Source organism: Chryseobacterium sp. JUb7 (assembly GCF_024806495.1).
Taxonomy (GTDB): Bacteria; Bacteroidota; Bacteroidia; order Flavobacteriales; family Weeksellaceae; genus Chryseobacterium.
The window spans coordinates 1-195,754 of record NZ_JANUFF010000009.1; the positions used below are offsets into that span (position 1 = coordinate 1).

183 protein-coding genes, 1 pseudogene and 1 riboswitch are annotated in these 195,754 nt (G+C 34.7%); of the genes and pseudogenes, 97 read left to right on the top strand and 87 right to left on the bottom strand.

The annotated features are described in order from the left end of the window. The first annotated feature begins 100 nt into the window (after positions 1-100). The 11 genes from M2373_RS15565 to M2373_RS15615 are packed head-to-tail and all read left to right on the top strand — an operon-like array spanning position 101 to position 10,280. The gene (locus M2373_RS15565) at positions 101-1,372 is read left to right on the top strand and encodes an O-antigen translocase (RefSeq protein ID WP_259111968.1); all 1,272 of its coding nucleotides are present in this window, start codon (positions 101-103) and stop codon (positions 1,370-1,372) included. A gap of 5 nt (positions 1,373-1,377) precedes the next feature. Then, positions 1,378-2,439 carry a glycosyltransferase family 4 protein gene (locus M2373_RS15570; protein WP_259111969.1) on the top strand — a complete coding sequence of 354 codons (1,062 nt, stop codon included), beginning with the start codon at positions 1,378-1,380 and terminating at the stop codon, positions 2,437-2,439. A 37-nt stretch (positions 2,440-2,476) separates the two neighbouring features. Further along, positions 2,477-3,541: an EpsG family protein gene (locus M2373_RS15575; RefSeq protein ID WP_259111970.1), complete on the top strand. Its 1,065-nt coding sequence runs from the start codon at positions 2,477-2,479 to the stop codon at positions 3,539-3,541. A 4-nt stretch (positions 3,542-3,545) separates the two neighbouring features. Beyond that, positions 3,546-4,364, top strand: a complete 819-nt coding sequence (locus tag M2373_RS15580) for a glycosyltransferase (RefSeq protein ID WP_259111971.1) — start codon at positions 3,546-3,548, stop codon at positions 4,362-4,364. 17 nt (positions 4,365-4,381) lie between these two features. Beyond that, positions 4,382-5,134: a glycosyltransferase gene (locus M2373_RS15585; protein WP_259111972.1), complete on the top strand. Its 753-nt coding sequence runs from the start codon at positions 4,382-4,384 to the stop codon at positions 5,132-5,134. Positions 5,135-5,174: 40 nt separating this feature from the next. After that, entirely contained in the window at positions 5,175-6,311 is a 1,137-nt protein-coding gene (locus M2373_RS15590; protein ID WP_259111973.1) for an N-acetyl sugar amidotransferase, read from the top strand. Next, positions 6,308-6,922 carry an imidazole glycerol phosphate synthase subunit HisH gene (gene hisH / locus M2373_RS15595; RefSeq protein WP_259111974.1) on the top strand — a complete coding sequence of 205 codons (615 nt, stop codon included), beginning with the start codon at positions 6,308-6,310 and terminating at the stop codon, positions 6,920-6,922. Before M2373_RS15590 ends, hisH begins: the two co-directional genes overlap by 4 nt. A gap of 5 nt (positions 6,923-6,927) precedes the next feature. After that, positions 6,928-7,686 carry an AglZ/HisF2 family acetamidino modification protein gene (locus tag M2373_RS15600; protein ID WP_259111975.1) on the top strand — a complete coding sequence of 253 codons (759 nt, stop codon included), beginning with the start codon at positions 6,928-6,930 and terminating at the stop codon, positions 7,684-7,686. 7 nt (positions 7,687-7,693) lie between these two features. Continuing rightward, on the top strand, positions 7,694-8,728 hold the full coding sequence (locus M2373_RS15605) for a polysaccharide biosynthesis protein (RefSeq protein WP_259111976.1): 1,035 nt from the start codon (positions 7,694-7,696) through the stop codon (positions 8,726-8,728). Positions 8,729-8,736: 8 nt separating this feature from the next. Next, positions 8,737-9,162: a WxcM-like domain-containing protein gene (locus M2373_RS15610; protein ID WP_259111977.1), complete on the top strand. Its 426-nt coding sequence runs from the start codon at positions 8,737-8,739 to the stop codon at positions 9,160-9,162. Further along, the gene (locus M2373_RS15615) at positions 9,162-10,280 is read left to right on the top strand and encodes an NAD-dependent epimerase/dehydratase family protein (protein WP_259111978.1); all 1,119 of its coding nucleotides are present in this window, start codon (positions 9,162-9,164) and stop codon (positions 10,278-10,280) included. The genes M2373_RS15610 and M2373_RS15615 overlap by 1 nt, the downstream gene beginning before the upstream one ends. Here the strand turns inward: M2373_RS15615 and M2373_RS15620 are convergent. Beyond that, positions 10,277-11,425 (bottom strand): glycoside hydrolase family 55 protein, encoded by a 1,149-nt coding sequence (locus M2373_RS15620; protein ID WP_259111979.1) that lies wholly within the window; start codon positions 11,423-11,425, stop codon positions 10,277-10,279. The two genes, M2373_RS15615 and M2373_RS15620, sit on opposite strands and share 4 nt — an antisense overlap. A 67-nt stretch (positions 11,426-11,492) precedes the next feature. Between M2373_RS15620 and wecB the strand changes: the two genes are divergently transcribed. The 14 genes from wecB to M2373_RS15690 all read left to right on the top strand — a co-directional run bounded on the left by wecB (position 11,493) and on the right by M2373_RS15690 (position 24,131). Further along, positions 11,493-12,629, top strand: a complete 1,137-nt coding sequence (wecB, locus tag M2373_RS15625; protein WP_259111980.1) for a non-hydrolyzing UDP-N-acetylglucosamine 2-epimerase — start codon at positions 11,493-11,495, stop codon at positions 12,627-12,629. Positions 12,630-12,633: 4 nt separating this feature from the next. Further along, positions 12,634-13,845: a glycosyltransferase family 4 protein gene (locus M2373_RS15630; RefSeq protein ID WP_259111981.1), complete on the top strand. Its 1,212-nt coding sequence runs from the start codon at positions 12,634-12,636 to the stop codon at positions 13,843-13,845. Positions 13,846-13,938: 93 nt separating this feature from the next. Beyond that, entirely contained in the window at positions 13,939-14,523 is a 585-nt protein-coding gene (locus M2373_RS15635) for a sugar transferase (protein ID WP_259111982.1), read from the top strand. Continuing rightward, the gene (locus tag M2373_RS15640) at positions 14,516-15,481 is read left to right on the top strand and encodes a methionyl-tRNA formyltransferase (RefSeq protein WP_259111983.1); all 966 of its coding nucleotides are present in this window, start codon (positions 14,516-14,518) and stop codon (positions 15,479-15,481) included. The genes M2373_RS15635 and M2373_RS15640 overlap by 8 nt, the downstream gene beginning before the upstream one ends. Next, the gene (locus M2373_RS15645) at positions 15,474-16,148 is read left to right on the top strand and encodes a PIG-L deacetylase family protein (protein ID WP_259111984.1); all 675 of its coding nucleotides are present in this window, start codon (positions 15,474-15,476) and stop codon (positions 16,146-16,148) included. The genes M2373_RS15640 and M2373_RS15645 overlap by 8 nt, the downstream gene beginning before the upstream one ends. 72 nt (positions 16,149-16,220) lie before the next feature. Next, positions 16,221-17,189 carry an ATP-grasp domain-containing protein gene (locus tag M2373_RS15650; RefSeq protein ID WP_259111985.1) on the top strand — a complete coding sequence of 323 codons (969 nt, stop codon included), beginning with the start codon at positions 16,221-16,223 and terminating at the stop codon, positions 17,187-17,189. Beyond that, complete coding sequence (locus tag M2373_RS15655) at positions 17,179-17,820, top strand: HAD family hydrolase (protein WP_259111986.1); 642 nt, start codon at positions 17,179-17,181, stop codon at positions 17,818-17,820. The genes M2373_RS15650 and M2373_RS15655 overlap by 11 nt, the downstream gene beginning before the upstream one ends. Positions 17,821-17,855: 35 nt before the next feature. Continuing rightward, entirely contained in the window at positions 17,856-18,992 is a 1,137-nt protein-coding gene (locus M2373_RS15660) for an aminotransferase class I/II-fold pyridoxal phosphate-dependent enzyme (RefSeq protein ID WP_259111987.1), read from the top strand. A gap of 11 nt (positions 18,993-19,003) precedes the next feature. Next, positions 19,004-19,573, top strand: a complete 570-nt coding sequence (locus M2373_RS15665) for a sugar transferase (RefSeq protein WP_259111988.1) — start codon at positions 19,004-19,006, stop codon at positions 19,571-19,573. 34 nt (positions 19,574-19,607) lie between these two features. Next, on the top strand, positions 19,608-20,153 hold the full coding sequence (gene rfbC, locus M2373_RS15670) for a dTDP-4-dehydrorhamnose 3,5-epimerase (RefSeq protein WP_259111989.1): 546 nt from the start codon (positions 19,608-19,610) through the stop codon (positions 20,151-20,153). Between the two features lie 95 nt (positions 20,154-20,248). Beyond that, positions 20,249-21,550, top strand: a complete 1,302-nt coding sequence (rimO, locus tag M2373_RS15675; RefSeq protein WP_259111990.1) for a 30S ribosomal protein S12 methylthiotransferase RimO — start codon at positions 20,249-20,251, stop codon at positions 21,548-21,550. Between the two features lie 442 nt (positions 21,551-21,992). After that, positions 21,993-22,628 carry a hypothetical protein gene (locus tag M2373_RS15680; protein ID WP_259111991.1) on the top strand — a complete coding sequence of 212 codons (636 nt, stop codon included), beginning with the start codon at positions 21,993-21,995 and terminating at the stop codon, positions 22,626-22,628. A gap of 43 nt (positions 22,629-22,671) precedes the next feature. Further along, the gene (locus tag M2373_RS15685) at positions 22,672-23,397 is read left to right on the top strand and encodes a hypothetical protein (protein WP_259111992.1); all 726 of its coding nucleotides are present in this window, start codon (positions 22,672-22,674) and stop codon (positions 23,395-23,397) included. 362 nt (positions 23,398-23,759) lie between these two features. Then, positions 23,760-24,131 carry a septal ring lytic transglycosylase RlpA family protein gene (locus tag M2373_RS15690; protein WP_259111993.1) on the top strand — a complete coding sequence of 124 codons (372 nt, stop codon included), beginning with the start codon at positions 23,760-23,762 and terminating at the stop codon, positions 24,129-24,131. Between the two features lie 56 nt (positions 24,132-24,187). On the opposite strand, the gene M2373_RS15695 is transcribed toward M2373_RS15690, so the two are convergent. The 3 genes from M2373_RS15695 to M2373_RS15705 form a co-directional block, all read right to left on the bottom strand. Beyond that, entirely contained in the window at positions 24,188-24,952 is a 765-nt protein-coding gene (locus tag M2373_RS15695; protein WP_259111994.1) for an exodeoxyribonuclease III, read from the bottom strand. Positions 24,953-25,044: 92 nt separating this feature from the next. Beyond that, positions 25,045-26,589: a bifunctional response regulator/alkaline phosphatase family protein gene (locus M2373_RS15700; RefSeq protein WP_259111995.1), complete on the bottom strand. Its 1,545-nt coding sequence runs from the start codon at positions 26,587-26,589 to the stop codon at positions 25,045-25,047. Between the two features lie 302 nt (positions 26,590-26,891). Beyond that, positions 26,892-28,532: a S41 family peptidase gene (locus tag M2373_RS15705; protein ID WP_259111996.1), complete on the bottom strand. Its 1,641-nt coding sequence runs from the start codon at positions 28,530-28,532 to the stop codon at positions 26,892-26,894. Between the two features lie 365 nt (positions 28,533-28,897). Here M2373_RS15705 and M2373_RS15710 point away from each other — a divergent pair, with 365 nt between their 5' ends. The 8 genes from M2373_RS15710 (at position 28,898) to M2373_RS15745 (ending at position 36,792) form a co-directional block, all read left to right on the top strand. After that, positions 28,898-30,124 carry an HD domain-containing protein gene (locus M2373_RS15710; RefSeq protein WP_259111997.1) on the top strand — a complete coding sequence of 409 codons (1,227 nt, stop codon included), beginning with the start codon at positions 28,898-28,900 and terminating at the stop codon, positions 30,122-30,124. A gap of 72 nt (positions 30,125-30,196) precedes the next feature. Next, positions 30,197-31,228 carry a UDP-3-O-(3-hydroxymyristoyl)glucosamine N-acyltransferase gene (lpxD, locus tag M2373_RS15715; RefSeq protein WP_259111998.1) on the top strand — a complete coding sequence of 344 codons (1,032 nt, stop codon included), beginning with the start codon at positions 30,197-30,199 and terminating at the stop codon, positions 31,226-31,228. Beyond that, on the top strand, positions 31,221-32,618 hold the full coding sequence (locus M2373_RS15720; protein ID WP_259111999.1) for a bifunctional UDP-3-O-[3-hydroxymyristoyl] N-acetylglucosamine deacetylase/3-hydroxyacyl-ACP dehydratase: 1,398 nt from the start codon (positions 31,221-31,223) through the stop codon (positions 32,616-32,618). The genes lpxD and M2373_RS15720 overlap by 8 nt, the downstream gene beginning before the upstream one ends. Next, positions 32,619-33,410, top strand: a complete 792-nt coding sequence (gene lpxA, locus M2373_RS15725) for an acyl-ACP--UDP-N-acetylglucosamine O-acyltransferase (protein WP_259112000.1) — start codon at positions 32,619-32,621, stop codon at positions 33,408-33,410. It abuts the gene before it with no gap. A gap of 70 nt (positions 33,411-33,480) precedes the next feature. Then, on the top strand, positions 33,481-34,044 hold the full coding sequence (gene efp / locus M2373_RS15730; RefSeq protein WP_259112001.1) for an elongation factor P: 564 nt from the start codon (positions 33,481-33,483) through the stop codon (positions 34,042-34,044). Positions 34,045-34,237: 193 nt separating this feature from the next. Further along, positions 34,238-35,140 (top strand): LpxD N-terminal domain-containing protein, encoded by a 903-nt coding sequence (locus tag M2373_RS15735; protein ID WP_259112002.1) that lies wholly within the window; start codon positions 34,238-34,240, stop codon positions 35,138-35,140. Positions 35,141-35,229: 89 nt separating this feature from the next. After that, entirely contained in the window at positions 35,230-36,102 is an 873-nt protein-coding gene (sucD, locus tag M2373_RS15740) for a succinate--CoA ligase subunit alpha (protein WP_259112003.1), read from the top strand. Between the two features lie 15 nt (positions 36,103-36,117). Beyond that, the gene (locus M2373_RS15745; RefSeq protein ID WP_259112004.1) at positions 36,118-36,792 is read left to right on the top strand and encodes a porin family protein; all 675 of its coding nucleotides are present in this window, start codon (positions 36,118-36,120) and stop codon (positions 36,790-36,792) included. A 79-nt stretch (positions 36,793-36,871) separates the two neighbouring features. On the opposite strand, the gene M2373_RS15750 is transcribed toward M2373_RS15745, so the two are convergent. From M2373_RS15750 to M2373_RS15760, 3 genes are all read right to left on the bottom strand, one after another. Beyond that, complete coding sequence (locus M2373_RS15750) at positions 36,872-38,182, bottom strand: ABC transporter permease (RefSeq protein WP_259112005.1); 1,311 nt, start codon at positions 38,180-38,182, stop codon at positions 36,872-36,874. 2 nt (positions 38,183-38,184) lie between these two features. Next, a complete protein-coding gene (locus M2373_RS15755; protein WP_259112006.1) occupies positions 38,185-39,096 on the bottom strand; it encodes an ABC transporter ATP-binding protein in 912 nt (303 codons plus the stop codon). A gap of 105 nt (positions 39,097-39,201) precedes the next feature. Next, positions 39,202-39,552 (bottom strand): T9SS type A sorting domain-containing protein, encoded by a 351-nt coding sequence (locus M2373_RS15760; protein ID WP_259112007.1) that lies wholly within the window; start codon positions 39,550-39,552, stop codon positions 39,202-39,204. Between the two features lie 119 nt (positions 39,553-39,671). Here M2373_RS15760 and hemB point away from each other — a divergent pair, with 119 nt between their 5' ends. Further along, a complete protein-coding gene (gene hemB / locus M2373_RS15765; protein WP_259112008.1) occupies positions 39,672-40,661 on the top strand; it encodes a porphobilinogen synthase in 990 nt (329 codons plus the stop codon). A 105-nt stretch (positions 40,662-40,766) separates the two neighbouring features. On the opposite strand, the gene M2373_RS15770 is transcribed toward hemB, so the two are convergent. Further along, positions 40,767-41,495 carry a hypothetical protein gene (locus M2373_RS15770; RefSeq protein WP_259112009.1) on the bottom strand — a complete coding sequence of 243 codons (729 nt, stop codon included), beginning with the start codon at positions 41,493-41,495 and terminating at the stop codon, positions 40,767-40,769. Between the two features lie 73 nt (positions 41,496-41,568). Beyond that, positions 41,569-41,862 (bottom strand): TM2 domain-containing protein, encoded by a 294-nt coding sequence (locus M2373_RS15775; protein ID WP_259112010.1) that lies wholly within the window; start codon positions 41,860-41,862, stop codon positions 41,569-41,571. Positions 41,863-42,114: 252 nt separating this feature from the next. Here M2373_RS15775 and lptB point away from each other — a divergent pair. From lptB to M2373_RS15795, 4 genes and pseudogenes are all read left to right on the top strand, one after another. Beyond that, positions 42,115-42,840: pseudogene (lptB, locus tag M2373_RS15780) on the top strand (LPS export ABC transporter ATP-binding protein); the annotation flags it as partial. A gap of 509 nt (positions 42,841-43,349) precedes the next feature. After that, positions 43,350-45,077, top strand: a complete 1,728-nt coding sequence (locus tag M2373_RS15785; RefSeq protein ID WP_259112147.1) for an ABC transporter ATP-binding protein — start codon at positions 43,350-43,352, stop codon at positions 45,075-45,077. A gap of 150 nt (positions 45,078-45,227) precedes the next feature. Next, positions 45,228-46,178: a YafY family protein gene (locus M2373_RS15790; protein WP_259112012.1), complete on the top strand. Its 951-nt coding sequence runs from the start codon at positions 45,228-45,230 to the stop codon at positions 46,176-46,178. A 31-nt stretch (positions 46,179-46,209) separates the two neighbouring features. Next, entirely contained in the window at positions 46,210-47,310 is a 1,101-nt protein-coding gene (locus M2373_RS15795; RefSeq protein ID WP_259112013.1) for a linear amide C-N hydrolase, read from the top strand. Positions 47,311-47,423: 113 nt separating this feature from the next. Here the strand turns inward: M2373_RS15795 and M2373_RS15800 are convergent, their stop codons facing one another. Then, entirely contained in the window at positions 47,424-47,915 is a 492-nt protein-coding gene (locus M2373_RS15800; RefSeq protein WP_259112014.1) for a DinB family protein, read from the bottom strand. 319 nt (positions 47,916-48,234) lie between these two features. Continuing rightward, a complete protein-coding gene (locus M2373_RS15805) occupies positions 48,235-48,447 on the bottom strand; it encodes a hypothetical protein (protein WP_259112015.1) in 213 nt (70 codons plus the stop codon). Between the two features lie 132 nt (positions 48,448-48,579). Between M2373_RS15805 and M2373_RS15810 the strand changes: the two genes are divergently transcribed. From M2373_RS15810 to M2373_RS15830, 5 genes are all read left to right on the top strand, one after another. After that, positions 48,580-49,149, top strand: a complete 570-nt coding sequence (locus M2373_RS15810; RefSeq protein WP_259112016.1) for a cob(I)yrinic acid a,c-diamide adenosyltransferase — start codon at positions 48,580-48,582, stop codon at positions 49,147-49,149. A gap of 1 nt (position 49,150) precedes the next feature. Then, complete coding sequence (locus tag M2373_RS15815) at positions 49,151-49,741, top strand: tetratricopeptide repeat protein (protein ID WP_259112017.1); 591 nt, start codon at positions 49,151-49,153, stop codon at positions 49,739-49,741. Between the two features lie 37 nt (positions 49,742-49,778). After that, positions 49,779-50,408 carry a thiamine diphosphokinase gene (locus tag M2373_RS15820; RefSeq protein WP_259112018.1) on the top strand — a complete coding sequence of 210 codons (630 nt, stop codon included), beginning with the start codon at positions 49,779-49,781 and terminating at the stop codon, positions 50,406-50,408. 75 nt (positions 50,409-50,483) lie between these two features. Further along, a complete protein-coding gene (locus tag M2373_RS15825; protein ID WP_259112019.1) occupies positions 50,484-51,359 on the top strand; it encodes a tyrosine-protein phosphatase in 876 nt (291 codons plus the stop codon). A 111-nt stretch (positions 51,360-51,470) separates the two neighbouring features. Beyond that, positions 51,471-52,865: an arginine decarboxylase gene (locus tag M2373_RS15830; protein ID WP_259112020.1), complete on the top strand. Its 1,395-nt coding sequence runs from the start codon at positions 51,471-51,473 to the stop codon at positions 52,863-52,865. Positions 52,866-52,975: 110 nt separating this feature from the next. On the opposite strand, the gene M2373_RS15835 is transcribed toward M2373_RS15830, so the two are convergent. Next, complete coding sequence (locus tag M2373_RS15835; protein ID WP_259112021.1) at positions 52,976-53,635, bottom strand: HAD family phosphatase; 660 nt, start codon at positions 53,633-53,635, stop codon at positions 52,976-52,978. 244 nt (positions 53,636-53,879) lie between these two features. Here M2373_RS15835 and speB point away from each other — a divergent pair, with 244 nt between their 5' ends. From speB to M2373_RS15850, 3 genes are all read left to right on the top strand, one after another. After that, the gene (gene speB / locus M2373_RS15840; RefSeq protein ID WP_259112022.1) at positions 53,880-54,734 is read left to right on the top strand and encodes an agmatinase; all 855 of its coding nucleotides are present in this window, start codon (positions 53,880-53,882) and stop codon (positions 54,732-54,734) included. A 68-nt stretch (positions 54,735-54,802) separates the two neighbouring features. Continuing rightward, entirely contained in the window at positions 54,803-55,645 is an 843-nt protein-coding gene (locus M2373_RS15845) for a methylated-DNA--[protein]-cysteine S-methyltransferase (RefSeq protein ID WP_259112023.1), read from the top strand. A gap of 118 nt (positions 55,646-55,763) precedes the next feature. Beyond that, positions 55,764-56,372, top strand: coding sequence for an alpha-ketoglutarate-dependent dioxygenase AlkB (locus tag M2373_RS15850; protein ID WP_259112148.1), 609 nt, complete (start codon positions 55,764-55,766; stop codon positions 56,370-56,372). Between the two features lie 90 nt (positions 56,373-56,462). Here M2373_RS15850 and M2373_RS15855 read toward each other — a convergent pair whose 3' ends face one another. The 4 genes from M2373_RS15855 to M2373_RS15870 all read right to left on the bottom strand — a co-directional run bounded on the left by M2373_RS15855 (position 56,463) and on the right by M2373_RS15870 (position 62,210). Then, positions 56,463-58,325 carry a CocE/NonD family hydrolase gene (locus tag M2373_RS15855; RefSeq protein WP_259112024.1) on the bottom strand — a complete coding sequence of 621 codons (1,863 nt, stop codon included), beginning with the start codon at positions 58,323-58,325 and terminating at the stop codon, positions 56,463-56,465. A gap of 104 nt (positions 58,326-58,429) precedes the next feature. Beyond that, positions 58,430-61,204 (bottom strand): outer membrane beta-barrel family protein, encoded by a 2,775-nt coding sequence (locus M2373_RS15860; RefSeq protein ID WP_259112025.1) that lies wholly within the window; start codon positions 61,202-61,204, stop codon positions 58,430-58,432. Positions 61,205-61,292: 88 nt separating this feature from the next. Then, complete coding sequence (locus tag M2373_RS15865; protein WP_259112026.1) at positions 61,293-61,712, bottom strand: SH3 domain-containing protein; 420 nt, start codon at positions 61,710-61,712, stop codon at positions 61,293-61,295. 3 nt (positions 61,713-61,715) lie between these two features. Further along, positions 61,716-62,210: a BON domain-containing protein gene (locus M2373_RS15870; RefSeq protein WP_259112027.1), complete on the bottom strand. Its 495-nt coding sequence runs from the start codon at positions 62,208-62,210 to the stop codon at positions 61,716-61,718. Between the two features lie 220 nt (positions 62,211-62,430). Between M2373_RS15870 and M2373_RS15875 the strand changes: the two genes are divergently transcribed. After that, the gene (locus tag M2373_RS15875) at positions 62,431-63,687 is read left to right on the top strand and encodes a dicarboxylate/amino acid:cation symporter (RefSeq protein ID WP_259112028.1); all 1,257 of its coding nucleotides are present in this window, start codon (positions 62,431-62,433) and stop codon (positions 63,685-63,687) included. Between the two features lie 345 nt (positions 63,688-64,032). Then, positions 64,033-64,749, top strand: coding sequence for a phytanoyl-CoA dioxygenase family protein (locus M2373_RS15880; protein ID WP_259112029.1), 717 nt, complete (start codon positions 64,033-64,035; stop codon positions 64,747-64,749). Between the two features lie 194 nt (positions 64,750-64,943). Here the strand turns inward: M2373_RS15880 and M2373_RS15885 are convergent, their stop codons facing one another. From M2373_RS15885 to M2373_RS15900, 4 genes are all read right to left on the bottom strand, one after another. Beyond that, a complete protein-coding gene (locus M2373_RS15885; protein ID WP_259112030.1) occupies positions 64,944-65,654 on the bottom strand; it encodes a LytTR family DNA-binding domain-containing protein in 711 nt (236 codons plus the stop codon). 3 nt (positions 65,655-65,657) lie between these two features. Further along, entirely contained in the window at positions 65,658-66,701 is a 1,044-nt protein-coding gene (locus M2373_RS15890; RefSeq protein WP_259112031.1) for a sensor histidine kinase, read from the bottom strand. A 75-nt stretch (positions 66,702-66,776) separates the two neighbouring features. Further along, complete coding sequence (locus M2373_RS15895; protein ID WP_259112032.1) at positions 66,777-67,082, bottom strand: DUF4907 domain-containing protein; 306 nt, start codon at positions 67,080-67,082, stop codon at positions 66,777-66,779. Continuing rightward, positions 67,075-68,058: a kelch-like protein gene (locus M2373_RS15900; protein ID WP_259112033.1), complete on the bottom strand. Its 984-nt coding sequence runs from the start codon at positions 68,056-68,058 to the stop codon at positions 67,075-67,077. Before M2373_RS15900 ends, M2373_RS15895 begins: the two co-directional genes overlap by 8 nt. Positions 68,059-68,286: 228 nt before the next feature. Here M2373_RS15900 and M2373_RS15905 point away from each other — a divergent pair, with 228 nt between their 5' ends. Together M2373_RS15905 and M2373_RS15910 are read left to right on the top strand one after the other, a co-directional pair. Continuing rightward, entirely contained in the window at positions 68,287-69,627 is a 1,341-nt protein-coding gene (locus M2373_RS15905; protein ID WP_259112034.1) for a DUF4270 domain-containing protein, read from the top strand. 14 nt (positions 69,628-69,641) lie between these two features. Next, positions 69,642-70,874, top strand: coding sequence for an OmpP1/FadL family transporter (locus M2373_RS15910; RefSeq protein WP_259112035.1), 1,233 nt, complete (start codon positions 69,642-69,644; stop codon positions 70,872-70,874). A gap of 139 nt (positions 70,875-71,013) precedes the next feature. Here M2373_RS15910 and M2373_RS15915 read toward each other — a convergent pair whose 3' ends face one another. Then, positions 71,014-71,772: a hypothetical protein gene (locus M2373_RS15915; RefSeq protein WP_259112036.1), complete on the bottom strand. Its 759-nt coding sequence runs from the start codon at positions 71,770-71,772 to the stop codon at positions 71,014-71,016. Between the two features lie 11 nt (positions 71,773-71,783). Next, complete coding sequence (locus M2373_RS15920) at positions 71,784-74,585, bottom strand: GH92 family glycosyl hydrolase (RefSeq protein WP_259112037.1); 2,802 nt, start codon at positions 74,583-74,585, stop codon at positions 71,784-71,786. Between the two features lie 129 nt (positions 74,586-74,714). On the opposite strand from M2373_RS15920, the gene M2373_RS15925 reads away from it, so the two are divergent. Together M2373_RS15925 and M2373_RS15930 are read left to right on the top strand one after the other, a co-directional pair. Continuing rightward, positions 74,715-75,821, top strand: coding sequence for an Mrp/NBP35 family ATP-binding protein (locus tag M2373_RS15925; protein ID WP_259112038.1), 1,107 nt, complete (start codon positions 74,715-74,717; stop codon positions 75,819-75,821). 44 nt (positions 75,822-75,865) lie between these two features. After that, positions 75,866-76,114 (top strand): NifU family protein, encoded by a 249-nt coding sequence (locus tag M2373_RS15930; protein ID WP_259112039.1) that lies wholly within the window; start codon positions 75,866-75,868, stop codon positions 76,112-76,114. A 99-nt stretch (positions 76,115-76,213) separates the two neighbouring features. Here the strand turns inward: M2373_RS15930 and M2373_RS15935 are convergent, their stop codons facing one another. The 10 genes from M2373_RS15935 to ppk1 all read right to left on the bottom strand — a co-directional run bounded on the left by M2373_RS15935 (position 76,214) and on the right by ppk1 (position 87,631). Then, the gene (locus tag M2373_RS15935) at positions 76,214-76,606 is read right to left on the bottom strand and encodes an ACT domain-containing protein (protein WP_259112040.1); all 393 of its coding nucleotides are present in this window, start codon (positions 76,604-76,606) and stop codon (positions 76,214-76,216) included. Between the two features lie 21 nt (positions 76,607-76,627). After that, positions 76,628-76,891, bottom strand: a complete 264-nt coding sequence (locus M2373_RS22590; RefSeq protein ID WP_409013207.1) for a barstar family protein — start codon at positions 76,889-76,891, stop codon at positions 76,628-76,630. 172 nt (positions 76,892-77,063) lie between these two features. After that, a complete protein-coding gene (locus M2373_RS15940; RefSeq protein WP_259112041.1) occupies positions 77,064-77,366 on the bottom strand; it encodes a hypothetical protein in 303 nt (100 codons plus the stop codon). Position 77,367: 1 nt separating this feature from the next. Then, positions 77,368-78,192: a Sir2 family NAD-dependent protein deacetylase gene (locus tag M2373_RS15945; protein ID WP_259112042.1), complete on the bottom strand. Its 825-nt coding sequence runs from the start codon at positions 78,190-78,192 to the stop codon at positions 77,368-77,370. Positions 78,193-78,314: 122 nt separating this feature from the next. After that, complete coding sequence (locus tag M2373_RS15950; protein WP_259112043.1) at positions 78,315-79,970, bottom strand: tail fiber domain-containing protein; 1,656 nt, start codon at positions 79,968-79,970, stop codon at positions 78,315-78,317. A 244-nt stretch (positions 79,971-80,214) separates the two neighbouring features. After that, positions 80,215-83,256, bottom strand: a complete 3,042-nt coding sequence (locus tag M2373_RS15955) for a choice-of-anchor I family protein (RefSeq protein ID WP_259112044.1) — start codon at positions 83,254-83,256, stop codon at positions 80,215-80,217. A gap of 162 nt (positions 83,257-83,418) precedes the next feature. Further along, positions 83,419-83,571 carry a hypothetical protein gene (locus M2373_RS15960; RefSeq protein ID WP_259112045.1) on the bottom strand — a complete coding sequence of 51 codons (153 nt, stop codon included), beginning with the start codon at positions 83,569-83,571 and terminating at the stop codon, positions 83,419-83,421. Continuing rightward, positions 83,568-84,221 (bottom strand): NAD-dependent epimerase/dehydratase family protein, encoded by a 654-nt coding sequence (locus M2373_RS15965; RefSeq protein ID WP_259112046.1) that lies wholly within the window; start codon positions 84,219-84,221, stop codon positions 83,568-83,570. Before M2373_RS15965 ends, M2373_RS15960 begins: the two co-directional genes overlap by 4 nt. 456 nt (positions 84,222-84,677) lie before the next feature. Further along, a complete protein-coding gene (locus tag M2373_RS15970) occupies positions 84,678-85,562 on the bottom strand; it encodes an exopolyphosphatase (protein WP_259112047.1) in 885 nt (294 codons plus the stop codon). Then, positions 85,559-87,631 carry a polyphosphate kinase 1 gene (gene ppk1, locus M2373_RS15975; protein ID WP_259112048.1) on the bottom strand — a complete coding sequence of 691 codons (2,073 nt, stop codon included), beginning with the start codon at positions 87,629-87,631 and terminating at the stop codon, positions 85,559-85,561. The genes M2373_RS15970 and ppk1 overlap by 4 nt, the downstream gene beginning before the upstream one ends. Before the next feature lie 245 nt (positions 87,632-87,876). Between ppk1 and dnaK the strand changes: the two genes are divergently transcribed. From dnaK to M2373_RS15995, 4 genes are all read left to right on the top strand, one after another. Continuing rightward, positions 87,877-89,772, top strand: coding sequence for a molecular chaperone DnaK (gene dnaK / locus M2373_RS15980; RefSeq protein ID WP_259112049.1), 1,896 nt, complete (start codon positions 87,877-87,879; stop codon positions 89,770-89,772). A 176-nt stretch (positions 89,773-89,948) separates the two neighbouring features. Beyond that, positions 89,949-91,571, top strand: a complete 1,623-nt coding sequence (locus M2373_RS15985; protein ID WP_259112050.1) for a discoidin domain-containing protein — start codon at positions 89,949-89,951, stop codon at positions 91,569-91,571. 38 nt (positions 91,572-91,609) lie between these two features. After that, complete coding sequence (locus tag M2373_RS15990; protein ID WP_259112051.1) at positions 91,610-93,064, top strand: M60 family metallopeptidase; 1,455 nt, start codon at positions 91,610-91,612, stop codon at positions 93,062-93,064. 135 nt (positions 93,065-93,199) lie between these two features. Continuing rightward, entirely contained in the window at positions 93,200-96,328 is a 3,129-nt protein-coding gene (locus tag M2373_RS15995) for a M60 family metallopeptidase (protein WP_259112052.1), read from the top strand. A 232-nt stretch (positions 96,329-96,560) separates the two neighbouring features. Here the strand turns inward: M2373_RS15995 and M2373_RS16000 are convergent, their stop codons facing one another. The 4 genes from M2373_RS16000 to M2373_RS16015 form a co-directional block, all read right to left on the bottom strand. After that, the gene (locus M2373_RS16000; protein ID WP_259112053.1) at positions 96,561-96,956 is read right to left on the bottom strand and encodes a hypothetical protein; all 396 of its coding nucleotides are present in this window, start codon (positions 96,954-96,956) and stop codon (positions 96,561-96,563) included. A 50-nt stretch (positions 96,957-97,006) separates the two neighbouring features. Beyond that, positions 97,007-97,138: a hypothetical protein gene (locus M2373_RS16005; RefSeq protein ID WP_259112054.1), complete on the bottom strand. Its 132-nt coding sequence runs from the start codon at positions 97,136-97,138 to the stop codon at positions 97,007-97,009. A gap of 82 nt (positions 97,139-97,220) precedes the next feature. Beyond that, entirely contained in the window at positions 97,221-97,577 is a 357-nt protein-coding gene (locus M2373_RS16010) for a hypothetical protein (protein ID WP_259112055.1), read from the bottom strand. Between the two features lie 17 nt (positions 97,578-97,594). Further along, positions 97,595-97,741, bottom strand: a complete 147-nt coding sequence (locus M2373_RS16015) for a hypothetical protein (protein ID WP_259112056.1) — start codon at positions 97,739-97,741, stop codon at positions 97,595-97,597. A gap of 204 nt (positions 97,742-97,945) precedes the next feature. Here M2373_RS16015 and M2373_RS16020 point away from each other — a divergent pair, with 204 nt between their 5' ends. Next, positions 97,946-98,959, top strand: coding sequence for a nucleoid-associated protein (locus M2373_RS16020; RefSeq protein ID WP_259112057.1), 1,014 nt, complete (start codon positions 97,946-97,948; stop codon positions 98,957-98,959). A gap of 64 nt (positions 98,960-99,023) precedes the next feature. Next, on the top strand, positions 99,024-99,986 hold the full coding sequence (locus M2373_RS16025; RefSeq protein WP_259112058.1) for a hypothetical protein: 963 nt from the start codon (positions 99,024-99,026) through the stop codon (positions 99,984-99,986). A 9-nt stretch (positions 99,987-99,995) separates the two neighbouring features. On the opposite strand, the gene M2373_RS16030 is transcribed toward M2373_RS16025, so the two are convergent. The 6 genes from M2373_RS16030 to M2373_RS16055 all read right to left on the bottom strand — a co-directional run bounded on the left by M2373_RS16030 (position 99,996) and on the right by M2373_RS16055 (position 107,309). Next, positions 99,996-100,745 carry a succinate dehydrogenase/fumarate reductase iron-sulfur subunit gene (locus M2373_RS16030; RefSeq protein ID WP_259112059.1) on the bottom strand — a complete coding sequence of 250 codons (750 nt, stop codon included), beginning with the start codon at positions 100,743-100,745 and terminating at the stop codon, positions 99,996-99,998. A gap of 151 nt (positions 100,746-100,896) precedes the next feature. Then, positions 100,897-102,813: a fumarate reductase/succinate dehydrogenase flavoprotein subunit gene (locus M2373_RS16035; protein WP_259112060.1), complete on the bottom strand. Its 1,917-nt coding sequence runs from the start codon at positions 102,811-102,813 to the stop codon at positions 100,897-100,899. 12 nt (positions 102,814-102,825) lie between these two features. Then, positions 102,826-103,482, bottom strand: a complete 657-nt coding sequence (locus M2373_RS16040) for a succinate dehydrogenase cytochrome b subunit (protein ID WP_259112061.1) — start codon at positions 103,480-103,482, stop codon at positions 102,826-102,828. Between the two features lie 126 nt (positions 103,483-103,608). After that, positions 103,609-105,039 carry an anion permease gene (locus tag M2373_RS16045; protein ID WP_259112062.1) on the bottom strand — a complete coding sequence of 477 codons (1,431 nt, stop codon included), beginning with the start codon at positions 105,037-105,039 and terminating at the stop codon, positions 103,609-103,611. A gap of 21 nt (positions 105,040-105,060) precedes the next feature. Then, a complete protein-coding gene (locus M2373_RS16050) occupies positions 105,061-106,221 on the bottom strand; it encodes an OprO/OprP family phosphate-selective porin (RefSeq protein ID WP_259112063.1) in 1,161 nt (386 codons plus the stop codon). Between the two features lie 38 nt (positions 106,222-106,259). Beyond that, positions 106,260-107,309, bottom strand: a complete 1,050-nt coding sequence (locus tag M2373_RS16055) for a linear amide C-N hydrolase (protein WP_259112064.1) — start codon at positions 107,307-107,309, stop codon at positions 106,260-106,262. Between the two features lie 380 nt (positions 107,310-107,689). Between M2373_RS16055 and M2373_RS16060 the strand changes: the two genes are divergently transcribed. The 3 genes from M2373_RS16060 to M2373_RS16070 all read left to right on the top strand — a co-directional run bounded on the left by M2373_RS16060 (position 107,690) and on the right by M2373_RS16070 (position 111,502). Continuing rightward, positions 107,690-109,882 carry an ATP-binding protein gene (locus M2373_RS16060; RefSeq protein WP_259112065.1) on the top strand — a complete coding sequence of 731 codons (2,193 nt, stop codon included), beginning with the start codon at positions 107,690-107,692 and terminating at the stop codon, positions 109,880-109,882. A 27-nt stretch (positions 109,883-109,909) separates the two neighbouring features. Continuing rightward, entirely contained in the window at positions 109,910-110,461 is a 552-nt protein-coding gene (locus tag M2373_RS16065; RefSeq protein WP_259112066.1) for a biliverdin-producing heme oxygenase, read from the top strand. A 114-nt stretch (positions 110,462-110,575) separates the two neighbouring features. Further along, a complete protein-coding gene (locus M2373_RS16070; RefSeq protein WP_259112067.1) occupies positions 110,576-111,502 on the top strand; it encodes a malate dehydrogenase in 927 nt (308 codons plus the stop codon). Positions 111,503-111,601: 99 nt separating this feature from the next. Here M2373_RS16070 and M2373_RS16075 read toward each other — a convergent pair whose 3' ends face one another. The 18 genes from M2373_RS16075 to M2373_RS16160 all read right to left on the bottom strand — a co-directional run bounded on the left by M2373_RS16075 (position 111,602) and on the right by M2373_RS16160 (position 127,152). Further along, positions 111,602-112,135, bottom strand: coding sequence for a hypothetical protein (locus tag M2373_RS16075; RefSeq protein WP_259112068.1), 534 nt, complete (start codon positions 112,133-112,135; stop codon positions 111,602-111,604). A 197-nt stretch (positions 112,136-112,332) separates the two neighbouring features. Next, entirely contained in the window at positions 112,333-112,869 is a 537-nt protein-coding gene (locus M2373_RS16080) for a hypothetical protein (RefSeq protein WP_259112069.1), read from the bottom strand. 24 nt (positions 112,870-112,893) lie between these two features. Next, the gene (locus M2373_RS16085; RefSeq protein WP_259112070.1) at positions 112,894-113,259 is read right to left on the bottom strand and encodes a hypothetical protein; all 366 of its coding nucleotides are present in this window, start codon (positions 113,257-113,259) and stop codon (positions 112,894-112,896) included. Positions 113,260-113,296: 37 nt separating this feature from the next. Beyond that, positions 113,297-113,803, bottom strand: coding sequence for a hypothetical protein (locus tag M2373_RS16090; protein WP_259112071.1), 507 nt, complete (start codon positions 113,801-113,803; stop codon positions 113,297-113,299). Between the two features lie 22 nt (positions 113,804-113,825). Then, positions 113,826-114,194 (bottom strand): hypothetical protein, encoded by a 369-nt coding sequence (locus M2373_RS16095; protein WP_259112072.1) that lies wholly within the window; start codon positions 114,192-114,194, stop codon positions 113,826-113,828. Between the two features lie 934 nt (positions 114,195-115,128). Next, positions 115,129-116,070, bottom strand: coding sequence for an RDD family protein (locus M2373_RS16100; protein ID WP_259112073.1), 942 nt, complete (start codon positions 116,068-116,070; stop codon positions 115,129-115,131). 182 nt (positions 116,071-116,252) lie between these two features. Continuing rightward, complete coding sequence (locus M2373_RS16105) at positions 116,253-117,047, bottom strand: SDR family NAD(P)-dependent oxidoreductase (protein WP_259112074.1); 795 nt, start codon at positions 117,045-117,047, stop codon at positions 116,253-116,255. Positions 117,048-117,098: 51 nt separating this feature from the next. Continuing rightward, positions 117,099-117,680: a TetR/AcrR family transcriptional regulator gene (locus M2373_RS16110; RefSeq protein WP_259112075.1), complete on the bottom strand. Its 582-nt coding sequence runs from the start codon at positions 117,678-117,680 to the stop codon at positions 117,099-117,101. 77 nt (positions 117,681-117,757) lie between these two features. Then, positions 117,758-118,678 (bottom strand): AraC family transcriptional regulator, encoded by a 921-nt coding sequence (locus tag M2373_RS16115; RefSeq protein ID WP_259112076.1) that lies wholly within the window; start codon positions 118,676-118,678, stop codon positions 117,758-117,760. Positions 118,679-118,847: 169 nt separating this feature from the next. Next, positions 118,848-119,750 carry an NAD(P)H-binding protein gene (locus tag M2373_RS16120; protein ID WP_259112077.1) on the bottom strand — a complete coding sequence of 301 codons (903 nt, stop codon included), beginning with the start codon at positions 119,748-119,750 and terminating at the stop codon, positions 118,848-118,850. A 410-nt stretch (positions 119,751-120,160) separates the two neighbouring features. Further along, on the bottom strand, positions 120,161-120,403 hold the full coding sequence (locus M2373_RS16125; protein WP_259112078.1) for a hypothetical protein: 243 nt from the start codon (positions 120,401-120,403) through the stop codon (positions 120,161-120,163). An 89-nt stretch (positions 120,404-120,492) separates the two neighbouring features. Continuing rightward, positions 120,493-121,287, bottom strand: coding sequence for a helix-turn-helix domain-containing protein (locus M2373_RS16130; RefSeq protein WP_259112079.1), 795 nt, complete (start codon positions 121,285-121,287; stop codon positions 120,493-120,495). Positions 121,288-121,523: 236 nt separating this feature from the next. Further along, complete coding sequence (locus tag M2373_RS16135; protein WP_259112080.1) at positions 121,524-122,501, bottom strand: aldehyde reductase; 978 nt, start codon at positions 122,499-122,501, stop codon at positions 121,524-121,526. Positions 122,502-122,564: 63 nt separating this feature from the next. Then, entirely contained in the window at positions 122,565-123,941 is a 1,377-nt protein-coding gene (locus M2373_RS16140) for a caspase family protein (RefSeq protein ID WP_259112081.1), read from the bottom strand. Positions 123,942-124,069: 128 nt separating this feature from the next. Beyond that, the gene (locus M2373_RS16145) at positions 124,070-124,807 is read right to left on the bottom strand and encodes an SDR family oxidoreductase (protein WP_259112082.1); all 738 of its coding nucleotides are present in this window, start codon (positions 124,805-124,807) and stop codon (positions 124,070-124,072) included. Between the two features lie 173 nt (positions 124,808-124,980). Beyond that, on the bottom strand, positions 124,981-125,565 hold the full coding sequence (locus tag M2373_RS16150; protein WP_259112083.1) for a TetR/AcrR family transcriptional regulator: 585 nt from the start codon (positions 125,563-125,565) through the stop codon (positions 124,981-124,983). A 128-nt stretch (positions 125,566-125,693) separates the two neighbouring features. Then, positions 125,694-126,233 carry a GNAT family N-acetyltransferase gene (locus M2373_RS16155; RefSeq protein ID WP_259112084.1) on the bottom strand — a complete coding sequence of 180 codons (540 nt, stop codon included), beginning with the start codon at positions 126,231-126,233 and terminating at the stop codon, positions 125,694-125,696. A gap of 184 nt (positions 126,234-126,417) precedes the next feature. Then, positions 126,418-127,152: a hypothetical protein gene (locus M2373_RS16160; protein ID WP_259112085.1), complete on the bottom strand. Its 735-nt coding sequence runs from the start codon at positions 127,150-127,152 to the stop codon at positions 126,418-126,420. A gap of 88 nt (positions 127,153-127,240) precedes the next feature. On the opposite strand from M2373_RS16160, the gene pafA reads away from it, so the two are divergent. Next, the gene (gene pafA / locus M2373_RS16165) at positions 127,241-128,887 is read left to right on the top strand and encodes an alkaline phosphatase PafA (RefSeq protein ID WP_259112086.1); all 1,647 of its coding nucleotides are present in this window, start codon (positions 127,241-127,243) and stop codon (positions 128,885-128,887) included. A 59-nt stretch (positions 128,888-128,946) separates the two neighbouring features. Here the strand turns inward: pafA and M2373_RS16170 are convergent, their stop codons facing one another. The 5 genes from M2373_RS16170 to M2373_RS16190 form a co-directional block, all read right to left on the bottom strand. Then, positions 128,947-129,543 carry a Crp/Fnr family transcriptional regulator gene (locus M2373_RS16170; protein WP_259112087.1) on the bottom strand — a complete coding sequence of 199 codons (597 nt, stop codon included), beginning with the start codon at positions 129,541-129,543 and terminating at the stop codon, positions 128,947-128,949. 153 nt (positions 129,544-129,696) lie between these two features. Then, positions 129,697-131,190: a T9SS type A sorting domain-containing protein gene (locus tag M2373_RS16175; protein WP_259112088.1), complete on the bottom strand. Its 1,494-nt coding sequence runs from the start codon at positions 131,188-131,190 to the stop codon at positions 129,697-129,699. A gap of 44 nt (positions 131,191-131,234) precedes the next feature. After that, entirely contained in the window at positions 131,235-132,638 is a 1,404-nt protein-coding gene (locus M2373_RS16180) for a hypothetical protein (protein WP_259112089.1), read from the bottom strand. A gap of 289 nt (positions 132,639-132,927) precedes the next feature. Then, positions 132,928-134,052, bottom strand: coding sequence for a hypothetical protein (locus M2373_RS16185; protein WP_259112090.1), 1,125 nt, complete (start codon positions 134,050-134,052; stop codon positions 132,928-132,930). Next, entirely contained in the window at positions 134,049-135,626 is a 1,578-nt protein-coding gene (locus M2373_RS16190; RefSeq protein WP_259112091.1) for a helix-turn-helix transcriptional regulator, read from the bottom strand. The genes M2373_RS16185 and M2373_RS16190 overlap by 4 nt, the downstream gene beginning before the upstream one ends. Before the next feature lie 212 nt (positions 135,627-135,838). On the opposite strand from M2373_RS16190, the gene M2373_RS16195 reads away from it, so the two are divergent. Next, complete coding sequence (locus M2373_RS16195) at positions 135,839-137,152, top strand: T9SS type A sorting domain-containing protein (protein WP_259112092.1); 1,314 nt, start codon at positions 135,839-135,841, stop codon at positions 137,150-137,152. A 94-nt stretch (positions 137,153-137,246) separates the two neighbouring features. Here M2373_RS16195 and M2373_RS16200 read toward each other — a convergent pair whose 3' ends face one another. The 6 genes from M2373_RS16200 to M2373_RS16225 form a co-directional block, all read right to left on the bottom strand. After that, entirely contained in the window at positions 137,247-137,537 is a 291-nt protein-coding gene (locus M2373_RS16200) for a barstar family protein (protein ID WP_259112093.1), read from the bottom strand. Then, positions 137,534-138,151 carry a matrixin family metalloprotease gene (locus M2373_RS16205; RefSeq protein ID WP_259112094.1) on the bottom strand — a complete coding sequence of 206 codons (618 nt, stop codon included), beginning with the start codon at positions 138,149-138,151 and terminating at the stop codon, positions 137,534-137,536. The genes M2373_RS16200 and M2373_RS16205 overlap by 4 nt, the downstream gene beginning before the upstream one ends. Continuing rightward, positions 138,138-138,632 (bottom strand): ribonuclease domain-containing protein, encoded by a 495-nt coding sequence (locus tag M2373_RS16210; protein ID WP_259112095.1) that lies wholly within the window; start codon positions 138,630-138,632, stop codon positions 138,138-138,140. The genes M2373_RS16205 and M2373_RS16210 overlap by 14 nt, the downstream gene beginning before the upstream one ends. A gap of 92 nt (positions 138,633-138,724) precedes the next feature. Further along, positions 138,725-139,519 carry an NAD(+) synthase gene (gene nadE, locus M2373_RS16215; protein WP_259112096.1) on the bottom strand — a complete coding sequence of 265 codons (795 nt, stop codon included), beginning with the start codon at positions 139,517-139,519 and terminating at the stop codon, positions 138,725-138,727. A gap of 109 nt (positions 139,520-139,628) precedes the next feature. Next, positions 139,629-140,174, bottom strand: coding sequence for a GNAT family N-acetyltransferase (locus M2373_RS16220; RefSeq protein ID WP_409013206.1), 546 nt, complete (start codon positions 140,172-140,174; stop codon positions 139,629-139,631). Positions 140,175-140,185: 11 nt separating this feature from the next. Further along, positions 140,186-140,878: a hypothetical protein gene (locus M2373_RS16225; RefSeq protein WP_259112098.1), complete on the bottom strand. Its 693-nt coding sequence runs from the start codon at positions 140,876-140,878 to the stop codon at positions 140,186-140,188. 54 nt (positions 140,879-140,932) lie between these two features. On the opposite strand from M2373_RS16225, the gene M2373_RS16230 reads away from it, so the two are divergent. From M2373_RS16230 to M2373_RS16270, 9 genes are all read left to right on the top strand, one after another. Next, positions 140,933-141,916 carry a gliding motility protein GldB gene (locus M2373_RS16230; protein WP_259112099.1) on the top strand — a complete coding sequence of 328 codons (984 nt, stop codon included), beginning with the start codon at positions 140,933-140,935 and terminating at the stop codon, positions 141,914-141,916. Between the two features lie 99 nt (positions 141,917-142,015). Next, a complete protein-coding gene (gldC, locus tag M2373_RS16235; protein WP_259112100.1) occupies positions 142,016-142,342 on the top strand; it encodes a gliding motility protein GldC in 327 nt (108 codons plus the stop codon). A gap of 130 nt (positions 142,343-142,472) precedes the next feature. Beyond that, positions 142,473-143,612 carry a cystathionine gamma-synthase gene (locus M2373_RS16240; protein ID WP_259112101.1) on the top strand — a complete coding sequence of 380 codons (1,140 nt, stop codon included), beginning with the start codon at positions 142,473-142,475 and terminating at the stop codon, positions 143,610-143,612. 144 nt (positions 143,613-143,756) lie between these two features. After that, positions 143,757-144,236 carry a nuclear transport factor 2 family protein gene (locus M2373_RS16245; protein ID WP_259112102.1) on the top strand — a complete coding sequence of 160 codons (480 nt, stop codon included), beginning with the start codon at positions 143,757-143,759 and terminating at the stop codon, positions 144,234-144,236. Between the two features lie 6 nt (positions 144,237-144,242). After that, a complete protein-coding gene (locus tag M2373_RS16250; protein WP_259112103.1) occupies positions 144,243-144,689 on the top strand; it encodes a GNAT family N-acetyltransferase in 447 nt (148 codons plus the stop codon). An 88-nt stretch (positions 144,690-144,777) separates the two neighbouring features. Next, on the top strand, positions 144,778-145,281 hold the full coding sequence (locus M2373_RS16255) for a DinB family protein (protein WP_259112104.1): 504 nt from the start codon (positions 144,778-144,780) through the stop codon (positions 145,279-145,281). An 80-nt stretch (positions 145,282-145,361) separates the two neighbouring features. Continuing rightward, entirely contained in the window at positions 145,362-145,670 is a 309-nt protein-coding gene (locus tag M2373_RS16260; RefSeq protein ID WP_259112105.1) for a GIY-YIG nuclease family protein, read from the top strand. 40 nt (positions 145,671-145,710) lie between these two features. After that, positions 145,711-146,259, top strand: coding sequence for an L-threonylcarbamoyladenylate synthase (locus M2373_RS16265; RefSeq protein WP_259112106.1), 549 nt, complete (start codon positions 145,711-145,713; stop codon positions 146,257-146,259). A gap of 171 nt (positions 146,260-146,430) precedes the next feature. Further along, positions 146,431-147,852, top strand: coding sequence for a CCA tRNA nucleotidyltransferase (locus tag M2373_RS16270; RefSeq protein WP_259112107.1), 1,422 nt, complete (start codon positions 146,431-146,433; stop codon positions 147,850-147,852). Positions 147,853-148,236: 384 nt separating this feature from the next. On the opposite strand, the gene M2373_RS16275 is transcribed toward M2373_RS16270, so the two are convergent. The 3 genes from M2373_RS16275 to M2373_RS16285 form a co-directional block, all read right to left on the bottom strand. Then, positions 148,237-149,274, bottom strand: coding sequence for a YncE family protein (locus M2373_RS16275; protein ID WP_259112108.1), 1,038 nt, complete (start codon positions 149,272-149,274; stop codon positions 148,237-148,239). Between the two features lie 11 nt (positions 149,275-149,285). Next, positions 149,286-151,127 (bottom strand): TonB-dependent siderophore receptor, encoded by a 1,842-nt coding sequence (locus tag M2373_RS16280; protein WP_259112109.1) that lies wholly within the window; start codon positions 151,125-151,127, stop codon positions 149,286-149,288. A gap of 33 nt (positions 151,128-151,160) precedes the next feature. After that, a riboswitch (cobalamin riboswitch) is annotated at positions 151,161-151,338 on the bottom strand. A 95-nt stretch (positions 151,339-151,433) separates the two neighbouring features. Next, entirely contained in the window at positions 151,434-151,916 is a 483-nt protein-coding gene (locus M2373_RS16285; RefSeq protein ID WP_259112110.1) for a cytidine deaminase, read from the bottom strand. Positions 151,917-152,018: 102 nt separating this feature from the next. Between M2373_RS16285 and M2373_RS16290 the strand changes: the two genes are divergently transcribed. The 3 genes from M2373_RS16290 to M2373_RS16300 all read left to right on the top strand — a co-directional run bounded on the left by M2373_RS16290 (position 152,019) and on the right by M2373_RS16300 (position 154,789). Beyond that, positions 152,019-153,071, top strand: a complete 1,053-nt coding sequence (locus M2373_RS16290) for an NADH:flavin oxidoreductase/NADH oxidase (protein ID WP_259112111.1) — start codon at positions 152,019-152,021, stop codon at positions 153,069-153,071. A gap of 4 nt (positions 153,072-153,075) precedes the next feature. Beyond that, positions 153,076-153,360, top strand: coding sequence for a DUF2752 domain-containing protein (locus tag M2373_RS16295; RefSeq protein WP_259112112.1), 285 nt, complete (start codon positions 153,076-153,078; stop codon positions 153,358-153,360). A gap of 403 nt (positions 153,361-153,763) precedes the next feature. Continuing rightward, positions 153,764-154,789 carry an NAD(P)-dependent alcohol dehydrogenase gene (locus tag M2373_RS16300; protein WP_259112113.1) on the top strand — a complete coding sequence of 342 codons (1,026 nt, stop codon included), beginning with the start codon at positions 153,764-153,766 and terminating at the stop codon, positions 154,787-154,789. A gap of 134 nt (positions 154,790-154,923) precedes the next feature. Here M2373_RS16300 and M2373_RS16305 read toward each other — a convergent pair whose 3' ends face one another. Beyond that, positions 154,924-156,450, bottom strand: a complete 1,527-nt coding sequence (locus M2373_RS16305) for an endonuclease (RefSeq protein ID WP_259112114.1) — start codon at positions 156,448-156,450, stop codon at positions 154,924-154,926. Between the two features lie 365 nt (positions 156,451-156,815). Between M2373_RS16305 and M2373_RS16310 the strand changes: the two genes are divergently transcribed. Next, positions 156,816-157,625 (top strand): T9SS type A sorting domain-containing protein, encoded by an 810-nt coding sequence (locus M2373_RS16310; RefSeq protein WP_259112115.1) that lies wholly within the window; start codon positions 156,816-156,818, stop codon positions 157,623-157,625. 118 nt (positions 157,626-157,743) lie between these two features. Here M2373_RS16310 and M2373_RS16315 read toward each other — a convergent pair whose 3' ends face one another. Both M2373_RS16315 and M2373_RS16320 read right to left on the bottom strand, forming a co-directional pair. Beyond that, positions 157,744-158,271 carry a DUF4136 domain-containing protein gene (locus M2373_RS16315; protein ID WP_259112116.1) on the bottom strand — a complete coding sequence of 176 codons (528 nt, stop codon included), beginning with the start codon at positions 158,269-158,271 and terminating at the stop codon, positions 157,744-157,746. Between the two features lies 1 nt (position 158,272). Then, positions 158,273-158,455, bottom strand: a complete 183-nt coding sequence (locus M2373_RS16320) for a DUF5522 domain-containing protein (protein WP_029294953.1) — start codon at positions 158,453-158,455, stop codon at positions 158,273-158,275. Between the two features lie 40 nt (positions 158,456-158,495). Between M2373_RS16320 and M2373_RS16325 the strand changes: the two genes are divergently transcribed. From M2373_RS16325 to M2373_RS16365, 9 genes are all read left to right on the top strand, one after another. Beyond that, positions 158,496-158,822, top strand: a complete 327-nt coding sequence (locus tag M2373_RS16325; protein ID WP_259112117.1) for a hypothetical protein — start codon at positions 158,496-158,498, stop codon at positions 158,820-158,822. Between the two features lie 380 nt (positions 158,823-159,202). Further along, positions 159,203-160,111 (top strand): 1-aminocyclopropane-1-carboxylate deaminase/D-cysteine desulfhydrase, encoded by a 909-nt coding sequence (locus M2373_RS16330; protein WP_259112149.1) that lies wholly within the window; start codon positions 159,203-159,205, stop codon positions 160,109-160,111. Between the two features lie 16 nt (positions 160,112-160,127). Then, positions 160,128-161,186, top strand: coding sequence for a glucosaminidase domain-containing protein (locus M2373_RS16335; RefSeq protein WP_259112118.1), 1,059 nt, complete (start codon positions 160,128-160,130; stop codon positions 161,184-161,186). A gap of 88 nt (positions 161,187-161,274) precedes the next feature. After that, positions 161,275-162,558, top strand: coding sequence for a glutamate-1-semialdehyde 2,1-aminomutase (gene hemL / locus M2373_RS16340; protein WP_259112119.1), 1,284 nt, complete (start codon positions 161,275-161,277; stop codon positions 162,556-162,558). 252 nt (positions 162,559-162,810) lie between these two features. Further along, complete coding sequence (locus tag M2373_RS16345; protein WP_259112120.1) at positions 162,811-163,353, top strand: hypothetical protein; 543 nt, start codon at positions 162,811-162,813, stop codon at positions 163,351-163,353. Between the two features lie 442 nt (positions 163,354-163,795). After that, a complete protein-coding gene (locus M2373_RS16350) occupies positions 163,796-165,127 on the top strand; it encodes an amidohydrolase (RefSeq protein ID WP_259112121.1) in 1,332 nt (443 codons plus the stop codon). Between the two features lie 17 nt (positions 165,128-165,144). Next, on the top strand, positions 165,145-165,813 hold the full coding sequence (locus M2373_RS16355) for an ankyrin repeat domain-containing protein (RefSeq protein ID WP_259112122.1): 669 nt from the start codon (positions 165,145-165,147) through the stop codon (positions 165,811-165,813). Between the two features lie 57 nt (positions 165,814-165,870). After that, entirely contained in the window at positions 165,871-166,716 is an 846-nt protein-coding gene (locus M2373_RS16360) for a helix-turn-helix domain-containing protein (RefSeq protein ID WP_259112123.1), read from the top strand. A gap of 77 nt (positions 166,717-166,793) precedes the next feature. After that, complete coding sequence (locus M2373_RS16365; protein WP_259112124.1) at positions 166,794-168,032, top strand: amidohydrolase; 1,239 nt, start codon at positions 166,794-166,796, stop codon at positions 168,030-168,032. A 97-nt stretch (positions 168,033-168,129) separates the two neighbouring features. Here M2373_RS16365 and M2373_RS16370 read toward each other — a convergent pair whose 3' ends face one another. The 3 genes from M2373_RS16370 to M2373_RS16380 all read right to left on the bottom strand — a co-directional run bounded on the left by M2373_RS16370 (position 168,130) and on the right by M2373_RS16380 (position 173,400). Beyond that, positions 168,130-169,296 carry a hypothetical protein gene (locus M2373_RS16370; RefSeq protein ID WP_259112125.1) on the bottom strand — a complete coding sequence of 389 codons (1,167 nt, stop codon included), beginning with the start codon at positions 169,294-169,296 and terminating at the stop codon, positions 168,130-168,132. Between the two features lie 219 nt (positions 169,297-169,515). Further along, on the bottom strand, positions 169,516-170,736 hold the full coding sequence (locus M2373_RS16375; protein ID WP_259112126.1) for a hypothetical protein: 1,221 nt from the start codon (positions 170,734-170,736) through the stop codon (positions 169,516-169,518). A gap of 33 nt (positions 170,737-170,769) precedes the next feature. Further along, complete coding sequence (locus M2373_RS16380) at positions 170,770-173,400, bottom strand: TonB-dependent receptor plug domain-containing protein (RefSeq protein ID WP_259112127.1); 2,631 nt, start codon at positions 173,398-173,400, stop codon at positions 170,770-170,772. A gap of 197 nt (positions 173,401-173,597) precedes the next feature. Between M2373_RS16380 and M2373_RS16385 the strand changes: the two genes are divergently transcribed. From M2373_RS16385 to M2373_RS16400, 4 genes are all read left to right on the top strand, one after another. After that, positions 173,598-174,275 carry a response regulator transcription factor gene (locus tag M2373_RS16385; protein WP_259112128.1) on the top strand — a complete coding sequence of 226 codons (678 nt, stop codon included), beginning with the start codon at positions 173,598-173,600 and terminating at the stop codon, positions 174,273-174,275. Between the two features lie 52 nt (positions 174,276-174,327). Then, positions 174,328-175,359, top strand: a complete 1,032-nt coding sequence (locus M2373_RS16390) for a cell wall metabolism sensor histidine kinase WalK (protein WP_259112129.1) — start codon at positions 174,328-174,330, stop codon at positions 175,357-175,359. A 132-nt stretch (positions 175,360-175,491) separates the two neighbouring features. Further along, positions 175,492-176,091: a plasmid pRiA4b ORF-3 family protein gene (locus tag M2373_RS16395; RefSeq protein WP_259112130.1), complete on the top strand. Its 600-nt coding sequence runs from the start codon at positions 175,492-175,494 to the stop codon at positions 176,089-176,091. A 144-nt stretch (positions 176,092-176,235) separates the two neighbouring features. Further along, the gene (locus M2373_RS16400) at positions 176,236-177,582 is read left to right on the top strand and encodes an alpha-amylase family glycosyl hydrolase (RefSeq protein ID WP_259112131.1); all 1,347 of its coding nucleotides are present in this window, start codon (positions 176,236-176,238) and stop codon (positions 177,580-177,582) included. A 95-nt stretch (positions 177,583-177,677) separates the two neighbouring features. Here the strand turns inward: M2373_RS16400 and M2373_RS16405 are convergent, their stop codons facing one another. Beyond that, complete coding sequence (locus M2373_RS16405; RefSeq protein WP_259112132.1) at positions 177,678-179,141, bottom strand: hypothetical protein; 1,464 nt, start codon at positions 179,139-179,141, stop codon at positions 177,678-177,680. Positions 179,142-179,512: 371 nt separating this feature from the next. Between M2373_RS16405 and M2373_RS16410 the strand changes: the two genes are divergently transcribed. Beyond that, on the top strand, positions 179,513-179,953 hold the full coding sequence (locus M2373_RS16410; protein ID WP_259112133.1) for a GreA/GreB family elongation factor: 441 nt from the start codon (positions 179,513-179,515) through the stop codon (positions 179,951-179,953). A 216-nt stretch (positions 179,954-180,169) separates the two neighbouring features. Next, complete coding sequence (locus M2373_RS16415; RefSeq protein ID WP_259112134.1) at positions 180,170-180,919, top strand: SDR family NAD(P)-dependent oxidoreductase; 750 nt, start codon at positions 180,170-180,172, stop codon at positions 180,917-180,919. Positions 180,920-181,021: 102 nt separating this feature from the next. Here the strand turns inward: M2373_RS16415 and M2373_RS16420 are convergent, their stop codons facing one another. From M2373_RS16420 to M2373_RS16445, 6 genes are all read right to left on the bottom strand, one after another. Continuing rightward, positions 181,022-181,744 (bottom strand): LytTR family DNA-binding domain-containing protein, encoded by a 723-nt coding sequence (locus M2373_RS16420; RefSeq protein WP_259112135.1) that lies wholly within the window; start codon positions 181,742-181,744, stop codon positions 181,022-181,024. 1 nt (position 181,745) lies between these two features. Next, positions 181,746-182,771 carry a sensor histidine kinase gene (locus M2373_RS16425; protein WP_259112136.1) on the bottom strand — a complete coding sequence of 342 codons (1,026 nt, stop codon included), beginning with the start codon at positions 182,769-182,771 and terminating at the stop codon, positions 181,746-181,748. 191 nt (positions 182,772-182,962) lie between these two features. Continuing rightward, positions 182,963-184,180 (bottom strand): ABC transporter permease, encoded by a 1,218-nt coding sequence (locus M2373_RS16430; protein ID WP_259112137.1) that lies wholly within the window; start codon positions 184,178-184,180, stop codon positions 182,963-182,965. Between the two features lie 564 nt (positions 184,181-184,744). Then, a complete protein-coding gene (locus M2373_RS16435) occupies positions 184,745-185,482 on the bottom strand; it encodes an ABC transporter ATP-binding protein (protein WP_310468596.1) in 738 nt (245 codons plus the stop codon). Positions 185,483-185,596: 114 nt separating this feature from the next. Continuing rightward, positions 185,597-186,847 carry an efflux RND transporter periplasmic adaptor subunit gene (locus M2373_RS16440; protein ID WP_259112138.1) on the bottom strand — a complete coding sequence of 417 codons (1,251 nt, stop codon included), beginning with the start codon at positions 186,845-186,847 and terminating at the stop codon, positions 185,597-185,599. Between the two features lie 24 nt (positions 186,848-186,871). Then, entirely contained in the window at positions 186,872-188,176 is a 1,305-nt protein-coding gene (locus M2373_RS16445; RefSeq protein WP_259112139.1) for a TolC family protein, read from the bottom strand. 207 nt (positions 188,177-188,383) lie between these two features. Between M2373_RS16445 and M2373_RS16450 the strand changes: the two genes are divergently transcribed. The 6 genes from M2373_RS16450 to M2373_RS16475 all read left to right on the top strand — a co-directional run bounded on the left by M2373_RS16450 (position 188,384) and on the right by M2373_RS16475 (position 195,662). After that, positions 188,384-189,178 (top strand): thymidylate synthase, encoded by a 795-nt coding sequence (locus M2373_RS16450; RefSeq protein ID WP_259112141.1) that lies wholly within the window; start codon positions 188,384-188,386, stop codon positions 189,176-189,178. 276 nt (positions 189,179-189,454) lie between these two features. Next, positions 189,455-190,771, top strand: coding sequence for a serine hydrolase (locus M2373_RS16455; RefSeq protein ID WP_259112142.1), 1,317 nt, complete (start codon positions 189,455-189,457; stop codon positions 190,769-190,771). A 4-nt stretch (positions 190,772-190,775) separates the two neighbouring features. Continuing rightward, positions 190,776-190,994, top strand: coding sequence for a hypothetical protein (locus M2373_RS16460; protein ID WP_259112143.1), 219 nt, complete (start codon positions 190,776-190,778; stop codon positions 190,992-190,994). Between the two features lie 26 nt (positions 190,995-191,020). Further along, positions 191,021-193,534 carry a M1 family metallopeptidase gene (locus M2373_RS16465; protein WP_259112144.1) on the top strand — a complete coding sequence of 838 codons (2,514 nt, stop codon included), beginning with the start codon at positions 191,021-191,023 and terminating at the stop codon, positions 193,532-193,534. A gap of 159 nt (positions 193,535-193,693) precedes the next feature. Further along, positions 193,694-194,113 (top strand): hypothetical protein, encoded by a 420-nt coding sequence (locus M2373_RS16470; protein WP_259112145.1) that lies wholly within the window; start codon positions 193,694-193,696, stop codon positions 194,111-194,113. 220 nt (positions 194,114-194,333) lie between these two features. After that, a complete protein-coding gene (locus M2373_RS16475) occupies positions 194,334-195,662 on the top strand; it encodes a hydroxymethylglutaryl-CoA synthase family protein (protein WP_259112146.1) in 1,329 nt (442 codons plus the stop codon). Positions 195,663-195,754 lie beyond the last annotated feature (92 nt).

The following is a 195,754-nucleotide window of genomic DNA, read 5'->3' on the forward strand; positions in this document are numbered from 1 at the left end:
ATCAGTGAGAAAATTCATCAGGAAGTATTAAGTCTTCCTATTTCTCCGGTGATGAGCGATGAAGAGGTGAATAAGATAATTGAGATCATAAATAAGTATAATGTTTAAAAAACTGCTTAAACTTTTATCTAACGATCTTGTAAAAGTATTTTCTTATACAAGTATTTCTACATTAATAAAAATAATATCTAGTTATGTAGCAGTTAAGGTTGTTGCTAGTATTATTGGTCCTGCGGGAGTAGCCTTGGTAGGACAATTACAGAATTTTACAACAATTTTTACAACAATTGGTGCGGGTGGAATTAATAATGGAGTTGTTAAGTATGTTTCAGAACATAAAGAAAATAAAAGTGAGCTACAAAAGTATCTTAGCAATGGTTTTAAGATAACTACTTTTTTTTCTGTAATATCAGGATTAATATCAATTATTTTTTGTAAATACCTTAGTAAGTGGATTTTATTTGAAGATAGATATTATTATCTATTTGTTTTCTTTGGAATAAGTTTAATATTATCATCATTAAACAACTTTTTTTTGTCCATTTTAAACGGTTTTAAAGAATTCAAAATATTTGTGATTATTAGTATTATCACAAATATTGTCAGTCTTTTATTTACAATACTTTTAGTTAGTATTTATCATTTGGATGGGGCTTTAATAGCGGTTGTTACTTCTCAGGGATTTATACTTTTTATCACATTATTCTTTTTAATTAGAAAGGAATGGTTTTCAAAAAAATTAATAGCTCCGCTGGACAAGCAAATCGTAAAGAAATTTTTTTCTTACACTTTAATGGCTTTTGTAAGCGCTATGACAGTTCCTATAGCTCAGTTGTTAATTAGAGGATATATTATCCAGAATTATTCTATAAAAGATGCAGGTTTTTGGGAAGGAATTAATAAGATTTCTGCAATGTATTTGATGTTTGTAACTACTTCTTTTAGTGTATATTATTTGCCAAGACTATCTGAAATAAATAATAATAGTTTACTACGAAAAGAAATTTTTAAGACTTATAAAGTTATGGCTCCTTTAGTATTCATAACATTATTAACTATTTACTTTTTAAAAGATTTTGTTATAAATATTCTTTTTACTAAGGAATTTTATCCTATGAAAGATTTATTTAAATGGCAATTGTTAGGAGACTTTTTTAAAATTTTAAGCTGGCTACTTGCTTTTATAATGGTTGCAAAATCTATGACCAAATTATTTATTTTCACCGAAATATTTTTTTCCGGATTATTAATATTGTTATCTTACTATTTTATAAATAGGGATGGCATGATAGGTGCGACAGAATCGTATTGTATTACTTATTTTGTTTATTTTGTATTGATGATTTTAATATTTAGAAAAAAATTATTTTAAAGATTATGAAAATAATAATTCCTTTAATTGGCTCTTTTGGAAAATCTGGTGGCTATCGAGTGTTATCACAACTTGCTAATTTTTGGATTAAAAAAGGAAATGAAGTAACATTTTTGTCTCATAATAATGGCGAAGATCCTTATTTCCCTACTGATGCAGACATATTGTATTATGATAATTCAGGAAATGTTACAAGTGAAAAGAAAAATATAAAACCAAAATCTGTTTTAGAATTTTTTATTTTAAATAAAGCCCTTAAAAAAGCGCTTGATAAACTTGAAGCAGATATTGTTCTTGCGAATCATTCCTTTACAGCTGATCCTGTAAAAAAATCAATAATAAAAGCAAAGAAGTTTTATTACGTTCAGGCTTATGAACCAGAGTATTTTTACCATAAAAATTTAAAAAATTTTATACTTAAGAGAGCGAGTGAAAAATCGTATAAGCTAGGACTAAATATTATTGTTAATGCTTCTATGTATATGGATTATAAAGGGATAAAAACTCATCGGGTTGTTTTCCCTGGTTTAGATCTTAATGTTTTTAAACCATTGTCTAAGGATAAAAATGATTCGAAGATAATATTAGGTACCATAGGAAGAATTGAGGCATATAAAGGTACTTCATATATTATAGATGCATTTAAAGAATTAAGAAAAGTATATGGTGAAAAAATAGAATTGCATGTGGCTTTTGGTGAAAAACATCTGGAAGATATAGATGGAATTACTGTGGTGACGCTTCAGGGAGATATTGAATTGGCGGATTATTATAATTCGTTACATGTTTATATTAGTGCAGGAACAGTTCAGCTTGATGCAATACATTATCCTGTTATTGAAGCAATGGCCTGCAAAACACCAGTAATTACGACCGGTTATTATCCTTCCAATAAAAGTAATTCATGGATTGTACCGATAAAAGATGCATATGCAATTTTTAAAGAAGTTGAAAATTTACTTGGTGATCCAGATAGGATAAAAAAAGTAGAAACCGGCTATATGAATATTAAAGAATTTGATTGGGAATATATAGCGAAAAAAATGCTTAAATATTTCAAAGAGTAATAAAATTATTATTACTAAAACTGACAGGGATTAAAAAATGGAAATCTATTATTTATTATTTATATTTATAACAGTCTTAGGTATATTACCAATTGATAGAAAGATTAAGACATCTATCATTATAGCTGTTTTAACTATTTTTGCAGGGACGAGAGTAGATATTGACAGCGACTATCCTTTATATAAAGATGTATTTGATTTCATTCCTAATACTTTTGCTGAATACAAAGAACTGTACACATTTGAAAGCTGTCTCTACTTTGTAACAGCATTTTCTAGATTTTTTTTTTACAGCAAAGAATCTATCATTAATTTCTCCTTTTTGACTTTTGCATTTTTAGGAGTAACGACTAAAATGATCTCCATATCAAAATATGCAAATTATTATGTATTATCAATTCTAATTTATCTTACGAACCTGTTTTTTATACAGGAAATGACTACCATAAGGGCAGGAGTAGCTGCGGGAATATTTTTACTCGCCATACCGGATATGATTGAAAAGAAATACTGGCTGTTTTTCTTAAAAATAGCCTTATGCTTTATATTCCATTCGAGTAGTGTATTTTTTATTATTGTTTTTGTTTTGGTGAAGTTTATTCCCAATATTAAGTATTATTATATAGGTCTGGGGGTTGCTTTTATACTTTTGGTTCTGAATCTGGATATTGTAACGCTGTTAAGACTTGATTTAATATTTCCTAAGGTAGCAGTATATCTGGAGATTATGAGTTGGCTCGATGAGGGTAAAGTTAACTTATTTAATTTCAGAATTATTTTCTCTCTGTTTTTCTTTTTATATTTTGCATATCATTATAAGAAGTATATTAAAGATGACTTATACTTTGATACATTATTTAAAATACATGTTATTTCATTAATCTTTTTCTTTGCTTTAAGTTTATCAGCCGTTACGTTTTCTTTACGATCTTTTGAACTTTTAAGTGTAATACAGATACTTTTATATCCATTAATGATAAAAACATTAGATCCCAAATTTAAAATTTGGGGATATGCAGCTATTATCATTATTTGTATATTTCAGCTTTATTATACCGTAGAAATATCAGACATTTTTAAACCATATAAAACTTGGCTTTAACACGATGATTTTATTTGGAATAGTTACATACAGAGAAAGATTTTGGGAATGTAAATCTTTTAAGTCACTTTATCATTCATTTAAGAAAGATAAAGGAGACGATAAAATTCATATTTTTATTTTCGATAATACAGATATTGAAGACTGGGATTTAACGACACCCACTTTTCAGGATATTAAGCTTGAATACACAAATGATAAAAGAAATCCGGGGATCTCTTGTGCATACAATACAATCGCTGAATATGCCAGACAGAATGACTATAATTATATTACATTCCTGGATCAGGATACGGAACTGCCGGATAATTTTTATGAAGTATATAAAAACTATTCATTAAAGGATTATTCTTTATGTGTACCACAGATTCATGCTAATAACAGGCTGGTATCACCAAGCCGTTATATTAATTTTAGATCCGTTTTGTATGAAAATTTAAATACGGATGAATTAGTGCTTAAAGGAAATTCCTGTATCAATACGGGCATGATGATTAAAAATGAAATATTTTTTATGAATAAAGGGTATAATTCCGCTTTAAGATTAGACTTTTGTGATCATGAGTTTATTGAAAGACTATCTAAGTTTGATCTGAAAATGAAAATAATACCTATAATAATTAATCAAAATTTTTCTTTTTTAGATAATACTAAAAAACAGGATGTTTTCAGATATAAATTATTTATAAAAGATCTTAAAACATATGCAAACTCTACCAATAAACAATTAAAGATGTTTTTCTATGTTGATTTACCAAGATTGTTGAGTCTTACTTTACGACATAAAAGTTTGGAGTTTCTAAAAATTAGATTGAGATCATAACTATACATGACAAGAAGATGAAAAACACGGGCGTATCGATATGCATGGCAGTTTACAACGGAGATAAGTATATAGAAGGACAACTGATTTCTATTCTTAATCAATTAAATGATAATGATGAAATTATTGTAGTAAATGATTTCTCTAAGGATAAGACTATTGAAATTATTGAAGCATTTAAGGATTCTAGGATAAAAATTTTTCATAACGAAAAAAATATGGGACATGTTAAATCATTTGAGAGAGCAATAGATTTGTCTAAAAATGAATTAATATTTCTAAGCGACCAGGATGATCTTTGGATGCCGAATAAAATCAAGATTTTTAAAGAGTATTTTGAGAAGCAAAATGTGCAGTTAGTCTCATCAAGTTTTACTTGTTTTGATAATGATTATAATACCAATAATGATGAAAAATATAAGCTATATCAAAACGAGTCTGCAAAATATTCTGAAAATATAATAAGAATATTTAAAGGCAATATACCTTACTTTGGTTGTGCAATGGGATTCAAAAGAGAATTCTTAAAAATAATACTTCCTTTTCCTGAGTATGTAGAAGCCCATGATTTATGGATAGGAATGGCTGCCAATATTTTAAAATCAAATTTACATATTGAAGAAAACAGTATTCTGCATAGAATACATAATGCAAATGCCACTCCTTCAAAACGTCCTCTTTCAAAAAAAATAAAATCCAGACTGGTTTTTATAAAATCATACCTTGAACTTAGAAAAAGAACTAAATATTTTGATATATTTAAAACCTAATTTCAGACCCCAATATTATTAAGACAGAACGCAAACATAAATGAGAAATTATCAAATTTGTACAAAAACTATAATGGATACTTCCGATCCCAGGATTACTTTTAATGATGCCGGAGAAAGTGATTATTATACTAATTTTATGAATAGTATTCTTCCGGATTGGAATTATGGAATCGGTAAAGAAGAAGAATTAAGCAAAATTGCTGAGAAAATAAAAAATAGTTCTTCAAATAAAGATTTTGATTGTATTATAGGAATTAGTGGAGGTTTGGATAGTTCTTATGCGGTATATGTAGCAAAGGAAGTGATGGGACTTAATCCCTTATTATATCATGTAGATGCAGGTTGGAATTCGCATCAGGCTACCAGCAATATAGAAAAACTAATTAATGGATTAAATTTAGAGCTTTATACAGATGTTATAAACTGGGAAGAAATGAAAGATCTGCAACGGTCATTCTTTTATGCTCAGGTTCCGGATTTAGATTTCCCCCAGGATACTGCTTTTTTTTCGAGTTTGTATAAATTCGCAAAAAAAAATAAAATTAAATATATTTTGACAGGTGCTAATTACAGTACCGAATGCTGCAGAGAACCTGAAGAATGGGGTGCATATCCGGGAATTGATAAAGTTTTACTCAATGATATTTATAAAAAATTTGGTAATAATAAACTTAAAACATTTCCAATAATAGATATTTTAGTGTATAAAATTTATTATAAATATATTTTAGGAATGAAAGTCGTTCATCCCTTAAATTATGTTCCGTATGTCAAAAAAGATGTGGAAAAAATGCTTAATCAGAAATTTGACTGGAAGCCATTTAAGCATAAGCATCACGAATCACGATTTACCAGATTTTATGAAGATTTCTGGCTTCCTAAAAAATTCGGTTTTCATAAAAGACGCGCGCACTTCTCAAGCTTGATTTTAACAGGACAGATGTCTAGAGATGAAGCGTTGGAGAGAATTTCAGAACCTGAATTGGACGAACTTACTTTAAAAAATGAATTTGAATTTGTAGCTCAGAAAATGGGATTTAAAGTAGAGGAGTTATGGACAATATTTAAAGGAAAAAATAAAACATATAAAGATTTTAAGTCTAAACGTGCCTTAATAGGAATGGGAATTCATATTACCCGTATTTTAGGCCTGGAAAGAAGATTATTTAGATGATTACAATTATAAACTATGGAATAGGAAATATAAATGCTTTTGTAAATATTTATAAAAGATTTGATATACCCGTTAATATTGCTGTAAATGTTGATGATTTAAATAATGTAGACAAAATAATTCTGCCCGGGGTAGGTTCTTTTGATTATGCAATGCAAAGGCTTGCCGATTCAGGTATGAAAGACCGACTCAATGAATTGGTATTGGAAGAGAAAAAGCATGTATTGGGAATATGTGTGGGAATGCAGCTTATGGCGGAATCTAGTGATGAAGGGACATTAGATGGTTTAGGATGGATTAAGGGACATGTGAAAAAAATAAATGTAGAAAATGTTCATCACAGGTCCAAATTACCACATATGGGATGGAACGATGTAGAACCAACAATACATCATCCTATTTTTGATAAGATGAATGACAAACAGCTTTTTTATTTTCTGCATTCTTACTATTATAAACTTCAAAATCCTGAGAACTGTTTGGGAGTTACCAATTATGGAGAAAAATTGGCCAGTGTTATCGGCAGAGATAATATTCTGGGGATTCAATGTCATCCGGAAAAAAGCCATGAAGCAGGTGAACTATTTTTAAAGAATTTCGCTAAATTATAATTATTATGTTGAGACCCAGAATTATAGTTAGCTTGTTATTGGAAAATGAAGGTTTGGTAAAAACTAAAAAATTTAAAGATCCTCGATATATTGGAGATCCTATAAATACGGTTAAAATCTTTAATGAAAAAAAAGTTGATGAACTTTGTATATTTGATATAGGTGCCACAACACAAAATTATCAACCCAATTATGACCTTATCGCCAATATTGCAGCCCAATCGAGAATGCCGATTTGCTATGGAGGTGGCATAAAAAATGCAGAACAGGCCCAGAAGATATTTAATCTCGGAATTGAAAAGATAGCCATTAGCAGCGTGATTTTTACACAACCTGATATTATTGAATCTATAGCAGATAAAGTAGGTGTTCAAAGTGTTGTAGCGGTCTTGGATGTCAAAAAGAAAATTTTTGGAGGTTATGAAATTTATATTAATAACGGAAAAAAAGTAATTACAGAAAATATTTTTTCGCTGGTTTCGGATTTAGAAAAAAGAGGCGTTGGTGAAATAATAATAAACAATATAGATTTAGATGGAACAGGCAAAGGATATGATTTTAATCTTATTGAGAAAATAACTGAAAAGCTATCCATCCCGGTGACAGTAGTAGGTGGTGCCGGTTCTTTAAACGATATAAAAAAATTAATTGAACATTTTGGTATCATTGGTGCAGCCGCTGGTAGCCTTTTTGTATTTAAAGGGAAATATAATGCTGTTCTCATCAATTATCCAGATTATGAATTAAAAAATACTCTTTACTAAAATTATTATGCAAATAAAAAATAAAACACTACTTATTACAGGTGGAACAGGTTCTTTCGGAACTGCTGTTTTGAGAAAGTTTATCAATACAGAACATTTTAAAGAAATTCGTATTTTTTCTCGTGATGAGAAAAAGCAGGATGATATGAGAAACCAGTTTAAAAACGATAAACTGAAGTTCTATATTGGTGATGTGAGGGATTATAAAAGTGTTGAGCCTGCAATGAGAGGAGTGGATTATGTTTTCCATGCCGCTGCATTGAAACAGGTTCCTTCTTGTGAATTTTTTCCGATGCAAGCTGTAAAAACCAATGTGGAAGGGACACAAAATGTTATTGATGCTGCCGCACAAAATAAAGTTAAAAAAGTAATCTGTTTAAGTACAGATAAAGCTGCTTATCCTATTAATGCAATGGGGATTTCTAAGGCTATGATGGAAAAGGTAGCTGTTGCAGCTTCCAGAAATCTGGAGGAAACAGTAGTCTGTCTTACCCGTTATGGAAATGTGATGGCTTCCAGAGGTTCTGTTATTCCGTTATTTACAAAGCAAATTAAAGAAGGTGGAGATATTACAATTACGGATCCTAATATGACGCGTTTCCTGATGTCATTGGAAGAAGCTGTAGATTTGGTATTATTTGCTTTTGAACATGGAAATCCTGGAGATCTTTTCGTAAATAAGGCTCCGGCAGGAACAATTGGAGATTTGGCTCAGGCACTCAAAGAAATGTTTAAAGCAGATAATCCGATAAAAATTATTGGGACCAGACATGGTGAAAAGTTATATGAAACACTTTGTACCCGTGAAGAAATGATCAAAGCTGAGGATATGGGAGACTTCTATAGAATCCCCGCAGATAACAGAGATCTGAATTATGCGCAATATTTCTCTGAAGGAACTGAAGATATATCAAAAATCGAAGACTATCATTCTCACAATACGGAGCAGCAGGATGTTGAAGGAATGAAAAAGCTTTTAATGAAACTTCCACTGATCAGAAAAGAAGTTTTAGGAGAAGATATTCTGCAATATCCGGATTAAAAAATCTCATGGAAATTCCTAAAATAATCAAAGGAGGAAAGTATTCTGATGAAAGAGGAAATCTTTTTTTTAATAATGAGTTTGATGCATCAGCCATTAAAAGAATTTATTATATAGAGAATACGAATATTGAATTTGTAAGGGGCTGGACAGGCCATCAAATCGAGCAAAGATGGTTTTCTGCAATCCAAGGAAGCTTCAATATAAAACTTATAAAAATTGATAACTGGGAAGCCCCGTCAAAAAAATCAGAGATTTTAGAATTTAAATTAAGTTCTGATACATTAAATATTATTCACATTCCGAAAGGATATGTGACTGCAATTCAGGCCATCGAAAAAGGTTCAAAGCTTCTTGTCATGGCCGATTATTCTTTAGGGGAAATTGTGGATGTTTATCGTTTCCCGATAGATTATTTTGAAAAATTAAAATAATGAAAAAAATTGGTATTACCGGTCAAAATGGATTTGTCGGTTCACATTTATATAATACGTTAGCTTTACATCCTGAAAAATTTGAAAGGATTAGTTTCGAAAGAGAATTCTTTGATGATCAGGATAAGCTAAATGGATTTGTTCAGCAGTGTGATGTTATAGTACATCTTGCTGCTATGAATAGAAATCCGGATCCTGAAGTTATTTATAACAATAATATTGATCTTGTCAAAAAGCTGACTCAGGCTTTAGAAAATACGAATTCTGAAGCTCATGTTATATTCTCATCATCTTCTCAGGAGGAAAAAGATAACCTTTATGGGAAATCCAAAAAAGAAGGTAGAGAGCTTTTAGCTGAATGGGCAGAAAAAAAGGGCGGAAAATTTACAGGTATGGTGATTCCAAATGTTTTCGGACCTTTTGGAAAACCTAATTATAATTCTTTCATAGCGACCTTTTGCCATAAATTGACTCATGGAGAAGTACCATCGATTGATCAGGATGGCGAAGTGAAATTAATTTATGTAGGCGAGCTTGTACAGGAAATGATTAAGGAAATTGAAAGTGGCGAATCAAAAAAATTATATGAAGTAGCCCCTACTTCTACAAATAAAGTCTCTGAAGTTCTCCAAAAATTGGAAAACTATAAGAAATTATATTTCGAGAATGGCGAAATTCCGGTTTTGGAAACAAAATTTGACTTAAATCTTTTTAATACTTTCCGCTGCTATTTTGATATTAAAAATCACTATCCCGTAAAGTTTACACAACATACAGATCCAAGAGGGGCTTTTGTTGAAGTGATAAGACTTGGAATTGGAGGGCAGTGTTCTTTTTCAACGACAGTACCGGGAATCACAAGAGGAAATCACTTTCACACAAGAAAAATAGAGCGGTTTGCTGTTATTAAGGGAAAAGCATTAATACAACTAAGAAAAATCGATACAGATGAAGTTCTTGATTTTTATCTGGATGGCAATGAGCCAGCCTATGTAGATATGCCAATTTGGTATACACATAATATTAAAAATATAGGAGAAGAAGAGCTTTATACAATTTTTTGGATCAATGAACCATTTAATCCCGAGGATTCAGACACTTATTTTGTTGAAGTCTAATTAGGAATCTTTGGTGATTTAAAAGAGGAATTTCTATTTTTCAGAAGTTCCTCTTTTAATTTTGCATTACCTTCTGCTCCTGTATCAATGGTATTTCTTGAATAATCTAAATCAGTTCCTAACTTTACTTTATTAGGATTTACACTTTCCATAGAATTGATCGCAACATTTTTTTCAAATATATTATTAATAGAGCTGCCCATCAACTGATATAATGTTTGGTTTTTTTCATTATTAACAGTTTCTCCAGTTACTGCAAAAAAATTATTATTGATCAAATTATTGAATGAATCTTTGACTGCAATGCTGACATAGTGCTGTTCAAAATAATTGCTTGTTATAATATTGTTTGATGCTCCATCGATAACGATAGCTCTGCCATTACTCTTTAAGTTGTATAGTTGTGAAGTTTTGTCTTCAGCCAGATAACCGGCAAGATTATTTTCAATCATATTATCATTAATAAAATTGGCAAATGATCTTCCGGTAATATAAATTCCTATGGAATTTTGTCTTACCTCACTTTTGGTAAGGTAGACACTGGTAGATTCTTTGTCAATCAATATTCCAGTCCCATTATTGCGGATAAAACAATTATTTAAAAAAGTATAATAAGCGGAGAGAATCTCAATTCCATTATTTGAAAACCCTTCTACCTGTATATCTTCGATACGTGTTCTTAGTCCATAAATTTTTAAGCCTGTGCTGTTGATTATACTGGACTTAATGTTTTGGGGCAAAAACATATTTGGAATATCACTATTGGGTCCTAAAAAAGTAATATTCTTTATATAATTATATCCATTATAAATTATACTTTCATCATAGTTTTTTTCCAAAATAAGAGCTTCAGAATTGGCTTCCTTTACTTTGATAATTGTACTGTTGACAAACTCTCCGGTTATACTTATATATTTATTCAAAACGATAGGTTTAGAAATTAAATAAGTACCGGATGGCAGGTAAAGGTTTACATGCTTTTTCTTGGCACTGTACTTTGCTTTGATGTCATTTACAGCATTGGTAAAGGCTCTTGTATCATCAGATATACCGTCACCTTTCGCACCATAAGTTTTAATATCTATATTTTGAGAATAAGTGAAAATACTTATTATTAAAAATAAAATTGTTGAATAGCCTTTCATACTTTTTTTTGTCAATCGTGAGTTTAAATATAATAAAAAATTATCTTTGTAACGGCAAAAAAATACAATGGAGAAACTAAAAGTAATGACAGTCGTAGGAACGCGACCAGAGATTATTAGACTTTCAAGAGTCTTGTCTGCTTTAGATAATTCTGAAGCTATTGAGCATATTATTGTTCATACAGGGCAAAATTATGATTATGAACTTAATCAGATTTTCTTTGAAGACTTAGGTCTTCGTAAACCTGATTTTTTTTTAGAAGCAGCTGGGAAAACAGCCACAGAAACAGTAGGAAATATTTTAATTAAAATAGATCCTCTTTTGGAAGAAGTAAAGCCTGATGCTTTTCTTGTTCTGGGAGATACCAATTCTTGCCTTTGTGCAATACCGGCAAAGAAAAGACAGATTCCGATTTTCCATATGGAAGCCGGAAACAGATGTTTTGATCAAAGAGTTCCTGAAGAAACCAACAGAAAAATTGTAGATCACACTTCCGATATAAATTTAACGTATTCTGATATTGCACGCGAATATTTATTAAGGGAAGGTCTTCCTGCTGACAGAATTATTAAAACGGGTTCTCCGATGTTTGAGGTTCTGAATCATTATCTTCCTCAAATTGAAAGTTCGGATGTTTTAGCAAGACTAAACCTTGAAGAGAGAAAGTATTTCGTTGTTTCGTCTCATAGAGAGGAAAATATTAATTCTGATAAAAATTTTAAAGGATTAATAGAAAGCCTTAACGCGATTGCTGAGAAATTTGGCTATCCGATTATTGTCTCTACACACCCGAGAACGAGAAATATGATCGATAAAATGAACGTTGAGGTGAGACCTGAAATTCAGTTTCTGAAACCTCTTGGCTTTCACGATTATAATGCACTTCAAATGAGAAGTTATGCGGTTCTATCGGATTCGGGAACTATTTCTGAAGAATCTTCTATACTCAATTTTAGAGCCTTAAATATCAGAGATGCTCACGAAAGACCGGAAGCAATGGAGGAAGCATCAGTAATGATGGTTGGTTTATCACCTGAAAGAATTTTGCAGGGCTTAACTCAGCTTCAGCAACAAAAAGTAGGGGCTGAAAGAAATTACAGACCTGTTGCAGATTATTCTATGCCAAATGTGTCTGAAAAAATGGTCAGAATTATTCTGAGCTATACTGATTATGTTAACCGAGTAGTTTGGAGTAAGAAATAAGAGAATGAATGTATTATTTCTTACTTTAGTTAAAATAGATACTTTACAGCAAAGAGGTATTTATCATGATCTTATGCGTGAATTCTCCAGGCATGGTCATCACCTCTACATTGTATCACCATCGGAAAGAAGAGAAAAAGTCAAAACGAGTATAAAAACAGAAGAAAATACCCGGTTTTTAAATGTAAAGACGCTTAATATTCAGAAAACAAATTTTATTGAAAAGGGAATTTCAACACTTACAATAGAAAAATTATTCTTAAGAGCAGTGAAGAAATATTTTTCTGACGTAAAATTTGATTTGATTATTTATTCTACGCCACCCATTACTTTTACTAATCTCATTAAGTATATTAAAAAAAGAGATCATGCTAAAACATATCTGTTGCTTAAAGATATTTTTCCGCAAAATGCTGTAGATATGCAACTGATGTCAGATAAAGGTGTTCTTTACAAATATTTTAGGAATAAGGAAAAAGAGCTCTATACCATTTCCGATAAAATTGGGTGTATGTCTAAAGCCAATGTAGATTTTGTTTTAGATCATAATTCATATATTTCAGAAGATAAAACTGAAATTAATCCAAATTCTATTGAAATACAACTTTTTAAAGAGTTGTCTCATGAAGAAAAATCTAAAATTAAAGCTAAGTATAATATTCCTGTTGATAAAATGATCTTCATTTATGGAGGTAATTTAGGAAAACCTCAAGGCATCGATTTTTTGATAGAAACTTTAGATGCTAAAAAAAATGATACCAAAGTATTTTTTATTGTGGTAGGATCAGGTACTGAATATGGCAAAATAAAATCGTGGATGGATATAAATCAGCCTGAAAATGTATTATTCCTCTCAGCATTACCCAAAAAAGAGTATGATCAGCTGGTTCAGGCCTGTGATGTGGGATTAATTTTCCTGCATAAAGACTTTAAAATTCCTAATTATCCTTCAAGGCTTTTATCATATTTGGAATTTAAGATGCCGGTATTGGCTGCGACTGATAACAATACAGATATTGGCTCAGATATTGTTGCAAATGGTTGTGGATTTGCCGTTGAGTCTGGTAATATTGGTGAAATGATAAAAGCTGTTGATCAATTGGCAGAAATGGATAATACTATATTTGAAGAAATGAGACAAAAAAGTTTCACCTTTTTGGAAAGGGATTTTCAGGTATCTGGTTCTTATGAAAAAATAATAGAATCTATTTCGTAGTAACTAAAGCAAAATTTATAATTTTAAATACAATCAGAACAAATGCAAACAGATAAAAAATCATTTTTTAATCTTTTTAAATTAAAATAAACGATGTATAAAGCATTTATAAAAAGGTTTTTAGATATCGTTGTAGCTCTGTCAGTTATTATATTTTTACTTCCTTTATTTATCATTATTTATATTCTCGTGAAAACAGACAGTTCAGGTAACTTTTTTTTCTTCCAGGAAAGATTAGGATATAAGGGCAAAGTCTTTAAAATATATAAGATAAGAACGATGTATGATAAAGAGCGGGTTGCTGACAGAGAGATTTTGAAAAACGATGTTGAGGTTACAAAAGTAGGATACTATCTGAGACGCTTCAAAATAGACGAGCTTCCGCAGATTATTAATGTTTTTAAAGGAGATATGTCTTTGGTTGGACCTCGCCCTTGTTTGCCGAGACAATTAGCAGAATTTAATGAAGACGGAAAAAAACGTATTGAAGTTGTTCCTGGTTTAACAGGGCTTTCTCAGGTAAATGGAAATATTCATTTAACCTGGGAACAAAGATGGAAATATGACAGAGAGTATGTGGAGAATCAAAGCTTTCCACTTGATGTTAAAATAATACTTAAAACTTTTTTAATACTCTTTTACGGAGAAGATAAATATTTAAAAAGCCCGGATGTATAGAATATTAGTAATAGGAGCCGTAAGTTCAACTGCACAGATTATTAAAAAACTGGTTGAGCATAATTTGCTGGTCGTTGGAGTCCTTGGACATGAACCAAAAGATAGGGATAAAGTCTCAGGATGGGCGGATTTATCTGCTTTATCATCATCATATAATATCAATTATAAAGGTTTTACTAAAATTAATGATCAGGAAAATCTTTCATGGGCTATCGACAAAAAACCGGATATTATTTTTGCGGTAGGTTTTTCACAGTTAGTACATGAAGAATGGTTTTCAGTCTCAAAATTAGGATGTATAGGTTTTCACCCAACAAAACTTCCGCTAGGCAGAGGAAGAGCTCCTTTAGCATGGATTACTCTGGAACAGTCTTATGGCTCGGCTTCCTTCTTTCTCATGGGAAAAGGGGCTGATGACGGGCCTGTTTTTGTACAGTCAATATTTAAAGTTGAGGAAAATGATGATGCCGGAATTGTTGAAGGGAAAATTATGCAACATATTGATATTGCTTTAGATCAATGGTTACCAGAATTAAAAAAAGGACTTTGGAATCCTGTTCCTCAATGTGAACACATGGCATCTTATTACGGGATAAGAAAAGAAGAAGACGGATTAATTAACTGGAATGACAATGCCGAGTATATTAACCGTCTTGTAAAAGCAGCATCCAGACCACACCCTGGAGCCTACACTTATTATAAAGATGAAAAATTACTTATCTGGTCTTGTAGGGTAGAAAAAGAAATTCAGTTCAAAGGGGTTATTGGCAGAATTTTATTGAAAAATGATAATGGAGAATTTCTTATTCAAACTGGAGACGGACTTCTATGGATTGAAGAATATGCTTATAAAAACGGTTTAAGTATTTCAGTAAACATAGGAGACAAACTCGGTTATAATATTGAAGACGAAATTTATAAAATAAAAACAATTTTAAAAAAAATACAAAGTGAATAGAGTAGTAGTAGTAGCACCACATCCGGATGATGAAATCATTGGATGCGGAGCAACAATTGCCAGACATATTAAAAACGGTGATGAAGTTACCGTGGTCGTTGCAACCAATGCTTCTGTTGGAGCTCCTGAGCTTTATTCAGCAGATCAGGCTAAAAGCACCAGGGCTGAAGCAGTGGCTGCCCATCAGTTTTTAGGTGTGAAAGAGACTGTCTTTTGTGAGTTTCCTGCACCCGGACTGAATGCGTTTCCCGAATTTAAAATATCATTGGAGATTTCTAAAATATTCCAAAAAATAAAACCTACTCATTTATATCTTCCACATCCGGGAGATATTCATCAGGACCATAAAGCTATATACAGAGCATGTCTGGTTGCGGCAAGACCACAAGGTGAAGAAAAAATATCCAATATATACTGCTATGAAACTCTTTCTGAAACAGAATGGACGCCAATGCAGGAAAAGGCTTTTGTACCCAATCATTTTGTAGATGTTTCCGATGTTTTTTCAAAAAAACTGGAAGCCATGAAGTTTTTTGAATCACAGATTAAAAAATTTCCGCACTCTCGTTCTATAGAAGCATTTGAGGCTTTGGCAATGTACAGAGGAGCTACTGTCGGAGTAGCAAGAGCCGAAGCATTTGTCGTTGAAAGACAGCTGGTATTGTAAAATGTATTCGCAAGGAGGTAAAAAGCCTTAGTAAATAAGAAAGATAAATACAGTTTTTATTAATAATAAAAGATGAATAATATACTTATAACGTCTGCAGGACAGAGAGTTTCTTTGGTTAGAGCATTTCAGAAAGAAATAAAAAAGATTGATGAAAATGGAAAGGTTTTTACAGTGGATCTTAATCCTGTTCTAGCTCCGGCCTGTCATATTTCTGATGGTTATAAGCAAATTAACAGAGTTACGGATCCGGATTATATTTCTAATTTATTAGATATCTGCAAAAATTGGAATATCAAAATCATTATTCCAACAATAGATACGGAACTTCTTGTTTTAACTAAAAATAAAGAAATCTTTCTTGAAAATGGAATTATTCCCATTATCTCGTCCGAGAATTTTATTCAAAAATGTAGAGATAAACGTATTATTAATGAATTTTTCAAAGAAAAAAATATAGATATTCCCAAAGATATCGATAAGCAGAATATCACATTTCCATTATTTATAAAACCTTACGACGGATCACTAAGTAAAGACACTTTCCTGATAAGAGAGGCATCAGAACTTAAAGATTATCATTTTCAAAATCCTAAACTGATGTTTATGGAATATATTGATCATGATGTTTATGAGGAATATACGGTGGATACTTATTATGATAGAAACGGGGAGTTGAAATGTGTGGTTCCCAGAAAACGTATTTTCGTAAGAGCGGGAGAAGTAAACAAAGGAGTCACTCAAAAAAATGAGATTGAAAACTATGTTAAAAATAATCTGTCCTTTATTGAAGGTGCGGTAGGTTGCCTTACCATGCAGTTTTTCTTTCATCCCATAGATAAAAGAATTATCGGAATCGAAATAAATCCAAGATTTGGCGGAGGATATCCTTTAAGTTATCTTGCCGGAGCCAATTATCCTGGATGGATTTTAAAAGAATATATACTGAACGATACGATTTCTTATTTCGACGGATGGGAGAATAATTTATTAATGCTGCGTTATGACGATGAAATTTTAGTGCGTGATTATGAAGGCTAAATATATTATATTTGATCTTGATGATACTCTGATGTATGAAATTGAATATCTGGAATCTGCATATTATGAAATAGCTTCTTTGTTGGATAAAAGTAATAATAATCAGCTGTATGAAGAGATGATTCATTGGTATTATCAGAAACAGGATGTTTTTGGAATGTTGGAAAAAAAATATTCACATGCCAAAATCGACTTACTGAATATTTACCGGAATCATTTTCCTACCATCAAGATGGCAGAAGATGTAAAAGATACTTTAGATTATCTGAAGAGAAATTCATATAAAATCGGATTAATATCAGATGGAAGGTCTGTTACGCAAAGAAATAAATTAAAAGCTCTGAATATTGAAGATATTTTTGAGAAAATTATTATTTCGGAAGAGTTTGGGAGTACAAAACCTGATGTTAAGAATTTTAAAATATTTATGGATGATGAAAATCTGGAATATTTTTATATTGGTGATAATACAAAAAAAGATTTTATAGCACCAAACAATCTGGGCTGGGTAACTATTGCCCTTAAAGATGCGGGAAGAAATATTCATAAACAGGATTTTGATTGGTCTGAAGAGCATAAGCCGCATTTTATTGTAGATAATATCAAGGATATAATTAAATATATAAACTAAGTCAAAGCTTTAGTTTTATTAAAAAAAATAAACAAATGTCACAAAAAATCTGGTTATCCTCCCCACATATGGGCGGAAACGAACAAAAATATATCAACGAAGCTTTTAATGAAAACTGGGTGGCTCCATTAGGACCCAATGTTAACGGTTTTGAGGAAGACTTAGAAAAATTTTTAGGGAAAGAGGTTCAGGTTGCTGCTTTATCAGCAGGAACAGCCGCCATTCACCTGGCGTTAATAGAATCCGGTGTTCAGCATGGCGATGAGGTGATCTGTCAGTCAATGACGTTTTCAGCTTCTGCCAATCCGATAGCTTATTGTGGTGCTATGCCTGTTTTTATTGACAGTGAGGCTGAAACTTGGAATATTTGCCCAAAAGCTTTACGAGAAGCTATTGAAAATAGAATGCTTAAAGGTAAAAAACCTAAAGCTATTATTGTCGTTCATCTTTATGGTATGCCTGCGAAAATGGACGAAATTGTAGCTATAGCCAATGAATACAGAATAACCATTATTGAAGATGCTGCAGAAGCTCTGGGGTCTACCTATAAAGGACAGGCTTGTGGAACATTCGGACGTTTTGGTATTTTAAGCTTTAACGGTAATAAAATTATTACCACTTCGGGAGGTGGTGCTTTGGTAAGCCATACCAAAGAAGATAAAGACAAAATCGTTTTTTTATCTACTCAGGCTCGAGACAATGCTCCTCATTATCAGCATTCTCATATCGGATTCAATTATAGAATGAGTAATATTGTTGCCGGTATCGGAAGAGGGCAGATGGAGGTTTTAAAAGACCGTGTGGAAGCAAGGAGAGCGATGCATGATTTCTATGTTAATCTGTTTAAAGATATCGATGGGGTAGAAGTTTTCTCTGAACCCAATTCAAATTTTTATTCGAATCACTGGCTTTCCGCAATCATTGTAAATCCTGAAATTACCGGAAAGACAAGAGAAGATTTAAGATTGGCATTTTTGGAAGATAATATAGAATCGAGACCATTGTGGAAACCAATGCATCTGCAACCTGTTTTTTCAGGCGCTCCTTATTACGGAACAAATGTTTCTGAGAAATTATTTGATGACGGTTTATGTTTGCCGTCAGGATCTAATCTTACAGACGAAGAAAGACTGAGGATCGAAAATGTAATCACTAAGTTTTTTAAAGGTTAATATTTTATCTGATGAATTACTATAGGTTTTGGAAAGTTATTTTTGATTGTTTATTATCAATCTTTTTAATCGTTCCTTTATTACCTTTATTAATTCTGTTATTTATCATAACAAGTCTTGATACCAGATCCAATGGTATTTTCTGTCAGAAAAGAGTAGGACAGAACGGAAGGCTTTTTATCATTTATAAATTAAAAACAATTGATCCCCAAAAAGAAAAAAGCTCTTCGATAGGATTGGTGCTCAGAAAATATAAATTGGATGAGCTTCCCCAATTATTGAATATCATAAAAGGCGATATGAGCTTTGTCGGTCCGCGTCCTGATATTGAAGGATATTATGACAGGCTGGCAGGTAATGATAGAAGGGTTTTGCAGCTAAAACCCGGATTGACTTCCGAAGCGAGCATTAAATACAGTAATGAAGACTTTTTACTTAAATCCCAGAAAGATCCCCTCACATATAATGATGAAGTGATATTTCCGGATAAAGTAAAAATGAATTTGAATTATCTGGAAAATATGTCTTTTAAAGAAGATATAAGAATTTTATGGAAAACATTTTTCAAAATAATAAAGTAAATTTGCAAACCTTATAAACGGTATTTAATACATTATGAAAATAAAAGAAACCCCATTAAAAGACTGTTATATTATTGAACCAACGATTTTCGAAGATGACAGAGGTTATTTTTTTGAAAAATTTAATGAAAAGAAATTTGAGGAATTAACCGGTTTGAATGGTCATTTCGTTCAGGATAATATTTCAAAATCATCTTATGGTGTTTTGAGAGGTTTACATTTACAAAAAGGTGAGCATGCTCAGGCAAAATTGGTTTCATGCCTGGAAGGGAAAGTTTGGGACGTAGCGGTTGATTTAAGAGAAGAATCTCCGACATTCGGACAGTGGTTTGGAATTGAGCTTACGGCAGAAAATAAACTTCAGTTATACGTACCTCGCGGTTTTGGACACGGTTTTTCAGTATTAAGTGACCATGCAGTTTTTGCATATAAATGTGATAACTTTTACAATAAAGAATCTGAAGGAAGTGTAAGATTCAATGATTCGGATCTTAATATCGACTGGAAGATTGATCAGCAGGATGCCGTTCTTTCAGAAAAAGATAAAACCGCTCCTGGTTTTAAAGAAAAAAACTTTTAAAATAGTATATTGAAAACCACTTTATTAAGTGGTTTTTATTTTTTTAATACAGACACTTTAATATTTTGTATCTTTGCACACTCAAAATCAAAAAGATGCGCACAAAATCTGTAGGTAAAAAGAAAATCAATGTTGTAACGCTTGGATGTTCCAAGAATGTGTATGATTCTGAAGTTTTAATGAGTCAGCTTAAAGCTAATGGTAAAGAAGTGGTTCATGAAGACAAAGGAGATATTGTTGTCATCAATACTTGCGGATTTATTGATAACGCTAAAGAAGAGTCTATCAATACGATTCTGGACTATGTAGAAGCGAAAAACAGAGGTGAAGTAGAAAAAGTTTTTGTTACAGGTTGTCTTTCTGAAAGATATAAGCCGGATTTGATCCGAGAAATTCCTGATGTTGATCAATATTTCGGAACCAGAGATCTTCCGATATTATTGAAGCACTTGGGTGCAGACTACAAGCATGAGCTGGTAGGGGAGAGATTAACAACGACTCCTAAGCATTATGCTTATTTAAAAATTTCTGAAGGTTGCGACAGACCATGTTCTTTTTGTGCAATTCCTTTAATGAGAGGTGGTCACGTTTCTACACCTATTGAAAAATTGGTGTTGGAAGCTCAGAAGCTGGCGAAAAAAGGAACTAAAGAATTGATTTTAATTGCTCAGGATTTAACCTACTACGGATTGGATCTTTACAAAAGACGTGCTCTGGGAGATCTGCTGAAAGAATTGGTAAAGGTGGAAGGTATCGAATGGATTCGTCTTCATTATGCTTTCCCAAGCGGCTTCCCGGAAGATGTTCTGGATATTATCCGTGAAGAACCTAAAGTATGTAATTATATTGATATTCCTCTTCAGCACATCAATTCAGACTTACTGAAATCGATGAAGAGAGGAACTACCCATGAGAAAACAGATGCTCTTCTGGCTAAATTCAGAGAAAAAGTTCCGGATATGGCAATCAGAACGACATTAATCGTTGGATACCCTGGAGAAACTGAAGAAAGATTCCAGGAATTGAAAGACTGGGTAAGAGAGCAGAAATTTGACAGGTTAGGATGTTTTACCTATTCTCATGAAGAAAATACAACAGCTCATGTATTGGAGGATGATATCCCGCAGGAAGTAAAAGAGGCAAGAGTAGAAGAAATCATGGAACTTCAGTCACAAATATCATGGGAGAAAAATCAGGAAAAAATTGGTAAGACTTTTAAATGTGTTTTTGACAGAAAAGAAGGAAATTACTTTATCGGAAGAACAGAATATGATTCTCCGGATGTCGATAATACAGTATTAGTCCCTGCTGATAATACTTATATCTCAATAGGCGAATTTGCAAATGTTAAAATCACTTCTACAGAAGAGTTTGACCTATATGGTGAATTAATTTAATACACAGATTCTTAATCTTTTAAATTTTATAAGCATATTGACAGATCGATTGAAATCAACAACATATTAACAAAAATTAACGTCTTTTATGTAATATTTTATTTTTAGTAAATAATTGATTTTTAGGCGTTTATTTTTTTTGACTTTAAAATTGTTTATTTTTTTTATTAGATTGTATACGAATTTTAAAATTATATCTTAACTTTGCAATATGAATAATTTTATTAGAATCTTATTCATTGAATGTTAGATATTTAAATAAATCGAAAATGGAACAATTTTTGAATAATTTTAGATTGTTCACTTAATTAATTGTTTTTTCTTTATTTAATAATGTCACAAGTTGGGATTGTTCCTGATTGAGAGTATATAACATTGATGAAAAAAAATTGTAATTAAAAATCTTTAAAAACTTATGAAAAAAATTTTATTAACAGCGACTATGTTAGTCGGCTTTGCAACAGTTGCCCAGGCTCAGCAAGGACGTGTTGGGGTTAACACAACAACTCCTGCTGCTACTTTAGATGTTGTAGCAAACACTGGAGATGCTACTAGACCTGACGCACTATTGGTCCCTCGTATGACAAGAGCACAATTGACAGCTAAAGATGCTGCTTATGCTAACACTGGAACAGGTGCTACCAACCAAACTGGTGGTCTTGTATTTGTAACAACAATTGATGGTACAGCTAGTGCTAAAACGATAAACGTAACAGCTACTGGTTTCTACTACTATGATGGTCCAAACTCTGTTTGGGTTGCTGTAGGTGGTGGTGGTGCTGCTACTCCTCAGAGATATGAAGTTATCAGAGGTGGTGTTGCAAACGTTACTGCTGGTACTTATACTATAGGTACTAATGATTACTTAATTAATACTCAGGCAGCTACTGGAGGAGTATCAATTACTTTCCCTGTTCTTACAGCTGCTGATGCTGGACGTGTTATCTTGGTTTTCAATAATAACCCTTCAAACGCGGCTAACACTATTTTAGGTGTTACGGGACAAACTGGAAATAACTTCCAAAGAGGACGTACATTCTCTTGGTCTGGAACTCAATGGGTAAGTGTAGGTTTATAATTTCCCTTAATTTAATAATAATATAAATTTAACTTTAAACAAGATGAAAAATATATTTAGCCTTTTGTTGTTCGCAGGATTAGGAACTGTGGCTTCTGCTCAGGTTCTTACTAACCAGCCTGTAAACCCGACAATTACAAACTCAAACGTATTATTAGATGGTAGTACAAACTTTAGTAATGACGTTGGTGCTCAGCCTTACGTTGGTAAAGGAGTTATTATCCCTAGTGTTGACCTTGTTAACTTCCAGTTTGACTTAACTTTAGCAGACGGTGCAACATTCCCAACAATGTTTGATGGTATGATTGTATATAACAATGCTACTGGTACTACTTTAACAGCTGGAAATAGATCTTCAACTGCTACTGCTGTAACTCCGGGATACTATTATTTCTTTAATCCAAATGGATATAATAATCAAACTGTTCAACCAGGTGTTTGGAGACCTCTAGGTGGTGATCCAAGAGTAAATGTTGCAACAACTGAAACTAGAACTAATACAGCAATTAATAACGCTCAGGTATATGCTATCAAAGGTACTTTTACTGCAAGTGGAACTTCAACTGCTGTAAATATTCCTTCTCCAACAGGTATGACGGGTATGTATTCTATCACGATATACAAATCAGGTACAAATACTGTGTATGATAGAAGTTTATATTCTTATACTTTAGGAACGGGTGCTGGAAATGCTATCACTGGTTCTCCTAGTATGTCTGTAGTGTATCCAAACGGTACATATGACTATGTATTAGAATACTTAAAATAAGAAATTATATTCTTTATAAATAAAAAACCAATGATTTATTATCATTGGTTTTTTTGTTTCTGCTATATTTTAATTAATAATGATTGTATATTTAAAACTTATTGAAAAGCAATAATTGTTTGATTTTCAAACTGTTAAATAAATCTTAATTAATAAAATATGCATTGATTAGTTAATTATGTTAACTTTTAGAGTGTTTTTTTAACACTTTTTAACATAGTGCTCTAAAAGCCCTATTAATAGGAGCTTATAAATGTTTTTAAGATAATATTTAGATTTTATTAACATTTGTTAACGATTGGGCTAGGGACTTAAGAAGATTCATGATACATTTGTCCCGTCAAAACCAATAAAAGTTCAAAATGATGAAAAGATTCATTCTCGTAATCATAATGATGATTTCAACCTTTGGTATTTATTCTTTCAAGAATAATGCCATAGATGCGAAAAAAACAAGTTATGCATCGTACTACCACGATAAATTTAATGGTAGAAAAACTGCAAGCGGAGAAATCTTTGATAACGCAAAGTTCACCGCTGCAAACAGAACGCTTCCTTTTGGTACTAATATTAAAGTAACCAATCTGAACAATGGGAAAGAGGTAATAGTGAAGATAAATGACAGAGGGCCTTACCACTCATCAAGATCTTTAGACATGTCTAAAGCTGCGTTCGATGAAATCGGAAATACCGATCACGGTACCATTCCGGTGGAATATGAAATTGTCGATTAAATTTATGATTTAAATTAAAAGAAAGCCAACTGATTCAGTTGGCTTTTTGTTTGGTATTATAAGGCTAATTCTACTAATGCGGGACAATGATCAGAATGCACTGCTTCTTTTAAAATAACAGCTCTTGAAAGCTTATCTTTCAACGCATAGGAGGTGAAGTTATAATCTAATCGCCAGCCTTTGTTTTTTGCCCTTGAATTTTGTCTGTAGCTCCACCAGGTATAATTGTCTGGTTCATTATTGAAAAATCTGAAGCTGTCAATCAGCTCACATTCGTTGATGAAATCGGTCATCCATTCTCTTTCCATAGGCAGAAACCCTGATACGTTCTTTAAGCGGATCGGATCATGAATATCTATGGCTTCATGACAGATATTAAAGTCTCCGGAAATAATCAGATTGGGAATTTCTTTTTTTAAGTTTTTGATATAGGCTAAAAAGTCATGACAAAACTGCATTTTAAACTCCAGCCTTTCAATATTGGAAGCAGAAGGTACATATACCGAAATTGCAGAAAAACCATCAAAGTCAGCACGGATAATTCTCCCTTCATTATCATAGCTTTCAATACCGCAACCGTACTCTATGTGATTGGGTTTTATTTTTGAGGCTATTCCGACACCACTGTAGCCTTTTCTTACCGCTGAATGCCAATAACTGTGATAACCTAATTTCTCAAGGCTTTCGATGTCGATCTGATCGTTTCCGGCTTTGCTTTCCTGAATGCAGATAATATCCGGATCTGCTGTTTTTAGCCAGCCTAAAAAATCCTTAGTAAAAGCGGCTCTGATCCCGTTTACGTTATAAGTAATTAATTTCATGATTCAAAAGTATTAATAAAAAAGAAGCGGAAAAAATCATTCGATTTTTTCCGCCACCTTAGACCCAAAGTTAAATAAACTATGAAAAAAACTTACTTGGGTTCTAAAATACTGATAGGGATGATACATTCCTCTAGAGAAATCCCCCCATGCTGATAGGTTTCTTTATAATAATTTACAAAGTGATTATAATTTTTGGGATAAGCTAAGAAGATATTGTTTTTAGCAAAAATATACTTCGAACTTAAATTTCCTTTTGGTAAGAATAATTTTTCCGGATTGGTAATGGCCCAGACATCGCTATCATCATACGTTAAACTTTTCCCCGTCTTATAACGGATATTCGTTGACGTTTCTCTGTCACCTACCACTTTACTCGGTTTTTTTACATATACCGTTCCGTGGTCTGTGGTTATTACCAGCTTAAATCCGCTCTCTGCAGCCAATTTTATGATCTTCAGTAATGAGGAGTTTTCAAACCAGTTCAGTGTTAAAGAACGGAATGTTTTATCATCACGAATTAACTGATCAACAATATGATTGTCTGTTTTTGCATGAGAAAGAATATCAATGAAGTTATAAACGATCACCAAAAGATCATTGTTTTTGTGCTGATTGAAATCATCATAAATTTTTCTTTCAAAATCAGCATTCAGAACTTTCAGGTATTTCATTGATTTAGACACTAAACCAATTCTTTTCATTTGATCTTCCAGGAAATCACGCTCAAATTCGTTTTTATTTCCTTCCTCATTGTCATTAAACCATTTATCAGGAAAACGTTTTTCAATTTCTGAAGGCATAAGACCTGCAAAAAATGAGTTTCTTGCGTACTGAGTCGCAGTGGGAAGGATACTGTAATAGTAATCTTCTGATACTTTATTGTAATATTTAGTAAACAAAGGTTCAATGACTTTCCATTGGTCATAACGAAGGTTATCCACCATTAATAAAAGCACCTTTTCCTTTTCCACTTCCGGTTTTACTTTTTCTTTGAAAAGGGTGTGGCTCATATTCGGCTTTTCACTTCCGGTCAGCCAGTCTTCGTAATTGTTTTCAATAAATTTTGCAAACTGGATATTGGCTTCTTCTTTTTGTGATTGTAAAAGATCAGCAAATTCATTATCGGCTACTTTATCGAATTTAATCTCCCAGTTCACAATTTTCTTATAATATTCTGCCCACTCCTGGTACGTTCTCAAATAAGAAAGTTCCATAGAAAGGCTTCTGAACTCCTGTTGATATTGCAAAATAGTCTTCTGCTCGACAAGATTATCCTCCTGAAGGTTTTTCTTCAGGGATAATAAAATCTGATTGGGATTGACTGGTTTTAAAATATAGTCAGCAATCTGGGAACCGATTGCCTCTTCCATAATATGTTCTTCTTCGCTTTTTGTCACCATTACTATTTTAAGAGAATTATCTTTCTCTTTTATCATAGGTATTGCTTCAAGTCCGGAAATTCCGGGCATGTTTTCATCAATAAGGGTTAATGCGAACTTTTCTGAATCCATCAATTCTAATGCCTCATTCACGTTGTTAACAGGGGTTACCTGATAACCTTTCTTTTCCAAAAATACGATGTGAGGTTTAAGTAAATCTATTTCATCATCTATCCATAATATCTTTTCCGACATAAATCTTTTTTTTACATGGTTATAATATCAAATTGCCGACCAATTCTTTTATAAAACTCCCAAAAAAGGCAGTATAAAAGGTTAAATATTAGTTAAAACCAATATTGGGGTTTCGCAAAAATAATCGACTATGAATATAGAGTATTTAGTCTATTAAATGAAATAATTTTTAATAAACATTTTGTTCTTATTTAATAGTTTTTTTATCAGAGGATTCTGAAAATTATAAATGAAATATGAGGTTAGATTTGAAACAGATCGTCGCGGTCAGGATTCTAAAAATGAAAATGCATAAGGAAGGATTATTTTCCGTTTTTAATGTACTCCAAGGCTCTCTCTAATACCTCATCCTTACTGTTTTTAATTCCGGTTACTGTAGGTTTAATGATAATATCAGGAATAATCCCTATTCTCTGGGTCTCTCTTCCATCCGGATAATAAGCTCCCAGACCTGTAAAACTGGTTTCTATATCGGCAATACTGAAAAATATGACATCACCGTTTGCTCCGGAAGTATTACTGCCGATGATTTTAGATTTAGGGTGCTGTTTAAACATCATAACAGTCGTTTCAGCCTGACTTTGTGTGTTTTCGTCGACTAACACAACCACATTACCTTTGTAATAATCAGGATTCTTTTTTCCGATATAATTCTTTCGGCTGTAGAATTTTCCGGGAAAATTTGTCTCAGGAAAATTAAACTGGTAATAAATTTTAGACTCTGGTAAAAAAAGCCTGCTTAAGGGTAAAATTGTTTTTTTAGGATAATTTCTTAGATCAAAAATAATGGATTCTGCGGATTTTAAATTGGTGAACATTTCATCAAGATCATCTTTTTCAATAATTCCCATATTGACATAACCTATTTTCTTTTCTTCGTCGTAAAATTTCCATTTTTCAGGCTGAATTTTCTTTTGAGTAAGAATATCTTTTAGCAGATAAGTTTTTACTTTTAAAGCTAAATTTTGCCCGTCTCTTTCTAATTTAAGATCGATAGAATCTTTATTGGTCATCAGAAAAAGTTCTTTTACCTTTTTTATTTTCCCCCAGGAGTTGGACGCTGGAATATATTTTCCGAAAGCGTTTACTTTTTGAGGAATGGTTAAGCCATTGATGTCATAAATTACATCTCCGACTTTTAAAATATTTTCTTCGTTGAATTTTGTTGAATTAATTTTTGTAATAATTAATTTTCCTTCGGCATAATTATATTCCACAGGTACTGTTCTCCGGCCGTATTGATTTAAACTGATTAATCTGGAAAATAAAAAAGCATGTGAGTCATCAGTCTTGGTTACGAGTTCTGCCAACGTTAACTGATAGTTCTCGTCATTTGTAACATTCAGAAATTTTGGAATCATTTCTGTTAGAACATCATTCCAATTTTGATCGGTTTCATATTTGTACGGAAAAAAATATTCCACATAGTTCCAGTATCTGAATAATTCCAAAAGACTGATTGATTTTGATGTAAATTTTGAGCCATATGAATTTTCATTTCTGAAATATACTTTTCGTCCTCCTTTTCCGAAATAGTGATTGTCGCCAATATTTCTGTTATACTGAATATAATGTAATTTCTGAATGACGTTTTCAGAAAAAACAATTTGATTATCCATCCATCCCAAGTCAAAATTTTTCAAAAAATAAACCTTATTTTCTTCTTTCGAACATTCTTTGCATTGATCGATTTTTCCTAAACTGTCAATCCAGTTAGAATAAAGTTCGTTCAGTTGGTTCTTATCAGTAATTATTTCAACTTCATCTATTTTTTTGAAAAGCTGCTGATCCCAATCTAATGTCCCCTTCGCTACGTTCGGGTGATAATATTTCAAAAATCCCCAAACTTTACAAAGTGACTCCAGTTTCTGGGTTTCAGATAAAGCCTGAGCAGAGAAATGTAAGCTGAAAAGCAGGATGATAAAGATTGAGAATTTTCTCATTCAAAGATATTCGTGGTTTTATTCAATCAAAGATAATTTTTAAACACAATTGATACAAATATTTTCAAAAATAACACGAATTGAAATAGTGTTTCGGCTAAAGTCTATTTATTGATTAAATTCGCTAAATCCATTTTTATTAATACAATCTAAACTAATCAAGACAATTTGCATTTTGTATTTGCTGAAAGAAAGACCTTGGAATGAAAATAGCAATCCAATTGTAAAGAAAATCTTCGCGGGTTTACTATTAAAAATAAATTTCAACAGAAAAATTATGCTTAAAACAATCCACAGTTTAATAAAAATTAATCATCTCTAAAATTTAAAATCCATAACTTTGTTTACTAATACTGACGTTTCCAATGCAGAACAAGCTTAAAATCATTAACGATCCGGTTCATGGATTTATCAAAATTCCCCACGAAATTTTATTCGACATCATTGAACATCCCTATTTTCAGAGATTACGAAGAATAGGACAGACCGGACTTTTGAATTTGATTTTTCCGGGAGCTACCCATACGAGATTTCATCATGCTTTAGGAGCTATGCACCTTATGTTTACAGCTATTGAAACATTAAGACAAAAAGGAGTGAAAATTTCTGAAGAGGAAGAAAAAGGAGCGATGCTGGCCATTTTAATGCATGATATTGGTCATGGTCCGTTCTCTCATGCTCTGGAAAGTATGCTGATGGACGACTGGCATCACGAAAATCTTTCTTTATTATTAATGAACAGACTGAATGTTGAGTTTAACGGAGAATTGTCTGTTGCTATCGAAATGTTTCAGGGGAAATATCACAGAAAATTTTTTAATCAGCTTATTTCGTCGCAGTTGGATGTTGACCGATTGGATTATTTAAAACGAGACAGTTTCTTCACCGGGGTTTCGGAAGGAAATATCAATACCCAACGAATTGTTTCAATGATGAACGTTTGTGAAGAAGGGGAGCTGGTGATCGATGCCAAGGGAATTTATTCCATCGAAAATTTTCTGACGGCAAGAATGTTTATGTACTGGCAGGTGTATTATCATAAAACTTCGGCTTTAGCAGAGTTTCTTTTGGTGAAAATTCTGGAAAGAGCAAAATATTTAGTTTCTCAGGGCTTACATCTGGAGGCTACAGAAAATTTAAATTATTTTTTACACAGAGGAAAAAGTGCCGCCACGGATGAAGATATTGAAAGGTTTACACAGCTTGATGATAATGACATTATTCAGGCTATGAAGAGCTGGCAAAACTCAGATGATTTCATTTTATCTTATTGGTGCCAGTGTGTAATTCAGAGAAATCTCCCAAAGACTATAATCTCTTCTCATGCATTTAAACGTGAATTTATTGAAGAAAAAATAAAAAAAGCCAACGAATTTTTCGGAATTGATAATGGTGATGAGCTGGTACACGAAATTAAAAGAAAACTTCTTCCTTATGATACCGAAAAACAGCCCATTTATTTATTGCAGAAAAATGGCGAAAAAATTAGAATGGAAGAGTCGCAAGACCAGCTTTTGTCGGGCTTGATGATCAATAAAACAACCCGCTATATTTTGACTTTTCCAAGAGATATTCCTAACATAATTTCTTAAAGTATATTAAAATTTACGATCCGAAAACTAAAAAATGTTTGCGAATTATAGAATTTCTTATCTTTGCAGAATATGGAATTTACAGCTTCGCAAATTGCAAGTTTTATTGACGGAAAAATAATAGGTGACGAGAATGCGCTTATTACTGGCGTTTCACCAATTGAAAGTGGGGAAACGGGGCATCTTTCTTTTATAGCACAAGACAGATTTACCCATTATCTGGACACTTCAAACTGTTCCGTTATCATTGTTTCTGAAAAACTTTTAGAAAAAGATACTTATAACTCTACTGTTATTGCCGTAAAAGATGCTTATCTGTCTTTTCAGGTTTTAATGAACCTTTATCAGGAAATGCAGGGCAGAAAAGAAGGGATTGAAGACGGATCTTCAATTCATGAAGCTGCTGTGATTGGTGATAAGGTTTATATCGGTGCATTTACTTATATTTCTGAGAAAGCTAAAATAGGCGAAGGTTCTCAGATTTATCCGCATGTTTACATCGGAAAAGGGGTAAAGGTTGGTAAAAACTGTAAAATAGACAGCGGAGCGAGAATCTATGATTACTGTATTATCGGTGACAATTGTGTGATTCATTCCAATACCGTTATCGGAGGTGATGGGTTCGGTTTCCAGCCAACTCCCGAAGGTTTCAAAAAAATTCCTCAGTTAGGAAACGTTATCATTGAAGATGATGTTGAAATCGGCTCAAACTGTAGTATTGACAGAGCTACAATCGGTTCTACGGTCATTGGAAAAGGAACAAAAATCGATAATCTGATTCAGATTGCCCATAATGTAAAAATTGGTCAGAATAATGTAATTGCAGCACAGGCGGGAATTGCAGGATCTACAACAATCGGTGACTGGAACCAAATTGGAGGTCAGGTGGGAGTTGTCGGCCATATTAAAATAGGAAATCAAGTGAAAATTCAGGCTCAGAGCGGGGTGAATTCTAGCGTCAACGATAGAGAAACATTGTACGGATCTCCGGCAATAAGCTATAACGACTATCTAAGAAGTTATGTGCATTTCAGGAATTTACCTGAAATTGTAAACAAAATAAACAATCTTGAGAATACCTCAAAAGATAAAACTAATGAGTGATATGCAAAAAACACTTCAACAGGAAGTGACACTTTCCGGAATCGGACTTCATACTGGTAAAGAAGTAAAATTAACCATGAAGCCTGCAAAAGAAAATACAGGTTTTGTATTCGTAAGAACAGACTTAGAGGGGCACCCTCAGGTTGAAGCTGATGTTAATTATGTTGTAGCAACAGAAAGAGGAACGACATTAGAAAAATTAGGCGTAAAAATTACTACTTGTGAGCACCTTTTGGCAGCTTTAGTCGGATGTGATATCGACAATGCTGTTTTAGAAATGGATGCTTCTGAACCGCCGATTTTAGACGGATCTTCAAAATTCTTTGTTGAAGCTATCGAAAGTGTTGGAGTTGTTGATCAGAATGTTGCTAGAGAATATCTTGTTGTAAAAGAAGTTCTTACCTACAGCGATCCTGCTACAGGATCTGAAATCACAATTATTCCTTCAGATACGTATGAAATTACAACAATGGTTGATTTTGGGACTAAAGTTTTAGGAACCCAAAATGCTACCTTAAAAAATATTTCAGAGTTTAAGGAAGAGATTTCATCTGCAAGAACATTCAGTTTTTTACATGAATTAGAAATGCTTTTAGATCACGGTTTGATCAAGGGTGGAGATATTTCTAATGCTATTGTATATGTAGATAAGGATCTTACACCGGATACTACAGAAAAATTAAAGAAAGCATTTGGGAAAGACAATGTATCGATCAGACCTAACGGAATTCTTGACAATTTGAACTTAAACTATCCTAATGAAGCTGCAAGACACAAATTACTGGATGTAATTGGTGATTTAGCTTTGGCAGGAGTGAAGATAAAAGGAAAAGTAATTGCTAACAAGCCTGGACATTTTGTAAACACTCAGTTTGCGAAAAAACTGAACCGCCAGTGGAAACTGCAGAAAAAGAAAAATGTTCCTGATTTTGATTTAACAAAAGAGCCAGTTTTTGATATCAACGGAATTATGAAGTTGATGCCTCACAGACCACCGTTTTTGTTAATTGATAAAATTCTTGAGCTTTCAGATTCTCACGTTGTAGGATTAAAAAATGTAACAATGAATGAACCTTTCTTTGTTGGACATTTTCCTAAAGAACCTGTGATGCCCGGAGTTCTTCAGGTAGAGGCTTTAGCGCAGACAGGAGGAATTCTTGTATTGGCAAGTGTTCCGGATCCTGAAAACTATTCTACCTATTTTATAAAAATTGATAAGGTGAAATTCAAAAGAAAAGTAGTTCCCGGTGATACTATTATTTTCAAAATTGAATTAATAGAGCCTATCAGAAGAGGTATTGTACATATGCAGGGTTACGGATATGTAGGAGATGCTGTAGCGGTAGAAGCGGAATTAATGGCCCAAGTTGCAAAAAATAAAGTTGATTAAATGATTCATCAATTAGCAGCCGTAGATAAACGTGCGAAAATCAGCAAAAACGTAATTGTAGAACCTTTTACTACAATTGCCGGTGACGTAGAGATCGGAGAAGGAACTTGGATAGGTCCGAATGTTACCATCATGGATGGAGCAAGAATCGGAAAGAACTGCAGAATTTTTCCCGGAACGGTAATTTCAGCCATTCCTCAGGATTTAAAATTCGATGGTGAAGATACTCAGGTAATTATCGGTGACGAAACTACGATCAGAGAATGTGTAACGGTAAACAGAGGGACAAAAGCTCTTGGATTTACAAAAATTGGGAAAAACTGCCTGATCATGGCGACTTCTCATATTGCACACGACTGTGTCATCGGAGATCACGTTATCATTGTGAATGGTTGCGGAATTGCAGGTCACGTAGAAATTGGTGACTATACAGTGATGGGAGGTTTGTCTGCTGTTCATCAATTTGGTAAAATCGGAAAACATGTAATGATTTCCGGAGGTACTTTGGTGAGAAAAGATATTCCGCCATACGTAAAAGTGGCCAGAGAACCGATGTCTTATGCAGGTATCAATTCTGTAGGATTAAGAAGAAGAGGTTTCACCAATGAGAAAATCTTTGAAATCCAAAAAATTTACAGAGCTATTTTTCAAATGAAAATGAATGTTTCTCAGGCAATCAGTTATATTGAAAAAGAAATGCTTCCTACCGCTGAAAGAGATGAAATCCTTCAGTTTATCCAGAACTCACCAAGAGGTATTGTAAAAGGATACGGAACCGGAAAAGACAACTAGAAATCAAATTTTCGATTTCGTGTTTTCCCTAAAATAATTAAATATAAAAAACAAAAGATAATACACATTAATGGCAACAAGTAACGATATCAGAAAAGGTCTTTGCATTGAATTTAGCAATGATATTTTCAAAGTAATTGAATTTCTTCACGTAAAACCAGGTAAAGGTCCTGCTTTCGTTAGAACAAAATTGAAATCAGTAACAAACGGAAAAGTACTTGATAATACTTTCTCAGCAGGTCACAAAATTGATGAGGTGAAAGTAATCACGAGAAAATTCCAGTATCTTTATGATGATGAGAACGGATTTCACTTCATGAACAATGATGACTTCTCTCAATTATATTTAAATAAAGAAATGATCGAAAATTCAAACCTGATGAAAGCAGGTGAAGAGGTTACCATCATTTTAAAAGAAGCTGATGAGACGCCGCTTTCTGCTGAATTGCCACAATCTGTTTATTTAGAAGTTGTAGAAGCTGATCCGGGGGTAAAAGGAAACACGGCAACAAATGCTCTTAAAAATGCGATCGTTGAAACGGGAGCAAGAGTAATGGTTCCTCTGTTCATCGAACCGGGAGACAAGATTAAAGTAAGCACAGAAGACGGATCTTACTTAGAAAGAGTAAAATAATTATTCAAATAATATGAAGCTGGAAGCATAATAACTTTCAGCTTTTATTTTTATGGCAGCGACTGTAGTTTACCCTGAGCCTGTCGAAGGGCTTTACTCAAGTCGGGCTGCAGTTGAAAGTTGAAAAAACAAATCTTGTCAAGGTTTTAAACCTTGACAAGATTGATAAAATTTAAATATCATTTAAAAAAATATGAAGTTTCATCAGCCACAAAAACTTAAAACTATTGCTGATCTTATCGGGTCAAAATTTATTGGTTCTGAAGACTTTGAAGTATTAGGGACTAATGAAATTCACATGGTAAAACCGGGAGATATCGTTTTTGTTAATCATCCGAAATATTATGATAAAGCTTTACATTCTGCGGCAACCATTATCTTAATTGATAAAGAAGTGGAATGCCCAGAAGGGAAAGCGCTTCTTGTTTCTGATGATCCTTTCAGAGATTTTAATAAAATCAATACTCACTTTACGAGAATATATAATTTTACAGAAGAACTTCACGATGTTGAAATCGGAGAAGGAACAAAAATCCACCGTACCGCAGTTATTGGAAATAATGTTACCATTGGAAAGAATACACTTATTTTTCCAAATGTTGTCATCGGTGACAGAACAGTAATTGGTGACAATGTAATCATTCAGTCTAATACCGTATTGGGTGGTGATGCTTTTTATTATAGAAAACTCAACGGAAATTTTGACCGTTTGATTTCTGTAGGAAACGTCATTGTTGAAAATAATGTAGAAATCGGAAATGGTTGTACGATCGACAGAGGCGTTACGGATTCTACGATAATTGGTGAAGGTTCTGTTCTCGATAATCAAATCCAGATCGGCCACGATACGATCATCGGTAAAAAATGTCTGATCGCTTCTCAAGTGGGAATCGCAGGATGTTGTATCATTGGTGATGAAGTCACTTTATGGGGACAGGTTGGTATCGCTTCCGGTAATAAAATTGCAAACGGATCTGTTCTGCTGGGCAAAACAGGAGTCAACAGGGATCTTGAAAAAGGAACTTATATCGGGATGTTTGCGGAAGATTTTAAAACTTATCTGAAGAAAGAAGTAAAACTGAGAAATCTCAAATAAACAAATTGAAAGTTTTATCTTAAATCAAAGAAAAATAAGTAAATTTGTGAGCATTAATAAAATAGTAAATAAATTAAAACAACAATAAAATGTCAATTTTAGTAAACAAAGATTCTAAAGTAATTGTACAAGGATTTACAGGGAACGAAGGGACTTTCCATGCAAGCCAGATGATTGAATACGGTACAAACGTAGTAGGTGGTGTTACTCCAGGAAAAGGAGGTAGCGAGCACTTAGGAAAGCCTGTATTTAACACTGTTGCTGATGCTGTTGAAAAAGCTGGTGCAAACGTAAGTATCATTTTCGTACCACCTGCATTTGCTGCAGATGCTATCATGGAGGCTGCTGAAGCAGGTATCAAAGTTATCGTATGTATTACTGAAGGTATTCCGGTTGCGGATATGGTAAAAGTAAAATCTTACATCGCTGACAGAGACTGTAGATTAATCGGTCCAAACTGCCCGGGAATTATTACTTCTGAAGAAGCTAAAATTGGTATTATGCCAGGTTTTGTTTTCAAAAAAGGTAAAGTAGGTATCGTTTCAAAATCAGGTACTCTTACTTACGAAGCTGCTGACCAGGTTGTAAGAGCCGGTTTCGGTATTTCTACAGCAATCGGTATCGGTGGTGACCCAATCATCGGAACAACGACAAGAGAAGCATTAGAATTATTCATCAACGATCCTGAGACTGAAGCAGTAGTAATGATCGGAGAAATCGGTGGTGGTCTTGAGGCTGAAGCTGCAAGATGGTATAAAGCTAGTGGTTCTACAAAACCTGTTGTAGGATTTATCGCTGGACAGACTGCTCCTAAAGGAAGAACAATGGGACACGCTGGTGCTATCGTAGGTGGTGCTGAAGATACAGCTCAGGCAAAAATGGAAATCATGAGAGAAAACGGAATCAACGTTGTAGATTCTCCTGCTGATATCGGTGCAACTGTAGCAAAAGTTTTAGGATAACATAAAAAACAACATATGAAAAAAATTTTATTAACCTCAGCTTTGGTACTTTCTACAATGTCTTTCGCCCAGATTGATTTTAGTAGTACAAGATTCGGTATCACGGCGGGAGGTAACTATTCAGGGGTGAAAAATGCCCACAATCCCTCAGGAAAAAGATTTACCGTACAGGGCGGAGTTTTAGCTTTGATCCCGGTAGGAAGGGAAAATCAATTTTTCATCCAGCCCGAACTGGTTTATTTTGGCGCAGGAGAAACAGGTAAGAATAAAGACTCTAAAGGTGTTGATGGTTATGATGCTGTTTATGCGAATAACTATCTTAGTTTGCCGATCAGCTTTAAAGGATATTTTTCCGAAGCTGAATCAGAGTTTTTTGGATTGGTAGGACCTAGATTTAATTTCTTATTAAGTCAGAATGTGAAAAATGTTCCTATTTCAAGACCTTATTACGATCCTAATTTTGCAGGAGGAGTTGCAGATAACCCAAAACTTAATGGGAAGGCTAGCAAGTTTAACTTTGGAGTAGGAATCGGGGTAGGGTACAGTTATAAGAGACAATTGGAACTGACGGCGAGATATGATTTTGGCCTTTCAAATACCTATCCAGGTCTTAATTATGAGCCTAAAGGATCTAATAAAAGTAAATCCGAGCAGGTTCTTAGTTTAAGTCTTAGCTATATCTTTGAATAAGAATTTATTTCATTCAAACATAAAAAATCCCGAAACTTAGTTTCGGGATTTTATTTTTATATATTCTGTAGTTTACATTTTATCCTTTGATCCATTTCCAAAGTTCTTTTAATGTCGCTTTGTTGCCATACATTAAAATGCCTACTCTATAGATTTTTCCTGCTAAAAAGATCATAAAAATAGTTGTTGCCAAAAGCAATACAATTGATAAAGCAATCTGCCAGGCCGGAACTCCAAAAGGAATTCTTGCGATCATCGCGACAGGAGATGTGAAAGGGATAATTGATAGCCAGAAGCCCAGAGGCCCGTCAGGATTATTCATTAAAGAAAAACTTCCATACATTCCTAAAGTCAGCGGTAAGATGGCAAATAGGGTGAATTGCTGGGTTTCCGTTTCATTATCTACGGCTGAGCCTATGGCGGCATAAACAGAGCTGTAAAAGATGTATCCAAGCAAAAAGAAGACAATGAATACAAAAATAATTAACGGGAAATTAAGCTCAAGTAAACTGTGAGATACCTGTGTTGCAATCTGTGCAATATCAAACTTGCTTAATACTTCTTCATTTCCACCCGGAATATTTTTTTGAAGTGTCGAAAAGCCGGTATTTAAAACCAGAGCTCCGATAACAGACATGGTAATCCAGATTAAAAACTGTGTTAAAGCCACCATGGTTACTCCAAGAATTTTTCCCATCATCAGTTCAAAAGGTTTTACTGAAGAAATAATGATTTCCACAACTCGGTTGTTTTTTTCTTCTAAAACGCTTCTCATAACCCTTACTCCGTAGATGATGATAAACATAAAAGTTACATACATCAACAAGATGCTTAGCCCGCTTTTTACGCCAAAAGTAATATCAGAATCCTCTTTATTGTTTTCAGAAACATTAATGGTTTTCAGGGTAAAACTTTTATCAAGATTATCAAGTTGAGTTTCGGCGATACCTAACTGTTTGATTTTTTCTTTCTTGATGACATCTGTAATATCAGAAACAATTCTTTTTTTGGTGTCAAAGCCAATTTTACTGTTGATGACCAATCTTGTATTTTGCTGTAGATCATCAAAATTCTGACTTTTTAATTCCGGCAGAATCAAAATTCCATCCAGAGATTCATTTCCTTTTAAATTATTGATTTTTGACTTTTCATCGGCGGCAGAAACAAAAACATAATTCAGTTGGTCATCGGATTTCAGTTGATTTTTAAATAACCCACTTTTATCCACTACTTCAATGACGCTGTGAGACTCATTAGCCTTAAACATTAAACCAATGACTGCACCAAAAGCAATCAACATGATTGGAGCCAATAAAGTCAATATAATGAAGGACTTTTTCTTAACCTGCGTAAGAAATTCCCTTTTTGTGATTAAAAAAATATTATTCATGATTAAGAGTTATTGCTTACCGCATTAATAAATACTTCATTCATACTTGGAATTCTTTCGTCAAAAGATCTCACTTTTCCGACATTCACAAGGTCCAGAAGAATATGATTCTGATCGCTTTCGTTTTTTAAATCAAAAGATACCAGATTATTTTCATTGGTCATATTGAAAATTTCATACTTGTTTTTGAAGGTATCCAATTGAGTCTCATTTACCTCAGAAAGGGTAATTCCGAAAATATTTTTCTTAAATTTTTCTCTTACATCAAAAACTCTTCCGTCAATAATTTTTTTAGAATTATTAATTAAAGCAACATAATCACACATTTCTTCCACACTCTCCATTCTGTGGGTAGAAAGAATGATGGTGGTTCCGTTATTTTTAAGATCAATAATCTGATCTTTAATTAAGTTGGCATTTACAGGATCAAAACCTGAAAACGGCTCATCGAGAATCAAAAGATGAGGTCTGTGAAGAACGGTTACCACAAACTGAATTTTCTGAGCCATTCCTTTTGAAAGTTCAGATAATTTCTTTTTCCACCATTGGTCGATATTGAGTTTATCAAACCATTTTTTTGCTTCCTGCAAAGCATCGTTTTTACTCATCCCTTTCAGTTCCCCGAAATACAGTATCTGATCTCCGACACTCATATTTTTATATAAACCTCTTTCTTCAGGCATATAACCAATATCTTTAATATGGCTTGGATTTAGCTTCTCACCGTTGATAAGAACTTCCCCGGAATCAGCCTGGGTAATTTGATTGATAATACGGATGAAAGAAGTTTTTCCCGCTCCGTTCGGGCCTAAAAGACCGTAAATACTTCCTTTTGGAACATGGATGCTAAAATCATCCAATGCTACTTTTTTCCCTGCATTATAGGTCTTTCGAATATGTTCAGCTTTTAGCATTAAATTGTTTTTTACAATTAGTATAAAAAAGTCCCGAAAGTTACGGAATAATTAAAACAGAATTAATGTAAAAGAAAAAATCCTGATGTTTATCAGGATTTAGTTTTATTGTTTTACTATTTGAGTAACTTTTTGCGTATTATCGCTTAAGATATAGCGAATTAAATATTTTCCGGGTTTCAATTTTTCAATATTAATCTCTCCCGAATTCATATTTACTGAATAATTAGCAACTTGAGTACCCAAAATGGAATAAAAAGTCACACTTTTGATTCTTAAAGAAGAATCCTTTGCCTTAACGATAAGGAAATCCTTCGCAGGATTTGGATAGGCAACAAGCACACCATCATCAGATTTTTGTGAGATGGAACCAGGCTCTCTGAGTTGAGCTTTAAAATTGTTGGAAAACCCAACAAAAGTGCCTATAAATAGTAATAAAAGTAAAAGTTTTTTCATCAAATTATAATTTCTCTAAGTATTTCCTAACAAAAGTAAAAAATTCTACAATCTCCTGCAATAGTTTTTTATAGAACTTGTAGTAAATTTGCAGAAACTTATTCAAAAAGTATTCCAAAATGATACATTCAAGAAATAGAAGACTTAGAGTCAATGAATCTATAAGAAGTTTGGTAAGAGAAAATATTCTTACAACGAATGATTTTGTGATGCCCATCTTTGTAATGGAGGGCGAAAACAAACAGGAGCCAATCCCGTCGATGCCGGGTATTTTCAGGAGGAGCATAGATTTAACGGTGAAGGAATGTAAGGAATTATTTTCTTTGGGTGTAAAAGCTGTCAATCTGTACATGAAAGTGTCAGAACATGTAAAAGACAACACCGGGAAGGAAGCTTGGAATAAAAACGGGCTGATGCAGACTACCATCAAGGCCATTAAAGATGCTGTTCCGGAAATGATCGTCATGCCGGATGTAGCATTGGATCCATACTCAATCTATGGACATGATGGAATCATTGAAAACGGTAAAATTGTTAATGATGCGACCAACGATGCACTGGCAAGAATGTCTGTTTCTCATGCAGAAGCAGGTGCTGACATTGTGGCACCAAGTGATATGATGGACGGAAGGGTTCAGGTCATTCGTGAAGCGCTGGAAGAAAGTGGATTTACAGATGTAGGAATTCTGAGCTATGCCGCAAAATATGCGAGTTCTTTTTACGGACCTTTCAGAAGTGCATTAGACAGTGCTCCAAAAGATAATATGGAAATTCCTAAAGACAAAAAGACCTATCAGATGGATTTTCATAATTCCCGTGAGGCATTAAACGAAGTTTTTAAAGATATTGATGAAGGAGCGGATATTATTATGATTAAACCGGGACTTCCTTATTTAGACATCGTTTCTAAAGTACGTGAAGCTATTGATCTGCCGATTGCAGTTTACAATGTAAGTGGAGAATATGCAATGGTAAAGGCTGCGGCACAAAACGGATGGCTGGATAATGATACAACGATCATTGAAAGTCTAACTTGTTTCAAAAGAGCAGGAGCAGATATGATTTTTACCTATTTTGCAAAAGAAGCTGCAATGATTCTGAACAGGTAATTTTTGGGTTATAAATTATAAGTTATGAATTATGAGTTTAAATTGCTCTGTAAATTTCACAGCGTTGATCAACTCATAATTCATAACTTTTAACTCAAAACTAATTTAAGAGATATCAAAATCTTTTCCTTTCGTAAACTTAGCAGCAAAAGGCGCTTGGTTTCCGGTATATTTCAGAACAAAATTTTTCTTGGTATCGGTGTCAAGTTTTGCTTCCACTTCTACATTCTGAGTCTGAAAACTGACATCTAAAGCAACTCCGGATTCCTTTTCAAGATAAATTTCCACACTTTCTGCATAGAAAAGAGATGTGCTTAAAAAATTAAACTTCACATTTTTCCTGTATGTTTTGGATTTAGTCTGTGTAAATTCCGAATAATTTCTTAAAATCTCAATTCCGGGAGAGTCTATGTTTGTAATTCTTGATTTTGTAACTCCGTTTACTCTTATTGAAAAATCTTTGGCATTTTTAATATTTCCATTAATTCCGATATTGAATAATGAAGGAAGAGAAAGACCATACTCGATCATACTGTCTTTTGTAAATTCAAAATCAGGAATAAGGGCCGGAAATTTCTGTACATTCATCACCTGATTCTTAATGGTGCTGAGCTGATCTTCTGAAAACAGAAATCCAATCAGATTATTTCCTGTTGTTCGCCAGTTTCTGCCATTCCATTCAAAAATTTCACAAAGTAAAGTGTCTGCGGAAGAATGGGGAAGAAGATCCATATCCTGCCATTTAAAAACTTCCTTTGCATAAGGCCTGCGATTGACAATATTAAGTCCCAGATCCAGGGCCAGAAGATCTGTTAACTGTTGATTATTTTCCATAATAAATTTCATTGTTGATAGGTCCATAAAATTATGGAAATAAAACAAAAAATAAAGAGGTTTAGACTAAATCTTACAGCCAGCCTTTTTTACCATAAACATATGTATCATCAAATTGCTTATCACTCATGAACAGATATAAAATACCTTCTATAAAAGGAATAATTGAAGCTGCTCCGAAGGTGATAATATTTAAGACGAGCTGAATAATGCCTTCTTTGGTATAGCCTAGATAAAATTTATTTAAAGCCAGCCATCCTACAAGAATTCCTAAAATAGCTGCAGGAATTTTCTTCTCTGAGCGATAAGGTATATTATTTTGCTGATTTTGATTGTATTCAGTTTTTGTATAACCGTAATTTTCCATTTTAATATTTTTTGAAGTTCTTTGATTGTATTGAATAAGTAGTGATTAAAACATAAAATGTTACATCTTAATTTGTTGTCACTAAAATATAATATCATTCATCATACATTACAGCAGTTAGTATTCGAGATGTCATCCTGAGCGCGAAGTATTCGAAGGATCTAAATACTATCCATATTAAAATTTCATAAAACTTCAGCCTCTGTTTTTTTATCTAAAATTTGAATTCAAAAAAACTTTATCTTTGCGACTATGATTTTACGAGGAGAAAACTTAATCAAAGAATACGGTCCTAAAAAAGTTGTAAAAGGCGTTTCTGTACAGGTTCAGCAGGGAGAGATTGTAGGTTTGCTTGGTCCGAACGGAGCAGGAAAAACCACTTCGTTTTATATGATTGTTGGTTTGGTTAAGCCCACTTCAGGGAAAATTTTTCTTGATAAACAGGAAATTACGACTGACGCGATGTATCGCCGGGCTCAAAAGGGTATCGGTTATCTGGCTCAGGAAGCATCGGTTTTCAGAAAACTTTCCGTGGAGGAGAATATCATGGGAGTTTTGCAGCTAACAAAACTTTCAAAACGCGAGCAACAGATCAAATGTGATGAATTGGTCGAGGAATTTTCATTGCAGCACGTCCGTAAAAACCGTGGAGATCTTCTTTCAGGAGGAGAAAGACGTAGAACGGAAATTGCAAGATGTCTGGCAACAGACCCTAGTTTTATTCTTTTGGATGAACCTTTTGCAGGGGTAGACCCGATTGCCGTGGAAGATATCCAGAAAATTGTAAGAAGTCTGACAGATAAAAATATCGGAATTTTGATTACCGATCACAATGTGCAGCAGACCTTAGCTATTACCAATAAAACGTACATCATGTTTGAAGGTCGAATTCTGAAAGAAGGTCTTCCTGAAGAACTGGCCAATGATCCGCAGGTAAGAGAAGCCTATCTTGGTGAAAACTTCGTTTATCAAAATATTTTCGATAAACCGAAAAAAAAGAAATATGCTTATAATATCTGGGCCGGAAATTTCGAATCGAAATCTCAATTCCAGGGCTTTGCAGATGAAAACTTTAATCAGTTTGATGATTTAAGATTAATGTACGGTTTTGAAGATATCAGTTTTGCCTCGCTTTCAAACTCAGAAATTGAACATATTTTCAATAATGTAGTTGATAAAAACGCCAATAATTCTTTTATTTTCCAAAGAAAAGAAATCAATTCGCATTATACTTTAGAGCAGGCTGAGGCTGAATCAAAAGCTGCAAGCCAATCTGAGCTGCATTATCTGACAACGTATTTTTACGAAGGATAAAATTTAAAATAAGCAATTAAATTTGCTGAAAAATAGAATAAGACGTACCTTTTCTCTCGGAAACGGTACGTTTTTTAGTTAAAATAATTCCTATGGCAAAACCTTTCAACAGAACCGTCACTTTATTCGGAATTTATAAACAGCTTGTTCCTTTCATACGGCCATATCGTCTGATGATTTACGGGACTTTATTCCTTACTTTTTTAGGAGCTCTTGCAGCGCAGGTCAATCCTCTCGTTTTAAAGTATACAGTTGATGAGGTTACAAAATTGACGCATCTTCCACATCCGATGTCTGAAGGAATCCATATTCTGGTTATCATTTCGATTATTTTATTAGGCAAAGAGCTGCTGAATATTTTTATCAATTTCGGACAGAAGTTTTATGGTGAAAAAATAAGAATCAATGTAAGTTCGGTATTGGCGCAGTCAGCAATTGATAAGATTTTGACATATCGCGTGGCATATTTTAATGATGAAAACCACGAATCAGGGAAACTACAGATAAGAATAGACCGGGGAATTGAAAGTCTGACAAGACTTGTACAGAACTTCTTTATCGATATGCTTCCATTATTTTCTAATGCAATTATTGCATTGGTTATCATGTATATACAGAATGTTTATGTAGGGATTGTTTCTACGGTTATCGTTCCTATTTATTTTTATATAAGCTCATTACAGGCCAAGAAATTGGGTGGAGTCCGTCGGCAGCTGAGAAATCAGCGTGAGCAAAAAACTTCGGGTCTTTTAAATTTGATTAATTCCATTATGGTCATTAAAAGTTTTGTCCGCGAAAAATTCGAAGGAAAAAAACAATATGATTTACAGATGCAGTTGATGGAAAGCCAGATGTTTACCCGGAAAACAAATTTTATTTACGATGGTTTAAAAACTTTTATCGAACAGTTTGGCGTTGTTTTAATTATCCTTCTGACAGTTTATCTGGTATTGGATCAGCAAATGACCATCGGTGCTATCATGCTTCACATTATGCTTTTCAACAATGTCTCGGCTCCGATTAGACAATTGCACAGAATTTATGATGATATGAATGATGCAATGATTTATGCAGAAGGCTATTTTGATATTTTAAATGCTGATGCCGAAAAAGAACCCAATGGAAATTTTGTTGAGAAGAAAATTAAAGGAAATTTTGAATTAAAAAACGTCAATTTTTCCTATCCGAACGGAACTCAGGCTTTGCACGATGTTTCTATGAAAATTGAAAATGGAAAAACAACGGCCCTGGTGGGGTTGAGTGGAGCCGGAAAATCAACAATCATCAATCTTTTGTGTAAATTTTATCTTCCGAATTCAGGCGAAATCTTGCTTGATCAAGTCAATTTGAATGATTTTGATAATACTTTTTTGAGGGATGATTTAGGATTGGTTCTTCAAAAAAATCACATATTCCAGGGAAGTATTGAAGATAACATTCGCTACGGAAATATGAATGCAACATTTGAAGAAATTGAAGAAGCTGCTAAAAAGGCATATCTCCACGAACAGATTTTAGACTTGCCGGAAGGATACAGACACGATGCCACACAGCTTTCAGGGGGACAGCAGCAGAGAATTGCCATTGCAAGATTATTCCTGAAAAATCCTCCGATTATTTTCCTTGATGAACCCACAGCAAGTCTGGATGCTATCGCAACAGAGCAGATTAAAAATTCCCTGGATGCAATAAAAGAAGGAAGAACGGTGATTATTATTTCCCATTCGTTATCGCAAATTTTAGATTCAGATAAAATTTATGTAATGAAAAAGGGCAGGGTTGTAGAAAGCGGAACCCACGATGAACTGGTGCAGATCAACGGAACTTACAGAGAAATTTTTGATGCTTCCGCGAGAAGTTTAAATTTGGATAAATTGGTGAGTACTTTTAAGGATAATTAATTAGATATTAGATATTAGATATTAGATATTAGATATTAGATATTAGATATTAGATATTATTTTTGCTAAACCCTAAACCCTAAACCCTAAACCCTAAACCCTAAACCCTAAACCCTAAACCCTAAACCCTTATTAACTGTCAACTATTCAATGAACGAGCACTATCTTAAAAAACTTGACCGTGTAACCGCTATTCTCACACAGCTCCAGTCTAAACCATTGGTAAGAGCACAGGATCTGGCTGCAAAATTTGATGTAAGTGTCAGAACGATTTATCGTGATGTCAAAACATTGGAAAATGCCGGAATTCCCATTATCGGGGAAGCGGGAAGTGGATATTCTCTGATGGATGGCTATAAACTTCCGCCCGTGATGTTCACGAAAGAAGAAGTGTTAAGTTTTATCACCGCCGAAAAACTGATGCAGAAATTTCTACATCAAAGTTTAGGAAATCACTATCAGTCGGCGATGGAAAAAGTACGTTCTGTACTGAAATATTCTGACAGAAATTTGATTCAGAATATTGAAAAGCAGATCGATGTCTACAATTATCATCCAAAAACAGAAGATAATATTCAAAATATTATTCCGATTATTCTGGAAAGTATTGCAGAAAAGAAGCAAATAACTTTAGAATATACAACCGTAGATTCCAAGGTTTCTATGCGAACGATTGAAGTGGTAGGCGTTTTTTTTGAGTTCAACTATTGGTATATCATGGCTTTTTGTACGTTACGGAATGATTTCAGACAATTTAGGGTAGACCGTATTCTTCAGATTTTTAAAACTCAGAATCCTTTCCTGCAGGAATATGGTCAAATAAATGATTACAGACAGAATCCCAATGGAAATAAAACAAAAGTTCGACTTTTAGTAGAGAAAAAAATTATCGGACATCTCATTAATTCAAAAAAATATTATGGTTTAATTGAAGAGGTTGAACGAGAAAACGGGGTCGAATTAATTTTTGAAACCGATTGGATAAAAGAAGGATTTCCCCGTTGGTTAATTACCTTTGCAGATTATGCAGAAGTTTTGGAACCGGAATCCTTGAAAGTAAGTCTTAAAGAACTGGTCTCTAAAATTTCAAAGAAAGTATAAGAAAGAGATTAACCATTTTTACTCGAAACCCATGAAGTTTTTATTTTTACGATGTTTTTTATTAGGTGCAATCGTTTATTCGACTGTGATTTCAGCCTGTTCGGCATTTTTACTGAAAGGAAAAGACCATTGTGTAGTAGGTTTTAATGAAAACTGGAAAACAATGCCCGGGATGATTGTGGTAAACAAACGTGATGTTCAGAAAAGAAATATCAGTTGGGAAAATTTGAGTACAGACAACTCTCAATATTCAAAAGAATGGATTTCTAAGTACGGTTCTGTGACTTTTAACCTTCTCGGATACGACTTTCCATGCTACGGAGTCAATGAAAAAGGACTCTTTCTGGTTGAGCTTTATTTGGAAGAAACTTCAAAAGTTGTCAACCCTTCTCAAGCCAATATGTTTTGGGCACAGTGGATTCAATACCAACTGGATAATTATAAATCGGTTCAGGAAGTAGTAGATCATCTTAATAAAGGTCCGAATATCGACTGGTGGCCAAATGCAGCCGGAAGTCACTTTTTTTTAAGTGATGCAAAAGGTAATACAGCGACAATTGCTCTGTTGGATGGGAAATATAAAGTATTGACGGATAAAGATATGCCAATGCCTCTTTTATGCAATAATCAATATAATAAGGATCTTGAAGCAGTTAAGAAATTCGATTTTTTAGGGGGAAATGAAAAATTTGATTTTAGCCAGCAGGGAAAATGGGAAGACCGCTACAACAGGGCTTATTTTATGCTGAAAAATTATCAATACGATAAAAAACCTGTAGATTATGCCTGGAATATTTTAAACTCAATTCATGCAGGAGAATGGCAAACCGTAATAGATTTGAAAAATATGAATCTTTCTTTTCGTTCAGATTTGAAAAAGGAAGTGAAAACAATTGATCTTAAAAAATTAGACTTTTCTAAAAATACATCTGTGAAATTTTTAGATATTCATACTGAAAGTTTAGGACTGGTAAACCGTAATTTTGAAATTCTTACTTTGAATAAAAATAATGAATATGTTGAAAAGGGTTTTCCAATCGGTTATGATAATAAGGTATTTGGAACTTCAGAAACATTTGTAAAGCTCAAAGCCAATATCATTAAGTTTTTTAAAAATATACTCCCGAATTAAATAATAAACGAAAAGCTTTCAGAATTTCTGAAAGCTTTTTTGTTTGGAAATGATAGATTTGACAGTATTATTTTCTATAAGCAATTTTAGTCTCCATAAAGGCATTAAGGAACCTAAAATCTCTCCCAAAAAAAAGGCGGTTCAATACCTAAAGCACGTAAATAAACGTATCCCTGGCCACGGTGGTGAATTTCATTATCAACGAAATATAAAATATTCTGATAAACCGGAAATTCATACTGACCAAACAGATTGAATGTTTCCTGTAAACGCTCTTCAGAAATCTGATGAAAATAATTGCTAATGACCTCCGTTTCTTCATCCCATCTTTTCAAAATATCTTCCTTCGTTTTTGGACTGAAACCTTCTTCATTATAAGCTTCCATATTTTTATCAACGATTCCTTTCAAAGCCGGTCCTCCGATGCTGATGAGCTCTACTGCCAATTTTGCAAAAGGTCTCATTCCGCCTATCGAAAATTCGAATAAGTCTTTTTCAGGAAACGCTTCGATTACTCTTCTGGTCAGATTTCTGTGTCCCTGCCAATGTTCTAATAATTGTTCGGAAGTCATAAATTGTTTTGTGATGGTTGCTGTAGTTGACATAATTTATTTGTTTTAAGTGTTATTGTTGATACAAAGGTAAAGGAGAATTATGACAACAGTTTGTCAGTAGGATTTTAGTCCGGAAAAATATTTTTTATGTATTAAAATAATATTGCAGTTTTTTCCGTTAGATCATTATACTTAAGACAATGTTAGGTAGATAAATAATTTGAGAATGGTCGGTCATTTTGATCGATCATTTTTGTTGAAGCGAATGAATAAAAATGAATTTATTGAGAAATTGCTTGTTCTTTTCAATTTCCTGAAAATTTTCCTGAATAGTATTTTTTTGAGTTATTCTAAGAGTGACAGATCGTATTTAAAATAAGTTCTTAAAAAAGTGTAAGCCCGTTTCAACAATACTTTGTGCCGCATTTTCATTGGCCACCCTGTTTAGTTTTTGAATCCCTTCTCTCTTTTCACCCGTTTTTTTGCTCTTCACTTTATTCATGGCTTTAAGCAAGCCGGAAAGACTGAAAAGCATTAGGGTAAGGAAAGTAATAATAAATAATATCAACTCTACGGAACTCATACTGAAAATTGACAGATTGGGATACAAATATAAAATATTTTAAATCTAAATCTGGGGCTATGCGAAATCCTGTCTGTAACCAAGATCAATAAAATACTTGTCAGCCTTCCTGGAAAAAAGTATTTTAGTACTATGAAAATTTATACAAAAACAGGCGATAAAGGTCAGACTGCTTTGTATGGCGGAACAAGAGTTTCAAAAGCAAGTGCGAGAGTTGACAGCTACGGAAATATAGACGAATTAAACTCATTTATAGGAATTTCGAAAAGTCATATTGAGGATGAAGAAGTCTTGAAACAATTAAAAAAAATACAGTTTGATTTATTCACGGTGGGTTCGGAAGCGGCTACTCCCGTTGATAAGCTGATGCTGGCCAATGGAAAATCACGTCTGCCATTAATTATTTCAGATACGGAAATCGAAGAATTGGAGAACTGGATGGATGCTTTTGAAGATAAACTGGAGCCTCTTCAGTATTTTATTCTTCCCGGAGGCGGAAAGCCTGCTACATTTTTACATGCGGCACGAACAATCTGCAGGAGAGCAGAACGTTCTTTAGTGTTCTTAAACGAATCAGAAGAGGTTCGACCGGAACTGATCAAATATTTAAACAGACTTTCAGATTATCTTTTCGTTTTGGCGAGATATATTTCAAAAATCAACAACGAACCGGAAGAATACTGGAATCCGAATGAAAGATAATATGAAAAAAATATTTTTATTATTACTGTTTTCTTCAAGTCTTGTTTTTTCACAGAATTTTCTTGATGATGGAAATAATCTTATCTCTGAAAAGAAGTTTTCTGAAGCGGAAAGTGTTTTTCGAAAAGGCTTAAAACAAGAGCCTGAGAATTTAATTTTTAAGTCACAGCTGGCTTTAGCTCTAATAAATCAAAATAAAAATAATCAGGCGGAAAAAATTATTACTGAAATATTAAAAAAAGATCCTTCATTTTCGGCTGCTCTTTGGTATGGTGGAATCAATAACTTTTCAAATAATAAACCAGATTTTCATAAAGCAATTGATTATTTTGAAAGGTTTTATCATTTAATTGATAAAAATTCTGATCAGTATTTTGCGGTGAATTTTTATATCGGAAATTCATATCGAAATTTGTTGGGGACGGAAGGTTTATCTTATGATGAAGTGAGCAGAATGTTGGAAGCTTATAAAATATATATTGAAATGCAACCTGATGCTGATGATATAAACGATGCTAGACAATTTATACAAAAAGCAGAGGCGAATAGGCCTGGGAAAAATGTGAAAAAATGGAAAATTGTAGCGAGATAAAAGAAGATTATTGAAAAAGTAAAAAAGAATAGATAGAATGAAAGATAAGGTATTACTTTTCATCAACGGAGAACCTCCGAAATCTTTTCCAGATCCTGAGAAATACGGTTTAATTGCCTGCACGGACGGAGCTTTTCATTACCTGAAGAATCTGAATTTTCCTTTGGGTAAACTTGATTTTATTTCGGGCGATTTTGACTCACATTCGGGCAAGGATGAAAATATTTATGAAGACAAATTTATTTATACTCCTGATCAGGATAAAACAGATTTTCATAAGGCGCTGGAAATAATTGTAGAAAGAGGTTTCAAAAATGTTGACGTCTTAGGCGGAAGCGGAGGTGAGCAGGATCATTTTTTAGGGAATCTTACCGTTGCTTTCGGATTTAAAGATCAGTTAAACATCAGGTTTTATGACGAGTTTTCAGAATACTATTTTATTCCGAAAAATATGATTATTAACGATGTGAAAAATAAAATGGTTTCGTTATATCCTTTTCCATCTGTTGAAAATATTACGACAAAAGGACTCAACTGGCCTCTTACTCACGGAAGTTTAAGCATAACATCAAGAATCGGAACCAGAAACTTCGCCGTCGAAGATGAGGTATCTATTGAATATGAAAAAGGGGATTTGCTGGTTTTTATCGGAAGAAATTATTTATGACTTTAAACACTCGTTACAATTTAGTAACAATATAAAACTTTGTATAAATCCGTGAAATCTGTGGGAAAGTAAAAAATGAAAAACCCAATTAAAATATTATTTTTAATCATTTCAATATTCTGCATTTTCTCCTGTAAAACGCAGAGTTTTTCCACACCCGAATACGGGAAAAATGAAACAGGAAAAGAGATTGCTATCAGGAAAGTCTATAATTTCAGAACGGTTGGAAATATTAAAAATATTGACGGGCGAACTTTGAAAGAAGGAAAGCTTTACAGAAGCGGACATCTTCATACACTGAAGGAAAAATCTTTTGGTGAACTTGAAAAATTAGGAATAAAAGAAGTAATAGATCTTAGAAATTCAAAAGAAATTGCCCAAAAACCGGACAACCTTCCCGATGGAGTTGTTTATAAAAATTTCTCTGCATTTGAAGATGAAGGAGATCAGCTGGATCAGGCTAAAAAGTTGGTTTTAAAAGGAAAAGTAAATGGTTCTGATGCCGATAAAAGAATGCTCGGTTTTTATAAAGATTATGTCACTGAAAACCCTACCATCATTAAGAAAATCATCACTGAAATTTTAGAATCAGATCGTCCTGTTTTGTATCACTGTACTGCAGGAAAAGACAGAACAGGAATTACGACCGCATTAATTTTGACGATTTTAAAGTTTGATAAAGAAACCATTTACAATGATTATCTATTATCAAATAACTACAGGAAAAAATTAGTTGACAAAAGACTTAAACTTGCGAGCAGCTTACATTTTCTGTATCCCAAAATGGATATTAAAGTCCTTGAAAAATTAAGCTGGATTGAAACCGATTATTTAGATTCTGCCTTTAACGAAATCAATAATAAATATGGTTCAACGGATATATATATTCAACAGGTTTTAGGAATTTCTAAAAATAAAAGGGAAGAATATATTCAAAAGTTTACGTATTGATAATTTAAGCGAAGTTTTTACTGAAAAACACCTGAAAAATTATAATAATTTTAACGCTAAAAAACCAAACTTTTTTAGCAATTTTGCATTTCTTAATTCACTTGTTTAGAAATGAAAATAAAATACTCGGAACTTATTGATCAGACGTTGTATTTTCCTACAGAGGAATTCAATGTGTCTGAGAACAATTTGTTGTTTCACGACATTCCTTTGATGGATGTTGTTGAAAAATTTGGCACCCCGCTAAAAATTAGCTACCTGCCAAGAATTTCTCAAAATATCCAGAAAGCCAAGAGCTGGTTTAAGGAAGCCTTTGAGAAAACCGAATATAAGAAGAATTATAGATATTGCTACTGTACAAAATCAAGTCATTTTAAATTTGTGCTTGAAGAGGCATTGAAAAATGATATTTCTATAGAAACTTCTTCTGCTTATGACATGGATATCGTAAAATCTCTTTACGAAAACGGAAAAGTAGATAAAAATATTGAAGTAATCTGTAACGGTTTCAAAACAGATGATTATCTGACGAAAATTTCCGATTTAATCAATAATGGGTTTGAAAATATTACCCCGATTCTGGACAACTACCGTGAATTGGATAAATTGACGGAAAGTATCGATACTACTTTCGACATCGGAATCAGAATTGCATCTGAGGAAGAGCCGAAGTTCGAATTTTATACCTCTAGATTAGGAATCGGATACAAAGATATTATTCCTTATTACAGCCAAAAAATCGCTGAGCACCCGAATGCAAGATTGAAAATGCTTCACTTTTTCATTAATACCGGGATCAAAGACACGGCTTATTACTGGAACGAATTGTACAAATGTCTTCGTGTATATGCACGTTTGAAGAAAATTGCTCCGGAAGTGAATTCTTTGAACATCGGAGGTGGTTTCCCTATCAAAACATCTTTGCAGTTTGATTACGATTATCAGTATATGGTTGAGGAAATTGTTTCTCAAATCAAGAAATTCTGTGAAGAAGAAGGGGTAGAAGAACCAAATATTTATACTGAGTTCGGAAGCTTTACAGTAGGTGAAAGTGGAGCGAATATCTATAAAATCATTTCTCAAAAACGTCAGAATGACAGAGAAAAGTGGAATATGATTGATTCTTCTTTCATGACGACTCTTCCTGATACATGGGCAATTTCAAGACACTTTATTATGCTTCCGTTAAACCGTTGGGATGATACTTATGAAAGAGTTTTCTTAGGTGGACTGACTTGTGATTCGGACGATTATTACAACTCAGAGCAGCATACAAATGCTATTTATTTACCGGTCTTCAGTGATACAAAACCTCTGTATATCGGATTTTTCCATACGGGTGCTTATCAAGAAGCGATCAGCGGATTTGGTGGAATTCATCACTGTCTGATGCCTCAGCCGAGACACGTCCTGATCCAGAAAGATGAAAATGGGGAGCTGCATTATGAAGTTTTCCGTGAAAAACAGGAACCTGAAGATGTATTGAAACTTTTGGGTTATAAATAAATATCTGTCATTGCGGGGAGCGAAAGCAACGAAGCAATCTCATCAATAAAAAAAGGCTTTTAGCCAAAAAACTTATAAAACAAAGCTCTCAATTTTGAGAGCTTTTTCTATTAAAAATATTTTGAAACTTTATCCAATTCAAGTTCTGCATAATCTGAAACCACTGTGTCGGCTAATGTATAATCCTGATTTTTAGAGTGTGGACTTCTATACGCCGCACAAAAAATATTGGCTCGGTGTGCAGCTAAAATTCCATTTGTAGAATCTTCGATGACTATGCAGTTTTCAACAGGTTCACCAGCCATTTCAGCGGCTAATAAGAATACTTCAGGATGAGGTTTTGATTCTTTTAAATCAGCACCGCTTATTTTCCCACTGAAATATTTTTCCAGTTCGAATTTTTCAAAAACCATATTAATAGTGGTCATTGTTGCTGAAGAAGCCAGAATTAAAACAATCCCATTTTCATGATAATGTTGAATCAGTTCTCTTACTCCCGGAATTAAATCAAATTCTTCATCATTGTAAAAATAATCTTTAAAATGAGCTCTTTTGATGGTCGCAATATCTTCGTAAGTCTGGGTCAGATTAAATTGATTAATTAAAGTGTCGCAAACCCTTTTGGTAGAAGCACCTGTAAAAGAAGTATATAAATCTTCGGAAACCACAATTTCCAGTTCATCAAAGGTTTTGAAATAAGCTTTTCTATGTAATGGTTCTGTATCTACAATCACTCCATCCATATCGAAAAGAACAGCTTTTAAAGGCATAAAATTTTGTTTTTAACAAAGGTAATGATTTTGGCGGGAAGCGGGAAGTTGGAGGATGGAGGTTTAAAATTGTGATGTATAATTTTGGCTGTAAGCAAAGTCTTGAAGTTGCAAGCCAGGTGATGGAAGTCTAAATTATTACGTTTAATTTTTCGTCATTTTGTAAAAACTTCCAGCCTCCATCCTCTAGCTTCCAACCACTTTTCCGTATCTTTGCCGAAATCATTTAATTTTTAAATAAGACATGAAAACATACGCGGGAATTCCTGAAGAAAATGCATCATTAGAGAACTCTAAAGTAATGTTGGTAACCGTTCCTTATGATGGAACTTCAACTTGGGGAAAAGGAGCTGACAAAGGCCCTGAATTGTTTTTGGATGCTTCTGAAAACATGGAGCTTTATGACATCGAAACTCAGACAGAACCATATTTGGAAGGCGTTTATTTGGCAGGAGAGATTTCTGAAAAATCTTCACCTGAAGCAATGACTGAAGCAGTTTACCAGAAAACTAAAGAACTTTTGAACAATGATGGTAAATTATTTACACTTTTCGGTGGCGAGCATTCTGTTTCTATCGGTTCGATCCGTGCAGTTGGTGAGAAATATGAGAACTTAACGGTTCTTCAGTTAGATGCACACACAGATTTACGTCCGGAATTTCACGGATCTACTTCTAATCATGCTTGTGCGGTTTTTGAAGCGAATCAGAAGCATAATTTGGTACAGGTGGGAATCCGTTCTATGGATATCGAAGAAGCTGAATATTTACCGGAAGGAAGAGTATTTTTTGCTCACGAAATTGCCAACAATGAAAACTGGGTAAATGACGTGTTGGAAAAAGTTTCAGGAAATGTTTATATTACAATTGATTTGGATGCATTTGATCCTTCAATTTGCCCTTCAACAGGTACTCCTGAGCCAGGCGGTTTACAATGGTATCCAACATTGGAATTATTAAGAAAAGTATTCGAAAAATGTAACGTTGTAGCGTTTGATATTGTAGAATTAATGGATTCTCCGATGGCAAAACCAAGTGCATTCCTGGCTGCGAAATTATATTACAAAATGCTTGCTTATTATCATATTAATCAAGACTAAAACTTCGCAAGAATCGGATTTTTTCTGCTGAAAATTCTTTGGAAATTTGTGAGGTAAAACAAAATGATATGTCCACACAAAATCAAATTGATTATAACCGAATTGCGAAAGCGATAGCGTATATCCAAGACAATTTTAAGCTTCAGCCGAGTTTGGATGAAGTAGCAGAAAAGATTAATCTGAGTCCGGCCCATTTTCAGAAGATATTCACAGATTGGGCGGGAACAAGTCCTAAGAAATTTTTACAGTTCATCAGTCTTGAACATGCTAAAAATTTGCTGAAGGAAGAAAAAGCAAGTTTATTTGATACCGCTTATGAGACAGGATTTTCGAGCACAAGCAGATTGCATGATCTGTTTGTAAAAATTGAAGGAATGTCTCCGGCAGAATATAAAAACGGAGGAAAAAGCCTCAACATTAATTACAGTTTTTCCGAAACCCCTTTTGGAAACGTAATCACAGCTTCCACAGAAAAAGGAATCTGTTATATGGCTTTTGAAACCGATACCAATAAAGCATTGGGAGATTTAATTTTAAAATTTCCCAATGCTTCTTTTTTTGAAAAACAGGACGGATTTCAGAAAAATGCACTGTCCATATTTAATAAAGACTGGACAAAGCTCAATACGATAAAATTACATTTAAAAGCCACTGATTTTCAATTGAAAGTCTGGGAAAGTCTTTTGACAATCCCAATGGGAAAACTATCAACCTACGGAAATTTAGCTGAAAAAATTGGAAATCCCAATGCTTCAAGAGCAGTAGGAACGGCGATTGGAAGTAATCCGGTAGCATTTTTGATTCCTTGTCACCGCGTGATTCAGTCTTCGGGAAATCTTGGAGGCTACCGATGGGGAAGTGACAGAAAGCAACTGATGGTGGGCTGGGAAAGTTCGCGAATTTATTCTTAAAATTAAATATTTTAGCCCGGAGATTTCAAGGATTTACACAGATTTTTATGCTTATTTGTGAAAATATTTGTGCCATTTGTATTTAAAATATTCAGCTTAAAAAAAATTATTAAAAATGATGAGTCTATTCGAAGATATATCCGATTATCCTATAAATATCCTTCCTAATGACGGAACCGTCAATTATTATGGAAAAGTTTTTTCTAAGGAAAAATCTGATTTTTATTACGACTATCTATTCAATCAGATTCCATGGGAAAATGATGAAGCAATTATTTTCGGAAAATTAATTTTAACGAAAAGGAAAGTGGCATGGTTTGGTGAAAAACCATTCGAATATACCTATTCTAAACGGACGAAACATGCCAAATTCTGGACTCCTGAATTATTAGAATTAAAACGGAAATGTGAAGAAGTTTCAGGAGAAACCTATAATTCCTGTTTGTTGAATTTATATCATGACGGAAGTGAAGGAATGGCCTACCACAGTGATGGTGAAAAGGATTTGAAAAAACATGGAGCGATCGCATCTTTAACTTTCGGAGCGGAAAGAAAATTTTTATTTAAACATAAAACAACGAAAGAAAAAGTTGACATATTTCTAGAAAACGGAAGTTTACTGGTGATGAAGGGAACAACTCAGGAAAATTGGCTACATCGCCTCCCTCCAACAACAAAAGTAAAAAATCCACGAGTAAATCTGACATTCAGAACGATTGAAGAGTAAATTTTTTTGCGTAAAAATTTTGACAAACTCAGTGCTTAATTAAGCGAGGATAAAAAGAAAAAGCTGTTCAATCCGAACAGCTTTTAAACTTTATTTCAAAACCTCAACTTCAATCGCACTATCTTCAAAAATCTTAATAAACGCTTTTGTATAATCTTCTTTTGTAGCAAAATTCGGATTATCTAAGAATTTCTGTGGGTTAATGGCAAATAACGGAAACCAGGTTGAAGAAATCTGTATCTGGATTTTATGTCCTTTTTTAAAGGTATGAACAACATCCTGCAGTCTGAAATTTACGGCCGTTTTTTGATTAGGAACCAAGGCTTCGGCTTTTTCTCTTGAATTTCTGAATCTGGCAGGCATTATTTCACTTCTTACCATTTGGTGATAATTTCCGTAAATCACACCTTCTTTTTTCTCAGCAGGCTTGAAGTCTTCAGGATAAACATCAATTAATTTCACTGCAAAATCTGCGTCTGTGGAAGTGGAAGCGATATTTAATTTAGCCATAATCTCTCCTGCGAAAGTCATATCGTCGGTCAGAACATCTGTGGTAAAAGTCAAAACATCAGGTCTTCCTTCTGCAAATCTTTGATCTTCTGACATATAATTTCGTGGAGTAAAACCATTAAAATCTTTCAGGTTATCGGAACTTAAAACAGGGTTGTTCGGATCACTATAATATTCAGAAGATCCTTGCCCTGTAGTATTTTTCAGTGTTCCGTTTGATAAATAGAAGCTTACTTTTTGTCCTTCTTTTGGAGGGTAGGTTGTAAATTCACGCCATTGTTTCGCTCCGGTATCATACATTAAAGCTTCCGGTAAGCCGGCATCCTGTTTGGTATTGCCCTTTAAATAGTGATTGAAAAATTTCGTTTCAATATTTTTCTGATAATAAGTAGCAATGCTGTCTCCGAAATAGATCTGATTGTGGAAATGCTTGCCTTCTTCACGGCCCCAGCCACCATGAGAAAAAGGTCCCATGACGATGGTATTTTTAGCTTTCGGACTTGTTTTTTCGATCGTTTTATAAATATTCAGAGGTCCTGACAGGTCTTCTGCATCAAACCAGCCTCCGACAGTCATCACTGCATGGTTTACGTTTTTAAGATGGGGAAGAAGGCTTCTTTTTTGCCAGAATTCATCGTAATTGGTGTGGTTCATAATTTCTGTCATAAAAAAATTATTTTTATAATATTTTTCATAACCGTCTTTTAAAGTTCCCATATCTCTGTAGAACTTCAAACCGTCTTCAGATGTTGTCTTGATCATGGAATCGGTGTACCATGCTTTATTTTCAGGTTTTGTTTTCTGAACTCCGAAAACCGGGAAAGTTCTGAAATAGCCCATCATAAATCTTCCGTTATGAAGAAAATCATCATTCCAGAAATCTGAAATCGGAGCTTGTGGAGAAGAGGCCACTAAAGCCGGATGCTGAGCCAAAACCCCTACAGCAGTATAAAATCCAGGATATGAAGTTCCATATTGACCCACTTTTCCATTGTTATCTTTAATATTTTTGATCAACCAGTCGATTGTGTCGTAAGTATCTGTACTTTCATCAACATCTTTCTTGGTTTTGTGATCGACCTGCGGAGTCATATTGGTGAATGTGCCTTCACTCATGTATCTTCCGCGAACATCCTGAAATACAAAAATATATTTGTCTTTCATTAAATACTGGTTCGGACCAAGTTTCGTTTTGTATTCATTTTCACCGTAAGGAGCAATGCTGTAGCAGGTCCTTTGCATTAAAAAAGGATATTTGTTTTTACTGGAAATATCCTTAGGAATATAAGCAATCGTAAATAGCTTCACACCGTCGCGCATGGTGATATAAAATTCTTTTTTTGTGAAGTTATCTTTCACAAAAGGATCTGCGGGTGGTTGCTGAGTTTGCGAATTTCCAAAAATGAAAAAGAAAACAAATAAAATGGACAGATGGATTTTCATACATAAAATTTGACGCTAATTTAATGATAAAAATACTTTAGACACATCCTGTAAAAGAAATGACCGGAAATTTTTTCCGGTCATTTCTAGTTAAGCTGATTATTTTATTTACCCGACATTTTTTTTCCGGCAAATTTATTGAGCTTCATCGTCAGTGAAAACATTACGTAACGTTTAAGAATCAAATCTTCACGGTCTTCAAAATAAGCGCTCGAAATTGTTCTTCTTACACTTTGATTCTGATTTAAGACATCATAAATTTTTACTTTTGCTGTAAGCTGTTTATTGAAGAACGCATATCCTAAACTGGTATTCCAGAAGTAAAAGTCTTTTTTGAAACCGGGAGCAATATTGGAGTTTGTATTATATTCAAAATCGTTCCCGAATACTAATCTGGTTTTGAAAAGGTAGTTGGTAAGCTCCAGTTTTAATGCCTGATTGGAAGTCTGTACTTTATCAACACTGTAGTTGGTGTAGTTTGAGAAATTATAACCTAGCCTGTAAGAAGGTCTGATAGTCATTTTATCCTTGATCTCATACGTAAGATTAAGCCCGGGATTGATGTTGTAATTATTGCTTGAAAACTCCTGGCTGTTAATAAAACCTCTGTTGTAGCCAAAATTCATATTAAATCTTGGATTAATCGTCAGTTTATTATCTTTCCATTTAAATGTTTTACTAAAACCACCTCCAAAATTAAAGTTTTTGTTTCCACTAACATTCTCATAGGTTACAAACTGTTTTCCTGATTCATCGTAGTAGGAATAATTAATAATGTCATTATTTCCGTAGGTCATTCCAATATTTAAATAGTAGCTGATATTTTTCACCATATTGGAACTATTGAAATAAAGATACGTTCTGTTTGCCCATGTATTTTTCAGGTCCGGATTTCCTCTGTATACGATCAGTGGATTCGAATAATCTTCATAAGGGGTAAGCTGCTCTGCGCTAGGGATGTTATAGTCACCAGAGTTATAAATGCTCAGACTTTTACTTTGTGAAAACTGATACTGTACACTTAAACTATATTTTGGTAATACAAAATTTTTATCAAGGTTATATTGCTGGCCGTTAAAAATTGACCTTACATTCATATCTGAAATATCAAGTCCGACAGATCCCCATGTGCTTAGCTTTTTTTTATTGATTTCAAAAGTTAAATCCGGGGATATCTGATTGATTTTCTGATTCATGCTGTTGGATAAAAGCATATTGTAATCTGAGTATTGACCTGTACTGTTGTCAAAATCATTTACATTTCTGATATTTCTGTTGTTGGCTGAGCTGTAATTTACATTAAGACTCACAGTTATTGAATCTGATAAAGGCTCCGTGTATCCAACACCGAAACGATAATTATTAGTTTGACTTTTTGTTCGTGCAAGCTGATTTCTGGAATCAATACTTGTAGAGTCAGGTCTAGGATAAAATATTGTATTTGATATATTCAGATTATCATTTTTAGATTCTGAAATTGTAGTGCTCATATTGGCATAAGCAACTCGACCTTTCTTTTTAAATCTTTTTGAAAAATAGATATTAGGATTAAAGCTATTGCTCTCCGATTTTGAACTTGTATACGAATCGCTTTCGTTCAGAAGTTTATTATTTTCAAATGTTTGGGATTTCAGATTGTTAAAATTAAAACCTTCCGTTCTTGAAAATGAAGGCGAAATATAAACATTGGTCAGGGAATCAAGTTTAATTCTTGCCGAGGTGTCAAAGTTATATTGTTTTGATTCATTTTCACCATTGCTTTCGGAATCGGTCTTTAGTGTGGAGTTGGGAAGTAATGTTGTTCTTGAAACTTTAGATCTTGTCTCCAGATTGTTATCAGTATGCATAAGACTTAGACTTTCAAGATCTGCATTTTTTCCAAGCTTATCGCTGTAATTTAATCCGACAGTGGTTGATTTTTGGATGCCTTTTGCGTTTCCACCAGGCATATAATAAGTAGTACTTCCGGAAGTTCTTACGCTTCCTCCCTGCATCAGCCACGAATTTCTTCCGTGCCCCATGCTGTCGAAAACCTCATCATTGGAAAATCCCTGAGAATTGATATTATTGGAGGAGGCGAGCAGGCTTACTTTTGTGTCATTTTTAAAATAACTTATCAATCCGCTTCCTTCATATCTTTTGTCGCTTCCGTATCCAAGGGTAAGTCTGGAGATCAATCCTTTATTCTTCTTTTCATCGATATTAAAGTTAATGGTCGCATTATTAGATTTTGCTTTTTTTCCGTTAAGCTCTTCTTCCTTGGTTTTGGTTGTCGTAAACTGAATGTTTTTAATGATATCAGCAGGAAGATTCTGTAAAGCGATTTTTCCGTCTTTGTCAAAAAACGGTTTTCCATTGATCATTATCTGGTCGACTTCCTTTCCGTTTACGGTTATTTTTCCATCATTATCGATTTCCACCCCCGGAATCTGCTTTAAAAGCTCTTCAATTTTACTGTCCGGGCGAACTTTAATCGCCGAGGCATTAAATTCTATGGTATCTTTTTTGATTTTTACCGGAGAGGCTGTAATTTTCACCTCATCAATACTGACAACCGTGTTTTTGTCCAGTTCGATATCCCCTAAAGAAACGGATTGATCTATTTTATCAAATTTTTTGGAGTAGGAGTTCAGTTTTTCAGCATCAATTTTCAGAACTGTGGGCTCACTGACATTATCTGTTTTTAATGAAAATTTACCAAAATTATTGGTTGAGGTGTAATTGATAATGGATGAATCTTTTTGTTTCAGTAGGTAAACCGTAGCATTTTCAACAGGTTTTTTTTCAGAATTGGAGACCTTCCCATCGATGTTTAATTTTTGTGCATGTAAAATGACTGCATTGATTGCTAAAAATAGCAATATCAGTAGTTTCTTCATTAATAGTTTTTTTTGAAGGCACAAAGTAAAGAAAAAACATCCCTGGAATGGGATGTTTTTAAGTTAAATAGAGTTAAAACTTATTGTTTTAAGCCTTTAAATATCTTGAATAAGCATATCCTTCCTGTCCGTCGGCACTTTTTATCTTCCACCAATCATCAGAAGTCTGCTCAATAAGTGTTACTGAAGATCCTTTTGAAGCCTTACCTACAACAGCAGCTTCTGTGGATGGTTCCTGTCTTATATTCAGATTAGATTCTTCTGTTGCTACTGTAAGTGAAGCACCGGCAGCAAGACCTGCAACCTGTACATCAATGTTTATATCTGAAGCAGAATATGTAGAATCAATAGCTCCCAAAGCATTCCAAACGGCATCTTTAGCAGCAGTATTGGAAGCACTTCCTGAAACATAAAGAATTCCGTCTTGTTCCTGAACTTGTAAATTTGAGATTCCTGCAGACTGGGCAGCAGAAACTACGCCTGAATATTTATCCTGTAATGTGCTCATTTCTTAATTTTTTACGGTGTAATTATAGTTTACTTTTCCAACTTTCAAAGCATCTACAGATTCCTTGATTTTTCTGGCCTGTACTGCAGAAACGTTTCCTGTCAATGTTAATTCGCCATTTACTACATCCACTTTTACAGAAGGGAAATCTTTTACAGCATCTTTTACTTTTTGCTGAACTTCAGGAGCTACCGCAGATTGAGTTTCAACCGGAGCCGGTGTAGCCGGTGCTACCTCAATGGTAGTCATATCATGTACACTTTTGATTCCGGGAATTGCTTTTAATTGAGTAATCATAGCATCTTTAGAAGCTTGATCAGCAAAAGTTCCGCTTAGGTGTGCTTCTCCGTTTTTCACTTCTACACTTGCACCTGGATTAGAGGTTACGATAGTGGTAGCCTGAGTTTGAAGATCCGCATCGGAAACTTTCTTCTTACAAGAAACTGCTCCGAAAGACACAGCTACAGCCAATGCAGCCATTGCGATAGTTTTTTTCATAGTTGTATATTTTGATGTTGTTAATACAAGTAAATGTAATAATAAAATTTATACCAAAAGGATTAAAACTCAATAAATCTTTTTAATTTTTTTTGCAATATTTTCTGTACCAGGTTGTTAATTTTAATGGATTGATGTTTTCGTGTAAAAATTATCCTGTTTTAACAAAATATTGCACCAATTGTAAAAATATTATATTTGCGAAACTTGAATTATTTATATGAAAGGACAGAATAAACTATTTATAGCGATTATTATTGCACTTGTAGTGGGAGTGGGAATTGGAGGATTGGTGCATATACAGTACCCCGAGAGTGCTGAACCTTTTTCTAAAAATATAAAACTTTTAGGAACGGTTTTCATCAGATTGGTACAGATGATTATTGCGCCGTTGGTTTTTACCACTTTGGTCGTTGGAATTGCCAAAATGAGTGATATCAAAATGATTGGTAGAGTGGGAACTAAGGCGATGCTCTGGTTTATTTCTGCTTCTTTGGTATCTCTTTTCATTGGTTTAATGCTTGTTAACTGGATGGAACCGGGACACGTTACAAAACTTCCGATTCAGGATGCCGCTTCTGCGGAAGAATTATTGAAAAGCAGCAAAGGTTTTTCAATGGAAGATTTCGTAAAACACATTATTCCTAAAAGTATTTTTGAAGCTTTTGCCACTAACGAAGTACTGCAGATTGTTGTATTTTCGATTATGTTTGGGGTAGCACTGGCAAATTTAGGAGAAGAATATGCTCAGCCGGTTATCAAATTATTTGATATTGTAGCCCACGGAATCCTGAAAATGGTAGGATATATCATGTGGTTTGCACCACTTGGAGTATTGGGAGCCATTGCCGCTGTTGTAGCGACAAATGGATTTGAAATTTTCAAAGTCTATGCGGTTTATCTTAGAGACTTCTTCTTTGCACTGGGAATCCTTTGGCTGGTTCTTTTATTGGCAGGATATTTAATTTTAGGAAACAGACTTTTCGAGTTATTAAGAAGAATAAAAGCCCCATTATTGATTGCATTTTCAACCACAAGTTCGGAGGCCGTTTTCCCGAAATTAGTAGAGGAGTTAGAGAGATTTGGCTGTAACAGCAGAGTGGTTTCTTTCATTTTACCATTGGGATATTCATTTAATCTGGACGGAAGTATGATGTATATGACGTTTGCCTCTATCTTTATCGCTCAGATTTACGGGATTGAAATGACTTTGGGACAACAGATCACCATGCTTTTAGTATTAATGCTTACTTCAAAAGGGATTGCAGGAGTTCCGAGAGCTTCTTTGGTAATTATCGTGGCAACATGTTCAATGTTTGGAATTCCACCGGAAGGAATCGCCCTGATCTTACCTATTGATCACTTCTGTGATATGGGAAGAAGTATGACCAATGTTCTTGGAAATGCTCTGGCAACATCTGCCGTTTCCAAATGGGAAGGCCAGCTGGAACATGGCAACGGAAACGAGGTGGTCTAAATCATAAATTATTATTTTAGCTTAGGCTAATCAATGGTCAATAGTGAATGTTTAATACGTTTATTATTGACCATTTTTTATTTGGAGCTGTTTCCCGCTTTTCATTGTATCTTTTTGGTTACGGGTTCCGCTTCGCTCCACCCGCAACCAAAAAGGATGTCATTTCAATCGGGGCTAGCTGGACCTGTCGAAGCCTCAGATATTAAGATCAACAATCAAATTTTAAATACTTTTGTTTCTTAGTTGAATGAAAAGCCTTTGCGAACTCAAAATATTTTAATAGTTCTGAAGAAAATCTTCGATCTTTGCACGTGAAATAAATTCAATAAAAATCCTACTATTCAAATGAACTTACAAAAACATAAAAACTCAATTACTGAAAAGGGCTTCACTGTGATCAACAGTATTTTTTCTGATGAAGAAATTAAAAAAATAAGTGAAGTTATTCAGGATATAGATACTTCAAAAGAGACTTTCAGGAAATCGGAGGACCTTTTTGCCATAAGACAGTTTTTAAAGGAAATTCCGGAGGTTAATGATTTGATTTTTAATGAAAATATTAAAACAATTATTAAAGACCTTTTCGGAGAACAGTATGTTGTGGTAAAGAGTATTTATTTTGATAAGCCTGAAAAATCAAACTGGTATGTTGCCTATCATCAGGATTTAACAATCTCAGTAGATAAAAAAACTGAATTGCCGGACTTCGGACCCTGGACAACAAAACAGAACCAGTTTGCTGTACAGCCACCATTAAATATTCTGGAAAATATTTTTACGATAAGAATTCATTTAGATGATACCGATGAACATAACGGTGCTTTAAAATTGGTTCCCAAATCACATGCAAAAGGAATTTACAGACCTGAAACGATCGACTGGAATGTAGAAACCGAAGAGATATGCAGGGTAGAAAAAGGCGGAATTATGATTATGAAACCTTTGATTCTTCACGGTTCCAATCGAACGACAAATGGTAAAAAAAGAAGAGTCATCCACATCGAATTTTCTGATATGGAACTGCCGGAACAATTGAACTGGTCGGAGCGACTTTCATACTAAGTCAGTACGCCGTCACTTCTAGTAACGAAACGAAGCAGTATATCGAGAAGTCTTTTAAATGATACAATTTCTTTTAATCATAAAGTTCTCGATATAAAATTATTTTTCAAATAATTTCTACTCGAACTGACGGATCGTGAAGCTGGACGCTAATAAAACCTCCAGTCTCCCTCTTCCAGCTTCCAACAATTTAACTATTTATATTTTTCCACCACTTTACCCAGATAAGCTTTATATTTTTCACTTACCGGAATTCTTTCGTTTCCGATAGTAAGGGTGTTTTTTCCGATACTTTGGAGGTGTTGAAGTGATATGATGTGTGAATTATGAACTCGGATAAAGTTTTCAGATTCTATTTTTTCCATGATAGATTTCATTGTCTGATGCACAATCAGTTTCCGGGTTTCTGTATAAATGATAATGTAGTCTTTCAAAGCATTGATGCGGGTAATTTCACTTAAATTCAATTTTACATCTTCATTATTCGAACGAACGAAAATAAAAGACTCTTTAAAAAAATTCTGGGTACTTTTTTCCTGTAGAAGTTTAGAATTATTATGTTGATTATAGCTTTTATAAACGGCTTTAAGAAACCTTTCAAAAGAAAAAGGTTTTAATAAATAGTCTACCACACCCATCTCAAAGCCCTGTACCGCAGAATCATCATAGGCTGTTGTAATAATAACATCCGGAAGCTTGTTGAAGCTTTTTAAAAATTCTATTCCGGTAATATTGGGAAGATTGATGTCAAGAAAAATAAGGTCGATATTTTCATTCTGTAGAACGGGTATCGTCTCCTGAATATCGTAGCAGTTTTTAACCAGATTCAGAAAAGGAATTCTTGAGATATATTCTTCAATAACGTGATGCGCCAGTTCTTCATCGTCAACAATTAAGCAATTCATCTTTTAATTCAACTGAAGTTTTAAGTTAATTTTATATTCTGAGCCATTATCACTGATATCCAGTTTGTATTTGTCAGGATACAGTAGATTGAGCTTCATTTTGGTATTTTCTATTCCCAGTTTGCTGTCGTCCGATTTTTCATAATTTTTGTTTTCATAGAAATTTCTGATATCGAAGTCGAGCAGTCCGTTTTCGAGATGTACTTTGATATTCAGTGGGCCTTTTCTAAGATCTGCATACTTAAAAGCATTTTCTACAAATGTTAAAAGCAAAAGGGGCTCAATTTCGTAAGAATCAAAATTACCATCGAATTTACAATGAATATTATTGAATTTGTTAAACCGAATCGATTGTATTTCAACGTATTTCTTGATATTGGTAATTTCATCGTTCAGATTGTTTTTCTGTTTGTTTTTATTATTAAGAACGTATCTCATAATATCAGATAAAATCAAAATTACTCTTGGAGTATCCTTAGACTGAATAATGGAGAGCGAATAAATACTGTTGAGGGCATTAAAGAAGAAATGAGGATTGATTTGTTCGCGCAGGATCTTTAGCTCACTCGACTGTCTTTCGAATTCCAGAGCACTTATTTTTTTTCCGTTTTCCATCCATTTGTCGACAAAGAAAAGGAGGGTGCTGAAAATCATGGAAAATATTCCTATTCTGAAAAAAACATCATACAGATTGATATCGTGGTGGAAAGGTCTCATTCTTCCGTGTCTGGGAAAATCTTTTGGTGGAAACGGCGGATGTTGCGGAAATGGTGGAAAGAAAATGATCATCAGCGAAACATATACTACAGCAAATGAAACAGTAATGATAAGAATCTTTTTAGGAGTCTGGCGGATGATATAGGGTAAAAATACGTAGTAATTAACGTAGAATAAAATAAGAGAAACCAAAAATATTTTCAGGTTCATCACGAGAAGAAAACTCCCGAAAACAGAATAATCCATGATCAGCTTAAAGAAAATTAGAATGATCCAGATGATCCAGTGATAAATGTAAGTGGTTTGTATTTGTTTAAAAAATGCAGTCATAAAAATAATTTTTCGTTGATGAGCACAAAATTCCCTCAATAAAAAATTGAAGGAATTCCCAGTGTATTAAAGCAATTAATATTCGATTTTCATAGAATCCAGTTCATGTATAGAAACTTTTGGTAAAGAATATCGATGTATTTTACTCATGACAAGCTCAGCAGTCTTGTGGGCATCTGTCTCATTTTTGAATGTTTTTTCTCCCTGTATGGCTGGGATATAAGGCTGATTGATGAGTATCTTTTTATTTTTTAAGATCTGGTAACCATATCCTCCTGAAGTCTGCCGGGTAACTTTAACATCAAAATCTTTGTTTTTCTTTTCGCAGCTGATTAAAAAAACAGCTGATAAAAAGAATATTTTCAAATAGGTTTTAGTCATCGTCATTCTCACTTTCATTCGGATGGAATACCCAGATATCATCAAAGTAAGACGATCCGCTGTTTCCGGTAAGTACATAACCATAATTTCCTATTGAAAATGCACATGCACTTTCTCTGGAAGAACCCTCGAATGATGTTCGTTGCGTCCAGTCATTGGTGGAAGGGTTGTATTCCCAGGTTGTATTTCCTACACCGCTTGTAGAGCCTGTAGCAACATACCCTAAACCGTTGGCGGCAAAAGCGGCAGTTGAAGTCCGGTTTTGGGTATCATCGTCATTGCTGGTGTCTACTTTTCTTGTCCATGTTTCTGAAGATGGATCGTATGCCCAAAAATCAGAAACGAGGCTTCCGTTATTGCTTCCAAATCCGACATAGGCAATATTGTTGATGACAAAAGCAGCCCCGTCTCTTCTTTTAGAACCTCCCAGACTTGTCATTGAGCTCCATGATGAGGTAGATTCATTGTATTTGTAAAAATCCTTCAGCTCACTTCCGTCATATCCAGTTCCTACATAGCCATTATTTTCAATTCCGAAGGCTAAAGCTGCATACCTTTCTGTGCCCGGAAAATCAGCAATCTGGTTCCATGAATTAGATGAAGGATCATATTTGTAAAAATCTTTAAGTTTATTCAATCCATCATATCCGGTTCCTACATATCCGTACGAGTTGGTGGCAAAACCTACGGCTGAGCTTCTTTTTGATCCCGGAAAATCTGCTTTCTGGGTCCATGCATTGGCATTGGGATCATAACTCCATAAGTCATTGTAATAATATTCGCCATCATAGCCTCCAGTGATGTATCCTTTTCCGTTTACGACAAATGCTGAAGCATTGGAACGGGGTTTACCGTCCAGATCCGAAACCCTTACCCAGTTTCCTATCAGTTCATCATCGTCATCGTCATTTCGGCAGCTTATTACTAAAAATGTTCCTACTAGGGTAAGCGCTAAGATTGAAAGTTTACCATTCATTATTCATTCTTTTTGGTGCAAAAGAATTCTATTCTGAAGTATTCTGAAAATCTTTTAGACGAATGGCTGTTTTTTATAGTCAAATGCTGTGATTGTTCTGACGGATTAGATATTTAACTAGAAATCAACAGCTATCTATGCAGATCTCAGTGTTGTCTACAACTATCCTTGAAAGGGAGAATAAATTTTACCTCAATACTATGTTCACGTTATGTTTGCGAAAAAAAGATGTATAAATATCTGTTATTATGTATTTCGTTATTGTTTTTATGTTCCTGTGAAGATGAAAGCAATACTTATGAAGTGGGAAGTTCCTGGATGGATGCTGATTCAAAAATTGTGATGATCGATACACTTACCATGAAGATGTCTACCATTATGATGGATTCGGTGATCACTTCAGGAAAGAGTGTCATGATGATCGGAAACATTAAAGATCACACCTTCGGACGGGTATCTTCTTCTTCTCTATTTGAACTTACTCCTGCAAGCTATACTCTGACTTCTCCTACCAATGCTGTTTTTGATTCCGTTGTAATGTATCTTACCAATACCGATTTTTATTACGGAGATACGCTTAAAACCTATAAGCTGAATGTGCATCCTCTCACAGACAGGATAAAACTGAATAACGGATATCTTTATAATAAAAGTAATTTCAATTACTCACCTAATTCCATAGGCAGCGCAGAATTTTATCCAAGACCCAATACAGACAGCAGCTATGTGAAAATCCGTCTGGATCAGTCTTATGGGCAAACCCTTTTTAACATATTGAAAAACAGTGATGTCAACAATCAGGAATATTTTCTGAATTTTTATAAGGGTCTGGCTTTAGTTCCTTCTTCGGATAACGATGCTATGCTGCGCTTCGGAATTAATTCTTCTTATCTGGTGCAGATTAATAAAAGTACCAAGGAAAAGGTTTCAAATATGGTGAGAATGTATTATCACACTACTTCACAAAACGGTACTGAGCTTGTAAAATATACTTTAGATCTGAATCCGAGTACCAATTATCAATATAATAAAATTCAAAGTGATTTTACAGGATCCGAACTGGCCGGTCTTACTCCAACGAACCCGATACCCTCTGCAAATTTAGGAAACAAAACCTATCTTATGGCGGGAATCGGAGTGTATACAAAGGTAGAAATCCCTTATTTAAAATCTCTGAAAAATGTATATGAAAACTATAAAATCATTGATGCAACGCTTACAGTAAGCCCTGTTGCGGGGTATTATTCTAATCAGTTTTATAATCCGAACCCGCTTTATTACTATGTCGGTGATAAATTAAATCATATTATAAGCAGCTATACTTCCGACGGAAGTACCGAGATTACTGCCAGTTTATCAGACAGCAGTGAGTTTCAGAATGAGCATGCCTATAATTTTTCATTAAGCAGTTATTTCAATACGATACTTACGGAAACTGTAAATTCTAACTACAATACATTGATATATCCTTCTTCCTACAGAGACGTACTTTCCGGAAAAACAGTGTTTGGAGATCAGAAAAATAAAACAAATCCGGCGAAACTTAAGGTTTACATTTTAGGATATTAATGCAGAATAATTTTATGAATAAAAAAAATAAAGCAGGTGTGGCATTGCTCTTATCCTGTGCTTTTACCTCAGTATTATACGCTCAAAATTCATCACCTTATTCTTATTTTGGAATAGGAGGCTTTAATAATGTGGATGATGCCCGGAACATCGCTTTAGGAAATACGGGAATTGCTTTGGATGCCCCTGACTATATCAATTCGAAAAACTCTGCGTCCATGACAGGTATTTCCACAAGGAATGTTATTTTTAATGTAAGTGGAATTTTAAAGTACAATAGCATTTCCAGTAATTTAGGAACTGATAAGAGGCTGAATTCAAATTTTACCAATTTCAGTGCTGCCCTGCGGATTTCAAAGAATGCATTTGTGGGGATCAGTATACAATCGACTACTTCTTCTGATTATAAAATATCATCCACTATTCCTATTGAAGGTACTTCCAATGAATATCCCGTTACTTATGAAGGCAGCGGCGGTCTTTCAAACTGGGGAATTAGTTTGGCTTATAAAATCAATGATAACTGGAGTTTTGGAGGGAAAATAAAAAATAATTTCGGAACTATTGTGCGTAAAGAAACCATTTCAACAATATCGGAAGTGGAGATCAGCCGAAATATACGGTATACAGGTTTCAGCTATAATTTGGGGACGCAGTTTAAAAAAGATTTTACAGATAATTTTCAGCTGACTTTGGGTGGAACTGTAAATTTCGGAAGCAAGCTTGTCTCAAAAAGAGAGGTTTCCTACACGGAAGATCAGGATTATACAAATACAGTTACTTCTAAACTTTCTTCCAGAGATTCTTCACTTCCTCTGGAAATGGGAGTAGGGATCGGTATTTTAGCGAAGGAAAGATACCGTATGACTTTTGATTTTACCCAAAATAACTGGGATAAAGTAAAAAATACAGAAACTTCCGAACAATATTACAGACAGAATGTTTATGGCTTGGGCTTTGAAATTCTTCCCGGGAAAAAAAGGTTTGAGAATATTTCTGAAGCTTTTATCTATCGTTTCGGACTGAATTATGATACCGGGTATTATACCATTAATAAAGCTAAAATTGATAAACTTGAAATCACAGCGGGTCTTGGAATTCCTTTAAATAAAGTTAACCTGAATATTGGCTACGGCTACGGAATTCATGGCTTTCAAAAAAATGTTTCCATTAAAGAAAACTATCATATGCTTAATATCAGTATGAATATTCTGGATACCTGGTTTAGAAAAAAATATATTGAGTAAGATATTTGAACATAAAAAATATTCAGTATTAGTGATGTTATCCTGAGCGCGAAGCAGTCGAAGGACTTCATCCATGTAAATTTCATATTAAAATTGCTTTAAAAAATCCCCTCCGAAAATTTCGAAGGGGATTTGATTTTTACCATTCACTGGAAATAACTTCTCCGTATTTTTTATCAATATTATCTTTCAAATATAAAAGTAATATGAGATATTCATCCGATTCATTTTTTGCAAATCCAGGAATATCAACAGTCATATTATTCATCATTATTTTTTCAATGACTTTGTCTTTGTTTCCAAAAGTTGTTATTGGTGTTATTTTTTCAATTTTGGAAAGGTCATTAATTTTGATTTTATAAATTGCAAAAGGGTTTTTAGGTGAAAAATTCTTAATGCCAGAAAGTGATGATTTATCACCTTTTTGCAACTCATCATAACAACTTGTAAATTCTAATCCGATGAATCTGAATTTGTTTTTATCTATATAGGCAAAGGTTTTTTCCAATGCTTTTAGATTTTCCTTTTCTTTTTTTGGATTAACACGATATTTAGGAGAACACGAAGAAATACCATAACTATTGTTGTATTTACTTAACAATATCAGGTATTCTTCTCCGACTTTAACACTTGTTTCACAGGCTCCAGATGAAGGATTTCCTATGAGACCTCTTACATTTAAAGTTTTAAATCTTTCGCCTTTATAGATTTTTTCAAATTCAACATCAGCTTTGTGAGTTCTTTCCACATCGTTTTCATCATAAACTTTTATGATTTTTATAACGCCTACAACATCGGCAGATAAATAATTTTCGACTAGAGTTTTTGTAACGCACTTACAAGCGGAAACTTTTATCAGACCAATTGTTAAAATTAATATGAGGAATAATTTTTTCATCATTGTAATTTTTATTTCACAGAAATCTCATCAATAAAAATATAAGCATCACCACCGGCACCCTGATGCCACTCAGGAAGCTTTCCGAAATGATAGGCTTTTACTTTAATATAACGCGCTTCGGTTGGTAAAATTTCAGCAGAAAGTGCTTTCACCTGTACCTTTTCATCTTTTGGATCAAGAGAATTATTTACTGTTGCCAGAAGAATGTAGTCTCTGCCATTCATTGATGCATAATATTCAACCTTTTTAGGTAATAAAATCCATGCTTTGCTGTCCTGAAGGAATGTAGAAATAAGCTGGGTGATTTTCTGAGGAGATTTCATATCGATAATCGCTTCGAAAGTCTGTCCCTGATAGCCCAGCCATTCGCCTTTTCTCCAGTTGGCATCACCATTGATTCCGTCAATTAAAGATAATTTTCCGCTTGCCGTATATTGTGGAGTAGGGGTAGAATTCACTGTGATATCCCAGTTATTCGGTCTTCTGTTGAAGTTAGCGGTCACGATTGAGCTTTTCTCACCTTTTCTTTCTGCGTATGCTGAAACCTGTGTTGTTTTTGTAATCGTAAACGGACCTTTGTAAGCAGTGAAAGTCTTTCTCACATTACTATCCCCTTCATCCATGGTCATGTAGTAGATTTTATCATTTGGATTCAGTGCGGTAATTTCTACTTTTGTATTTAAATCAAAAATTCTTGCCGCTGCAATAACAGGCGTTGCTGTTAATTCATCATACTTATAATCTTTAAACGACTTTGTATTTTCAAAGCCCAGTTTTTTAAGTTCGTCTTTGCCTGTGTTTTTTGTAATCACTTTTGTCGTTCCGTCTTCAAGATGGATTTTGACCTCATCAAAATAAGGCTTCGTTGTCTGCCATTCCGGTAATCCGGGAGTTACGGAATAAATTCCCATGGTACTCAGAATATACCAAGCACTCATTTGCCCGCAGTCTTCATTTCCTATCAGACCATCCGGTGCATTTTTGTAATAATTATCAAGAATATACTTGATTTTTGCATCCGTTTTTTCAGGTTTATCTACATAATTATAAAGATAGGCGATGTGATGACTCGGCTCGTTTCCCTGAGCATATTGTCCGATCAAACCAGTGATATCCACCTGTTCTCTGCCAGTCGTTTTATCCGGTGCCGAGAAAATAGCATCAATAAACTGTTCGAATTTTTCTTTTCCACCATGAGCAGCGATCAATCCCGGAATATCCTGCTGAACAGAGTAGGAGTAGTGCCAGGAATTTCCTTCAGTGTAATTATTATTCACCTCTCTCGGCTCGAATGGTTCATACCAGTTTCCGTTCTTTCTAGGCTGCATAAAACCGTTCTTTGGATTGTATAAATTTTTCCAGTTCTGAGAACGTTTCATGAAATACTGATAATCTTCTTTTTTGCCTAAAATTTTAGCCATTTGAGCGATACACCAGTCGTCATAAGCATATTCCACGGTTTTAGAAACACTTTCGTGCTCGTCGTCGATAGCGATATAATTGTTTTGTTTGTAAGCATTTAAACCAAAAATATCCAACATTGCAGAGTTTTTCGAAGCCTGGAATGCTTTTTCATAATCAAATCCGGTGATTCCTTTTGACATTGCGTCTGCAATGACAGAAACCGAGTGGTAACCGATCATACATTCCGTTTCGTTGGAAGCCAGTTCCCAGACCGGTAGTTTACCGCCCTGCTCGTATTGTTTGATAAAGGTATTAATAAAATCTGCGGTTCTCTTTCTGTCGATTAAAGTCATCAGTGGGTGTGCTCCTCTGAAGGTATCCCAAAGGGAGAAAACAGAATAATAATCGAAGCCTTTCGCCATATAAAATTTATTATCGCGACCTCTGTATTTTCCATCAACATCCATATTGATGTTTGGTTGAGTGAAAACATGATACATTGCCGTATAGAAAACCGTCAGTTTATCTTTATCGGAAGATTTAACTTCTATTTTTGATAATTCTTTGTCCCATTCTGAAACAGCCTGTTTCTGAATTGCTGAGAAATCATTGGATTTTCCTTCAGCCAGCATATTTTTTCCGGCGCCTTCATAACCTGTTGGAGAAATTGCCACTTTTACACTGATTTTTTCTCCTTTTTTTACAGAAGTTGAAAGAGCCAATGCCAATTTTGTTCCTGTGAAAAGATTATTTTCGTCCTTACCGTTAACCAGTTTTTTTGAAATTTTCAATGGTTTTGAAAACTCAATTCTTGCATAGATATATTGGTTGGTTGCCCAGGCCTCACTTCTGCGGAAAACTTCGATCGTTTTATCATCGATTATTTTAACTTCACCTTCAAGCAGTTTATCTCTATGGTTGAGGTCTAAAATAATGTTTGCATTTCCTGCATTATTGAACGTGTATTCGTGATAGCCGACTCTTTTGGTTGTCGTTAAACGAACATCGATGTTGTTTTTGTCTAATTTAACGGAATAAAATCCAGCCGAAGCCTTTTCGTTTTTATGAGAAAATTTTGAAGAATAGTCTTTATTATCCAAGCTTGGATTTCCCATAGTAGGCATCAGCATGATATCGCCGTAGTCGGAAACCCCTGTGCCGTTTAAATGCGTATGTGAAAAACCGTAGATTACAGAATCTGAGTAATGATAACCGCTGCAGCCATCCCAACTTCCGTCTACTCTGGTGTCCGGTGAAAGCTGTACCATTCCGAATGGAACAATGGCGCCGGGAAAGGTATGTCCGTGGCCGCCGGTTCCAATAAAAGGATTTACATATTGCGAATAATTTTGAGAAAATAAATTATGGGCAACAATTCCTAAAAGAACGACTAATATTTTTTTCATCATGTAAAAAATTAAAATTCCCCTAAAGTACTACAAAATTTGGATTCACAAAAGAAAATATCTATCATTGCGTTTACTTATTCTAAATAGGTAAAATTTCCGTAAATTTGTAAACAATTTATTTAGTTTATGTTGACGAAAGAAAAGGTACAAAATTTCCTTAAAGAGATAGAAGTTGATGACTTGGTAAGTAACTTCCAGGTTATGGGCAACGATGTATATATTGATATGACAGCGCATTCGCCTGCCATGCACGAAAAGAAAAAACTGGAGGCTGCAATGAAACAGGCTTTCGCAAGTGAATTCGGAGAAGAAATTAACTTAAAATTGAAAATTGTTTCTCCTGAACCAAGCGAAATTCAGCAAAGTCAGATCAAAGGAAAACAAATCCCGGGAATTCAAAATATTATTGCCATTGCCTCCGGAAAAGGTGGAGTTGGTAAGTCTACGGTTTCTGCAAATATGGCAGTTACTTTAGCAAAAATGGGCTTTAAGGTAGGTTTATTGGATGCCGATATTTACGGACCATCTGTTCCTACAATGTTCGATACAGAAGGTCAGAAACCTATTTCTGTAGAAGTGAACGGTAAAAACTTAATGAAACCTATTGAAAATTATGGCGTGAAAATGCTGTCAATAGGATATTTTTCAGGGTCTAATCAGGCCGTGGTTTGGAGAGGTCCGATGGCTTCAAAAGCATTGAACCAAATGATAAGAGATGCAGATTGGGGCGAATTGGATTTCTTATTAATTGATCTTCCTCCGGGAACAGGTGATATTCACTTGTCAATTATCCAGGAGGTTCCTGTAACGGGAGCGGTGATTGTAAGTACACCTCAGCATGTAGCTTTGGCAGACGTAAGAAAAGGAATTGCAATGTTCCAGATGGAAAGCATTAACATTCCTGTTCTTGGATTAGTCGAAAATATGGCGTATTTTACACCGGAAGAATTACCGGACAATAAATACTATATCTTTGGAAACCAGGGAGCACAATATTTGGCGGATGACTTAGGAATCCCTGTGTTAGGAGAAATCCCTTTGATTCAAAGTATCAGAGAGGCGGGAGATGTAGGCAGACCGGCTGCTTTACAGGAAAATTCTAAAATTGCTGACATCTACACAGAAACTGCCCGTAAAATGGTGGAAAGTCTGGTAGAAAGAAATAAATTCCTTCCTCCGACAGAAGCCGTAAAAATTACAACAATGGCGGGATGCTCGCCAAAAGCAAAATAATTATTTTCAATTTTGAAAAACCGAATTGAACTGAAGAAAAAAATATGGAAACAAATATAACACACGAAGATACCGTAACAAGAGTAATGGAAGCTTTAGAAAGCATTCGTCCATTCCTTAATAAAGACGGTGGAGACATTGAGCTTATTGACGTGAAAGACAATTTAGTGTATGTTAAATTGTTGGGAAACTGTTCCGGTTGTTCATTAAATTATTCAACTCTTAAATTAGGGGTAGAAAATACAATCAAGCAACACGCTCCCGAAATTGAAAAAGTGATAAGCGTAGAGTAAAAAAATTATAATTCATATATTTTTTAAGGCAGGTTTTTTACCTGCCTTTTTTGTTGTTTTCAGTTTTCGGCGAGCGAAGCTCGCCGAAAACTGAAACTTTTATTCTGAAAACTTTGAAAGTACTTTCATTGCCGGTTCGATATCTTTTATATCCACAAAAATATGATCATGATAATACGCAGCAACGACATTGCAGCTTATATTATTTTCGGATAAAGCTTTCGAAAAGGCAGCTGTCAAGCCAACAGCTTCCAACGAAGAGTGCACGGTAAGCGTTATCCATGATGCAACATATGAATATTCTAAGTTAAGTTCATCAGCATCTTCTTTTTTTAAGATCAATGTTATTTCTTCATCCTCTCGGAAGAGCATTACGATTTTATTTAGATCAAAATTTGCTATATTTTTTACAGCGCAGAAAACATATTCTCCTTCGTTATGCTTTGGATGCATCGTTTTTAATAATTTTTCTAAGTCTTTTTCTCCGGTCATATTAAGGTTGTTGAAATATTTTTATTCTAAAGTAATTTTAATGTTGTGATCTTCAAAAATTTTAATAATATCTTCAAATTTTGTTTTAAAAAGTTTCTTACTTCTTTTGTGGTTTTTCCAGATTAATTCTGAGACTGACTTTACACAAAAATCTCCGCGCATACAATCATATAAAGCATATAATTGTCTTCCGAAATATCCTCCTGCTCCATGAACTTCTTCACCAAGTGTACAATAAAATTCATCGAGATTATGAAAATGATTATCATCGAGTTGGATGATGATATTTTCTTTATCAGAAACTTTTTTAGGATTATTTAAAGCTGCAACAAGCCAACCCTGTAATTCGTCTTTCTGAAAATTCTTCCAGACATTTTTTCTATAATCTCTTTATTGACAATCATTTTATAAGCCTTATGAAAGCCTTTGGGTTTATGCCATACATGGCCGCTTAATGTTATATTATTATTATTATTATTATTATTATTATTATTATTATTATTATTATTATTATTACATTACTTATGAAAGTGGTGGTAACAGCTGATTTATTTTCATTAAGTAACTGAATAAAACCATTGTGATCGTATATTTCAATTGCTTTTTGAATTTCAGATTTTAGTTTTTCAACATCATGAACATTTATTAAACGTAATTCTCGATATCCAAAATTTGTTCTGTTATTTTCAAGAATTTTAACATCATCAATATATGTTATAATTGGGATTTTCTCTTCTGTGTCAAGCGAAAATGCAAACATATTAATTCAAATTTTTATTAATTTCCTTAATCACCTTCAAAACCTCCGTCGATTTCTCTCTAATGATTAATTTATTCTTTTTATTTTTAATCAATTCTGTAAAATTATTGTCTTCTGTATTAATGTCGACAATCGTAGCTCCATATTTCAAGGCTGTTTCCGCAATAGCAATGGGTAGACTCGTTGCTCCGGAAGTTCCGACTATGAAAAGAATTCCACTGTTTTTGGCTACTTTGAGTGAACTGAATCTTTTATTCGTTTTTTCATCGTAATATTCATCAAACCAAAGAATATTCGGGCGCATCCAATGTCCGCAATTTTGACAGGTTAAAAGTTCGATATCTCGTTTTGTAAGATCTTCATCTATATTTTTTCCTTTAATTTCTTCGGGAAGGTTTAAAATTTCCTTACAACCATTTGAACATTTGATTTCGCGATTGTTTCCATGAATTTCATAAATCCTCTGCGTTCCTGAACGTCTGTGAAGATTATCAATATTTTGAGTAATTAAATGAAACCTGTCCTGCAACATATTTTCAATTTCAGCCAATTCAAAATGGCTTTGATTGGGTTCCGAATCTTCAAACATTTTCTTTCGGAATAACGAATACTGCAAAACTTCTTCAGGATTTTGTTTAAAATATTTCAGTGTTCCAAATTCTTCAGGCTTATGAAACTGAGTTCCTTTGACCCAAATTCCGTCAATACCGCGATATGTCGGAATTCCGCTGTCAGATGAGATTCCCGCGCCCGTCAAAAAAGTGAAAAGATTTCGCTTTTCTTTATGATAAATCTGATGGATAATTTCTTCTAACCGTTCTTTCATGTTTTTATAAAGTTTAAAACTAATGAATTTTCAAACAACAAAAAAGCCTGCACTAAGGCAGACTTGCAATTATAATTGGGAACTCAAAATTATTATAGTGTTTTTAGAATCTGGCGAAAAAATTATTTCTGTTTTTTCAATTCTGAATTTTCGGATTCCAGCTTTTGAACTTTAGAAGTAAGCTCATTTACTTTTGTATTTAATTCCTGAATTGCTTTTGTGAGTACAGGAACCAAAGAATCATAATTTACGGATAGCAATTTATCTGCATCATCAGTTTCCTTTACGACATCGGGGAGAATTTTACGGATTTCCTGAGCAATAAAGCCGATTTCTTTCGTATTATATTCTTTTGATTCTAAGCTATTTTTCTTCTCGTAGCTTACCGGGTTTAATTTTAATATTGTTTCAAGTCCGTTTTCTACAGGTTTAATATTTCTTTTTAAACGGATATCTGAGGTAGGTGTAAATGAAGCGGCAGACCAGTTTCCGTTAATATCCAAAAAGGAAAGAGAATTGGCTAAAGTGGGCGTTCCTGAAGTAAGGCTGTAAAAACGGTGACCTCCATTTCCTGTTCCACGATAGTTTACATATTCATTAAAACCTACACCCGGCTGAATGACATTCCAACCGAAAGCGCCTAAGTTTGTCGTAGTTGGAAAAGTCCCTGTTGAAATTCCAATAATTCCGGTTACTTCCAGCCTTACACGTGGTGCTGCAGCTCCAATACCTACAAAACCTGTTCCTGTTACCGTAAGATTATTTCCTGCATTGGCAATATTGGTAGCTTCAGAAAGTGTACCTCCAAGTTTTACATCGTTTCCTGAGGCATTAAGACCATTACTTGCTGTAACATTATTATTGATAATGGTTGTATTTCCGCCACCTCCTCCGCACGCATTTAGCTGTTTTATCATAGCATAAGACTGGTTACCCCGCATTTCTGCGGTTCCATTTGAGGATAGAATACGTAATGCAACGGTAAGGTTTGTGTTGGGAGTGATAACGGCTTTAGAAACCTGCATCTCACTGTTGCTTGTTGTAGTATAGCTTACCGCGTAAAATTCTGCTACTGTAGAACCCGCTAAAGGTGAATTATTGGATGCATCTACCCATTGTCCGGATATATAACCTCCTGTCGGATTACTGAAATTGACACCAAAAAGATGACCTTCCAGTTCATAGGTTTTACCCGCCTGAAGGGTGAAAGTACCATTGCTTACGGTTATTCCGTTGCTTGATTTTATCGTGTTAAAATTAATGGTTGTGTTTCCTCCAACACCCGTTTGTGTAGATCCCGGAATAGTTGCAAAAATATAATCAGGTACACAGCTTGCACCGGTTGTAGAAGTACCGTTATAACCTAATACTTCCCAGGTTGCTGCTGCTCCGGTAAGTCCGGTATTAATTAATTGTACACTTTGATTGGCTGATAAGGTGACACTTGTGTTTCCATTGATAGTCTCAGAGCCTGCAGGATTTATGGTTACAGTAAATGTCGTATTATTTTTGACAGTATACATTCGACCTTTGAAATTTCCGATACCACTGATGGCTGTAGGAAGTGTAAGGGTAGAATTGGAAGCCCCGTTGTAGGATACATAATAATCTGTATCGATCATAGAATAAGTTGGAGCTGTAATGGCATTGTATTGCGCAGCCAATGAACCGTTAATGTCTAAAGTCGAACCAGGATTGGCTTTGTTAACTCCTACTTGAGCCATAATTGATGAGCTTCCTATTAACAATAGGAATAAAGGGGAAATTAGTCTTTTCATGTTAAGAATTTAGTATGTTATCTGAAATTGTGGTATCGATTGCATTAAAAAATCTATCGAACGGTAAAAATTCAATGAATACATATCACTTTGTGAATATATGTAATAAAAAATCAATTTATAATATTTGATTTTAACATTTTTTAATTATTTATGAATTGTTTTAATTAATAAATGATTATAGATAAAATATAAAAGCCCCGAATTGTTCAGGGCTCATTTTTAATCAACTAAATAATATATTCTATTTTACAATCACTCTTTTCAGTTCTCCTTCAGAAGTTTTTACCAGATAAACTCCTGTAGAAAGTTTCGAAGTATCAATTGTTAAAGCTTTTTTATCTTTTCCGATCAATTTTCCGGACATATCATACAGCTCATAATCCTGAACTCTGTTGAAATATAAAGTATTTCCTTTTGCAACAGGATTTGGGAATACATTGAAGGTAGTCTTTTCAGATTTTACTTCACCTGTAGCCAATGTTCCTGAACCACCGACTTCATACATTGATAATGTGCCGCTGATTTCGTTGGCTATAATTACATATCCTTTTCCGGTAGTCGTATTTTCCGGAGCAATATAAATGATCCCTTCCGGACCATTGTCGCCACCGTAAGCTGAAGTGGAACGAGAATTTTTATAATCCGTAAAAGTAGGATTGTTCGGATCTGTAATATTGTATACCATTACACCTCCCGTTCTTTCGATGGTGATGAAAGCATAAGTCTGACCGTTAATTGTTCCTAACGTTACCCCTTCCGGTTCAGGACCTTTTGCACGGCTTCTGTTTTTAACGGTATTTGATTCGTTATCTGCATTAAAAATCAAAGGATGATTGGCTGCGATATATCTTTCAAATCGGTCACCACTGTCATAAACGATCTGTTTTGTATCTGCATTAAAAATAGAGAATGAGCGAGCTCCCAATGCTGAAATTTCTTCAAATTCTGAATCTCCATCAGTATTTCCTGTTGCATTCGTAACTCTAAATCTTCCTAAATTATAAGAAGCCTTTAAAATCGCTGATTGTGGGAAAAGAGCAGGATCCAAAGTATAATCATTCGCTCCTACGGTTGTTCTTTCACTAAATCCTGAAAGATCTTTTTCATCCCCTTCATTGGCTGTTACGATATAATTCGTATTTCCTACTTTATAATTCTGAACGGCATCTGGGGTGTAATATGTTTTTACAGGCCAGTTTGCAATAAGAACCTCACCGTTGTTATCTGAAGCATCAAATCCGTTTCCTGGAAGACTCATATCTTTTTTACCTAATCCCCAGATTCCTGTGATTGTTTTTGTTGCTAAATTCACTTCTGCAATTGCATTGTTTTCCTGAAGCGTAACCCAAGCTTTCTGGCTGTCCGAGCTTATGGTAACATATTCAGGTTCCAAATCCTGAGAAAGGGTATTGTTTGTTCTTACTTTTCTTAAACCTGTTGCGGTTAAAGCAGCAACCTGAGAATCAAAAGCATTGAAATTAAGGGTGGTTACATTACTTTGAGTTAAGTTTCCGATTCCTCCCGAAATATCAATAATACTGATTGTTCCTTCAGGATCTACCGTGTAAGCATCATTAGGCTCTCCTTCATTGGCTGTAATTACTTTTGTGCCGTCCGGAGAGAAAGTCACCATATCCGGTAAAGCTCCAACAGTCACCTGCTTCAGGAAGTTTCCGTTAATATCAAAGAAAACGACAGAGCCATTTTGCTGAGGATTGGTATTTGGAGAGGCAGCTGCGATGATCCCGTTTTTCACGGCAATACTTGTAATTCCGCCATAAGGAGCCATATTGATCGTGTTAATAACGGTCGGAGTATTTGGATTACTGAAATTGATAATATCAAAAACATCTGTTATCGAACTGATTGTAAATAATCTTTGCGTAGATGGATCATGAACAACAATTTCAGTAGAGCTGCTGTTGTTTCCTGAAGGATCAAAACTGCCGATATAATTTAACTGAATCTGATTTGACGGTACCGGAGCTGGTTTATCATTATCAACAATATAAACCGTTGCATTGCTGTCACCGGAAATGCTGGCTCCGACAGGGTTTTCAAGACTTACCACAAAATATTCTGCATGTTGCTCTTCCAGTGTATCATCAATAATAGGAATATTAACGGTGTAGCTGGTTGTTGACGGACTAATATTAATTGTCTGATTCGCTAAAGTGAAATCACTGCTGTCAGCTGTACTGAAAGGTGCCGGTTTTACTACCAGATTAACCGTAGAGGTAGAAGGGTTGGCAATATTAATTTTGAATGCCAGATTTCCCGCATTTTCATTGACTTTAACAAAATTTTTATCCAAAGAAATAGAAGTTCCGGCGGTTGTAAATACCGTAGAAGTTGCTGCTGTTACTGCATTATCACTGGTATCTTCCACCATATTAGGTTTTAAGGCCAGATAATAGGTTTGGTTGGGGACTAAACCGGAAGTTGGGATTACAGTGATTTTATTATTGCTGAAAGTTGTTGTGAAGGGAATTTGTGTACCTGAAGCATTTCCAATACGGAAATCAACAAGTGTTTGTGCATTAGAATCGTTGATCGTGGAGTTGTCTGTCAATCTTACATTTTCATTAAAAGAAATAGTGGGATTTACAGTAGTTGAGGCATTATTTGTGTTGTTTGTAGGAAGATAGGTAACCGTAGGTGGAGTGGTGTCTGTACCATTTACAGCTGTTGCATCAACGGTGAAGTTGTCGAAACGGTTATTTCCAACATTTCCACCTGTACCTGTTGAAAATTCAACTTTTAGTTTAAAATTCGGATTGTTTGCAACGCCTGAAATTGCAGAAAAATCAAAAGTAACCAACTGCGGGTTTGCATCCTGCGGAGAAACTGTCTGATAAGTTTGAAAAGTGGTCCCATCTGTTGAGTAAGACCAGGTTTGTGTTCCAGCGCCGGAACCTGATCTTCTGGTTGTAAATTTTACAACTACATTATGATAACCCGTTGTCGGTAAGTTGAACTGTAAATTACCATTGATCGGGAAGTTATATCTCAAATGCGTTCCGGAAACATCTCCGTTTCTTGCATTTAAATTGTCGACATTGAAGTTTTGCCCTGTACCTCCTGCGAAATCCACTTCTGTTGTTCCGCTCGTTACGGCTGCCAAAGATCCGCCTACCAGTGTTGAAGTAGGTGCAGTAATGGCAGCTGCAGAAGAATTGTTGTTAAAATTCCAGTAATGGATAAGAGTCGTTTGCCCAAAAAGTGCACCTTGTAGAAAAAATGCGGCAATTACAGACCCTTTTAACAAGTAGTTATTAGTCATTTTTTGCTTATATTAATTTATGCAAAAATGATCTTTATACTTTGTAAGTGTTTTAAGGTAATTTTAAGAAATGTTTAATAAATAGGTAATACAATTAGGAGATATAAAAACACAATATCAGTAGATTAATTTAAAAACCAATATACTCATTAGAATAACTGTTTATTTTACTTTCTGTCCCGAAAGATTCATATTCTGTCCGGTTGATTTTTTTCCTTCAAGGGGATGTTTTTGCATGTAGAAAAATCCTGAAATGGCAGTCAGGACCAGTAGGATAAAAGCAACCAGAAAAATTCTTTTTAACATTTCTTTCATATGGCTAGGTTTTTTATGTCCTTAATTTCTAAAACTGAAGTAGGGTATCCTTTCTGAACAGCATTAATCATTGCTTTCCCGACCTCGTGTAAAGTTAATGATTTTGAAGGTAATATAATAGGGAAAATCCAAATAATAGGTTTAAAAAACCATTTCACATTTTCCTGACCGTCAACAGGTTTCATAAATCCGGGACGAAAGTTGTATTCGCCTCTGAAACCCAATTTCTTTAAAGCATTTTCTGTTCTTCCTTTTACCCTTGCCCACATTAGTTTTCCGCTTTCTGTTTTATCGGTATGGGCGCCCGAAACATAGTTGAAAACCATACCCGGGTTTTGGCTTAATACAGCTTTTGCAAAGTGTAATGTAGTATCATAAGTGATTTTTGTATAATCTTCTTCATTCATTCCTACGCTGCTGATTCCGGCGCAAAAGAAAACAGCATCATAACCTTTTAGATTTTCATCATTAGGGTCAATATTCAGGAAATCTGAAACGATATATTCTTTTAACTTGGCGTGTTTTTTTCCTGAAGGCTTTCTGCTGACACTCAGAATTTCTGAAACATTAGGGTTTTCAAGACATTCCATTAAAACGCCTTCTCCTACCATACCTGTTGCTCCTGTTATAATTATCTTGATTGAGTTCATTTTGTTGATGTTATTATTGTTGATGACGTTCTGTCTTTATTTTTACTTTAAATTAAATGCAAAAATTATACTGTTTTTTTAGTTTATTGTTAGAAGTATTTAATAAAATATTTTTATTGATGTTATAATTTTATAAACCAATACGTTATATCTGTGTAATTCCTTTTTTGTGAAAAATGGATATAATTAAGAAGTGTTATCAGATGAGGTGGTTTTATCAATTTGATTAATGAAACTTGTTTTGTTTTAATAATCAGTTTTGAATAAAAGACGAAATTCTTAGCCCCGATCGTGCAATTGTCTGAGCTCATTTTTAAGTTTCGGCGGCCTCGTCAAAGACGAGGCCGCCGAAACTTAAAAATAGCGAGTGCTAAGAGCGGGAAATAGCTCCAAACAAAAGCTGATAAAAAATAAAACCGATCTAAGTGACCGGTTTTAATATAGGTGTTGCAAAAATTATTTTTTATTGTGTAACTGACTGTAAATATTATGAATCAATCCATCCGCAACAGAAATTTTAGGAACAAAAATTTTGTTGATTTCCGACCAAGACATTACATTATTGAAGATCTTGATGGCATGTACCAAAACATCCGCTCTGTCTTCTCTCATATTATATTTAGTCATTCTTTCATCGACGGTCATATCGTCAAATTCCTTGTGAACTTTTTTCAGATGAGAAAGTGACATCGGTTTTCCGTCTTTGGTTTTGCTCATTGAGAAAACTTTGTTGATATTTCCTCCCGATCCAATGGCTACAACAGGCTTTTTACTGTTAATATTTTTTCTGATCTCTTCTTTCATCTCCTGCCAGTTATTTGGAGTCACCAGATTGTTCAGTAATCGGATCGTTCCGATGTTGAAAGATTTTTCGTAGATCATTTTGCCGTTTTCGTAGAACGTCAGCTCTGTAGAACCTCCACCTACGTCAATATAGAGATAGGCAAATTCTTTGTCCAGACCTTCCGCTACGTGATTTTCGAAAACCAAAGTTGCCTCTTCATCCCCGGAAATAATTTCAATATTGATTCCTGATGTTTCTTTTACTTCCCGGATGATATCCTGCCCGTTGGCAGCATCTCGCATAGCACTTGTAGCACAGGCTCTGTAATGCTCGACATTATAAATTTTCATCAGATCGCTGAAAATTTTCATTGAATCGATGACCATTTTTTCTCTTTCTTCCCCGATCTTTCCCAACGTAAAAACGTCCATTCCCAATCGCAAAGGTATTCTTAGCAGATTGAGTTTGATGAATTCCGGCTTTTTGTTATTGATTTTTACTTCATTAATTAAAAGTCTTGCTGCATTACTTCCTATATCTATGGCTGCAATCTTCATTTTTTGTTCGTTTTAGCTTTTAAATATCTGTATGTTTCCACCTGAGAACGGCATTCTTCCTTATCATTGCTGATATACTCGTTGCTCAATTTTTTGTCTAAAATACGAGCTTTTACATTATCTTTCAACTGAATGTCGAGAATATCTTTTAATTCTTTTTTTAAATTTTTATCACTTATTTTAGCGGCAGCTTCAATTCTGTAATCTAAATTTCTCGTCATCCAGTCAGCTGACGAAATGTACATGTCTTCTGAACCTTTGTTATAGAAATACATGACTCTGGCATGTTCAAGATATTCATCTACGATACTGATGCCTTTTATTTTTTCTTTAAATTCTTTTTGATTGATGGCACAATAAATTCCTCTTACAATCATCTTGACAACCACTCCCGCTTCAGCAGCAGCATATAGTTTTTCAATTAAGGCCCGATCGCTTACAGAATTAGCTTTGATGATCATCTCAGCTCTCCTTCCAGCCCTTGCTTCCTCAATTTCCTTATCAATATAATGAACAATCTTTTCACGCATGAACTGAGGGCAAACCAATAAGTTTTTACACGTTTTTAAAATTGGTAAGTAATCTTCTTTTGGTTTTTTTAATACATTAAAAACTTTATTAATATCTGCCATTATACTTCGGTCAGCAGTCATTAATAAATGATCTCCATAAATCCTGGCTGTTTTTTCGTTAAAGTTCCCGGTGCTTACAAACCCATACTGAATGGTTTTGTTGTGAGCTCTTTTTTTGATCACGCAAAGTTTAGCGTGTACTTTTTTATCAGGAATCCCAACTAAGACAGTGATTCCTTCCGGCTCCAGCATTTCTTTCCATTCCAGATTGGACTCTTCATCGAATCTTGCCTGAAGTTCAAGCATTACCGTTACTTCCTTACCGTTTCTGGCGGCATAAATCAGTGCATTAATGATTTTTGAACTGCTGGCCAGTCGATAGGCCGTGATTTGAATAGATTTTACATCAGGATCCATGGCTGCTTCACGCAGAAGGTCGATAACGGGATTATATTTATGATAAGGGAAAGTTAAAAGAACATCGTGCTTCAAAATAACATCGGTTACTCTTTCGCCATGTTCAAATGCCTGATGCGTAAAAGATGTTCTTTCTACCGGTCTAGTATATTTTTCGAAAACATCCGGAAAATCCATAAAATGTTTAAAATTATGAATCTTTCCGCCAGGAATAATACTGTCTTTTTTAGTCAGATTTAGTTTTCGGATAAGCAGTTCAAGCAAGGCCTTGTCCATATCTTTATCAAAAACAAAACGGGTAGGTTTTCCTTTTCTTCTGTTTTTAAGCCCTTTTTCTATTTTCTCTGCAAAATTGGTTTTGATATCATTGTCAAGATCCATTTCTGCATCTTTTGTTACTTTGAAAGCATTGGCAGCAAACTCATCATAGCCGAAGTAAGAAAAAATATGCGGAAGATTGAAGGTAATGACATCTTCCAGCAGCATTACATTTTTTTCCTCAGGATCTTCTGTCGGAAGAAGTACAAATCGACCGACAAATCTTGACGGAATTTCGATAATCGCATAATTACTTGAATATTGCCAGTCTTTTTTTCGCATAGCCACTCCCAGATAGAGACTTTTATCTCTCATATAAGGCATGGGCGTATTTTCATGAAGTAAAATCGGAATCACATTGGATTCTACGACTTCATCAAAGTAATTTCTGACAAATTCTTTTTGTTTTGCAGTTAAATTTTTTGAAGTTTTAATAGATACCTTATGATCAGCCATTTCTTCCTGAATTTTTTTCCAGGTTTTATCAAAGTTTTGCTGATGTCTTATAACAATCTCGTTAATCTTCTGGAGAATTTTTGAAGGTGGCTGATAAAAAGATTCTGCAATCACTTTTTCCTTAAAATCCATCGCACGCTTTAATCCGGCAACCCGTACTCTGAAAAATTCATCTAAATTGTTGGAGAAAATTCCTAAAAAACGAATTCTCAGATGTAAAGGTACTTTTTCATCCATCGCTTCCTGCAGAACCCTTTCATTGAAGGCAAGCCATGTAATATCTCTCGGATTAAAGTGTAATGACATTCTCTAGTTTATATTTTATCAAAAATAATAATTCATTACGTTTCTTTTCCTATTTTCTAAGTTAAACTTTGATTAATTTTTTACATTTTGTCTGGCTATAATGTGTCTAAAGTTGCCGTATTTATCATTGTTTGTAATGATAAAATGCCGGAATGTGTCAATTTGTCATAAATTTTCCTCTGGTACAGATATTGAGAAATTGAGAGTGTAAATTAAACTTTAAAATAGAAAAAATAAAAAATATTATGAGTAAAATAATTGGAATCGACTTAGGAACAACGAATTCGTGTGTTGCAGTAATGGAGGGTAAAGACCCGGTAGTAATCCCTAACGCGGAAGGTAAAAGAACAACACCTTCTATCGTAGCATTTACAGAAGATGGAGAAAGAAAAGTAGGAGATCCTGCAAAAAGACAGGCTGTAACCAACCCAAAGAAAACAGTATACTCTATTAAAAGATTTATTGGTACGCACTTCAAAGAAGACGCTAAAGAAATCTCAAGAGTACCTTACGAAGTAGTTTCAGGACCAAACGATACCGTAAAAGTAAAAATCGACGACAGAGAATATACTCCACAGGAAATTTCTGCAATGACCCTTCAGAAAATGAAGAAAACGGCTGAAGATTATCTTGGACAAGAAGTAACAAGAGCGGTAATCACTGTTCCTGCATACTTTAACGATGCACAGAGACAAGCGACTAAAGAGGCTGGTGAAATTGCAGGTCTTAAAGTTGAAAGAATTATCAACGAACCTACAGCTGCAGCATTAGCTTACGGTTTAGATAAATCTCATAAAGATCAAAAAATCGCTGTATATGACCTTGGTGGTGGTACTTTCGATATCTCTATCCTTGATTTGGGAGACGGTGTATTTGAAGTATTGTCTACAAACGGAGATACACACTTAGGTGGTGATGATTTTGATGATGTGATCATCAACTGGATGGCAGACGAATTCAAAGCTGAAGAAGGAGTAGAATTGAAATCTGATGCAATTGCATTACAAAGATTGAAAGAAGCTGCTGAAAAAGCAAAAATCGAATTGTCTTCTTCTCCACAAACAGAAATCAACCTTCCATATATTACAGCTACAGCTACAGGTCCTAAACACTTAGTGAAGACTTTAACTAAAGCTAAATTTGAGCAATTAGCTGCTGACCTTGTAAGAAGATCTATGGAGCCAGTTGCTAAAGCGTTGAAAGATGCAGGTTTATCAACTTCTGATATCGATGAGGTAATCTTGGTAGGAGGTTCTACAAGAATCCCGATCATCCAGGAAGAAGTAGAAAAATTCTTCGGTAAAAAACCATCTAAAGGAGTTAACCCGGATGAGGTTGTAGCAATTGGTGCAGCGATTCAGGGTGGTGTATTGACAGGTGATGTAAAAGACGTTCTTTTATTAGATGTGACTCCACTTTCTCTAGGTATCGAAACGATGGGTTCTGTTTTCACTAAATTAATTGAAGCGAACACTACGATCCCAACTAAAAAATCTGAAGTATTCTCTACAGCTTCTGACAACCAGCCGGCTGTAAGCATCAGAGTAGGGCAGGGAGAAAGATCAATGTTCAACGATAACAAAGAAATCGGTAGATTCGACCTTACAGATATTCCACCAGCACCAAGAGGAGTTCCTCAAATCGAAGTTACTTTCGATATCGATGCGAATGGTATCTTAAGTGTATCTGCAAAAGATAAAGGAACTGGTAAAGAGCAGACTATCAAAATTCAGGCTTCTTCAGGTCTTTCTGACGAAGAAATCGAAAGAATGAAGAAAGAAGCTCAGGAAAATTCTGCAGCGGATGCTAAAAGAAAAGAAGAAGTTGAAGTATTCAACAAAGCTGACGGATTGATCTTCCAGACTGAAAAACAACTGAAAGAGTTTGGTGATAAATTATCTGCAGATAAAAAAGCAGCAATCGAAGCAGCTCACGCAGAATTAAAAACTGCTTTTGAAGCTAAAAACGGAGATGATGTAAAAGCTAAAACAGAAGCTTTAGATGCAGCTTGGATGGCAGCTTCAGAAGAATTGTATGCAGCAGGACAAGGTGCTCAGGGTGCAGACGGAGGAGCTCAGAATGCTGGAAATGCAGGTGGAGCAGAAGATGTACAAGATGCAGACTTCGAAGAAGTAAAATAATTAGATTATATCTAAATTTTAATAAAAATAAATCCTCAAGTGAAAACTTGGGGATTTTTTATGTTAAAGTTGAGAATTTTTTTCTTTTTTTGAATATTCGTTAAATATTATCTTTTTAAAAATAATATTTTTGGTAAATTAATTCACGTTATATTGAACTTAATTTTACGACACATATGAGAAGAAAAAATTTTATCCTTTTGTTATTACTATGCTTACAGATGGGTTTTGCACAGTATAAAATGCCAGTAGCTTTTGTGAGCTCATTACAACCAGCACAACCGGGACAGGAAGCCGGAATGTGTAATGATAATAATGCCAATACATTATATCATTCCCGCTATAATTTAACTACTGCTATGCCTGATCAGCTGAGCTTTAATTTTTCAAACCGTGTAAAAAGCGTAAATAGGTTGGTGTATAAACCCAGACTTGCCGGCCCAAACGGAATATGGACAAGTGTTAAAATTTCATATTCTACACAAACGAATCCAAACGTTTTCGTGGATGCAACGGGGATTATTACTTGGGCAGCGAATAATACAGCAAAAACCATTGATTTACCCACAGTTATTATCAAACCGGCGGTGATCAAAGTGGATGTGTTATCGGCTCAGAATAATTTTTCGAGCTGTGCCGAAATGGAGTTCTATTCTGATGAGCAGGTAGATCCCATACAGTCAGAATGTGTATTGCCTGCCAATGAGTTCGCTGCTTACACCGATATCCCGGTCTTGCCACAGGTTTCAGGATCATCAGCTTCAAGCATTCAGGCAGGAGAAGGCATTGAGAAATCTTTTGATGGTAATATAAATACTCTATATCATTGTGACTGGAATGCTACAGCTGCTACTTTCCCAATTTCTTTGGTTTACAGATTTGACGGACAGACTGCAATGAATTATTTGCGCTATACACCACGCCAAGATGGCGGACCAAACGGACTTTTTGGAAATGTAAAGATCAGTTATAACACCGTTTCCAATCCCAATTATATTGATCTGTCAATACAAAATTTCGGACAAACGAATACCATAAAAACAGTTGTTTTCCCTTCAGCAATTACTCCGTTAAATATAAAAATTGAAGTTCTGGACGGGAAAAATAATTTTGCAAGTTGTGCCGAAATGGAGTTTTTCAGGACTAATCCGAATAGTTTTGATCTTTCTGCCTATTCAAATATTTTTAATGATACGATATTAAGCACTTTAAAACCATCGGTCAGCCAGCAGGATATTAATGCAATTTCTTCACCTTTTATTAAAGGTTTAGCACAATGTTTATTTAATAATACATATCATAAAAAGTATAGGGTTCAGACGTTTTCAGCCTATAAAACAATTGAATCAATCAATACACAATACAAAATAGGGAACTATAATAATTATGAAAATCCAACAGGAATCGTATTTCAGACCAATACGACTGCTATTGTTTTTGCAAAAGATATTACTGCTGCCCATAAGGTATATTTAAAAATAAGAGATTTTGCCACTGAAGGCTCTTCTCCTGAAAAATCTTATGAACTGAAAAATGGACTGAATATTTTAAATATTACCAATGCCGGTTTAGGATATATATCTTATTATACCGATGATACCAATGCAGCTCCGATATCTGTAAATATTACTGCGGGAATTGTAAATGGTATTTACAAAAAAGGAACAGCTTCAGCGGAATGGACCGCAATGCTTACTAATGATGTTTATCCGAAAATTGATATAGAAGGCTATTACACAAAGCTTGTGATAAATAAATCAGCGGTAAGTAATTTTCTTTTACAAATCCTCAGCCGCTGATCGATAAATATGATGCGATTACAAAATCAGAAAGAGAAATGATGGGCTTTTTTAAATTTAATAAAAATATAAAAAACAGACAGCTTGTCTATACAGAATCTACGGGAGGCTGGTTTGCAGGAGGTCTGGGCGTTCATTTAGATCTTACATGGGGGCTTTCAAATTCCGCTTCGGCAACCGGACTTGATATTTGGGGAGTTGGTCATGAATTGGGACACGTCAATCAGGTACGACCTGGATTGAAATGGATAGGAACGACAGAAATTACCAATAATTTATACTCGTTATGGGCATATTATAATTTATATTCACCTACGGGAAGCAACAGGTTTACAAGGCTTGAAGGAGAAACTGCAGATAAAACGACTTTTCCTAAAGTGGCAGGAAACAGATTTGGAGAAATTATCATTCAGACACAGATCAATGGAAAAAATATTATGGATCAGTTCAGAATAGATTATGTGAATGCACTTGACGCTAACTTCAGAAGTCTTGTTCCGTTCTGGCAGTTAGAGTTATATTATCAGTTGGCGGGCGCTTCAAAAGGCGCTCAGAGACTGGCTTTTGATTCGGATATGTCTGATGAGGATACACAAACGCCTTCAGGTCCGGGAACAGGAGTGGACTATGCCCATTGGTTTGCCACGGTAGCAGAGAAGGTGAGAAATACAGATGAATCTCAGCTTAATCAAGGGCAGCTGATGATGAATTTTGTTAAAAATACATGCGATGCGGTACAGGAAGATCTTACTGATTTTTTTACAAGTACAGGTTTTTTAAGACCTATTAACGGGACTATTTCAGATTATTCGACAGATCAGCTTACTGTTACACAGAGCATGATTGATGATGTGAAAGCTTATATATTATCAAAAGGATATGCCAAACCGGTTTCACCAGTGATCAATTATCTTTCTGCAAATAGTGTGAATGCCTTTAAGGATCTTTTACCGGTTTCAGGAGTAACAGGAGTCGGAGCCCAGATTACCAATAATGCTCAGGGACAGTTTTTATTAGTTGACAATTCAAAATGGACTAATGCTGTTGCATTCGAAACTTACACTGCTGCCAATCAATTGATCAGCGTGTCTATTGTGGGGACGGGAGATACAACATTAGCGAATACGTATGTTGATTTTCCTTCTAATGCACAGAAAGTATATGCAGTTGGATATGATGGGCAAAAAATTCTGGTTTATCCGGCAAGCAGCCTGGCAGCTGAAGATGTGAAAGGAAGTAATAATGATTTTACTGTTTATCCTAATCCTGTAAAAAATGATGACAGGATAACCATCAGTATCAAAGATGCGAAAGGAAATTATACCTGCAAAATTCATACTGTTGCAGGGCAGTTCTTATCAGAATTTAAAGGCAATTCCGAAGAGATTAATCGTAGGGTGAATACTCAGTTCAACGGATTAACGAAGGGTGTATATATCCTCTCTTTTTCCAATGGAAATGAAAGTTATGCCACTAAAATAATCAAGAATTAATACTAAGTATTGAATTATTTATGAGGATGTAGTATCATTAAAAGGTTTGATTATTTAAAATTAACTAATAATTTATTTTATTAGTTAATTTTATTTTGGCACGATATTTTTATCTTTGCAGGATAAACACACACAATGGAAAAAAAATTATTATTCATTGTACTTTTCTGGAGTACAATGATCTTTGCTCAGCAGGAATATAAAATTCCTGCGATGAATGTGACTTCTCTACAAACTCCACAGACAGGACATGAAACATGGCAATGTAATGATGAAAATGTAAATACGCTTTATATTTCCAACAATAGCTTAAATATCGGAATACCGGACCGGCTGGATTTTAATTTCTCTAAAACAGTCAAAAGTGTCAACAAATTGGTATATAAACCAAGAGCCACAGGAACAGACGGAATATGGACGAGTGTTAAAATTTCTTACTCTACGCAAGCAAATCCATCAGTATTTATAAATGCAACAGGAATTATTTCTTTAGCAGAAGACAATACGGCCAAGACCATCACTTTGCCCAATCCGATCGTTAAGCCGGCTATGATAAGAATTGATGTGTTAGGCGGGAAAAATAATTTCTCAAGTTGTGCCGAAATGGAGTTTTATTCATCAGAAAATATGACTTCCGCATCTACTGAATGTGCACTTCCAACTAGTGGTATTTCGAATTATCAGGATGTAAAAGTTACTCCTCAGGTTAATGGTTCGTCAGCTTCCAGTTTTCAGAATGGTTATAATATTGAGAAATCTTTTGATGGAGACCCGACAACCCTTTATCATTCATCATGGTCTTCAGCAACTGTTTTTCCGGTAAAACTGATTTATAGATTTAACGGGCAAACTCCGATTAATTATCTGAAATATATTCCGAGACCCGGAGGTGGCAGCCATAATGGTTTTTTCGGGAATATAAAAATAAGTTATAATACTTCTTCTAATGCCAATTATATAGTTATTGCAACCCAAAATTTTCAGCAGAACGGTACTGCCAGAACAGTATATTTCCCCAATACCATCACTCCACTGAACATTAAAATTGAGGTTTTGGATGGCTTCGGTAATTATGCCAGCTGTGCAGAAATGGAATTTTACAGAAATAATCCGAACAGCTTAAATCCTTTAGCTTATGCCAATATTTTTAATGATACTATTTTTGGCGGTCTGAAAAGTAATGTAACTCAACAGAATATCAATGCCATAAGCTCACCTTTTGTAAAAGCTTTAGCACAGTGTTTATTTAACAATACTTACAATAAGAAATACAGGGTAAAAGAATTTCGTCCTTATAAAACATTAGAAAGCATTAATACTCAATATAAAATAGGAGGATATAATCCTTTTGAAAATGCGACAGGAATTGTATTCGAAGCGAATACTACGGCAGTAATTTTTGCAAAGGATATTACGGATGAATCGCCCGTAAATTTAAGAGTGAAAAACTTTGCGAATGAAACAAATGCTGAAAACAGTATTTATCCTTTAAAGAATGGGCTTAATATTATTAATATAACAAATAAAGGGTTAGGATATATTTCGTATTTCACGGATAAGGCATCTGCACCTACTGTTAAATTGAATATCACAACAGGGATTATCAATGGGATCTACACAACAGGAATTACAGATTCTAAAGACTGGATAGAAATGCTAGGAAATGGGGTTTATCCTAAAGTAGATATAGAAGGGCACTATGCTCAATTGCTAATTGATAAGTCTGCCATTAAAAATTTTCATTATACAACTCCTCAGCCTTTAATTGACAAATATGATGTTATTACAAAATCTGAGCGCGAAATGATGGGCTTTTTTAAGTTTAATAAAAATTTTAAAAACAGACAGTTCGTATATACAGCATCTCAGGGAGGATGGTTTGCTGGAGGGATAGGAGTACACTTAGACCTTACCTGGGGAGTACCTCGTGCTGTTTCAGCTTCAAATCTTGCCATCTGGGGAGTTGCCCATGAACTGGGGCATGTTAATCAGGTAAGCCCTGGTATAAGATGGGTAGGAACTACCGAAATTACCAATAATATCTATTCTTTATGGGCTGATTATAATCTTTATCCCCCTGTAGATAATAAAAAGCTTACAGGTATAGAGCGGGAAATTGCATATAAAACAGCCTTTCCAAGTGTAGTAGGAAACAGATTTGGGGAATTTATTATTCAGACAAAAATAAATGGTAAAAGCTTTTCAGATCAGCTTCGAGCAGATTTTGTAAATCCTAAGGATCAGCAGATCAGGACTCTTGTTCCGTTTTGGCAACTGATGTTATATTATCAGATAGCCGGAGCATCGAAAAATGCACCTGCTCTGGCATTTGATACTAATATGTCGGATGAAAATACGGCTACAAATCCTACGTCTCCTCCTGCGGGAACTCCTGATTATGCACACTGGTTCGGAACTGTTGTAGAAAAAGTCAGAAATACAAATGAGTCCCAGCTTACCAACGGACAGCTGGTGATGAATTTTGTGAAAAATACCTGTGATGCGGTACATGAAGATTTAACAGATTTCTTTACGACGACAGGATTTTTGGTTCCGATTAATGCTACTATCAAAGATTACTCTAACGGTCAGCTTACAATTACTCAAAGTATGATTGATGAGGTGAAAGCATACGTTGCATCTAAAGGATACGCAAAACCGACTTCACCTGTTATTAGTTATATTTCTGCAAATAGTGTGAATATTTATAAGAATAAATTACCACTTTCAGGAGTAACAGGAGTTGGAGCCCAGGTAATGAGCAATGCTCAGGGACAGTTTTTATTAGTTGACAATTCAAAATGGAACAATGCAGTTGCATTCGAAACATATGATACAAACAGTAAATTGATCAGCGTATCTGTGGTGGGAACAGGAGATCTGTCGATGGTCAATACATATGTTGATTTTCCTTCTAATGCACAGAAAGTATATGCTGTTGGATATGATGGGCAAAAAATATTGGTTTACCCGGCAAGTACACTGGCGACTGAAGAAGTTGTATTAAAAGACAGTAAGCTGATTATCTATCCTAATCCTGTAAAAAACGGCGACAGAGTTACGATCAGTATAAAAAATGCCAAAGGAAAGTATACCGCCAAAATTCATAATCTTTCAGGGCAGTCTGTATTTGAATATAATGGTACTATTGAAGAAATTAACGAAAAAATAAATAATCAATTCAACAGATTACTTCAAGGGATGTATATTATTTCTCTCTCCAATGGAAATGAAAACTATACAGGTAAAATAATTAAGAATTAACAATATTATTTAGATAGTAAAAACTCCCCGAGCGTCAGCGAGGGGAGTTTTTTATGGTTTTTGATTTAATGTGTGAAGTTTTTTCAGGCTTACATATTCATTTTTTTGAAATAATTACACACTTTAATTTTCTCCATCTTTTTTCCTGGCAACTGAACGGTTATCATTTAAATAAACGGACAAGAAAAATCCCCAAACAAAAAGTTTGAGGAGTATTATTTTTACTTAAATTTTACTTGCCGAAGAATATTCGATCCTGTTTTTGCTGATCATTATAAATAACCTGAAAATTGACCGGCATATACTGGTAAAGAAGCTTCCAGTGTTGAATTTTAGTATGTTTTTTAAAACTTTCAAATGACCTTACGAAAATGTTTTCAATAATATCTTTTACATAAGAATCTCCGACTTTGTAAATCAGATCCATCAGCTTGATGTGATGGGCAATAATATTCACTTTTGATTCCTGTAAAAGGTTTTTCAAATAATTTACCGTTGCCTGCATAATCCCTGCAAAGTTGTCTTGTTTAGACAGTTGTGCAATCTCATTGCGAAGTGGTGGATAGAAAAATTTTAAATATTCAATAGCTATTTTTTGATTAATAGTTTGCATTTGTACATTCATCATAATTAATATTTTTCAGAACTCTTTTACTGCGGCGAAAACTGTACCAAAGTTTATAAACAGGCAGCAAAAATAAATACACCGATAATCACGGCAATGTGAGTCGCTAAAATCTCTATATTGTGTTTGTTGGTCGATGTTTTCCAGGTTTTCCAGTCAGATATTTTTCTTATTTTTGTTTTCATAAAGGCTTGATTTTTAATAGGTTTTTATTTTGTGAATTTTAGTTCATTTGTAATAAAACGGACAAAAAATGTAATAAAAATTTTATGTGCCATGGGTGTAGATCTGCTTGGCATATATTTTCAGCAAATCTTCAGAAAGATGACTGAATATTACTTTTCTGAATTCCTGGCTGCAAAAAACCATTACACCATCCAAGGAATAGATAAAAGTGTTTTCTACAGCATTTTTTAATAACTGATCACCATTTTTGTAAATTTTGCCCATCTTATCCAAACTTTTAAATAAAACATTCCTGTCATTCTGTCGAATCATATTTTTTATACAATTGGTAAAAGTCTGGATGACATAATAAGAGTTTTGAGTCTTATTCTCTGTGAGTTCGTTTTGAATATCGGGAACAACATCAGAGATTTCCTGAACAGCTTCTAAATAATTCATATTTAAATAATTATGTTTTAAATTTTTTGAAAAAAGAACCAGATCAGCATTAATACGACAGCTAATGCCAACATTTTGTAGGATTTCAGCCATTTCGGAGTTTCCGGACCTTTACTTTTTAATCTTCTTAGTGTATCAAGGCGGTTTAATGTTTTTAAGTCCATTTTCATATGTTTTGAGAATCATAATGCCAAATAGTATTCCTTTAGAGGTTGTTTTGATTTAATTGATTGTTTTATAGTGGTTTATTTTATTTTTATTTAAATTTTAAATAAAAAAATCATGTCAAAATGATAAGGTTTTTATCAGAATGAAATACTGCTGATTCTCTGAGATAATTAATATCTTTGCAATCCAAAATATTTAAGATGTTTTCAAAAATCGTAGTACACAGAGTCGGAAATAAAATCAACGGAGAATCTTTAACGCTTTCTCAGGAAGAGTTGCAGTTGGAAGAAGGAATGGCAGAATTGCTTGAAGATTACTTTTTAGGATCTTTTAAATCGGAAGAAACATTCCATTTTTACAGTGATACCTATTTGGTTAATAATGCTGTTTTCAGTTCTGTATCTGAAATTTTTGATGATAAAGCCAAATTTCTTTGGGAATCTGAAAATATTGCAAAACACCTTTTTGAAGCTGCTGAAAATCCAAGAGTTCAGGGTGGAGAATTATTTATCGTATATTTTGAAGACGAAAGAGAAGGCACAGAAAGAGTGGATAAAATCGGAATTTTCAAAACTGAAAAAAGAGAATCTTTCCTTAAAATTTCTCCTAATCAGGAAACTTTTGATATCGAAAAAGATCAGGGAATCGGCTTGTCGAAAATTGATAAGGCTGCTTTAATCTATAATAATGATAAAGAAACGGGGTATGTACTTTCTGTGGTTGATAACAACAAAAACGGAGATATGTATTACTGGTTCGAAGATTTCTTAAAAGTAAAACAGCGTGATGATGAATATTTCCACACCCAGGAAGCATTGATGGTGTATAAAGATTATATCACAAAACAGCTACCTCAGGAATTTGAAGTTTCGAAGGCAGATCAGGCAGATTTTTTAAATAAATCAATCAATTTCTTTAAAGAAAAAGAAGAGTTTAAATTAGATGAATTTGCAACGGAAGTATTGGGAGATGAGCATGTAATTGAAAGTTTTAATAATTTTAAAACAGATTATGAGCAGGATATGCAGATCAATATTGCTGAGGAATTCCCGATCAGTGAAGCGGCTGTTAAGAAGACTCAGAGACATTTCAAGAGCATTATTAAATTAGATAAAAATTTCCACATCTACATCCATGGAGATCGTCAGAAACTGGCTACGGGAGAAGATGAAAAAGGGAAATATTATATGTTGTATTTCGATAAAGAAGTTTAAACTATAGAATTGCCCGGTTAATTAATAAAATGATAACTTTATAACCAATCACAAAATATTCGTTATGAAGTTCATGATCATTTTCTGGGCGCTTTATATGTTGTTTTTCTGCATACCGTTTCCAATTATCATTTATATGGCAACTTCGGAAACGCTTTTAGAACCAAGAAATTCGCTGATTGTCAGCTATATTTATCTTGGTTTTTCTGTTTTAGTATGGTTGTATGTGATTATATTTTTCATCAATAATCTTTTCGTAAAAACTTTTAAAGCTAAAAATACGATCAGTAATATTCTCAAAAACGGAACACCGAGAGACGCGAAAATTATTGATTATCAATTGATAAAATATAATGCTAAATCGAACATCAATGCCATTCAGATCAAACTTTCTTTTCAGAATTTGAGGAATGTTTTGATTGAACATGAGCTACTTTTTCATGATATTAAACCTCAGGAAAAGAGATTTGATGCTGGCAAAATAGTTAAAGTTTTATTGAATCCGGATATATCGGAAGAACCTTATTTTATTTTAAGCGGCCAACAGACCAAATTTAATCCTGTCGGAATGGTCTTAAGAATTTTGTTTGTGGTTTTTATGATCGCTTACGTTATTGGACTGTATTACTATTTCTACACAACAGAATCCTTTGATTTTGGATGGCGGTTTCTGACTTTCATGCATCCGATTATTTTCAGTGGAGTGATGTTTTTATTGACCATTTTCGTCTATCAAATGATTGTCGGAAAGTTTTTTAAGAAAACAAAAGAAGAACGCATTCTTTTTGCCGGAAGAAATGCCGAGGCCGAAATTATCAGCGTAAGTCAAACGGGTTTAACGGTGAATGATCAACCTCAGATTATGTTTCAGGTGAGTTTTAAAGATTTTAAGGGTAAAGAACATATTACAGTTTTCAAGAAAATAGTTAATCTTCTGGATTTGGCTTCTGTTCCCAGACAAGGTAAAATCGAGATTATGTATGATGAAAATAATCCTTCGAAAATTACAATTCCGAGGATGAATTAAATTAAAATATTACTTCTTCCTAAAAAACAAAGCTCTGCTATATTCATAATTCATTCTTGCGATATTTAATACAGAAATTCCTTGTGGACATTCAACTTCACAGGCCTCGGTATTGGAACAGTGCCCAAAATGCTCGGAATCCATTTGCTTTACCATATTCAAAACGCGGTTGCTTCGTTCTTCTTTTCCTTGTGGAAGCAAAACCATATGGGTGATTTTTGCTGAAGTAAATAACGCTGCACTTCCGTTTTTACAGGTTGCAACACACGCACCACAACCAATACATGCCGCAGAATCAAAGGCTTCTTCGGCAGTTTGATGCGTAACTGCAATGGCTGTTGCATCGGGAGCCTGTCCTGTATTTACAGAAACAAATCCACCTGAAGAAATAATCCTGTCAAATGCAGAGCGGTCAACTTTTAAATCTCTTTTTACGGGAAAGGCTTCAGCCCGGAAAGGCTCTATTAAAACGGTTTCTCCATCTTTAAAAGAACGTAAATGAAGCTGACAGGTTGTCGTGTGTTCCAACGGTCCGTGAGCCAATCCGTTGATCATCATTCCGCATTGTCCGCAGATCCCTTCACGACAGTCGTGATCGAATTCTACGGGTTCATCGCCTTCAACGATTAATTTCTCATTTAAAGTGTCCAGCATTTCAAGGAAAGACATGTGAGGATTCAATGCTGTCAAATCATAATTCACCAGTTTTCCTTCGCTCTGGTGGTCTTTCTGTCTCCATATTTTCAGATGTAAATCCATAATTTTTGTGTTTTGATAATGGTTTTTAATAAAATTCTTCGACAAGCTCAGCCTGACCCTGTGGATAGTTATATATTAATTTAGCATATAGTATTAGATTGTCATCCTGAGCTTGTCAAAAGGTTTTTACAATCCTACATTTAAAATATTTTTATTTATAACTTCTTACCGTCGGTTGTATTTGTTCAAAAATCAAAGGTTCTTTAATCAATTCCGGTTCATTATTTTCTCCGGTCCAGGCCCAGGCTGAGATGAACTGAAATTCAGCATCATTCCTCAATGCCTCTCCATCCGGAGTTTGATATTCTTCGCGAAAATGGGCACCACAAGATTCGTTTCGGGTTAAAGCATCGTAACACATCAGTTCACCAATTTCAAAATAATCGGCTACACGACCTGCTTTTTCGAGTTCGGTATTCATTGTGTTGCCTTGTCCGGAAACTTTGACGTCTTTATAAAACTCATTTTTCAACTTTCTGATTTCTTCGATGGCAAATTTTAGCCCCGCTTCATTTCGGGCTAAACCACAATAATCGTAGAGTAATTTCCCTAAGGTTTTATGAAAGTAATCCACTGTTTTTGTTCCCTTAATGTGGATGAAATTTTCAATCTGTTGTTTTACGTGACTTTCGGCTTTTTCAAATTCTATATCATCCGTTGAAATTTTTCCGGTATGAATTTCCTGAGCTAAATAATTTGCAATCGTGTAGGGCGCGATAAAATACCCATCAACAGAAGCCTGAAGTAAAGAATTTGCACCCAGTCGATTCGCACCATGATCAGCAAAATTAGCTTCACCTAATGCAAATAATCCGGGAATAGTAGTCATTAATTCATAATCTACCCAAAGCCCGCCCATCGAAAAGTGTGCAGAAGGCGAGATCATCATCGGCTCCTGATACGCATCATATCCTGTAATTTTAAGATACATGTCAAATAAATTTCCATATTTCTCCTGAATTTTTTCTTTTCCCTGCTCTTTAATAGCTTTAGAAAAATCAAGATAGACCGCATTTTTTAAAGGACCGATTCCGAAGCCTGCATCTATTCTTTCTTTGGCAGCTCTCGAAGAAATATCTCTTGGTGCTAAATTTCCAAAAGCAGGATATCGTCTTTCCAGATAATAATCTCTTTCATTTTCCAGGATATCATTGGGCTTTCTGGTTTCATTTTCATTTAAAGGAACCCAGATTCTGCCATCATTTCGCAAAGATTCAGACATCAAGGTTAATTTCGACTGATAATCTCCGGATTGTGGCAGTGAAGTAGGATGCACCTGAATCCAGCTCGGAGAAGCCATTAGTGCGCCTTTTTTATGTGCTCTCCAAATCGCAGAACCATTACAGCCCATTGCTAAAGTAGATAAGTAGTAGATTTTTCCATACCCGCCTGTTGCCAGAATAACAGCGTGGGCGGCATGCCTTTCAATTTCTCCGGTATCTAAATTTCTGACGATAATTCCTCTGGCTTTTCCGTCTATCATCACTAAATCCAGCATTTCGTGTCTTGAAAATAACTGCACGCTTTTCTTTCCAACTTGTCGCATCAATGCCTGATAAGCACCCAAAAGCAATTGCTGTCCGGTCTGTCCTCTTGCATAGAAAGTCCGGCTCACCTGAACCCCTCCAAAAGAACGGTTGTTCAGATAACCTCCGTATTCTCTCCCAAATGGAACGCCTTGTGCAACGGCCTGGTCGATGAGGTTCAGAGAACATTCTGCCATACGGTATACGTTAGCTTCACGGGCTCTGAAATCTCCGCCCTTCAGGGTGTCAACAAACATTCTGTAGACACTGTCACCATCATTTTTATAATTTTTGGCAGCATTTACACCGCCTTGTGCAGCTACGGAATGTGCTCTTCTCGGGCTGTCCTGAAAACAGAATGATTTTACATTATAGCCCATTTCACCCAGTGAAGCGGCAATGGAGCTTCCCGCTAATCCGGTCCCGACAACGATGATGTCTAATTTTTTTCGGTTGGCAGGATTGACAAGCTTGGCTGTTTTTTTATAGTTTTCCCATTTTTTATCGAGGGATCCTTCCGGTATTTTTGAATTTAAAATCATGATTTTTTCAATTTAACGGTACGTGAAGAATACATAAACCGGCATTAAGGCAAATCCAACACTGATGATGATTGAATAAGCGATTCCAACAGTTTTAAACCATTGTACAAACTTGGGATGAAATAATCCCAGGGTTCTGACAGCGCTGTAAATTCCATGAATCAAATGATAACACAAAGCAATCATCGAAATGACATAAATAACAACGTACCACCATTCTTTGAAGACAGTGACCACCAGAATGTACAGATCTTTATTTCCATTATTGTCTAAAGGAGGGTTTCCGAATTTATAGATATACCAGAAATTCTGAAAATGGATCACCTGGAAAATTAATAACAAAGTTCCTAAAATCCCCATATTTCTGGAATACCATTTACTGGCTCTTCCGCGTCTGTCGGATTGATAGTTGGCTCCTGATTTTTTATTTTTTAAGGTGATTATTAAACCATCTAAAGCATGAAGAATAATACTCGCATACAAAACATAGGAAACGATTTTAATCACAATATTTCCCGACAGAAAATGCGAATATGCATTAAACTGGAGATGTGCCTGCTCCTGTGGTAAAAAAAGCTGGAGATTGCCCAAGAAATGAATCAGCAGAAAGAAGCTCAGGAAAAGTCCTGTAAGACACATCAGCATTTTTCTTGATAAGGTTGACAGCATGTTTTTTGATTTTTGTGTTAAATTAGAAATGGAGGTTGGAGGAGGGAAGCTGGAGGTTTATTAACGTATATTAACAGCATTTTTCATAAACTTCCAGCCTCCAGCCTCGTGCTTCGAGCTTCCGTTTTAATAATATCCTAAAACTTTCATCCAAAGTCCACCGACTCCCATGTAAATGATCAACAGGACAATTCCGATTTCAAGTCCTCGGAGCCACCATGCTTTTAAGTCGACATATCCGCTTCCGAAAAATACAGGTGCAGGACCGTGACCGTAATGCGTCAGTACTCCATAAATTGAACCTAAGAAACCAAGCATCATAGCCAGCAGCATCGGAGGAATTCCGACTGCTACGCCAACTCCCAGTAAAGCGGCATACATGGCTGCAACGTGAGCTGTTGCACTCGCGAAAATATAGTGGCTGAAAAAGTATACGAGTATAATCACGGGAAAAGCAACCGTCCAGGTCATATGCCCGATTTTAACTTTAATCAGATCACTGAACCATCCGATGAATCCCAATTCATTGAGAGAACTGGCCATCATTACCAATACCGCAAACCAAACGATAGTGTCCCAGGCTCCTTTTTCAGATTTTACGTCTTCCCAGGTTAATACTGAGGTTAATAAAAGCAAAGTTAAGCCAATGAAAGCCGTTGTGGTTGCATCAATAGACAGCGCGCCACCGAAAATCCAAAGTCCCAATAGAATGAAGAATGCCAATAACATCAGCCATTCATTTTTAGAAATTGGTCCCATTTCTTTTAATTTTTGAGCCGCCATTTTCGGAGCATCACCTGTTTTCTTTAATTCTGGCGGATATAATTTGTATAACACTAAAGGCACTACAAAGAAAGCGACCAATCCAGGAACAAAACCCGCGGCAGCCCAGGACATCCAGGTAATATTTATGCCCAGATTCGCTGCAAATTTCTGACACATCGGATTACTCGCCGTTCCTGTAAGAAACATGGAAGATGCGATGAGGTTCATATAATAACTGTTTAATGTTAAATAAGAGCCTAATTTTCTATGTGTTTCCGGTTTATCAGGAACAGAATCGAAACTGATGGCCATAGATTTCATAATCGGATAAATAATACCACCACCTCTGGCTGTATTACTTGGAATAGCCGGGGCTAAACAGACATCAGCCAGTCCTAATCCATATGCCAGTCCCAGAGAGCTTTTTCCAAAAATTCTGATGAATAAAAAAGCAATTCTGTTTCCCAAACCTGTTTTGATAAATCCTCTTGCGATAAAGAACGAAATCCCGATCAGCCAGATCACTTTATCTCCAAATCCGGAAAGTGCTTTTGTGATTGATTTTCCTCCATCGCCAGGGGCGACAACCTGTGTAAGTGCAGTGAACCCGATTGCCATCATACACATCGTTCCCATCGGGGCAGCTTTTAGGATAATTCCTAAAATAGTCGCTGCAAAAATAGCAAAAAGATGCCAGGCATTTTCGGTTACTCCTTCCGGTACAGGAATAAACCATATAATGAGCGCGACAGCAAAGGTTATCGCTACATTTCTAATATTAATTTCTTTCATAATAGTTTGTTTTTTTTATGTTTAAAATCTACTCTGTACCTGAACAATGAATAAATTATTATCGTATTGTGATGTATTTTCTACCTGGTATTTATATCGGTCAAACTGAACACCCAGCTGGATTCTGGCACCGTAATTTTTTAAGAACTCAAGTCCGAACATAGGAGTGATCGTCTGTCTCGGATTGGAGTTTAATCTGAAATTGGTATCCAGATATTCATAACGGCATGAAAGTTCAAAAGCACTCAGGTTTTTATGATTGATCTCGTACCGTAAATTGGGTAAGAAATAAGCGCCACGAATCAAATATTCATCAGGATTTGAAGGTCTTAACTCCGGAGCTACAGCAAAATACAACGGATGATTGGTGGCCTGTTTAGCTTCCAGCTGCATATCCAGACTCCATCTCGGATCAAAATTGACGAGTGAATTTAAGTCGACTCCCACAGCATAAATTTTCTTGCCGAAAACTTCTCCGATTCCCCCATTTAGACCAAGGTTCAGGTTATATTTTTTTACCAGACCAAAAACTAGCCTGGTGGAATACTGCTTTCCGTTATCGTTATCATTCACTTGGTTTTTTCCGTTTCCATTCACGACAGAAACAGCATATTGAAAGGGGATTTTACCTAATTCCAGCTGTCCGGTTGCAGAAAGTCCGATCTGAAAACTGGTCCATCCCAATTTTCCGAATTCGGTATACTGATTAGACCAGTCCAGAGATTTAATAATATCGATCGGGTAGGTTTCTTCAATTCCGAACCATGGTCTGAACTGTCCTACTGTAAAGGCTAATTTCGGATTGAAGGTGTATTTTAAATAAGCATTTTCCAGAACTCTTGATTTGGGGTCATTTTTAAAGTCTGCTAAATTGGCAAGCGCTACCACTTCAGTCCGTTTACTGATCTGAGCCCGGACCTGCACTCTCATGTATTTTACCATAAAATTATTACTGGTTCCGGATTCATCCGAATGATGAAGCCCGTTTACATCTACATCTTTTGTCATCCCGACCAGATAGCGTGCCTGAAATAGACCTTTTATCTGAAGTTGAGGATATTTTACATGATCTTCCTCCTGTTGTTTGGATTGTAGAGAATCCGGTATTTGTGCACGAACTGATAACGAAAACAGCATAAAGCAAAATAAAAGATTGCTCTTTTTTGTTGAAAAAAAGGTCATAGTGGTTGTGTTTTAATGAACGAAATATTTTTTTGAATTTAATTAAGCCCTAAAAATTTAAAAGGCTTTGATTCTTTGAAATCTTTATTTGATTTTCCGTTGTAAGTCTGAAAATTACTTAGATCCAGTTTCATCACTTTTCCTTTTGAGCTTAAATCAAAGTCTTTAAGATCTACCCAGAAGGTGTTGGGAGTAAAAACGGTCTCAAAATAGTAGACCAGGTTTTTCTGATCGGAAACTGAGCGCCATCTTGTAGATGAAATATTAGGTTCGGTTTCTGAAGAAATTCCATAAGGAACAGAACAGTTTCTGATCACGCTGAAAACACTTGCTACAGCCGTTCTCGGATCTGAAGTCTGTGGAATTGCATTGATGTAATAAGAGGCTCTTACAAAACGGTCTGCAGCACGGTTGGTACCCGGAAGCATTACCGTTCCCGGAATACCTTTCCAATAATTATTTAAAGCCAATTGCTCGTTGAAAACCGGAGAATTGGTCATCACAGTATATTCCGGAGAATGATGAATGACTAATTTCCCGTTAATATATTCAAAAACGGCATTGTCTCCTGAAGCATCAGAAAGCGAAAGATGAATGGTTGTAAATCTTTCTGTTCCCGGAATATAATCGCTTACAATAGCGAAAGTTTCTTTTTGTGCATATTCCACAGCTTCTTTTACTGTGGCAAAATTATCAAGAAAATATTGAGCCCATAGAGAAATGGCAATCCCTTTTTGTTTGCCTTTCGGATTGAATTTTGGATATTGAGATTCTCCCAGCCAGAGAAGATTGGCTACCAGACCTTTTTCATTCATTCCGTCTGAAGAGGCGATATCCCATGAAGTACTCACAATACTTCCGTATCTGGATTTCCATTTCTCAGAAAGAGACCCGACTTCTCCGGTTCTTTCGATCCCTTTTGGAAGAATCCACAAGTTAGCAGGAATCTCATCTCGCCAGTCCATGGATCGGGCAGTGATCACGGTGTTTTCAGGACCTTTGTAGACGACCCTTGTACAGGCTTCATATTCACTCCAAACTCCTAATGACAGAATAAAAGAAAAAAGAATTGAGGGGAAATTTTTCATAATAATATTTTTAAGTTAGGTGAATTTTTATATTGAATTTCTAACAAGAATATTTTAATGATTTTTAATGGTTTTCAATATTTGGTGATATAAATTTAACTAATTTTGTTTAATTAACATAAATTTTTTAAAAATTAATATTCAATTCATGCTAATAATCACATTTACAAAATTTTGCATTGAAAATCGTTGGAATTTCCGTATATTATAAATAAAACAGCATTTAAATGTTAAAAATTGAAATGATTTTTTGCCTGAAAAAAGATGTATTTTCTCTACGTATCTACCGAATGGCGCGTGTTTTAACACTTTTAAGATTTGATACCACAAAGTAATATTGCTTTAAAAAATTCGTTATATTTGATACATCAAAGTAATATATGAATTTTGTAGAATGTCATGAAGAGCCCATCCATATTCCGGGCTATATACAAAGTTTTGGATATCTTATTGGCATCGATGCAATATCTCATTCCATAGCTTTTTTTAGTCAGAATATTAAGGATATTTTTACGATCGAAAACACCGAACAGCTTTTCGATAAGAAGATTACGGATTTTCCTGAAAGTTTTCAGGACATTATACAGTCAGACATTTACAATTCGCTCAATAATTTCGCAAGACGAGAAAATGAAACGTATTTTGATAAAATTGTTATCAAGGATAAGGAATATCATTTCTCGGTTTTCAGAAGTGGTAAAAATATCTTTCTGGAGTTTGAAGGTGTTTCAACCAATCCTAACAAAAGGATATCCAATAAGTACGATAATTTCTACATCATTGATGACGAACAGGAGCTTTGGGATCAGCTTTTAAGTACGCTTTCCAAAATTGTGAATTATGACCGGATGATGGTCTATAAATTCATGATGGACGGCTCGGGAAAGGTGATCGCTGAGAAAAGAGATGATAATATGGAAAGTTATCTTGGGCTGCATTACCCGGAATCAGATATTCCGAGACAGGCCCGTGAACTCTATCTCAAAAAAAGAAAAAGAATTTTCAGTAATGTGTACGCAGAAACTGTTCCGGTGCTGAGTAAAAGCAGTAAACCTATTGATCTTACTTTTACGGCAACGCGTGCTATGTCGCCTATTCATGGGCAGTATATTAAAAACTCGGGAGCTTCTTCGAGCTTTAGTGTTTCTATCATTATTGATGATCATCTCTGGGGGCTGGTAACCTGCCAGAATTCTGAACCTAAACATATAGATCTTGAAGACAGAGTGCAGGCTGGAATTTTTACTGCCCTGGCATCCAATGCCTATTCTTCTTTTAAGTCTAAAAAAGAATTGAACTACCGACTGGAGCTTAATGAAGTATCTTCACAGCTTAAATCAGAATTTTTAAAACATAACAGTCTATTTGATTCTTTGGTCGAAAATAAAGCTGAAATCAAAGATCTTCCTGAAGCTGATGGTTTAGCCATTGTTTCAGATGAAAATATTGTGACAGAAGGGATCGTTCCGGACAATGAAATGATTAAAAGAATCGTCGACTGGGCTCATGAAAATACCGATGAGGTTGTTTATTCCAACAGAAGTTTTCTGAAAAATTATGGCGAAACGCTTCGCTTGGATGAGAACAGTGCCGGAATCATTATTTATTTTGTTGAAAAGAGTAAAAATGAAATGTTGATATGGTTCCGAAAAGAATTTGATGAACATATCAACTGGGCCGGAAATCCAGAGAAGAAAATAGGTGTATTTTCTCAAAACGGTGAGGAGAAGCAAATTGTCTCGCCAAGAACTTCTTTTCATCTGTTTACAGAAAATATCAAAGGAAATTCAAAGCGGTGGAATTCAAGAAATATCGCTGCAGTACAGGCTGTGCGTGATCTTATTCTTGAAACTTCCCATAAAAATTATATTACCATCAAAAGGCTTAATGATGAGCTTAAGCAGGTGAATGAAGAGCTGGACAGTTTTTCATATACCATTTCACATGATTTGGGAACTCCTTTAACGGTGATGAAGCTGAATGCTCAGATGTTATTGAACAGTCTTACAGACGGCTCTGAAAAAAGTAAAAATAAAATCAACTCCATTATTGAAGAGATTGATAATATGGCAGAAATGATGCATGACGTTTTACAGCTGAGCCGCGCAAAACATAGCGAAATTGAGCTGGAGAATATTGAAACTATTAAAACCATTCAAAAGATCTCCGAAAACGCAAAAATTACTTTTGACAGTCCGAGAAGTGAAATTATTATCAAAGATTGTCCTGATGTTTTAGCGGATAAAACTATGCTTCACCAGGTCTTTTTAAATATCATCAACAATGCGGTTAAATATTCTTCACAAAGCGAGCAACCCAGAGTTGAAATTGAAGGTACAGAAGACGGACAGACGATTATTTACAGAATTTCTGATAACGGAATAGGAATTCCCGAAGAGGAAAAATATAAGATGTTTAAAATTTTCAACAGAATGGATAATGCGAAAAAATTTAAAGGAAATGGAGTAGGATTATCCATCGTACACCGAATTATGAAAAGAATTGGTGGAAATGTTGATTATAATAGCAATAAAGAGGGGACAAGTTTCATTTTAACGTTTAAAAAACCTTAAATTTGGGAAACTTTTTAAAACCTTATTATGGTATCAGAATATCTTAAACAAAATACTGCTGAGTTTCACGATGCGGCTGAGAAATTATTTAGTTCTGAAAAAATCTTTAGCAGAACTTTCACTTTAGAAGACTATAAAAAAATCATCCATACCAACTATTTGATGCTTCTTCACTCTGAAGACAAAATTTTCAGCAGTCTTGCAGATAAGTTTTCTGATAAACTTCAGTTAACGGACAGAAAAAAGCTTCCTCTTATAGAAAAAGATCTTGAAAGTCTGGCTTTAGAAAATCAGGCTGCCTCTCATACTCTTGAATTTGATAATGAAAATGAGGCTTTGGGAGCCATGTATGTGATCGAAGGTTCTACTCTGGGAGGGAATGTAATTGCTAAGCAGCTTTCTAAAACAGAAGGATTTGATAACGTAACATTTAATTTCTTCGGATGTTATCAGGAAAATACAGGGCCTATGTGGAAAAGCTTCAAAGAAGTTCTGGATACTGAAGTAAAAGAGGAAAACTACAACGAAGTATTGTCCGGCGCTAAAAAGCTATATACGTTCTTATTAAACGTTAATTAATACACTTTATAATTAAAATTCCTGAAAGATTGCCCAATTTTTCAGGAATTGTTAAATTTGGGCTGTTTCAATTGTAAACTAAACTTAAACGAATAATTTAAAAAATAAATCAAAATGAAAGTAACTGTAGTAGGAGCAGGCGCTGTAGGAGCTAGCTGTGCAGAATACATCGCAATGAAAAACTTCTGTTCAGAAGTAGTTTTAGTAGACATTAAAGAAGGATTTGCTGAAGGTAAAGCAATGGATTTGATGCAGACAGCATCTCTTAACGGATTCGATACAAAAATTACCGGAACAACAGGAGATTACAGCAAAACTGCAGGTTCTCATGTAGCGGTTATTACTTCAGGAATTCCAAGAAAACCGGGAATGACAAGAGAAGAATTAATCGGGATCAACGCAGGAATCGTAAAAGACGTTACTGCCAACTTGGTAAAACATTCTCCGGAAGTGATCATTATTGTGGTTTCTAACCCAATGGATACTATGGCATATTTGGTACACAAAACTTCAGGTCTTCCTAAGCACAAAATCATCGGAATGGGTGGTGCTTTAGATTCTGCAAGATTCAAATACAGATTGGCGGAGGCTTTAGAAGCTCCAATTTCTGACGTAGACGGAATGGTAATCGCTGCTCACAGTGATACGGGGATGCTTCCTCTATTGAGCAAGGCGACAAGAAACGGTGTTCCTGTAACTGAGTTCTTAGATGACGAACAACAAAAATATGTTATCGAAGAAACTAAAGTAGGTGGTGCTACGCTTACTAAATTATTAGGAACTTCTGCTTGGTATGCTCCAGGTGCTGCTGTGTCTGTAATGGTACAGGCAATTGCTTGCGACCAAAAGAAAATGATCCCTTGTTCTCTAATGCTTGAAGGAGAATATGGACAAAATGATATCTGCCTAGGTGTTCCTGCTATTATCGGAGCAAATGGTGTAGAAAAAATCGTAAACGTTACCCTTACTGCTGACGAGCAGTTGAAATTTGCTGAAGCTGCTAAAGCGGTAAGAGAAGTGAATGGGGATTTGAAGTTTTAATTAAAAACTTAATATATAGATAGAGCCTGAAATTTAATTTTCAGGCTTTTTTATACTTTATCTATTCAAGTTCTTGACTATTCCCTTGAGTAAAAGAAATTAATTTATGTCAATCGTTTGTACTAAACTTTCCCAGTTATTATTTTCATAATAATCCAGCTTGCTGTAGCCGTTGATATTATTAATTGTATAAGTTGCTTTTATATTTTTCAAATCACTTTCTTCGATATACATTCCGGTTAAGGGATTATCAGGGAATCTTGCTGAATTTGGTTTTTTAAAGAAAACTAAAATTTGGAAATAACCATTATTATATTCAGGTTTGGCAGTTAGGCAATAGTCTTTTAATTGTTCCGAACTAATATCTTTATCAACTTCGAAAAGTGTCATTTGATTAAAATTGCCATCACTTCTGGCTTCTTCTTTACTGTCAATTTTCTTAATTTTACTGTTGTCATATTCAGACTTTAGTTGATGCTTTGATACTTCCATACTATATTTATGTGTATTATAATCTATAATTGAAATGCTATCTGCTGAAGTTGTTACTGATTTATTTTCTTTCTGATTTTTATTACAGCTTAATAAAACTAATAAAATAATTCCCTTTTTTAAACTATGTCTTTTATTCATTATCATTTTTTATAGTTATTTAAAACTAAAAAATGATGATGTTAGATTATTACGGAAAACCATAACAGAAAACGATATGGTCAAATAAAATGATTAATTTTTTAATGTCTTGAATTTATTTCTAAATCAATTATTTAAGAACAAAAAAAGACAGAACTATAAAATTCTGTCTTCATTTTGATAGTTAATAAAGTATATTAATTAATAAATACGACAACATTGCCGCTAGTAGGATTTCCAACGTAGTTCCATGTTGCGGTGATACCGGTTGGTGTGCTGTCATTGAAGCCTCCATTGCCACTGTTAACAAATCCACAGTCTCTTCCAAGCTGTAAAAATTCACCGTTAGCAAAATTTAAATCAATAGATTGCCAAGAAGTTACATTGGTGATTGCGGGGCTTATCATAACTCCTGCAGAAGTATTGTAAGTCTGACCGGGAATTCCAATAGCTTCAGAAATAACAGCCCATTCATTGATATGTGGAGCTGTAATAGGCACTGGTGTATGGCTCGTATTGTATTGAGAATACGTTACCATGCTTGATGGTGGTAATGGCGTGGCGGAAATCCCTTGAACGATGGGTTGGCAGTCAATAGGCTGCGTGTTGTCGTTCGTACCTACGAGTCTTAAATTGACACTTTGTGAAGAAAAGTTATAGATCGTCATTGTCCCGCTCTGAGCGTATGCGATAGTTCCGATTAATAATAAAAGGAATAATGAGATTTTTTTCATGTAAATTTTGTTAAAGCATAAAGATTAAAGAGAAGAATTTGGATAACTGTCCTGGAAAATTTCCATTGCCCATGCAATCATTTTTGCTTTATCACCATGGGTTGTTTTTTCGATTTGCTCCTCTTTTATTCCTGTTGACTTGATAAGGTCTTTCGCGGCAGGAAGGAGAATGTCTTTTCTTTGTTCACTCATTTCTGGGAACGGGACATTCTTGCGTTTTTTCTCAAACATAGGAATATCTTTAGCATTGTTGAAGGTAATGATTGCCTTCTTAAAATTCTGAACAGCTTCAGCCGTTTGATTTTCCTGAGCCATAGCCGGAATACTTTCATTACTGCATGAAGTCATAGCAAAGAAGCATGCAACTGCAAACAAAAAAGTTTTTTTCATAGTTATTTAAATTTAGCCTGTAGTTTTTATGATACAATTAGTTAATGAATACTATGACATTATTTCCCAGAGCGTTCCATGTTGCTGTTATATTACCTGTGGTTGCTCCGCTAAATATCCCGGTACCGCCACCTCCACAATGTACACCCAGGTTGATGAATCCGCCGTTTGAAAAGTTAAGATCGATGGTATGCCACGCTGTAAGATTTGAAAGTTGTGGTGGAATGGTAGCTCCTGTTGATACATTATAATTCTGGCTTGGAATACTATTTTCGTCCGAGATTACATACCATTCGTTGATAGCAGGGGTTTGCAGATAACTGGAATTATATGTTGGATAAGTTACAGAGCTTGAAGGAGCTAAAGGAGCCACAGGATAACCTGTAACCACCGGCTGACAGTCAATATTAAAGGCATTGAGTTGAGAACCTACCAGTCTGTACGTAACATTGTATGCTGAGAAATTATAGATGGTAATAGCTCCTGCCTGAGCGTATGCGATAGTTCCGATTAATAATAAAAGGAATAGTGATATTTTTTTCATAAGAATTCTGTTAGGATAAAGGTTATAAAGAAGCGTTTTTGTAGTTGTTCTGGAAAATTTCCATGGCCCATAGAATGGTCTTTGTTTTATCCCCTTTGGTTGCCTTTTCAATTTGCTCCTCCTTTACTCCTGTAGATTTAATAAGATGCTTTGCAGCAGGTAGAAGAATGTCTTTTCTCTGTTCGCTCATCTGGAAGGACTGATATTCGGTATTGAGCTTTCCATCAGTTACCGGAAGGTCTTTCGAGTTATTCACGGTGATGATGGCACGTTTAAAATTCTGAACAGCTTCAGCAGTCTGATTTTCCTGATTTACTGTCTGGATGCTTTCATTATTGCATGATGTTGTGATAATAAAGCATGCAATAGCTAAAAAAAATGTTTTTTTCATAGATATTAATGTTGGGTTTGCGATATTATAAAATGTAGAATTTAGATTTTATAATATCTTGGAATATGAATAAAGTTTTAATTGATAAAAACAAACTGTATCATCTGAGCCAGGAACTCACGAAGAAACATGGAATAAAATGCAAATATGTTTTTTCATAGTTAAGTATAATGTTTTGGTTGGCATAAAAATAAATAAAATACTATATATTTCAACAAAAAGTGATAAAAATTAAGTTTTATTGGTTTCTTAATTATGCAATGCAATGAATAGCAATTGTTTATTGTTTAAAAATTAAATAAGAAATAAGGTTTTTATACATCATAAAGACTTTATATTGCTATAAAGTCTAATTTTTTTTCACAAAAAAGTGATGTTTGTGGTTTTTATTTCAGAAATTTTGTTAGCTATCTAAAATAGAAGTGATTTTGTTATGATATTTTATCTCAAGGATTTCTTTCTATTGGAAAAGCATCATTTCTTTATAAGCTTTAAGATAATAAATGTGAAATAAGAAAAGATAAAAATAAATAAAGGAAGTGTAAAACCAAAGTAGTTAAACTCTTTTAACGGTATTTGTAATAGTCGGCTTACGATAGGTGAAAGTATTAAGATAAAACTTATTGCCGATTTTAAAAGATCATGCTTCCAACTCACGAAATTTAAAATAATTCCGATAATTCCCAATATTGCAAACACCTGATCTGTAATTCCAGATGAAAAAACAGCTACAATAAGCCATAGAAAGAATAGAACAGGAATTATCATTCCCATCAGAAATATAAAACAGTAAGATATAACGGACGTAATTTTTAAAATACTGATTATGCCCATTTTTAAATGCTTGCTATTTTAATTTCCTGTTGCTGATTTCTTCTTTAAATTTATTCTAGGTTTTAATATTTATGATCAATCTGGGCAGTTGCAGACGAAATTATTTAAAATCTTTTTTCCACTCGGAGATGGGCTTAAAAAAATTGAAAGACTGATATTTTGAAGCAATTCCGATATTGTATCCTGAAACCACCATTACGTTTAAAATATCCTGGTCAGATTCGTAAGCAGAACTTTTGATAAAAGCTTTCACAGTCTCCTGAAGCTCAGGATTACTGATGCTTTGGTCCTGCGGAATTTCATCAATGTTGATTCTAACGGTGTAGGTGTAATGTTTATTTTCCTTGTTCCCTCCAATTAATGGATTCATAGATACAGAAGCGTTTGTTACATGATCCTGCTGAAGTATTTCTTCATACATGGGAACAAGCTTGGTAAGTGTGGAATTGCTGTTTAAACTGTAAACGGATCCGCATACTATCAGCAGAAAAATACCTCCTGTAATGTAGTAGGGTAGTTTTTCAATTTTTGGCATAAAAGAAATATCTTCACTTCTCTGCATTTTAACGACATATGTTTTTGCTGCAATATCATGAAGAGACTGTCTGGTTGTTTTGTTAAAGATATAAAAAACAATAATGCCCAGGCCCACTGTGAAAATGATCATTCCCTGAATAACGGTAACTGGAGAGAATAATGAGATGCCTTTGATTTTAAAACCATTAAGGAAAAAAGGAGTTGTATAGACTAAAGCTCTTATGAATGAGGTTTTCAGACTGATCAAATGCCCATGAATATTCACCACCTGAATTTTCATGATTTTTTTTCCTAAGGTCTGTCCATTATTTATTTTAGAATTTAATAAAGTCAGGTAAAGTAATGAAATGATCCAGCCAATGATTTTTGCATTTTCGCCGAGAGAAATAAAAAAAGTATTGAAAATAAGTCCTAAAATATATCCGAAAATTCCAAGTATGAGAGAATCGAGAAGCATTGCCCAGATTCTTGTCCAGAATTTTGACAATATCAGATTGTTTTCCATGATTAATTATAAAATTAGATCTCAAAAATAATCAATTTCTAATCCTGTACCTATAAAATAAAGTCTTAATAGAGGGTTAATTAAAGTTTTTTTCAGATTTTGGTAATGGAGGGAGGACGCTATTGTTAGCTGGCTATTTTTATATATCAGAAACTTCCGGCTTCCCACCTCCAAGCCTACAATTAAAGTATAGTTTTCAAAACTCCGCCATCCGCTCTCAAACTCGCACCATTCGTAGCAATCGATAACGGGCTTGAAAGATAAGCTGCAAGATTGGCTATTTCTTTAGGCTCAATAAACCTTTGTAATAAAGAATCAGGATTGGTTTGCTGAACAATAGCGGCTTTCATCTGATCAATACTGATATTTTGAAGCTTTGCAAAATGTTCCACAGTTCCTGCAACGCCATCAGAATACGTTGGTCCGCCGAGAATCGTATTTACGGTAACCCCGGTTCCTTTCGTCAATTTAGACAATCCATTGCTGATCGCCATCATCGATGCTTTTGTTACTCCGTAATGGATCATATTTCCGGGAATATTTACACCCGATTCACTGCTGATGAAAATAATTCTTCCCCAGTTTTTCGCCAGCATTTTAGAGAAAAGCTGTCTTGATAATTTAACGGCACTCATTACATTCACCTCAAAAATATGATGCCAGTCTTCATCAGAGATGGTTTCAAAATCTTTCAGTTCGAAAATTCCGACATTATTAATTAAAATGTCAATATCATTCAGCTGTTCAAGTAAATTATTTATCTGTTCTTTTTTAGAAAAATCTGCTGCAAGTCCGGTAACTTTTGCGTTGGGAAACTGTTGCTGCAATTGTAGAACAGCTTTTTCAGTTTTGTCTTTTTGTCTGCCATTGATGATTACTTCTGCACCTTCTTCCAATAATTGTTGAGCAATGGCAAATCCAATACCTTGGGTAGAACCACTGATAAAAGCTTTTTTTGATGTTAATTCTAAATTCATTCTAATTAAATTTTATTTTTGTAATGATCAATCCAAAAATGGATAAAAAAATTAGCTGAGAACAGCCAATTGCATTTCTATTTGTTGAGAAAGTACTTTTTTGTCAGGATACATTCTTCTTAATGTATTCAGACCACACCAGAAAGTGATGAGGTATTTGCCTAGTACAGAAGCTTCGGCTGTATTTTTCAGATCTCCTTTTTTCTGAGCTTTTCGGATGGCCTCCGTGTACATTTCCTCAACTTCTTGGAGAATTTGTATGGCCTCATTTTCCAGTTCATCATCAATATAGGCCATTTCTACAACCGTGTTTGCGATGATGCAGCCCTTCATATGGGATGTCTGATCTTCAAAAGCTATATTTCTGAAAAAAGCTTTAATCAGCTCAATTGGAGATTCACTTTTTTCCAGTTCGTTTTTAAATTCATCAAAAAGCTGTCTTCTTTGGTTGAGTGCTTCTTTGAAAACCTGTTTTTTTCCGCCTTTAAAAGTATTGTAAAAACTTCCGCTTCCCGCTCCTGTAATGGTCAAAAGATCGTTCAAAGAAGTTGCCGTATACCCTTTTTTCCAAAAAATATCCTGTGCTTTCTGAATCAGTTCCGAGTTGTCGTGAATGTTGGGTCTTCCTCTCATTTTATTTTTGTAATGATCGATACAAAAATAAAGAAAATATTTTAATCGTTAAAATATTGGCTGTAAAAATGGAATTTTTAGTTAAAAGTCTGCCTGAATTCGAGAGGTGAAATTTTCGTTTTATTTTTAAATAATTTACTGAACGACTGAGGATGTTCGAAGCCCAGTTCATAGGCAATTTCACTGATTGATAGTGGAGTGGTAGATAGTTTTTCCTTAGCTTTTTCGATCAGTTTTTCATGAATATGCTGTTGGGTGCTTTGTCCCGTTAAGACTTTTAAAAGTCCGGTTAAATAACTTGGAGAAACATTTAACTGATCTGCCACAAATTGTACAGAAGGAAGGCCTTTTGTAATTAAATCTTCATTATTAAAATAATCCGTTAATAACTTTTCTAATGAATCAAGGATTTTATGATTGGAAATTTTTCGTGTAATAAACTGTCGCTGATAAAAACGTTCAGCATAGTTCAATAAAGTTTCTGTTTGCGAAATAATGATGTTTTGGCTAAATTTATCAATATTAGAATGATATTCCTGTTGAATGTTTTCGATAATACTGTAAATGGTATTTTCTTCTTTTTCGGAAAGAAATAAAGCTTCGTTGACAGAATAATCAAAAAATTCATATTGTCTTATTTTTTTGGCTAAAGAAGTATTCCAGAAAAAATCGGGATGAATAAGTAAAATCCATCCCGTATGTTGTGCCCGTACATTTGGATCGGGGTCAATAGTTACACTGAAAACCTGCCCCGGAGCCATAAAAAACATCATCCCTTCATCAAAATCATATTCCTGCTGGCCATAGGTTATTTTGGCATTGGAAGTTCTTTTTGCTGAAATTGAATAAAAATCAAGAACCCAGCTCAACTCTTTCACATCAACATCATGACTGATTGTACTGTAATCAATCACACTGATCAATGGATGTTCAGGTTTCGGAAGTCCACGGAACTGATGAAATTCGCTGATTGTTTTGATTCTGATAGGCTGTTTCATACTATAAAGTTAATTGATTTTTCAATGACTTTTAACTTAAAAGATGATAAAAATTTTCGACTCTGAACAGACTGAGAACCTTTAAAAGACCAATCTAAAGGATAGTATTAGCTGTGTCATCCTGAGCGCGAAGCAGTCGAAGGATTCTATAGAATTTCAGAAAAGAAATTTAAAGATTAAAATACATTTTAGCAAAGTCTACTGCAAAATCCTTAAGTTTCGTTTTTCCTAAAACTGGTCTGTTTTTATAATAATCTTCATACAAAACGTTTCCTCGTCTCGCCATGTTCATTTCCACAAAACCTTTTGCTGTTTCGGGATTCATGCCAACTTTTATTAGATTATTCAGCAGGTTTTCATCAGAAATTTCCAGCCACTTTAGATCGGGATTTCTGATCGCTTCGCCAAGAGTTTTTGCAATTTCATTGGGTGAAATTTCTTCACTTGCAATGTATCTGATCTGCCTTCCGTTAAAAGGTTTCTCGATTTCCTCAGCAATGACAGAAGCAATATCTAAAGGTGAAACCCATGGTTCCTTATCATCACCGCCATAATTTTGAATAATCAAATTCTGTGATTTTATGGTTGGCATAAAAGAGTGCATGTTATAGTAAAATCCAACCGGGCGCATGAATTTAATGGAAACATCATCAGGAAGCTGATTCAAGACTTTTTCGGCTTCGTGATGAAATTTCAAAATTCCGTTTCCGCTTTCCATGTGAGCCCCGATACTGCTCAAATGAATAATATTCTTTACTCCGGATTTTTCAATCGCTATTTTATAATTTTTCGCAATCTGAATATTTGCATTAATAAAATCAATATCATGATTAAAAAATACTCCTGCATTCAAAGCTTCCATTGCATAAATAATATCCGCTCCTTTGAAAGTTTCAGTTAAAAATTCTACATCTTCCATTGTACCGATCGCTGCTTTCGCTCCTAATTTTTCAATGTCGGATTGTCTTTCAGTATTGCTGCTTATTACAGTTACATCATGTCCTTTGCTGATTAGTTCCTGTGTTAATGGCTTACTGATATTTCCTAAAGAACCTGTTACAATAATTTTCATTTCTTATTTTTTTGTTGAAACAAAGTTCAAGATTGTGCAAAATGTTGACGTAGCCGAATCTACTTTTTGTGTAGCCAAAAAAATCAAATTAATTATCTATTGTTATTTAATTTGATCAGAAATAAAAATATTTTAATGATCAACCTTTATATCATTTTCCTTTATGGTATACCATTTTAAAAATTTATTATACTCTTCCTCACTACTATTTTTCCAGGTTTTATATGCTTGCTCATCGTCTATTTGGAAGATTCTTGAGCATTAAAAACTTGAATTGGAATGATTACCAGGACAATTTATGTTTTTTTCATAAATCATTACTTTTATTTTTCAAATATGCAGATTTTCCCAATAAGTTTAAAAATAAAAAGAGCGGAAAAACCGCCCTCAAAGTATCTAACAAAAATTTTTTAAATATAAACACATCCGCAACCTGTCTCCCAAGATTCGCATAGATGCTGGGGTTCCATACATCCGGGGCTTCCACCGCCACCGCCATTGGAAACTCTGTAACAAATCCCATCACTGCAGTAAGTCGAATACCCGGGGAATGTTCTTGGGCAATTGCCATCAACATCACAAAGAGCATAAGGTGTGTCGCCTCCGCTGATCAGAGACAATTCTTTTCTAGCTAGTTTCTTTAGATTTTTCATAGTGATTAATATTTTAATTTGCTGATTACTAATATACAAATAAATTTTAATACACTTTATTGTGATTTAAAATATTTAACGGAAAAAATTTACGATTTGAATGGGCTTACTTCAGATGGAGAAATTCCATATTGTTTTTTAAATACAAAAGAAAAATGAGACAGATCCTCAAACCCTAGATCAATATAAATATCAGATGGCTTTTTATGTTCTTTATCCAAAAGGAAATGGGCTTCCTGAAGGCGTCTGTTTATCAGCCATTTTCCGGGAGAAGTGTTAAAAATAGCTTTAAATTCCCTTTTAAAAGTTGAAAGGCTGCGTCCGGTCATAAAAGCGAAACGCTCCAAGCTGATGTTGAATTTATAATGATGATTCATAAATAACTCAAGATCAATTTTATGCGGAACACTGAAATTGAAGAAAATATTTTTAAGATCAGGATTGCTCTTAATTAAAATCATCAGTAATTCTTCGCGTTTGATATCTGCAAAAGCATCATCCAGCTGTTCTGTTCCATTATAATAAGGCTCCAGAGATTGAATAAAGTTTTTAATCAGTTGATCTTCATTGATGAATAAAAAAGAGTCATTATTGTTGGTTGGCTCAACCTGATAAGGATGACGGTCCAGAAATCTTCTTAGAAATGCTTCATCAAAAGCAATAATGACCTTCTCAAAACCACCGCTTTCTTTATATTTTGTATACCGAACCAGATGATTTTTTCTTGCGATACAATAATCACCGGGCTTCATAGAATAATGCTTATATCCATCATACGAAACCATCGATCCTTTCAGTAAAAACAAAAAGAAATGCTCAGGAATAAACTGTTCCAGTGATATTTCGGGACCTAAATGACAGGATTGTATGTTATTGAATTTCATTTTATTATTAATTAATTTCTTTTGCCTTGAAGCAAAAGAAACAAAAGTTCAAGACTTGGAAACTTTCGCTAAAAATTTAAATTAACTCCTAAAATTTCCAAAACTTGTGCGAATTCAAGATTTGTTTACATCTCAACGTTGGTGTCGCACTTCGAACAGTGGAAATTTTTCAACGGATTTAATTTAAATTTTCTTAACGCTCAATTTTCCTAGGTCGGTTAAAATCAGATATAAATTTATGATTTTTTCATCAAACTATCCGCACTTGCCAGCAACGCTTCTTCACGGTTTCTTGGGTTCCAGTTAAGAATAGTTTTTGCTTTTTCATTGGACATTTCTTTGTAGAATTCTTCGCCGATTGGTTCTAATTTATGAATATTTTCCGCGTATTGTGGTCTTTCTTTTTTGAATAATTCGGCAACATCGTAGAAACTCATCACACCATCTGAAGTTGCAATAAAACGTTCTCCGACAGCTTTCGGACTCAACATTGCTTTGATATGAATATCCACAACATCTCTCACATCGACAACGCCCATCGTAAAAGTGGGAGTGTAGTTCAAAGTTCCGCTTAGAATTCCTGAAACCGCGTTATCCAATGAAGCAGAAGTAATTCCACCAATGGCAGGACCGAAGATTCCGACTGGATTAATCACTGATAATTCCAAGCCGTTGCCTTCTTTTTTGATGAACTCCCAAGCCGATTTTTCAGCAACCGTTTTCGATTTGATGTAAGCTGGAAGTTCAGCATTTATATCCGTCCAGTCTTCTTCCGTGAAAACATGGTCCTGAATTTCTTTGCTGTAACCGACTGCCGCGAAAGAAGAGGTCAAAACCACTCTTTTCACACCCGCATCACGCGAGGCTTTCAAAACACGCAAAGCTCCGTCTCTCGCAGGAATAATGAGTTCATTTTCATCTTGTGGATCCTGAGCAGGGAAGGGTGATGCAACGTGAAGAACATACTCGCAATCTTTGACGGCTTCGTCCCAATTGTTGTCGTTTGTAAGGTCTGCTTCAATGAATGAAAGTTGCGAAAAATCTTTAATTCCGCCTTCTTCCAATGCTTTGATGATGGTGTCTTTTTTTGCAAATGAACGAAGTGTTGTTTTCACTTCATATCCTTGTAGTAATAATTGCAGAACGGTATGAACTCCCAAAAATCCTGTTCCTCCCGTTACCAAAACTGTTGTTTTTGTCTGTACGTTTTTCATTTTGATTTAAATTTTACAGTACAAAGTTGGGGATTATTTGGAGTTGGAGTTTTGTTGTGGGGTTCAAGTTTTGTTTGTTGTGGAGGTCAAAAGATCAGATATTCTTTTATTCAATTTAAGTTTTTCTAATGAAATATCTATAAAACCTATTGCTTGTGATACTCTTGGCATATGATTAGATAGATACAAGTTTAAATATTTTTCATTAAATGTAAAATCTATTTCATTTCGATTAATTTCATTAGAAATAATTGTTGTTGAAAAATGCTTTAATAATTCTTCCTTTATATCAATATCTTCATCAGAATTATTTATACAAAAAAGTATAAATTCACTTTGATATGAGTATTCACTCATATCAATTACATCATAAACTGAGATTTTTCTTTCCGGTTGATAAGTAAAGTTCAAAGTATAAAAATAATCATTTGGATGTAATGCCCTAGTGTAAGATTCATTTCTTGTGAAAAGAATACTCAAGAAATGAGAATTAATTATTTTTATATGATAGTGAAAATCTAAGCTATATACTTCATTTTTTTCTTCATCTTTAAGTTCATTGAAAGAACTTCTAGTATCGCTAATTATTGAATTCCCTAATTGACTAATAAAGGAGTTGATAAATTCGTTGTCAAATAAGTCATTTTTAAGAAATTGAGGAAGTACAAAATTTCCATCAACATTTACATTAGAATGTAATCTTAATGGTAAATTTATTTCTTTATATAATTCAGGTTCATTATCTAAAGTTTTGAATGTAAATGAACCACCATTATGCCCTGTGTTTTCTAACGAACCAAAAATTGGTGTTTGCTTCAATTCAGGATTAAAATTCAAAATTACTTTTTGTGAAAAATCTATAAATGACATATTATCATCCATATTTTCAGATAATATTTTTACAACAATTTGGTTAAATGGACTATTTTTGGATTTTCCATCAAGAACTTTTTCTTTACTCCCAGATGTTAATGCTTGTCTAGATATTTTATTTTCTAAAGCTGTAATTCCTCCACCTCGGTTTGTCTCAAATATCCCTCCAGAAAAGCAACTATCAGAAATAAGAGCTATATGTTTAGATTCCGATATTTCAAAAAATTTTGTTATTTCATCTAAATTTAACCAAGTAATAATGTCTATATTTTTTGAATCTGAGGTTTGCCAATAAGTTGATTTTAATTTTGAATGATAAATTCCATGCCCAGCAAAATAAATAAGATAATTGTCTTCTTTTAGAGCATTGCTGAAAATGTCAAATAGGCGGTTATAAATAAAACTTTTTGTAGTTTGTTCTTTTTCTTTTAATATTTCAAATTCATCAAATATATATTTTTGTGATAAAATTTGTACTAAAGCCTCAATATCATTAAGGCAATTATTTAAATTATTAATTAAAGGATCATCATATTCATTTATTGCAATTCCTATAAATTTGTACATACTATTAATCTATATTTTCAAATTTATAAATTATTTTTAATTAATTCTAACCAAAAAAATCCCCCACGAAAAACTCGTGAGAGATAAAATATATGGAATCAACTCCTAATCAGGAATGATGAAATTTTTTAGTTATTGAACGTTGCAAAAGCACCTTCTGTAGCTGCAAAGAAGTTATCATAAATTAAACCTGTATTTCCTACACGAATTTCATATATGTTTTCCTGCAATGCTTTTACAAGGTCATTGGCAACATCTGAAGCCGGAATACCGTTTTCCAAACCGCCAATTTCTGCGGAGAAATCTGTGGCAACCAAAGGTGGCATCAATTCAAAAACTTTGATGTTGGTTTCTTTTGCCAGTTCGTATCTCAATAATCTTGTATGAGAGTGAAGCGCCGCTTTGGAATCCGAATACGTCGGAAGATGCGAACCCGGAACGAATCCAACAATTGAAGAAACATTCACAATGGCTGCTTCGTTTTGCTCTTTTAATAACGGTAAAAACTTGTCTGTCAATCGAAGAGGAGCGAAGTAGTTTGTTGTAAATTCTGCCACTGCTTTGCTGTAAATATCTCCGTCTGTTGCAAGATTGTAAACGTAAGCATTTCCTGCATTGTTGATCAGAATATTGATTTCTCCGAAAGTAGTTTTTACTTCTTCGTACAATTTGTTAACATCATTTTCATTCGTAATATCTGCCTGAATCGTGAAAACATTTTCTAAGCCTTTTGCTGCAGCATCCAATTTTTCTTTGTTCCTTCCAACAATAATGATTTTATTCGCTGGACTTAATACTTTTGTAATTTCTAAACCGATTCCTGAACCTCCGCCAGTAATCAAAATTGTGTTGTCTGTAATGTTCATAATAATTTGTTTTAGTTTGATTTATATTCAATTTAAATATTGTACTATTTGGTACAAAATATGATAAAAATTTTTATTTTGGTTAGGCTGGAAGCTGGAAGTTTGGTGCTGGAAGTTTAAACTCATCAAATCAACAGCATTATTTTAAAACCTCCATTATCCCGCTTCCCACCTCATTCCAATACTCTCAAATTCATTTCAATCATCGAACGAAGAATCTTTGGGGAGCTTTCCATGCGTCTTGTGACATGAATTCCATTCCATAAATTGGTTAAATGCCAAGCCAGAATTTCGGGATCTTCCTGAGTTTTCAGCTGTTTGCTTTGCTGGGCTTTTTGAATCGCTTTTGCAAAAATAATCTGTAAGCCTTTCAATAATTCTGCAGTTATTTGTTTGATATCCTCATCTTTTTCAGATAATTGAACGAGTGCATTTCCTAGATAACAACCTCTTTCAATATCGCAATCTTCAGCATCGGCAAGAATTAGAAAAAACTGTCTGATAAACTCAATCTGATCTTCAGAATTTTCAAGGAGCTGAGTAATTTTTTTTGTGAAATTTTCCGAAAACTGTTTGATCGAGCGAACATATAATTCCTGTTTTCCACCCTTAAAAGCCAAATAAAAACTCCCTTTCCCAATTCCCATGGCGTTCAATAATTCATCTGCAGATGCGGTGTCGTAGCCTTTATTTCTAAAGATCTCGGTCGCTTTTTGAATCGCTTCCTGCTCGTCGAATATTTTTGGTCTTCCCGCCATTTCTTTATTTTGATGGGACAAAGATATATAATTGTACTAATTGGTACAAAATAAAAATTTAAATATCTTTTATAGTTTTTGTCGATAAAGTTTAAAGATGATCTGTCAGAATTTATGGGAGATTGATTTTAAACCAAAACATCAAAACTCATCAACAAAGCCGTCTCAAAAGAATCGTTGTAAAGTTTTGTATTCATTCCTGTAATAGAAAAACCTGTTTTTTGATAGAATTGAATGGCCGGATAATTGGTGTTTTGTGTTTCCAGCTCGACCATTCTGCATTGCAGTTCTCTGGCTTTGCGATTAATGTTTTTAATGAATAATTTGCCAATATTCTGACCCCGATATTTCTCGCTGACCAGAATGTTCTCAATAAAAAGACTGTTGTTCCATTTTCTGAAATCACAAATTGCCCAACCCATTAATTCACCATTTTCAAAAGCTCCGAATGAATTGCCCTGTTCGATAATTTCATTCAGATCATCAACGTCTTCAGCATTTGTTTCCCAGATTTTTTTATAATATTGATTTTTTTCTCTGAGATTAAATTCTAAAGAGCTTCCGATTTTAATGGTAGAAACGGCAAGGATTTTATCGGTTTCATAACCGTTGAATCCCCAGTTTAGAGTGGGGTTGGAGGTGAGTTTTTCCAGTGTTTTGATTTCCATGAAGTATCTTATTCAGTTTTAATAGACGGTAATCCTCCTTGTTTTTCGAAATGTTCCCAAATATATTCCATATTGGGATAAAAATAACCATCTTTTTCAAGATTTATATACTCAGATGGAATTAATTTTATTTTGGGAGATCCTTAATATTTTGGAATTGAAATTTTGAGAAAAAAAGAAATGATTAATCAATCAATAAAAATTTTCTGCAATAATCATTTACATCATTTTCATAATCAAACTTACTTCCAGGCTCGCTTTTTTTTAATTGATATGTAATGATATCGACTACAATTTTTTTTCTGTTTTTATCATCAATTATTTTAAAATCTTTTAATGAATAATTTGGAGGAATAGAAAAATTAAAATATTCAGTTTTTTTATCATTAAACCTATAGTATTTAGCAGTTTTAAACCCTCCATAAGCATAACCGATATCAAAAACAGTTTTTCCATTATCTAAAATTAAAGGATAATTACTCGTTGAATATATTGTTTGATCATGCGTATTAAAGAGTAAATAATTACCAACTTCAAAAGCTTTTACTTTAAAAATATAAAAATTATATTCTTTACTCGTAAGAATTAATGTTGTGGCACTGTCACAGAACTTATGAAATACTATACTGTCATTTTGAAAAAACTTTGAGTTAACACAATGCCTTGTAAGTTTGTCTGGAAAATTTTTCTGAAATTCTTTATATAAATCTGTATTTTCTTTTATAGTGGGCATTCGCCTTTTTTGAATACTGTCTTTAATTATTTTTCTATAACTTTCTTCGCTTAGAAAGTTAATTGTTTTATGTATATTAGAACTAATGTTTAATTTGAAATGACCACAATTAGTTCTCACAAAACCATCCTGAGCAGAGAGATTGATCGAAAAAATAAATAGGCTGAGAAAAAATATAAGCTTCATACAAAGTGATAGAAATCAAAATTAATCAAAATTTCACACACTAAAACTTTCAAAACCCGTAAATTTGCTTCTAATAAAAATTTACTAGATGCTTAGGAAAATTTCAATTGCGGCAGCTACATTTCTGTCCGTAATTACAATCAATGCTCAGAAGAACAAAAATTCTCAATTGGAAAGACCAAAATTAGTAGTTGGTTTAGTGGTGGATCAAATGAGGTGGGATTATTTGTACCGTTTTTACAATAAATATGGTAACGACGGTTTCAAAAGGCTTTTGAATACAGGATATTCTTTAAATAATGTTCATATTCCTTACGTTCCTACGATTACAGCTTTAGGTCATACCTGTATCTATACGGGTTCCGTTCCGGCGATTCACGGAATTGCAGGAAATGACTGGACAGACAAAGAGACCGGACAAAATGTATATTGTACAACGGATGAAAATGTAAAACCGGTTGGAACTACCAATGTAAAAGTAGGAAGCCATTCGCCTAAAAACTTATGGTCTACAACCGTTTCTGATGAGTTGAGACTGGCAACGAATTTTCAGGGAAAAGTAATCGGAGTTTCTTTAAAAGACAGAGCTTCAATTTTGCCGGCTGGTCATACACCAAACGGGGCTTTCTGGTTTGATGACTCCTCAGGAGATTTCATCACAAGTACCTGGTATATGAATGATTTGCCACAATGGGTAAAATCTTTTAATTCACAAAACTTGCCGGATAAACTGGTTGCAAACGGTTGGAATACTTTACTTCCGATCAATCAATACACAGAAAGTTCACCGGATAATTCTTCATGGGAAGGGCTTTTAGGTAGTTCAAAGACTCCTACTTTCCCTTACAGTAATCTGGCGGCAGACTATAAAGCTAAAAAAGACAATATCCGTTATACTCCTTTTGGAAATACATTGACTTTGAAGTTGGCTGAAGCAGCTGTAGAAGGAGAGAAATTAGGTGGAGATGATATTGTGGATATGTTGACGATCAATTTGGCATCGACAGATTATGCAGGACATAAATTTGGACCGAATTCTATAGAAGTTGAAGATGTTTATTTAAGATTGGATAAAGATTTAGCAGAGTTTTTCAATTATTTGGATTCGAAAGTCGGAAAAGGACAGTATACAGTTTTCCTTTCTGCAGATCACGGTGGAGCACATTCTGTAGGGTTTTTACAGGAGCATAAAATCACAACGGGTTTCTTTGGAGAAGGAATGGAAAAAAATGTTAACCAGAAATTAAAAGATAAATTCGGGGTTGATAAATTAATTAATGCTGTTGATAATTATCAGGTTTATTTTGATAGAAAATTATTGAAAGACAATAAAATTGAGTTGGATGATGTGGTAGATTTCACCGTTAAAGAACTTGAAAAAGATCCGACAGTACTGTATGCTGTTTCTGTAACGAAAGTTGCTCAGTCTTCAATTCCTGAACCGATTAAACAGAGAATTATCAATGGAATCAACAGACAGAGAAGTGGAGATATCCAGTTGATTTCTCACGATTCTATGCTTCCTCCTTATTCAAAAACAGGAACCACACACAGTGTTTGGAATTCTTATGACTCACATATTCCTTTAATTTTTATGGGTTGGGGCATTCAGCATGGAGAAAGTAATAAGCAGTATCATATGACAGATATCGCTCCTACGGTTTCTTCGTTGTTAAAGATTCAGTTTCCAAGTGGAAATGTAGGAAATCCGATTACTGAAGCTATTGGAAAGTAATTCAATTTTTTATTTAAAATATAAATCCTTAACAGCAACGTTAAGGATTTTTTTATGGATTAAAAATAAATTTTACTGTTGTCTAATTTGACGATTTTCAGTTTCTCCATTTTTTTAATCGTTCTGATGACTGTTTCAATGCGTAAGCCTGTAAGTGAAGCCAATTGCTGTCTTGTGTAAGGAACTGCAAAAGAGTATTTTTCCTTAAAACCAAAATAGTTTTTCATATGATTCATCACAAGCTCCAGTTTGGTTAATGGGTCTTGGAACATAAATGAAGCAGACGTAAGATATCTGTAATGCATGCGATCGGCTGTGTAGGAGTAGATGTTGAAAATGAGCTCGGGTTTTTTCTGCAGCAGATCTTTTAATTTACTTTTTTCAAGTTTTATAATTTCACAATCCGTTATTGCAATGGCGTTAATAGCATAACTTTTATTATTAAATAGGTAAGTTTCAGCAATGCAGTGCCCTTCAAAAGGGATTCCATGAATGAATTCTCTGCCGTCTTCAAGCAGGCTGGTGAGTTTTACGGTCCCTGATTTTATTTGCAGATAATATTTAGGTTCAGTTCCTTCTTCAAAAATGAATTCGCCTGAAGTGTAATTTTGAATTTTCGCGCCGTGAGAAAACAACAGGTCTTCACAGATGATCATAACTGGTTTATTAATTGGGGATAAAAGTAGTAATAAAAACGTATAGTTTGAAAACTGATGAATACCACATCGATGCCTCAGCATTACTTTATAAATGAAATAAAAAAAACTCGCATACAATATGCGAGTTTTATAAAGATTTATATTTGAAAATTATATTTTGATTATTTTAAATGTTTTGTGAGAACCATCCGAAGTATTCTTAATTACAACTAAATAATTAGCTGCGGGTTTATCAGAGAATGGTATTTTTAATATTGTGTCAGAGGTTATAGTCTGATAAACGATTTGCCCTGTGGTACTGAAAATCTGCACCTGATAGGAGTTTTTACTATTGCCTAAATTAACAGTTAACTCATCTTTTACAGGATTTGGATAAACGCTTTGTGTGTTATTCATTTTAATATCTGTACCATTTTTTTCGTCAACACTTACTCCTTTAGAATTAGCACTTATCTTGCCAGTACAATTCGAAGCAGTCCAGCTTACTGTATTTGAAATGATGGTACAGCCACCAGCTCCAGTTACGACAAGTCTTGTTTTTTCAACATGGTTTGTGTAAATATTAGCAAGATTGGAAATGGTCATTTTCGAGGTTTTCGTTCCTGAAAATGTGCCATATCCTGAAACGATACCTTCAGTAAAGTTGTTCCAGCTACCGCTGCTTGTTTGGTATTGCCATTGATAGGTTGCGGCACCGGAGGCAATAGCGCTTAAGCTTATACTTCCTCCAACGCAAATGCTTTGAGGAGCGGTTGGTTGTGATGTGATGCTTACATTTTCAGCTTTCCACGAAACAGTCTTAGAAGCGACTGAGCATCCACCTGCTCCAGTTACCAATAATCTTGTACGTTCAGTATTAGAAGTATAAAGTCCAGAAATATTAGAAATCGTTAATGCAGATGTTTTTGTACCAGAGAATGTTGCGTATCCCGGGACATTTCCTTCTGTATAATTATTCCAGTTGCCATTGCTGTCTTGAAACTGCCATTGGTATTTCGAAGCACCGGAAGCTGTTGCCGAAATATTTAAACTTCTTCCTACACAAACATTTTGAAGAGTGTTTGGTTGTGAGGTAATACTTACATTTTCGGCTTTCCAGTACACAGTCTTAGAAGCGACTGAGCATCCACCAGCTCCTGTTACCAATAATCTTGTTTTTTCGGAGTTAGAGGTATAAAGTCCGGAAATATTAGAAATTGTTAATGCAGATGTTTTTGTACCAGAGAATGTAGCGTATCCCGGGACATTTCCTTCTGTATAATTATTCCAGTTGCCATTGTTGTCTTGGTATTGCCATTGGTACGTTGAAGCACCGGAAGCTGTTGCGGAAATATTTAAATTTCCTCCTACGCAGGCTGTTAGAGAAGTGGGAGGCTGTGTTGTTATGTCTACTTTTTCGACGCTCCATTGAGCAGTATTCGAAGCTATAAAATTAGCTTTGCCACTATATACAAGGAGTCTTACTTTTTCAAAATATGAAGAATAAAGATTGGAAATATTTGAAACGTTCAATGTTGGAGTAGTTGTTCCTGAAAAAGTTGCGTATCCTGGGATGTTGCCTTCTGTATAATTTTGCCAGTTTCCGTTGCCATCTTGAAATTGCCATTGGTAAGATGAGCCGGAAGCTTGTGCTGAAATTTGCAAGGATCCTCCTACGCAGGTAATAGTTTTAGCCTGAGGTTGTGTTTTTATACCTCCATATACGTGCCATATTTGAGGATCTCCGACAGTGCTTCCGTTAGCCCGTTAGCCAACGTAACAACTACTCTTGCTGTATCCGGATTGTTTACGTAAATGCTTGAAACATTGGAAATGTTAAGTGTATTTGTTTTTGTTCCTGTAAAATTAGCATAACCGGGAGAAGTCCCTTCCGTAAAGTTTTGCCACGATCCTGATGATGTTTTATACTGCCATTGGTAGCTTTTTCCAGTAAGATCAGTCGTTAGTGAAAGAGATCCCCCTACGAATGTACTTTTTTCAATATCTGGAATTCCATTATTATAGTTAAATGGGAAATATTGAAAAGAATTTTCTTCATTATTTAAAACAAGCTCTATCTGTAAGTTATAAGGTCCCGATTTTGTCTGAAGTTCATTGACCGGCATTGCTATTGAAAAGCTGTTGCCGACAGGTTTTACCGACCAGGCGACTTTATAATACCCTTGACTTGGAGTCGCATAAGAATCCTGATAAATATTGACTTCATTTACAGTTCTGTTAGATTCAAATGTTCCGGAAACGTTTAAACTTCCATTAGAAAATGAGGTCTTTATATTTTTAAGATTTGTAGTGTTACCATTTCTATAGACAGTACCGGAAGTCGTTGCAAACAGTTCACTATTGTTCAAAATAGCACAGCCTGCACGATTGATAAATGTTGGAGATACTCCTAAAGTTCCGTTTTCGTAAAACATCAGGTTCATTCCCTTAGTTGGAGTAGTATTTTCCGTGTTGGTTTGATGAGAATGGGGAAGGCCAAGACCATGTCCCAACTCGTGCAGCATTCCTCCGAATAAGCTTCTGAATTTATCAGCACCCGTACCTGTACTACTTAAATATTGTACATCAAATCCTGGATAATCAATGGCAAAACAGTTCAGGCCTAAACCATAAAAAGCAACATCAGCATAGGCATTTTTCCCTGCGGTAAATATTAATGAACGAGCAGAAGTTTTCTGATTAGGATTGCTATTGAAAAATGTGTTTACTTCTTGTAGTACATTATTTCCGGTATTGTTATATGGATAAGATGAGGCTGACTTAGTTCCATGAATTAAAATAATTTTTACATTCGTAGGGTTTGTTGCTTCTGTAAAAAGACCAAATGTCTTAGGGCCAAACCCATTGGCAATCATATTTTGTCGGTAAAAATTTTGAGCCCAAAATAATTGTGTACTGAGTCTTACTTTATAGGTGGGATCCAAGGGAACATCATTGGGGACAAAATAAATTACATTCAGATTGTAAGGTTGGGTTGATTGGTAGGTAACATTGTTATAAGTACTGGTGTACTGTGCATTTACTTGTGTATGAATAATGCATAGACAAATGAGCATCAACAGCCATTTGCTGATAATAATTGTTTTTTTCATCTTTGTTTGTGTTTATATACCCTGTTTGGTAGTATTGCGCACAAAGTTATATAAATTTTTTTAAAAAATAGAAAAATGATAATTTTAATATAATATAATTGTTTTGTTGGTAATTTTAGTTGAATTTGTTAATGTTTAAATAAATAAAAAAAATAAATTTTATCATTTTTATTTAAGTTATAAGTTTCTTTTTTAAATTAAAAAAGAATGTTACATGATTTTATTTTAGAATAAGTTATAATTGTTGATAATGTAAATAATTCAATAAATACTGAAATAAATGTATAAATTAATAACGAATCATTTTTTGAATTTCTGTATGGTATTTTTTATTCTCTTTTCTTATATTAAAGATGATCGATAACAGTAGTCCGATAATAAATAAAGCACAACTTATAAATATAATTTTAAGATATCGATAGTTTTTTTTCAATTCATCACTCTTCTTAAGCGTTTCATTATTATGGTTGTCAATAGCCTGATTGATCGATTTTAGTTCATTTTGCTCTCTCTCAAACCGCATTTCAAACTGTTTCTTGTTATACATCTGATATAGGTTTTGATTTCCCATCGCAAGATAATTGTCTGCCATTTCTTTGTAAATTCCTTCGTTCAGGATTAGATCTCTGGTATTTTTACCAAGCTGTTCCGCTTGTGTCAATAGCTCTAATGCCATTTTATTTTCCCGTTTTTGCTTATGAACTTCCGCAGTGCCTTTTAGAGCGAAGGCTTCCAGGCTTTTTGCGTGGTTCTTTTTTGCATAGTCTGCGGCTTCTAAGAATGCATGTTCTGCTTTTTCTATTTGATTGAGATTGAGGTAGCAATGTCCGATATTATAATAGACCACGCTCATATTAGCATAAGTCATTTTTTCAACTTTTTTGAAATGCTGGATAGAAATCAGAAACTTTTCCAGGGCAATTTCGGAATTTGACTGACTTTTATAAATCATTCCGCGGATAGCAAAGCTCCTTGCCGTTTCAATATGTTTTTCAGACATCTCATCAGAAAGTCGTGATAGATAAAGGTCTGCTTCATTCAGCGTTTCAATACTTTTGCTGAATAACTCCATCTGCTGGTATTGTATGGCCACAGAAATTAAAGCACTGGTCTGAATTTTCAGATCGTTGGATTTTTGAGCTAATTCCTTGGCTTTTATGCTGTATTTTAAAGATTCATCAAAATTTCTTTTGGCAATATTTGCGGTTGAAAGAAGCATATAGATGGAGATCATTTTATTGATGTCTTTCTCTTTTTTCAACAGGCGGTTTCCTATAGATATTGTTTTATCCGGATTGTCATAGATCTCCAGGCGGGCTTTTTTCATCAGAGAATCATCGGAAATTTTCTGTCCCGGTATGGTGATCAGCCAGAGTGAACCTATCAGCAATATTATTTTTAAACCTAATTTCATGATGTTTTGTTTTTACTTATTTCCTGAATATAGGCATTGGGTGACATTCCTGTAACAGATTTGAAAACCGTGGTAAATGCGCTGTGAGACGAGAATCCTGAAAACTCAGCCAGATAACTTACTTTATAATTTAAATAAGTAGAATCTGTTTTCAGTAGATGGGCAATATGATTGATTCTTAATTCGTTAATGTATCCATTGAAGTTTTTTCCTTTGCTGCTATTAATAACTTCCGAAAGATATTTTGTATTTACGCCCATTTGGGCAGACAACATGGATAGCGACATGCTTTTGCTTAAGTATTGATCAGATTCTTCCCAGGCCTGTAATTTCTGAAGAATTTCATATTCCTTTTCCTTTGAGATTTTATTATTGTCTTTTTCGGTAACAGTCATTTCTTCTTTAGGAATACTTGTATCAGCAGGGATTGTTTTTTTTCTGTTCCTTTGCTTTTCAAAGAATTCAAATTGTTTTCTTAAATCTTTGTTTTTACTTTTTATAATTAAAAAATAAATAATCAGCCCAATGATAATCAATGAAAATAAAGAACTTATCATCCAGAATTTTTCAAGTTCTGTATGTTTTTGAAATTCCAGGCTTTTATTCTGATAAGTTTCTACCAGTTTTACAATATACCGTATTCCTTCTTTCGTGCTTGAGTCTGTTTTTGTACGGTATTCGTTATAAAGTTTATTGTATTCATGGTATTTTTCGTCATTATGAAGGGCAAAATAGTTCTTAGATAAAGATTCATAAATTCGTGCTTTTAAAGTGTTGAATGGTAAATTTTCAACCTTTGAAAGCGCTTTTTCCAAATTGTCTATAGCAGTATGATAATCTTGCTTTGAAAAGTAATAACGCGAATAATCTTCATAGGCTAATGCTTGTAAAAACGGTTGTTCATTTTCTTTTTCAAGATCAGAAATAACCTTTTCTATGGATTGCTTGGCTTCCGACAGTTTGTTTTTTCGTAGTAGATATGTAGACCTGAAGATCCTGTTTTCGTAGCCGATAATCTTGTTTTCCTCATTATGATTATCGATGAACTGATCACTTTTGCTGAGGTTTTCGAGGGCAACATCATAGTTTCTGTTGATTCCGAAATTGAGTCCCTGAAGCTGATAAAGTTTAGCAATCGTAATTCTTACTTTTTTATCATCACTCTTTAAAAGCTTTCTGTTAGCCAGAAGGGCAGAAATAATCCTTTGTGACTGATTGTACAAATCAAGGTTTTGATATTGGTCTGCTAAATTATAGTCTGCAAACATCTGCATGAAATAAGACCGGCTTTTATGTTCATCTGATTCGTCTTTCTGGCTGGCGATATTCACAGATTGTACGTAGTCGCCTTTCATTGCATAGGCCTGCGAAATAATATTTCTAAGAACTATTTTATGTTCAATATTCTGATCGCTTATTAAGATACTCAAAGAATAATTGATGCAGTCATCGGGATTCTGATATAATTTTTGAAAAGCTTTATCTGCCAGAATCGTAAAGTCCGGACTGGATTGCGCTTTACTGTAAACAGAAAATAGCAGAATGAAAGGTATAAAGATGTTTTTTAGCCACATTTTTTTTTGTGAAAAAATGCTTTTTATTGTTTTTTCTCCAGTATTCTTAAAATATTTTATCAAAGTAGATTTTTTGTATAGTATTGATTTTTAAATGTTTATTTTTTAAGTTCTTTTAAATTTCATGAATTATGTAAGTCAAATTCTTTTGAAAAGGTAAATATAATATTAATATTGTTTCCACAGATCCAAAATATTAAATCCAAACATATATGAAAAAGATTTACAATAATTCAATGAAAGCTATAGCGGCTTTATTCTTGTTAGGTTTTTCAGAAATGGGTGCGCAGCTGACAGTGATGGCTGTAGGGAATTATACAGTAGGAGGAGTTTCTGATAACGGAGTGGTAAGTATGCATACCAGCGGAGGGGACATTTTTAAATGGACGGCAGCTGGTGGAATAGTCCAGATAGGAGCGCTTACCAATGGTTATCCCGCAGCAGGAAGAACACTGGTTTCAAATGACGGGACAAAGATTGCATCCTCAACGACCAATGCAAGTACAGGGTTTAATGAAATCTCTACTTACAATGTGGCTTCTTCTACTTGGACAAATCAAGGTGGGTTAGTTCCAACGGGATGGGATGGAAGTGTAAGCTCAACCTGGGGAATGACTCCCGACGGAAGCACTGTTGTAGGACTTGGCTGGCTTACTGCTGCCAATGCTCATGCAGTGAAATGGGATGCTTCCAGTGGAGTGACCGATTTAGGAAGTATCGTGGCAGGAAGAAGTTCCCGGGCCAATGCTATAAGTGCCAATGGTGCAGTAGTGGTGGGCTGGCAGGACGAGCAGGACGGTACAAGAAGTGGAGCAAAGTGGATAGATGGTACCGAAACTTTTATTACCGATAATAATGGCGAAAATGTAGGTGAAGCAGGTGATGTTTCAGCTGATGGCAATACAATAATAGGGTCGGCAATGCCCAATCCTTATGTCTGGAACAGTACTTCCGGGCTTACATATATAACACATCCAAATTCCTCTGCCTTCTTCAGAGGCGGTGCTACGGGAATTTCTGCTGATGGGGGAACTGTTATTGGTTTTTTCAGAGCTTTTCCCGGACCTCCGATGACTGGAGAGGGCTTTATATGGACTCCCGCAGGAGGACGTGTAAACCTGAATGATTATGCTGTGGGATTGGGAATAAATACCCAAGGTGTAACCATGTCGCTTCCGTTGGCAATTTCTCAGGATGGGAAAAAAATTGCAGGGATAGGAATAGGTGCTTCCAATCAGGTAGTGGCTTTCTATCTGGATATCACACAATATCTTTCTACAAATGATATTGTAAAAAATAATAAGAAAATTTCTATTTATCCGAACCCTGTTAAAGATTATATCTACATCAAAGGCGCAGGAAAAATCGATAAAGCAGAAATATACAATATGGTCGGTCAAAAAGTAGTTACCTTAAATTCTGTAGAAGAGCAGATTGATGCATCCTTCTTGTCAAAAGGAAATTATGTACTACGCATTTTCGTGAAAGGGGAAGTTTCACAAAGTTTTACATTCATAAAACAGTAAAATAAAATTAGGCACATTTTAAACAAGACTCGACCAAAAAACTCGCAGAGCAATCTGCGAGTTTTGTTATATTCAATATAGATTAAAATCTTAATTATTCTTCATCATCTTCGTACTGTTCGAGATAATACGTGAAGGTAAAGTCTTCAACTTCATCTTCCGCATCTTCAAGAGTTGTCAGTAGGTCTTCAAAAGTCTCAAGCTGATCGACCGTCATGTTTACAAATTCTATATGAAGAGGCATTTCAAGTTCTCCGGTCACGACATCGGATAAAGCATCCAGATTATCTCCAAAATGCTCAGGAAGGTTTATTTTTTCTTTTAATTGTGTGTAAAAATCTTCATAATCACCTATGTCGGTAAAATCGATGTATATTGTTTTCATATGGATTTAAATTTCCAGTTTTTATTAATTAAAAAAGTTTTACATTTTTTACAAAAGTCAGTTTCTTCATCTGTGTGATTTTTCCCTTCCGCATCTCTCATGAAACATGTTTTTTCGGGGCAATGTTTTAAACCTTGTGTGTGTCCTAATTCATGGATGGCAATTTTGAAAAACTGTTCATCAGCATTTTTTTTATTTAATCTGAATTTTGAGGCAATACACGCTTTCCCTGGCCTGTAACCTAATCCCATTACTCCGAAATCTTTTATTTTACCCTTTGTTACACTGATGTCTTTTGAGGTCAATCCGATGGTAACAAAACGTTCTTTTGTTTCTTTGTTTAAAAATTTAATGACAGAATCGGCTCTGTAGCGGTTTCTCTCTTCATAATAAGCATTTTCAGGAAAATCGATAGCCTCCAATACTTTTACATTCGGATAAATCTTTTTGATTTCACTGGTGACAAAATTAAGACTTTCAGAATTTAAATCTTTAAAAGGCTGAACTAAAACAGTAGTTGCTTGTTTCTCCTTTACCGCTGCCTGTTTTTTTTCAGAACACGATAAGGCAAAGATTAAAATGATGAATAAAAAACAATAATTATTGCTTTTCAAAACTTTTATAATGATTTTTAGTTAAATAAATATCACCATTTTTAGTGAATACAATTCGGTCGGCATTTCTGTTTCCACAGTTATAGTTAACATCAGCTTCAAAATATTGAGATCCTTTAGGTAAGGTGCCTTCTCTGTTGCTGAATTTGTCACCACCAATCGCTTTTCCAGGTAAGATTTCACAGAGATTTCCTTTTGAAGGATTCCAGCCCTGTTTTCTGGCTTCACTTTTTGTGAGGTAACAAGCAGGAAGCTGATGATGTTGCTTTACATAATCTATGACAGTTTTTTCTTCCGTCAGCTGATCGATAGATTGTTTGTATGAAGAATCCTCAGAATCCTCAGGAGCACGATACTTTGGTCGTGTACCAGTAGTTTCAGGCTTTTTATCAGCAATGAAATTATTGTAGACGTACATGACAGACATTCCAAAAAGAAGTCCGAGACAGATAAAAAACAGAGATCTTGTTTTACCGTTCATAATTGACAGGGTAATAAGGTATCAATGTAACAGTCTGACAATTGAAAAATAATTGGTAAACTATTACATGGTTAAATTGTTATATTATAATTTTAGCCTTCTCTCCACTCTTCCGGAATATCACAGATCGGAATAGGCACCATTTTGTGTTTTGAAGCTTTATGCATTCTGTCGAATATCATGAAAACTTCTTTGTCACGGCCTTCATAATCTTCTACAGCTTTAGTTCCGTATTCTTTCTGGATCTTTTCAAGCTCGGGATAAGTTGCTCCGATTTGGTCTTCGTCAGTTCGTTCAGCATCCCAAAGTCCATCTGTAGGAATTGCATTCTGAATGCTTTCAATAAGATGTAAAGCTCTTGCTAATTCGTATACTTCAGTTTTGTAAAGATCAGCAATAGGTGAAACATCTACACCACCATCACCATATTTTGTGTAAAATCCAATTCCGAAGTCTTCCACTTTATTTCCGGTACCGCAAACCAAAAGACTGTGAAGCTGACCAAAGTAATATAAAGTCACCATTCTGAAACGCGATCTTGTATTGGCAAGAGCCAGATTATTGCTCCATTTTCCTTCTGCATGATCCTGTACTGTTGTTTCGAAGCTTTCAAAAACGGGTGTAAGATTTACAGTATGACCTTTGACGTTTGGAAACCTTTTTTTAAGATCTTCGATATGATCCTGGGCCCGATTTACCTGATCCTCTTTTTGGCGGATCGGCATTTCCAGCAATAAAACATCAAGCCCTGTCATGGCACAAAGTGTAGAAACCACTCCGGAATCTACTCCTCCTGAAACGCCCAATACATACCCTTTTACATTCGCTTTTACAGCATAATCTTTCAGCCAGTTTACAATATGATCTATTACTTTTTGTGTTTGCATTATATTTATTGTTTTTCTTAATTAACGATTATTTTAAGGTGCAGTGAAATCAAAATTTTTATTTTTGAATTGAATATTTGATTGAAAACAGAAATAGAGTTTTTTTCATTTATATTCCAAATTCTTCAGGGTACTTTACAATGCCTTTTACATTTTTTAATGAATCTTTTACCAGTTCTGTTGCCATTCCGTTTTCTTCAGGAATGTCAAAGGGAAAAGAAATGTCAAAATTACGTGTTTTTTCGTAACCAAATTTAGGATAATAATTTTCATGACCAATTAAAATAACTGATTGGTAGCCGAGTTTTTTTGCTACAGAATGTCCGTAAGTAATCAATTGGGCTCCGATTCCCTGATGTTGAAATTCAGGATGTACAGAAACAGGTGCCAGCGCCAATGATTCATAAAACTCTGATCCGTTTTCTACGCAGATTTTTGTAAACAGAATGTGGCCAATAATTTTAATGGAATCGTGATTGTTGCCCATAAGTTCAGCTACAATTGACAGCTCAGGGACAAAAGCCTCTGATTTTCTTAATTTTTCAACCAGAAAATGTTCCTGATGGTCACTGTATTCGATATTTCTGAAAGCGATCTCTATCATTTCAGAAACTTCAGAATAATCCCGTTCTTCTTCCTGTCTTATGGTTATCATCAAGGTTGAGTTTAGTTTCCCGGAGGTCTTTGTGGGGCAGAAGAACTCGTAGAAGGAGAAGATATAGCGGTAGAAACTGCCTTTTTACCTCTTTTAATGTTTTCTTCTGTTAATGTATTTGTGCTGACATTTAAAGTCATTAAATCAGGGTTTTGAGAAACGTCCAGTTTTTTTATTTGCGTATCTTTTATATCGAGTACCATTAATTTGTTGAGGGCGCTCACATCAATCGTCTGTAAATCTTTGTTATTATTGAGATATAAATCCGTCAGACTTTTTAGATTTTCACTTTTAAATGTTCGTAAATTGCAGCCTACACATGAAAAGAGGTTAAGATAATCTAAGTTTTTCAAATCAATATCCAGAATAATACTACCATCCAGAACCACAGACTGTACATTTCTGAAAAGATTGATGTCCTCTGCTGAGCGGATTTTTAAATTGTTGTTCCCTATAATGATCGTGCTTACTTTGTCTGCCTCAGATTGGTCAATGTCCCCGTCTCTGTTTAAGTCGTACTTTGCGACGATTTGTTTTTTGAATTCATTATCTGTAAAAGTGACTTTTTTCCCGGTAAGAAATTTGGAGTCGTCTTTTGGAGCCGTCTCTTTCTCTACAGCTTTATCTTTGACGGGAGCTTTTTGTGCACTGGCATAAGAAACGGCAAGCACAAAACAGAGGGTTGTAAATATTTTCTTTTTCATCTTTAAATTATGTTTAATTCATTATTTTTGTAAACTTAAATTTCATGTAAAAATATGAAGATTTTCAGAACTATTGCACTTTCTTTGCTTTTCATTGTAAGCTTGAATTCTTGTAAAAAAGACTCTCAAAATCAATGGAAGGTTGAAGTCAAAAATCCTGCCGAAAAGGTTGAGGTTACAGATATTTCAAAAGAGTTTTATGATCCGAATACCTCATTGGATCAGTTTAAAGCTAAATTTCCCTGGTTTCAGGGAACTGTTTCGGATGAAGATTTTGTAAAAAGAAGAGCGGATGCCGAAGAAATAAAAATTTATAAAGAGGCAGCATCCAAAATTAATATCCAAAAGCTTCAGAATGAGCTTCAGGACTTGTTTTCTCATATCAAATACTATTTTCCGGTGTTTAAAAGCCCCAAAGTGTATTTATTTTCTTCAGCACTGCAAATGGTTCAGGATCCTATTTTTTATGATGCAAAAGGAAATCTTTTGTTTATCGATATAAGTGGATTTATGGGTGACGGAAACCCGAATTATAAAGGATTGGAATTGTATTTTCAAAAATCGATGAACCCTCAGAATATTGTGCCTAGGGTCTCACAGATTTTTGCTGAAAATACGGTGCCGGGATCACCTGACCACCAAAAATTTATTGATCAGGTTATTCTTAATGGTAAAATAATGATTTTACAGGATGCTTTTTTACCTGATACACCGGATTATCTGAAAATAAATTATACCCAGAAACAATATGAATGGGCGGTAAGCAATGAAGCGAATATCTGGAACTATTTTGTTGAAAGTAACCTTATTTTCGGAGATGATCCAAGATTGGTCGGTCGTTTTATTTCGCCAGGACCTTTTTCAAAATTTTATACAGAGATAGACAATGAATCTTCTCCGCAAATCGGAATTTTTACCGGATGGCAGATCTGTAAAGCCTATTTAAAACAAAAGCCTGAGACAAAACTGATTGATTTCCTTAAGATGGACGGAACAAAAATTTTTAACGAATCAGGATATAAACCAAAATTAAAGTAGTAGACTGTAAGCTGAAGGTTAAAAGTTTTTGAGAAAATCCTGAACATATCGCCAAAAGTGAACAGCAAAAAATAAAATTATTAGAAAATATAGAAAGTTATGAGAAAGACTCAGATTACGATAGATGTAGAATTAGATGAAAACCATATTCCGGAAATAATGACCTGGAATGCACAGGATGGAGGGGTTGATAAGGAAGAGACAAAAGCGGTTATGATTTCCGTTTGGGATGAAAAAGCGATGGAAGCTTTAAGAATCGATCTTTGGACAAAAGAAATGCCGGTTGACCAAATGAAAATGTTTATGCACCAGATTTTAGTTTCTCTTGGAAATACCTATCAAAGAGCAACAGGTGAAGAAGATGTAGCATTGTGGATTGAGCAAATGGCTGAAGAGTTCGCAATCAAGTCTGCAATAAAAATGTAAAAAAAGCTTTTGGCTTTTAGCAGCTGGCAATTGGCTTTTTGCTAAAAGTTATGAAGCAGATAATAATAAAGTTTTGGCAAGTTAGTTGTAAAGCTAAACGCCAAAAGCAATAAGCTAAAAGCAAAATATTATGAATTTTAATACAAAAGTTATCCACGGAGGACAACATCATGAATCTGCAACAGGTTCTGTGAATGTTCCTGTATTCTTAACATCTACATTCGCACAAAAAAGCCCGGGAGTACATTCCGGTTACGAATATTCAAGAGCGGCCAACCCTACAAGACAGGCTTTGGAAGACTCTTTGGCAAGCATTGAAAACGGAGCTAGAGGATTGGCTTTCGGTTCCGGTCTTGCGGCCATAGACTGTGTTTTAAAGTTATTAAATCCTGGTGATGAGGTAATTGCAGTTGATGATTTATACGGAGGAACTTACAGAATGTTCACCAGACTTTTTGAAAAATATCAGTTGAAATTTACATTCGTGAATTTTGATGATGCATCAAAAATCGCTGATGTTATTACTGATAAAACAAAACTAATCTGGATTGAAACGCCAACCAATCCTCTGATGAAATTGGTTGATATCAAGGCTGTTGTAGAAATTGCAAAAGGAAAAGATATCTTGGTTGCAGTTGATAATACTTTTGCAACACCTTATCTTCAGAGACCAATCGATTTGGGAGCTGATATCGTGATGCACTCAGCAACAAAATATTTGGGAGGTCACTCTGATGTTATTGCCGGAGCTTTGGTCGCAAAAGATGCTGAATTGGGAGAAAAACTTCACTTTATTCAGTTTGCGAGTGGTGGGATTTTGGGACCTCACGATTCTTATCTGGTACTGAGAGGAATTAAAACATTAGCATTAAGAGTTCAGAGACATTCTGAAAACGGAATGGCTGTGGCAAAATATCTTGAGTCTCATCCTGCTGTTGCTGAGGTAATTTATCCGGGATTGGAATCTCACCCGCAATACGAATTGGCAAAATCTCAGATGAAAGATTTCGGAGGAATGGTTTCTTTCACTTTTAAATCCGGGAAAAAAGAAGATGCTGTTAAATTCTTAGAAAAAGTAAGAGTATTTACATTGGCAGAATCTTTAGGTGGAGTAGAGTCTCTGGCCAATCACCCTGCTTTGATGACTCATGCTTCTATTCCTGCAGAAAAGCGTGCAGAGTTGGGAATTACTGATGACTTAGTTCGTCTGAGTGTCGGAATTGAAGATGCTGAAGATCTTATTGCAGATCTGGAAAGAGCTTTTTCTTAATCTAAGATATAAGTAAATTTTTCTTTGAGGTCTTTGCTAAGTGAAACGCCTTGGCGAACTTAAAAACGTATAGTAGTCAAAAAAATCTTTGCGACCTTTGCGTTAAAAAAAATAATCCTAAAGAATTATTCAAAATAAAACATAATGAGAAAGATTCAGATTTTATTGTTATTAATTTTAGGTCAATTTGTCTATTCTCAGGTTAAAAATACTGATGAATTGTATAAAACTGCGAAAAAATTAGACAGCTTAATATTCGATATCGGATTTAATAAATGTGATCTTTCTCATTATGATTCCATAATCAGTAATGATTTGGAATTTTATCATGATAAAGGCGGAATTACTTCTGGAAAAGAGGCTTTCAAAGCTTCAATCAAAAACAATATTTGCGGAGGACCCAACAAAGTCAGACGCGAACTGGTGCCCAACAGCATGAAAGTCTATCCTTTGTACAATAATAATGTTCTCTACGCTTTTATTCAGGAAGGTGAACATGATTTTGCTGAACTTTATCAGGGAAAATGGAATAAAGGAAGCCGCGCAAAATTTACCATTCTTTGGATTTTAGATGGTAAAGACTGGAAAATGAAGCGGGTTCTAAGCTATGATCACCATTTATAGTTAATTATGAAAAATACAAGACAAGCTACCATTCAGGATGTACCTCAATTGGCTGAATTATTCGACCAGTACAGAGTTTTTTATCATAAAGAATCAGACATTCCTGCAGCCACAAAATTTTTAACAGAAAGAATTGAAAATAAGGATTCAGAAATTTTTGTAGCTGAAAATGGAAGAGAAATGGTTGGTTTTGTTCAACTGTATCCATTGTTTTCATCAACAAGAATGAAACGTTATTGGCTGCTGAATGATCTTTACGTTAGTGAAAACCACCGTGGTAAAGGTTTTTCAAAGGAACTGATTGAAGAAGCGAAAGAATTGGCGAAATCTACAGATGCTTGCGGAGTTCTCCTTGAAACAGGAAAATCCAACGATATCGGAAACAAATTATACCCGGCTTGCGGTTTTGAAATTTATGACGAAGTAAATTTCTACGAATGGACAAATAAATAAAATAATGTAACAATGTATTAATCTATCAGTTTACCAGTGCTTTAAAATGGTTAAATTACTAGATTGTTATATTGGTAAATTAAAGATTATGACTGATTTTCAAAAATACGTTCAAAGATATTTAGATAATATTCCTTCCGAAGATTGGTTGGAAGAATTAAAGATTTCAGGAGAAAAAACTGCAGATCTTTATTCAAAACTTTCAGAAGAGCAGTCCCATCTTGCCTATGATGAAGGAAAATGGACTCTGAAAGAACTGCTTTTACATTTATCTGATACTGAAAGAGTTTTTCAATACCGAATTTTAGCTTTTGCAAGAGGCGATCAGAATGAACTGCCTGGCTTTGATGAAGAATTGTATGCTAAAAATTCTTTTGCCAATGCAAGAAGCTTACAATCTTTGTTAGAAGAGTATAAATTGATCAGAAAGTCTTCACAAATTTTACTGGAAACATTTAATACGGCTGCTTTAAGTAATATCGGAACAGCTAATGGAAATCAAATTTCTGTAGAAACCATCGGTAAATTAATTGTTGGGCATAATATCCATCATTTGAATATTATTGAGGAAAGATATTTGCCGAATTTGTAAAGTTTTTTAATTTTATTGTCATTGCGAGGAGCGAAGCGACGAAGCAATCTTTAGAATTATTATCCTTAAAATTTACACAAATGAAGCCCGGTTTTGTATACATCATGACCAATAAGAATAATACTGTTCTTTATACTGGCGTAACATCAAATTTGCCTAAAAGGATTCAGGAGCATAAAGACAAATTTTATGAATTGAGTTTTACTTCAAAATATAACCTCAATAAATTAGTTTATTGGGAAGCATTTCAGGAAATAGGTGATGCGATTTTTAGAGAAAAACAAATTAAAGCAGGTTCCAGACAGAAAAAATTAAATTTAATAAATTCACTTAATCAAGAATGGAGAGATTTAGAAGAAGACATTAAGGATATTATGCTTCCTTTTTGAGATTGCTTCGTCGCTTCGCTCCTCGCAATGACAGAAAACAATGGAAAATATCATCAAGATACTGAAATCCGGCGGAACAATTTTGTATCCTACAGACACAATCTGGGGGATCGGTTGTGACGCTACGAATATAGAAGCCGTCAATAAAATTTTTGACATCAAGAAACGGGAAAAAAACAAATCTATGATTATTTTGGTGGAGTCTGAAAAAAGACTTCAGGATTTGGTGGATGTTCCGGAAATGGCTTGGGAAATTATTGATTTAAGTGAGAAACCGGTTACGATCGTTTATGAAAATCCTAAAGGGTTGCCAAAAGAATTGTTGGCTGAAGATGGAAGCATTGGTATTCGTTTGGTGAAAAATGATTTCTGCAAAAAATTAATTACAAAACTCAATAAGCCGTTAGTCTCTACTTCTGCAAATTTCAGTGGGGATAAAAGTCCGTTAAAATTTTCTGATATTTCATCTGAAATTATTGAGCTTGTTGATTATGCGGTGGAAGAAGACCGTGAAAAAGTTTCAAAATATTCAGGATCTTCAGTGATAAAAATATGGAGTGATAACAGAATAAAAGTTCTTCGCGAATAAAAGAAAAGATTTTAATTATCTTTGCAAAATCATTTAACCATTAAGAAGTCGGAAATTTAGTTTTTATACCTAAAATCTGATTTCTTAGTGGTTTTAAATTAGATATTGGTTAACAGTTAAAACAGTTGTAAGTCTAATATCTAACATCTAATATTTAACATCTATTAAAAAATGTTCATCAATTTAAATCAAAATAAAAATCTAAAACTTTTCAAACTTATCTCTGAAGTCGCAGACAAAAATAATCAGTCTGTTTATATTGTTGGAGGCTTTGTCCGGGATTTATTAATGAAAAGAAAAGCTTCTACAGATATTGATTTTGTGACTGAACAAAGTGGAATTGAGCTGGCTCAGAATGTAGGAAAAGAAATTGATCCTAAGATGAAAGTTTCAGTGTTCAAGACTTATGGAACAGCAATGATTAAATATAAGGATCTTGAGCTTGAATTTGTAGGAGCAAGAAAGGAAAGCTATACTGAAGACAGCCGAAAACCTGAGGTAGAGGGCGGAACTATCGAAGATGATCAGAAAAGGAGAGATTTTACAATTAATGCAATGGCGATCTCTTTAAATAAAGATAATTTCGGTGAATTAATTGATCCGTTCAATGGAATTGATGATTTGGAAAAAGGTATTTTAAGAACACCTTTGGAGCCTGCTCAGACCTATTCTGATGATCCTTTGAGAATGATGAGAGCGGTTCGTTTCGCATCTACGTTAAATTTTACTGTAGAAGAAAACTCACTGGAAGCCATAAAACAGGAAGCGGAGAGAATCAAAATTGTTTCTATGGAAAGGATTGTGGTGGAATTTAATAAAATCATGCTGTCTGCAAAGCCTTCTATCGGTTTGAGATTAATGGAACAGACAGGTTTAATGAAATTGATTATCCCTGAATTGATCGATCTTAAAGGGGTAGAAGAAGTAGAAGGACAAACGCATAAAGATAATTTCTATCATACACTGGAAGTGGTAGATAATATTTCTGAGAATACAGATAACCTTTGGCTTCGCTGGTCTGCATTGCTTCACGATATTGGAAAAGCGCCTACCAAAAAATTTGTTGAAGGAACAGGTTGGACTTTCCATGGGCATGAGTTTTTAGGCTCGAAAATGGTAAAAATATTGTTTCAGAGATTGAAATTACCTTTGGGCCCGGATATGAAATATGTCCAGAAAATGGTGAAACTTTCATCCCGGCCTATTGCTTTAATTACAGATGATGCCTCTGATGCGGCTTTGAGAAGATTATTGTTTGATGCCGGAGAAAATCTTGAAGATTTATTTACGCTTTGTAAAGCTGATATTACGACTAAAAATTCTAAGAAACAGGAAAAGTTTAAGAAGAATTTTGAATATGTTGCGGTAAAAATAAAAGAGGTCGAAGAAAAGGATCAGGTAAGAAATTTTCAGCCGCCAATTTCCGGAGAAGAAATTATGGAAATGTTTAATTTGAAACCGGGGCGTGAAATTGGTATTTTAAAAGAAAAAGTGAAAGAAGCTATTCTTGAGGGTGAGATTGGAAATGATAGTGAGGAGGCGCGTAATTTTGTCATTGCTGAAGCTGAGAAACTGGGATTAACACTTGCCTAAAATGATTTTTGGATTATTTGACTATATCATTTTGACGATTGTTTTCATTTTTAATATTGGAATTTGGAAATATAAAATAATTAAGAAACGTAATTGGATATTGTATCTGATTGCGTTTTTACTTTTTGGACTGGTTATCCCGTTTTTTGCTGTGTATTTTGAAGTTCAAAAGGTGATAAAAGGCCAGCCATTTGTTGATAATTTTACTCTTTTATATACTTATTTCAGATTTCCGATTTGGTGGATCATTGGGGTTTCAGAATTTATATTTTTAAAAATTTTGATAAAGAAAATAAAATCGGGCGGTTTCGAAGAAACCGCCCGATAAAAAACACAAATGATGAAAAAAAATAAAAAATATTTTAATACCGAAGTATTGTATTTTTAGTTGATATAGAATCCGTTAGCCCCTTTTCCAGCTGTAAATGTGGTAAGAAGAGATCCGGTTAAAGAATAGATGCTGATTTTACTGTCCTGAGTAAATCCGTTAGCATCAGAAGTGAAAATTCTTCCGTTGATCACGTTGAAGCCATATAAGGCAGAATAAGCATCTACACTGTCAGGTACTGTAAACAATGGAGTCGTAGGAGCTGTTGTAGCGTTCATGCTCATTGTATATACATTTTTCCCTGCAGTAAAATAATATTTATCGCCATAGATTTCAAGGTTTGTTGCATTGGCAATTCCTGTTAAAGTCTTTGTATTGACGATATTTCCTGAGCTTGAAATTTGATAGATATAAGAATCTGCTGTTCCCTGTGCAATTACATAAACGCTATTATTGACAGCAATTGTTTTCGTAATATCTCCATTAGGAACAGTAATTGTAGACTGTAATTCGTTGGTAGTCGTGTTAATCTGACTGATCGTATTTCCATAACCGAATGCTGCATTCTGTACAAAAATATTTCCTCCTGCTTGTACAATTCTTTCAGCGTTACCAATAAAAGAGATTTTCTTTACAAAAGAGTTATTGGCAGCATTATAAATACTCACATATTTCTCTCCTCCGAATTTGTCATTAGTTACATATAGATAATTATTAGCAAAAGCAGCATAGCGAGGGTTGTCAATTTGTTCCGTAATCTCACCATATTTTTTAAAAGTGTAACGGTCTACAACCTGAATTTTATTTGAACCGTTCATAACAAGATAAGCAGCTCCTCCATTGAAAGTTAAACTCTGTAAAACACTTCCAAGGTTGGTGTTATTATTAAGAGAATAAATGTTATCCTGCTTAGCACTGAAATCTCCTGCAATGAAAGTTACGTCTGCATTTGGAGTGGGAAAAGCACCTTCATTGGAAATCAAATATCCATTACCATAAAATAATTCTTGTGTAAACTCACTTTCGCTGTTACAAGAGATGTTGAAAAGCAATGCGAATGCTGCTACAAGAGTTAAAAGTCTAGTTAATTTCATATCATTTAAATTTAAAAATTTATTGTTGCAAAAATACTGTAATTTCTTTTAGGCATAGAATAAAATGCCACTGTTTCGTAGATCGTATCGGTTATATTATTCACTTTAACCCCCAGGGTATACTTTTTTGAAATAGTTGCAGAAACTCCTGCATTTAAAATGAAATAAGGATCCAGAGCCTCACTTCTTTTTTCATCACTTGTGGTGTAAGTTAGTCCGTTAAAAACACCCTGAGCATATATCTTTAAGAAATCATAGTGATAATCAATATTTCCGACTGCCTTATGAATCGGAACATACATTCTCTGCATTTTAGTATCCTTATCAATAGATTTTGAATAAGTATACGCAGCATTCAATACCAGTGCATGCTTACCGAAGTTTTTGTGATAATTGAATTGAGACTCGACCCCGTAAGACTCTGCTCTCTTAACATTAAAAGCCGACCAATACCCATATTGAGTGGGAAGCCAGCTGATAAGATCTTTAATATCCATATAATAAGGACTTACTGTCAGTTTAAAATCTCCAAACTTAAATTCGTGGTCCATATCTGCCTGAACTGAAGTTTCCGGACGAAGGTCTAAATTTCCGCCGGGCTGCCAGTAAAGATCATTGAATGAAGGATATCTGAAGTTTCGGGACATGTTGATACCTACACTATACCATTGTGAAATGCTCCATTTTCCGGAGAAGGAATACTGGATGGGAGAACTGATATCTTCGACAAAATCTTTCTTAATTCCTGCTTCAAAACGAAGATTTTCGGTTGGGAAATACCTGAGTAAACCGGCTAGAGAGCCTACATTTCTGCTGACATGTTTAATGCCCGACTCGTAGCCTTCAGCTTTATTTACCTGAAACTCTCCAATGACATTTACATTAATTTTAGAGGTAATAAAATAATTAAAGTCATTTTTGAAAATATAATTTTTTCCTTCTGCACCATTGCTTTTAGGCTTATCAATATCTCCGAAATACTGAAAGTTATCTTCTGTATAGGCTGCTTTTAAACTATTTGAAAAATTAGATTTGTTAATATCCCAGGACAATAAACTTCTTAACGTCTGAGCTTTATATTTTGTTTTAGAGTCATTATTCAGAAAAATAGGGTAGTGCTGTGAAGCATCAAAAATCTGACTTTGCCAGGATAAGGTCTGCTGCTTTGCAATTTTATATGATGCCCCGATATTAAATCCTGTATTGTAATATCTCCCGTTTCGGTTGATATAGCCTTCTTCGGTTACTTTAGATTCCGGAACTTTATATTCATTCTGACTGATTGAATAGTTTCCGGAAACCTTAAAACTGAATTTATCGTTGCTGAAAGAAGCCTTTAAAAAATTGTTATAGGTATCAAATGAAGCTGCTTCTGAAAAAAGACTTCCATGAAATCCTTTATTAAAATCCAGAGTATTGTTCAGATGAATACTTCCTCCAATAGCGCCGCTTCCATAGATTACACTTCCGCCACCTGCTTTTACCTCCATTTGGTCGTATCCGAATAATGATATATTATTAATGTCTGCCTGGCCCAGAAAAGTAGAGTTTATATTTATACCATTCCATACAAATGCAGTCTGCTGTGCTGTTGTTCCTCTGAAAGAAGGCGACGACACGGCTCCACGACCATTTTCTTTAATATAAATAGAAGATTGGTAACGTAAAAGATCAGAAAGATTGGTAGAATTTTTTTCTATATCTTTAGGGGTAAGGGTATTGACTTTATGAAAAAGTTTTACCTTGTTCATCTGGTTGTCAAAAACATAAATCGTATCCACAGTTTTCTCTTGTGCAAAAAGAAAACTTCCATACGATGAAAAAAGAAATAGTAAAGACCTTTTTATATCCATTATTTTTACTTTTCCTCCGAAAGCAATTTAGTTATTAATTATCTGTTTTTTGGCAGGTCTCCTGACTTTCGCTTTTCTACACCTTCCCGTTTACACAGTGGTTTTCTGTAGAAATTCTTGTTGCGATTTACAGTTGCGGGGACAGTTTGGGAGTTTCACCCAATTCCCTATTATTCCCAATATCCTGGAAACCAAAATTTTTGCAAAGATAAGTTTTTTAAATGATAAGAAAGTTTGGGGAAGTCGGTGAGGTTTAAAATAATGATTTATCCAAAAGTTCACAGCTTCCGGCATGTGGCTTTCACATTACAAAAACGTAGCGTCAAAATAAAACGGCAGTAAATCTTTAATAGAATGTACTTTTACCACTTCATCATTCATGCTTGAGAAGTAAAGATCAATATTCTCATTCTGTTTGGTTTCGTACTCTATTAAACTTTGTCGGCATGCTCCACAAGGTGGAATGGGAGGATTTTTTTTATCAAATTCTTTAGGACCTCCAACAATGAAGATCTTCTTTACTTTGACATCCGGAAAATTGGCTGCTACCCAAAATAATGTTGTTCGTTCTGCACATAATCCCGAAGGATAAGCCGCATTCTCCTGATTGTTCCCCGAATAGATTTCTCCATTTTCAAGCAGGACAGAACAGCCTACCAAAAAGTTGGAGTAAGGGGCATAAGCATTTTCGCGGGCAAGCTTTGCTCTTTCGAATAATTTTTTTTCAACATCGCTCAGTTCGTTGCTATTCTTAAAGTGTTCGTAACTGATTTGAGTTTCTTTTTTCATATATTGTGGATTAAAAAAGGGGCGTAAAATTACCTATTTTTAATAAGGTGGGCAATATTATTTTATGCCGTTAAATTTTAACAATAAATATTCAATCAAAAGATGTTATATACTCCAATACAATTTAGAAATATTGAGTTGAAAAATCGTTGGGTAATGTCACCAATGTGTATGTATTCATGTGAAAACGGTCTTGCCAATGACTTCCATTTTGTACATTACGGAAGCAGGTCACAGGGTGGAACTGGTTTAGTTGTTGTAGAAGCTACGGGCGTTGAACCTCGTGGCAGAATTACCAATCACTGTATGGGAATCTGGACGGATGAGCAGGCTGAGAAATTACAGAAAATAGTTGAATTCGTACATCAGAACTCTGATAGTAAAATCGGAATTCAGCTGGCTCATGCCGGAAGAAAAGGTTCAACATGGAATAATATTCAGATTCCGATTGAAGAAGGTTGGGAAACTCTGGCACCAAGTCCTATTCCTTATCACCCTACAGAAAGAATTCCTCACGTTTTAACGGTTGAAGAGATCAAAGAACAGGTACAGAATTTTAAAACTGCCGCAAGACGAGCTGTAAAAGCGGGTTTTGATGTCATCGAAATTCATGGAGCTCATGGATACCTGCTTCATCAGTTTTTATCTCCGCTTTCGAATATCAGAACAGATGAGTATGGCGGAAGTTTTGAAAACAGAATCAGATTTTTATTAGAAGTAGTAGATGTTGTGAATGAAGAGCTGAACGAAGACGTAGCTTTGTTTGTAAGGATTTCAGGAACAGAATATGCAGAAAATGGCTGGGATATTGAAAGTAGTATAGAGTTGGCGAAGATATTAAAGAATCATAAAGTAGATTTGGTAGACGTTTCAAGCGGAGGAAATATTCACGGGGTGAAAATTCCGGTTTTTGATGGATATCAGGTGCCACTTTCTTCACAGGTCAGAAATCAGGCAGAAGTAAAAACAGGAGCTGTAGGTCTTATAAAAAGTACGGAACAGGCTGAGGAAATTCTACAAAAAGGAGAGGCTGATTTGATATTTATAGCAAGAGAGATTTTGAGAAATCCCTATATTGCTGTTCAGGGATCATTTGAAATGAAGGAAGACTGCTTTTTTCCTCACCAGTATTTAAGAGCAAAAATTTCTTCATAAATTGATGAAGATTGAAGACTTTATGCTGCCCTGTCCCATTAAAAAAACTTTTGGAGTAGAATGTTTGGGATGTGGATCTCAAAGAGCTGTTGTAATGGTTTTTCAGGGAAGGTTTACAGAAGCTTTTCACCTGTATCCTGCAGTGTATACTCTTTTGCTTTTCTTTTTTATATTGGGAATAAGTTTTATTGATAAAAAAAGAAAATATGAAAATGTTCTGATTACTCTGGCCATTATTAATGTTGTTATTATGATTGTCTCGTATATTTATAAACATTTCATTCATTAAGTTTAAAATAATTTCACAATACTAAACTAAAGATCACGATGAGGTGGTCTTTTTTTATTGATAAATCTGTTTTGAATTTTTATCTGAAGCTTTTTCCTGCTCTACGCACTTGCTATTTTCGTGGTTTTGGCCCGCCAAAACCACGAAAATGAGCTCAGACAAATGCTGCGACCAGGGCTAGGATGACGATTACCTTTTTCAAGTCCCGGAATAACATCCAAACAAATGTGATTAATGAATAATTCAATTCAAATATTTCCAGACTATTCATTAATACAGTCAATTAAAATAACTCATAAAGTGTAAATAACTTCAATAATTTAGGATAGGTTTAACACAATAAACGGTGATAAAATGGCCAATATTTGGTAAATTGTAATGTAAATTTTCAAAAATTAATTTTATGAAAGCAGTACGTTTTTTCGGACACAAAGATGTCCGTGTTGTGAATGATATGGAAAAACCAACGCCGAAAGGAGAAGAAGTTTTATTGAAGATTGGTGGAGCGGGAGTTTGCCATTCAGACCTGCATATAATTGATGAAGGTACGGTAGGTGGTACCGTTTTTACATTGGGGCATGAAAATGCAGGCTGGATCGAAGAAGTAGGAGAAAGTGTAAAAGGATACAAAAAAGGAGATGCTGTTTTGGTGTACGGACCTTGGGGATGTGGACACTGTAAGCCGTGTCAGCAGTCAAAAGAAAATTATTGCGATCATCAGTCTGAAATGGCGTACGGTGGTGGATTAGGATTAAACGGAGGAATGGCAGACTACATGCTGGTTCCTTCTTCCAGACTTTTGGTTCCTATTTTTGATCTGGACCCTGTCGTTGCAGCACCTTTAACAGACGCGGCATTAACTCCTTATTCAGCCATAAAACGTTCGCTGCACAAATTAATGGCTGATGAATTTGTTGTGGTAATCGGTGTAGGAGGTTTAGGGCATGTTGCGTTACAGATTTTAAGAGAAATCAGCGGTGCTACGATTATTGCCTGTGATGTTACGGAGGACAAGTTGGCATTTGCAAAAGAACTGGGAGCGGCATATACTGTAAACTCCAAAGATGCTGATGCAGCAGAACAGATTCAGAAAATTACAGGAATTAAAAAAGCAAAAGTAGTACTCGACTTTGTGGGAGCAACTTCAACGATCGATTTAGGGACAAAAACGGTAAGTCTTGATGGAGATTTAACGATTGTAGGATTAGGTGGCGGTCACTATCAGTATACCATGAATGGCCTTCCGTTTGGTGTAAGCATGACCAATCCTTATTGGGGTTCCAGAACCGAGCTGATGGAAGTGGTAGGATTAGCCAGACAAAAGAAAATCCATATTGAAATTGAAAGACACCGTTTGGATGATGCCAATGAGGTGTATGAAAGAATGAGACAAGGTAAAATTAAAGGAAGAGCAGTTTTAATTCCTTAAATTTATTAAACCTGCTAAATAATAACAATCCTTCTCTCGTTCGAGAGAAGGATTGTTATTTAAGTTTCAAAAATAATAAACTTCAGATATCTGCCAAGAATTAAACCTCCAGCATCCACCTTCCCACTCATTCACTATTTCACAATAAACTTCAGCGTAGAACCATCCAGTTTCAACAGATAAATTCCCTGTTCCAGGTTTTTAATTGTAATTGAATTTCTACTGTTTTTAAATGGCTGATCGATGGTCTGCATCACTTTACCCTGAAGGTTATAGATTTCCGCTTTCATGATATTCTGAGTGTTTCCCTTTACAAAAATTTCATTATTTGAAATAGGATTGGGATAAACCTGTAACTCTTTTTGATCTGAACCTAATTCCGAAGAAAACGTCTGACTTTGCTTTGAAGTTCCGGAATAGCAAGTCCAGCTTAAGTTATCAAGAGCCACTCTGTTACTTGATGAGGTATTTTCTAAAGTCACCACAACATTTCCTGAAAGATTAATATTGCTGATGGTAGTTGTCGTAGCATTTGTATTGTAAGGAATTGTTCCTACTGTCGTTCCGTTTACTTTTACATTAAATGTTCCGTTGCTTCCTGAAAATTTCAATTGAGTGGTAACAGTTAATGAACCAATTCCGTTGGCAGAGCTGCTTGAAGTGAGTGAACCGCTTCTTATGGTAATCGCTTTTGTGGAAATGGTTTGGTCAGTCCTTGCATCTGTAGCGGTCCAGTTAATTCCTCCGTTGGACCATGTTCTTGTTGAATACGAAGCGGTATTAGCTGTCGGAATTGTTTCAAATGTTTCATTGACACAGTTTGTTCCTGGATTTGGAGTTGTTCCTCCTCCTGAGCTTCCTCCCCAGATTTGGTTTACATAATTCGGATTGTCAATAAATGGGTTTCTGTTTCCCTGATAGGTATAGGATGCATTATTTCTGTTGATTTCAGCTTGAGAAACGGGATCCTGAGCATGCCAGGCCAGAAGAACATTCAGTTCCCAGGTCTGTAATCCCGGAAAAGTGGAGCTTCCCAGCATATTTCCTGTAGAAAAGGAAGATAGTTTACTTTGATAGCGGGTCACAAAATAAAAAATCATCCTTGCTACATCTCCTTTAAATTCATCAATAGGTTCGAAAACAGTTCCCGCATATCCTGAAGAAACAGAATTTCCAAGTTTAGAGCCGTTTTTAGAAGTAAAAGTGGCTGTTCCTACTTTTCCGAATGGATAATTGGATCTCATACCGTTTACTTTTCCATCCGTAGCTCTTATAAAATGAATATCTGAAACCATTGGTGAAGATTCATTGAAGAGACTTTGTGGAACAATATGTTCACGGTTGTAGCAATTGCCTTCTACGGAGTAGGTTCCACATTGATTGGTTTCGGGTGTATATTTGTAAGGATCAGTTCCAACTGGTTTTTCAGAATAAATATCCAGAATAGAGCCGTCATTTTCATAATTTTTATCGATATCTGTTGTTTTATAGCCGGTCCAGAGTCCGCCATAGCCTTTATCCTGATGACCGCTTGTGATAATCGAACTTAAAGCCGTTTTAAGAGATGCTCCTGTCAATCCATTGGCAGAATTGTAATATCCGGCTGGTGCCTGTGCTTTGGCCAGACCTGCAAAAGCAAGAATGAATAATGTTTTTTTCATGTCAATATAAATTTTGGTAAGGATAGTACAAATTAATGAATAAAAAATTACGGAATTGTTAAATTTCATTATGCGATGAATTATACTATTCATTAATAATGCTATTTTAAAGATGTTTCTACAGATTTTTCATGATGCTTCTAGATATTAATTTCTTAAATATTTCTGGTATTTCTGATTTGCAAAGTTTGTTAATGCGTTGAGTGGTTTTTCAATTATTAAAATCCAATTGATAATAAAATATCGTTACGTTAATGAATTATAAAGTGAATATTAATTTTTATCTAATTGATATAAATCATGAAAATATAAATTAAATGTAATGATAAAAATAATTATTTTCGCAATTATTATTTTTATTTAGAATGATTAAAAATTTATCTTTTGCGGTTTGCCTTCCTTTAATAGGCTTTTTTTGTACAGCTTCTGGATTAAAAGCACAATGTAATATCGTTGACAGCTTTTCAGAAAATTTTGATACTTACAACGCTCCGGAAAGTATAGTTCCGGGTTGTTGGGACAGACTTGCATTGAATGGGGCAAGTCAGATTATTTCAAGCACACAGCCGGCTTCGGGAAGCAGTCAGATTTATCAGTTCGGCTACGGGAGCGGAAAGGTTTCGATTGTTATTATGCCAAAAATTTCTAACATCAGCGCAGGAACACATCAGTTCAGATTCAAAGCAAAAGCCAATTCCGGAGGTGGTTTTCTGGAGTTCGGTTATATTACAGATCCTACCGATGCATCAACTTTTGTAGTATTGCAACCGATTACAATTTTGAACAGCTCTTATGATGCTTCTTCTGAAAGAACTTTTGCAGTACCGACAACGGTTCCTGACGGAGCAAGGTTAGCGATTCGTAATCCCGGAACTTCATTCGCAGGGCATTATTGGGATGATACAGTTTGGGAGCCGATTCCGAATTTAGGAACGAAGGATATTACAGCGCCGGAAATCAGAGTATATCCTAATCCTTTCCAGGACGTATTGAATATTTCCGATATCAAAAACATTAAAACAATTACGGTTCATGATGCGGTCGGAAGAGTAATCAGAACTATCGGAAAGCCGGAAAACCAATTGCCATTGAGCGATCTGAAAGAAGGACTCTATTTTTTAACACTATATTATAAAGACGGATCAACAAAGTCTTTACAAGCAAGCAAAAACTAATTTTTTTTAAATTTACCCGAAAAGGCTGTTGTCAATGATAACAGTCTTTTCTATGGTAAAGCAAAAAGTCAACACAAAAACTTGCATTGACTTTTTTATATATTTGATTGATTTAATCTTATTTTCTTTGCGGAGGATAGTTTTTCATAATCTCAGCCATGATTTCGGGAATCTGTCTTTGCTTAGCCTTTGGCGAATCTACAGAAATTCCGCTTCCGATACCCTGCCACACCAATTTCTGACTTTTGGCATCTACCAGATCCACAATAATAGCACCTTCATTATAATTGCTGGACCATGTTCTGCTCATTCCTACTCCCCAACCGAAAGGACCGCCCCATCCGTACATTCCGTAAGGTGAACTGCTGTTGATATCGGTTACTTTTTTATGATTGGCTTTTACGTTGACAATTAAATCAGGATTTTCTCCGGATTGTAAACCTTTGCTTTGAAGTTGTCTCGACAACTCATTCAAAACCCTGTCTTTATCAATATCATTCAGTTTCAGGTCGTCAATTCTTATTTTATAGGTTTTATAAGAAGGAAAATTAGCCGTTTCAGCATAATCTGAACGTACCTGAAAAGGACTACACGATGTTAAACCCAAAGTAGCCGCAGCTAACAAAATAAAAATATATTTTTTCATTTTATTTATTTTTTTTATCGTTTTTAATGAATGTATCGGTCTTTTTATCGTATCCGTAAGGACAATGTCTACAGCCACTCTTACAGCAATGTCCTCTTTTCAGATGGAATTTTTCTGTAAAAACCTTGTATCCCTGCTCATTGTAGTAAAAGTCTTCACCTTCTTTGATGTCAAAAAGTGCCATAGGTTAAATCTCTAAGTCAAAAAACTTTATATTTGTTATTATGATAATTGTATGCCAAAAGCCATTAAAAAAGTTAAAAATTAATGGCATTGCTCTTTTTCCCTTTATCTTCATTAGGAAACCCGAAGATAAGGAAAATAAAATACTTGTCAACCACGAAAAAATACACTTGAGACAGCAGGTTGAAATGCTCGTTATTTTCTTTTATATTTTCTACATCATCGAATATTATTACTGGGTTTTCAAATTAAAGGATTCACATTCAGCCTACAGAAGAATTTCCTTCGAAAGGGAAGCTTATGCTAATGAATCCGATCTAAATTATCTCAAAAAAAGAACATTCTGGAATTTTAAAAAGTATTTGTAATTAGAAATTAGAAATTAGAAATTAGAAATTAGAAATTAGAAATTAGAAATTAGAAATTAGAAATTAGAAATTAGCTTGCAGCTAAAAGACTCAAAATTCCCTTTCGTCGGAGGGTGGCGAAAACTCAAAGAATTTTTGACAGGGTGGTCAAAAAAAGAAAAACAACACAGGTCCTATCACAAATGTCTCCAAATATCTGTGTAAATCAGTGCAATCTGTGGGGGAATAAATTATTCATACGAATCCATCTATTGCGTGCTTTTATTCTAATAAATTCATGGTTTTAATCTGATATTTTTATAATGACAAACGTCAATTAACTAAAATACTATTCGAATATAAAAAACATTAATTTTGTGAAATATGATTTAAGCCTGAGCATGCTGTTACAACTCCCTACAGGAAAAATTCCTATTCAGGAAATACCCACTAATAAAAAAATAAAGCTTTTCATCAAAAGAGAAGACCTCATTCACCCTCAGATTTCAGGAAATAAATATTGGAAGCTGTTTTTTAATGTTAATAATTATGTAGAAAAGAAAGTTGAAAAACCTTATATCATTACTTTTGGAGGTGCTTTTTCAAATCATATTTCTGCCATTGCTGCCGTTGGACATTTAGCAGGAATTCCGACAATGGGAATTATAAGAGGTGAAGAACTGAAAGATAAATGGCGTGATAATCCAACGTTACTTTTTGCAAAAAGAAGCGGGATGAATTTGCAGTTTGTAACGCGTGAAGAGTACCGTTATAAAGAAAAATTAACCGAATTTTTACAGCAGGAATTTCCTGAAGCTTTAATCATTCCGGAAGGCGGAACCAATGAAGACGCTGTGGCAGGCGTGAAAATGATGCTGAATGACGAAACAAAAGATTTTGATTATCTTTGCACCGCAGTCGGAACCGGAGGAACCATTGCCGGGATTTCAAAATTTTGTGAAGAGGATCAGAGAGTTATAGGATTTAAGGTCGTTGACGATGATTCACTTGAAGATAAAATCTTTGAATTAACTTTAAATAAAAACTTTAATCTAATAGATTCTGGTTTTGGAGGTTATGGTAAAATAAAAGATGAAAATATCCGTTTTATCAATGATTTTAAAGAGAAATATGAGATCCCTTTAGAACCGATTTATACAGGAAAAATGATGCAGAGGGTTTTTGAACTGATCGATGAAGATTATTTTCCTGAACACAGCAAAATTTTGTGCTTTCACACCGGTGGATTACAAGGGATTGAAGGAGCCAATTTGCTTTTGGAAAAACAGAATAGAAATTTAATTATATAAGTAAACATTGAAAAACATGAAAAGACTTTTCTTACTCGTAAGCCTTTTAGTTTTATCAAAATTCTCGGCTCAATCTTGGGCAACTGAAGACCAATACATCCAAAAATTTGCGAAGTATGCGGTAGAGGAGATGGAAAAATATAAGATTCCGGCCTCTATTACCCTGGCTCAGGGACTTTTGGAAACCGGAGGCGGACAAAGCCGATTGGCTCAGGAAGGCAAAAATCATTTCGGAATTAAGTGCAAAGAAGACTGGACCGGTAAAACCATGAAACATACTGATGATGCTCCCAACGAGTGCTTTCGTGTGTATGAAGATCCCAAACAGTCTTATGAAGATCATTCCGTTTTTCTGGCAACCAGAAAATATTATACCAATCTCTTCAGACTGGATATGAAAGATTATAAAGGATGGGCTCATGGTCTTAAAAAGGCAGGTTATGCAACCAATCCGCGATATGCTTCCATATTAATCAGTAAAATAGAGAAGTATAAACTATACGAATTTGACGACACCAATTCTAAAGAAGTCTTATATGCCGTATTGAAAATGTATCCTGATCTGAAAGATGACAGAACATTTATGGCACAGCTGGAACCTCAAAAATATGTAAAGAAGGCTAAAGAGCCTGTTACCGTAGAAGTCCCTTACAAGCAGACTTCTTTTGCACAGCAACAAAAAAGAGTGGAAAGAATCAAAACAAAAGCTGAAATTCTTAATTCCATCCTCATTAAAAGTCACCCGAATGACGGCTTGAAATATATCGTTATCCCTGAAGATACGAATGTACAATTCATTGCCAAGAAATTTAAAGTAAGCGAAAGTAAACTGACAAAATGGAATGAACTGGAAGGCGATGCTTTAAAGAAAAATGATATTGTATTTCTTGAGTCAAAAAATTCCGAAGGCAATACAGCTACATACAAAGCCGAATATGGAGAAGATATGCACGATATTGCTCAGAAATTCGGAATCAAATTACATAAATTATATGCAAAAAACAGGATGGATGAAGGGCAAAAACCCTCCGCAGGACAGTTGATTTATTTAATAGATAAAAAACCCAGAAACTAATTTTTGTTGATGGTTAATGGTTGATCGTTGTTGGATGATTGTTAAACTGACGACTATTACCCATGGACTATTCAACCAACAACGATATATGAAATACCAAAGAAGTTCAGCTTTATTCGATGAAGCTTACCAATACATACCGGGAGGAGTAAATTCTCCGGTCCGTGCATTCAAATCAGTAGGAGGAGTGCCGGTTTTTATGAAATCTGCAAAAGGAGCTTACCTTACCGACGCCGATGACAACACCTATATTGATTATATAAATTCCTGGGGGCCTGCCATTTTAGGGCATACACATCCTGAAGTTCTGGAAGAATTAAAAATTCAGGCTGAGAAAGGGTTTTCTTTCGGTGCACCAACTGAGCTGGAAACTGAAATTGCAAAATTCATTGTAGGAAATGTTCCGAATATCGACCAGATCAGAATGGTTTCTTCAGGAACAGAAGCCTGTATGAGCGCGATCAGACTGGCCAGAGGTTTTACAGGGAGAGATAAATTTATAAAATTTGAAGGATGTTATCACGGTCACTCAGATTCATTTTTGATTAAAGCGGGAAGCGGTGCGGCGACTTTTGGAAATCCAAATTCTCCGGGAGTAACGTCAGGAACGGCAAAAGATACTTTACTAGCCAGATATAATGATTTTGAGCAGGTTGAGGATCTGTTCAGACATAATCAGGGTGAAATTGCAGCGGTTATTATTGAGCCTGTTGCCGGAAATATGGGTTGTGTACTTCCTGAAAATGAATTTCTTCAGAAATTAAGAAAAATCTGTGACGAAAATGGAGCCTTATTGATTTTTGATGAGGTAATGACTGGTTTCAGACTCGCTTTTGGAGGTGCTCAGGAGCTTTTTAACGTAAAAGCAGATTTGGTGACTTACGGAAAGGTAATCGGAGGAGGTCTTCCTGTAGGAGCTTTTGCCGGAAGAAATGAAATTATGGATCACCTAGCTCCAAAAGGCGGAGTATATCAGGCCGGAACATTAAGTGGAAATCCTTTAGCAATGAGAGCAGGTTTAAAAACTTTACAACTTATTAAAAATGATCCCGACTTCTTCAACAGATTAAGCAAAACGACAGAAACCTTGGATTTTGAAATTGGAAAAATTTTAAACGAAAAAGGAATTGCTCATAAAATCAATAGAAAAGGATCAATGATGTCTGTTTTCTTCCATACCAACAGAGTTTCTAATTTTGATGAAGCTCAGGAAGCAAATCACGCACTGTTCAATAATTTTTTCCATAAGATGCTTACCAATGGAATTTATCTTCCGCCAAGTGGCTATGAGACTTATTTCATCAGTGATGCCATTAAAGATAAAGAAATCGACAGAACGCTGGAAGCTGTAAGAAAATTCGAATATTCTTAGAAATAATCATATATAAGATTAAGTGTTTTATGAAATTTCTATTATTATTTTATTCTAAATGAAATAATAATAGAAATTTTTGTATTTTAGTAAAAGAAATTACACTGTTGGGTTAAAATGTTTAAGGAGAATTTCAAAATCTGGCTTTATATTTGTTAATAGACACTTCATTATAGAAAAGCTTTAATTAATAGAGCTTTTTAACGAAGAAAAAACCATAATTAAAATTCTAACTTATTAAAAAGAACCGAAATGAAGAAAAAAATCTTATCATTAATGATACTGTCCTCAGTATTTGCAACTGCTCAAGTAGGTATCAACAATTCTACGCCTGTAGCAAGTCTTGACATTTTATCAAAAGGGAATACGGCAGCTACGAAAGCTGTTAAAGTGAATAATTCCAGTAATACTGAAGTATTAACTTTGACTGATGCCGGTAATTTGGGTGTTTCTGTAGCGGCTCCGCAAAAAAAGATAGATGCAGATGCAGTTAATGATGCTATCAGACTGAGAAATCTTCTTGCCTCAACAGCTCTTAATGCGGACGGTATCATCAGATATCTGTCCTATAATGATGTAACAGGAGATGTGACGAGTAGAATTCATAAGCAAGTGCAGACTTTTACACTTAATGATGGTGAATCTACCACGCTTACAGATGCTACAAGTGGGCTTAATGGTATTTTGAATATTAGAGTAGCAATAAACAGTACGAGTGCCGGAGCTAATGTAATGGCTACATTTAACTATGGGAGAAAAGCTTTAGGATTGCTTGGAGTTGCAGTGGATAGCTGAACTCTCGCGACCACCACACGAACAGCAAGTGGAAATACGATTACTTATGAGATAAATAGTACAGCACTTCCTGTACGTTTTACAATATCAAAACCTACTCAAAATACTATAACGGTAACAAACTTAAGTGGAGTTGCCAGAAGTTATACAATGACTACTGAACCGATGTTTTAACAACATAGTTTTGAAAAAATTAAAGGACGAGGTTTCAAACTTCGTCCTTTTTTATGTACGATCAACTCTGGTATTTAGTAGTCAGTTTTTAAACCTGACCGAGGATAAACTTTACAATGTTTACAGGTAATATCGATCAATTTAAAAAGTAAACCAAATTAAAAGTTTAAACAACTTCTGCGTATATAATAAATAGTACAAACACTGTTATAAACCATACACTTCATTCTTCCCGCTTATTTATAATTTTGTAATAAATAAATTGGAAATGAAGACTTCAGACAACATATCACGCAAAGATTTTCTTAAAAATTCAGTACTGGCAATGGCCGGAATAGCTTTTGCTCCCAATATGATGATGGCAAACTCGATTTTTGATACTCCGACTATTGCTGGCAAAGGAAAGCTAAGCCTGAAAAATGTTCGTTTGGAAACAGGTTTTCAATATGAAGAGGGAGAAGTCGTTGCTACAAAAACAGATCTTTTTTATATCGAGATTGAAAACGGTAAAATAATAAAAATTTCAGCCAATCAGCCCAATGCAAAAGCCATAGATGCCAAAGGTCTTTTGATGCTTCCGGCTTTCAAAGATATGCATATTCACCTGGACAAAACATTTTATGGAGATAAATGGCAGGCTGTAAGAAAAAGAACGGGTGGTGTAAAAGGAATGATTGCCCTGGAACAGAAAATACTTCCTGAAATGTTGAAAAACTCGACTTTTAAAGCCGAAAAAATGATTGAACTGCTACAGTCAAAAGGAACATCTTTCGCCAGAAGCCATGTAAATATTGAGCCAACTTCAAAATTGCAGTCTTTAAAAAATCTTCAGAAAGCATTAGAAAATAAAAAGAAGACTTTTGGTGCCGAACTGGTAGCTTTTCCGCAGCATGGAGTGTTTTATACAGACTCTGCTCCGTATTTGAAGGAAGCTGCAGCCATGGATATAGATTTCATTGGTGGGGTAGATCCTTTTACTATTGACGGGGCTGTTGAAAAGACTATTGATTTTACCGTACAGCTGGCTTTAGATCACAAAAAAGGAATTGATATTCATTTACATGAAAGCGGAGATTCCGGTTTGAAAACAGTTGAGTATTTAATTGATAAAGTGAATGAAAATCCTGCCTTAAAAGGAAAAACTTATTTAAGTCACTGCTTTGTTTTAGGAAAATTGGAAAAAGTAAAGCAGGAAGAAGTTGCAGAAAAACTTGGTAATGCAAAAATCGGAATTGTTTCTACGATTCCTTTCGGAAGCCTTATCATGCCGATTCCGACTTTATACAAGCATAATGTGGAAGTTCTCACAGGAAATGACAGTATTGTTGACCATTGGAATACTTTCGGAACGGGAAGTGTGCTTCAAAAAGCTAACCTGATGGCACAGTTATATGGACAGTCAACAGAATTTTTGTTATCGAGAAGCCTGAAACTGGCTACCGGAAATATTCTGCCTCTGGATGATAAAGGAACTCAGCAATGGCCTAAAGTAGGAGATCAGGCAGATTTGGTATTCCTGCATGCAAGCTGTTCTGCGGAAGCAGTTTCAAGGATTTCAAATGTAGAATCATTGATTCATCAGGGAAATATTGTGTTTTAGTCTTAAAAATTAATGTCATGAAAACATTAGTGTTTCTTTTATCGTTCGGAAGTCTTAATGCCTGTGGAATAAATTCTATCAATCCTCCAAAAGAAAATGTCATGCAACAAAGCACTATAGTAGATCTTGTAAAGAAAAATGATATATCAGCTGTAAAATCAGCATTTGGAAATGGAGCAAATATAAATTATCAGGATAAAAACGGACGTTCTTTGTTATTGATTGCCACGATCAATAAGCAGCTTGAAATGGTAAAACTACTGGTGTCTTACAAAGCTGATGTCAATCTTCAGGACCATCAGTCGGACAGCGCTTTTTTATATGCCGGAGCCAGTGGACAGACCGAATTGGTGAAGCTTTTTCTGAAAAATGGTGCCCGTTTTGATATTTTCAACCGCTACAACGGAACCGCCTTGATTCCTGCATGCGAAAGAGGTCATGTAGAAACTGTAAAAGTTTTGGTTAGCACAAAAGGATTTCCCGTAAATCATGTCAACCGGTTAGGCTGGACGGCATTGATGGAAGCTGTTATTTTAGGAAATGGAGGTAAGAAATATCAGGAAATTGTTTCAATATTAAAAGAAAACGGTGCTGATCTGAGCATTCCCGATAAAGAGGGAAAGATACCTTTACAACATGCTAAAGACTTAGGATTTAAAGAAATTGTTGAAATTTTAACCTCTTAAAACTAATTAATGGTTTTCTCTCGCAAATTTTAATTATTTTAGGAGAAAATCCTTACAATGAGCCAGCCGCCAGATCATTTTCCTATTTTAGGTATTCATGAGTTTGCAGAAAAACAAACACAGGGTTGCAATTTGTTATTTAATGAACTGCATGGCGAACGCAGAATTGATGAACCTCATAAACATGATTTTTTCATTATCAATCTTTTTGAAAAAGGAAGAGGCGTTCATGTAATTGATTTTGTTGATTATCAGGTGGAAAGCCGCCAGATTCATCTTGTTTTTCCGGATCAGGTTCATCAGTGGACGATCGAAAAAGAAACAGTAGGCTATCAACTGATGATCAGCAGGGGCTGGTATGAAAGTTTTCTTCCGGCCTTGAGGTTTTCCGGCTCTTATTATCAAAACCATCCTGCAATTACCGTTTCAGAAGAAATTTATCAGTTACTTTTACACGAATTTCAGGCTATCCAAAAGGAATTAAGTGACGAAAATATATTTTGGGAGCTTATTCAGAAAAGAAGCGAGCTTATCGGTTTGCTGGTCAGCAAATCGGTGGAAGGTGCTTTCAAAGATTTTGAAATTTACAATTCGAATCCTATTATTTCTAAATTTTTAAACTTAATTGACCAACATTTTAAGACGGAACGCTCCGTTTCTTTCTATGCCGAAAAACTTAGTATTTCAGCTAATTATTTAAATATTGTCTGTAAGAAAAATCTTAACCGGTCGGCTTCATCATTAATTCAGGACCGAATTTTACTGGAAGCCAAGCGTCTGCTTAAAGTTTCGGAAATGTCTGTGAAAGACATTGTGTATGATCTCGGATTTTATGATCATGCCAGTTTTTCAAAATTTTTTAAGGTTCAGACCGGGATGACACCTTCGCAATTCAAAGAATAATCTATACAAAACAAGACATAATTTATACATCTGTTTACCATTTGGTGCATGTAATTTTGTAGGACTAAAATAAAATCATGCAATCACCATATCAGCTTGTCGCAAAAGGGAGTTATACCTTGAAAAATGTCCGCCTGGAAACAGGTTTTGAATATGATAATGAAGAGGTCATTCATACAAAAACCGATTTGTTCTCTGTTGAAATTGAAAACGGGAAAATTAAGAATATATCTCCTAATAATCCAAATTCTAATGCTATAGATGCCAAAGGAAAACTGATGCTTCCTGCTTTTCGGGATATGCACGTTCATTTGGATAAAACCTGGTACGGACTTCCCTGGCAGACACTTTCACCTAAGAAAAAGACGGTAAAAGATATGATCGCTTATGAGCAGGAGATCATTCCCGGACTTTTAAAAACGTCTGTAGAAAGAGCAGGACAGCTTATTGATCTGTTACAAGGGTATGGAACCAATTATGCAAGAACTCATTTCAATGTGGATCCTACTTCAGGCTTACAATCTTTAGAAAATCTGGAGAAAGCGCTGGACAATAAAAAAGATTCTTTCGGGGCAGAGCTGGTAGCTTTTCCTCAGCACGGTTTATATTATACAGATTCTGTTCCTCTACTGAAAGAAGCGGTAAAATTGCCGCAGGTAGGTTTCATTGGTGGGGTTGATCCGCTGAGTATTGACGGCAGTATTGAGAAAGTACTGGATGTTACCGTTCAGTTGGCTTTAGACCATCATAAAGGGATTGATATTCATTTGCATGAAGTAGGAGAGTCCGGAATGAAAACCATTAATTACTTAATTGATAAAGCTGTTGAGAATCCTGAACTTCAGGGAAAAACTTTTGTAAGCCATGCTTTTGCATTAGCACACCTTTCTCCAAAAGAGGCGGAAGAAATTGCTGAAAAACTGGCTGCTGCTAAGGTTGGTATTGCTTCATCAGTTCCATTCAGCGGGAAAGTAATGCCGATTCCTACTTTAAAAAAGTATGGCGTACAGGTGCTGATAGGAAATGATAATGTACAGGATTACTGGAGCACTTTTGGATCGGGAAATATGTTACAGAAAGCCAATTTAATTTCCGAATTATATGGCTACAGAACAGAATATCAATTGTCAAGAGCTCTGGAATTTGCGACTCAGAGTATCATTCCTTTAAATGACAAAGGGGAGGAGCAATGGCCGAAAACTGGAGATGTCGCTGATATTGTTTTAGTGGATGCCAGCTGTTCAGCAGAAGCTGTTTCAAGAATGTCTGATGTAGAAGCTCTTATGAATAAAGGAAATCTTTTTTGGAAAGAGTAAAGACGGACTATATTTTTTTTAATACTTGTTTTTATAATCGATTAGGCTCGGAAAGCAAAGCTTTCCGAGCCTAATCATATTTTACAGAGAAATTTATTTATTGTAAACCAGACCAGCCTGTTGCCCATGTCGGAGTAGCAATTCCGTTTCCGGCTCCGGTAGCATCAGCTTTTTCAATATAGGTGCTGTCTAGTATCGGAATATTAGCTCCGGCACTGGATTTTGCTGAAACTTTGGTGGTAACATTGGTATCAAAAAAGACATCTTTAATTCTTTTCTTACCATTAAAATAGGTTACCGTAGAATCACTTTCCAGATTAACACCTGTATTCCAGTTGGAGATCACTACATTTTCAAGATTGGCATAGGTACCCGACTTTAGCTGGATCGCATCAGCCTCTCCTGTGGTCCCTCCGATAAACGTAACGTTTTTAATTGTCGGATTGGATCTCGGAGAAGCATTTTGATTATTGGGACTGTTAATCCCCTTAATTCCTGTATTTCCTGTACCGTCAGCTTTTCTTTTTGTATAAATATTATTAGCTGTTCCTTTCCAGCCTTCACTCCAGACAAAGGCATTATTGTCATTGGCCAGAGAAACAATATTTGAAACATTTACGGTTCCTCCATAGATTTGGATTCCGTCATCGGCTCCGTTTACCAGGGCTACATTTTCAACTTTTGTTGTATTGCCGACCCCAAACAGAGAAAGACCGTTGAATTTTTTATCTCCTGTATACACTGCACCAGCATACTCAACCCTTACAAAGCTTATTGATCCTGAAGTGTCAGCGATATCGATGCCTCCGTAAGTTAAATTTCCTATTTCCGAAATTGAAGAAGAGCCAACATTGATCGGGGCTTTACCACAGAGAACAATACCTCCCCAGCTTCCGGGCGTGGTATCAGAAGATGTAAATAAGACCGGAGAACCAGAGGTTCCGTTGGCGAATAATTGGCCGCCCTGTTCAACGATAACGAAAGCTGAAGCGCCGACCGTTGCTACAATTCTTGTTCCTGCCGGAATCACAAGCTTTCCGCCGTTTTTAATAACAACGGCACCTGTTAACTGATACGTTTTGGTAGGATCTAAGGTAACGGTTTGTCCGTTGGGAATATCTCCTTTAAAATTACCAGGGTCCTGAGCGATACCTACGGCAGGGATGGTAACGATGTTATACTCATCTTTACTGCAGGACTGGATTGCAAATGATGTGCTTATGATCAAGGATGCAATGATTAATTTTAAAGGATTTTTTTTCATAATATTTTTAAATTTTTATCTTTTACTAATTTTAATTATGAATGATAGGATGCAAAAACCGAAAATAGTAAATTCGAGTACCAAATTACCATTTTTCTGATTATTCTCCCAATTCATTTTTTCAATATTTATTCTTACATAAATAATAACGTCATAAAAATCCCCTTGAAAAATATTTTCAAGGGGGATTTAATTTGATATGAAGAAACTAATTACTAATTATTGTAATCCTGCTAAAAGATTTACTCCGTCTACCGTAGCCCACGCTCCCGGAGTTAAAGATACTTTGGTCACTGTTGTTGCGTTAGTGAAAGTCTTCGCTCCATTTGGAGTGTAAGCATATCCCCAAACTCCAGGGTTATCAGAATTTAAATAAGTCATTGGGGTAACAGCAATTTTGTTTGTGTTTACCTGGCTTGTTTCAGTAGCAGCATCCTGAATAAGAACGGCATAAGCTTTCTGATTTCCTGTATTTTTGTATCCGCTGATATAAACGTTAGAAAAAATTCCTGTCCCTTGCTTTTTAAACTGTATAGCAGAGATTTCTGAAGAGTTAGGTGTTTCAGGGTTTGTGTTGGCATCTCTGATTAATGTGATGTTAGAGATTTTTGGAGCTACATTGTCAATATTACTTGATGCTTCAATCTCCATTCCAAAATTACCAACACTTGTTTGGAAGGCATACCAGTTTGTATTGTTTTGTCCGCTCCAAGCATCTTGCCAGTCAAAAGAATCATCGTAGTTTCCATATGCTACAATATTTTTTGCACTTACTGTCCCTCCGAAGAATTCGAAACCGTCATCCGTTCCTTTGTAAGAAACAAGATTTTCAAGAGTTGTTCCTGCTCCCACAGAGTAGAAGGTCATGGAGTTGGTTTCAGAAGTTCCGTCACCGATTTTTTTACCTGCATATTCTACACGAACAAATTTCATTGTTCCAGAGTTTGAATTAGCATCATTTCCACCATAATAGACAGCATTTCCATCTTCAGAAAGAGCAGTAGTCGTTCCGTTGATAGCTTTGATAGGGGCATTTCCATATAATGTAATTCCGCCCCAATCCCCAGGAGTTTTTGTAGTTGTAGTAAATACAATTGGTTCTGAAGCCGTACCTACAGCATTGATTTTTCCGTCCTGAAGCACTACTAAACTGCTGTTTGTAGAAGTATCGACTGTGAAATTAGCGCCTGCTTCAATTGTAAGAGTTGCATTTCCTGTAATCTTAACAATCCCTTTTAATGTATAGTTCCCTTTTTTGATCAAAAGGTCTTTTGAAATAGTTCCTGATAATGTTCCACTTCCGCTTAATACACTTTCTGTAGTTCCCGGAGTTGTTACTGTGCCATTTTCTAAACCATCATTTACTTCGATAGTACATGAGTTTAGAGCTAGTGTCAACGCAAATGTTAACGTCACTAATGGTAAAAATCTTCTTTTCATTTTTATACTTATTTTATTCTTTATTAAATTTTATTAGAAAGTGTAACCTACTGTTAGATTAAAATTGATTCCTCTGAAATAGTCTGTATAAGTGTTGATTCCATTGGTTTCAACATTATAATAGCTCTTGTCTCCAAGTAGAATTCTGTATTTATTGTTTAAGATATTTTGAACACCGGCTTTTACATTCCAGTTTTTAGTAATTTGTTCTTGATATACAAAATCTAATTGGTGGAAAGGTTTTTCGTAAAAGTTATCAGATCCTGAAGTTCCTACAGCATAAATTTTAGATCCTGAAACATTATAAACCAAAGAGAATGTTCTGCTAAGATTATTTCTAGTTTTTGTTTCATATTTCAAATCGGCATTGATGGTGTAAGGAGCAGCTCCCTGCAGACCTCTTTTTCTTAACTCACCTTTATAGAAATCGGGATTTGGTTTTTCAAGTTGTAACTGAAGATCACTTCTTTCAACATCTGTATACATGAATGTAGCGTTTGCTCCTAATGTAAATTTATTTAAAGATTCAGAAATTCTTCCAAGACTAATAATTCCTTCTAGTTCAATACCAGCTAAATCTGCTTTTTTAGCATTATAGAAAGTAACTGTAACCCCATTAGCATCTCCAGAAGAAACAAATGATCTCTCAATAGCGTTGTTGATTCTTTTTGCAAATAAATTTACAGAGAACATTTCTTTGCTTGTAGGGAAATATTCCCACTTTAAGTCAAAGTTATAGTTGTCACTGTTTTCAATATTAGGATTACCTCTGATTGTTTCGTTATCAGGATTAATATAATCAATATCCATTGTTTCAATAAGAACAGGTCTTGTAACTGTTTTACTGAATGCAAATCTCAAATTGTTTTTATTATTAAGTGCCTTTTTAATAGAGATTGAAGGAAGGAATAAATCTCTGTTTTTTTCTTTATTTTGCTTTTGAGTATCACCTTGCTGAGAAAAACGAATTAAAGTCATATCGTTCTCGTAACGAGCTCCAAGCAAGAAATCCCAACTTTCTGAAGGTTTGTAATTAAAGTTAATATACCCTGCATTCACAAACTGATACATGCTTGTAAAGAATTTATAACTGTCAGACTCTTCCTGGAAAAAGAAAAGATTGTTTGCTAAGTCCTGATTAAATTTCTCCTGAGGGCTATTTTTATCAATGATAAAGCTTTGCCCTGCAGTTCCATTTGGTTTTCCGAAGATAAAACGGTAAGACGTTTTTCTTAAATCTGCAAATCCGTTATATCCAATTGATAACTGCATTGGATAATCTTTTTTGTCTCCCTTTTCTCCTAAAAATACTGAATATTCACCATAAGCAGAACCGTAGAATCTTGAGTTTACATCAAGATATTGTCGGATGATATTATTTCCTCCGTATGTTAAAAGTAACTGATTGTCAGATAAATTATTTCCATTTAAATCCTGGCGGCTACCTTCCATAATTTTTCTGTCGGGTTGTTGATAATTATTCAACACATAACTTCCTCCTGCTTTTATCTGATGTCTATCACCAAGTTTTTGAGATCCGGTTAATTGGATATTTAAAAATCTTGATAAATCCTGCTGATTGGTTCTGAAAAATCCAATATCTCTATTCTGAACTTGGTTATTTTTATATCCGTAATAATCTTCTATAATATTATTTACGTTTTGTAAAAACATCGTATTCAAGTTGATTTGAGTACCCTTATTTTTATATCCAAAACCTAATAATGCAGAAGATTCGATTTCGTAATTATATTGTTTTCTTAAAAGGTCATTATTCAGATTGATAACACCTCCAAAATCTTTAAACTGATTTTTCGCTCCTTCTTTAAAAGAATATTCTGAGCTTTGGTTTAATGAAAATAAAATACCCAGATTACCAGTTTCTCCAACTTTTGTTTTTTGAACAGTCGTAAATCCGATACTTGTATTAGGCATAGATTTTACATTATCTACATTCCAGCTATCTTTAAACTGAGATAAAGATTCATTTCCTGAAAATCTATAGTTATTAGGTCTGGAATCTCTGATTGCTGAAGGTAATTTTTTGTCCTCCGAATTCAGTCCTAAATAACCATTCATGCCAGATGCACCTTCAGAAACTTTAAAGCCATCTTTAAATGTACTTAAGGTATTCACTCCAATCCCAAATTCCACCTTTGTAAAAGGCTTATCAATCGTTAAAGTTTCAATATCGAAAGTAGCTCCCGCGAAATCTCCGTAAAGATTGGAGTTGAATGTTTTATAGATATTCAATTTACCTACCACATCCGTTGGAAATTGCTTTAAAGCAATAATCTTCTGAAAAGGGTTGTTAGAAGGAGATCCAAGACCGTTAATCAACAGATAATTGTATCTTTCTTCCAGACCTCTTACGAAAAGTCCTCTTCCTTCCACCGTAGTGATTCCGGTTACCTTGGTAAGACCCTGCTCTACGTTGGAAATCCCTTTTCTGGAAATTTCTTCAGCACTTACAGCCTGCTTTTGAATAATCGCTTTCTTTTGTTCTCCTAATACAGCAGTTTCGGTTTTCTTGCTGCTGTTTCCCTGGATTACTACGCCTTCAATTTTTTTCTCCTTTGTAATAGTATCTTTCTCAGTTTCCTGAGCATACAATATTGATCCGGATAAAAATAAGACTGCAACGCTAAGTTTATAAATTTTCATTATTTTACTTACTTTATTTACTAGATTCTTTCGGTGCAAAGGAATAAAACAATAAGGTTGTAAATGGTTTAGTAAAATTTAAATTTTTCTTAACTAAACATTAACAAAAGGAATTTATTGTTAACTTTATGTGAACGATCCCCGTTTTGTTAAACTGTGATTAAAATATTATTAACTTTGAATCGTAAAAATTAAAAATGAACCAAAAGAAAATCCTCTTAATAGACGATGAACTGGATATTTTAGAGATTCTGTCTTACAACTTAGAAAAAGAAGGCTACGATATCTATACAGCCACAAACGGTAACGAAGGTATCGAAAAAGCCAAAGAAATCATCCCCGATCTTATTCTGTTAGATGTTATGATGCCCGAAAAAGATGGTATCGAAACCTGTCAGGAGCTTCGCAAGATTAAGGAACTTCAAAAATCATTAATTGTTTTTCTTTCTGCAAGAAGCGAAGAGTTTTCTCAGCTAGCAGGTTTTCAGGCAGGAGCTAATGATTATATCGTGAAGCTGATCAAACCGAAAATCCTTATTTCTAAAGTAAATGCATTGTTACAATTAACCTCTCAGGTTTCTGATAATGCTAAATTAATTGAAATCGGTGATTTGGTGATTGATAAAGATAACTTCAGAGTTTCCAAAAGCGGACAGCAGTTTCTTCTTCCGAAAAAGGAATTCGATTTACTGTATCTTTTAGCTTCAAACACAGAAAAAGTTTTCAAAAGAGAAGAAATTCTGGAGAAAGTCTGGGGTAATGACGTGATCGTAGGAGAAAGAACGATTGATGTTCATATCAGAAGATTAAGAGAAAAGCTTGGTATTAATACCATTCAGACACTAAAAGGAATTGGGTATAAACTTATTGTTTAATACTCAATTTCAATTTTTTACCTTTACATCAACCTTTAAAATCTTTGTAAAATTGAAATTTTACAGACTTACTCTCGTCGCCTCTTGTCTTTTGACATTGGTGATGTTTCTTTTAGTCATCATTTTTGATTCACTAAAGGATATCTATTATAGCACTCCTTTCTTTAAAATTGGCTTGTTTATATGCCTTGTCTTTATTTTTATCATTAATTATGTAGTGTTGGAGCTTCTGTTTAACTATTACGGAAAAAAACAGGTACGTGGTCTTTCGCAGATTCTGCCACAGGAAATTGTTCATGATAATGATGAAAATATTACCATCAAAGAACTGGGAGAAAGATTTTCCGATCTCAATCAGCAGAAAGTCACCGAAATCGACATGATGAAGGAGATGGAAAGTTATCGTAAAGAATACATCGGAAATGTTTCTCATGAACTTAAAACACCTCTGTTTTCTATTCAGGGATATGTTGAAACGCTGAGAGACGGTGGTGTTGACAACCTTACGATTCGTGATAAATATTTAGAGCGAATTGATAAATCTGTAGAGCGGTTAATTGCCATTGTAACAGATTTAGATATGATCAACAGGCTTGAAGCCGGAGAAATCAATCTTACGGTGTCAAAATTTGATGTTAATCTTTTAATTAAAGAGATTTTTGATCTTCTTGATCTTGAAGCTGAAAAACACAATACAACATTACAGATTCAGACCTTACATCCTCAGATTTTTGTGGATGCAGACAAACAAAAAGTTTCACAGGTTTTCATTAATTTAATTTCCAATGCCATTCATTACGCCAACAGGCAGGAAGCAAGGGTAGTGGTGAAAACCAGTATTCTTAAAAATAAAGTGCTGATTGAAGTTATCGATAACGGAATGGGCATCAAGCCGGAAAGTCTGCCAAGGATTTTTGAAAGATTTTACCGGGTGGAAACCAGCCGAAGCAGACGCGAAGGCGGTTCCGGACTTGGATTAGCCATTGTAAAGCATATTCTTGAAGCTCATAATGAAAACATTACAGTAGAAAGTGTATATCTCGAAGGAACGAAGTTCAGTTTTATGCTTGAAAAAAGTAAATAATTTCTGCAAAATGTAAGAAAAAAAAATATTTTAAAAAATCCAGAAATATTTTTTTGTCACATCTCATTTATTTTATATTTGCAATAGAGATTTATCATAATAATTAAGGCAAAAAGTAATTTAAAAACTGATATGGTTTACAAAATCCGCGTAATATTAGATGCGAAAGAAGATATTTTCCGTGATATCGAGGTTAAAGGAAAACAAACGCTATGGAACTTACACTTAGGAATTAAAAGTGCGTTCAGCCTTCAAGGTGAAGAGCTTTCAACTTTTAATTTATTGGAAGAAGATGGAACAATTGTAAAAAGTGTTCCATTAGAAGATATGAGTGATGATGGAGATGGTGAAATTATGTCGGATGTATATATTGACGAGGCATTTGAAAATGCAGGGGATAAAGCTCAGTTTCAATATGGACTTCTTGATCTTTGGGAATTCTTCTGCGAACTGGTAGAAGTGATTGATGAGACAAAAGGAGTAAATTATCCTATTACGGTGTACCGATTTGGAAATGTTCCTTTGAAAGCACCGAGTAAAAGCGGAAATGCAGGAGGATCCAAAAAGAAATCGGCAATGCCTTTAATGGACGATGACTTTAGTTTCGAAGATGACTTCGGAGGTAACAGCAACTTCTCAGATGAAGATGATGATAACTTCGATGATGATGAAGACGATGACTACAATGATGATGTTTTCGATGATGAAGATGACAACGATGATGAAAGATAGTCTGAAGATATTTTAAAAAATATACAGCCCTGAATGAAAATTCGGGGCTTTTTCATGACGTTATTCATCAGATAAAGTTTAGTTTTTTCGAGAAAAAAGGATGCTTTTATAAACACAATAGTTATTTTTGTTAAAAGAGAATTAATGAAAAAATTAATTTTATTAGCTGTAATTGGTCTGGGAATTGTTTCCTGTACCACTCAAAATACCAGAAAAATGACGGATTTACCCAAAGATTGGAAGCACACCACAAATATTTATGAAGTAAACGTAAGACAATATACAAAAGAAGGAACCTTCAGAGCATTTGAAAAAGAGATGCCCAGACTGAAGTCCATGGGAGTGAGAACGCTTTGGTTTATGCCGATCACTCCGATAGCACAGGAAAATAAAAAAGGAAGTATGGGAAGTCCGTATGCGGCTTCAGATTACACTTCTATCAATCCTGAGTTTGGGACACTGGATGATTTCAAACATATGGTGAATGAAGCTCACAGATTGGGATTTAAAGTTATTATCGACTGGGTGGCGAATCATACCGGCTGGGATCATATATGGACAAAAACACATCCTGAATTTTACTTGAAAGATGCTGACGGAAGCTTTCACCGCGCTTCAGGAATGGACGATATCATAGAATTGGATTACAAAAACCAGGAAATGCGTCTTGCAATGATCGATGCGATGAAATACTGGGTGAGAGAAACCAATATTGATGGCTTCAGATGTGATCTTGCTTCTTGGGTTGAGGTAGATTTTTGGCAGCAGGCCCGCCCTGAAGTTGAAAAAATAAAACCTCTTTTCTGGTTAGGTGAATTTGATGAACTTGAAAGCCCTGAATACGGAAAAGTCTTTGATGCAAGTTATTCCTGGAAATGGATGCATAAATCGGCAGATTATTACAAAAAAAATGAACCGCTTCAAGAGCTGAAAGATCTTCTAATACAATATTCCGCTATTGGAGATGCTTCGATGAGAGCCTGGTTTACCACCAATCATGACGAAAACTCATGGAATGGCACAGAATACGAAAAGTATGCTGTAATTACGAAGCCAATGGCTGTATTTTCCACAACATGGAATGGAGTTCCTCTTTTATATTCCGGTCAGGAACTTCCGAATATGAAGAGATTAGAGTTTTTTGAAAAAGACGTGATCAAATGGACCAATACCTATCAGATGGCAGATTTTTATAAAACATTATTAAATTTAAAAGCTTCAAATCCTGCATTGAGAGGTGGTGATTCCAATGTGACTACATATCTTTTGAATACGACTGCTAATGATAAAATTCTGGCCTACGTCAGAAAAAACGGGAAAGATGAGGTTTTAGTGGTTTTGAATATGTCTAAAGAACCTGTAGATTTCAGTATTGAAGATGAGCAGGTATCCGGAAGTTTTAGAAATGTCTTTGAAAAAACAAAGAGAGACTTTAATGAAGGCAAAAGTTTTCATTTTAAAGTTTCAGATTTTGCTGTTTTTGAAAAATAGATTATTGAAATGTAGAATTTCGACTGTTTAATATAAAAAAATGAAAACAGGCTGCCTAAATTAGTAGGCAGCCTGTTTTTAGTTAAAAAATCTAATTATTGAGCGTATCCTTTGATGGTAATCTGTTGATTCTGGTATCCCATGTAAGCAGTACCGCCAGTAGCAGTAGCACCCCATAAAACAAGACGTATCGAAACGGTAGTATCTGCAGTTACATTTTGTAAAGCAGCAATACCTGAAAGATCAATGCTTGCCTGATTTACAGTTAAGGCAGATCCGCCGCTGATTCCGGAAATTGAAGCACCGGAAATATCTGTCCACGATCCTGAACCTACTTTATATTGATATTGCCCTCCCTTAGGACCCGTTGCCGATTTTCTGAATGCTAAAGCATCAATGGAAGTTAGAGATATGCTTTTTCCGCTTTGTGGTACAAATTCGAAAATCCATGTTTTGTTTGCTGTTTCGGCAGCAGCCTGATTGCCAGAATTCAAACCATCAGAACCCCATGCTCCTGATGAACCTGATCCGGACTGCGTAGCACCAGTATCTCTGATGATTCTTGCCGTTTGAATTCCCGAAGCCGGAGTACCTGCCCAAGGAGAAGGTCCGAAGTTTGCGGTACCTCCCGAAAGAGGAGTCGTATCCCAGGTTCCTAAAGCTACAGGAGCCTGAGCAATCGATCCTGCAAAACCTGACCCTGTTTCAGTTCCTGTTGTTGTTCCTGAAGATGCAACAGGAGTTACATAAAATTTGATATATTTATTAACATCACCTGCTGTCAGTATATAGGTTTTGGCAGTGGCTCCGGAAATCGATGTTTCATTTAATCCTGCTGAGTTGTCAGCGCGTGTCCATTTGTAGGTTGATGTTCCTTCTGTATTTCCTTCAGCATCACTGTAGGTATAGTTTCCTGTAAGAACCTGGCCGGTGCTGAGTGTTCCTGAAATATTTACGCCTGAAGCTGTCGGAGCCTGATTGGCTGTAACAGGTCCGCCCCAGGCAGAACATTTCTGTGTTCCGGGAGATGCTCCCACGGAAGATCCCGGAGTTACACAAAACTGGATAAATTTGCTCTGGTCAGCTCCTGTAAGAGTGTAATTCTGGGAGGTTGCAGAAGTAATAATGGCAGTATTGGCACCACCGGCATTATCAGCTCTTTTCCATATAAAGGCGCTGGCATCATCCGGATTACTCTGGACATCTGAGAAGGTATAGTTCGCAGTAAGGGCACTTCCGGTAGAAAAACTTCCGCCACTACTTAAGTTGGTAGCGGTGGGTACAGTGTTTATTTCTTCGTAACCCAGGTTAATCCATTTGGTTCCGTCCCAGCCCATAAATGTTTTCAGATCTTTATCAAATACAATAAGCCCCTCACTTGCAGATTGAGAAAGGTTATTTACTGAAGCAGTAGCCAGTCTCGGAAGTAATATTCCTTTGGTATCAGACGTCACATCTAAAACAGAAGAAGGATGTGGAGATTGAGTGTTTATTCCAACTTGTGAGAAAAATGGAATGTATGTTAAGATTAATGCAATTAAAAATAATTTCTTTGTCATGGTTTTTTATATTGAAATTAGGTCGCAAATATATGTTTTGTTTTTATTTTTAATTAAATTGATAAAAAAATTAAACATTTATTAATAATAATTTAAATGTTAACTTATTTTAATTGTTGAATATTGAATTGCTAATTAGAATAAAAAATAAATATTCATCATTTTGTAATTGTAAATCTACTTTTGGAGATATTTTAATTTTCTTCAAAGTCTATCAAAAGAAGAAATAAATGAGTATATATTTCATAATCAAAGGAGTTAAAATGTGGACAAACATTAAAAAACAGATGAAGTAATAGAAACCCGATGCTATTGAAGATTAAATTAATTTAATACATTTGGAAACTTTATGTTAACAAAGCTTTTTTAATATGGATAAGGAGAAGATTTTAAGTATAGTGAAGAACAAGATTTCGGAAAAAATTCAAAATTTAGAGACGCTCATTGCTGAAACCAGAGCTTCGAGCAACGATACCAAAAGTTCGATGGGGGACAAATATGAAACCGGTCGTGAGATGCTTCAGCAGGAAATCAATAACCTTCAGAGGCAATTGAATGAAGTTCTAAACCAACAAAATGTCCTTCAGAAAATAACCGCAGATCCTTCATTGAAAATACAAAACGGAACTTTGGTAAAAACTGATAAAGGTCTCTTTTATATTGCCGCACCCATTGGAGAGATTGTTATTGATCAACAGAAAATTATGACAGTTTCAGTGGAATCACCTTTGGTAAAAGCAATGCTGGGACTAAATAAAGGGCAGACTTTCTCCATCAATAATAATCAGCAGGTAATTGAAGGAATCTGGTAAGAATTATTGATAAATTGACAGGATAAACTTTTTAATTTTAAATACTGTTTAAATAATTTAATGTTTGTTTATACGAATTAATGCTCTTTTAAAATATTTAATATTTCACCAGAAAATTTAAGAAAACTTTATTGCTTACTTTAGAATCAATAAGGGGTTTAATTCGTAAATTGTATACAGTTAATTTAATAAAAATCATATTAAAATTTTATCAATATGGGAATTTTAAATAATAAAGTAGCTTTGGTGACAGGTGCCGGTTCAGGAATCGGATTAGCCATTGCTCAGGCGTATGCAAAAGAAGGTGCAAAAGTAATTGTATCAGACATTAATGAAGAACATGGTAACGAAGCCGTTGCAAAAATTAAATCAGAAGGAGGAGAAGCTGCATTTGTAAAGGCAGATACCTCAAATGCAGAAGAAGTGGAAGCCCTTGTAAAGTCAACAGTTGAAATCTATGGCAGATTGGATATTGCGTGTAACAATGCTGGAATCGGGGGCGAACAGGAATTGACAGGAGATTATAGTCTTGACAGCTGGAGAAAGGTATTAAGCGTTAATTTGGACGGAGTTTTCTACGGATGTAAATACGAATTGGAACAGATGGATAAGAATGGAGGAGGAGTTATTGTAAATATCGCTTCCATACACGGAACAGTTGCCGCACCACTTTCTTCCGCTTATACTTCTGCAAAACACGCAGTAGTAGGACTTACCAAAAATATCGGAGCAGAATACGGACAGAAAAATATCCGCTGTAATGCAGTAGGCCCCGGATATATTGAAACGCCACTTCTGGATAGCGCAAGTGGGGATATGAAAGAGGCTCTGATTGCAAAACATCCGATGGGAAGACTGGGAAGATCAGAAGAAGTAGCAGAACTGGTTTTATTTTTAAGTTCTGATAAATCTTCATTTATGACAGGTGGATATTACCTTGTTGATGGAGGTTATACAGCAGTATAAATTTTGCTGGAAGTTAAAAGAGGGAGGCTGAAAGTCACTATTATCCGATTATTTTTGATCGTGATCTAAACTTCCAGCCTCCCTCTTCCCGTTTCAGGCTTTTCAAAAGCTTTTTCCTCCTATATATTCCATCAGGGCATCTTTATAATTGGGAGCAATAGCGATCTGCTGTTCTCCGATGACAATATGATTTCTTTCAATCGCCTCAATTTTATTAAGAGCAATGATGTAAGAGCGGTGAATTCTCATGAAATTTTCTGATGGCAGCTCTTCTTCCAGTTTCTTTAAACTCATTAAAGTTAAGACAGGCTTAGGCTGATCTTTGAGAAATATTTTTACATAATCTTTCAGTCCTTCAATAAACAGGATTTCAGAAAAATTGATCTTGATCTGTTTGTATTCAGATTTTACGAAGAAAAACTCCTGTTTTTTTTCGGTTTTTTCTAAAGCTGGCTGAAGGCTTTCAAAATAATTTCGGGCTTTAGTGGCAGCATTCAGAAATTCAGTGTAATCGAAAGGTTTTAGCAGGTAATCCAAAGCATTCACTTTATATCCATCAATGGCATACTGATCAAATGCTGTGGTAAAAATAACCTTGCTTTTTTGGGGGAGTAACTTGGAAAATTCCAGACCGGTAAGATCCGGCATTTGAATATCAAGAAAAAAAAGATCAATTTCTTTTTCGTCTTCCAGTTTTTGCATAGCTTCTATCGCACTGCTGCATTTGGCTTTTAATTCTAAAAAAGGAGTTTTCAGAACGTAGCTTTCAATTAGATTCAAAGCCATCGGTTCGTCATCGGCAATCAGGCAGGTTAGTTTTCTCATGTTAATCTGTTATGATTTTTATTTCCGCAATATACATTTCATTGTTTAAATGAGAATGAAATTCATGTTTTTCAGGATACAGCAAATTAAGTCTTTTTTTAAGATTTTCAACGCCTATTCCCGATCCGCTTTTGTCGGTATCTGTTTTCGGGAAATTAGAATTTGATGCCGTAAAATAAATTTCATTGTCTAAAATTTCCATTTTAAAATGAATGTCAGAGTGCTGTGTCGCAGAAATTCCGTGTTTAAAAGCATTTTCAACAATTGAAATAAAAAGCAGCGGAGCGATTTTCATATCAGGAATTGTTTTTGGAAAATTAGTGTAAACTCTCGTATTGTCGGTCAGCCTCAATGACATCAGTTCGATATATTTATTTAAAAATTCAACCTCTTCGGAAAGACTTATCGTCGGAACATCCGTTTTATATAACAGATGCCGCATCAGTTTGCTCAAACTGTGAATGCTCTGTTTGGCTTTGTCTGGAGCAAAATCGATTAATGAATAAATATTATTCAGCGAATTGAAGAAAAAGTGAGGTTGCAGCTGGTATTTAAGATGTTGAAGCTCAGATTGCAATTTTATATTGTCAGCTTCGATTTTCATTTCCTCAGCTTTCTGTATTTTTTTTCCTGCATTTATGGCAATTGAAAAGGCAACGGGAATCATATAAATCAGCGTATCCATAAAATAGAATAGTGCTGCTGGGGGACGTCTGTCTGAAGGTCTGCGACGATTAGGCTCCAGCCAGTCAAAAATTTGATTTTTAAAAAATATTAAAGCTAAAATCAAAGATAAATTGACAACAAAAAACCATACTTTTTTATCCTCAAAAAGATATTTTACCAAATAGGTGTAGTTTGCATAAAAAACTATGGCAAGGAAAATCAACTGCAGCCAAAAGTGACGGAACAGGTCTTTCCAGTCTGTATCTGAACCGACAGAAAATGCCGCCGGTAGAAAGAATAAAACCAGCCAGATCAAAAAATGCAGGCTGATTTCAACGTTTTTATTTTTTAAATTGACCATTGTATAGTCCTCATTTTTAAAATTTATATTTCTTTAAACCTTCAAAAAATCTTGACTGATGAAACTTTTGAAGCAGTGAATTTAGAATTTTTTCTACCATTTCTCCTACATTTTTATTGAACTTGTTTAAGATGATAAAAACAGAGTATTTTTACAATACAATTTGCGTCTTTGTGATTTTCAACATTTAATTATTCGTATCTCAAAGCAGTAATCGGATCTGCCTGGGCTGCTTTTCTCGCAGGATACCATCCGAAGAAAACTCCTGTTATGGTACAGACGGCAAATGAAATGACAATAGATATCATAGTTATATTAACGGGCCATCCTGCAAAATATTTAATGCTGAATGTGGCAATAATTCCGATAATAACTCCTAAAACTCCTCCGGTAATACTTATCAGAACAGATTCGATAAGGAACTGCATCAGAATATCTCTGTCTTTGGCTCCAATTGCCATTCTCAGTCCGATTTCTTTGGTTCTTTCCTTTACAGAAACGTACATAATATTCATAATTCCGATTCCACCTACAATTAATGAAATACTTGCGATGGCAACCAATAAAAGAGTCAGCATTTCACTGGTGGAACTGAACATGGAGATGATTTCCTGTTGAGAAGATACATTGAAATCATTATCCTGATCGTCTTTTATTTTGTGCTGTTTTTCCATCACCGTTTTAATTTCATTTACTGCTGCTTCAGAATTTTCTTCACTTAAAGATGAGGCGACAATTGACTGAAGGTAGGTTTGAGCCAGTATTCTCTTCTGAACGGCAGTGTAAGGCGCGATAATAAGATCGTCCTGATCCTGCCCAAATGTATTTTCACCTTTTTCTTTTAAAACGCCGATTATTTTAAAAGGAATATTTTTAAAACGGATCATTTTGCCGATCGGATCTTCATTGGGGAAAAGATTTTCCTGAACGGTTTTTCCGATAACGGCTACTTTGGCGAAAGATTCCACATCATCATCCGTAAACATAGAACCTTTATCAACGCCCCAGTCACGGATTTTCAGATATTCAGGTGAAGAACCGTAAATGGAGGTGGGCCAGTTTTTAGAACCTGCAATACTCTGTCCGCTTCCGTTCACCAGTGGAGAAACATCTTTGATTAATTTAACCTGAGTTTTTAAAGCGGTATAATCTGCCAGCGTCAGGGTCTGCATTGCCGAAGGGTCAGAACGGACACCACCCATCATTCCTGCACCGGGACGAATGGTAATAAGATTGGCGCCCATGCTTGAAATATTTTTCTTAATACTCTCTTTGGAACCTTCTCCAATCGCGAGCATTGCAATCACAGAAGCCACCCCGATGATAATTCCGAGCATCGTAAGCATGGCTCTGGTTTTATTAAGGATAATGGCTTTCCAGGCTATTTTTAATAAGTTTGAGAAATTCATAACTTTATTTTTTGGGTTAAAATATCCTTTGCAAATCTGTTCTATACTAATTAATAACACTCTAAAACAATTTTGATTTACAAAAAATCTCCTCTTCATGGCAAATTTACAAAGGATGAAACAGCATTTAGATCATCTTCATTTTATGGAACTAATTCATATAATTTATATTTCACTGATAAAGTATTTTTTATGTGAATTGTTTGATTTAATTGTTTGACCATCGCAGAGGCGCAAAGTTGTAAATATTACAATACTTTAAGGCGGAAGGATTTTATCGAAGATAAAATTGAATACTGTTAATCTTTGCTGAAAATGTTTTGTCACATTGAGCCTGTCGAAGTGTTCTTTCACTTTAAAAAAGTTTTGATACATAAAACTTTCTGTCTTTGTAATTGTCAACAGAAAATATCAATTTTAATAAAAATCTTTTGCAGATCTGCCCAATATTAACACTCTAAAACAATTTCGGATCATAAACTCCTCTTCATTTCAGATCTGCAAAAGACCGCTGCATTATATCCTCTTCATTGTAGCTAATTAATATAATTTGATAGACTTATCTTATTCCTGTTTTGGTAATTTTTCGAGCTCGGTTTTAGCAATGAGCCTGTTGGTTACCGGTTTGTCTTCTTTGATCAGTCCGTCACGCAGAATGACCGTTCTTTTACTGAATCTGGCGATATCTTCTTCGTGAGTGACAAATCCGATCGTTATACCTTCGTCATTCAGTTGTTGAAAAAGATTCATCACTTCATAAGATGTTCTCGTATCAAGATTCCCGGTAGCTTCATCGGCAAGTAAAATAACCGGATGATTTACCAGAGCTCTCGCAATTGCAACTCTCTGCTGCTGACCTCCTGAAAGCTGACTGGGAATGTGTCCCATTCTGCTTTCCAGGCCAACCTGCTGTAAAGCTTTTACCGCTCTTTCTCTTCGTTCTTCCGAAGAAATCGTGGAATTGTAAAGCAGCGGAAGTTCTACATTTTCAAGCGCGCTGGTTCTTGCCAGAAGATTATAAGACTGGAAAATGAATCCAATTTTGGTATTTCTGATTTCAGCAAGCTGATTTTTATTTAAATTTTTCACTAAAACACCATCCAGCTCGTAGGTTCCGGAAGTAGGCTGATCAAGACATCCTAAGGTATTCAGGAAAGTTGATTTTCCCGAACCACTGGTCCCCATGATTGTCACAAATTCACCTTCATTAATGGTTAAATCGATTCCTTTTAATGCATGAACAATCTCGTCACCCATTCGGAATTCTCGCTTCAGGTTTTCTATTTTGATAATGGGTTTCATTGTTTTCTATTTAATGTTTACAGTTCATAGTTGATTGTTTTTGTTTGACAGCTGATAATTTTGATGAAAAGATGAAATTCCATCAACTAAAAGCTATCAGCCAACAACTAAATACTAATTTCCTGAAGGTTTTGAACCTGCTTTTTTATTATTGTTACCCGGTCTTTTCGGCATGAATGGGCTGTTTCCTCCTGAGTCGGATTTTGCGACAGTTTCAGCTTGCTCATCAAGTGAAGTCACGATTTGTTCTTTTCCGTTCAATCCGCTTTTTACTTCCACATTTATTCCGTCGTTAATTCCGATGATAATCTGTTTCTGAGAAATACTTCCGTCATTATTTTTTATCCAGACGTATTTTTCTTTGCCTTTTCCGGTTTTTGTCTCCGGAATTTTCGCACTGATATTATTTTTCTGATAATATTTTTTTAGGGTTTCTGTATCTGGACTGAAACTGATGGCTGACGCAGGGATCGTATTTGTGCCTTTTAACTCCTGCGTATAAATTGTAATGGTTGCGGTAAGACCCGGTTTTAATTTCTGTTCGGAGTTATCAGCATCGATCAATACCGTGTATGTAACCACATTGGATGATGTTTTGGGATTTAAACGGATCTGTTTTACGGTTCCGTTAAATTCCATATCAGGATAAGCATCTACCGTAAAAGTCACCCGTTGTTTTTCCTGAACATTTCCTATATCTGCCTCATCTACATCTGCCTGAACCTGCATTTTCGTAATATCTTTTGCAATAGTGAAGAGGGTAGGTGTGGTCATACTTGCAGCGACCGTTTGACCTTCCTCTACTTCTTTGCTTAAAACAATACCGTCAATCGGAGCATAAATATTGGCGTAACTTAAATTGGTATTGGCCTGTACCAAAACTGTTTTTTTCTGATTAACAGACTGCTGAGCATTTTTTACCTGATAAGAAGCCTGTTCGTAATCGGCTCTGCTGATGACACCGGCTTTATACATATTATTCTGACGGGTGAAATTTTGCTGTTGAAAATTAAGCTCGTTCAAAGCAGAATTGTACTGTGCTTTAGCATCATTTACAGATTCCTGAAGATTGGTTTTTTCAATTTCGGCGAGAAGCTGTCCTTTTTTTACCTGTGCATTATAATCGACGTAGATATGTTTTATAAGACCTGAAACCTGTGTTCCCACCTGCACAGTATCGACGGGTTCTACCGTTCCGGTTGCAGTAACAGAAGTTGTTACATCCTGTTTTGTAAGTTTTACAGTCTGAATGTTGATCTGTGGTTCTTCACTCTGCGTAAAATATCGGTAAGCGAAAACAATCACAACGGCGGCCACCAAAAATAAGATTGAATTTCTGAAGGTCTTTTTATATTTTGGATTCATAATTTTGATATTTTCCTGTTAGTTTTAGTTCGTCGTTAATACTTTCCCCTGATAAAAATTCAGTAATTGGGTGTATAAAACAGCCATGTATTTCGATTGTAAATAGGTTTGTTCGTTGGTCAGATAGGTATTTCTGCTTACAGAAAGTTCCGTTGTGGTCAAACCTCCGAATTCAAACTTCTTGGTTGATAAATCATAGGAAAGTTTGGCATTATCCCGGGCTACTTTCGAAGATTTCTGCTGAGCCTGATTGGCGATAGCATTTTGCCAGGCCGTTTCAATACTGGAGTACAATGTTTTTCCGGCACTTATTTTATCCAGTTTATTTTGTTCAATATCAATTTTTGCCAGCTGAACGTTGGTATCGTTCTGTTTTTTTGAAAAAATCGGAACGTTAAGGGAAAGCCCGACAGATTTATTGAAATTATTTTTAATCTGATTGAAATATGAAAAGTCCTGAGTATTTGTAAACCCTGTATTCAGGCCTGCTGTTGCAGAAAGTGTAGGCTTGTATCCTGCTTTTGTAATCTGTAATGCTTTGTTTAATATTTCATTCTGAGCATCATAAATTTTAAGATCAGGAAGATTTTCAGTAGCCTGTGTGAAAACCTGTTGTTTATCCGGAATATTTTCTTCAATATCCGGAAGTGAGATTTTTTCAATTTCAAAATCCACACTTGGATCGAGTTCCAGTAATTGTTTTAATTTTAAAACCTGTTGATTGTAAAGATTCTCACTGCTTACAACTGTATATTGATTTTGGGCGTTCTGAGTTTCCACATCAGCAAGTTCTAATTTTGCAATCGCTCCGTTTTTATATTTTACCTGTGTCAATTTCAGTTCCTGAGCTGATGAATTGGCGGTGTATTTTGCAATTTCGATACCTTCATAATAATATAGAGACTGCAGATACGTCTGCAGAACATTCAGAACAATATTGTTTTCGGCCTGTTTTTGATACAGCGAAGATTGATCCAGGATCATTTTATTCTGTTCGATCTGCAGATTCAGTTTATTTCCCTGATAAATGGCGATGTTTCCACTTATTCCGAAACTGTTCGACAAAATATTCTGATTTACAAAACTACTTGTGATAGGGTCAATACTTGATCCATTAGTAAGTCCCATGGATGAAGACCCGTAAATTGTAGGAAGCTTATTATTTTTCTGCTGCTGATAATTCAGCTGGGCAGTGGTTTTATCGAGAACAGTTTTTTTTACGGTAATATTATTTTGTACCGCATAATCAAGACAATCCTGCAGCGTCCATACTTTTTGAGCCGGAGCCAGGATTCCGATGAAGAGCGCTATGGTGAGGTGTTTTTTCATTGTCTTTCTGATTTACAGTGACAAAATTCCTGTATCTATGAAAGAAAATCAAAACTATTAGACAAACAGCCTGATTTTATAGAAGTATTGGTTTTTTCTATCGTTACAGATTTTTATTTTTCAATTTTAAAAGATCTTTTTTAATTTTAAAATCCTTTATTTTGCAAAAAATCAGCAGTAGATTTTTAACGATAAAATTTCAGGGAAATGCAAAATTATTTAGATCTTTTACAACATATTTTAGATAACGGAACAGATAAAACCGACAGAACGGGAACGGGAACGAGAAGTGTTTTCGGATATCAGCTGAGGTATGACCTGTCAAAAGGTTTTCCTTTGGTCACTACGAAAAAAGTGCATCTGAAATCTATTATTTATGAATTGCTGTGGTTTTTAAAAGGCGATACAAATATTAAATATTTAAAAGATAATGGTGTTTCAATCTGGGATGAATGGGCAAATGAAAATGGAGATTTAGGTCCTGTTTACGGTGCACAATGGAGAAGCTGGAATGGCGCAGACGGAAAAGTTGTTGATCAAATCACTGAAGTTATTGATCAGATTAAAAAAAATCCGGATTCAAGAAGGCTTATTGTTTCAGCATGGAATGTTGCAGAAATTCCCAATATGGCTTTGGCACCATGTCATGCATTATTCCAGTTTTATGTAGCAGATGGGAAATTATCGCTTCAGCTATATCAGAGAAGTGCGGATGTTTTCCTTGGGGTTCCTTTTAATATTGCAAGTTATGCGTTATTATTAATGATGGTGGCACAGGTTTGTGATCTTGAGGTTGGAGATTATGTTCACAGTTTCGGTGATGTTCATATTTATAATAATCACTTTGAGCAGGTAAACAAACAGCTGTCCAGAGAAACAAGACCGCTTCCGACGATGAAACTGAATCCTGAAATTAAAGATATTTTCGGTTTTGATTTTGAAGATTTTACGTTAGAAAATTACGATCCGCATCCGGGAATTAAGGCGCCGGTTGCTATTTAATTTTTTAGTAATAATTTTAAAGTATATTCAGAAAATAGGGGATGATACGAGTTATTGAGATTTCAGAGGATATAAGTTTACTTTTGGAGCTCTCATACATTTAAAAAGTTGACTGGGAAAAACGACAAAGAAATTGAAAATGGAGAATATCAAGAATTGGCTGGTATCCGTTTAAATAAAATTTTTAAAAAATATAGATAAAAAGTGAAGCTTAAAACTTCACTTTTTTTGTAACATCTCCTGAAATTGCCCCACTTATTGAGAAACCTCAAGACTATGTTCAAAAAGCTACTTTTTCTTTCAGCAATAAGTATTTCCGCTATTGTTTTTTCTCAGAATTTAAAAGAAAAGTTAGGAAGTTATTTAGATTCCTTAAATGCACATCATAAATTAATGGGAAGTTTTGCAATTGCTGAAAAAGGAAATTCGACCTTTCAAAAAGTAGTGGGATTTTCAGATGTTGAAAAAAAGCAAAAAGCCAATATCAATACCCAATACCGTATCGGGTCAATAAGTAAAACTTTCACGGCAGTGTTGATAATGAAGGCTGTCGAAGATAAAAAACTTTTTTTGGAGAATAAGCTTTCAGATTTCTATCCTGAAATTCCTAATGCATCTAAAATTACAGTTGAAAATTTATTGCAGCACAGAACAGGAATTCACAATCTTACAAATGAACAGGAATACTGGACCTATTTTAATAAACCACAAACAGAAAGCAGTTTAATCAATATTATCAAAAAATATTCAAGTGATTTTGAACCGGGCTTAAAACATGAATACAGCAATTCAAACTATATTCTGCTGGGTCTTATTCTTGAAAAAGTATATAGAAAAACGTATGCAGAATTAATTAAAGATAAAATAGCGCGCCCTTTAAAATTAACACTGACTGAAGTAGGCGGAAAAATTGCGCCTGCAAAAAATCAGGCTTTTTCTTATAATTATTCTGATGGAAAATATGATCTTTCATCGGAAACCGATATGAGTGTTCCGATCGGTGCCGGAGATATTATTTCTACACCTGCAGAGCTCTTAAAATTCATTCTTGGACTAGAAAACGGAAAATTAATTAAGAAAGAAAATCTTGAAAAAATGAGAAGCTTTGTTGATGATTACGGATATGGTTTAATCAGATTTCCTTTTGATAAAAGTATTGGATATGGCCATGGAGGTAGAATTGACAGTTTCCGATCGGCATTATTCTATTTTCCGGACCTGAAAGTGGCGGCAAGCTATGTCGTTAATCAATCGGCTATAGACACCAATGAGGTTTTTGATATCATGCTTGGTGTTACAGCAGGAAAAGATTTTGAAATCCCCAGTTTTAAGACAATACAAATTTCTGAAAATGAACTTCAGAAATTTGTAGGCACTTATTCTTCTCCTGATATCCCTGTAAAAATCAATATCTTTATCCAGGATAAAAAATTGATGGCTCAGGCTACCGGACAGGGAGCATTTCCTCTGGAAGCCACTTCGGGCACAAGTTTTAAATTCGATACAGCCGGAATCGGGATAGAGTTTTTTCCGTCTAAAAATCAGTTTGTGATCAGCCAGGGAGGAACACAAAATACCTTCACTAAAGAATAATACAATGAAATATTTAAAAATCAATACCGAAGAAACTACGGATCTTGAAGCACTGAAAAATGCGGTTCTGCAAATGAAAGGCGTCGATTCTGTAGAAATTATCGATGATGAAAATCCTGAAAGTGAGTTGAAAAAAGCTTTTGTAAAAACGAAAGAACAATTCAAGAAAGGTGATTACGAAACATTAGTTAATGATATTTTTGATATATTAACAAAAAAATAATTCTAAAAAATTTTTAATAAATAAAGATGAAAAAGGCCATTTTATCGATTGCTTTATTGAGTGGGTTTTTCTTTGCTGCCAGTCTTTCTGCACAGACAGAAACTTCCGGAAGAGAAAAAGTTTACAGAGCTACTCATACCAAAGTAACGGAACTGAAACACACAAAGCTGAAAGTAAATTTTGATTATCAAAAGGAACAAATGAATGGGGAAGAGTGGTTAACGGCATCTCCTTATTTTTATCCGACCAACGAGCTGACACTGGATGCAAAAGGGATGTTGATTCATGAAGTTGCTTTAGACAGCAATGGTAAAAGGTCTCCATTGAAATACGACTATAAAGATGATGTGTTGAAGATCACGTTAGATAAAACATATCAGAAAAATCAGGATTATACCGTTTATATTAAATATACATCCCGTCCGAATGAAGTGAAACAACAGGGAAGTATGGCTATTAACGATGCAAAAGGGTTATATTTTATTAATGCCCAAGGGAAAGAAACTGGAAAACCTACTCAGATCTGGACACAGGGAGAAACCGAATCTTCTTCTGCATGGTTTCCAACCATTGATAAGCCGAATCAAAAATCAACACAGGAAATCTATATGACGGTTCCTGATAAATATGTAACGCTTTCAAACGGGATTATGAAAGATTCCCAAAAAGAAGCCAACGGATTGAGAACAGATCATTGGGTAATGGATAAGAGACATTCTACCTATCTTTTCTTTATGGGAGTGGGCGAGTATGCAATCGTGAAAGACAAGTGGAAAAATATTCCGGTAGATTATTATATCGAAAAGGAGTATGAACCTTACGCAAAACAGATTTATGGAAATACTCCTGAAATGATTGAGTTTTTCTCTAAAAAAATGGGTTACGATTATCCATGGGCAAAATATGCACAGATCTCTGGTAGAGATTACGTAAGTGGAGCTATGGAAAATACAACCGCGACTTTACACGGAAGTGATATCCTGCAAAAGCCGGGACAGTTAATTGACGAAAATAAATGGGAAGATACCATTGCCCATGAATTATTCCATCACTGGTTCGGAGATTTGGTTACGGCAGAAAGCTGGAGTAATCTTACAGTAAACGAATCTTTTGCCAACTATTCTGAATATCTGTGGAATGAATATAAATACGGAAAAGATCAGGCGGACTATCACCAAATGGAAGACGTTAACAGATATCTTCATAATCCAAGTGATTTCAGGAAAAATCTGGTAAGATTCGGATATGATTCCCGTGAAGATGTTTTTGATCTGGTGACCTATCAGAAAGGGGGCGGAATTCTTCATATGTTAAGAAATTATTTGGGCGATGATGCATTTTTCGCAGGGATGAATGATTATTTAAAAACCAATGAGTATCAAAATGCAGAAGCCCATCAGTTAAGATTATCTTTTGAAAAAGTTTCCGGAAAAGATTTAAACTGGTTTTTTAATCAGTGGTATTTTGGAAGTGGAAATCCTAAAATTACCTATTCCTCTACTTTTGAACCTGTCAAAAAACAGATTTCAATAACGATTAGTCAAAATCAGGATCAGCCATTTGAATTTCCTTTAGCCATCGATGTTTATGACAATGGAAAGCCTAAAAGATATAATGTCTGGATAAATGCGGAAGCGAAAAATACATTTAATTTTGAGGTGTCTAAAAATGCAGATCTGATAAACATCAATGCAGATGGTGTGTTACTGGCGGATATTACAGAAACAAAAACTCCGGAGCAATATTTAATGCAGTTTACGGGTTCCAAAGAATTGAAAAGCCGATATAATGCTTTAAACGGAATTAAAGATCAGATCGGGAAAAGTCCTGCAGCCATAAAATTATTATCCGCAGCGTTGAAGGATCCTTATTTCAGAGTGAGAATAAAAGCATTGGAATTAATGGATTTATCAGCTTCTGACCAATTTAAAGCATTGGGATCTGATGTGGAAAAATTAGCATCCAATGATCCTAAAACATTGGTTCAGGGTGCGGCTATTAAAGCCTTAACAAAAACAAAGGATAAAAAATATGCACCGATTTTTGAAAAAGGAATGAGTGCTGTCTCTAATGCTGTAAAAGCAAATTCAGTAGCCGGAATTATAGCAATTGATCCTTCAAGAATTAATGCTTTGGCAGATAAAATTGATCTGGAAGGTGCATCTGATGATCTGCTGGAAATATTACTGCCTGTGGTGGTAAAAAATAAGGTCACTTCACAAATGGCCAATATTGCACAGATTGCCGCCTTCTATCCGTTTATTATCCCTCAAAACCCTGAGTTGGGGAAAGCCGGTGAAGCCGGATTCAATTGGATCATGAGTTCTGATAACCTTGAAGCTACAGAAAGTATTACTAAAATGCTGAGCCGTACCAAAGGGCAGATGGGAGATAATCCACAGGTTAAAATGATGATTGTTCAGATGTTAAAAGGTGGTCTTGGTAAAAAAATGGATCTTTTAAAACAAAACCCGCAAAACGCAGGAAGTATCAACAAACAAATTGATGCCATTAATAAAACGATCGAAGATTTTAAGTAAATTTTTACTAAAATAAGGCACTGAAGATATAATAACTACTATTTATGATAGTAGTTATTTTTTTTATTAATTAGTGATTTATATTAATTTTCAATTAAATTATTCACAAAATATTGATTATTTCATTTTGTAATCATAAATTTGATGTAAACTAATACAATGAAAACAGATCTATTTTCAATTCATTTAGGGAATAGGTATTTTGTTTCTTCGGCCACAATAGGGAATGTAAGGGGAAAAGCTTTTGTCGGAACAAAATTTGCCAATTTTCCAGTTTGCTCTTTAATCAGAGGCCGAATAAAGCTGACAAATCTACTACGGATTACAGCCGATTTTTCTATTCAGAAATTACGATTTTTTATCATCAAACTACAGGTAAATAATAATTTAAAAAGAGACTATTTAAATATTAATAGTGATTTACTAGGGATAGAGAATGTTTTATTTTTAGTAATAACAGGAGGTAAATACTATTTTGAACCGATACAGAATAAATTAGAATGCATAGGTAGGGAAATAGACAAAAGAATTCAAATAATAAATTTAGAACAGGAAATATGGATTTATCCTTTTGAATAAAGGAATACAATTATTTAAAGAAAACAGATAACAAAAAAAATTAATAACCAAGAATAAGAGAAATTTAAACCTTTAATGATAGTTTACACTGGCACAATTCTTTGCGATGTGTATCTGTTCTGCAGAATAGTTTTGCTCCAAAAACTTTTGAATATTTGGTAAAAATCATATGTGATTAAACGTTTTCATTTTTTAAATTCGTAAAAAAATTAAAGAAATTATGACTTTTGGAATAGAATCAGCAAGCTATTATGTCCCTTCTTTATACTTAGAAATTAAAGATCTGGCAGAAAAAAGAGGTATTGAACCCGCAAAACTGGAAAAAGGGTTGGGGCTACATAAAATGGGATTCCCGGACGTGCATGAAGATGCGGCAACTTTTGCTGCAGAGGCTTTATTAAAGCTCATTAAAGATTATAATATAAACCCAAAAGAAATTTCAAGAATTTATCTGGGTACTGAAAGTGCTCTGGATGCTTCAAAACCGACAGCTTCTTATGCGATGCAGATGGTTGAGAAAGTACTGGAGGCTGAATATGGAGCGAGATGTTTTAAAAACTGTGATGTTGTAGATATGACTTTTGCTTGTATAGGGGCAGTGGATGCTCTTCAGAACTCTCTGGATTTTGTAAGAGCACATCCTGACAAAAAAGCAGTGGTGATTGCAAGTGATTATGCAAAATACGAGCTTGATTCTTCCGGAGAATATACGCAGGGAGGTGGTGCCGTTGCTGTTTTGGTCTCTTCAAAACCTGATCTTATTGAAATAGAAAATAACTGGGGAGTGGCTACAGAAAGTGTTTTTGATTTTTTCAAACCTAGACGTCATTTCAAAAAAGAAGATGTTAAAAATGCTCCTGAAAATTTCCCTGAGAAAATTGAGATTTTTACAGACGAACCGGTTTTTGACGGTCAGTATTCCAATCAATGCTATCAGGACAGAATCAGAGAGGCTTACAATCATTATAAAGAAATTTCAGGAAAAGATAAACCTTATGAAGCGTGGAAGTATCTTATTTTCCACCTTCCTTATGCTTTTCATGGGAAAAGAGTTTTTACAGAAATTTACAGTTTAGAAAATGGTCTTTCTTATGAAACTCCGGAAGAACAAAAGGCTGTGGCAAAATCTGAGGGCTATATTCAGTTTATTAATGATAAAATTGAAAAATCACAAAGAGCATCTTCCGAAATTGGAAATATGTATACAGCCTCTATTTTTATGGCCTTACTTTCTGCCTTACAGACTTCTTTTAACGAAAATGAAGATTTGGCAGGTCAAGAAATAGGTTTTCTGGGTTATGGAAGCGGTTCTAAATCTAAGGTTTTTGCAGGAAAAGTATCACAAAACTGGAAAAATGTTGTTTCAAAATGGGATCTGTTTGAAGGTTTAAAAAAGAGAAAACCTATAGATTTTGAAACGTATGAAAAGCTTCACAGAAAGCAAATGCAAAGCTCGGCAAATACAAATTACAAAGGTTTTGGATTAAAATCTGTAGAATTGGAGGATCCGGTTTTAAAAGGAGCCAGGTATTATGAATACCAAAACTGACTAGTCCTAAAATAGGTTTACAAGTTATCAATTACAATATTAATCCGGAAGATGTTAATTTTCCGGATTTTTTATGCATTGTTTCCGGGGTT

Coding starts and splice junctions, on each gene's coding strand:
- M2373_RS15565 (WP_259111968.1), top strand. CDS start 101: ATGTTTAAAAAACTGCTTAAACTTTTATCTAACGATCTTGTAAAAGTA.
- M2373_RS15570 (WP_259111969.1), top strand. CDS start 1,378: ATGAAAATAATAATTCCTTTAATTGGCTCTTTTGGAAAATCTGGTGGC.
- M2373_RS15575 (WP_259111970.1), top strand. CDS start 2,477: ATGGAAATCTATTATTTATTATTTATATTTATAACAGTCTTAGGTATA.
- M2373_RS15580 (WP_259111971.1), top strand. CDS start 3,546: ATGATTTTATTTGGAATAGTTACATACAGAGAAAGATTTTGGGAATGT.
- M2373_RS15585 (WP_259111972.1), top strand. CDS start 4,382: ATGAAAAACACGGGCGTATCGATATGCATGGCAGTTTACAACGGAGAT.
- M2373_RS15590 (WP_259111973.1), top strand. CDS start 5,175: ATGAGAAATTATCAAATTTGTACAAAAACTATAATGGATACTTCCGAT.
- hisH (WP_259111974.1), top strand. CDS start 6,308: ATGATTACAATTATAAACTATGGAATAGGAAATATAAATGCTTTTGTA.
- M2373_RS15600 (WP_259111975.1), top strand. CDS start 6,928: ATGTTGAGACCCAGAATTATAGTTAGCTTGTTATTGGAAAATGAAGGT.
- M2373_RS15605 (WP_259111976.1), top strand. CDS start 7,694: ATGCAAATAAAAAATAAAACACTACTTATTACAGGTGGAACAGGTTCT.
- M2373_RS15610 (WP_259111977.1), top strand. CDS start 8,737: ATGGAAATTCCTAAAATAATCAAAGGAGGAAAGTATTCTGATGAAAGA.
- M2373_RS15615 (WP_259111978.1), top strand. CDS start 9,162: ATGAAAAAAATTGGTATTACCGGTCAAAATGGATTTGTCGGTTCACAT.
- M2373_RS15620 (WP_259111979.1), bottom strand. CDS start 11,425: ATGAAAGGCTATTCAACAATTTTATTTTTAATAATAAGTATTTTCACT.
- wecB (WP_259111980.1), top strand. CDS start 11,493: ATGGAGAAACTAAAAGTAATGACAGTCGTAGGAACGCGACCAGAGATT.
- M2373_RS15630 (WP_259111981.1), top strand. CDS start 12,634: ATGAATGTATTATTTCTTACTTTAGTTAAAATAGATACTTTACAGCAA.
- M2373_RS15635 (WP_259111982.1), top strand. CDS start 13,939: ATGTATAAAGCATTTATAAAAAGGTTTTTAGATATCGTTGTAGCTCTG.
- M2373_RS15640 (WP_259111983.1), top strand. CDS start 14,516: ATGTATAGAATATTAGTAATAGGAGCCGTAAGTTCAACTGCACAGATT.
- M2373_RS15650 (WP_259111985.1), top strand. CDS start 16,221: ATGAATAATATACTTATAACGTCTGCAGGACAGAGAGTTTCTTTGGTT.
- M2373_RS15655 (WP_259111986.1), top strand. CDS start 17,179: ATGAAGGCTAAATATATTATATTTGATCTTGATGATACTCTGATGTAT.
- M2373_RS15660 (WP_259111987.1), top strand. CDS start 17,856: ATGTCACAAAAAATCTGGTTATCCTCCCCACATATGGGCGGAAACGAA.
- M2373_RS15665 (WP_259111988.1), top strand. CDS start 19,004: ATGAATTACTATAGGTTTTGGAAAGTTATTTTTGATTGTTTATTATCA.
- rfbC (WP_259111989.1), top strand. CDS start 19,608: ATGAAAATAAAAGAAACCCCATTAAAAGACTGTTATATTATTGAACCA.
- rimO (WP_259111990.1), top strand. CDS start 20,249: ATGCGCACAAAATCTGTAGGTAAAAAGAAAATCAATGTTGTAACGCTT.
- M2373_RS15680 (WP_259111991.1), top strand. CDS start 21,993: ATGTTAGTCGGCTTTGCAACAGTTGCCCAGGCTCAGCAAGGACGTGTT.
- M2373_RS15685 (WP_259111992.1), top strand. CDS start 22,672: ATGAAAAATATATTTAGCCTTTTGTTGTTCGCAGGATTAGGAACTGTG.
- M2373_RS15690 (WP_259111993.1), top strand. CDS start 23,760: ATGATGAAAAGATTCATTCTCGTAATCATAATGATGATTTCAACCTTT.
- M2373_RS15695 (WP_259111994.1), bottom strand. CDS start 24,952: ATGAAATTAATTACTTATAACGTAAACGGGATCAGAGCCGCTTTTACT.
- M2373_RS15700 (WP_259111995.1), bottom strand. CDS start 26,589: ATGTCGGAAAAGATATTATGGATAGATGATGAAATAGATTTACTTAAA.
- M2373_RS15705 (WP_259111996.1), bottom strand. CDS start 28,532: ATGAGAAAATTCTCAATCTTTATCATCCTGCTTTTCAGCTTACATTTC.
- M2373_RS15710 (WP_259111997.1), top strand. CDS start 28,898: ATGCAGAACAAGCTTAAAATCATTAACGATCCGGTTCATGGATTTATC.
- lpxD (WP_259111998.1), top strand. CDS start 30,197: ATGGAATTTACAGCTTCGCAAATTGCAAGTTTTATTGACGGAAAAATA.
- M2373_RS15720 (WP_259111999.1), top strand. CDS start 31,221: ATGAGTGATATGCAAAAAACACTTCAACAGGAAGTGACACTTTCCGGA.
- lpxA (WP_259112000.1), top strand. CDS start 32,619: ATGATTCATCAATTAGCAGCCGTAGATAAACGTGCGAAAATCAGCAAA.
- efp (WP_259112001.1), top strand. CDS start 33,481: ATGGCAACAAGTAACGATATCAGAAAAGGTCTTTGCATTGAATTTAGC.
- M2373_RS15735 (WP_259112002.1), top strand. CDS start 34,238: ATGAAGTTTCATCAGCCACAAAAACTTAAAACTATTGCTGATCTTATC.
- sucD (WP_259112003.1), top strand. CDS start 35,230: ATGTCAATTTTAGTAAACAAAGATTCTAAAGTAATTGTACAAGGATTT.
- M2373_RS15745 (WP_259112004.1), top strand. CDS start 36,118: ATGAAAAAAATTTTATTAACCTCAGCTTTGGTACTTTCTACAATGTCT.
- M2373_RS15750 (WP_259112005.1), bottom strand. CDS start 38,182: ATGAATAATATTTTTTTAATCACAAAAAGGGAATTTCTTACGCAGGTT.
- M2373_RS15755 (WP_259112006.1), bottom strand. CDS start 39,096: ATGCTAAAAGCTGAACATATTCGAAAGACCTATAATGCAGGGAAAAAA.
- M2373_RS15760 (WP_259112007.1), bottom strand. CDS start 39,552: ATGAAAAAACTTTTACTTTTATTACTATTTATAGGCACTTTTGTTGGG.
- hemB (WP_259112008.1), top strand. CDS start 39,672: ATGATACATTCAAGAAATAGAAGACTTAGAGTCAATGAATCTATAAGA.
- M2373_RS15770 (WP_259112009.1), bottom strand. CDS start 41,495: ATGGAAAATAATCAACAGTTAACAGATCTTCTGGCCCTGGATCTGGGA.
- M2373_RS15775 (WP_259112010.1), bottom strand. CDS start 41,862: ATGGAAAATTACGGTTATACAAAAACTGAATACAATCAAAATCAGCAA.
- M2373_RS15785 (WP_259112147.1), top strand. CDS start 43,350: ATGATTTACGGGACTTTATTCCTTACTTTTTTAGGAGCTCTTGCAGCG.
- M2373_RS15790 (WP_259112012.1), top strand. CDS start 45,228: ATGAACGAGCACTATCTTAAAAAACTTGACCGTGTAACCGCTATTCTC.
- M2373_RS15795 (WP_259112013.1), top strand. CDS start 46,210: ATGAAGTTTTTATTTTTACGATGTTTTTTATTAGGTGCAATCGTTTAT.
- M2373_RS15800 (WP_259112014.1), bottom strand. CDS start 47,915: ATGTCAACTACAGCAACCATCACAAAACAATTTATGACTTCCGAACAA.
- M2373_RS15805 (WP_259112015.1), bottom strand. CDS start 48,447: ATGAGTTCCGTAGAGTTGATATTATTTATTATTACTTTCCTTACCCTA.
- M2373_RS15810 (WP_259112016.1), top strand. CDS start 48,580: ATGAAAATTTATACAAAAACAGGCGATAAAGGTCAGACTGCTTTGTAT.
- M2373_RS15815 (WP_259112017.1), top strand. CDS start 49,151: ATGAAAAAAATATTTTTATTATTACTGTTTTCTTCAAGTCTTGTTTTT.
- M2373_RS15820 (WP_259112018.1), top strand. CDS start 49,779: ATGAAAGATAAGGTATTACTTTTCATCAACGGAGAACCTCCGAAATCT.
- M2373_RS15825 (WP_259112019.1), top strand. CDS start 50,484: ATGAAAAACCCAATTAAAATATTATTTTTAATCATTTCAATATTCTGC.
- M2373_RS15830 (WP_259112020.1), top strand. CDS start 51,471: ATGAAAATAAAATACTCGGAACTTATTGATCAGACGTTGTATTTTCCT.
- M2373_RS15835 (WP_259112021.1), bottom strand. CDS start 53,635: ATGCCTTTAAAAGCTGTTCTTTTCGATATGGATGGAGTGATTGTAGAT.
- speB (WP_259112022.1), top strand. CDS start 53,880: ATGAAAACATACGCGGGAATTCCTGAAGAAAATGCATCATTAGAGAAC.
- M2373_RS15845 (WP_259112023.1), top strand. CDS start 54,803: ATGTCCACACAAAATCAAATTGATTATAACCGAATTGCGAAAGCGATA.
- M2373_RS15850 (WP_259112148.1), top strand. CDS start 55,764: ATGAGTCTATTCGAAGATATATCCGATTATCCTATAAATATCCTTCCT.
- M2373_RS15855 (WP_259112024.1), bottom strand. CDS start 58,325: ATGAAAATCCATCTGTCCATTTTATTTGTTTTCTTTTTCATTTTTGGA.
- M2373_RS15860 (WP_259112025.1), bottom strand. CDS start 61,204: ATGAAGAAACTACTGATATTGCTATTTTTAGCAATCAATGCAGTCATT.
- M2373_RS15865 (WP_259112026.1), bottom strand. CDS start 61,712: ATGAGCACATTACAGGATAAATATTCAGGCGTAGTTTCTGCTGCCCAG.
- M2373_RS15870 (WP_259112027.1), bottom strand. CDS start 62,210: ATGAAAAAAACTATCGCAATGGCTGCATTGGCTGTAGCTGTGTCTTTC.
- M2373_RS15875 (WP_259112028.1), top strand. CDS start 62,431: ATGAAAGGACAGAATAAACTATTTATAGCGATTATTATTGCACTTGTA.
- M2373_RS15880 (WP_259112029.1), top strand. CDS start 64,033: ATGAACTTACAAAAACATAAAAACTCAATTACTGAAAAGGGCTTCACT.
- M2373_RS15885 (WP_259112030.1), bottom strand. CDS start 65,654: ATGAATTGCTTAATTGTTGACGATGAAGAACTGGCGCATCACGTTATT.
- M2373_RS15890 (WP_259112031.1), bottom strand. CDS start 66,701: ATGACTGCATTTTTTAAACAAATACAAACCACTTACATTTATCACTGG.
- M2373_RS15895 (WP_259112032.1), bottom strand. CDS start 67,082: ATGACTAAAACCTATTTGAAAATATTCTTTTTATCAGCTGTTTTTTTA.
- M2373_RS15900 (WP_259112033.1), bottom strand. CDS start 68,058: ATGAATGGTAAACTTTCAATCTTAGCGCTTACCCTAGTAGGAACATTT.
- M2373_RS15905 (WP_259112034.1), top strand. CDS start 68,287: ATGTATAAATATCTGTTATTATGTATTTCGTTATTGTTTTTATGTTCC.
- M2373_RS15910 (WP_259112035.1), top strand. CDS start 69,642: ATGAATAAAAAAAATAAAGCAGGTGTGGCATTGCTCTTATCCTGTGCT.
- M2373_RS15915 (WP_259112036.1), bottom strand. CDS start 71,772: ATGAAAAAATTATTCCTCATATTAATTTTAACAATTGGTCTGATAAAA.
- M2373_RS15920 (WP_259112037.1), bottom strand. CDS start 74,585: ATGAAAAAAATATTAGTCGTTCTTTTAGGAATTGTTGCCCATAATTTA.
- M2373_RS15925 (WP_259112038.1), top strand. CDS start 74,715: ATGTTGACGAAAGAAAAGGTACAAAATTTCCTTAAAGAGATAGAAGTT.
- M2373_RS15930 (WP_259112039.1), top strand. CDS start 75,866: ATGGAAACAAATATAACACACGAAGATACCGTAACAAGAGTAATGGAA.
- M2373_RS15935 (WP_259112040.1), bottom strand. CDS start 76,606: ATGACCGGAGAAAAAGACTTAGAAAAATTATTAAAAACGATGCATCCA.
- M2373_RS15940 (WP_259112041.1), bottom strand. CDS start 77,366: ATGTTTGCATTTTCGCTTGACACAGAAGAGAAAATCCCAATTATAACA.
- M2373_RS15945 (WP_259112042.1), bottom strand. CDS start 78,192: ATGAAAGAACGGTTAGAAGAAATTATCCATCAGATTTATCATAAAGAA.
- M2373_RS15950 (WP_259112043.1), bottom strand. CDS start 79,970: ATGAAAAGACTAATTTCCCCTTTATTCCTATTGTTAATAGGAAGCTCA.
- M2373_RS15955 (WP_259112044.1), bottom strand. CDS start 83,256: ATGACTAATAACTACTTGTTAAAAGGGTCTGTAATTGCCGCATTTTTT.
- M2373_RS15960 (WP_259112045.1), bottom strand. CDS start 83,571: ATGAAAGAAATGTTAAAAAGAATTTTTCTGGTTGCTTTTATCCTACTG.
- M2373_RS15965 (WP_259112046.1), bottom strand. CDS start 84,221: ATGAACTCAATCAAGATAATTATAACAGGAGCAACAGGTATGGTAGGA.
- M2373_RS15970 (WP_259112047.1), bottom strand. CDS start 85,562: ATGAAGATTGCAGCCATAGATATAGGAAGTAATGCAGCAAGACTTTTA.
- ppk1 (WP_259112048.1), bottom strand. CDS start 87,631: ATGTCATTACACTTTAATCCGAGAGATATTACATGGCTTGCCTTCAAT.
- dnaK (WP_259112049.1), top strand. CDS start 87,877: ATGAGTAAAATAATTGGAATCGACTTAGGAACAACGAATTCGTGTGTT.
- M2373_RS15985 (WP_259112050.1), top strand. CDS start 89,949: ATGAGAAGAAAAAATTTTATCCTTTTGTTATTACTATGCTTACAGATG.
- M2373_RS15990 (WP_259112051.1), top strand. CDS start 91,610: ATGATGGGCTTTTTTAAATTTAATAAAAATATAAAAAACAGACAGCTT.
- M2373_RS15995 (WP_259112052.1), top strand. CDS start 93,200: ATGGAAAAAAAATTATTATTCATTGTACTTTTCTGGAGTACAATGATC.
- M2373_RS16000 (WP_259112053.1), bottom strand. CDS start 96,956: ATGATGAATGTACAAATGCAAACTATTAATCAAAAAATAGCTATTGAA.
- M2373_RS16005 (WP_259112054.1), bottom strand. CDS start 97,138: ATGAAAACAAAAATAAGAAAAATATCTGACTGGAAAACCTGGAAAACA.
- M2373_RS16010 (WP_259112055.1), bottom strand. CDS start 97,577: ATGAATTATTTAGAAGCTGTTCAGGAAATCTCTGATGTTGTTCCCGAT.
- M2373_RS16015 (WP_259112056.1), bottom strand. CDS start 97,741: ATGGACTTAAAAACATTAAACCGCCTTGATACACTAAGAAGATTAAAA.
- M2373_RS16020 (WP_259112057.1), top strand. CDS start 97,946: ATGTTTTCAAAAATCGTAGTACACAGAGTCGGAAATAAAATCAACGGA.
- M2373_RS16025 (WP_259112058.1), top strand. CDS start 99,024: ATGAAGTTCATGATCATTTTCTGGGCGCTTTATATGTTGTTTTTCTGC.
- M2373_RS16030 (WP_259112059.1), bottom strand. CDS start 100,745: ATGGATTTACATCTGAAAATATGGAGACAGAAAGACCACCAGAGCGAA.
- M2373_RS16035 (WP_259112060.1), bottom strand. CDS start 102,813: ATGATTTTAAATTCAAAAATACCGGAAGGATCCCTCGATAAAAAATGG.
- M2373_RS16040 (WP_259112061.1), bottom strand. CDS start 103,482: ATGCTGTCAACCTTATCAAGAAAAATGCTGATGTGTCTTACAGGACTT.
- M2373_RS16045 (WP_259112062.1), bottom strand. CDS start 105,039: ATGAAAGAAATTAATATTAGAAATGTAGCGATAACCTTTGCTGTCGCG.
- M2373_RS16050 (WP_259112063.1), bottom strand. CDS start 106,221: ATGACCTTTTTTTCAACAAAAAAGAGCAATCTTTTATTTTGCTTTATG.
- M2373_RS16055 (WP_259112064.1), bottom strand. CDS start 107,309: ATGAAAAATTTCCCCTCAATTCTTTTTTCTTTTATTCTGTCATTAGGA.
- M2373_RS16060 (WP_259112065.1), top strand. CDS start 107,690: ATGAATTTTGTAGAATGTCATGAAGAGCCCATCCATATTCCGGGCTAT.
- M2373_RS16065 (WP_259112066.1), top strand. CDS start 109,910: ATGGTATCAGAATATCTTAAACAAAATACTGCTGAGTTTCACGATGCG.
- M2373_RS16070 (WP_259112067.1), top strand. CDS start 110,576: ATGAAAGTAACTGTAGTAGGAGCAGGCGCTGTAGGAGCTAGCTGTGCA.
- M2373_RS16075 (WP_259112068.1), bottom strand. CDS start 112,135: ATGAATAAAAGACATAGTTTAAAAAAGGGAATTATTTTATTAGTTTTA.
- M2373_RS16080 (WP_259112069.1), bottom strand. CDS start 112,869: ATGAAAAAAATCTCATTATTCCTTTTATTATTAATCGGAACTATCGCA.
- M2373_RS16085 (WP_259112070.1), bottom strand. CDS start 113,259: ATGAAAAAAACTTTTTTGTTTGCAGTTGCATGCTTCTTTGCTATGACT.
- M2373_RS16090 (WP_259112071.1), bottom strand. CDS start 113,803: ATGAAAAAAATATCACTATTCCTTTTATTATTAATCGGAACTATCGCA.
- M2373_RS16095 (WP_259112072.1), bottom strand. CDS start 114,194: ATGAAAAAAACATTTTTTTTAGCTATTGCATGCTTTATTATCACAACA.
- M2373_RS16100 (WP_259112073.1), bottom strand. CDS start 116,070: ATGGAAAACAATCTGATATTGTCAAAATTCTGGACAAGAATCTGGGCA.
- M2373_RS16105 (WP_259112074.1), bottom strand. CDS start 117,047: ATGAATTTAGAATTAACATCAAAAAAAGCTTTTATCAGTGGTTCTACC.
- M2373_RS16110 (WP_259112075.1), bottom strand. CDS start 117,680: ATGAGAGGAAGACCCAACATTCACGACAACTCGGAACTGATTCAGAAA.
- M2373_RS16115 (WP_259112076.1), bottom strand. CDS start 118,678: ATGAAACAGCCTATCAGAATCAAAACAATCAGCGAATTTCATCAGTTC.
- M2373_RS16120 (WP_259112077.1), bottom strand. CDS start 119,750: ATGAAAATTATTGTAACAGGTTCTTTAGGAAATATCAGTAAGCCATTA.
- M2373_RS16125 (WP_259112078.1), bottom strand. CDS start 120,403: ATGAAAAATCTAAAGAAACTAGCTAGAAAAGAATTGTCTCTGATCAGC.
- M2373_RS16130 (WP_259112079.1), bottom strand. CDS start 121,287: ATGAAATTCAATAACATACAATCCTGTCATTTAGGTCCCGAAATATCA.
- M2373_RS16135 (WP_259112080.1), bottom strand. CDS start 122,501: ATGAAAAACGTACAGACAAAAACAACAGTTTTGGTAACGGGAGGAACA.
- M2373_RS16140 (WP_259112081.1), bottom strand. CDS start 123,941: ATGTACAAATTTATAGGAATTGCAATAAATGAATATGATGATCCTTTA.
- M2373_RS16145 (WP_259112082.1), bottom strand. CDS start 124,807: ATGAACATTACAGACAACACAATTTTGATTACTGGCGGAGGTTCAGGA.
- M2373_RS16150 (WP_259112083.1), bottom strand. CDS start 125,565: ATGGCGGGAAGACCAAAAATATTCGACGAGCAGGAAGCGATTCAAAAA.
- M2373_RS16155 (WP_259112084.1), bottom strand. CDS start 126,233: ATGGAAATCAAAACACTGGAAAAACTCACCTCCAACCCCACTCTAAAC.
- M2373_RS16160 (WP_259112085.1), bottom strand. CDS start 127,152: ATGAAGCTTATATTTTTTCTCAGCCTATTTATTTTTTCGATCAATCTC.
- pafA (WP_259112086.1), top strand. CDS start 127,241: ATGCTTAGGAAAATTTCAATTGCGGCAGCTACATTTCTGTCCGTAATT.
- M2373_RS16170 (WP_259112087.1), bottom strand. CDS start 129,543: ATGATCATCTGTGAAGACCTGTTGTTTTCTCACGGCGCGAAAATTCAA.
- M2373_RS16180 (WP_259112089.1), bottom strand. CDS start 132,638: ATGAAAAAAACAATTATTATCAGCAAATGGCTGTTGATGCTCATTTGT.
- M2373_RS16185 (WP_259112090.1), bottom strand. CDS start 134,052: ATGAAATTAGGTTTAAAAATAATATTGCTGATAGGTTCACTCTGGCTG.
- M2373_RS16190 (WP_259112091.1), bottom strand. CDS start 135,626: ATGTGGCTAAAAAACATCTTTATACCTTTCATTCTGCTATTTTCTGTT.
- M2373_RS16195 (WP_259112092.1), top strand. CDS start 135,839: ATGAAAAAGATTTACAATAATTCAATGAAAGCTATAGCGGCTTTATTC.
- M2373_RS16200 (WP_259112093.1), bottom strand. CDS start 137,537: ATGAAAACAATATACATCGATTTTACCGACATAGGTGATTATGAAGAT.
- M2373_RS16210 (WP_259112095.1), bottom strand. CDS start 138,632: ATGAACGGTAAAACAAGATCTCTGTTTTTTATCTGTCTCGGACTTCTT.
- nadE (WP_259112096.1), bottom strand. CDS start 139,519: ATGCAAACACAAAAAGTAATAGATCATATTGTAAACTGGCTGAAAGAT.
- M2373_RS16220 (WP_409013206.1), bottom strand. CDS start 140,174: ATGATAACCATAAGACAGGAAGAAGAACGGGATTATTCTGAAGTTTCT.
- M2373_RS16225 (WP_259112098.1), bottom strand. CDS start 140,878: ATGAAAAAGAAAATATTTACAACCCTCTGTTTTGTGCTTGCCGTTTCT.
- M2373_RS16230 (WP_259112099.1), top strand. CDS start 140,933: ATGAAGATTTTCAGAACTATTGCACTTTCTTTGCTTTTCATTGTAAGC.
- gldC (WP_259112100.1), top strand. CDS start 142,016: ATGAGAAAGACTCAGATTACGATAGATGTAGAATTAGATGAAAACCAT.
- M2373_RS16240 (WP_259112101.1), top strand. CDS start 142,473: ATGAATTTTAATACAAAAGTTATCCACGGAGGACAACATCATGAATCT.
- M2373_RS16245 (WP_259112102.1), top strand. CDS start 143,757: ATGAGAAAGATTCAGATTTTATTGTTATTAATTTTAGGTCAATTTGTC.
- M2373_RS16250 (WP_259112103.1), top strand. CDS start 144,243: ATGAAAAATACAAGACAAGCTACCATTCAGGATGTACCTCAATTGGCT.
- M2373_RS16255 (WP_259112104.1), top strand. CDS start 144,778: ATGACTGATTTTCAAAAATACGTTCAAAGATATTTAGATAATATTCCT.
- M2373_RS16260 (WP_259112105.1), top strand. CDS start 145,362: ATGAAGCCCGGTTTTGTATACATCATGACCAATAAGAATAATACTGTT.
- M2373_RS16265 (WP_259112106.1), top strand. CDS start 145,711: ATGGAAAATATCATCAAGATACTGAAATCCGGCGGAACAATTTTGTAT.
- M2373_RS16270 (WP_259112107.1), top strand. CDS start 146,431: ATGTTCATCAATTTAAATCAAAATAAAAATCTAAAACTTTTCAAACTT.
- M2373_RS16275 (WP_259112108.1), bottom strand. CDS start 149,274: ATGAAATTAACTAGACTTTTAACTCTTGTAGCAGCATTCGCATTGCTT.
- M2373_RS16280 (WP_259112109.1), bottom strand. CDS start 151,127: ATGGATATAAAAAGGTCTTTACTATTTCTTTTTTCATCGTATGGAAGT.
- M2373_RS16285 (WP_259112110.1), bottom strand. CDS start 151,916: ATGAAAAAAGAAACTCAAATCAGTTACGAACACTTTAAGAATAGCAAC.
- M2373_RS16290 (WP_259112111.1), top strand. CDS start 152,019: ATGTTATATACTCCAATACAATTTAGAAATATTGAGTTGAAAAATCGT.
- M2373_RS16295 (WP_259112112.1), top strand. CDS start 153,076: ATGAAGATTGAAGACTTTATGCTGCCCTGTCCCATTAAAAAAACTTTT.
- M2373_RS16300 (WP_259112113.1), top strand. CDS start 153,764: ATGAAAGCAGTACGTTTTTTCGGACACAAAGATGTCCGTGTTGTGAAT.
- M2373_RS16305 (WP_259112114.1), bottom strand. CDS start 156,450: ATGAAAAAAACATTATTCATTCTTGCTTTTGCAGGTCTGGCCAAAGCA.
- M2373_RS16310 (WP_259112115.1), top strand. CDS start 156,816: ATGATTAAAAATTTATCTTTTGCGGTTTGCCTTCCTTTAATAGGCTTT.
- M2373_RS16315 (WP_259112116.1), bottom strand. CDS start 158,271: ATGAAAAAATATATTTTTATTTTGTTAGCTGCGGCTACTTTGGGTTTA.
- M2373_RS16320 (WP_029294953.1), bottom strand. CDS start 158,455: ATGGCACTTTTTGACATCAAAGAAGGTGAAGACTTTTACTACAATGAG.
- M2373_RS16325 (WP_259112117.1), top strand. CDS start 158,496: ATGATAATTGTATGCCAAAAGCCATTAAAAAAGTTAAAAATTAATGGC.
- M2373_RS16330 (WP_259112149.1), top strand. CDS start 159,203: ATGCTGTTACAACTCCCTACAGGAAAAATTCCTATTCAGGAAATACCC.
- M2373_RS16335 (WP_259112118.1), top strand. CDS start 160,128: ATGAAAAGACTTTTCTTACTCGTAAGCCTTTTAGTTTTATCAAAATTC.
- hemL (WP_259112119.1), top strand. CDS start 161,275: ATGAAATACCAAAGAAGTTCAGCTTTATTCGATGAAGCTTACCAATAC.
- M2373_RS16345 (WP_259112120.1), top strand. CDS start 162,811: ATGAAGAAAAAAATCTTATCATTAATGATACTGTCCTCAGTATTTGCA.
- M2373_RS16350 (WP_259112121.1), top strand. CDS start 163,796: ATGAAGACTTCAGACAACATATCACGCAAAGATTTTCTTAAAAATTCA.
- M2373_RS16355 (WP_259112122.1), top strand. CDS start 165,145: ATGAAAACATTAGTGTTTCTTTTATCGTTCGGAAGTCTTAATGCCTGT.
- M2373_RS16360 (WP_259112123.1), top strand. CDS start 165,871: ATGAGCCAGCCGCCAGATCATTTTCCTATTTTAGGTATTCATGAGTTT.
- M2373_RS16365 (WP_259112124.1), top strand. CDS start 166,794: ATGCAATCACCATATCAGCTTGTCGCAAAAGGGAGTTATACCTTGAAA.
- M2373_RS16370 (WP_259112125.1), bottom strand. CDS start 169,296: ATGAAAAAAAATCCTTTAAAATTAATCATTGCATCCTTGATCATAAGC.
- M2373_RS16375 (WP_259112126.1), bottom strand. CDS start 170,736: ATGAAAAGAAGATTTTTACCATTAGTGACGTTAACATTTGCGTTGACA.
- M2373_RS16380 (WP_259112127.1), bottom strand. CDS start 173,400: ATGAAAATTTATAAACTTAGCGTTGCAGTCTTATTTTTATCCGGATCA.
- M2373_RS16385 (WP_259112128.1), top strand. CDS start 173,598: ATGAACCAAAAGAAAATCCTCTTAATAGACGATGAACTGGATATTTTA.
- M2373_RS16395 (WP_259112130.1), top strand. CDS start 175,492: ATGGTTTACAAAATCCGCGTAATATTAGATGCGAAAGAAGATATTTTC.
- M2373_RS16400 (WP_259112131.1), top strand. CDS start 176,236: ATGAAAAAATTAATTTTATTAGCTGTAATTGGTCTGGGAATTGTTTCC.
- M2373_RS16405 (WP_259112132.1), bottom strand. CDS start 179,141: ATGACAAAGAAATTATTTTTAATTGCATTAATCTTAACATACATTCCA.
- M2373_RS16410 (WP_259112133.1), top strand. CDS start 179,513: ATGGATAAGGAGAAGATTTTAAGTATAGTGAAGAACAAGATTTCGGAA.
- M2373_RS16415 (WP_259112134.1), top strand. CDS start 180,170: ATGGGAATTTTAAATAATAAAGTAGCTTTGGTGACAGGTGCCGGTTCA.
- M2373_RS16420 (WP_259112135.1), bottom strand. CDS start 181,744: ATGAGAAAACTAACCTGCCTGATTGCCGATGACGAACCGATGGCTTTG.
- M2373_RS16425 (WP_259112136.1), bottom strand. CDS start 182,771: ATGGTCAATTTAAAAAATAAAAACGTTGAAATCAGCCTGCATTTTTTG.
- M2373_RS16430 (WP_259112137.1), bottom strand. CDS start 184,180: ATGAATTTCTCAAACTTATTAAAAATAGCCTGGAAAGCCATTATCCTT.
- M2373_RS16435 (WP_310468596.1), bottom strand. CDS start 185,482: ATGAAACCCATTATCAAAATAGAAAACCTGAAGCGAGAATTCCGAATG.
- M2373_RS16440 (WP_259112138.1), bottom strand. CDS start 186,847: ATGAATCCAAAATATAAAAAGACCTTCAGAAATTCAATCTTATTTTTG.
- M2373_RS16445 (WP_259112139.1), bottom strand. CDS start 188,176: ATGAAAAAACACCTCACCATAGCGCTCTTCATCGGAATCCTGGCTCCG.
- M2373_RS16450 (WP_259112141.1), top strand. CDS start 188,384: ATGCAAAATTATTTAGATCTTTTACAACATATTTTAGATAACGGAACA.
- M2373_RS16455 (WP_259112142.1), top strand. CDS start 189,455: ATGTTCAAAAAGCTACTTTTTCTTTCAGCAATAAGTATTTCCGCTATT.
- M2373_RS16460 (WP_259112143.1), top strand. CDS start 190,776: ATGAAATATTTAAAAATCAATACCGAAGAAACTACGGATCTTGAAGCA.
- M2373_RS16465 (WP_259112144.1), top strand. CDS start 191,021: ATGAAAAAGGCCATTTTATCGATTGCTTTATTGAGTGGGTTTTTCTTT.
- M2373_RS16470 (WP_259112145.1), top strand. CDS start 193,694: ATGAAAACAGATCTATTTTCAATTCATTTAGGGAATAGGTATTTTGTT.
- M2373_RS16475 (WP_259112146.1), top strand. CDS start 194,334: ATGACTTTTGGAATAGAATCAGCAAGCTATTATGTCCCTTCTTTATAC.